General features: G+C 71.5%; 200 protein-coding genes and 7 pseudogenes (1 of these 207 only partly in view). 99 read left to right on the forward strand and 108 right to left on the reverse strand.

Annotated elements, in window-relative coordinates; all coding sequences use genetic code 11:
• Positions 1–389 carry the 3' portion of a response regulator transcription factor gene (locus OHA17_RS34230; protein ID WP_053728554.1) on the forward strand. 277 nt of this gene lie to the left of the window's left edge, so only the last 389 of its 666 coding nucleotides appear in the window; its start codon lies off the left edge, out of view; it ends in the stop codon at positions 387–389.
• Here OHA17_RS34230 and OHA17_RS34235 read toward each other — a convergent pair.
• Positions 350–637 (reverse strand): DUF6332 family protein, encoded by a 288-nt coding sequence (locus tag OHA17_RS34235; RefSeq protein ID WP_398878044.1) that lies wholly within the window; start codon positions 635–637, stop codon positions 350–352. The genes OHA17_RS34230 and OHA17_RS34235 overlap by 40 nt on opposite strands.
• A gap of 160 nt (positions 638–797) precedes the next feature.
• Here OHA17_RS34235 and OHA17_RS34240 point away from each other — a divergent pair, with 160 nt between their 5' ends.
• Positions 798–1202 (forward strand): MarR family winged helix-turn-helix transcriptional regulator, encoded by a 405-nt coding sequence (locus OHA17_RS34240; protein WP_406509704.1) that lies wholly within the window; start codon positions 798–800, stop codon positions 1200–1202.
• 62 nt (positions 1203–1264) lie between these two features.
• Here OHA17_RS34240 and OHA17_RS34245 read toward each other — a convergent pair whose 3' ends face one another.
• Positions 1265–2479: an MFS transporter gene (locus OHA17_RS34245; protein WP_406509705.1), complete on the reverse strand. Its 1215-nt coding sequence runs from the start codon at positions 2477–2479 to the stop codon at positions 1265–1267.
• A 330-nt stretch (positions 2480–2809) separates the two neighbouring features.
• Between OHA17_RS34245 and OHA17_RS34250 the strand changes: the two genes are divergently transcribed.
• Positions 2810–4030, forward strand: a complete 1221-nt coding sequence (locus tag OHA17_RS34250; RefSeq protein ID WP_398878050.1) for an ROK family protein — start codon at positions 2810–2812, stop codon at positions 4028–4030.
• Here the strand turns inward: OHA17_RS34250 and OHA17_RS34255 are convergent.
• The 4 genes from OHA17_RS34255 to OHA17_RS34270 are packed head-to-tail and all read right to left on the reverse strand — an operon-like array spanning position 4018 to position 6508.
• A complete protein-coding gene (locus OHA17_RS34255) occupies positions 4018–4902 on the reverse strand; it encodes a phosphotriesterase (protein ID WP_406509706.1) in 885 nt (294 codons plus the stop codon). The two genes, OHA17_RS34250 and OHA17_RS34255, sit on opposite strands and share 13 nt — an antisense overlap.
• A complete protein-coding gene (locus OHA17_RS34260; protein WP_406509707.1) occupies positions 4896–5465 on the reverse strand; it encodes a DUF4865 family protein in 570 nt (189 codons plus the stop codon). Before OHA17_RS34260 ends, OHA17_RS34255 begins: the two co-directional genes overlap by 7 nt.
• A gap of 10 nt (positions 5466–5475) precedes the next feature.
• Positions 5476–5889, reverse strand: coding sequence for a cupin domain-containing protein (locus OHA17_RS34265; RefSeq protein ID WP_406509708.1), 414 nt, complete (start codon positions 5887–5889; stop codon positions 5476–5478).
• A 34-nt stretch (positions 5890–5923) separates the two neighbouring features.
• Entirely contained in the window at positions 5924–6508 is a 585-nt protein-coding gene (locus OHA17_RS34270; RefSeq protein ID WP_406509709.1) for a TetR/AcrR family transcriptional regulator, read from the reverse strand.
• Between the two features lie 153 nt (positions 6509–6661).
• Between OHA17_RS34270 and OHA17_RS34275 the strand changes: the two genes are divergently transcribed.
• Genes OHA17_RS34275 through OHA17_RS34285 form a run of 3 tightly spaced genes read left to right on the forward strand, consistent with a single transcriptional unit; the run spans position 6662 to position 10280 of the window.
• Positions 6662–6949, forward strand: a complete 288-nt coding sequence (locus OHA17_RS34275) for an SHOCT domain-containing protein (RefSeq protein ID WP_398878060.1) — start codon at positions 6662–6664, stop codon at positions 6947–6949.
• A complete protein-coding gene (locus OHA17_RS34280) occupies positions 6946–7728 on the forward strand; it encodes an ABC transporter ATP-binding protein (RefSeq protein ID WP_406509710.1) in 783 nt (260 codons plus the stop codon). Before OHA17_RS34275 ends, OHA17_RS34280 begins: the two co-directional genes overlap by 4 nt.
• Positions 7725–10280, forward strand: a complete 2556-nt coding sequence (locus OHA17_RS34285; RefSeq protein ID WP_406509711.1) for an ABC transporter permease — start codon at positions 7725–7727, stop codon at positions 10278–10280. The genes OHA17_RS34280 and OHA17_RS34285 overlap by 4 nt, the downstream gene beginning before the upstream one ends.
• Before the next feature lie 37 nt (positions 10281–10317).
• On the opposite strand, the gene OHA17_RS34290 is transcribed toward OHA17_RS34285, so the two are convergent.
• Complete coding sequence (locus OHA17_RS34290; RefSeq protein ID WP_406509712.1) at positions 10318–10842, reverse strand: ATP-binding protein; 525 nt, start codon at positions 10840–10842, stop codon at positions 10318–10320.
• A gap of 150 nt (positions 10843–10992) precedes the next feature.
• Complete coding sequence (locus tag OHA17_RS34295) at positions 10993–11322, reverse strand: hypothetical protein (RefSeq protein WP_398878068.1); 330 nt, start codon at positions 11320–11322, stop codon at positions 10993–10995.
• A 218-nt stretch (positions 11323–11540) separates the two neighbouring features.
• Between OHA17_RS34295 and OHA17_RS34300 the strand changes: the two genes are divergently transcribed.
• The 3 genes from OHA17_RS34300 (at position 11541) to OHA17_RS34310 (ending at position 15374) form a co-directional block, all read left to right on the forward strand.
• Positions 11541–12641 carry a PLP-dependent cysteine synthase family protein gene (locus OHA17_RS34300; RefSeq protein WP_053728568.1) on the forward strand — a complete coding sequence of 367 codons (1101 nt, stop codon included), beginning with the start codon at positions 11541–11543 and terminating at the stop codon, positions 12639–12641.
• A 61-nt stretch (positions 12642–12702) separates the two neighbouring features.
• Positions 12703–13608, forward strand: coding sequence for a universal stress protein (locus tag OHA17_RS34305; protein WP_406509713.1), 906 nt, complete (start codon positions 12703–12705; stop codon positions 13606–13608).
• A gap of 152 nt (positions 13609–13760) precedes the next feature.
• A complete protein-coding gene (locus tag OHA17_RS34310) occupies positions 13761–15374 on the forward strand; it encodes an FAD-dependent monooxygenase (protein ID WP_406509714.1) in 1614 nt (537 codons plus the stop codon).
• 21 nt (positions 15375–15395) lie between these two features.
• On the opposite strand, the gene OHA17_RS34315 is transcribed toward OHA17_RS34310, so the two are convergent.
• Together OHA17_RS34315 and OHA17_RS34320 are read right to left on the reverse strand one after the other, a co-directional pair.
• On the reverse strand, positions 15396–15878 hold the full coding sequence (locus OHA17_RS34315; protein ID WP_406509715.1) for an SRPBCC family protein: 483 nt from the start codon (positions 15876–15878) through the stop codon (positions 15396–15398).
• 123 nt (positions 15879–16001) lie between these two features.
• A complete protein-coding gene (locus OHA17_RS34320; protein ID WP_406509716.1) occupies positions 16002–16862 on the reverse strand; it encodes a DeoR/GlpR family DNA-binding transcription regulator in 861 nt (286 codons plus the stop codon).
• A 135-nt stretch (positions 16863–16997) separates the two neighbouring features.
• Here OHA17_RS34320 and OHA17_RS34325 point away from each other — a divergent pair, with 135 nt between their 5' ends.
• Complete coding sequence (locus tag OHA17_RS34325) at positions 16998–19379, forward strand: hypothetical protein (protein WP_406509717.1); 2382 nt, start codon at positions 16998–17000, stop codon at positions 19377–19379.
• Here the strand turns inward: OHA17_RS34325 and OHA17_RS34330 are convergent.
• The 4 genes from OHA17_RS34330 to OHA17_RS34345 all read right to left on the reverse strand — a co-directional run bounded on the left by OHA17_RS34330 (position 19349) and on the right by OHA17_RS34345 (position 23955).
• Complete coding sequence (locus OHA17_RS34330) at positions 19349–21751, reverse strand: right-handed parallel beta-helix repeat-containing protein (protein ID WP_406509718.1); 2403 nt, start codon at positions 21749–21751, stop codon at positions 19349–19351. The genes OHA17_RS34325 and OHA17_RS34330 overlap by 31 nt on opposite strands.
• A gap of 113 nt (positions 21752–21864) precedes the next feature.
• Entirely contained in the window at positions 21865–22470 is a 606-nt protein-coding gene (locus OHA17_RS34335) for a hypothetical protein (RefSeq protein WP_406509719.1), read from the reverse strand.
• 138 nt (positions 22471–22608) lie between these two features.
• Complete coding sequence (locus OHA17_RS34340; RefSeq protein WP_406509720.1) at positions 22609–23442, reverse strand: MOSC domain-containing protein; 834 nt, start codon at positions 23440–23442, stop codon at positions 22609–22611.
• Between the two features lie 57 nt (positions 23443–23499).
• Positions 23500–23955 (reverse strand): DUF6643 family protein, encoded by a 456-nt coding sequence (locus OHA17_RS34345; protein WP_398878088.1) that lies wholly within the window; start codon positions 23953–23955, stop codon positions 23500–23502.
• Between the two features lie 514 nt (positions 23956–24469).
• Here OHA17_RS34345 and OHA17_RS34350 point away from each other — a divergent pair.
• The gene (locus OHA17_RS34350) at positions 24470–24613 is read left to right on the forward strand and encodes a winged helix-turn-helix transcriptional regulator (RefSeq protein ID WP_406509721.1); all 144 of its coding nucleotides are present in this window, start codon (positions 24470–24472) and stop codon (positions 24611–24613) included.
• Here the strand turns inward: OHA17_RS34350 and OHA17_RS34355 are convergent.
• The 3 genes from OHA17_RS34355 to OHA17_RS34365 form a co-directional block, all read right to left on the reverse strand.
• Positions 24556–25272, reverse strand: coding sequence for an MFS transporter (locus OHA17_RS34355; protein WP_406509722.1), 717 nt, complete (start codon positions 25270–25272; stop codon positions 24556–24558). The genes OHA17_RS34350 and OHA17_RS34355 overlap by 58 nt on opposite strands.
• Before the next feature lie 182 nt (positions 25273–25454).
• On the reverse strand, positions 25455–26039 hold the full coding sequence (locus OHA17_RS34360; RefSeq protein WP_406509723.1) for a hypothetical protein: 585 nt from the start codon (positions 26037–26039) through the stop codon (positions 25455–25457).
• Positions 26036–26641: a hypothetical protein gene (locus OHA17_RS34365; RefSeq protein WP_406509724.1), complete on the reverse strand. Its 606-nt coding sequence runs from the start codon at positions 26639–26641 to the stop codon at positions 26036–26038. Before OHA17_RS34365 ends, OHA17_RS34360 begins: the two co-directional genes overlap by 4 nt.
• A 623-nt stretch (positions 26642–27264) precedes the next feature.
• Between OHA17_RS34365 and OHA17_RS34370 the strand changes: the two genes are divergently transcribed.
• The 3 genes and pseudogenes from OHA17_RS34370 (at position 27265) to OHA17_RS34380 (ending at position 30506) form a co-directional block, all read left to right on the forward strand.
• Positions 27265–29298, forward strand: coding sequence for an acetolactate synthase large subunit (locus OHA17_RS34370; RefSeq protein ID WP_406509725.1), 2034 nt, complete (start codon positions 27265–27267; stop codon positions 29296–29298).
• A gap of 7 nt (positions 29299–29305) precedes the next feature.
• Positions 29306–29533 (forward strand): annotated as a pseudogene (gene ilvN, locus OHA17_RS34375) (acetolactate synthase small subunit); the annotation flags it as partial.
• An 85-nt stretch (positions 29534–29618) separates the two neighbouring features.
• Entirely contained in the window at positions 29619–30506 is an 888-nt protein-coding gene (locus OHA17_RS34380; protein ID WP_406509726.1) for a hypothetical protein, read from the forward strand.
• Between the two features lie 116 nt (positions 30507–30622).
• Here the strand turns inward: OHA17_RS34380 and OHA17_RS34385 are convergent, their stop codons facing one another.
• Both OHA17_RS34385 and OHA17_RS34390 read right to left on the reverse strand, forming a co-directional pair.
• On the reverse strand, positions 30623–31654 hold the full coding sequence (locus tag OHA17_RS34385; protein WP_398878101.1) for a hypothetical protein: 1032 nt from the start codon (positions 31652–31654) through the stop codon (positions 30623–30625).
• Between the two features lie 176 nt (positions 31655–31830).
• Positions 31831–32358, reverse strand: a complete 528-nt coding sequence (locus OHA17_RS34390) for a hypothetical protein (RefSeq protein ID WP_406510949.1) — start codon at positions 32356–32358, stop codon at positions 31831–31833.
• On the opposite strand from OHA17_RS34390, the gene OHA17_RS34395 reads away from it, so the two are divergent.
• The 3 genes from OHA17_RS34395 (at position 32273) to OHA17_RS34405 (ending at position 37783) form a co-directional block, all read left to right on the forward strand.
• On the forward strand, positions 32273–33673 hold the full coding sequence (locus tag OHA17_RS34395; protein WP_406510887.1) for an MFS transporter: 1401 nt from the start codon (positions 32273–32275) through the stop codon (positions 33671–33673). The two genes, OHA17_RS34390 and OHA17_RS34395, sit on opposite strands and share 86 nt — an antisense overlap.
• The gene (locus OHA17_RS34400; RefSeq protein ID WP_406509727.1) at positions 33673–36249 is read left to right on the forward strand and encodes an AMP-binding protein; all 2577 of its coding nucleotides are present in this window, start codon (positions 33673–33675) and stop codon (positions 36247–36249) included. Before OHA17_RS34395 ends, OHA17_RS34400 begins: the two co-directional genes overlap by 1 nt.
• A 199-nt stretch (positions 36250–36448) precedes the next feature.
• Positions 36449–37783, forward strand: a complete 1335-nt coding sequence (locus tag OHA17_RS34405; RefSeq protein ID WP_406509728.1) for a TerD family protein — start codon at positions 36449–36451, stop codon at positions 37781–37783.
• 6 nt (positions 37784–37789) lie between these two features.
• On the opposite strand, the gene OHA17_RS34410 is transcribed toward OHA17_RS34405, so the two are convergent.
• Entirely contained in the window at positions 37790–38968 is a 1179-nt protein-coding gene (locus tag OHA17_RS34410; RefSeq protein ID WP_406509729.1) for a glycosyltransferase, read from the reverse strand.
• Between the two features lie 81 nt (positions 38969–39049).
• Between OHA17_RS34410 and OHA17_RS34415 the strand changes: the two genes are divergently transcribed.
• From OHA17_RS34415 to OHA17_RS34440, 6 genes are all read left to right on the forward strand, one after another.
• Positions 39050–39832 carry a glutamate racemase gene (locus OHA17_RS34415; RefSeq protein ID WP_406509730.1) on the forward strand — a complete coding sequence of 261 codons (783 nt, stop codon included), beginning with the start codon at positions 39050–39052 and terminating at the stop codon, positions 39830–39832.
• A 46-nt stretch (positions 39833–39878) separates the two neighbouring features.
• The gene (locus OHA17_RS34420; protein ID WP_053728586.1) at positions 39879–40466 is read left to right on the forward strand and encodes a hypothetical protein; all 588 of its coding nucleotides are present in this window, start codon (positions 39879–39881) and stop codon (positions 40464–40466) included.
• A gap of 67 nt (positions 40467–40533) precedes the next feature.
• The gene (gene lnt, locus OHA17_RS34425) at positions 40534–42147 is read left to right on the forward strand and encodes an apolipoprotein N-acyltransferase (RefSeq protein WP_406509731.1); all 1614 of its coding nucleotides are present in this window, start codon (positions 40534–40536) and stop codon (positions 42145–42147) included.
• 35 nt (positions 42148–42182) lie between these two features.
• Positions 42183–42665, forward strand: coding sequence for an NUDIX hydrolase (locus OHA17_RS34430; RefSeq protein ID WP_406509732.1), 483 nt, complete (start codon positions 42183–42185; stop codon positions 42663–42665).
• A gap of 56 nt (positions 42666–42721) precedes the next feature.
• Positions 42722–43525: a 3-hydroxybutyrate dehydrogenase gene (locus OHA17_RS34435; RefSeq protein ID WP_406509733.1), complete on the forward strand. Its 804-nt coding sequence runs from the start codon at positions 42722–42724 to the stop codon at positions 43523–43525.
• Positions 43526–43621: 96 nt separating this feature from the next.
• Complete coding sequence (locus tag OHA17_RS34440) at positions 43622–45538, forward strand: helix-turn-helix domain-containing protein (RefSeq protein ID WP_406509734.1); 1917 nt, start codon at positions 43622–43624, stop codon at positions 45536–45538.
• Positions 45539–45586: 48 nt separating this feature from the next.
• Here the strand turns inward: OHA17_RS34440 and OHA17_RS34445 are convergent, their stop codons facing one another.
• Complete coding sequence (locus OHA17_RS34445; RefSeq protein WP_406509735.1) at positions 45587–46969, reverse strand: MFS transporter; 1383 nt, start codon at positions 46967–46969, stop codon at positions 45587–45589.
• A 1000-nt stretch (positions 46970–47969) separates the two neighbouring features.
• On the opposite strand from OHA17_RS34445, the gene OHA17_RS34450 reads away from it, so the two are divergent.
• A complete protein-coding gene (locus OHA17_RS34450; RefSeq protein WP_406509736.1) occupies positions 47970–48353 on the forward strand; it encodes a hypothetical protein in 384 nt (127 codons plus the stop codon).
• Positions 48354–48600: 247 nt separating this feature from the next.
• On the opposite strand, the gene OHA17_RS34455 is transcribed toward OHA17_RS34450, so the two are convergent.
• A complete protein-coding gene (locus tag OHA17_RS34455) occupies positions 48601–50037 on the reverse strand; it encodes a sensor histidine kinase (RefSeq protein WP_406509737.1) in 1437 nt (478 codons plus the stop codon).
• Entirely contained in the window at positions 50030–50707 is a 678-nt protein-coding gene (locus tag OHA17_RS34460; RefSeq protein WP_053729662.1) for a response regulator transcription factor, read from the reverse strand. Before OHA17_RS34460 ends, OHA17_RS34455 begins: the two co-directional genes overlap by 8 nt.
• Positions 50708–50840: 133 nt before the next feature.
• On the opposite strand from OHA17_RS34460, the gene OHA17_RS34465 reads away from it, so the two are divergent.
• The 5 genes from OHA17_RS34465 (at position 50841) to OHA17_RS34485 (ending at position 55465) form a co-directional block, all read left to right on the forward strand.
• The gene (locus OHA17_RS34465; RefSeq protein ID WP_406509738.1) at positions 50841–51419 is read left to right on the forward strand and encodes a hypothetical protein; all 579 of its coding nucleotides are present in this window, start codon (positions 50841–50843) and stop codon (positions 51417–51419) included.
• Between the two features lie 340 nt (positions 51420–51759).
• Entirely contained in the window at positions 51760–52704 is a 945-nt protein-coding gene (locus OHA17_RS34470) for an ABC transporter ATP-binding protein (protein ID WP_406509739.1), read from the forward strand.
• Positions 52701–53516 (forward strand): ABC transporter permease subunit, encoded by an 816-nt coding sequence (locus tag OHA17_RS34475; protein WP_406509740.1) that lies wholly within the window; start codon positions 52701–52703, stop codon positions 53514–53516. Before OHA17_RS34470 ends, OHA17_RS34475 begins: the two co-directional genes overlap by 4 nt.
• Before the next feature lie 64 nt (positions 53517–53580).
• A complete protein-coding gene (locus OHA17_RS34480) occupies positions 53581–54798 on the forward strand; it encodes a sensor histidine kinase (RefSeq protein ID WP_406509741.1) in 1218 nt (405 codons plus the stop codon).
• 4 nt (positions 54799–54802) lie between these two features.
• Positions 54803–55465: a response regulator gene (locus OHA17_RS34485; protein ID WP_398874855.1), complete on the forward strand. Its 663-nt coding sequence runs from the start codon at positions 54803–54805 to the stop codon at positions 55463–55465.
• 689 nt (positions 55466–56154) lie between these two features.
• On the opposite strand, the pseudogene OHA17_RS34490 reads toward OHA17_RS34485, so the two are convergent.
• Positions 56155–56373, reverse strand: a pseudogene (locus tag OHA17_RS34490) (transposase); the annotation flags it as partial.
• A 1522-nt stretch (positions 56374–57895) separates the two neighbouring features.
• Between OHA17_RS34490 and OHA17_RS34495 the strand changes: the two are divergent.
• Positions 57896–58165, forward strand: a complete 270-nt coding sequence (locus OHA17_RS34495; protein ID WP_406509742.1) for a hypothetical protein — start codon at positions 57896–57898, stop codon at positions 58163–58165.
• 3 nt (positions 58166–58168) lie between these two features.
• Here the strand turns inward: OHA17_RS34495 and OHA17_RS34500 are convergent, their stop codons facing one another.
• The 10 genes and pseudogenes from OHA17_RS34500 to OHA17_RS34545 form a co-directional block, all read right to left on the reverse strand.
• The gene (locus OHA17_RS34500; RefSeq protein ID WP_406509743.1) at positions 58169–58528 is read right to left on the reverse strand and encodes a hypothetical protein; all 360 of its coding nucleotides are present in this window, start codon (positions 58526–58528) and stop codon (positions 58169–58171) included.
• Between the two features lie 166 nt (positions 58529–58694).
• A complete protein-coding gene (locus tag OHA17_RS34505) occupies positions 58695–60581 on the reverse strand; it encodes a putative Ig domain-containing protein (protein WP_406509745.1) in 1887 nt (628 codons plus the stop codon).
• 959 nt (positions 60582–61540) lie between these two features.
• A pseudogene (locus OHA17_RS34510) lies at positions 61541–62632 on the reverse strand (pyridoxal-phosphate dependent enzyme); the annotation flags it as partial.
• A gap of 110 nt (positions 62633–62742) precedes the next feature.
• Positions 62743–63162, reverse strand: a complete 420-nt coding sequence (locus tag OHA17_RS34515) for a Fur family transcriptional regulator (RefSeq protein WP_406509746.1) — start codon at positions 63160–63162, stop codon at positions 62743–62745.
• Positions 63159–64004 (reverse strand): metal ABC transporter permease, encoded by an 846-nt coding sequence (locus OHA17_RS34520; RefSeq protein ID WP_406509747.1) that lies wholly within the window; start codon positions 64002–64004, stop codon positions 63159–63161. Before OHA17_RS34520 ends, OHA17_RS34515 begins: the two co-directional genes overlap by 4 nt.
• A complete protein-coding gene (locus OHA17_RS34525; protein ID WP_406509748.1) occupies positions 64001–64897 on the reverse strand; it encodes a metal ABC transporter permease in 897 nt (298 codons plus the stop codon). The genes OHA17_RS34520 and OHA17_RS34525 overlap by 4 nt, the downstream gene beginning before the upstream one ends.
• Positions 64894–65793: a metal ABC transporter ATP-binding protein gene (locus OHA17_RS34530; RefSeq protein WP_406509749.1), complete on the reverse strand. Its 900-nt coding sequence runs from the start codon at positions 65791–65793 to the stop codon at positions 64894–64896. The genes OHA17_RS34525 and OHA17_RS34530 overlap by 4 nt, the downstream gene beginning before the upstream one ends.
• Positions 65790–66788, reverse strand: coding sequence for a metal ABC transporter solute-binding protein, Zn/Mn family (locus OHA17_RS34535; RefSeq protein ID WP_406509750.1), 999 nt, complete (start codon positions 66786–66788; stop codon positions 65790–65792). The genes OHA17_RS34530 and OHA17_RS34535 overlap by 4 nt, the downstream gene beginning before the upstream one ends.
• 606 nt (positions 66789–67394) lie before the next feature.
• A pseudogene (locus OHA17_RS34540) lies at positions 67395–67542 on the reverse strand (transcriptional regulator); the annotation flags it as partial.
• A gap of 302 nt (positions 67543–67844) precedes the next feature.
• Positions 67845–69830, reverse strand: coding sequence for a heavy metal translocating P-type ATPase (locus tag OHA17_RS34545; protein WP_406509751.1), 1986 nt, complete (start codon positions 69828–69830; stop codon positions 67845–67847).
• 94 nt (positions 69831–69924) lie between these two features.
• Here OHA17_RS34545 and OHA17_RS34550 point away from each other — a divergent pair, with 94 nt between their 5' ends.
• Positions 69925–70308, forward strand: a complete 384-nt coding sequence (locus OHA17_RS34550; protein ID WP_406509752.1) for an ArsR/SmtB family transcription factor — start codon at positions 69925–69927, stop codon at positions 70306–70308.
• A 28-nt stretch (positions 70309–70336) separates the two neighbouring features.
• On the opposite strand, the gene OHA17_RS34555 is transcribed toward OHA17_RS34550, so the two are convergent.
• The 9 genes and pseudogenes from OHA17_RS34555 to OHA17_RS34595 form a co-directional block, all read right to left on the reverse strand.
• On the reverse strand, positions 70337–70573 hold the full coding sequence (locus tag OHA17_RS34555) for a hypothetical protein (protein WP_406509753.1): 237 nt from the start codon (positions 70571–70573) through the stop codon (positions 70337–70339).
• Positions 70574–70670: 97 nt separating this feature from the next.
• A complete protein-coding gene (locus tag OHA17_RS34560; RefSeq protein WP_406510888.1) occupies positions 70671–71645 on the reverse strand; it encodes an APC family permease in 975 nt (324 codons plus the stop codon).
• A gap of 64 nt (positions 71646–71709) precedes the next feature.
• Positions 71710–72114, reverse strand: a pseudogene (locus tag OHA17_RS34565) (alkaline phosphatase family protein); the annotation flags it as partial.
• A gap of 95 nt (positions 72115–72209) precedes the next feature.
• Positions 72210–73166: a hypothetical protein gene (locus OHA17_RS34570; RefSeq protein ID WP_406509754.1), complete on the reverse strand. Its 957-nt coding sequence runs from the start codon at positions 73164–73166 to the stop codon at positions 72210–72212.
• Positions 73167–73534: 368 nt separating this feature from the next.
• Entirely contained in the window at positions 73535–74806 is a 1272-nt protein-coding gene (locus OHA17_RS34575; protein ID WP_406509755.1) for a hypothetical protein, read from the reverse strand.
• A 39-nt stretch (positions 74807–74845) separates the two neighbouring features.
• Positions 74846–76114 (reverse strand): sensor histidine kinase, encoded by a 1269-nt coding sequence (locus OHA17_RS34580; protein WP_406509756.1) that lies wholly within the window; start codon positions 76112–76114, stop codon positions 74846–74848.
• Positions 76105–76758 carry a response regulator transcription factor gene (locus OHA17_RS34585; protein ID WP_406509757.1) on the reverse strand — a complete coding sequence of 218 codons (654 nt, stop codon included), beginning with the start codon at positions 76756–76758 and terminating at the stop codon, positions 76105–76107. Before OHA17_RS34585 ends, OHA17_RS34580 begins: the two co-directional genes overlap by 10 nt.
• A 320-nt stretch (positions 76759–77078) precedes the next feature.
• On the reverse strand, positions 77079–77237 hold the full coding sequence (locus OHA17_RS34590; RefSeq protein ID WP_406509758.1) for a hypothetical protein: 159 nt from the start codon (positions 77235–77237) through the stop codon (positions 77079–77081).
• Between the two features lie 137 nt (positions 77238–77374).
• Positions 77375–77998 (reverse strand): TetR/AcrR family transcriptional regulator, encoded by a 624-nt coding sequence (locus OHA17_RS34595; RefSeq protein WP_406509759.1) that lies wholly within the window; start codon positions 77996–77998, stop codon positions 77375–77377.
• A 496-nt stretch (positions 77999–78494) separates the two neighbouring features.
• Here OHA17_RS34595 and OHA17_RS34600 point away from each other — a divergent pair, with 496 nt between their 5' ends.
• Positions 78495–79310 carry a LuxR C-terminal-related transcriptional regulator gene (locus tag OHA17_RS34600; protein WP_406509760.1) on the forward strand — a complete coding sequence of 272 codons (816 nt, stop codon included), beginning with the start codon at positions 78495–78497 and terminating at the stop codon, positions 79308–79310.
• Positions 79311–79575: 265 nt separating this feature from the next.
• Here OHA17_RS34600 and OHA17_RS34605 read toward each other — a convergent pair whose 3' ends face one another.
• Positions 79576–80058, reverse strand: a complete 483-nt coding sequence (locus OHA17_RS34605) for an Lrp/AsnC family transcriptional regulator (RefSeq protein ID WP_406510889.1) — start codon at positions 80056–80058, stop codon at positions 79576–79578.
• 123 nt (positions 80059–80181) lie between these two features.
• Between OHA17_RS34605 and OHA17_RS34610 the strand changes: the two genes are divergently transcribed.
• Positions 80182–80727, forward strand: coding sequence for an RBBP9/YdeN family alpha/beta hydrolase (locus tag OHA17_RS34610; protein ID WP_406509761.1), 546 nt, complete (start codon positions 80182–80184; stop codon positions 80725–80727).
• A gap of 125 nt (positions 80728–80852) precedes the next feature.
• On the forward strand, positions 80853–81944 hold the full coding sequence (locus tag OHA17_RS34615) for a hypothetical protein (protein WP_406509762.1): 1092 nt from the start codon (positions 80853–80855) through the stop codon (positions 81942–81944).
• Between the two features lie 26 nt (positions 81945–81970).
• Here OHA17_RS34615 and OHA17_RS34620 read toward each other — a convergent pair whose 3' ends face one another.
• The 4 genes from OHA17_RS34620 to OHA17_RS34635 form a co-directional block, all read right to left on the reverse strand.
• Entirely contained in the window at positions 81971–82381 is a 411-nt protein-coding gene (locus OHA17_RS34620) for a VOC family protein (protein ID WP_053728604.1), read from the reverse strand.
• A 10-nt stretch (positions 82382–82391) separates the two neighbouring features.
• Positions 82392–82850, reverse strand: coding sequence for a helix-turn-helix transcriptional regulator (locus OHA17_RS34625; RefSeq protein ID WP_406509763.1), 459 nt, complete (start codon positions 82848–82850; stop codon positions 82392–82394).
• Positions 82851–82954: 104 nt separating this feature from the next.
• Positions 82955–84070 carry a mechanosensitive ion channel family protein gene (locus tag OHA17_RS34630; protein ID WP_406509764.1) on the reverse strand — a complete coding sequence of 372 codons (1116 nt, stop codon included), beginning with the start codon at positions 84068–84070 and terminating at the stop codon, positions 82955–82957.
• Positions 84071–84437: 367 nt separating this feature from the next.
• The gene (locus OHA17_RS34635) at positions 84438–84998 is read right to left on the reverse strand and encodes a hypothetical protein (RefSeq protein WP_406509765.1); all 561 of its coding nucleotides are present in this window, start codon (positions 84996–84998) and stop codon (positions 84438–84440) included.
• 400 nt (positions 84999–85398) lie between these two features.
• Here OHA17_RS34635 and OHA17_RS34640 point away from each other — a divergent pair, with 400 nt between their 5' ends.
• Together OHA17_RS34640 and OHA17_RS34645 are read left to right on the forward strand one after the other, a co-directional pair.
• Positions 85399–85605, forward strand: a complete 207-nt coding sequence (locus OHA17_RS34640; protein WP_398874905.1) for a cold shock domain-containing protein — start codon at positions 85399–85401, stop codon at positions 85603–85605.
• 128 nt (positions 85606–85733) lie between these two features.
• The gene (locus tag OHA17_RS34645) at positions 85734–87956 is read left to right on the forward strand and encodes an NADP-dependent isocitrate dehydrogenase (protein WP_406509766.1); all 2223 of its coding nucleotides are present in this window, start codon (positions 85734–85736) and stop codon (positions 87954–87956) included.
• 85 nt (positions 87957–88041) lie between these two features.
• On the opposite strand, the gene OHA17_RS34650 is transcribed toward OHA17_RS34645, so the two are convergent.
• Positions 88042–88980, reverse strand: a complete 939-nt coding sequence (locus OHA17_RS34650; RefSeq protein ID WP_406509767.1) for a DUF4436 family protein — start codon at positions 88978–88980, stop codon at positions 88042–88044.
• 79 nt (positions 88981–89059) lie between these two features.
• A complete protein-coding gene (locus OHA17_RS34655) occupies positions 89060–90130 on the reverse strand; it encodes an esterase-like activity of phytase family protein (RefSeq protein ID WP_406509768.1) in 1071 nt (356 codons plus the stop codon).
• A gap of 316 nt (positions 90131–90446) precedes the next feature.
• Here OHA17_RS34655 and OHA17_RS34660 point away from each other — a divergent pair, with 316 nt between their 5' ends.
• A complete protein-coding gene (locus tag OHA17_RS34660) occupies positions 90447–91697 on the forward strand; it encodes a cytochrome P450 (RefSeq protein ID WP_406510890.1) in 1251 nt (416 codons plus the stop codon).
• Between the two features lie 41 nt (positions 91698–91738).
• Here OHA17_RS34660 and OHA17_RS34665 read toward each other — a convergent pair whose 3' ends face one another.
• Positions 91739–93193 carry a hydrolase gene (locus tag OHA17_RS34665; protein WP_406509769.1) on the reverse strand — a complete coding sequence of 485 codons (1455 nt, stop codon included), beginning with the start codon at positions 93191–93193 and terminating at the stop codon, positions 91739–91741.
• Between the two features lie 390 nt (positions 93194–93583).
• Between OHA17_RS34665 and OHA17_RS34670 the strand changes: the two genes are divergently transcribed.
• The 5 genes from OHA17_RS34670 (at position 93584) to OHA17_RS34690 (ending at position 99853) form a co-directional block, all read left to right on the forward strand.
• A complete protein-coding gene (locus OHA17_RS34670) occupies positions 93584–94492 on the forward strand; it encodes a dihydrodipicolinate synthase family protein (RefSeq protein WP_406509770.1) in 909 nt (302 codons plus the stop codon).
• A 156-nt stretch (positions 94493–94648) separates the two neighbouring features.
• On the forward strand, positions 94649–96031 hold the full coding sequence (locus OHA17_RS34675) for an aldehyde dehydrogenase family protein (RefSeq protein ID WP_406509771.1): 1383 nt from the start codon (positions 94649–94651) through the stop codon (positions 96029–96031).
• 23 nt (positions 96032–96054) lie between these two features.
• Positions 96055–97323 (forward strand): alpha/beta fold hydrolase, encoded by a 1269-nt coding sequence (locus tag OHA17_RS34680; protein ID WP_406509772.1) that lies wholly within the window; start codon positions 96055–96057, stop codon positions 97321–97323.
• Positions 97324–97381: 58 nt separating this feature from the next.
• On the forward strand, positions 97382–98569 hold the full coding sequence (locus OHA17_RS34685) for a M6 family metalloprotease domain-containing protein (RefSeq protein WP_406509773.1): 1188 nt from the start codon (positions 97382–97384) through the stop codon (positions 98567–98569).
• A gap of 264 nt (positions 98570–98833) precedes the next feature.
• The gene (locus OHA17_RS34690) at positions 98834–99853 is read left to right on the forward strand and encodes an alpha/beta fold hydrolase (protein WP_406509774.1); all 1020 of its coding nucleotides are present in this window, start codon (positions 98834–98836) and stop codon (positions 99851–99853) included.
• A 33-nt stretch (positions 99854–99886) separates the two neighbouring features.
• Here the strand turns inward: OHA17_RS34690 and OHA17_RS34695 are convergent, their stop codons facing one another.
• Positions 99887–101365: a peptidoglycan D,D-transpeptidase FtsI family protein gene (locus tag OHA17_RS34695; RefSeq protein ID WP_406509775.1), complete on the reverse strand. Its 1479-nt coding sequence runs from the start codon at positions 101363–101365 to the stop codon at positions 99887–99889.
• A gap of 326 nt (positions 101366–101691) precedes the next feature.
• On the opposite strand from OHA17_RS34695, the gene OHA17_RS34700 reads away from it, so the two are divergent.
• The 3 genes from OHA17_RS34700 to OHA17_RS34710 are packed head-to-tail and all read left to right on the forward strand — an operon-like array spanning position 101692 to position 104019.
• Positions 101692–102486, forward strand: coding sequence for a GNAT family N-acetyltransferase (locus tag OHA17_RS34700; protein WP_406509776.1), 795 nt, complete (start codon positions 101692–101694; stop codon positions 102484–102486).
• On the forward strand, positions 102483–103280 hold the full coding sequence (locus tag OHA17_RS34705) for a lysophospholipid acyltransferase family protein (protein WP_406509777.1): 798 nt from the start codon (positions 102483–102485) through the stop codon (positions 103278–103280). The genes OHA17_RS34700 and OHA17_RS34705 overlap by 4 nt, the downstream gene beginning before the upstream one ends.
• Before the next feature lie 31 nt (positions 103281–103311).
• Positions 103312–104019 (forward strand): class I SAM-dependent methyltransferase, encoded by a 708-nt coding sequence (locus OHA17_RS34710; RefSeq protein ID WP_406509778.1) that lies wholly within the window; start codon positions 103312–103314, stop codon positions 104017–104019.
• A gap of 101 nt (positions 104020–104120) precedes the next feature.
• Here OHA17_RS34710 and OHA17_RS34715 read toward each other — a convergent pair whose 3' ends face one another.
• Entirely contained in the window at positions 104121–104585 is a 465-nt protein-coding gene (locus OHA17_RS34715; protein ID WP_406510891.1) for an NPCBM/NEW2 domain-containing protein, read from the reverse strand.
• Positions 104577–106199 (reverse strand): annotated as a pseudogene (locus tag OHA17_RS34720) (NPCBM/NEW2 domain-containing protein); the annotation flags it as partial. The gene OHA17_RS34715 and the pseudogene OHA17_RS34720, both read right to left, overlap by 9 nt.
• 323 nt (positions 106200–106522) lie before the next feature.
• Here OHA17_RS34720 and OHA17_RS34725 point away from each other — a divergent pair.
• Positions 106523–107404: an alpha/beta hydrolase gene (locus OHA17_RS34725; protein ID WP_406509779.1), complete on the forward strand. Its 882-nt coding sequence runs from the start codon at positions 106523–106525 to the stop codon at positions 107402–107404.
• Between the two features lie 505 nt (positions 107405–107909).
• On the opposite strand, the gene OHA17_RS34730 is transcribed toward OHA17_RS34725, so the two are convergent.
• The 5 genes from OHA17_RS34730 to OHA17_RS34750 all read right to left on the reverse strand — a co-directional run bounded on the left by OHA17_RS34730 (position 107910) and on the right by OHA17_RS34750 (position 113288).
• The gene (locus tag OHA17_RS34730; protein ID WP_406509780.1) at positions 107910–108260 is read right to left on the reverse strand and encodes an SH3 domain-containing protein; all 351 of its coding nucleotides are present in this window, start codon (positions 108258–108260) and stop codon (positions 107910–107912) included.
• 163 nt (positions 108261–108423) lie between these two features.
• A complete protein-coding gene (locus OHA17_RS34735) occupies positions 108424–109692 on the reverse strand; it encodes a SufS family cysteine desulfurase (RefSeq protein WP_406509781.1) in 1269 nt (422 codons plus the stop codon).
• A complete protein-coding gene (locus OHA17_RS34740) occupies positions 109679–111049 on the reverse strand; it encodes a family 2B encapsulin nanocompartment shell protein (protein WP_406510892.1) in 1371 nt (456 codons plus the stop codon). Before OHA17_RS34740 ends, OHA17_RS34735 begins: the two co-directional genes overlap by 14 nt.
• A 296-nt stretch (positions 111050–111345) precedes the next feature.
• Positions 111346–112659, reverse strand: coding sequence for an ROK family protein (locus OHA17_RS34745; RefSeq protein ID WP_406509782.1), 1314 nt, complete (start codon positions 112657–112659; stop codon positions 111346–111348).
• A gap of 140 nt (positions 112660–112799) precedes the next feature.
• Entirely contained in the window at positions 112800–113288 is a 489-nt protein-coding gene (locus OHA17_RS34750; RefSeq protein WP_406509783.1) for an NUDIX domain-containing protein, read from the reverse strand.
• A gap of 104 nt (positions 113289–113392) precedes the next feature.
• On the opposite strand from OHA17_RS34750, the gene OHA17_RS34755 reads away from it, so the two are divergent.
• Positions 113393–113872 carry a DUF6328 family protein gene (locus tag OHA17_RS34755; RefSeq protein WP_398874947.1) on the forward strand — a complete coding sequence of 160 codons (480 nt, stop codon included), beginning with the start codon at positions 113393–113395 and terminating at the stop codon, positions 113870–113872.
• 5 nt (positions 113873–113877) lie between these two features.
• Here OHA17_RS34755 and OHA17_RS34760 read toward each other — a convergent pair whose 3' ends face one another.
• From OHA17_RS34760 to OHA17_RS34770, 3 genes are all read right to left on the reverse strand, one after another.
• Complete coding sequence (locus OHA17_RS34760) at positions 113878–114276, reverse strand: VOC family protein (protein ID WP_406509784.1); 399 nt, start codon at positions 114274–114276, stop codon at positions 113878–113880.
• Between the two features lie 73 nt (positions 114277–114349).
• A complete protein-coding gene (locus tag OHA17_RS34765; RefSeq protein ID WP_406509785.1) occupies positions 114350–115126 on the reverse strand; it encodes a GNAT family N-acetyltransferase in 777 nt (258 codons plus the stop codon).
• Positions 115127–115241: 115 nt separating this feature from the next.
• Positions 115242–115805 (reverse strand): universal stress protein, encoded by a 564-nt coding sequence (locus OHA17_RS34770; protein WP_398874953.1) that lies wholly within the window; start codon positions 115803–115805, stop codon positions 115242–115244.
• 315 nt (positions 115806–116120) lie between these two features.
• Here OHA17_RS34770 and lysA point away from each other — a divergent pair, with 315 nt between their 5' ends.
• Positions 116121–117455: a diaminopimelate decarboxylase gene (gene lysA / locus OHA17_RS34775; RefSeq protein WP_406509786.1), complete on the forward strand. Its 1335-nt coding sequence runs from the start codon at positions 116121–116123 to the stop codon at positions 117453–117455.
• A 7-nt stretch (positions 117456–117462) separates the two neighbouring features.
• Here lysA and OHA17_RS34780 read toward each other — a convergent pair whose 3' ends face one another.
• The 3 genes from OHA17_RS34780 to OHA17_RS34790 form a co-directional block, all read right to left on the reverse strand.
• Positions 117463–119364, reverse strand: a complete 1902-nt coding sequence (locus OHA17_RS34780) for an NAD-binding protein (protein WP_406510893.1) — start codon at positions 119362–119364, stop codon at positions 117463–117465.
• Between the two features lie 81 nt (positions 119365–119445).
• Positions 119446–120777, reverse strand: a complete 1332-nt coding sequence (locus OHA17_RS34785) for a uracil-xanthine permease family protein (protein ID WP_406509787.1) — start codon at positions 120775–120777, stop codon at positions 119446–119448.
• Entirely contained in the window at positions 120774–121910 is a 1137-nt protein-coding gene (locus OHA17_RS34790; protein WP_406509788.1) for an aryl-sulfate sulfotransferase, read from the reverse strand. The genes OHA17_RS34785 and OHA17_RS34790 overlap by 4 nt, the downstream gene beginning before the upstream one ends.
• A gap of 135 nt (positions 121911–122045) precedes the next feature.
• Between OHA17_RS34790 and OHA17_RS34795 the strand changes: the two genes are divergently transcribed.
• Entirely contained in the window at positions 122046–122609 is a 564-nt protein-coding gene (locus OHA17_RS34795; RefSeq protein WP_406509789.1) for a helix-turn-helix domain-containing protein, read from the forward strand.
• Between the two features lie 13 nt (positions 122610–122622).
• Here the strand turns inward: OHA17_RS34795 and OHA17_RS34800 are convergent, their stop codons facing one another.
• The 8 genes from OHA17_RS34800 to OHA17_RS34835 form a co-directional block, all read right to left on the reverse strand.
• Complete coding sequence (locus OHA17_RS34800; protein ID WP_406509790.1) at positions 122623–123057, reverse strand: MarR family winged helix-turn-helix transcriptional regulator; 435 nt, start codon at positions 123055–123057, stop codon at positions 122623–122625.
• 105 nt (positions 123058–123162) lie between these two features.
• Positions 123163–123714, reverse strand: a complete 552-nt coding sequence (locus OHA17_RS34805) for a PadR family transcriptional regulator (RefSeq protein WP_406509791.1) — start codon at positions 123712–123714, stop codon at positions 123163–123165.
• Between the two features lie 28 nt (positions 123715–123742).
• Positions 123743–125764 (reverse strand): FAD-dependent oxidoreductase, encoded by a 2022-nt coding sequence (locus tag OHA17_RS34810; RefSeq protein WP_406509792.1) that lies wholly within the window; start codon positions 125762–125764, stop codon positions 123743–123745.
• A 90-nt stretch (positions 125765–125854) separates the two neighbouring features.
• On the reverse strand, positions 125855–126646 hold the full coding sequence (locus OHA17_RS34815; protein ID WP_406509793.1) for a PIG-L deacetylase family protein: 792 nt from the start codon (positions 126644–126646) through the stop codon (positions 125855–125857).
• Between the two features lie 124 nt (positions 126647–126770).
• Positions 126771–127184, reverse strand: a complete 414-nt coding sequence (locus OHA17_RS34820) for a PTS fructose transporter subunit IIA (protein WP_406509794.1) — start codon at positions 127182–127184, stop codon at positions 126771–126773.
• On the reverse strand, positions 127181–127777 hold the full coding sequence (gene dhaL / locus OHA17_RS34825) for a dihydroxyacetone kinase subunit DhaL (RefSeq protein WP_406509795.1): 597 nt from the start codon (positions 127775–127777) through the stop codon (positions 127181–127183). The genes OHA17_RS34820 and dhaL overlap by 4 nt, the downstream gene beginning before the upstream one ends.
• Before the next feature lie 22 nt (positions 127778–127799).
• Positions 127800–128792, reverse strand: coding sequence for a dihydroxyacetone kinase subunit DhaK (gene dhaK, locus OHA17_RS34830; RefSeq protein WP_406510894.1), 993 nt, complete (start codon positions 128790–128792; stop codon positions 127800–127802).
• A gap of 94 nt (positions 128793–128886) precedes the next feature.
• Positions 128887–129765 carry a glycerophosphodiester phosphodiesterase gene (locus OHA17_RS34835; protein WP_406509796.1) on the reverse strand — a complete coding sequence of 293 codons (879 nt, stop codon included), beginning with the start codon at positions 129763–129765 and terminating at the stop codon, positions 128887–128889.
• A gap of 834 nt (positions 129766–130599) precedes the next feature.
• Here OHA17_RS34835 and OHA17_RS34840 point away from each other — a divergent pair.
• Together OHA17_RS34840 and OHA17_RS34845 are read left to right on the forward strand one after the other, a co-directional pair.
• On the forward strand, positions 130600–131811 hold the full coding sequence (locus OHA17_RS34840) for a hypothetical protein (RefSeq protein WP_406509797.1): 1212 nt from the start codon (positions 130600–130602) through the stop codon (positions 131809–131811).
• Entirely contained in the window at positions 131808–133970 is a 2163-nt protein-coding gene (locus tag OHA17_RS34845) for a tetratricopeptide repeat protein (protein ID WP_406509798.1), read from the forward strand. Before OHA17_RS34840 ends, OHA17_RS34845 begins: the two co-directional genes overlap by 4 nt.
• Here the strand turns inward: OHA17_RS34845 and thrS are convergent.
• From thrS to OHA17_RS34860, 3 genes are all read right to left on the reverse strand, one after another.
• Complete coding sequence (thrS, locus tag OHA17_RS34850) at positions 133963–135285, reverse strand: threonine--tRNA ligase (RefSeq protein WP_406510895.1); 1323 nt, start codon at positions 135283–135285, stop codon at positions 133963–133965. The genes OHA17_RS34845 and thrS overlap by 8 nt on opposite strands.
• 198 nt (positions 135286–135483) lie before the next feature.
• Entirely contained in the window at positions 135484–135732 is a 249-nt protein-coding gene (locus tag OHA17_RS34855) for a type B 50S ribosomal protein L31 (protein WP_053728640.1), read from the reverse strand.
• A gap of 29 nt (positions 135733–135761) precedes the next feature.
• A complete protein-coding gene (locus tag OHA17_RS34860; RefSeq protein ID WP_053728641.1) occupies positions 135762–136274 on the reverse strand; it encodes a DUF5709 domain-containing protein in 513 nt (170 codons plus the stop codon).
• A gap of 184 nt (positions 136275–136458) precedes the next feature.
• On the opposite strand from OHA17_RS34860, the gene OHA17_RS34865 reads away from it, so the two are divergent.
• The 4 genes from OHA17_RS34865 to OHA17_RS34880 all read left to right on the forward strand — a co-directional run bounded on the left by OHA17_RS34865 (position 136459) and on the right by OHA17_RS34880 (position 140905).
• Positions 136459–137415, forward strand: a complete 957-nt coding sequence (locus OHA17_RS34865) for a TIGR01777 family oxidoreductase (RefSeq protein ID WP_406509799.1) — start codon at positions 136459–136461, stop codon at positions 137413–137415.
• 219 nt (positions 137416–137634) lie between these two features.
• Positions 137635–138771 (forward strand): hypothetical protein, encoded by a 1137-nt coding sequence (locus OHA17_RS34870; RefSeq protein WP_406509800.1) that lies wholly within the window; start codon positions 137635–137637, stop codon positions 138769–138771.
• A 145-nt stretch (positions 138772–138916) separates the two neighbouring features.
• The gene (locus OHA17_RS34875) at positions 138917–139294 is read left to right on the forward strand and encodes a DUF488 domain-containing protein (RefSeq protein ID WP_406509801.1); all 378 of its coding nucleotides are present in this window, start codon (positions 138917–138919) and stop codon (positions 139292–139294) included.
• 51 nt (positions 139295–139345) lie between these two features.
• A complete protein-coding gene (locus OHA17_RS34880) occupies positions 139346–140905 on the forward strand; it encodes a bifunctional phosphatase PAP2/diacylglycerol kinase family protein (protein ID WP_406510896.1) in 1560 nt (519 codons plus the stop codon).
• A gap of 6 nt (positions 140906–140911) precedes the next feature.
• Here OHA17_RS34880 and OHA17_RS34885 read toward each other — a convergent pair whose 3' ends face one another.
• Positions 140912–142087, reverse strand: a complete 1176-nt coding sequence (locus OHA17_RS34885; protein WP_406510897.1) for an MFS transporter — start codon at positions 142085–142087, stop codon at positions 140912–140914.
• 129 nt (positions 142088–142216) lie between these two features.
• Here OHA17_RS34885 and OHA17_RS34890 point away from each other — a divergent pair, with 129 nt between their 5' ends.
• The 4 genes from OHA17_RS34890 to rho all read left to right on the forward strand — a co-directional run bounded on the left by OHA17_RS34890 (position 142217) and on the right by rho (position 146999).
• A complete protein-coding gene (locus tag OHA17_RS34890; RefSeq protein ID WP_406509802.1) occupies positions 142217–142963 on the forward strand; it encodes an AraC family transcriptional regulator in 747 nt (248 codons plus the stop codon).
• Between the two features lie 29 nt (positions 142964–142992).
• Positions 142993–143877, forward strand: a complete 885-nt coding sequence (locus OHA17_RS34895; RefSeq protein WP_406509803.1) for a carboxymuconolactone decarboxylase family protein — start codon at positions 142993–142995, stop codon at positions 143875–143877.
• A gap of 270 nt (positions 143878–144147) precedes the next feature.
• Positions 144148–145524, forward strand: a complete 1377-nt coding sequence (locus tag OHA17_RS34900) for a DUF2252 domain-containing protein (RefSeq protein ID WP_406509804.1) — start codon at positions 144148–144150, stop codon at positions 145522–145524.
• Between the two features lie 347 nt (positions 145525–145871).
• Positions 145872–146999: a transcription termination factor Rho gene (rho, locus tag OHA17_RS34905; RefSeq protein ID WP_406509805.1), complete on the forward strand. Its 1128-nt coding sequence runs from the start codon at positions 145872–145874 to the stop codon at positions 146997–146999.
• A 127-nt stretch (positions 147000–147126) separates the two neighbouring features.
• Here the strand turns inward: rho and OHA17_RS34910 are convergent, their stop codons facing one another.
• Together OHA17_RS34910 and OHA17_RS34915 are read right to left on the reverse strand one after the other, a co-directional pair.
• On the reverse strand, positions 147127–147327 hold the full coding sequence (locus OHA17_RS34910) for a hypothetical protein (protein WP_398874997.1): 201 nt from the start codon (positions 147325–147327) through the stop codon (positions 147127–147129).
• A gap of 110 nt (positions 147328–147437) precedes the next feature.
• Entirely contained in the window at positions 147438–147857 is a 420-nt protein-coding gene (locus tag OHA17_RS34915) for a CBS domain-containing protein (protein ID WP_406509806.1), read from the reverse strand.
• 223 nt (positions 147858–148080) lie between these two features.
• Between OHA17_RS34915 and OHA17_RS34920 the strand changes: the two genes are divergently transcribed.
• The 4 genes from OHA17_RS34920 (at position 148081) to OHA17_RS34935 (ending at position 154107) form a co-directional block, all read left to right on the forward strand.
• Complete coding sequence (locus OHA17_RS34920; RefSeq protein ID WP_398875002.1) at positions 148081–149271, forward strand: acyl-CoA dehydrogenase family protein; 1191 nt, start codon at positions 148081–148083, stop codon at positions 149269–149271.
• Between the two features lie 90 nt (positions 149272–149361).
• A complete protein-coding gene (locus OHA17_RS34925) occupies positions 149362–150252 on the forward strand; it encodes an oxygenase MpaB family protein (RefSeq protein ID WP_406509807.1) in 891 nt (296 codons plus the stop codon).
• Between the two features lie 18 nt (positions 150253–150270).
• Positions 150271–152463: a tetratricopeptide repeat protein gene (locus OHA17_RS34930; protein WP_406509808.1), complete on the forward strand. Its 2193-nt coding sequence runs from the start codon at positions 150271–150273 to the stop codon at positions 152461–152463.
• A gap of 78 nt (positions 152464–152541) precedes the next feature.
• A complete protein-coding gene (locus OHA17_RS34935) occupies positions 152542–154107 on the forward strand; it encodes a phytoene desaturase family protein (protein WP_406509809.1) in 1566 nt (521 codons plus the stop codon).
• A 26-nt stretch (positions 154108–154133) separates the two neighbouring features.
• Here OHA17_RS34935 and OHA17_RS34940 read toward each other — a convergent pair whose 3' ends face one another.
• A complete protein-coding gene (locus OHA17_RS34940; RefSeq protein WP_406510898.1) occupies positions 154134–155852 on the reverse strand; it encodes a serine hydrolase in 1719 nt (572 codons plus the stop codon).
• A 261-nt stretch (positions 155853–156113) separates the two neighbouring features.
• Between OHA17_RS34940 and OHA17_RS34945 the strand changes: the two genes are divergently transcribed.
• From OHA17_RS34945 to OHA17_RS34960, 4 genes are all read left to right on the forward strand, one after another.
• The gene (locus OHA17_RS34945) at positions 156114–157223 is read left to right on the forward strand and encodes an NAD(P)H-dependent flavin oxidoreductase (protein WP_406509810.1); all 1110 of its coding nucleotides are present in this window, start codon (positions 156114–156116) and stop codon (positions 157221–157223) included.
• On the forward strand, positions 157220–158770 hold the full coding sequence (locus OHA17_RS34950; protein ID WP_406509811.1) for an acyl-CoA synthetase: 1551 nt from the start codon (positions 157220–157222) through the stop codon (positions 158768–158770). The genes OHA17_RS34945 and OHA17_RS34950 overlap by 4 nt, the downstream gene beginning before the upstream one ends.
• 114 nt (positions 158771–158884) lie before the next feature.
• Positions 158885–159742 carry an RNA polymerase sigma-70 factor gene (locus OHA17_RS34955; protein WP_406509812.1) on the forward strand — a complete coding sequence of 286 codons (858 nt, stop codon included), beginning with the start codon at positions 158885–158887 and terminating at the stop codon, positions 159740–159742.
• Positions 159743–159800: 58 nt separating this feature from the next.
• The gene (locus OHA17_RS34960) at positions 159801–161291 is read left to right on the forward strand and encodes an acyl-CoA synthetase (protein ID WP_406509813.1); all 1491 of its coding nucleotides are present in this window, start codon (positions 159801–159803) and stop codon (positions 161289–161291) included.
• Between the two features lie 12 nt (positions 161292–161303).
• On the opposite strand, the gene paaK is transcribed toward OHA17_RS34960, so the two are convergent.
• Positions 161304–162596 (reverse strand): phenylacetate--CoA ligase PaaK, encoded by a 1293-nt coding sequence (gene paaK, locus OHA17_RS34965; protein WP_406509814.1) that lies wholly within the window; start codon positions 162594–162596, stop codon positions 161304–161306.
• Between the two features lie 199 nt (positions 162597–162795).
• On the opposite strand from paaK, the gene OHA17_RS34970 reads away from it, so the two are divergent.
• On the forward strand, positions 162796–164322 hold the full coding sequence (locus tag OHA17_RS34970) for an alpha/beta fold hydrolase (RefSeq protein WP_406509815.1): 1527 nt from the start codon (positions 162796–162798) through the stop codon (positions 164320–164322).
• A 19-nt stretch (positions 164323–164341) separates the two neighbouring features.
• Here the strand turns inward: OHA17_RS34970 and OHA17_RS34975 are convergent, their stop codons facing one another.
• Positions 164342–165964, reverse strand: a complete 1623-nt coding sequence (locus OHA17_RS34975; protein WP_406510899.1) for an acyl-CoA synthetase — start codon at positions 165962–165964, stop codon at positions 164342–164344.
• Between the two features lie 166 nt (positions 165965–166130).
• Between OHA17_RS34975 and OHA17_RS34980 the strand changes: the two genes are divergently transcribed.
• The 5 genes from OHA17_RS34980 to OHA17_RS35000 all read left to right on the forward strand — a co-directional run bounded on the left by OHA17_RS34980 (position 166131) and on the right by OHA17_RS35000 (position 170708).
• Complete coding sequence (locus tag OHA17_RS34980; protein WP_406509816.1) at positions 166131–166931, forward strand: crotonase/enoyl-CoA hydratase family protein; 801 nt, start codon at positions 166131–166133, stop codon at positions 166929–166931.
• 225 nt (positions 166932–167156) lie between these two features.
• Entirely contained in the window at positions 167157–168116 is a 960-nt protein-coding gene (locus OHA17_RS34985; protein WP_406509817.1) for a Zn-ribbon domain-containing OB-fold protein, read from the forward strand.
• A complete protein-coding gene (locus tag OHA17_RS34990) occupies positions 168116–169177 on the forward strand; it encodes a thiolase domain-containing protein (RefSeq protein WP_406509818.1) in 1062 nt (353 codons plus the stop codon). Before OHA17_RS34985 ends, OHA17_RS34990 begins: the two co-directional genes overlap by 1 nt.
• Positions 169174–170340 (forward strand): thiolase domain-containing protein, encoded by a 1167-nt coding sequence (locus OHA17_RS34995; RefSeq protein WP_406509819.1) that lies wholly within the window; start codon positions 169174–169176, stop codon positions 170338–170340. Before OHA17_RS34990 ends, OHA17_RS34995 begins: the two co-directional genes overlap by 4 nt.
• A 131-nt stretch (positions 170341–170471) precedes the next feature.
• Complete coding sequence (locus OHA17_RS35000) at positions 170472–170708, forward strand: DUF397 domain-containing protein (RefSeq protein ID WP_053726879.1); 237 nt, start codon at positions 170472–170474, stop codon at positions 170706–170708.
• A 203-nt stretch (positions 170709–170911) separates the two neighbouring features.
• Here OHA17_RS35000 and OHA17_RS35005 read toward each other — a convergent pair whose 3' ends face one another.
• Entirely contained in the window at positions 170912–171973 is a 1062-nt protein-coding gene (locus OHA17_RS35005) for an isoafricanol synthase (RefSeq protein ID WP_406509820.1), read from the reverse strand.
• A 301-nt stretch (positions 171974–172274) separates the two neighbouring features.
• Here OHA17_RS35005 and OHA17_RS35010 point away from each other — a divergent pair, with 301 nt between their 5' ends.
• The 3 genes from OHA17_RS35010 to OHA17_RS35020 all read left to right on the forward strand — a co-directional run bounded on the left by OHA17_RS35010 (position 172275) and on the right by OHA17_RS35020 (position 177452).
• Complete coding sequence (locus OHA17_RS35010; protein WP_406510900.1) at positions 172275–175163, forward strand: ATP-binding protein; 2889 nt, start codon at positions 172275–172277, stop codon at positions 175161–175163.
• A 177-nt stretch (positions 175164–175340) separates the two neighbouring features.
• On the forward strand, positions 175341–175841 hold the full coding sequence (locus OHA17_RS35015; RefSeq protein WP_053726723.1) for a hypothetical protein: 501 nt from the start codon (positions 175341–175343) through the stop codon (positions 175839–175841).
• Between the two features lie 282 nt (positions 175842–176123).
• Complete coding sequence (locus OHA17_RS35020) at positions 176124–177452, forward strand: N-acetylmuramoyl-L-alanine amidase (protein WP_406509821.1); 1329 nt, start codon at positions 176124–176126, stop codon at positions 177450–177452.
• A 72-nt stretch (positions 177453–177524) separates the two neighbouring features.
• On the opposite strand, the gene OHA17_RS35025 is transcribed toward OHA17_RS35020, so the two are convergent.
• Positions 177525–178658 carry an aminoglycoside phosphotransferase family protein gene (locus OHA17_RS35025; RefSeq protein ID WP_406509822.1) on the reverse strand — a complete coding sequence of 378 codons (1134 nt, stop codon included), beginning with the start codon at positions 178656–178658 and terminating at the stop codon, positions 177525–177527.
• Between the two features lie 233 nt (positions 178659–178891).
• Here OHA17_RS35025 and OHA17_RS35030 point away from each other — a divergent pair, with 233 nt between their 5' ends.
• A complete protein-coding gene (locus tag OHA17_RS35030; protein ID WP_406509823.1) occupies positions 178892–180385 on the forward strand; it encodes a hypothetical protein in 1494 nt (497 codons plus the stop codon).
• 66 nt (positions 180386–180451) lie between these two features.
• Here the strand turns inward: OHA17_RS35030 and OHA17_RS35035 are convergent, their stop codons facing one another.
• Both OHA17_RS35035 and OHA17_RS35040 read right to left on the reverse strand, forming a co-directional pair.
• Complete coding sequence (locus tag OHA17_RS35035) at positions 180452–181885, reverse strand: PP2C family protein-serine/threonine phosphatase (protein ID WP_406509824.1); 1434 nt, start codon at positions 181883–181885, stop codon at positions 180452–180454.
• Between the two features lie 244 nt (positions 181886–182129).
• Positions 182130–182777, reverse strand: a complete 648-nt coding sequence (locus OHA17_RS35040) for a DUF1275 family protein (RefSeq protein ID WP_406509825.1) — start codon at positions 182775–182777, stop codon at positions 182130–182132.
• A 135-nt stretch (positions 182778–182912) separates the two neighbouring features.
• On the opposite strand from OHA17_RS35040, the gene OHA17_RS35045 reads away from it, so the two are divergent.
• Entirely contained in the window at positions 182913–183683 is a 771-nt protein-coding gene (locus OHA17_RS35045) for a DUF2127 domain-containing protein (RefSeq protein ID WP_398875043.1), read from the forward strand.
• 83 nt (positions 183684–183766) lie between these two features.
• Positions 183767–184171: a hypothetical protein gene (locus tag OHA17_RS35050; RefSeq protein WP_406509826.1), complete on the forward strand. Its 405-nt coding sequence runs from the start codon at positions 183767–183769 to the stop codon at positions 184169–184171.
• A gap of 4 nt (positions 184172–184175) precedes the next feature.
• Here the strand turns inward: OHA17_RS35050 and OHA17_RS35055 are convergent, their stop codons facing one another.
• Complete coding sequence (locus tag OHA17_RS35055; RefSeq protein WP_406509827.1) at positions 184176–185177, reverse strand: cytochrome c oxidase assembly protein; 1002 nt, start codon at positions 185175–185177, stop codon at positions 184176–184178.
• 199 nt (positions 185178–185376) lie between these two features.
• Here OHA17_RS35055 and OHA17_RS35060 point away from each other — a divergent pair, with 199 nt between their 5' ends.
• Together OHA17_RS35060 and OHA17_RS35065 are read left to right on the forward strand one after the other, a co-directional pair.
• Positions 185377–186609: a cytochrome P450 gene (locus OHA17_RS35060; RefSeq protein WP_406509828.1), complete on the forward strand. Its 1233-nt coding sequence runs from the start codon at positions 185377–185379 to the stop codon at positions 186607–186609.
• Positions 186610–186640: 31 nt separating this feature from the next.
• The gene (locus tag OHA17_RS35065) at positions 186641–186832 is read left to right on the forward strand and encodes a ferredoxin (protein WP_398875052.1); all 192 of its coding nucleotides are present in this window, start codon (positions 186641–186643) and stop codon (positions 186830–186832) included.
• Positions 186833–186871: 39 nt separating this feature from the next.
• Here the strand turns inward: OHA17_RS35065 and OHA17_RS35070 are convergent, their stop codons facing one another.
• Entirely contained in the window at positions 186872–187441 is a 570-nt protein-coding gene (locus OHA17_RS35070) for a TetR family transcriptional regulator (protein ID WP_406509829.1), read from the reverse strand.
• Positions 187438–188913 carry an MFS transporter gene (locus tag OHA17_RS35075; RefSeq protein ID WP_406509830.1) on the reverse strand — a complete coding sequence of 492 codons (1476 nt, stop codon included), beginning with the start codon at positions 188911–188913 and terminating at the stop codon, positions 187438–187440. The genes OHA17_RS35070 and OHA17_RS35075 overlap by 4 nt, the downstream gene beginning before the upstream one ends.
• A 298-nt stretch (positions 188914–189211) precedes the next feature.
• Between OHA17_RS35075 and OHA17_RS35080 the strand changes: the two are divergent.
• Positions 189212–189289, forward strand: a pseudogene (locus tag OHA17_RS35080) (phosphodiesterase); the annotation flags it as partial.
• Here OHA17_RS35080 and OHA17_RS35085 read toward each other — a convergent pair.
• From OHA17_RS35085 to OHA17_RS35105, 5 genes are all read right to left on the reverse strand, one after another.
• The gene (locus OHA17_RS35085) at positions 189286–190833 is read right to left on the reverse strand and encodes an alpha/beta hydrolase (RefSeq protein ID WP_406509831.1); all 1548 of its coding nucleotides are present in this window, start codon (positions 190831–190833) and stop codon (positions 189286–189288) included. The pseudogene OHA17_RS35080 and the gene OHA17_RS35085 sit on opposite strands and share 4 nt — an antisense overlap.
• A 133-nt stretch (positions 190834–190966) precedes the next feature.
• Positions 190967–191869 carry a nitroreductase/quinone reductase family protein gene (locus tag OHA17_RS35090; RefSeq protein ID WP_406509832.1) on the reverse strand — a complete coding sequence of 301 codons (903 nt, stop codon included), beginning with the start codon at positions 191867–191869 and terminating at the stop codon, positions 190967–190969.
• A 367-nt stretch (positions 191870–192236) separates the two neighbouring features.
• Positions 192237–192908, reverse strand: a complete 672-nt coding sequence (locus OHA17_RS35095) for a transcriptional regulator (protein ID WP_406509833.1) — start codon at positions 192906–192908, stop codon at positions 192237–192239.
• Positions 192909–192978: 70 nt separating this feature from the next.
• Positions 192979–194196 (reverse strand): cytochrome P450, encoded by a 1218-nt coding sequence (locus tag OHA17_RS35100; RefSeq protein WP_406509834.1) that lies wholly within the window; start codon positions 194194–194196, stop codon positions 192979–192981.
• Between the two features lie 133 nt (positions 194197–194329).
• Positions 194330–195469 carry a hypothetical protein gene (locus tag OHA17_RS35105; RefSeq protein WP_398875066.1) on the reverse strand — a complete coding sequence of 380 codons (1140 nt, stop codon included), beginning with the start codon at positions 195467–195469 and terminating at the stop codon, positions 194330–194332.
• A gap of 192 nt (positions 195470–195661) precedes the next feature.
• On the opposite strand from OHA17_RS35105, the gene OHA17_RS35110 reads away from it, so the two are divergent.
• The 4 genes from OHA17_RS35110 to OHA17_RS35125 are packed head-to-tail and all read left to right on the forward strand — an operon-like array spanning position 195662 to position 198596.
• On the forward strand, positions 195662–196126 hold the full coding sequence (locus tag OHA17_RS35110) for a MarR family winged helix-turn-helix transcriptional regulator (RefSeq protein ID WP_406509835.1): 465 nt from the start codon (positions 195662–195664) through the stop codon (positions 196124–196126).
• Complete coding sequence (locus tag OHA17_RS35115) at positions 196123–196950, forward strand: ATP-binding cassette domain-containing protein (RefSeq protein WP_406509836.1); 828 nt, start codon at positions 196123–196125, stop codon at positions 196948–196950. The genes OHA17_RS35110 and OHA17_RS35115 overlap by 4 nt, the downstream gene beginning before the upstream one ends.
• Positions 196910–197773: an ABC transporter permease gene (locus OHA17_RS35120; protein WP_406509837.1), complete on the forward strand. Its 864-nt coding sequence runs from the start codon at positions 196910–196912 to the stop codon at positions 197771–197773. The genes OHA17_RS35115 and OHA17_RS35120 overlap by 41 nt, the downstream gene beginning before the upstream one ends.
• Positions 197774–197795: 22 nt before the next feature.
• Positions 197796–198596, forward strand: coding sequence for a class I SAM-dependent methyltransferase (locus OHA17_RS35125; protein ID WP_406509838.1), 801 nt, complete (start codon positions 197796–197798; stop codon positions 198594–198596).
• Between the two features lie 31 nt (positions 198597–198627).
• Here OHA17_RS35125 and OHA17_RS35130 read toward each other — a convergent pair whose 3' ends face one another.
• The 4 genes from OHA17_RS35130 to OHA17_RS35145 all read right to left on the reverse strand — a co-directional run bounded on the left by OHA17_RS35130 (position 198628) and on the right by OHA17_RS35145 (position 202094).
• A complete protein-coding gene (locus OHA17_RS35130; protein ID WP_406509839.1) occupies positions 198628–199455 on the reverse strand; it encodes a tyrosinase family protein in 828 nt (275 codons plus the stop codon).
• Between the two features lie 75 nt (positions 199456–199530).
• On the reverse strand, positions 199531–199929 hold the full coding sequence (locus OHA17_RS35135) for a tyrosinase cofactor (protein ID WP_406509840.1): 399 nt from the start codon (positions 199927–199929) through the stop codon (positions 199531–199533).
• 423 nt (positions 199930–200352) lie between these two features.
• On the reverse strand, positions 200353–201444 hold the full coding sequence (locus OHA17_RS35140) for a phosphatidylinositol-specific phospholipase C domain-containing protein (RefSeq protein ID WP_406509841.1): 1092 nt from the start codon (positions 201442–201444) through the stop codon (positions 200353–200355).
• Between the two features lie 203 nt (positions 201445–201647).
• On the reverse strand, positions 201648–202094 hold the full coding sequence (locus OHA17_RS35145) for a subtilase-type protease inhibitor (protein WP_398875083.1): 447 nt from the start codon (positions 202092–202094) through the stop codon (positions 201648–201650).
• Between the two features lie 336 nt (positions 202095–202430).
• Between OHA17_RS35145 and OHA17_RS35150 the strand changes: the two genes are divergently transcribed.
• Positions 202431–203363: a LysR substrate-binding domain-containing protein gene (locus OHA17_RS35150; protein WP_406509842.1), complete on the forward strand. Its 933-nt coding sequence runs from the start codon at positions 202431–202433 to the stop codon at positions 203361–203363.
• Between the two features lie 18 nt (positions 203364–203381).
• Here OHA17_RS35150 and OHA17_RS35155 read toward each other — a convergent pair whose 3' ends face one another.
• Both OHA17_RS35155 and OHA17_RS35160 read right to left on the reverse strand, forming a co-directional pair.
• Complete coding sequence (locus tag OHA17_RS35155; protein WP_406509843.1) at positions 203382–204536, reverse strand: D-alanyl-D-alanine carboxypeptidase family protein; 1155 nt, start codon at positions 204534–204536, stop codon at positions 203382–203384.
• Between the two features lie 27 nt (positions 204537–204563).
• On the reverse strand, positions 204564–205034 hold the full coding sequence (locus OHA17_RS35160; RefSeq protein WP_406509844.1) for a hypothetical protein: 471 nt from the start codon (positions 205032–205034) through the stop codon (positions 204564–204566).
• 150 nt (positions 205035–205184) lie between these two features.
• Between OHA17_RS35160 and OHA17_RS35165 the strand changes: the two genes are divergently transcribed.
• The 4 genes from OHA17_RS35165 (at position 205185) to OHA17_RS35180 (ending at position 208366) form a co-directional block, all read left to right on the forward strand.
• The gene (locus tag OHA17_RS35165; RefSeq protein ID WP_406509845.1) at positions 205185–206414 is read left to right on the forward strand and encodes a carbohydrate-binding protein; all 1230 of its coding nucleotides are present in this window, start codon (positions 205185–205187) and stop codon (positions 206412–206414) included.
• Positions 206415–206626: 212 nt separating this feature from the next.
• Positions 206627–207118, forward strand: a complete 492-nt coding sequence (locus OHA17_RS35170) for an LAETG motif-containing sortase-dependent surface protein (RefSeq protein ID WP_406509846.1) — start codon at positions 206627–206629, stop codon at positions 207116–207118.
• A 97-nt stretch (positions 207119–207215) separates the two neighbouring features.
• Positions 207216–207866, forward strand: a complete 651-nt coding sequence (locus OHA17_RS35175; protein WP_406509847.1) for an RNA polymerase sigma factor — start codon at positions 207216–207218, stop codon at positions 207864–207866.
• Positions 207863–208366, forward strand: coding sequence for a hypothetical protein (locus OHA17_RS35180; RefSeq protein WP_406509848.1), 504 nt, complete (start codon positions 207863–207865; stop codon positions 208364–208366). The genes OHA17_RS35175 and OHA17_RS35180 overlap by 4 nt, the downstream gene beginning before the upstream one ends.
• Positions 208367–208378: 12 nt before the next feature.
• Here OHA17_RS35180 and lepB read toward each other — a convergent pair whose 3' ends face one another.
• The 4 genes from lepB to OHA17_RS35200 form a co-directional block, all read right to left on the reverse strand.
• The gene (gene lepB, locus OHA17_RS35185; protein WP_406509849.1) at positions 208379–209251 is read right to left on the reverse strand and encodes a signal peptidase I; all 873 of its coding nucleotides are present in this window, start codon (positions 209249–209251) and stop codon (positions 208379–208381) included.
• Between the two features lie 167 nt (positions 209252–209418).
• Entirely contained in the window at positions 209419–210534 is a 1116-nt protein-coding gene (locus OHA17_RS35190; RefSeq protein ID WP_398875099.1) for an alpha/beta hydrolase, read from the reverse strand.
• A gap of 189 nt (positions 210535–210723) precedes the next feature.
• Entirely contained in the window at positions 210724–211482 is a 759-nt protein-coding gene (locus tag OHA17_RS35195; protein WP_406509850.1) for an N-acetyltransferase, read from the reverse strand.
• Positions 211483–211552: 70 nt separating this feature from the next.
• Positions 211553–212068, reverse strand: coding sequence for a YceI family protein (locus OHA17_RS35200; protein ID WP_406509851.1), 516 nt, complete (start codon positions 212066–212068; stop codon positions 211553–211555).
• 168 nt (positions 212069–212236) lie between these two features.
• Between OHA17_RS35200 and OHA17_RS35205 the strand changes: the two genes are divergently transcribed.
• The 3 genes from OHA17_RS35205 to OHA17_RS35215 all read left to right on the forward strand — a co-directional run bounded on the left by OHA17_RS35205 (position 212237) and on the right by OHA17_RS35215 (position 216122).
• Positions 212237–213442, forward strand: a complete 1206-nt coding sequence (locus OHA17_RS35205; RefSeq protein ID WP_406509852.1) for a sensor histidine kinase — start codon at positions 212237–212239, stop codon at positions 213440–213442.
• 3 nt (positions 213443–213445) lie between these two features.
• Positions 213446–214096 carry a response regulator gene (locus tag OHA17_RS35210; protein WP_398875107.1) on the forward strand — a complete coding sequence of 217 codons (651 nt, stop codon included), beginning with the start codon at positions 213446–213448 and terminating at the stop codon, positions 214094–214096.
• Positions 214097–214412: 316 nt separating this feature from the next.
• Complete coding sequence (locus OHA17_RS35215; RefSeq protein WP_406509853.1) at positions 214413–216122, forward strand: ricin-type beta-trefoil lectin domain protein; 1710 nt, start codon at positions 214413–214415, stop codon at positions 216120–216122.
• 9 nt (positions 216123–216131) lie between these two features.
• Here OHA17_RS35215 and OHA17_RS35220 read toward each other — a convergent pair whose 3' ends face one another.
• Positions 216132–216728 (reverse strand): Type-2Aa cytolytic delta-endotoxin, encoded by a 597-nt coding sequence (locus OHA17_RS35220; protein WP_406509854.1) that lies wholly within the window; start codon positions 216726–216728, stop codon positions 216132–216134.
• 281 nt (positions 216729–217009) lie between these two features.
• Between OHA17_RS35220 and OHA17_RS35225 the strand changes: the two genes are divergently transcribed.
• The 3 genes from OHA17_RS35225 to OHA17_RS35235 all read left to right on the forward strand — a co-directional run bounded on the left by OHA17_RS35225 (position 217010) and on the right by OHA17_RS35235 (position 221691).
• Positions 217010–218497: an aldehyde dehydrogenase family protein gene (locus tag OHA17_RS35225; protein ID WP_398875113.1), complete on the forward strand. Its 1488-nt coding sequence runs from the start codon at positions 217010–217012 to the stop codon at positions 218495–218497.
• A gap of 88 nt (positions 218498–218585) precedes the next feature.
• Complete coding sequence (locus OHA17_RS35230; RefSeq protein ID WP_406509855.1) at positions 218586–220127, forward strand: APC family permease; 1542 nt, start codon at positions 218586–218588, stop codon at positions 220125–220127.
• A complete protein-coding gene (locus tag OHA17_RS35235) occupies positions 220108–221691 on the forward strand; it encodes a GMC family oxidoreductase (RefSeq protein ID WP_406509856.1) in 1584 nt (527 codons plus the stop codon). Before OHA17_RS35230 ends, OHA17_RS35235 begins: the two co-directional genes overlap by 20 nt.
• A gap of 48 nt (positions 221692–221739) precedes the next feature.
• Here the strand turns inward: OHA17_RS35235 and OHA17_RS35240 are convergent, their stop codons facing one another.
• Complete coding sequence (locus OHA17_RS35240) at positions 221740–222213, reverse strand: Lrp/AsnC family transcriptional regulator (RefSeq protein ID WP_189960324.1); 474 nt, start codon at positions 222211–222213, stop codon at positions 221740–221742.
• A gap of 59 nt (positions 222214–222272) precedes the next feature.
• Here OHA17_RS35240 and OHA17_RS35245 point away from each other — a divergent pair, with 59 nt between their 5' ends.
• Positions 222273–223481 carry a trans-sulfuration enzyme family protein gene (locus tag OHA17_RS35245; RefSeq protein ID WP_406509857.1) on the forward strand — a complete coding sequence of 403 codons (1209 nt, stop codon included), beginning with the start codon at positions 222273–222275 and terminating at the stop codon, positions 223479–223481.
• A 24-nt stretch (positions 223482–223505) separates the two neighbouring features.
• Here OHA17_RS35245 and OHA17_RS35250 read toward each other — a convergent pair whose 3' ends face one another.
• Positions 223506–223982, reverse strand: a complete 477-nt coding sequence (locus OHA17_RS35250; protein ID WP_406509858.1) for a hypothetical protein — start codon at positions 223980–223982, stop codon at positions 223506–223508.
• Positions 223983–224232: 250 nt separating this feature from the next.
• Between OHA17_RS35250 and OHA17_RS35255 the strand changes: the two genes are divergently transcribed.
• Positions 224233–226452 (forward strand): RICIN domain-containing protein, encoded by a 2220-nt coding sequence (locus OHA17_RS35255; protein WP_406509859.1) that lies wholly within the window; start codon positions 224233–224235, stop codon positions 226450–226452.
• A gap of 9 nt (positions 226453–226461) precedes the next feature.
• Here OHA17_RS35255 and OHA17_RS35260 read toward each other — a convergent pair whose 3' ends face one another.
• Positions 226462–226848 (reverse strand): PPOX class F420-dependent oxidoreductase, encoded by a 387-nt coding sequence (locus OHA17_RS35260; protein ID WP_406509860.1) that lies wholly within the window; start codon positions 226846–226848, stop codon positions 226462–226464.
• Positions 226849–227101 lie beyond the last annotated feature (253 nt).

Below are 227101 nucleotides of genomic sequence, written 5' to 3' on the forward strand. Positions count from 1 at the left end.
TCGAGGCGATCCGCGCCGGTGCCTCCGGCTTCCTCGTGAAGGACACCGAGCCGGAGGAACTGCTGCGCGCGGTCCGGGCCGTGGTCGACGGCGACGCCCTGCTCTCGCCCGGCGTGACCCGGCGGCTGATCGCCGAGTTCGCCGCGCGCTCCAAGGAGCCGGCCGCGGCCGACACCCTGGCCGAACTCACCGAGCGGGAGCGGGAGGTGATGGCGCTGGTCGGCATCGGCCTCTCCAACGACGAGATCGCCCGCCGCCTCGTCGTCAGCCCGCTCACCGCGAAGACCCACGTCAGCCGGGCGATGGTGAAGCTCGGCGCCCGCGACCGGGCCCAACTGGTGGTGCTCGCCTACGAGTCGGGTCTGGTGCGCCCGGGCTGGCTGGGCTGACGCGGGCCCCGGCCGGCCCCGTACGGAAAGCGCCACAGCACGTGCACGGTCCGCCAGACGAAGACGATGAGGGCGCAGCCGCCGCCGATGAGCAGCAGCACCCGCCGCAGGGGGTGCGGGAGTTCGAGGGCGTAGCCGGAGCCGCCGATCGCGCCGAACACCACGCCGGCCGCGAACAGGGCACTGAACAGCGCGTATCCGATCTCGATCGTGATGGCGTCCCGCTCGGCCCGGCTCCGTGTCCCCATGCGCGAAGTCTCACAGCAGGGACGGCCGGTGGGCAACCATCGCCCACCGGCCGTCCCTCCCCCCGATGCTTGCACGGCGCACACTACCTGTGCGTGCATTGAATGCGGGTGCATTTAATGCCGATGCAACAAAACCGTCCGGCTCTGCTACGGTGCCGCCATGGCAGCTGAGAAGACCGAGCGCCTGCTCGTGGCGCAATGGCGGGAGCTCCTCGCGCTCCACGCGCGCACCACGTGCGAACTCGACCGCGAGCTCCACGCGTACGGGCTCGGTGCGAGCGACTTCGAGGTCCTCGACGTCCTGGCCGAGGGGTGCGAGGGCGACCCGCGCCGCGCGTTCCGCGTGCAGGAGCTGGCCTCGCGGATCCACCTCAGCCAGAGCGCGCTGTCCCGCCTCATCGGCCGCCTGGAGAAGGACGGCCTGGTCGCGCGGGGGATGTGCAGCGAGGACCGGCGCGGGGTGAGCGTGGCGATCACCGCGTCCGGCCGGTCCCGCCACGCCGAGGTGCTGCCGCTCCAGCGCGCGGTGCTCTCCCGGATGCTCGGGGACCGGGCCGAGCGGTAGGCGCTTGAAGCCCGCGGTTACGGTGAACTCCCTTGCGGCAGCCGTGAGTTGAGCGAGCCCTTTCAGGTCTGGGGCGCCGTCGCGTGCCGTGCGGTGTAGCCGATCAGCGCGGCGCCCGCCGCCAGGACCGCGACCGTGGTCAGGGCGACCGGCAGCGACGCCCACTCGGCCAGCAGCCCGATCGCGGGCGGCCCGAGCAGCATGCCGCCGTAGCCGAGCGTGGAAGCCGCGGCCACCCCGCCGGGCCCGGCGAGCGCGCCCGCCCGTGCGACGGCGACCGGGAAGATGTTGGCGAGGCCCAGGCCCATCACGGCGAAGCCGGCGAGGGCGAGCCAGACCGTCGGGGCGAGCGCGCCGAGCAGCATCCCGGCACTGGCCGTGAGCCCGCCCGCGACCAGTGTGCGGGTCTGGCCGAGCCGTTCGAGCAGCGCGGTGCCCGAGAGCCGCCCGGCCGTCATGGCCAGCGCGAACAGTGAGTAGCCCACGGCCGCGACACCGGGCGCCGCGGCCAGGTCCTGCTCCAGGTGCAGCGCGCCCCAGTCCGCCATCGCGCCCTCGCCGTACGCCGTGCAGAGCGCGATCACGCCGAAGAGCAGTACCAGGCGCCGGGCCCGCCCGTCGAGCCGGCGCCCCTGGGCGTGGGGTGTGCTCGCGTGCACCGGCGCCGGATGGTGCAGCAGTACCCGCCCCGCGAGCGCGGTCACCACGAGGCCGACCCCGGTCAGGGCCAGCAGGTGCGAGGTGGGAGAGAGGCTCGACGCGACCAGCGCGCCGACGCCCGCGCCGGCCATCCCGCCGAGGCTGAACGCCGCGTGGAAGCTCGACATCACCGGGCGGCGCAGCGCCGCGACCAGGTCGACGGCCGCGCTGTTCATCGCCACGTTGATGCCGCCGTACGCGGCGCCGAACACCAGCAGCACCAGGCCGAGCGCCAGTGCCGAGTGGGTCTGCGGCGGCAGCGCGATGGCCAGCGCCATCAGCGCGCCGCAGACGACGGTCACCGGGTGGCTGCCGAACCGGCGGCAGAGCCGGCCGGTGAGCACCATCGTCACCACCGCCCCGGCCGAGACGCCGAGCAGGGCGAGCCCCAGCTCGCCCGCGGAGGCCCCGGTCTGCTGCTTGATCGCGGGGATGCGGACCACCCAGCCGGCGAAGAGGAAGCCGTCGAGGGCGAAGAACACGGTCAGGGCGGAGCGGAGGCGGGACAGGGAGGATGCGGCGGTGTTTACGCCAGGTCCCCCCGGAGCGGCCGTCCGGACTTTGTTTAGTAGCGGCACAAAGTCAGGATAGGGGCGGTGGGGCGGTGCATCAACCGGTTGGGGGCGGCGGGGCCCCTCCCGGAGGCTTCGGCTGCGGACCGTGGGTGGTTGCTCGCGCCCACGCGGCGGAGCCGCATGTGTCACAGCCCCGCGCCCCTAGCGGCCTCGATGCTGGCGGGGGCGAGCATCTTCAGCCCGTCCGGCGATTGAGGACGAGCGCCCTTAAGGCGCGAACGGGGTCTGGGGCGGAGCCCCAGGGGACGACCGCCGGGGCGCAGCGCCGGACCCATTGCCCGGCCAACTGCCGGAAGAACCGCTTCCGTCCGGGATCATGGGAGACTCGCCCCCATGAATGGCAAGGCGACGACCACCCGGACCAGGCTGGAGAGGGGCCGCAGCGCGCTCGGACCCGCGCTCGAACTGGTGCATACGGGCCGTGCGCCGACCCGCGCCGTGCTCACCGCCGAACTGGGCGTCACCCGCGCCACCGCGGGCGCCGTCGCCGCCGAGCTCGAAGCGCTCGGCCTGATCCAGGTCGACTCCCGGCCCGCCGCGGCCGGCTCCCAGGGCCGCCCCTCGCACCGGCTCGCCGTCAACGACACCGGGCCCGTCGCGCTCGCCGCACAGGTCCACGCCGACGGCTACCGGGCCGCCCTGGTCGGCCTGGGCGGCGAGATCGTCGCCACCGACCCCGGCTGCGTGATCGTCTCGGCCGATCCGGCCCAGGTCCTCGGCGAGGTCGTCGACGCGGGCGCGGCCCTCCTCAAGGGCACCGGCCGCCGCTGTGTGGGCGCGGGCCTCGCCGTGCCCTCCGCCGTCGCCGAACCGGAGGGCACCGCGCTCAACCCGCTCCATCTGGCCTGGCCCGCCGGCTCCCCGGTGCGCGAGATCTTCGCCGAACGGGTCCGAGCGGCCGGCATCACGGGCCCCGCCTTCACCGGCAACGACGTCAACCTCGCGGCCCTCGCCGAGCACCGGCACGGCGCGGGCCGCGGTGCTCAGCACCTGCTCTGCGTCGCCACCGGCCACCGCGGCGTCGGCGGCGCGCTGGTCCTCGACGGCCGTCTGCACAGCGGGAGTTCGGGCCTGGCCCTGGAGGTCGGCCACCTCACCGTCAACCCGGACGGCCGCCCCTGCTACTGCGGCAGCCGAGGCTGCCTCGACGTCGAGGCCGACCCGCTCGCCTTCCTCACGGCGGCGGGCCGAACCCCCGGGCCCGAGGTGTCGCTCCTCGAACAGTCACGGGCCCTGCTGCGCCACGAGTACGCGGACATCGCGATCCGGCACGCCGCCGAGGGACTCATCGACCGGCTCGGCCTCGGCCTCGCCGGACTCGTCAACATCCTCAACCCCGACCGGATCATCCTCGGCGGCCTGCACAAGGCGCTCCTGGAGGCGGACCCGGACCGGCTGCGGGCCGTCGTGGCCGACCGCAGCCTGTGGGGCCGGAGCGGCGGCGTCCCGATCCTCGCCTGCTCCCTCGACCACAACAGCCTGGTCGGCGCGGCCGAGCTGGCCTGGCAGCCGGTGCTCGACGACCCGCTCGGCGCGCTCACTCACCAGGCGTAGACCCGCGCCGGATTGGCGATGAGGATCTGCTCCAACACCCCTTTCCCCAGGGCGAGTTCGAGCCTGGGCCGCACCCGGCGCAGCAGATACGGCAGGCCCGGGGTGTCCGGGGTCACCGTGTCCCCGCCCAGCAGCAGCCGGTCGGCGAACCCGGCGTCCGCGAGCGCCCGCAGCGCGTCCGGCATCCGCCAGTCGGTGGCGTGGTTGGCCCGCGAAGGCCCGTCGAAGGCGAGGTTGGCGCCCGCTTCGGCGGCCAGGCGGTGCACGGCGAAGTCGGGGGAGCGGTTGAGGTGGCCGAGGATCACCGAGCCGGGCGGCACCTCCAACTCCCCGCACAGCAGGTCGAGTACGTCGAGTGCGCCCGTGCCCAGCTCCAGATGGACGGCGATCGGCGCGCCCGTGCGGTGGTGTGCCTCGGCGGCCGCCCGCATCGTGAGCGTGGCGTGCTCGTCGAGCCCGTGGAAGCCGCCCGCCACCTTGATCAGGCCCGCCCGGACCCCCGTCTCGCCGATGCCCTCGATCAGCTCGCCGACGAAGAGCTCCGCCAGCCGGCCGCGTACCGAATCGAGCAACTCGCCGGAATAGTGGGCGGCTTGGTGCAGTCCGGTGGCGGCGATGATCCGCACCCCCGACTCCCGTGAAAGGGCGGGCAGTTCGGCGATGCGGCGCCCCATGCCGAACGGCGTCCACTGCACCACCGTGCCACCGCCGAGCGCGCCGAACCCGGCGAGCCGGGCCGCCGCGTCCCCCACGTCGTCGACCTCCTGGCCCGGCAACCGCGGGCTGCGGATGAAGAGATGGTCGTGCGCGTCGACGACGCCGAGCCGGTCGGCCGGCACCTCGCCGAGCACCGTGTGCGCCGCCTTCACCACTGCCGTCCCGACCGCAGCCCCGCACGCCCGGGCTCCGACAGGTGAAGCACCTGGAACCGGTCGCCCTGCGCCGGTGGATCGGGCTGCTCCCAGAGCGTGAACCTGACCAGTTCCCAGCGGCTCGGGTCGATGGCCACGGCGCTCGCCACCACTCCGGGCTCCAGCGTCCGGGCCACCTCGTCCGCCACGAACCGGGCCGGTCCGACGCCTTCCGGGACGTGCACGCGCAGGCGGGTCGCCGTGGCCGGCGCGGCCCCGGACGCGGGTCCATCGGCGTACGAAAGACCCGTCCAGTGCCGCACCCGCGGACGCCCGAAGTCGTCGACGATCCCCTGGAAACCGGGGCCCCAGAGGAAAGAGTTCATTCCCTCGGGGGTGGCCCAAAGGTAGAACGGCGCATAGGAGTTGACCGGCGATTCGGTCCCGCGCTCGCGCATCAGATAGGCCTTGAGGCCGAGCCCGGGGAAGTCGTCCAGGAGGTGGCCCCGGGTGGCGACGCGCTTGCGGATGATCTCCATGTCGTAGTCGGCGGGCAGCGTGATCTCGTACTGCATGGCGTGCATCGCGCACTCCTCAGGATGCGGGGCCGGTCACGGCCGGGTACGTGTCGGCTCCGACGTGGCAGTCCCACTCGATGGTCGTGCCGTCGGCGGCGGCCTCGACGACCGCGAGATGCGTCATGAACGTGCGCGGCCCGGCGCCGTGCCAGTGCCACTCGTCCGGCTCGATCCAGACGGTGTCGCCCGCCCGGATCGGCTCGATCCCGCCGCCCCGGCGCTGCACCAGGCCCTCGCCCTCGGTCACGTGAAGCACCTGGCCGTGCGGGTGGCGGTGCCAGGCGGTGCGGGCGCCCGGGGCGAAGTGGACGCTGAACATCCGTAGCCGGGACGGGGGTTGGGGTGCGGCGATCTCGTCCAGCCAGACCGTGCCGGTGAAGTGCTCGGCCGGTCCGGGCTGGGTGTCGGGGCGCTGACGGGTGATGTGCACGTACGACCGTTCCTTCGCTGGGGGTTGGTGGTGGTCACTGGGTTTTGGCGGTGGGGGCGAGCAGCGAGAGCAGGCCGCGCACGCCCGCGTCGAAGGCGTCGGGCGAGCCGGAGGCGCGGGCCAGGACGTAGCCGCCCTGGACGGTCGCCACCACGGCCGCGGCGATCTCCCGCGGCACCAGGTTGGTGGTGAACTCACCCTGGTTCAGGCCCTCTTGGATGATCTCGGCGAGCCGGCCGCGCAGCCAGTCGAGCGTCTCGTCGACCGGCGCGCGCAGCTCGGCGCTGGCGATGATCTCGGGGTCCATGGTGAGGCGCCCGACCGGGCAGCCGCGCAGCACGTCGCGCTCGCGCAGCAGGTACGCCGAGATCCGCTCGTACGCCGTGCCGCCGCCCCCGAACGTGGCCTCGGCGGCGGCACGCATCTCCTCGGCGGTGCGCCGGATCGCGGCGAGCGCCAGATCGGGCTTGCCCGCGAAGTGGTGGTACATGCTGCCCTGTCCCGCGCCCGCCTGCTGCTGGATCGCCTTCGGGCTGGTGCCTACGTAGCCCCGCTCCCACAACAGCTCGCGGGTGGCTTCGATCAGACGCTCCGGAGTGCTCATGAAGCCACTGTACATACCAGTAGGTACAGAATCCAGAGCAGTCACCGGAACCCGATCTACTCCCTGCGGGGTACGCCGACTGCCGCTGGCCGTACGACGACTCGGCCCCCTTGCGGCGGGAGGCTCGAAGCACAGAGCAACCACCCCCTACCGAGGGAGCTGACCGAGATGAACACCCTGGCCTACGCAGGACCCGGACCCTGGATCTTCTTCGTCCCGCTGGTCTGGGCGGCCGTGATCTTCACTGTCGTCACGGTGCTGCGCCGCACCGGTTGGCGGGGCCGCCGCGGACCGTGGCGCCCGCCCATGGACGACCGCTCGCCCATCGCCGTCCTCGGCCGCCGGTTCGCGGCCGGAGAGATCGACGAGGAGGAGTACTGGCGTCGGATCTCCGTCCTGGAGGAACACTTCGGACGGACGAACCTGACTCCTGGGGGCAAGGGTGGTGCGGCATGAGTACCGCCGTCCGCACCGCCATCGCCGCCCGGGTCGTCGACGCCGTGAAGGTGTACGGCACCGGTGACACCGAAGTGAGGGCCCTGGACGGGGTGAGCGTCGACTTCCACGCCGGACGCTTCACCGCGATCATGGGGCCTTCGGGCTCCGGCAAGTCCACCCTCATGCACTGCGCCGCCGGACTCGACACCCTCAGCGCCGGCGCCGCCTTCATCGGCGACACCGACCTGAGCGCACTCGACGACCGCAAACTCACGCTGCTGCGCCGCGAAAGGGTCGGCTTCGTCTTCCAGGCCTTCAACCTGATCCCCACGCTCACCGTCGCCGAGAACATCACGCTGCCCCTCGACCTCGCGGGGCAGCGCGGCGACCGCCAGTGGATCGACGCGCTCGTCGACACCGTCGGCCTCCGCGACCGCCTTCACCACCGCCCCGGTGAACTCTCCGGTGGCCAGCAGCAACGGGTCGCCGTGGCCCGCGCCTTCGCCGGCCGCCCGGACGTCGTCTTCGCGGACGAGCCGACCGGAAACCTCGACTCGCGCTCCGGTGAGGAAGTCCTTCGACTGCTCGGCCGGACCGTGCGCCAGACCGCCCGCACCGTCGTCATGGTCACCCACGACCCGGTCGCCGCCGCCTACGCGGACGAGGTGCTCTTCCTCGCCGACGGCCGACTCGTCGACCGGATGCCCGACCCCACCGCGGACCGCGTCCTGGACCGGATGCGCCTGCTCTCGCAGGGCGAGGAAGCCGTCAACTCCCTTGAAAGGCAGGGGATGTGAACGCCTCGCTGCGCCTCAGCCTCAACTCCCTGCGCTCCCACAGGCGCCGCTTCGCGGGCACCTTCGTCGCCGTCCTCCTCGGTGTCGCCTTCCTCGCCGGGACGCTCGTCATGGGCGACACCCTCCGCGCGAGTTTCGACACCCTCTTCACCAGCGCCAACGGCGGCACGGACGCCGTCGTCCGCAGCGCCGACGTCGTCACCGTCGCCGGGCAGGGCCAGGGCACCCGCCGTCCCGTCGACACCGCGCTACTGGCCAAGATCCAAGCCACTTCCGGCGTCGCGGCCGCCGCCCCCGTCGTCGATGGCTCGGGCCAGCTCGTCGGCGCCGACCACCAGCCCATCGGCGGCCAGGGCCCGCCCACCCGCGCCGGGAACTGGATCGCCGACCCGAAGCTCAACCCGTACCAACTGGCCCAGGGCCGTGCCCCGCAGGCGCCCGGCGAGGTCGTCGTCAACCGGGGCGCCGCCGACAAGGGCGGCCTGAAGCTCGGCGACACCACCGTGCTGCGCGCCCCGGACCCCGTCACCGTGCGCATCGTCGGCATCGCCACCTTCGGCGGCCAGGACGGCATGGGGCAGGTCACCTACGCCGGACTGACCCTGGCCGACGCGGAGAAGTACCTCACCCCCAAGCCGGGCGAGGCCTCCTCCATCGCCGTCCGCGCGGGCCCCGGCATCAGCCAGCGGCAGCTCGTCGACAGGCTGACTCCCGTACTGCCGACCGGAGTTGAGGCCATCACCGGCAAGGCCGCCTCGGCCGAGAGCCTCGACATGGTCGCCGGAACGTTCCTCGACCTCTTCACCACCCTCCTCCTCGTCTTCTCCGGCATCGCCCTGCTCGTCGCGACCTTCTCCATCCACAACACCTTCGCGATCGTCGTCGCCCAGCGCACCCGCGAGAACGCCCTGCTCCGCGCGCTCGGCGCCGCACGGCGGCAGGTCACCGCCGCCACGCTCGCCGAGGCCACGGCCGTCGCGGTCGCCGCGTCGGCCGTCGGTGTGCTGGCCGGCATCGGCATCGCGGCCGGACTTCAAGCGCTCTTCCCGGCCATCGGATTCCCCTTCCCCGACGGGGACTTGGTGATCGGCGCACTCTCCGTCGCACTCCCCGTCGCCGTCGGCGTCCTGGTCTGCCTCGGCTCGGCGCTGCTGCCGGCGCTGCGGGCCGGCCGCACCGCACCGCTGGCCGCGCTGCGCGAGACGGCCGTCGACCAGTCCGGCGCCTCCCGCACGCGCAAGCTCACCGGCGGCATCCTGCTCCCGGCCGGTGTCGCGGTCACCCTCGCCGGAGTGCTCGCCGGCCCGAACGTGCTGCTCGCCGGGGCAGGCGCGGTGCTGACCCTGGCCGCCTTCGTGGTGCTCGGCCCCGTCGCGTCCACGTACGCCGTACGTTTCCTCGGCGGCCCGCTCGACAAGGTGCGCGGCGTCACCGGCTCGCTCGCCCGGCGCAACGCGCTGCGCAGTCCCAAGCGCACCGCCGCCACCGCGACCGCGCTGATGATCGGCGTCGCCGTCGTCTCCCTGTTCACCGTCTTCGGCGCCTCACTCAAGACGACCATGGACCGGACGGTGTCGAAGTCCTTCGCGGGCGATGTCGCCGTCAGCGCCCGGGCGTTCGGTGCGGGCGGCGCCGGCATCAGCCCTCAACTCGCCCCAGCTGTAGCGGAGTTGCCCGAGGTGAAGACCGCCGTCGGGCTCGGCAAGGGCGTCGCGGACGTCGACGGAGGCGGGCGCGCCGTGACCGTCACCGACCCGGCGAAACTCTCCGGCGTGCTCGACCTGGGCAAGGTCGAGGGATCGCTGAGCAGCCTCGGCGCGGGCGGCCTCGCGGTCTCCGCCGACGAGGCCGACAAGAGGAGCTGGCACGTCGGCTCCACGGCCCGACTCGCCTTCCCCGACGGCCAGAAGCAGGCCTTCACCGTCCGCGCCGTCTACGCGGAGAAGAACCTGGCGGGCGACTACCTGATCACCCGCGAGGCCTGGACCCCGCACCGCGGCCAGGACTCCGACAGCCTGGTGGCGGTCTCGTTCAAGCCCGGCGTCCCGCTCGCCGAGGGCAAGCGCGCGGTCGAGCGGACCGCCGCCGCGTACGGCAGTCCCGAGGTGCAGACCCGCGCCGAGTACGCCGCCTCCTCGGCGAGCGGCATCGACATGATGCTCACCCTGGTCTACGCCCTGCTGGCGCTCGCCGTCGTCATCGCCCTGCTCGGCATCGCCAACACCCTGACCCTCGCCGTCCACGAACGCACCCGGGAACTCGGGCTGTTGCGCGCGGTCGGCCAGACCCGGGCCCAGCTCAGGGCCATGGTGCGCTGGGAGTCGGTGCTGGTCGCCGCGTTCGGCACGGCGGGCGGGCTCGGGCTCGGCGCGTTCCTCGGCTGGGTGCTCGTCAAGGCGTCCGACTCGGCGGGCACCAGTGCCTTCGCGCTGCCGCCGCTCCCGTTGACGGTGGTCGCCCTCGTCGGCCTGCTGGCCGGGGCGGTGGCGGGCTTGCGGCCCGCGCGCCGGGCGGCGCGACTCGACGTACTGCGTGCGATAGCGACCGAATAGCACCCGTCGCCCGTCCCGCCCGGTCAGGCACGGGCTCTCAGCCCGCGACGGGCGACCGGGCGACGCCGGTCGCCCGTCCGCGCGCCGCGCGCGAGGGCCGCGTCTGGGTGAAAGGAGTGCTCGCCGCCGCCCCGTACAGCGGGTACGGCGGCAGGGCGATGGCGGGGGAGGGCGCGGTGAGCGTGAACCACACGGTCTTGCCGGACTCGCCCAGCGGGCGGACGCCCCAGCTCTCGCTGACCGCGGCTATCAGGGCAAGACCGCGGCCGTTGGTGGCGAGCGCGTCGGCGTTGCGCACGGCGGGCAGCGTCGGATCGTGGTCGTGGACGGAGATGGTGAGCCGGTCGAGCAGCAGCTCGATCTCCACGGTGCATACCTTGTCCGGCTCGGCATGCCGGTGGACGTTGGTGAGCAACTCGGTGACGCCGAGCGCCGCCTCGTCTATCAACGGGTCCAGATGCCAGTAGCGCAACTGCGCCGATACGATTCTGCGGACCTGTCCGATCCGCGACGGCAGGGCTTGGAGCTCCACCGTGCACTGCCTGCTTGGCTGGCTGATCACGGTTGCGACTCCCCGAATGAGGTCCGGAAGTAGCTGTCTGGTCCGGCGACTCCGCTCGCAGCGTAACCGCCGGTCAACCCTCAGTGATGTGACACCAGCGTGGCCCAAGGGTTCGCACTGCGCAACTCCGCCCCCGGGGCCACACGCGTCTCAGCTGTGCGCGCCGTGCGTCGTCTGCCGTATGGCCTGCAGGAATCGCTGGGTCAGCTCGGGGCCGCGTGAGCGGTCCGGCTCCTCGCCCATCGTCAAGCGGTAACGGGTGCCGTTCAGCCGCGCCACCGTCCGGTCCTCCTTGGCGAGCCACGGCAGCCAGGGGCGCGCCGCGCTGACCGTGTCGACGGGCGCACTGTCGATCTCCCTCCCGTTGCTGGTGAGCAGGGCGAGCCGACCGTCCTTGATCAGCACCTGGCCGGCCCTCGTCAGCGAGCGGGTCCACCGCTCGATCCGAACGCCCTTCGCACTGAACTCGGGTTCCGCCATGACCGTCCGGCCCCCTTCGCATCGTTCCTGGTGGGCAGTGTGCACAACGACGAGCCTACGCACCAGGGCGCACGGAGGATCGGGTCCGGGCCAGCGTCGTCCAGCGGCCACCAGGCGCCCCACAAGCCACTCCTATGGATCCCCAAAGGGAACGTTTGTGCAGGTGGGAGCGGTATTGTCAAGCGTGGGGGCGGCACACAGACACGACGAGGAGTGGCATGGAAACCATCGATGTGGACCGCAGTGATCCCGAGTACCGCGCCTGGCTGAAGGAGGCCGTGCGCAAGGTCCAGGCCGATGCCAACCGCTCCGCCGACACCCATCTCCTGCGCTTTCCCCTCCCCGAGGCCTGGGGCATCGACCTCTACCTCAAGGACGAGTCGACGCATCCCACCGGCAGCCTCAAGCACCGCCTCGCCCGCTCGCTGTTCCTGTACGGCCTGTGCAATGGCTGGATCCGGCCGGGCAAGCCCGTCATCGAGGCGTCCAGCGGCTCGACCGCCGTCTCCGAGGCATATTTCGCCAAGCTGATCGGCGTGCCCTTCATCGCCGTGATGCCCCGCACCACCAGCGCCGAGAAGTGCCGCCTGATCGAATTCCACGGCGGCCAGTGCCACTTCGTCGACGACTCGATGAAGATGTACGAGGAGTCCGCGGTGCTCGCCGCCGAGACCGGCGGCCACTACATGGACCAGTTCACCTACGCGGAGCGGGCCACCGACTGGCGCGGCAACAACAACATCGCCGAATCGATCTACCAGCAGCTGAAGTTGGAGCGCTACCCCGAGCCCGCCTGGATCGTCGCCACGGCCGGCACCGGCGGCACCTCGGCCACCATCGCGCGCTACGTGCACTACATGCAGCACGACACGATGATCTGCGTCCCCGACCCGGAGAACTCCTGCTTCTTCGACGGCTGGACCCAGGGCGACCCGCTCGCCTCCAGCGACTGCGGCTCGCGCATCGAGGGCATCGGCCGGCCCCGCATGGAGCCCAGCTTCGTGCCCGGCGCCATCGACCGGATGATGAAGGTCCCGGACGCGGCGAGCGTCGCGGCCGTACGCGCCCTGGAGAAGGCCATCGGCCGCAAGGCGGGCGGCTCCACCGGCACCGGCCTGTGGAGCGCGCTGAAGATCGTCGCCGAGATGGTCGCCGAGGGCCGCACCGGCAGCATCGTCACCCTGCTCTGCGACCCGGGCGACCGCTACCTCGACAAGTACTACTCGGACGGCTGGCTCGCCGAGCAGGGCCTCGACATCGCCCCGTACACCGAGACGCTCGACACCTTCCTGGAGACCGGGGTCTGGCCGGCCCGGTGAGCTGTCCGGAACGGGACCTTCTGCCCGTGCGGGACCCCGTGACGCGTGCCAGGGTGACGTCATGGACACGCGCCCGGTAGTTGTCGCCGTAGACGGATCCGAGCACAGTCTGCGGGCCCTGGAATGGGCCATTCCGACCGCTCGCAGACTGGCGGCCGACCTGGTCATCGCTCATGTCCTGCCCGACGCCGCACAGCTCTGGGCGGCCCGCCGCTCCACGCTCGGCCCGGGCCCGGCGCTGAACGACCCGGTCACCGACCGGGTCCGCGCCGCGCTCTCGGGCCGCGACGAACTGCCCTCGGTGCGGTTCGACTCGCTGGAGGGCGAAGTGGCCGACGCGCTGCACGCGTTGGGCGCCGAGGCCCGGATGCTGGTGATGGGCTCGCGCGGCCGAGGCGGCTTCGCCAGCCTGCTGCTCGGCTCCAACAGCCTGGCCGTGGCGAGCAGGGCACCCTGCCCCGTGGTGGTCGTGCCGCCCCTGGCCCGCACGGGCGAGGACGAGCGGACGACGGGCCGGGTCGTGCTCGGCCTCAACCTCGGTGACACCGTGGACGAAGTCATCGACTTCGCCTTCGTGGAGGCCCGGGCGCGGAACGTGCCGCTCCAGGTGCTCTCGGCCTATCCGTCACCGCCCCCGGCCGCCCTGATGGTCGCGGGAGAGTTCCCGCCGGGCAGGCTGGACGCCGATCAGTACGAACCCGCCGAGCGGGACGTGAAGCGCGAGCAGGGCGAGCGGCTGCGCCCCTTCCAGGAGCGGTTCCCCGACGTCGAGGTGGACGCCGTGATCGCGCCCGCGGACGCCGCGGGCCACCTCGTCGACGCCTCGGCCTCGGCCGCGCTGATCGTGGTCGGCCGCCACCGCCGCCGCCTGAAGCCGGGCTCCCTCCTGATGGGTTCCGTGGCCCATGCGGTGCTGCACCACGTGGAGTGCCCGGTGGCGGTCGTGCCGGCACGGGAGGAGGACTGAGCGAGGCCCTGTTTCCGGCCCCTTCAACTACCGCCCGCCGACGCCGTGTTGAGCCCGCCGCAGCGTTGACCCGCAGTTTGCCCCCGACGGCGACTTTGCTGTCTACGGTGGGAAAGATCCACTGAACGGCACGGGGAACACGGGGAGCTGTCATGCCATCTGTACTGATCGTCGGCGGGGGACTGGTGGGCCTGACCGCCGCCCTGTGCCTGGAGTACCACGGGGTCGACTACGTCCTGGTGGAGCGCAACACCGAGCCGACGGTGCTGCCCCGCTCGCGCGGCATGCACACCCGCGCCGTGGAGATCTTCCGGCAGCTCGGCGTCGAGGACGCCGTACAGGCCGCGAGCGCGTCCGCCCTCAAAATGGGCAGGTTCGGCGGCGCGCGAAGGGGCCGGAGCATCGCCGAATCCGAGGCGCTCGACCTGCGCCACGTGTTCGCCACCGGCGCCATGGTCGGCGCCGACGAAAGCCCCTCCGCCTTCTGCTTCTGCCCCCAGGTGCTCCTCGAACCCGTCCTGCGCGAACTGGCCGAACAGCGCGGCGGCGACATCCGCTTCGGCACCGAGCTGACCGCGTTCACCCAGGACGACGACCGGGTGACCGCCACCCTCACGGATCGGACCACGGGCCGCACCGACACCGTGTACGCCGACTACCTCCTGGCGGCCGACGGCGCGGGCAGCCCGATCCGCACCACCCTGGGCATCACCAGCACCACCCGCCCCGCCACCCACCACTACCTCAACCTCTACTTCCGCGCCGACCTCACCGAGCTGGTGCGCGACCGCACCTTCAGCCAGTGCGAGATCACCGGCCCCGAGGTGTCCGGCCTGTTCCTGGCCAAGAACAACACCGACGAGTGGTCCTTCCACCTCGCCTACGACCCGGCGCACGAGAGCCCGCGCGACTACCCCGACGAGCGGTGCGTCGCCCTGCTGCGCACCGCCATCGGCGCCGACGACCCCGGGCTCCGCATCGACCTGCTCGCCCGCGCCGCCTGGGACACCGGCACCGCGGTCGCCGACGCCTACCGCGGCGGCCGGGTCTTCCTGGCCGGCGACGCGGCCCACCGGCACGCCCCCTGGGGCGGCTTTGGCGCCAACACGGGCATCGCCGACGTGCACAACCTGGCCTGGAAACTGGCCGCGGTCCTGCGCGCGGAAGCGCCCGACGCCCTCCTGGACACATACGAGCCCGAGCGCCGCCCGCGCGGCCTGCTCGTCGCCGAACAGGCCTGGCTGCGCACCGAGTTCCTCGCTCGGTACGGCATCCGCACCCCGCGGAACGCCGAGGCGCTGGACCGCCAGCTGGGCACCGGCGAGATCATGACCCGCTTCCAGTACGCGTCCGCCGCCGTCCACGGCACCCCGGCCGGGGACACGGTCGACCTGCTCGCGGGCCAGACCGGCACCCGCACCCCGCACCTCTGGCTCGACCGCGACGGCGGCCGCCTGTCCACTCTCGACCTGTGCGGCCCGGGTTTCACCCTGCTCACCGGCGGCGACGCCGAAGGGGACGCCGCCTGGGCCGACGCGGCCAAGGCACTGCCGGTGACGGTCCATCACATTCGAGGAGTGGACGCGGACTTGGCTGCGGAGCAGGCCGTACTGCGTGACGGTGAGGGCGCCTGGCCGGGCCTGGTCGGACTGCCCCCGGGGGGTGCGCTGCTCGTCCGCCCGGACGGTTTCGTGGCCGCCCGCTCCGACGAGGGGCTCACGCCCGACACCCTCGACGAGATATGGCGCTCCGTCACCAGCCGTTGATACAGGGGGAGTTGAGGTGGCTCAGGTGGTCTGCGAACCCGTGAGGCGACGGTCCAGCTTGCGCATCGCGCCCTTGAAGGACTGGCCGATGCCCGGCCCTGCCGCCCGCAAAGCCAGGCGGAACAGTGCGGGGCCGTCGCTCGCCATCGTCCAGCGCACGGTGGTCCCGGAGCCGGCCGGAGTGAGCCGCCAGTCCTCCAACAGGGCCCCCATGCCCGGGGTGTTGGTCTCGTCGATCCGGTAGGCGTAGCGCTCGCCCGGGACCTTCGCCATGATCGTCTCGCGGAAGAACACCCCGCCCCGCAGCCTGATCTCGCGCCCGGCTCCGCCGTCCAGGGGCCGGGCCGCGGCGACGGAGGAGAACCAGGCGGGCATCTCGGACACCTCCTCGGCGAGCGCGCGATAGACGGCCCCGGGCCCGGCCGAGACGCGGGCCGTGAACACCAGCCGCACCGGCGCCGACTCGGCGAAGTCGAGTTCCACGGACCTGAGTCGGCGAGCCATGACGCATACCTCCGGGCGGTCGGATGAGCGAGGACCCTCGTGGGCGGGCCCGCACCGGATCGCGTACGCGACAGCCGTACGAATCCGGCGCGGCAAGGCCCGCACACCATAACTGGCGGACCGTCAGAAGTCTGCGGAGCCGCCGGTCTCGACGCCGTTGTCGGGGATCTCCCCCGCCACGACGAGGTCGCGCAGATGCTCGGTCATCTCCTCGCGGGACCGGTCCGACAGGCCCGCGTCCGTCACAAGGGAGTCGACCTGGTCGAGCGAGGCGAACGAACTCAGCCCCACCGTCCCCCACTTGGTGTGGTCCGCGATCACCACGACCCGCCGCGCGGAGTGCACGAAGCGCCGGTTGGTCTCCGCCTCCGCGAGGTTGGGCGTGGAGAGCCCGGCCTCCATCGAGATGCCGTGCACCCCGATGAACAGCACATCGAAGTGGAGCGAACGGATCGCCGCGTCGGCGACCGGCCCCACCAGCGTGTCGGAGAGTGTCCGCACCCCGCCCGTGAGGACCACGGTCGCGGCCCCCGGACGCGGGCCGGAGCCCGCGGGTGAGCGCTGGGCGGCGTGGAACACATCGGCGACCTGCACCGAGTTGGTCACCACCGTCAGCTCCGGCACGTCCACCAGCTGCTGGGCGAGCGCGTACGCCGTCGTGCCGCCGGCCAGCGCGATCGCGCTGCCGGGCACGGCCATCCTGGCTGCCTCCCGCGCGATGTCCTGCTTGGCGCTCAGCTCAAGGGTCGACTTCGCCTCGAAGCCGGGCTCGTGCGCCGTGGCCTCCGCGACGGGCACCGCCCCGCCGTGCACCTTCTCGATCACGCCCTGGCGCGCAAGGGCGTCCAGATCCCGGCGGACCGTCATGTCGGAGACGTTGAGTTTCCGGGTGAGCTCGTTGACCCGGACCCCGCCACGCCGTCTGACCTCATCGAGGATCAGCGCGCGACGCTGCTCCGCGAGCAGATTCTGGTGGTCGCTCACTGCCGGGCCGGCCCCTTCCACATCGTCGAACACACTCGCCGGGCACATCTGCACCCCCGGCTACGGACACCCCATCCTGTCACGGGGAGATTCCGTGAGAGCACTGCACCAGGGCACCCGGATCCGAGATCCTGAATGTCCGTGCCATTCGCGCCGCCGATCCTGCCGTCACGAGAGCGAGTCGCAGAAGTGTCCCGTGCCACACCCGCCGCCCAGGCCGGTGCCCCAGCAGCCGAGAGCGGCGGCCCCGCCCTCGAACTGCTGGTCCACGGCGTCGGGGGGACCACACCGCAGAAGATGCTCGACGCCCCCCGCACCGTGTGCGTCACCGGCGACGACACCGCCGCGATCTACCGGCGCAGCGAGGACGCCGACGCCGAAGCCCACCCCGAGCGCTACCGCGACCGGCCGGTGCCCGAGGCGTACGTCTGGTGCAACCTGACCTCCGGCAACAGCGCCCGCGCCCTGTGGCTGCTCCTGCTGCCGTTCATGGTGATCAACCTCGCGCACTGGATGCGGCCGCCCGCCAAGGAGCCGCACTGGGCGATCCGGCTGTACGGGGTCCTGGTGCGGCTCATCGCGCTCAGCCTCACCGTGCTGTTGGTGGCCGCCGCCTGCGAGGTCGCGCTCGACCTCACGGCCTGGCAGTGCGCGGGCTCGGCCGCCTGCTCGCGGTCCTGGTACTGGCTGGGCTTCACCTCCGTCGCCCACCACGGCTGGTGGTCACAGCCCGGCCGCCGCCTGGCCCTCGCGGCGCTCGCGCCCGCGGGTCTGACCTTCCTGCTCTGGTACCTCTCCAACCGCACCTGGAGCGCGTACGAGTCCCAGCAGCCGCTGAACGCCGAGCCTGCCGCCGACCCCGTCGAGGCCGTCAAGCCCGCCTTCAGCAGGCCCGGATTCTGGTACGGCAGGCGTCTGGTGGCGCGGCTCCGCGCCGCCCACACCGCCGCCGGGTTCCTGACCACCGCCGCGGGCGTGACGGCCGCCGCAGCCCGCTACGACCGTGCCGCCACCAGCGCCGTATTCGAGACCCTGGGCCTGCTCCTGGAGTCAACTCTCGCTGTCGCGGGGCTGGTTGTGGTGTGGGTGGTGTGCCGCAGGGGACGTACCGAAACGCATCTCGACGAGCAGCTCGACCGGGCCGTCACCGCCTGGCTGCCCGTCACCTCGCTCGCCCTGCTCGCCCTCGCCATGGTGTACGCGGCCTGGGACCGCTCCGACTGGGCTTCCTCCGGCACCCTGCCCGGCGACCGCGCCTTCGGCTTCCTGACCTTCGCCCAAGGGGTGTTGATCACCGCGCTCGCCGCCGTGGCCCGGCACCTGCGACGCCGGGCACCGGGGGAACGCACCGCCCTGGGCGGACTCGGCGGCCCCGCCGTCGCCATGCTCGCCTGCGCGCTCGGCGGCGTGATGACGGGCGGCGTGGCCCAGCGCGTCGCCGACTGGGTGGACCACGGCGCCATCCACCGGGCGTCCTTCAACGGGCCGCCCGCGCTGCTGACGTGGCAGGCCTCGGTGATCCCCGTCCTGCTGGCCCTGCTGATCCCCGTCGTGCTGTTCTTCGCCGTACGCACGTGGCGCACCGCCCGCGCCGACGCCCCGCGCGTCATGGCGGACTACCCCGGTGAACAGCCCGACACCGCCCGCACCCGCCAGATCGCGAGCGCCCGCGCGATGGCCGGGCTCACCGACCACGCGCCCGTCTTCCTCGGCATCGTCTCCGGCGCGTCCCTGTTGCTCGGCGCCGCGGCCCTCGTCGGCGCGTGGTGGACCAGCGACGTACCGGAGCAGGCGGCCGACGGAGCGGCGACCCCCATCGCCTTCGCCGCCGACGCCGCCCAGTCGCTCGGCTCCTGGTGCACCGGCTTCGGCTTCCTGCTCTTCGTCACCTGGGGCCGGCGCGCCTACAAGGACGCGGCGGCCCGCCGCACCGTCGGCATCCTGTGGGACGTCGGCACCTTCTGGCCGCGCGCCGCACACCCCTTCGCGCCGCCCTGCTACGCCGAGCGGGCCGTGCCCGACCTCGCCTGGCGCATGAACACCTGGACCGAACGCACCGGCGGCCGCCTCGTGATCTCCGGCCACTCGCAGGGCAGCGTGCTCGCCGCGGCCGCCGTCTGGCAACTGCCCGCCGCCACCCGGCGCCGGGTCGCCCTGCTCACCTACGGCTGCCCCGTCGAGCGGCTCTACGGACGCTGGTTCCCCACCTACTTCGGCCCCGCGCCGCTCCAGGCCCTCCACCAGGAGGTGCACTGCTGGCGGAACCTGTGGCGCGCCACCGACCCCATCGGCGGACCCGTCCTGACCGGCGACGACGTCGACAGGGGCCCGCTGCTCGACCCGCTCGCCTACGGACGCACCCGCGAACACCCGCTGCCCGCCCCGATACTGGGCCACTCCGACTACCAGGCCGACCCGGCCTTCAGCCGCGAACGCGCCCTGCTCCTGGCCGAGCTGGCCAGCGGCGTGCCGAACCAGCGGGTCGATCAGAGCAGTTCGGGCAGATCGTCCGGGTAGAGCAGGGTCAGATCGTCGGTGCTGGCCTCGGCCAGCTGGGCGACCCGGCCCGCGTGCCGCTCCACCATCGACTCGAACGTCTGGCGCGCGGTGCGCCCGTTGCCGAACGCGGCGCCCCTGGGCAGCACCGTGAAGTACTTGAGGAGGCACTCCGCGGTGCCGGAGCCGAGCCGGTACTCGTGCTCGTCGGCCTGCTGCTCCACGATGCGAAGGAGCTCCTCGGGGGAGTAGTCCGAGAACCTGATGGTCCGTGAGAACCGGGACGCCACACCGGGGTTGACGCTCAGGAACCGCTCCATCTCGGCCGTGTACCCGGCGACGATGACCACCACCGCCTCGCGGTGGTCCTCCATCAGCTTCACCAGCGTGTCGATGGCCTCACGCCCGAAGTCGCGGCCCGAGTCCTCGGGGGACAGGGCGTACGCCTCGTCGATGAACAGCACCCCGCCGCGCGCCCGGTCGAAGGCCTCCTGGGTGCGGATCGCGGTGGACCCGATGTGCTCGCCCACCAGGTCGACGCGGGACACCTCGACGAGATGACCGCGCTCCAGGACGCCGAGGGAGGCCAGGATCTCCCCGTACAGACGCGCCACCGTGGTCTTGCCGGTGCCGGGGGAGCCGGTGAAGACGAGGTGGCGGCGGACCGAGGCCGCCTTGAGGCCGGCCTGCTGCCGCTTGCGGCCGACCTCGATCATGTCGGTGAGCGCCCGCACCTCGCGCTTGACGCTCTCCAGGCCCACCAGCGTGTCCAGCTCGCCGAGCACAGCCCCTGAAGTGCGCGCGGGCTCGGTCACCGGCTCCACCGCCGGGGGCTCGACGGGGCGCGGGCCGGGGACGGCGGAGAGCAGCCCCATGGTCTGCGTCGCGCTCTGCACTGCGGGCGGTTCGGCGGCGCCCGCCTTGACGCCGCTCTCGTCGCTCGTGCAGTCCTCGACGACCGCGCCGTCCTCGGAGAACTCATAGCCCCGGCGCGCACAGCGCTCGGTGCGGCAGCGCGTCAGTGTCGTACGACAGCCGTCGATGACGTGGAAGCCGAAGCCGCCGCTGCCGGTCACCCGGCAGCCGTGGAAGGTGCCCCGGCCCTCGGCGGAGACGTAGAACCCGGCCTCGGCGGGGGAGGTGACCGTGACGCGCTCGATGCGCGGGTCGGCGCCCTTGGTGACGATGACGCCGGTCTGCGCGCCGTCGATGGTGCAGCCCGCGAGCGTGCCGCCGCTGCCGTGGTCGCGGAACCAGGCGCCGGTGGACGCCTCCCTGATCCGGCAGTCGTCGAGCTGCGCGGTCGCGCCGTCGCTCACCGACACGGCGGTGTTGCGGACCTGGGTGAGATCGCTGTCGACGACATCGGCGCGCGAGCCCCGGTCGAGCACGAAGATCGCGTCCGGTACGTCATGGACGCGGCAGCCCTCCAGGACCGCGGTCGCGCCGTCGCTGACCCACACCGCCGGATAGTCGCCCGTGCTGTCGTGGATCTCGCACTGGTTGGCGTCCACCCGGGTGCCCGGGTCCCACACCGACAGGCCGTTGCGCCCGAAGCGGCGGACCTTGGTGCGGGTCAGTGTGAGCACGGAGCGCGAGCGCAGGTCGACCGCGTTCTCCGGGATGTCGTGGATGTCGCAGTCGGCCAGCGTGAGCACCGCGTCGGTGTCCAGGGTGATGCCGTCGGCCGAAGTGCGGTGCACCGTGCAGTCGGTGAGGTGGGCCGAGGCGCGCGAGGCGATCTGCGCCCCGGCGCCCTTGATCTCGTACACCTCGCAGCCGAGCGCCTCAAGCCCGCTGCCCTCGCCGCTGACGGCCAGCCCGGCGCCGCTGGAGTGGTGCACCCGGCAGCGTTCAAGCCGGGGGTGCCCGCCGCTGTGTACCGAGACCCCGGACTGCCCGGCCGCGACGACCTCGCACTCCTCGAACACGCCGCCCGCACCGTCGAATACCCCGATGCCGACGCCGCCGGGGTTGTCCACCGTGCAGCGCCGCACCGTGGGCCGCGCCCCGCCCCGCACCTCGATGCCCACCGCGGAGCGCGTCACCACCCGCAGATCGACGAGCTCGGGCGCACCGTCCTCCACGAGCAGCGCGGGCGCCGCCGCGTCCTGGCCCTCCAGGTACAGGTCCCGCACGGTTGCCGAGGCGCGCACGGTCAGCGCCACGCCGTCGGCCGGTGCGATCCGGACCGAGCCGACCGCGCCCTCGGGGCCGCGCAGCGTCACGGAGCGGCGCAGTACCAGATTCTCCCGGTAGGTGCCCGGGGCGACGGTCAGGACGTCCCCGTCGCCGGCGGCCTCCAGGGCCGCGGCCAGAGAGGCGTACTCACCCGTGCGGCGGCGCCACCTCGACGTGCCCGTGTGCGTCACCTGGACCGTGCCCTGAGCCATGGTGCTGCCGTGCCCCCACCTCGTGCGTGCGACCTCGCACACACCTCGACCGTGACCTGGTTTGTGCGACTGATGGTCCACCGTAGCGCGCGCGGGGCCGGTGAGTTGACCGGTCAGCTGCCTGCGCCGGTACGGCCCCAGTCCGGACCGTATCGGGCCCACGCCCGGTCCAGTCGCTCGTACCGCCGGCGTATCAGCCGCCATACGATCAACCGCCGTACGCCCTCGACGAGCCCGGCGGCCGCCGCGGCCGCGCAGATCCCCGAGAACACGGCATGTGTGTCGGCCGCGGACAGCGCCATCGGCCGGGGCGCCGGGCGCCCGTGGTCGTCGGTCCATATGTGAAAAGTGGCGCCGGGAGCGGGCGCCTTCAGCGGCGAGGCCAGCGTCCCGCTGTGTGAACTGCCGTCGTACGCCGTCCAGTTGGCGATCACTCGGGTGCGGGCGGCGCGGCCCATCGAGCCGTCGGGCTCGGAGACCGGCGCGCGCTGCTCGGCCCGGCGCACCACCACGGCCGAGGTCACATGGCGATGGCGGCGCTGCTCGGTGACCGCCTGGCGCAGGCTCGCATCCGTGAGGGATCCGCAGAGCACCCCCACCGCCGGCGCGGCGAACACCATGAGCACCAAGGCCACGAGCGCCAGATGGGCCTCCGCGAAGTCGGTGCGGCGGCGCAGCGGATTGTGCCGCCAACGCCACACTCCCGTAATGGCTCGCACGGGCCACGCACCCCCTTCCGCTTCGTGCCGCCCCGGCGGGACGGCAGGCGCGCGGGTGGCACGAACAGGGATCTGATCCACCCGGCTTGCCCTGTCCAACGCGTCTGCCACCCACAGGAGTTCCCGCGTGGCGCAGAGCTATGCGAGCACCTTCAGCGTGTCACCGATGCGGATGGTGCCGGTGTCCTCGGGAATGACCAGGACGCCGAACGCCAGCGAGCCGCCGATCCGGCGGTGCCGGGCCAGGGTGCGCAGCGGCTCCCTGCCGCGCTCCGCGGTGGCCTGGTCGGTGGTGGTGATGACGCAGCGCCCGCAGGGCTTCGCCACCCGGAAGGTGACCTCGCCGATCGATATCCGTGACCAGGTGTCCTCGGCCCAGGCATCTGTCCCGTCGAGGACCACATTGGGCCGGAACCGGTTCATCGGCAGGGGGCCCTCGGCGGGGTCGTCGCCCTGCGCGATCAGCGAGTTGAGGGCGTCGAGCGAGGCGCGCGTGGCGATCTGGAGCGGGTATCCGTCGGCGAAGCTGACCGTCTCGCCGTTCGGCGCGTACTTGGGGTTGATGGCCCTGCGGCGCGCCGGGTCGTCGAGGTGCATGAGCCGGACCTCGGTGCCCAGATAGGCGCTGAACCACGCGTGGGCCTCATCGGCGGCGGTCACCGCCTCGAACTTGTTGCCGAAGAGCGTGACGCCGACGGCGGCCATCGGCTGCGGCGGCTCGACGACCAGGTCGTCGCGTCCCGGCGCGGAAAGCCGCACGCCTCCGCCCGGCAGTGTGGCGGCACTGCTCAGGGCGAGGGCCGGCCGCTCGCGTTGAGTGACGGCCGTGCCGTGCGTGTCCACCAGCATCCAGCGGCGGTCCCCGGCGAGCCCCCATGGCTCGACCGCCGCTTGTGCCGTGTCGTATCCCCCGACCGACTTGACGGGATGAATGTGAATCCCGTGGACAACTGCGTCAAGTGCACTGCTCATGAACACATCCTGCCAGCCGCCTCGGACAAGCGTCCGGGCGGCCGGTCCCGCTCTTGATCAGTACCCGGTGCCTTGGTAGGGCCGGTTGTACGGATCCTCGTACGGTGCGGGCGCCGGCCGGGGCGCGGCCGGCCGCATGGCCTCGTACCCGGTGCCCTGCATCGGCCGCTGCGGCATGGCCTGCTGCCCCTGGTAGCCGCGCGGGGCCGAGGGCTGCTGCGGAATGTACGGGGCGGGCGCGTGCTGCAGCGGCACCGGCTGCTGCATCTGCTGCTGGTACCCGTACGACGAGGAGTAGGAGGGGCTCGGCTGCGAAGGGGCGGCCGGCAGTGCGGGCAGCGCCGAGGGAAGCGCCGGCAGGTAGCTGCTGCCGGTGTCATAGAGGGAAGGCACTCGGATCGGGGCGATCTGAGGCGTACCCCGTTCTGCGACGAGGGAGTCGTAGATGGGGGTGTCCGGGAAGAACGGCGCGGAGTAGTAACCGCCGCCATAGGTGGAGCGGGGGGAGGTCATGGCACATAAGTTAAGCCCACGATGTGGTCGTTGGGGAGCCCCAATCTTCGGGTCATCCGTTTTACGCTGGTTTTGCCCGCCTGACCTGCTGAAACGTCGTTAATGAAGCCTTAGCAAGTGAGGGGTTCCAATCGTGCTCTCCGTTTGACGCGAAGCGACGGAGGATCTACGAAGGGTGACGGCCGCGTGGTCCTTGCCGAGGCGGGGAAGCCCCGCTCCGACGGCCGGGCGGCGGTATCAACCATGAGGATGCCGGCTTCTCGCTCAAGGACTTGCTGGGTCGAGCCGGCACTTGGCGGTAGGTGCCGCGTCTTATGGGGCCGAGGTGTGGAGGAGAGGTGGGCTCCCCGAGGGGTGGGGCATTCCGGACTCGGTGCTGTGCAGGCGTTCTGGTGTGGACCTCCCGGCTTCCAACATGGCCGGTTCGGCCAATTTCCCTTCAGGTGGGTGTAGTTAGCATGGGGATATTGGGATGCCGTGCAGAGATCGGCGGGGGACGGATAGTGGGAGGAACATGCGGCCGCGCGTGGAGTACTCGCTGACCGAGATCGGCATAAGCCTGCGCGGCCTGGTGGGGCAGTTGGAGGAGTGGGGCAACTACTACCGAGAGCAGGTCCGCAGCACCGTTGCGGACGTTCCCGATTCCTCGGCGGCGTGACCTGCCCCCCCGACCGGCCCCGGCAATGCGCACGGCGTCCTTGGGCTTTCCGGCCGGGTGGTCCGACCGGCAGCCCGAATGCGGCCATCTCGCGAGGGGCGTACGCCGATCCGCAAGATGGCCGCTGCCGGGGACGGTGCTCTCAGATCGTCGACTCCTGCTCCGCCGGGGCGGGTTGCGAGGCGGCCGCCGAGCACCGGCCCGAGCGCCGCGCCCGTGCTGGAACTGGCCACCCACAGCCCGTACGCCAGCGACCGTTCGCGGGCGACCGGGAAGACGACCCGGATGATGACCACCGTGCTCGACAGCATCATCGAATAGCCGAGTCCCTGGACGGCCCTGGCCGCGATGAGCTGTCCCGGCGCGGAGGAGAGGGCCGCCGCGAGCGAGGCGAGCGCGAAGACGGTCACCCCGGTCATGAGGATCCGTTTGCGCCCGAGCCGGTCTCCCGGCGTGGAGCACACCACCAGCGTCGCCGCGACGGTGAGCGCGTAGCCGTCCATGATCCACAGCAGTTCGGAGCTCGACGGCACTAATTCCCGGCCCACCGTGGGCAGTGCGATGTTGAGGATGGTGAGGTCCATGCCTCCCATGAGCATTCCGGCCAACAGCACGACAAGGACCGCCCAGAGGCGGGGATCCGACGTTTCTTCTGTCATGAGTTCATCGTGCAGATCGCCCGGAGGGCAGGACAAGTACGGTATTTCTTGTCCCTGGGGACAAAATGTGTACTGCCTCTGACCGGGCTCTCCGGGGGAGTTGGAGAAAAATCCGGAGCGGCAAATCCCTGGCGGTGCGGGATTGCCGCTCCGAATTCCGCAGACTTTGTCCGCCCGGCGCCTCAGAGCGCGCGCAGTGGGCCTCGGAGCCCGGCCTCCCGCGTCGAGCGGTAGCAGTTCGCAGCGCGCGCCACGGTCAGCAGCTCGCAGCCCTTCCGCGCGGCCAGGCGGGCAGCGTGACAGGCCGCCAGGACCTCCGGCCCCTCGGTCCGCAGTGCGGCGGTGACCTCGCCGAGCGCCGCCGCGCCGTCGCCGACGGGGACGCGGAGGTGGTAGCGGGTGCGCGGGCCGGGCAGGGAACCCGGGTGCTCCGCAGCGGCGGCCGCAGGCGCGGCGTCGTAGTGGCCGAGCAGCCTTCTGCGCCCCGCCGTCACCACGTCGCCGATGACCGCGCTGAAGCTGAAGGTGGGCACCCCGTCGGTGCCCGCGCCGCAGAATAGCGACGGCCCGGCGTCGGCGGCCTCGACGAGCACCGCGTTGTCGGCGACCGGCACAGCGGCGTGGGGGTGGGCGCGCTCGATCATCGCCGGGTGGACCCGCACGTGGAGTCCCTCACGACCCTCCCGGCCGGAGGTCCGCTCCAGCGCGGCGATCAGTTTGACGACCCGGCCGCAGGCGCGGGCGTCCGCCACGCCCACCGCGCTCACACTCGTACCCAGGCGAAACAGCGAGGACAGAACGGGATCCGCGACGATCGGAGCCGTAGACCCGCCAGGTTCGTGGTCAACTCCTTGCGCAACTCGGCCACATGGGGCGAGTGCGAGGCGTAGTCGACCGGCACGATCCGCGCCCGCACCCCGTCGGCGGCCAGTTGGGCGCGCACCTCCTCGATCGCGTCGGCTTCGCCGGACAGCATGCCGCCGCGGTCGGCGATCGCGAGGAGCGCCTGGCTGCGCAGCGCCACGGTGCGCGCGGCGTCGTCGAGCGAGAGCAAGCCCTCCACGTACGCGGCGGCGATCTCGCCCACTTTGTCCCGGCCGCGCGCCGCGCTCGGTGCCGCCTCGTCGGCCGTCACCTGCGCGAGCTGGCCGAGGAGGGACTCTCGGTCGGTGCCGGTGCCGGTGCCGGTGCCGGTGCCGGTGCCGGTGTGGTGGTCGAAGTGGGTGCGGGTGGTGGCGAGGGAGTGCCCGACGTCGGTGGAGTCCAACGCGGGGTGTGCGGTGAGGTGTTGGTGGAGGCGGGCCGCCTGGTCCTGGAGCCCTGCGGCGTACGGCCCGCCACCCATGGTGTGGCGGCGCGGTAGGGCCAAGGGGTGGGTGTCGGTGAGGAGTTGGAGGGTGCCGGTTGTCCAGTCGACGTGGTGGGTGGGTGCGGTGACGTGCGGAGGTTTCAGGGAGGGGGCCGTTGCGCATGGCCATGAGCGAATTCGTCTCGGCCGGGCCGCCTGCGTGGAAGCAATGCGTCGCGAGATCGGCCGAAGAGGCCCATGACCTTCCCGGCGACGAGATAAATCAGCCTTCCGGGATAAAATCTACCCAGATCACCCGCGCGGAATTGCGGTTCTGCTTACACCGGCTGAGGGGCAAATGACAACAGGCTCTCAGCATTTGAGAACCCGTTTCCTTCCGTAGATCACCTGTGCTTATGATCAACACCCGCTCACCAGCGGATACGCACCACGCAAGCCGATGGGCCCCGCCCGTCGGACAGCGCATGCCTGAGGTGTGAACGCAGACCCGCGTTCGCCCTGAGGGGTGGGCGCAGACCATGCGCCGAGTTTCGGCTTTCCGTGTCGGCACATCCTGCCGCTTCACGTGATCAATGTGTGATGCCTGAGCGTCCGCCACTCCGTCTGATCTCCATCCGATCCCCATCCAGTAACGACTTCCGTGCGCAATCGCGGCCGGTCGGCCCCTCCGTGAGCAGATATGGATGGATCTTGATCGGCGCTCACACCTGCCACGATGCCGGAACGAAGGCACACCCCCCGACCTGGCCGTATGGTCGGGAATTTCACCGTACGGAGTCGTACTCGCTGAGCACATATCCGCTGTCGCACCCGCTGGACGGGCTCGGAACTCAGGTTCCTCAGGCGGTTCCTGCCGCCTGGAGCGGCGCCAAGAACAGAAATACAGAACGATGACTCAGACCGTAGAAACACCCGTCCCCTCGCACTCCGGCGAGACGATGACGGGGGCTCAGTCCCTCGTCCGTTCTCTTGAGGAAGTGGGCGTCGATATCGCGTTCGGGATCCCAGGTGGAGCGATCACCCCTGCGTACGACGCCCTCATGGATTCGACCAAGGTGCGCCATGTTCTGGCGCGGCACGAACAGGGTGCGGGCCACGCCGCGACCGGCTACGCCCAGGCCACCGGGAAAGTCGGGGTCTGCATGGCGACGAGCGGCCCGGGAGCGACCAATCTGGTCACTCCGATTGCCGACGCCTATATGGATTCGGTTCCCATCGTGGCCATCACCGGGCAGGTGGCGAGTTCACTGATCGGCACGGATGCCTTCCAGGAAGCCGATATCTGCGGCATCACCATGCCCATAACCAAGCACAGCTTCCTCGTCTCGGACCCGGACGACATTCCCCGCGCGATCTTCGAGGCCTTCCACATCGCATCCACCGGTCGGCCCGGGCCCGTTCTGGTCGACATCACCAAGGACGCGCTGCAGAAGGACACGGTCTTCCGGTGGCCGACGGATCACCGACTGCCCGGCTACCGGCCCGTCACCAAGCCGCACGCCAGGCGGATCCACGAAGCCGCCCGCCTGATCGCCGAGGCCGAGCGGCCGGTGCTCTACGTCGGTGGCGGTGTGCTCAAGGCACGGGCGAGCGCCGAGTTGAAGGCCCTGGCGGAACTCGCCCGGATCCCCGTTACTACGACGCTCATGGGCATCGGGGCCTTCCCCGACAGCCATCCGCAACACCTGGGCATGCCCGGCATGCACGGGACGGTCGCCGCGGTGACGGCCCTTCAGAAGGCCGACCTGATCGTCGCCCTGGGCGCTCGGTTCGACGACCGGGTCACCGGCAGGCTCGACGGCTTCGCGCCGCACGCCGCGATCGTGCACGCCGACATCGATCCCGCCGAGATCGGCAAGAACCGTTTCGCGGACGTTCCGATCGTCGGAGACGCCCGTGAGGTGCTGACCGACCTCACCGCCGCCGTCCGGGACGTACTTCAGAGCGCGGAGGACCCCGAAAAGACCTGCGACTACGCGGCGTGGTGGGAGCAGCTCGACCGCTGGCGCAGCACCTACCCGCTGGGCCACGAGCCGGCTCCTGCGGGCGAGCTCTCGCCCCAGCAGGTCATCCGGCGCATCGGCCAACTGACCGACGAGAACACGATCGTCGCGGCGGGGGTCGGCCAACACCAGATGTGGGCCTCGCAGTTCATCGCCTACGACAGGCCCTACACCTGGCTCAACTCCGGCGGCGCGGGCACGATGGGGTACGCGGTCCCGGCCGCGATGGGCGCCAAGGCGGGCAAGCCGGAGGCGGCGGTCTGGGCGATCGACGGTGACGGCTGTTTCCAGATGACCAATCAGGAACTGGTCACCTGCGCGCTGAACAACATCCCGATCAAGGTCGCGATCATCAACAACGGGGTCCTCGGCATGGTGCGCCAGTGGCAGACCCTGTTCTACGGGCAGCGGTACTCCAACACCGTGCTGCACTCCGGCGAAGCGCCCGACGTGGAACCCAACCGGGGCACCCGCGTCCCGGACTTCGTCAAGCTCGCCGAGGCCATGGGCTGCTACGCGCTGCGCTGCGAATCCCCCGACCAGCTCGACGCGACGATCGAGAAGGCGATGGCGATCAACGATGCCCCCGTCGTCATCGACTTCATCGTCCACGAGGACGCCATGGTCTGGCCGATGGTCGCCGCCGGCACCTCCAACGACGAAATCCTGGCCGCGCGCGACAGCCGTCCCGACTTCGGTGACGACGAGGAGTAGGAACGCCATGCAGAAGCACACACTCGTTGTCCGCGTCGAGAACAAGTCCGGTGCCCTCACGCGGATAGCCGGTCTCTTCTCCCGCCGGGCGTTCAACATCGACTCGCTGTCGGTGGGTCCCACCGACGAACCCGCCACCTCCGAGATGACGATCGTCGTCGATGTGGACGAACGCCCCCTGGAGCAGGTCATCCAGCAGCTCGACAAGCTGGTGAACGTCATCTCCATCCAAGAGCGGAGCGCATGAGCAAAGGCTGATGTCTACTACTACGATTACTCAGCCCCCGCCGGCGCCGACCCGTCGGCGAACCCCCCTGCCGGTGGCGTCTCGACCGGAGCACAACGGCCAGGTGGTACTGAGCGTTTCAGCGAGTGACCTGTCCAGTTGCCGCTTCCTCGTCTCGCCGCTGCTTGAGGCGCTGGCGGCGAGCGAAGTCCTGCGCGGACAGCACCCAGCCCTGCGCGGCCGGCTCCGGCACAGCCTGAAGTTCGGAAACCGGCACGCGCTCAACATCCCCCAGGCCGAAGTGCAGCACCGGATTCGGTTGACGGCAGGGCAGTTGCTCCGCCGGCAAGGGGCGGCGACCGGCCGCCAGGAGGCCGACTTCTCGGCGCTGGGGCCGCTGGAGGAGCCGGCGCGGGAGTTCTTCCAGGACTGCCTCGCCGACGACTGGCCCCGGATCAGGACCGCGCTGGAGTCCGATGTCGCGCTGCGCGCCCACAACCTGGCGGCGTTCGGAGTCCGCCAGGTCGTCGACAACCTGCCCGGCCTCACCGTGCGAGAAGTGCGGGATGCGCCGGGAGGCGCCGGGCGCGGGCTGATCCTGGTGCCCTCGGTCTTCCAGCGGACCCGGGTACTCCTGACGAACGAGTGGGGGACGGTCATCACCTACCCGGCGTCCGGCCACCGCCGACTCTGGGACGACAGCGAGGCGGTGGCCCCCACCCGGCTCGGCGCGCTCCTCGGCCGCGGTCGCGCGGCGGCGCTCCTCAACATCGGCGCGGGCTGCGGTACCACCGAACTGGCCGACCGGCTCGGCGTCAGCGCGGGCACCGCCTCCGTGCACGTGACCGCCCTGCGCAACGGCGGCCTGGTCGCCACCCATCGTGTTGGCAAGGCGGTCAACCACGTGCTGACGCCCGTCGGTTCGGCACTCATCACGGCGCAGCTCACCGCGGAGCCGGTCATGCTCCCGCGGATGCTCTGACGCGGACGCGATCCGGCTCGGAGGTGGTGAGGGCGAACCAACTGTGGTTCCCGTCCCGGAAGGGGACGGGAACCACAGCGACACCGCGATCCCCCCAGGGGTTCGTCGGACGGTGGTCAGCCGTTGATCAGGTGGTCGGTGCCGGGGACCAGGTGGCCCTGGTGCGGCGCCATGTCGTCCACGTTCACCGTCTTGATGATCCAGCGGCTCTGCAGCGCCTCGGGGTCGCCGACGTTGAGGACCTCCTTGGCGTGGATCGTGTGGTTGTTGTACGTGATCACGAAGTCGCCTGGCTCGATGAAGACCCGCCGCTTGAGGGAGTGCAGGGTTTCGGCGACCTTGGGGACGATGGCCTTGGCGGCTTCGGTGACCCCCACGGTCCGGTTCTCGAAGAACCGCAGGTCTTCCGGGCCCCGTCCGCCGATGATCGGGTGCATGTCCGCTTCCCCGAGCTGAACCCGTCCGCCACCCATGGTGCTCAGGTCGTCGAAGGGGGTGTAGAACTCGCTGGAGCGCAGCAGCGTCAGCTCTTCCTCGGTGAAGGCGGCGATGACGTCGATGTTCCGGACGAACGAGGTGTAGACCTCGTTCACGGGGTTGCTGCGCATACCGACCATGTACACCTGGTCGGGCCGCACGAAGTGGTTGGCGAGGTCCTTGTGGAAGTGGATCTGCTTGAGCGCCTTCTGCGACTGGCTGCCCTGCAGATGCCGCTGCGGGTAGATGTCCTGGAAGACATCGCCGTCGTTGACGTTGACGTACCCGATGGCCGGGGTGTTCGCGAGCTGGGCGAACAGCGCGAGGAACCCCTCGGCGACGAACGTCTTCTTCAGCTCGTACTTGGAACGCACGGGCTGGTCGAAGTCGAACACCGGGACATCACGGTCGTGAGGGACGTTCTTCAGGACTACTACCGGCTCGGCGGTACGGTCGCGGGTGGCCAGCGAGTCGACGTAGGCACGGAAACGCTCCGGGATCACGCCCTCGGCGATGAGCCGGCCGACCTGGAAGCGATGCGCCTCGTAAAGGCGGTAAGGGTTGGCGGTGAGGCTGTCGAGCGAAGACTCCAGGGCCTCGCGCTCCGCATCCGTGAACGTGAACTCTGGAGCGATGGTCCAGTTGGCTCCGACAGCAGCTTCAACAGTCATTAACGCTCCTTGTGAAATTCCCTCATCGATGACGCAGGGAATGCTTTCGTTCGATGCAGGGCCGGATTATGAGTTCGGCGCTGCGACAAGGGCAGTCAACTCCCGTCTTTTTGCTGTGTCCATGTATTTGAGGCAGAGTCAAAATCATCATCGGATTCCGGCGGAGTGGCGGGTAATCACCGGAATGACCGGTTTAATCTCGGGGCGGAGCTTCGGTGCCCGGCTGGGCGGTAGATCCAGGTGTGATCCGAGCCACCTGCGATTGATCTTCCCGGCAGTGGACTGCTAGCGTCTGAAACCGGCGAGCCGAAAAAGCTTGCAGGTGGGGGGCGTACAAGGCCATCAGCCGGAAAGCCACTCCGCATCCTCTTTTTTGCCGTGGCGCAGAACAGCGACAATTCTCGATTCAGCTGCCCGGCATATGCACTTTTGTGGAAGCCGTCGATTTCCTGGTCAACGGCCGACCGCAGGCCTTTCGAGAAGATCGAGAACCACATGTCGCTGACCGCAAGTCGACCAAGGATGAGGTCGCGCACCTTCGGTGTCGTGGGCACCGCGTACCTGAGCCTTTTCATGGTGTCCGCGGACAATTCCATCATCAACACCGCGGTACCGAGAATATCGGCGTCATTGCGGGCGGGCACGCCGGACGTGCAGTTCGCGATCGACGCGTACATGCTGGTCTTCGCCTCGTCGCTGATCATCGCGGGCAGCGTCGTCGACCGCGTGGGTGCGCGTCGTTCGTACGCCGTGGGCGTCAGCGCCTTCACGGCCGCCTCGCTCCTCGGAGCGTTCGTGCCTTCGGTGTCGATGCTGGTGCTGTCCCGCGCGGGCATGGGCATCGGCGCGGCGTTCATCGTGCCGAGCATCTTCAAGCTGTTCGCCAACGAACTGACCGACAGCGGCAGACGGCGCGTGCTCGCGCTGTGGCCGGCCGTCGTCGGTCTCGGCGTGGCCATCGGCCCGGTGCTCGGCGGCCTGCTGCTGACCCGGTTCTGGTACGGATCGATCTTCCTGATCAACGTGCCGGTCGGTGCGATCGCCCTGATCGGCACCGCCACCCTCGTCCGGCGCCGGAAACCCGAGCCCGTCACGAGGCGCCCCGACCCCGTCGGAGCGGTGCTGCTCCTGATAGGTGTCGCGGTGTTCGCCTCGGCGATCATCTTCGCCGTCGACGACCGGCTCCCCGGCTGGCTGCGGTTCGGCCTCGGCGCCGCCGGTCTGCTGACGCTGATCGGGTACACCGTCCACGAACGGCGCACCGACCGGCCGCTGTTCGACCTCGGCTACTTCCGGACGCGTACGTTCACCGGCGCCGTCGTGGCCATGTCCGGACTGTTCTTCGCCCTGTTCGGCACGGTGTTCCTGGCCGGTCAGTTCACCCAGTACGGCTTGGGCTGGAGCCCCTTGCAGGCCGGTGCCGGCCTGCTCCCGCTCGCGGTGGGGCTGACCATCGCCTCGCTGTCCTGCGTCGCGGTCACCGCGCGGATCGGGGCCAAGGCCACCGTGGCCACCGGGCTCGGCCTCGGTGCGCTCGGCTGCACGCTGTGCGCCATGGCCGCCGCGGATCTTCGCTATCCGCTGCTCGCCGCGGGGCTGCTGTGCTGCGGGCTCGGCATGGGGCTGTCCGTCGGACCCGCGCTGACGCTGATCGTCACCAGTCTGCGACCGGCTGATGCGGGCGTCGGGTCCTCCGTGAACGCCATGTTCCAGCAGATCTGGGGCGCCGGGGGCGTCGCGGTGATGGGCCTGGTGTTCTCGACGGGCTACGCGAAGCACATCGAGTCGGCGCCCGGTCTGCCCGCTTCGGCCGGATCGGTGAGTGAGGGCTACGACCTGCTCGCCCACGGGTCCGGGCGGGCCGCGACGTGGTTCGCCGACGGTGTGAGCTCCGGCCTGCTCGCCGCCTGGATCACCGGCGCCGCGGTGGCGTCCGTCGCCGTGATCGCCGTCCTGGTGATCCTGCCCACCACCACGAGTACCTCTGCCATTCCCCGTTCGCGAAAGGTCAACGCCTGATGACTTCGGAAACCGGCGGCACGCTGTATGCCGCGATCGCCGCGCACGCGGTCGACCGTCCCCAGAAGGTCGCGTTGTCCCGTGGCGAGCACAAGCTGAGTTACCGCGAACTCGCGGCGGCCGCCGACACCTTGGCCGCGCGCCTGCGCGAGCTCGGCGTCGGGGCGGAGAACGTCGTGGTCATCGACCTGCCGGTCGGCTTCGACACCATCGTCGCGATGGCCGCGGTCGGCCAGGTCGGCGCGGCCTTCACCCTGCTGGAGCCGGATCTGCCGGACAGCCGCAAGCAGTTGATCGTCGACGACTGCGGCCCGGCCGCGCTGATCACCGAATCAGGACCGACGCGTGGCCCGCGACCGGGGCCGCCGCTGGACGAACGGCTGGTCCGGCGCACCTCGCCCGCCGCGTACGTCGCCTACACCTCGGGGTCGACCGGGGTCCCCAAGGGAGCCGTCGTCGAGCAGGCCGCGCTGGCGAACCACGTCCTGCGCACCATCGACTGGTACGGCCTGACCTCGGACGACACCCGACTGCTCTTCTCCTCGATCGCGTTCGACCTCGCGCTCGAACAGATCTGCACGTCGATGGTCGCCGGCTGTGAACTCGTCTTCCGGGACGAGGCGTTCGTGTACGGCGGAGCCGAGGACTTCCTGCACCACTGCCGTCGGCTCGGTGTGACCGTGCTGAGCCTGCCGACGGGCGTGTTCAACAGGTTCGGCGCCGAGCTGGCCGAGTCGGCCGGGCACACCGCACCGGACCTGCGCCTGGTGATGGCCGGCGGCGAGGCCCCCACCCAGAGCGCGGTGGCCGCCTGGGCGACCGTCGCACCGGGAGGCACCCGCGTGGTGAACGGGTACGGTCCGACCGAGACGGCCGTCGTCGTCTGCTACCGGGACCTGCTGCCCGGCGACGCCATCGCGATCGGGGCACCGATCGACGGCGTCCGGTTCCTTCTCGAACCCCTCGGTGAAGAGGGCGACGCATCCGGTCTCGTCATCCAGGGCGTCGCGGTCGGTCGCGGCTACCTGGGGCAGGCGGCGTCGTCCTCGGCGTTCTGCCTGCTCGACGGCGAGTGGTCCTACCGCACCGGCGACGTGGCCACCGCGAAGGGCGACGGCGGCTACGACCTGCACGGCCGCTTCGACGCACAGGTCAAGGTCAACGGCGGTTTCCGGGTGGAACCCGGTGAGATCGTCTCCCGGCTCCTGTCCGTCGACTTCGTCGTCGACGCGGTGGTCGTGCCCTTCGACACCGCCGGCGGCCGGCTCCTCGCCGCGTACGTCCGGCTCGACAAGAGCCTCGCGCCGCCGTCGGATCCCGAGGCCGCGCTCGTGCGGCGGCTCGCGGCCACCCTGCCCGACTACATGGTGCCCTCGCGGGTCACCGTCCTCGACGAGTTCCCGCTGACATCGCGCGGCAAGGTCGACCGGGCGGCGCTGCTCGACCGGGCGAAGACCCTGCCGGGCACGGACGTCGAGGACGACGCCGACCCGACGGACGTGCCCGCACAACTGCGGCGGGCCTGGCGACAGGTCCTCGGCGCCCCGCCCGAGGACGAGTCGACGAGCTTCTTCGCGGCCGGCGGCAACTCGGTCAGGGCGATCGAGCTGATCACCGAGGTGCGCGGCAGGCTGAACGTGGGCCTGCGCGCCGCCGAGCTCTACCGGACACCCCAATTCGACGCGCTGGCACGCCTCTTGGCCGATCGGCGTGACGGGATTCCGACCGCCCACCACACCACCGGCACCACCCTTGTGCGGATGCGTCCGGCGGGACAGGACCGGCTGTGGGTCTTTCTGCCACCACTGTCCGGCGCGGTCACCCGCTACGCGTCACTGTCCAGGCTGCTGCCCGCCGACGACACCGTGTGGGCCATGGAGACTCCTCCCGAGTTGTCCGGCAAGGGCATGGCGGCGCTCGCCGACGGACTCGCCGAGGTCCTCCTGGCGGGCGGCGTCGAACGGTTCGGCACCATCTGCGTGTCCGGGTTCTCGCTGGGCGGCGTCTTCGGCTACGAGGTCGCCCGTCGGCTGCACGACCGCTGCGGCGACGCGGTGCGGGCCCTGCTGATCGACCCGCCGGACCCCGGCGCCCACCGCGTCCGCGTGGAGGACGCCTTCGACATCTTCGTCCGTGTCGGCTGGTCGATCACCGTCCCCGCCCAGCGGTTCGTCGACGAGCACGGCGGGTTCGACCTGGCCGCGGTCACCGCGGCGGCCAAGGACGCGGGAACCCTGGCGCGGGACGCCGGCCAGCAGGAGATCGAGGACGCCTGGGCGGTGTACGAATCGAACGCACGGGTCCTGGACGGCTTGCTGCTGAGCCCGCCCGACGGGCTGCGGGTGCGCATCCTGCAGGGCGACACCGGTGGCGAGATCGACTACGCCCGCCGCGGGCCGACCACCGTCACGGTCGGCGGCGGCAAGCCGTGGACACGCGGACACGCCATCGGCCAGTGGCGGGACATCCTGCCGGACGACGCCGTGGACAAGCTGCCGGTCGACCACTTCGCCCTGCTCGAATCGCCCAACGACGAACTGGTCCGGGACTGGCTCGACGCCCAGGCCCGCCGCTGACCCACACGGTGCGCGGCTGCCGGGACCCGGGGCGGCCGTTCGGTGCCGGCCCGGCGAACCGGGCCGGCACCGAACGGGATCCGGCAGCCCGTGATCAGCAGTTCATCAGGGGTTGCCGGCGGGCGGCCGGGAGAGGTGCCGGGGGGACGATCGGGCACTAGGTTGACGGGGCAGAAATCTTTCGGCACCGCACCGAGTGATGGGGGAGAGCATGTCCATGCTTAAAGGAGCCAATGTTCCGGTGCCTGCGCACTCGGTGCGTGTCGAACTGGCCTGGCGGTCCGGTCCCGGTGTCCCCGACGTGGACGCCTCGGCCCTTCTGCTGACCGAAGGGCGGGTCCGCTCGGACGCCGACTTCGTCTTCTACAACCAGCCCACCCACTCCTCGGGAGCCGTGCGCCACGAAGGCAAGCGGTCCGGGCCCGACGCGGTGACGGACACCCTGTTCATCGACCTCGCGCAGGTGGAACCGGCCGTCGAACGCGTGGTGCTCGCCGCCTCCGCCGACGGCGGAACCTTCGGCCGCGTCCCGGGCCTCGGCATCCGTGTCCTGGACGCGGCCACCGGCGCGGAGCTCGCGCGCTTCGACAGCCGGGACGCCACCGTCGAGACCGCCTTCATCCTCGGCGAGCTCTACCGCCGCCAGGGCGCCTGGAAGTTCCGCGCCGTCGGCCAGGGCTACGACAGCGGACTCGAAGGCCTGGCAACGGACTTCGGGATCACCGTCGACAAGCCGCAGCAGCCGCCCGCCGTGTCACCCGCGCAGGCGCCCTTCACGCCGACGCCGTCTCCCGCCCCGGCCGCCTACACCCCGCCCCCGGCCCCCGTGTGGCCCGAGCCGGCCGCCCAGGTTCCGGCGCCCCCGACCGCTCCGCCGTTGACGCCGCCGTCACCTGTGCGCCTGTCCAAAGTCACCCTCACCAAGGACGCGCCCAGGGTCTCGCTCGCCAAACAGGGCGGCACTTCGGGCGCGATGCGGGTCAATCTCAACTGGCAGAGCCGCAAGCAATTCAGCGGCTGGGGCGCCAAGTTGGGCCGCGCCGCCGCCAACCACTCCGATCTCGACCTCGACCTGTGCGCCCTGTACGAGCTCTCCGACGGCCGCAAGGGCGTGGTCCAGGCCCTGGGCAACGCCTTCGGCGCGCTCCACCAGCCTCCGTACGTCCACCTCGACGGCGACGACCGCACCGGCGCCGTCGAATCGGGCGAGAACCTCACCGTCAATCTTGACCAGAAGGACAAGTTCCGCCGCCTGCTGATCTTCGTCACCATCTATGAGGGCGCCCGCAGCTTCGCCGACCTGCACGCCACGGTGACCCTCCAGCCGCAGTTCGGCGCGCCGATCGAGTTCTTCCTCGACGAGTGCACCGTCCCGTCCACGGTCTGCGCGCTCGCCCTGATCACCAACGACAACGGCGACCTGGTCGTCCAGCGCGAGGCCCGCTACCTGGTGCCCGCGCGCGGCGTCAGCCCGCAGCGCACCATAGACCAGGCCTACGGCTGGGGCATGAACTGGACGCCCGGCCGCAAGTAGCCCGCGTCACCGCTGCTCGGGTGCGGCCTCGGGCCGGGCGTAGGTGCGGCCCTTCCAGGCCGCGCCCCGCCCCCGGTAGTGCTGCACCGCCGAGTCGACCGTCATCAGCAGGTAGAGCAGCGCCGTGAACGGCAGCGCCGGGGCGAGCACGAGCGGCTGGCGGTAGTGGCTGAGCATCGGCAGATACGTTCCGGTCATCACCAGCCAGGCCGCCCCGCCCGCCCACGCGGCCCCGGCACTCCCGGTGGCCAGGCCCGCGACGAAGGTGACCGGCGGCGCCAGATAGACCAGCGCCAGACCCGCGATCGTGCCGAGCAGCACCAGCGGGTTGTGCCGCAACTGCGCGTACGCACTGCGCGAGACCATCCGCCAGAGGTCCGCGAGGCGCGGATAGGGGCGCACGCTGTCGACCCGGTCCGCGAGGCCCAGCCAGACCCGCCCGCCGGACCCGCGCACCGCGCGCGCCACGGACACGTCGTCGATCACCGCCTGGCGCACCGCGTCCGGAATCCCAGCCCGTTCCGCGGCTTCCGTACGCAGGAGAACGCAACCGCCCGCCGCCGCCGTGGCGCGCGGCCTGCGGGCGTTGATCCAGCGGAACGGATACAGCTGCGCGAAGAAGTACACGAACGCCGGGACGATCAAACGTTCCCAGCCGCTGGCCACCCGCAGCCGGGCCATCTGCGACACCAGGTCGAAGCCGCCGCCGCCGCGCGCCGCCGCGACCAGCTCCCGCAGGCTGTCCGGCCCGTGCGCGATGTCGGCGTCGGTGAGCAGGAGGTACTCGGGCTCGCGCGCCCGCGCGAGCGCGATGCCGTGCCGCAGAGCCCACAGCTTGCCGGTCCAGCCCGCCTCCGGCTCACCCGGCGAGACCACGCTCAGCGGCAGCCCCCCGTGCCGCTCGGCGAGGGAACGGGCGAGCTCGCCCGTGCCGTCCGAGCTCCCGTCGTCCACCAGGAAGATCTCCGCGCGGCCGGGGTAGTCCTGCGCGAGCAGCGAGGGAAGGCTCAAAGGCAGCACCTCCGCCTCGTCGCGGGCCGGCACCACCACCGCGACATCCGGCCAATGTTCGAGTGCCGCCCGGGGCGGCAGTCGCTGGTCGGTGCGCCAGAAGAAGCCCTGCCCGAGCAGCAGCCAGAGCCAGACGACCAGGGACACCAGGGCGATCCATGCAAGGGCGCTCATCCGCCGCAGTCTGCCCCACATCCCGTGCTCCACACGGGACCTCGGCCGGATTCGCCGGGGCCCGTCGACTATGGTGACCGGGTGAAGATCGCGCTCATGGACTCCGGAATCGGCCTGCTCGCCGCGGCCGCCGCGGTACGTCGGCTACGGCCCGACGCCGAACTCGTGATCTCGAACGACCCGGACGGCATGCCCTGGGGCCCGCGCACGCCCGAAGGCGTCACCGAGCGAGCCCTCGCCGTGGCCAGGGCCGCCGCAGCCCTTGAACCGGACGCCCTGGTCATCGCCTGCAACACCGCGTCCGTGCACGCCCTGCCTGCGATCCGCGCCGCCCTGGAACCGCGGATCCCAGTGATCGGCACCGTCCCCGCGATCAAGCCCGCCGCGGCCGGCGGGGAACCGTTCGCGATCTGGGCGACCCCGGCCACCACCGGCAGCCCGTACCAGCGCGGCCTGATCCGCGAATTCGCCGACGGCGTTCACGTCACCGAGGTGCCCTGCCCCGGCCTCGCCGAGGCCGTCGAGCACGCCGACGACGCCGCGATCGACCGGGCCGTCTCCGTGGCCGCCGCCCTCACGCCGCCGGAGGTAAGGACCGTCGTCCTGGGCTGCACCCATTACGAGCTGGTCGCCGAACGCATCCGTACGGCCCTGCGCCCGGACGGCGGCCCGCTCACCTTCTTCGGCAGCGCCGAGGCCGTGGCCGCCCAGGGCCTGCGCCGGGCCGGGATCCTGCCGGCACCGGAAGCCCCCCAGGTCGGAGGCCTGACCGTGCTGCTCAGCGGCCGCGTCGGCACCCTGCCCGACGTCGCCCTCGCCTACCCCGAAGGCCGCCTGCTACAGGCCGTCAGCCCTGCTCGCTGAGCGCTGAACAGTGCCGCGGCAGCGGAACCTGAGTACGCTGCTAACCATGAGGGAACCGTCCCCGGAGTACCCCACGCCCCCCGAGTCCCAGCACGGATCCGGTGCCGCCGAGCAGGCGCCAGAGGTCTGGACCGGCCGGGCGACCAACCGCGTCCAGTGGCTGCTCGCAGCGGGCGGCGCGGCCTGTATCGCGCTCGGAGTCGAGCTCGCCGTCGACTCGAACTGGACGTCCGGCATCGCGCCGCTCCTGATGTCCGTCGTCGGCTGCCTGGCGGCCGGGATCCTGGTGCTCTTCGGGACCCTCGCCTTCGTCCACGTATCGGTGAAGGTCGACGGCGACTGCCTGGAAGTGCGCTGCGGCCACATCGGGCTGCCGCGCCGCACCATCCCCCTCGACCACGTCGTCGGAGCCGACTTCGTGCCGCGCGTCACCCCGCGCCAGTGGGGCGGCTGGGGCTACCGCTGGCGGCCCGAGATCGGCACCGCCGTGGTCGTACGCCGCGGCGAGGGCGTGGCGCTCAAGCTCGGCGACGGACGCGTCTTCACCGTCACCGTGGACGACGCCGAAGCGGCGGTACGGGTCATCCGTGACCGGCTGCGGCTGCTCGGCACCGCCAAGCCCGTCGAGGCCTGACCTTCGGCGCCCGGTGCGTTAAGACCGGACTCCCCGGTACACAGCCACCCGCCGTAGACTCCGCCGGGTGAGCACCACCGAAACCCCCACAACCGAGCCGGAACAGCTCGGACCGCAGCCTGCCGCACCCTCGCGGCTGCGGGGACTGCTGAACCGTCTCGCCCGGCCCGCCGTGGCCGCGCTGGCTGGGGTGCTCCTGTACCTGAGCTTCCCGCCGAGGCCCCTGTGGTGGCTGGCGCTGCCCGCGTTCGCCGTCCTCGGCTGGGTCCTGCGCGGCCGCGGCTGGAAGGCGGGCCTCGGCCTCGGCTACCTCTTCGGCCTCGGCTTCCTGCTCCCGCTCCTTGTGTGGACCGGTGTGGAGGTGGGCCCCGGGCCCTGGCTGGGGCTCGCCGCCATCGAGGCGCTGTTCATCGGAGCGGCCGGAGCGGGTATGGCGGTGGTCTCCAGGCTTCCGCTGTGGCCTGTGTGGTCGGCCACCATGTGGATCGCCGCCGAGGCGGCCCGCGCCCGCGCGCCGTTCGGCGGCTTCCCCTGGGGCAAGGTCGCCTTCGGACAGGCCGACGGAACCTTCCTGCCGCTTGCCGCCCTGGGCGGCACCCCCGTACTCGGCTTCGCCGTGGTGCTGTGCGGGTTCGGCCTGTACGAATGCGTACGGCAAGCGTTGCGACTCCGGAGCACCGGGAGCGTCCGCAAGGGGGCGGCGGCCGCGCTGCTCACGGTCGTCGTGCCGGTCGCGGCGTCGTTCGGCGCCCGGGGCCTGGTCAGCGACTCCGCCGAGGACGGCACCGCGACCGTCGCCGTCATCCAGGGCAACGTGCCCCGCCTCGGCCTCGACTTCAACTCCCAGCGCCGGGCCGTGCTCGACTACCATGTACGCGAGACGCTGCGGCTCGCCGACCAGGTCAGGGCCGGCAAGGAGCCGCAGCCCGACTTCGTCCTGTGGCCGGAGAACTCCTCCGACGTCGACCCCTTCGCGGACGACGACGCCCGCGCCGTCATCGACCAGGCCGCCAAGGCCATAGGCGCACCCATCTCGGTCGGCGCCGTCGTCGGCGGCTACGGCACCAAGCTCTACAACGAGCAGGTCCAGTGGGATCCCAAGCTGGGCCCCGTCGCGACGTACGACAAGCGGCAGATCCAGCCGTTCGGCGAGTACATCCCGCTGCGCGGACTCATCGGCACCTTCGCCCCCGGCTACACCTCGATGGTCCGCGAGGACTTCAACCGCGGCACCAAGCCGGGCCTGTTCACCATGGCCGGCACCAAGGTCGGCATCGCCACCTGTTACGAGGCGGCCTTCGACTGGGCGGTGCGCGACACCGTCACGGCGGGCGCCCAGCTGATCTCCGTGCCGAGCAACAACGCCACCTTCGACCGCAGCGAGATGACCTACCAGCAGCTCGCCATGTCACGGGTGCGGGCGGTCGAGCACAGCAGGACCGTCACCGTCCCGGTCACCAGCGGCGTCAGCGCCGTGATCATGCCCGACGGCAAGGTCGTCCAGAAGACCGCCATGTTCACCCCGGCCTCGCTCGTCGCCAAGGTGCCGCTGCGCTCCTCGCAGACGCCCGCCACCAAGCTGGGCACGCTGCCCGAGTGGGCGCTCGTCGCGGCCGCCGCCGCGGGCCTGGCCTGGGCGATCACCCGGTCCGTGCGGGGGCGGCGCGGCACCGGGAACTGACTGGCCGGTTCCGGACGGCCGGTTAGGGTCGGGGCATGGCAACTCCCGACTTCATTCAAGACATCCGGGCCCTCGCCGGACATCAGCTGCTCCTGCTGCCCGGTGTGAGCGCGATCGTCTTCGACGACGAGGGCCGGGTCCTGCTCGGCCGCCGGGCGGACAACGGCAAGTGGTCGACGATCGGCGGCATTCCCGAGCCGGGGGAGGAGCCCGCCCACACCGCGGTGCGCGAGGTGTACGAGGAGACCGGCGTACGGTGCGTCGCCGAGCGGGTGGTCCTGGTGGAGGCAGGGCACAGCACCATCACCTATCCCAACGGCGACCAGTGCCAGTTCCTGGACATCACCTTCCGCTGCCGGGCCATCGGAGGCGAGGCCCGTGTCAACGACGAGGAGTCCCTCGAAGTGGGCTGGTTCGCCATGGACGCACTCCCGAAGCTCAGCGAGTTCGCGCTGTTCCGCATCAAGCAGGCGCAGTCGGACAGCCCCACATGGTTCCAGCCCAGCACTGGGCTCTGAACTATGTGCGCTGACCACATGGGTGGGTGAGGGGCGGGCTGCCTAGGGTCAGGAGCATGACCGTGCCCCTCACCCCCGCGCCCCTCCCGCACTCCGTCTCCGTCGACCTGGGCGGACGCACCGCGCTCGTCACCGGCGCCGCGGGCGGCATCGGCCGGGCCTGCGCCCTGCGGCTCGCCGCGGCCGGAGCCAAGGTCAAGGCGGTGGACCGGGACGCGGCAGGGCTCGAAGACCTCACTGCTCAGGCCGCCGGGCTCAGCGGCGCGATGGAGCCGCTCGTCCTCGATCTGACCGACCTCGACGCCGCCGAACAGGCCGCCGCCGGAACGGACATCCTGGTGAACAACGCCGGGCTCCAACTGGTCCGCCCCATCGAGGAGTTCCCGCCCGAGGTCTTCCACACCGTCCTCACCGTGATGCTGGAAGCCCCGTTCCGGCTGATCCGAGGCGCGCTCCCGCACATGTACGGGCAGGAATGGGGCCGCATCGTCAACCTGTCGTCGGTGCACGGCCTGCGGGCCTCGGCGTTCAAGTCGGCCTATGTGTCCGCCAAACACGGCCTCGAAGGCCTCTCCAAAACAGCCGCCCTCGAAGGCGCCCCACACGGAGTCACCTCGAACTGCGTCAACCCCGGATATGTGCGTACGCCCCTGGTGGAACGGCAGATCGCCGACCAGGCGACGGCGCACGGCATCCCCGAGGAGCGCGTGCTCACCGAGGTGCTCCTCAAGGACGCGGCACTCAAGCGGCTCGTCGAACCGCACGAGGTCGCCGAAGCGGTCGCCTATCTCTGCACCCCGCAGGCCTCCTTCATCACCGGCACCTCGCTCGCCCTGGACGGCGGCTGGACCGCGCACTGAGCATCGGCGACCGCCGTACTCCCGCTTGTTCTGCACCCCTCAAGAGTTGTCCACAGGCCTGGCGAGGCCGACCGTCCGGCAGGTATCCCTGTGACCATGTCCCACGATCAAGCGCATCCCCACGACCACCCCGAAGCCCCCTACCTGGAACTTCTCGCACGGGGCGCACCGGCCGAGGCGTACGACCGCCCGGCGCTCCTCGCCCGTGCCGACGGCGCGCCGCCCGAGGCGCTCGCCGCCCTGGACGCCGCGAGACAACTCGCCCTGCGCGTACGGGCCGACCTCGAAGGACGCAGACGCCGCGAGGCCGAACTGTCCGCCCTGTTCGAGACCGCCCACGACCTCGCGGGCCTGCGTGACCTGGACGCCGTGCTGCGCGCCATCGTGCAGCGGGCCCGCTCGCTGCTCGGCACGGAGGTCGCCTACCTCAGCCTCAACGACCGTGCCGCGGGCGACACTTACATGCGTGTCACCGAAGGATCGGTGGCCGCCCGCTTCCAGCAGCTGCGCCTCGGCATGGGCGAAGGGCTCGGCGGGCTCGTCGCGCAGACCGCCCGCCCGTACGTCACCTCCAGCTACTTCGACGACGAACGCTTCCAGCACACCAGCACCATCGACACCGGCGTGCGCGACGAGGGACTCGTCGCCATCCTCGGGGTGCCGCTGATGCTCGGCAGCACCGTCATCGGGGTGCTCTTCGCGGCCGACCGCCACCCGCGGGTCTTCGCACGCGAGGAGATCGCCCTGCTCGGCTCCTTCGCCGCGCACGCCGCCGTCGCCATCGACACCGCCAACCTCCTGGCCGAAACCCGCTCAGCGCTGGCCGAGTTGGAGAAGGCCAACGAGACCATCCGGGACCACAGCGCGGTCCTTGAACGGGCTTCCGAGGTCCACGACCGGCTCACCGAACTGGTGCTGCGCGGCGGCGGAGTCCACGACGTGGCCGACGCGGTGTCCGAAGTCCTCGACGGGACGGTCGAGTTCGCCGACGCCGACTCGGCCCACGCCGCGGTCCTCCGCCTCAGCGGCACCGACGGCCACGCGCTGCGCCACGGCGAGGACTGGCTCGCCGGAGTCTCGGCCGGAGGCGAGCTCCTGGGCGCCCTCGTCCTGCACGGCCAGCCGGGCCTCGACCCCGTCGACCGGCGCACCCTGGAGCGGGCCGCCCTGGTCACCTCACTCCTGCTGCTCGCCCGGCGTTCGGCCGGCGAGGCCGAACAACGCGTGCGGGGCGAGCTGTTGGACGACCTCCTGGACGCGCCGGGCCGCGACCCCCGCCTGCTGCGCGAACGCGCCGCCAGGCTGCGGGCCGACCTCGACGCCCCGCACGTGGTGCTCGCCGCCCGCATCGACGGCCTCGACCCGGGCACCGCCGCCCGCCGCACTGCGGACCGCCGGCGCATCGGCTCCGCCGCCGCGTACCTGGCCGCGACCCGGCACGGCCTGGCTTCGACCCGCGACGGCGGTACGGTGCTGCTCCTTCCGCTGGGCCCGGGCGACACCCCGGCCGAGATCGCCCGGCAGACGGCGAAACAGCTGAGCACCGCCCTCCACGAGCCGGTCACGGTGGGCGCGTCGGTCGTCGTCGCCGCCCCCGCCGCGACACCCGCCGCGGTCGCCACCGCGTACGCCGAGGCCCGCCGCTGCCTGGAGGCGCTGCGCCTGCTCGGCCGCGCCGGCGAGGGAGCCGCCGCCCAGGACCTCGGATTCCTCGGGCTGCTGCTCGCGGACACCCAGGACATCGGCGGGTTCGTCGACCGCACGATCGGCCCGGTCGTGGCGTACGACAGGAAACGCAGAAGCGACCTGGTCCGCACCCTCGACGCGTACTTCGCGAACGGCATGAGCCCGGCCCGCACCAAGGAGCACCTGCACGTCCATGTGAACACGGTGGCCCAGCGCCTCGAACGGATCGGCCGCCTCCTCGGCCCCGACTGGCAGACGCCCGCCCGCGCCCTGGAAATCCAGCTGGCCCTGCGCCTCCATGTGGCGGCGCCGGCCATAACGCCCTGAAGGGTGGGGCGGCACCACACCGCCACCCCACCCAACTCCCGCCAGACATCAGGCAGTTCGGGCATCCACCCCGCGTGAAGATGTGGCGGGAGCACCCTGTCCAGCACTGTCAATGCATTCCAGATCCCTCTCCCGCGTCTCCTTCGCACACCCGACGGCGACCACGGTGAGCAGCACGGCCGCGATGACGTACAGCGCGATCGGCGTCGACGTGCCGTAGTCGGAGAGCAGCGCCGTGGCGATCAGCGGCGCGGGCGCACCGGCCGCCACGGAGGAGAACTGCGCGCCGATCGAAGCCCCCGAATACCGCATCCGGGTCGCGAACATCTCAGAGAAGAACGCCGCCTGCGGCGCGTACATCGCCCCGTGGAACACCAGGCCGACGGTGACGGCGAGGATCAGGTTCGCGAAGCCGCCGGTGTCGATCAGTGCGAAGAACGGGAACATCCAGGCGCCGACGCCGAGGGCGCCGATCAGATACACCGGCCTGCGCCCGATCCGGTCCGAAAGCGCGCCCCACGCCGGGATCACCACGAAGTGCACGGCGGAGGCGATGAGCACGGAGTTGAGCGCGGTCTGCTTGGCCATTCCGGCCGAGGCGGTCGCGTACACCAGGATGAAGGCGGTGATCACGTAGTAGCTGATGTTCTCCGCCATCCGGGCCCCCATGGCGACCAGGACATCGCGCCAGTGGTCCCGCAGCACCGCGACGAGCGGCAGCTTCTCGGTGACGCTGTCCGCCTCGCGGGCCTCGGCCTGCGCCAACGCGGCCTTGAACACCGGCGATTCGTCGACCGAGAGCCGGATCCACAGGCCGACAAGCACCAGCACACCCGACAGCAGGAACGGTATGCGCCAGCCCCATGCCGTGAACGCGTCATCGCTCAACAGCGCGGTGAGCGCGGAGAGGACCCCGGCGGCCAGCAACTGGCCCGCGGGGGCGCCGGTCTGGGGCCACGAGGACCAGAACCCGCGCCGCCGGGCGTCCCCGTGCTCCGACACGAGCAGCACGGCCCCGCCCCACTCGCCGCCCAGCGCGAACCCCTGCACCAGACGCAACGCCGTGAGCAGCACGGGAGCCGCGGCCCCCACCGTGGCGTGGGTGGGCAGAAGGCCGATGCCGAAGGTGGCTCCGCCCATCATGAGCAGGCTCACCACGAGCAGCTTCTTACGCCCGAGCCGGTCCCCGAAGTGCCCGAACACGAGCGCCCCGAGCGGCCGCGCCGCGAAACCCACGGCGTACGTGAGGAAGGAGAGCAGCGTGCCGACGAGCGGGGCGGACTCGGGGAAGAACAGCTTGTTGAACACGAGCGCGGCGGCGGACCCGTACAGGAAGAAGTCGTACCACTCGATGGTGGTGCCGATGAGGCTGGCGGCGACGATGCGGGGGAGGCTGGCGGGCGGTGGGGGAACGGTTGCGGGGGAGGACATCGGCACCACTTCCCGGTGTTCGACGGGGACGATTGACGTGTCGCCACACCGTAGGAACGCCCAGGTCAGAGGCGTATGTGGTGGGACACCACAGTTCCGGGCTCATGGGTGGGGATGGCGGTCCCGGGGCCGTGTTGCCGAGCCCGTCGAACCGGCTCAAGAGACCTTCGGAGGCCACTGTCCGAGTTGCACTGTTCGGGCAGATTTGGAGACGCCGTGCTGACTCCCGTGCTGGTTTGGTGCTGACCAAAGGCCCACGTCAGCACCCGTTCCCACCTCTCCGGTGCTGACTTGGTGCTGACTACGCGGCGTAGATATCGGGCATGAGTCACAGATCGGGCGATGTCCCGGTCGCCGGTCGGCCATGCGGTTCGCGGCACGCGCGGAGCGCGGTGCTTGAATCGGGAGGTAGCCGCGTACTGGCGAACGCTGTGAAGTGGGTTGGCCTGTCAGTAGCTGCCTGCGCCGAAAGCGGCAGGGACTTGGCCAGTCGTGGGGGGAGCACTCGACAGCGGGTTCTTCGTCTGCTGGTGGTACACGACTCCTCCTGCTTTTGACCTGCGTAAACGGTTGGAATGGCCCAGTGCGGAGCCGAGTTGGTCCGTGCCTGGTCCGGATCTTGGTCTGTGGTGTCCGCGAGAGGCGGGGCTCCCCGCGGTACCACCTGGCACATGAGCTTGGAATGCTGGAGGATCTGCTGCCCTCGGTCAGGGCGGGCGCAGCGGGCAGCCGGGGCGTGCGGTGCTGATCCGGGGGCGCCGGCGGGTGGGGAAGTCGCGGCTGGTGGAGGAGTTCCTGGAGCATGCGGGCCTGCCGCACGTCTTCTTCACCGCGGTCGGCGGTTCCCGGGAAGAGGATCTGGCGGGCTTCACCGCCGAGGTGGCTGCCTCCAGCCTGCCCGATGCGGCTCGCTTTGCCGATTTCGCGGCTCCGCAGACCTGGGACGCGGCTCTGAGCCTGCTCGCTTCCGCGCTGCCCAACCGATGCGCCCAGCCTCGTCGTGCTCGACGAGATGCCCTACCTCGTCAGCGGCGGCCTCCCCCTCATCCTGGAGGAATGGCCGCAGGGCGCAGACCTTTGGGCCTATCTGCATCACGCCCTGCAACGGCCCACCTCGGCGCTGCTGGTGAGCGGAGAGCGCACCCTGGCCGCCGAGTTCCCCACCGAAGTACAGGCCCGCACCGTCCTGGGCGCCATCGGGCACGGCGAACGCACCTTCACCCTGATCGGCCGGGCCGCAGGTGGCCTCAACCCCGGCTCCGTGACCCGCTCGCTGGAGCTCCCCACCAGCCGCCGCATGGTGGCCGCCGACCTGCACCTGTCGCCCCGCCCGAACGGCCCTGTCTCACTTCCGGTAACGGACTGTGATGGCGGTGGAGAGTAGTCCCGCTGGCCCTGGAGCCGCAGGTCCGGAGGGCGGAGCGCTCCTTCTGTGGGCGCGGCCGCAGCGCCGGAGTGAGCCGCACAATCGTCGGACTCGGCAGCTCGACTCCAAGGTCATTGGACACGAATCCCCAGGTCAGAAAGCCAGCCTCACTCTCCGGGCTTACGGATGCAGTCTGTTACCACCGGATGTGAGGCAGGGCCACTTTCGTGATACTCCCCGTTCCGGCGCACCTCCGCACGGCGAGTCAGGCGGTGTCGAGCGGGAGTTGGGCCACCAGGTGGGCGCCCGGCGCCGAGTCCTGGACGGTGAGTGAGCCGCCCAGGTGGGTGGCGATGTCGCGGGCGATCGCAAGGCCGAGGCCTGAACCGCCTTGATCACGACTGCGGGCGTCGTCGAGCCGGGTGAAGCGTTCGAAGACGCGTTCGCGGTCGGCGGGCGGGATGCCCGGGCCGTCGTCGCTGACCTCCAACACCGCTGTGTTGTGGGCTTCGTCCACGCTCAGGGAGAGCAGGATCCGGTGGTTGGCGTGGCGTTGTGCGTTGTCCAGCAGATTGGTGACGAGCCGGGCGAGCCACAGGGTGCTCCCGCGCACGGTGATCTCCGGGGCGATCTCGGTATCCACCGGGACCGGGTCCCCCTTGCGCGCACGGGCCGCCTCCCGGACGACTTCCGTGAGGTCGACCGCGGCAGAAGGGGGCGCCTGCGCGGTGTCGAGCCGGGCGAGGAGCAACAGATCGGAGGCCAGGTCCTGGAGCCGGACGGTGTCTTCCAGGGCGCCGCTGAGCAGTTCGCTCCACAGGTCGGGGTCGGGGTGGGCCTGAGCCACCTCAAGTTGCGTACGGAGCACGGTGATCGGGCTGCGCAGTTCGTGCGAGGCGTCGGCGATGAACTGGCGCTGGCGGGTCACGGACGCTTCGAGGCGGTCCAGGGTGGTGTTCATCGTGGCCGCGAGCCGGGCGATCTCGTCCTGGCTGTGCGGCACGGGTACCCGGCGGTGCAGGTCGCGGTCGCTGATCTCGGCGACCTCGGCCCGGATCGCCTCCACGGGGCGCAGCGCCCAGCCCGTGACCCGCCAGGTGACCAGGGCGACGGTCAGAACGAGCAGCGGCACCGCGAAGATGAGGGAGGCCCGGATGAACTCGTCGGCCGCGTCGGCCTCCCGCAGCGACGTGCCCGCGTACACGGTGACGAGGCCGCTTCCCGTTGCGGTGGTGACCTGGACGACGCGCTGGCGGTGCTCCTCGCGCACCGGCCTGCCGTTCCAGGTGTCGCGTACGGTGCCCGGCGCGCTGGGGCGGGCGGTTGAAAGGGCGGGGCGGCCGGCCAGGTTGGGGCTGGCCGCGAGCACTCGGCCGTGGGCGTCGACGACCTGGAGGAAGTCGGTGCCGCGGTCCGGGGTCAGCACGGGGTCGAGCCGGCCTTCGGCGGCGAGACCGGCGGTGAGGACGGCCTGCCGTTCGGCGTCGGTCTGGGCGTTGCGCATGAGGTTGTTCTCCAGCAGCCCGAGCAGCCCGAAGGAGGCGACGCCGAGCGCCAGCGCGACCACGGCGGATGCGCCGAGGGTGGCGCGGGCCCTGACGGACCGGGGCCGCAGGCGCCGGGCGAGGTATCGGAGCCGGGCGACGGCTCGGCGGGGCACGGTGCCGGGCTCGGTATCGCTGTGCTCGTGCCGCTCAGCCACCGTCGGCCGCCAGCCGGTAGCCCGCCCCGCGGACGGTCTCCACCGCGGCCCGCCCGAAGGGGGCGTCGATCTTGCGGCGCAGCGCGCTGACGTGGACCTCGACGACGTTCAGGTCGCCCTCGTAGGCGGCGTCCCACACCTGCTCCAGGATCTCCCGCTTGGGCACGACCTCACCGGCGCGGCGGGCCAGATGCACGAGCACCGCGAACTCGCGCGAGGTCAGCCGGGCCTCGACCCCGCCCCGCGTGCAACGCTGCCTGGCCGGGTCGATCACCAGGTCACCGAACTCCATGATCTGCGGGCTGCGCCGCCCTGTGCGCCGGATGAGCGCGCGCAGCCGGGCCACCAGGACGACGTACGAGAACGGCTTGGAGAGGAAGTCGTCGGCGCCCGTGTCAAGGGCCTCTGCCTCGTCGTACTCGCCGTCCTTCGCGGTGAGCATCAGGATGCCCGACTCGCAGCCCGCAGCGCGCAGCCTGGCGCAGACCCGGTAGCCGTTGACGCCGGGCAGCATGATGTCGAGCACGATGGCGTCGTAGTCGTGCTCGCCCGCCAGCCACAGGCCCTGCGGGCCGTCGTGGGCGACGTCCACCGAGAAGCCCTCGGCCTGGAGCCCTCGTTGCAGGGCCGCGGCCAGCCGCCGTTCGTCCTCCACCACCAGTACGCGCATGGGCCAAGGTTCTCAGGTCGCCTCACCAGATTGCTGAAGGGTTCTTCAGGTGGCTTCAGCAAACCTTCAGCATGTTTCCCGCATGCTCTGCCCGAGCCGGGCGCGTGCCCGGTGGAACGCGAGGAGCAGCCAGATGACACAGTCCATTCCCCAGCCTCCCGAGCACCCCGTGGGTCCGGGCGAGGAGGCTGCAGGGCAGACCGGCAAGGCGGCGGGGCGCCGCGGCCGGTTCGCCAGGCTGACCCGTCAGGGCCGTACGCGATGGGTGGCGCTCGGTCTTGTGGTGCTGATCGGCGGCGGTGCTGCGGCCGCGGCGGTGGCGGAGCACCACCACGAGGAGCGCGGCGGCGGCCGGTTCGCGGCCGACGGCCGAGGCGACCGCGGTGGGTCGGAGAAGGAAGGCCGGGACGGGGGCAAGAAGGCGCGGGAGGCCGGGCCGGGCCAATGGGATTCCGCCGCGCACGGACTCGCCCAGGCCCCGGCGCCGCTACCCGCGCTGCCCGCCGCGCAGGCCGTGGACAAGGCGGCCGCTGCCGTTTCCGGTGGCAAGGTCGAATCGCTGCGAGTGGTCGCCCAGCAGGGTGGCGGCAGCGCCTGGCAGGCCGTGGTGCTCGGCCCCGACGGCGTCCGGCACGCAGTGACGCTGGCCGGCGCCGACGGCACGGTCACCAGCAACACCGTGGCCGATCAGAGCCGGGAAACGACCCGCTGACCGCAGCCGTCAAGCGCTGATCGACGCATCCGTCCAACCCCGACAGGACGGATGCGTCGCGCTGGGACCGGCGCGCGCGGCAAGCCTGAATAGCCGGCGACTTGCCCGTGTGCGGAACAAGCCCTCGCCGACGAAACCGCCGGGGAGGCGGCCCCAATCGCCGCAATGCCTGCGTAGGGGCCGGGCGCGTACATCAGCGGGTGTAGGCGCGTTCAATCCCGGGGTGCACACAGGGTGTCGTGATGTCGGTCCGTGGGCCGTCGTGGCGGCGGGGAGCCCGGCCTAGCGTGGGCAGCGTCTGTTTCGGACTCCCGATGCCCTTTCCTGCAAGGACCCTTTCATGATCGAAGCCCATTCCCTCACCAAACGCTACGGCGAGCGCACCGCCGTCTCGGACCTCAGCTTCACGGTGCGACCCGGCATCGTCACCGGATTTCTGGGGCCGAACGGTGCGGGGAAATCCACCACGATGCGGATGCTCCTCGGGCTCGACGCCCCCACCTCGGGACGTGCGGTCGTGAACGGCAGGAGTTACGCCGAGCACCGGGCGCCGCTGCACGAGGTCGGCGCGATGCTGGAGGCACGGGCCATCCACACCGGTCGCAGCGCCTACAACCACCTCTTGGCCCTCGCCGCCACCACCGGTATCTCGGCGGCCCGAGTGAATGAGGTCATCGACCTGGTCGGCCTGCGCGAGGTGGCCAAGAAGCGCGTGGGCGGCTTCTCGCTCGGCATGGGCCAGCGGCTCGGCATCGCCAGCGCACTCCTCGGCGACCCGGCGACGGTGATCCTCGACGAACCGGTCAACGGCCTCGACCCCGAGGGCATCCTGTGGATACGCAACCTTCTCAAGGGCCTGGCCGCCGAAGGGCGTACGGTCCTGGTGTCCTCGCACCTGATGTCCGAAATGGCGCTCACCGCCGAGCACTTGATCGTGATCGGACGCGGCCGGCTGATCGCCGACACCTCCGTGGCGGAGTTCACGGCACAGGCCGCCGGCGATGTGGTGCGGGTCCGGACCGCTGAATCGGAGAAGCTCCGCGAACTCCTCGCGGGTCCGGGCGTCACGATCGGCTCGCAGGAGCCGGGGGTCCTCGAAGTGACCGGCCTCAGCAGCGACCGGATCGGACGCATCGCGGCCGACCACGCCATCGCCCTTGCCGAGCTCACCCCGCAGCAGGCCTCCCTCGAAGAGGCGTTCATGGAACTGACCAGGGACGCCGTGGAGTTCCAGGCACCGGCGCCCGACCTGGTCGCCGCGGGCAGTGAAGGAAGTGCGGCATGACGACGGCATCCATCATCCCCGCCGCGGCCCGCGGCGAGGTGACCCAGGTCCGGGTGATCCACTCCGAGTGGATCAAGCTGCGTTCGCTGCGCTCCACCCTCTTCACGCTGCTCGCCGCCGTCCTCGCGATGATCGGCCTGGGCCTGCTGTTCAGCTACTTCACGGCCGACCGCTGGGCTCACCTGCCCGCCGACGAGAAGGCCCACTTCGACCCGACCCTGGTCAGCCTTCGCGGCTTCTACCTGGCTCAGCTCGCCGTCGGCGTCCTCGGCGTCCTCGTCGTCAGCGGCGAGTACGCGACCGGCATGATCCGCGCCTCGCTGTCCGCGGTGCCCCGCCGTCTGCCCGTCCTGTGGGCCAAGGCGCTGGTGTACGGCGTGGTGGCATGGGTCCTGACGACGGTCGCCTCGCTCGTGGCGTTCCTCATCGGCCAGGCCGCCATGTCCGGCCACCATCTGGGAACTTCGCTGAGCGCACCCGGCGTGGTGCGGGCGGTCCTCGGGGCCGGGCTCTACTTGACGGTCGTGGGCCTGCTCGGCGTGGCCTTCGGGGCGCTGATCCGTAACACGGCAGGCGGTATCGCCACCGTCTTCGGCGTGCTGCTCGTCCTGCCGGTACTCGCGGAGGCCCTGCCGTCGTCGTGGTTCCAGAACATCAACCCGTACCTGCCGAGCACGGCAGGACAGGGGCTGCTCCACATCCACCAGGAGCCGCATACGCTGGCCCCATGGACCGGGTTCGCATTCTTCTGCCTGTACGCGCTGATCGCGCTGGCCGGAGCGGGAGTGGCGCTCAAGCGGCGGGACGCCTGATGAAGCCGGCAGCGGGCTCACCCGCCGGTGACGCCGTTCGCCGGCGACCCTGCCCGGCACGGTCATGACTTACGCGTATGCCACCGCCGCGCGGCGGTGGATGGAGCCGTGGCGCGCACTTGTGGTGCGCGCCCGGCTGCGGGCCCGTGCCCGGCTCTCTCCGCGCGCGGTCGACGCGCTGTTCGCGGCCGCCGTCTTCCTCGCCCTCACCGGCATGGCACGCCGGCCGCTGCACGACCACCCTTGGACCATCGTGGGCTTCACGGCCCCCATGGTGGCGCCGCTCGTGTGGCGCAGGCGGGCACCGTTCGCGGTGTTCCTGACGATGTCCGCGGTCGCGTTCGCCCAATGGCTCGCAGACCTGCGGCTCCCGGCGGACATCGCGCTGCTCATCGCTCTGTACACGGTCGCCGCGTACGCCGGCAGGCAGCGCACCTGGCTTTCCATCGGCGTGCTCGAAGGCGGGGTGCTCCTGGCCGCGATCCGCTGGGCGCCCGACGACCGCGGAGCCGAGACGTTCATCGGCCTCTCCGCGATGGTCGTCGCCGCCTCGGTCATCGGCATCAACATGCGCGGCCGGCGCGCCGCGATGGCCCTGCTCGAAGAGCGCGCCCAGCGCCTGGAGCGCGAGCGGGACCAGCAGGCACAGCTCGCCGTCGCCGGGGAACGCTCCCGGATCGCCCGCGAGATGCACGACATCGTCACGCACAACCTGTCGGTCATGGTGGCACTCGCCGACGGCGCGGTCTTCGCACAGGACCGCACCCCGGAGCTGGCCACCACGGCCATGCGCCAGGTCTCCACCACCGGACGCCAGGCGATCACCGACATGCGGCGCTTCCTCGGCGTACTGCGCGCCGACGAGCCGGACGCCCTGCGCCATCCCATGCCGGCCATCGCGCAGTTGGAACCACTGGCCGACCAAGTGCGTGCCGCGGGGCTGCCGACCTGCTTGACGGTCGACGGCGATCCGGCGAGCGCGCCCGCCGCCGCCCAGCTGACCGTCTACCGCCTGGTCCAGGAAGCCCTCACCAACACCCTCAAGCACACACCGCCGGGCACCAGCGCGTCCGTGTACGTGAGCTGCGCCGACCAGAAGATCACCGTCGACGTCACCGATGACGGTCCCGGAACCGAGTTGCCCGCCGCCACGACCGGTCACGGGCTGCACGGAATGCGGGAGCGGGCCGCTGCCTACGGCGGCGAGCTGACGGCCGGGCCGCGCCCGGGCGGCGGCTGGCAGGTCCGCGCGGTACTCGCCCTCAACCAGAACGAAGCGTGACCGCATGCCCATTCGTGTCCTGCTCGTCGACGACGAGCCCCTGCTGCGCATGGCCTTCACCATGGTGCTCGACGCGCAGACCGACATGGAACCCGTCGGCGAGGCAGGCGACGGCGCCGAGGCCGTCCGGCTCGCCCACGAGTTGCGGCCCGATGTCGTACTGATGGATGTGCGAATGCCCGGCACCGACGGCATCGAGGCGACCGAGCGCATCGTCGCCGAGTCACCGCATTCGAGGGTTCTCATCCTGACCACGTTCGACCTCGACGAGTACGCCTTCGCCGGACTGCGGGCGGGCGCCTCGGGCTTCCTGCTCAAGAACGCACTGCCGCAGGAACTGCTCGCCGCGATCCGCAGTGTGGCGGCCGGCGACGCGGTCGTCGCGCCCCGCATCACGCGGCTGCTCCTGGAGAACTTCGCCCATCAACTCCCCGCCGCCACCGACCCCGGCAAGGACGACCGGCTCGCCAGGCTCACCGCCCGCGAACGCGAAGTGCTCACGGAGGTCGGCCGCGGGCTGTCCAACTCGGAGATCGCCGCCCTGCTGCACCTGGCCGAGGCGACGGTGAAGACCCATCTGAACCGGATCCTGGTCAAACTGGAGCTGCGCGACCGGGTCCAGGCCGTGGTGTTCGCCTACGAAACCCGGCTGGTGCGGCCTACCTAGCCGAGAGGCCAGAGAGCCTGCTCGGTAGGTCACGGGTGAGCTGGGGGCCGAGAGCCCAACGCCTGAGTGTGTCGTTCACGGACTCGATGGGCTGCAGTGTGGACTTGAGGAGGGACTCCCCTTGCGCTTCTCTCCCGCTCGAACGAGGGCCGCAGCTGCTCGATGTTTCGGCCTGTAGGCATTTGCTTCTCGGGCCATCCTGTTCCCCCCGGGAGTTGATCCTTCCTTGCGGTCGGACGACCGGGATATCCCGGACCCCGACGGGGTTTCCACGTTCCGCACTGACAAGATGCGACTGGGGTGGGCGCCTCCTCTACCCCGGGACCGGTGGTGTCCTGCCCTCGCCGGCGAGTCCACGAGGGTCACCTGGCGCCCTTCCGCGCCGGGTCCTGAAGCCGCCGCTTGCATCACCATCGCGCAGCTGGTCAATCACGAGGCATAGCCGGAGCTTCGCGTTCGCTCGCCCGTCCAGTCTTCCCCTTTGCTTGTTGCCTCCCGACGGCCAGGAAGCTCTTGAGCGTGATCGTCCAGCTTCACACCCCGCCGTTACCAGCGATGCATGTGGACGCAGGGGACAGGCCGTGGACACTGGCCTGGGCCTTATCAACTCCCTTCTGTTGTCTTGCCACTTGATCAGTGCGACCTCGTGCCGCACCCCGCCACTTGATCCCGTCGTCCACGAGTTACCGGATGGCATCGAACACGGCCCGGTGGCAGCACCGCTCCGGCCGGCCGCCCCGGCCACGCATCCAGCCCGGCACCGGCAGCAACAGGCGGACCACGGCCCACTCCCCGTCCGTCATGTCCGTCGGGTAGCAGGGCTGCCGCGTCCCCTTGTCGGCGGCGTTTCCGAACCGGTGAGCCAGACAGTCACACTCCCAGGCGACCGCACTGGACTGCCCGGCCATCGGCACGCAGAACTGCTGCACCAGGGCCTCCTGCTGCTCGGTGATTCGACACCAACGAGCTGTTCAGGAGGCCCTGTTCATATGCGCCCACTCCCCGCGACCACCCGATCGGGACTCCTCTTCGACTTCGACACGCATCTCTCAAGATCGAAAAGACAACAGCTTCTTAGATTCGGCGGGTGGGGTTACTAGGTTGGGCTCCTAGGGACTGTCCAGCGAATCAGGAGGCTCATCGGATGCTCCCCTACGGCCTACAAGGGCCGGCTACCAGGCGTCGCTGGGAACTGGACCCAGCAGCCAGTGTTTCGTCTGGAACGGCTCAGGAAGTAAGACGCTCGAGGTCGATGGCTGGTGCAAGGTCTGCGCCGCTAACCGCGCCACCGTCCACGTCGTCTACAGCGGTGGTGCGTCGACGAATGTCCCGAGCGGCACTTGCGCAGAGGGCGATATCTACCAATTCGCCATTAACCCGTAGGAGAACCCGCCGCTGTCCTGATCGAAGCAGCCCCACCGCCCTCGGCTGGGCGGTGGGGCTTCCCGTTCCGGTTCCACGCCCCTCGACCCCGCCCACCGCCGCGGAGTCGACGGCCCAGGATGCCCGCCTGGTGCGGATCATGCGGTGCGGGACGGGGTCGTTGGTGACATTTCCGGAGGCGCTGACTGTGCTGCCGTCGGCGCAACGCGTGCCGGTCGCAGTGGCTGGTCCGCACCATTGGTTGCTCCTCTGGGCTCGATAGTCTCACTGATGGAGCTGGATGGGCTGGCAGAGAATCGGGCCGAAGCAGCCTGGCTAGGACCTGGGAGGCGGGCTACTTGTCACAGATGCCCCATCAGAAGCCTTCGTGTCACCAGGCCGAGGCATGACCCGCGATGACCTCGCTGACATACTCGGCGAGCAGACCGCGGCATGTGGCCCCGCACGTGATGCTCTGCTCGCAAGGGGTGACGTTGTCGCCTGGGACGGCCTACTCCCCGCCAACCGGCATGCAGGTACGTGCGGGATTCGGCTGCGCCACACCTTGAGGCGCGGCCATACCGTCGGGTGGCTTGCCACTACCGTCGACATCCTCAGGGCAGCAGGGGAAGAGCTTCCCTGTGTCGCCGGATCAACGCTGCTCTTGCCGAAAACTCATCCATCGAGGTCAAGCCGCTGTTGGTACTCGTGGAGAATGCCGCCGAGGCGGTCGCGGCGGCAGATATCCAGGCGGGTGATTTCCTGCGGATCGGCGATCGCCGTGGCTGTCGGTGCCGTTGCTCGGCCTCATCGGCTGCGCCTTGCTGGGGATCAGCCTGCTGAGCGATCTGTACTTGCGGTACGTGAAGGAAGGGCTGCGGCCCCTGCTGATCGCCTCGGGGGGGGGGCTCGTCGTGCTGAGCCTCGTCGCGGCGCTGCGCACGCGGGAGCGCACAGCGGGCAGGAGGAGCGCGGGCACGAGGAGGGCCAGGGGGATGACGAGGGCCACGGGCACTCGCATCCCGCAGCCGGCCCCAAGACAGCCTGGGTGCTTGCGCTAAAGCGTCATTGAAGGGCCGTACGGTCCGTCTCACCGGTTTCGTTGCCCCGGGGAACGCCGCCGCCTGGCAGCTCAGCCGGATCGTGGTCAGCTGCTGTGCGGCGGATGCCCGGGTGCTGAAGGTCGAGGTTCACGGGATCGCGGCCGCGCCCGCCGACAGCTGGGTCACCGTCACCGGAACGTGGCGGCCCACCGCCAAGGCCCCGGCTCTAGACGCCACCGGGATCGAGCACATCGCACACCCCAAGAACCCCTACCGTGACAGCGCGCGGCTCTGAGCTTCAGCCGATCTCCAGCGTGACGGTGTAGCTGCCCTGTCCCGGACGGCAGGGCATCGCCTCACCACAGGAGTTGCGGTGCGCGAGGATGTGCGCCGTGCCGGTGCGGCGGGCGGTGAAGTCGGCGGCCGCGACACCGCAGCCGGCCCCTGGTCCGCAGGTGCCCGTGGGGGTGCTTCCGCCCTTGCCCACGGGGTCGAGTATCTGAGGGTCGGAGCTGGCGGGTGTGGACCAGTACGTACTGTGCAGACGGACCAGGACCGGCGCACCAACGTGCACTCTGACGACCTTGCCGGCGGCGTGTTCGTCGAGGGTGACGGGTTGCTGCGGCGGCATGGTGGCGGTACCCGTACCGGAGGTCACGGGAGGGTGCGAACTGCCGGACCGGGAACAGCCGTTGACCGCACCGACCGCCAGGGCGGCGGCCAGCATTGTCGCGAGAAGACGAACCCGTCGAGGAGCCACGGAGCCTCCGGAAGCGAAGAACGCGGGGGCGGACCGTCCGGTCCGCCCCCGCAACGGCGACCCGTCAGGAGACGGTCACGTCGTCGTAGTAGGTGTAGGTCGCGTCACCAGGGTAGTTGTCGTCCTTGCTGGTGAGGGTGAGCGTGTAGCTGTGGCCTGCGGTCAGGGATCCGGAGGCCGACTTCCAGCCCGCGTTCAGGGTGCAGGTCTTGGCGAGGACGGTGGTCGTCGTGCCCGTGGTGTTGTCCTTGAGGGTGGCCGTCGCCCAGTCGTACGTCACGGTGTCGTTGCAGGTGACGTTGTAGGAGAAGGAGACCTTGGAGCTGCCGCTCGGCGCCGTGAAGGTCTGGGCGACCGAGGACGTGTTGGTCGGGTTGGCCGAGCCGAGCATCGCGCCGTAGCTGCCGCTGTGCGCCGCTGCGCTGGTGGCCGAGGTGCTGCCGCTCGCGGTCCAGCCGGACAGGCTGTCGGCTTCGAAGCCGCCATTGGTGACGCCCCCTCCGCCGGCGGCGGAGACGGTCCAGCCGAACGACGTGCTGCCGGAGGCGCCCGTGGAGTCCTTGGCCGTCACGCTCACCGTCGAGGTGCCGACGGTGGTGACCGTGCCGCTGATCAGTCCGGTGGAGGAGTTGATCGACAGGCCTGCCGGGAGACCGGTGGCCGAGTAGGTGAAGGTCTGTCCACTCGCCGAGTCCGAGGCGCTGACCTGCAACGAGACGGCGGTGTTGACGGTGCTGGTCTGGTTGCCCGGGTTGGTGACCGTCACGGTGTTGCCGGTCGATCCGCCGCCGACGATCGGGTGCGAGATGGCGCAGGCATTGGTGTCGTTGGACCAGCTGGCCTGCTCGGCGAAGGTGCCGGTGCCCATGGTCACGTTGGCCGCGCCGCCGGTGGTGCCGGGGTTGAGCCAAGCGCACTCGTCGGAGTTCTCCTGGCCGTCGTAGGAGCTGCCGGTGTGGTTGGTCCAGCCGCCCGCCGGATTCTGGTCCGACATCATCTCGTGCCACTCATGGCCGAGCGTCATGGTGTAACCGTCAAGCGTTCCAGGCGAGTTGACGAAGCCGACGCCACAGCCGGAGCCCGAGTCGATGTTGTACGGCTGGTTGCTGAACGCCACGTCGCCGTAGGGCGAGTTGACCGCGCCGCCGGTCAGGGTGCTGTCGCCGTTGTAGTCGTGCCAGGCGCAGTACTGGCCCTGGTAGCTGTCCGGGTTGGTGCCGTGCGGCGACAGGATCACGTAGTAGGCGTCGCGGTTCGAGGCGGCCGTGGTGTTGCCGAAGTGGGCGGCGGCGTTGACGGCCTCCTGGCCGAGCTGGTGGCCGGAGGCTGCGCTGGGTGAGGCGGCCGCGTTGTCGTACCACACGCCGGACAGCACGCCGCCGCTCTGATACGGGACGAAGTTGGCATTCGAGGGGCAACTGGTCGCGCCCGACGCCACGTTGGGGCCGTCGCACCACTGGGTCAGGTCGGCGGACCACAGCTCGTTGCCCGTGCCGATGCCCTTGAACATCTGCTGGGTCGCGCCTGCAGCGCCGGCCGAGTCGCCCGAGAACTTGGCGTTCCCGTTGCTGTCCGTGCTCTGCGTGCCCCACTGGGTTCCGTAGAACACCAGGTAGACCTTGGAGTGGCCGCTCTGGACGCCGATGCCGTCGATCCCGCCGCCGTAGGACAGCGTCTCGGGGCCGGTCGCCACGTTCGGCGCGGCGTGCTTGGCGTCCCACGCCTTCATCTTGGCGTTCTGCTGCGCGGTCGGCACAACGCCGTGCCGGTAATTGTGCTGGTAGGCCGGGCTGTACGGGTTCTTGACGGAGTGGCTCTGGGCCGACTCCGCGGCCGGGGCGGCCGTCGCCTGGGGTGCGGCAACGGCGATCACGGCGCCGGTGACGAGGGACAGCGACGCGAGGCCGGTCAGGGCTCTTCGTGCCGTGCCACGTATGTAGGGGGTACCCATGTGTAGGGGGATTCCTCTCTCGTGCAGATCGCTTGGCGCCGGTCGGCACTACGGTCTGCGGTCTGAAAGCGGGCAGCGAGGGGCACATCGGTGGCTCGGTGACTCAATGGTGTTGCGGTACACCGGAGTTGGGCGGTGGTACGGAAGAGGGGATGCCCGCGGAACGGACGCACCGGAGCACCCTGGCCGCTGAGGCGCCAGGGGCTGGTGTGGTAACTCCGTGCGGGTCCTTCCGACCTGCTCCGGCGGGAAGGTGGAACCAACCGCGTTGTGATGACACGGGTGTTGGCTGTGTTGCGTACTGCCGTGTGCTGAGGGTGATGCGCCGGTCGCTGCGCGGAAGCCAAGCAGAGTTGTCGCGCCACGGTCAATCAATGGACTGCAGCTTGCCCGTCTCTTGACGGACACCTGCGCCGCCTTGACCGTGCCGGGCCGAAATCTCTACCGGCGCATGGGTGGCGGCAAGCGGTTGCTCCCGTGGCGGGATTCCATCGGTCCGCGCACGGTGTCGACTTGAGCCAGATCAAGTGCTACTTCCTCTAACTGGACCGAGCACAGACAACCAAGCTCGCCAAGCCGATCCACACGGACGATGGCGACATCACCGAGGCGGCAACCCAGGCCACTTGGGGTCAGCGGAACCATCACACTGGGCCACTATCAGGACTTCACTCTCGACTTCGCGCAACTCCAGGGCGAAACCGGCGAGTTGATGTTCAAGGCGCTGCAGGCCCACTCCACCGGCGACGTCGTTCGCTCGGATCGACACGAGCGGTCCCGGACGGCCCCGAGCCCCAGCGCGCGACCTCGGCACCTCACCTCACCGCCCCCGACACTCGAAGCTCCAGCCCAGCAGCCAAGGCACCCGCCACGACTTCCGGCAGCACGAGCGACTCCACCGCCCGCGCTCTCGGCATCGCCGGACTCACCGCCGGCACCCTCGGGCTCGCCGCGGCTGCCTACGCGTTCCCCTGGGTGCGTGCGACAGGGCGGGGCCGCGCAAGGCGTTCCAGTGCATCCAGCCTCTGCATCGCGGGCCCCGGGAGCTGGGCCAGCAGCACGGGCCGGCTCCTGCTGAACGGCAGGCCGCCCCGTACGAGTTCGCCGAACAGCTCGTCGACGATGTTGAGCGAGCCCTCGATGTGCAGTGCGGCGTAGGCGAAGGGGCTGCGCAGGTCGACGACGAGCGGGCGGTCGCGGCCGATCCACGCCGGGGCGTCCTCGACAGCGATGTCGGTGGCGGAGGCCAGCTCGGCGTCGGAGAGGTCGGCGACGGAGTTCTTCTGCGGCGGGCGGCCCAGCAGTTCGGGGCGCCGATCGCGCACATAGCCGAGATAGCCCTCGATCCGGTCGCACACGATGAACACCGCGCTCCTGCGCTCCTGTTCACCGCCCTCATCCCGCAACGCCAGTCCGGCATCGACTCCGCGCAGATGGCGGACAGCCCCGAAATAGGCGGCTCCGCCCGTCGGGCCGGCCAGCACACCGCACCTGCGGACCAGCGTCAGCATCCCGTCGATGGCCTGGTCGGAGGTGACGGAGGCGATCGTGTCGTACACGGCAGGATCGAACAGACCGACCTCCTGCACCTCGTCAAGGGTGCGGATCCCGGGTACGAAGTCCGACTTGTGTGCCACGAGCCCCACCACCGTCACGTCCGGGGTGTGCTCCCGCAACACCGTGGCGACGCCCGTGGACGAGCCGGCGGTGCCCACGCAGGCGATGAAACAGTCCGGGGCACGGCCGTCCAGATCCTTGATGATCTCGGGCCCGGTGCCTGCTGGATGCGCCTGGAAGTTGAGCGCGTTGAAGTACTGATCCGTGTAGAGGTACGAGCTGCCGGGCCCGATCAGCGTCTGGTGGAACAGGGTCAGCGGATCCTCGGTGTTGGTCGGATCGAGGCACTCGGTCTGCCCGGGCAGCTCCTCGACCTCCGCACCCAGCAACAGCAACAGGTCCTTGGTCTCCGGGATCCGCATCCGGTTGGTGACGGTCTTGAACGGCACTCCGTGCATGCCCGCCAGCACGGCCAGAGCCTTGGCGGTGTTCCCGTGCGCCCCGCGTAGGGGAGGGGCTGGATGGCAAGGACAGGGACGGCTTTAAGGAGTGTGATGGATGGGGGGCCGGAGTGGAGTCGCTCAGCGGACTGGCTCGTCGGCGGCTATCCGGCGCGGCAGTCCGGGCAGACGCCGGTGAGTTCCACGGTGTGCTCGACCTCGGAGAACCCCGAGGCGGCCGTGATGCGTTCGGCCCAGGACTCGACGTCCTCGGCATCGATGGGCATGCCCAGGCCGCAGGTTCGGCACAGCAGATAGTGCCGGTGTTCGGCGGCGGGCCGGTGCCGGAAGAGCCGCTCGCCCACTCTCGTACGTACGACGTCGGCGCGGTCGGCAGCCGCGAGGGCGCCCAGGGTGCGGTAGACGGTGCTCAGGCCGATGTGCGAACCCGATGCCCTGAGGGAGGCGTGCAGCGTCCGGGCGCTGACGAATCCGTGTGCTTCGGTCAACGCCCGGAGTACGGTGGCGCGTTGGGCGGTTCTGCGGCCGAGCAGGTCCGCGTCGTCGGGCGGAGTGGTCATCATGCCGCTGCCACCAGCCTCGTACGGAGCCGGGTGCGGGGACGTACCACGGCGAGCGCGACCGCGTAGACGGCGGTGGCCACGGCCATGATGGTGAAGCTGGGCGGGAGTTGGGGAACGGCGTAGCTGAGGGCGAGCCCGGCCCACATGTCGGCCACCGCGAGGCCCGCCGACAGGGCGAGCGCGCGATAGGGCCGGTCGGTGAGGCGCTGGGCGGTGCCCGCCGGTGCGGCGAGCAGACCGAGCAACAGCAGTGAGCCGACGGCTTGCGTTGCTTCGGCGGCGGTGGCGCCGGTCAGGGTGAGGAAGACGATGCCCAGGGTGCGTACGGGAACGCGGCGGGCAGCGGCCACCGCCTCGTCGATCGAGGCGAACAGCAGGGGCCGGGCCACAGCCAGCATCGCCAGGCAGATTCCAGCCGCGACGGCCGTCGCCAGCCAGGCTTGCTGGGCCGACAGGCCGAAGATCGAGCCGAACAGGACGGTGACGCCCGCCGTCCCGTTGGCGGCGCCGCGCGACGTCGTATACAGGGTGAGGAAGAAGGCGCCGAGCCCCAGGATCCACGAGAAGACGTTGCCGATGGCCACGTCGTCCGCCCGGCCGCGCTTGCCGAGCGCCCCGATCACCACCGCCAGGAGCACGGTGGCCGCGAACAGGCCGAGCCGCAGGTCGTAGCCGAACGCGAGCGCCGCGAGCGCCCCGGTGAAGGCGACGTGGCTGAGCGCGTCGCCAGTGAACACCTGGGCGCGCAGCACCAGGAAGTAGCCGACGAGCCCGGCCGCCGGCGCGATCGCCGTACCCGCGAGCAGCGCGTGGAGGAAGTAGGGGTGGGAGAAGGCGCTCATGCCGCACCTCCCGGCAGCGGTCGGCGGCGTCCAGCGGCGAGCAGGCGGCCCAGGCGGGCGGCAAGGTAGACGGCGAAGGCGAAGGTCGTCACGTAGAACCCGATCGGATACGGGGAGTAGTACGCGGTGATGAGACCGCTCCAGGTCACCGCGACAGCGATCGCCACCGAGGCGAGCAGGCTCACGGCGGGCCGGGCGGTGATCTGCTGTGCGGTTGCGGCGGGCATGACGAGCAGGGCGAACACCAGCAGGGTGCCGGTGATCTGGCCGGCCTCGGCGGTCGCGGCCCCAAGGAGCACCAGGAAGGCCACGGCCAAAGCCCGCACGGGTACCCCGCGCGCGGCGGCCACGTCCGGGTCGACGGAGGCGAACAGCAGCGGCCGCCCGATGCATGCCAGCACGCCGAGGGCGAGTGCGCCCACCACGGCCAGGACGGTCACCTGGGTGGTCGTGATCCCCAGGAAGCTTCCGAACAGCAGGGAGTTCACGCCGCCCAGGAACCCCTTGTAGAGGGAGACGAAGAGGAAGCCGCAGGCCAGCAGGAACGCCTGCACGGCTCCGGTGAGCGCGGATTCCTGGCCGCGCCCGCCTTGTCCGGCCCGTGCGATGGCGGCTATCGCGAGGGCGCCGCCGATGCAGAAGGCGAAGTAGCCGAATCCGGCGCTGATGCCGAGCAGGGTGGCGCAGGCCGCGCCGGGGAAGCTGACCACGGCCAGGGTGTGCCCGGCGAAGCTCTGCTTGCGCAGCACCATGTACCAGCCGATGACGGCGGCCAGGACGGCGACGACGGTTCCGGCCCGGAAGGCGTTGACCATGAAGGGGAACGCCCAGATCTGCTGGAGGTCGGTAAGCGGGTTCCACGACCAACCGGCGTTCGCGTCAGCCCAGTTCATGGTGCGTGCCGATCGGTGTGAACGGCCGGCGCCTCCGGCTGACCGACGACCACCAGACGCCCATCACTGGTCCGCAGTACCTCGACGGGCACCCCGTACAGCCGCGTCAGGGTCTCCGTCGTGATCACGTCCTGGGGGCGGCCCGTGACCGCGCCGCCCTCCGCGATGTACACGACCCGATCCAGCCACGGCAGTATCGGGTTCACATCGTGGGCGACCATCACCACGCTCACCCGCTCCTCGCGGCAGATCCGCCCGATCAGAGCCGCGACCGCTCCCTGGTGGGACAGGTCGAGGCTGTCGAGCGGCTCGTCCAGGAGCAGCAACTGGGGCCTGCGGACGAGGGCTTGAGCGATCAGCAACCGCTGCTGCTCGCCGCCCGAGCACTCACCTATGGGGCGATGCGCGTATCCGGTCGCACCGACCAGGTCGACGACCTCGGCGACGCGTTCGCGCTCAACACGCCGCCTTGCGGACAACCGGGCCGGCAGGGGCACGCCCCACCGGTCGCCGTCGAGACCGAGCCGCACGATGTCGACGCCGCGGATGCGCAGGCTGGCATCGAAGCTCCGGCGCTGCGGAAGATAGCCGACGCGGTGACTGGCTCGGCCCGGAGCCTCGCCCAGTACCCGCACCTCCCCGGTGGCAGCCGGCAGGAGGCCGAGCAGCACCTTCACCAGCGTCGACTTACCCACGCCATTCGGGCCGAGCACGGCGGTGAACTCCCCGGCTCCGACGTCGAGATCGACTCCGGACCACAGCGCACGCCCGCCGATGCGCACCCCTGCCCCGCGCAGCGACACGACCGCCGGGGCTGCATCGCCGGACCGGCCCTGCGCCGGAACCCGCTGCCTCACCACGTCACTCACCCGCCCGGCGGGGTCCACGGCGGTCACCGCTTCCCCGTGGCCTGCGCCAGCGCCTTCTCGATGTCCGTCAGCTGGCGCACCTGCCAGTCCTGGAAGGAGGCCCCGGCCGGGGTGAGCGTCTCGGTCACCGTGGCGACCGCGATGCCCGCCGCCTTGGCCGCCTTGACCTGGGCCGCGACATCCGGGGTGGAGTTCTGGCTGTTGTAGACGTAGACCTTGATCTGCTTGTTCTGGATCTGCGCGTCGATCGCCGACTTGTCCTTGGCGGTCGGGTCGGTCCCCTCACTGATCGCGTCGAGGAAGGACTCCGGGGTGAGCATCTTGAGACCGAGCCCGTCGGCGAGGGGCGTGACGATGGACTCGGAGGCGCCGATCGGGGTGCCCGCGTACTTGGCCTTGATGTCGGCGACGAGCTTGTTGTACGGGGCGAGGGTCTGCGTCTCGTAGGTCTTCTTCTGCGCGTCGAAGTAGGCGGCGTCGGCCGGGTCGAGCTTCTTGTAGTCACCGGTGATCCTCTCGATCACTTTGTGGACGTCGTCCGGCGAGTACCAGCGGTGCGGATTGCCGCCGGGCTTGAGCCCGACCAGGTCGCCGACTTTCAGGTCGGTGCGGCCGCTGCCGGGGTTCGCGGAGAGGAGCTTGTCGGCCCAGGCGTCGTAGCCGATGCCGTTGACGATCGTGTACTGGGCGGAGGCGACGGTACGCCCGTCGGCGGCGGTCGGCTCGTAGTCGTGCGGATCGGCGTCGGGATTGCTGATGATGCTCTTCACGTCCGCATGGCTGCCGCCGAGCTGCTGGGCGACGCTGCCCCAGAAGTTCTCCGCCGCCACCACGTGGAGCACCTTGCCCGACCCGCCCTTGCCGCTGTCAGCACTGCCCGACGCCGCGGCATTGTCCGAGCCAGAACCGGAGCCGGAGGAGGTGGAGCAGGCACTGAGGGCGGCGAGTGCCGTGACAACCACCAGGCTTCCGGCGGCAGTTCCGGTATGGGCGCGGGCACGGCCGGATATGTCGGTACGCATGGCAGGGATCTCCTCGGCGGGCGGCCGGACCCTGCAGACGGGCAGGGTCCGACGGAGCGGGACATCTCCACGCTAGATGGAAACGATTGTCACCACCATGACTGGATCACGCTTAATGAAAACCATTACCGTTTCTTGACTGCGGCTTGCCCCTGCGGTTCTGCCCGCGCCCTCGGTATCGCCAGGCCGGCCCTTGGTGTACTCGGCCTCAACGCAGTGGATCGACCCGTCGGGCCGTGCCCACACGCGCGCGAATCGCTGCACGACACCGAGAAGCGGATCCGTCTCTCCTGCGTAGGCGACCGAGTCCGCTGCACCGCCGTACCTGCGCGCGGGCTGTCCCTCCCATGCCGCGGGCAACCGTCAGCCCGGTCGACGATGAGCTCACTCTCCGCCATGCGCGCCTGCGAGCCGGCCCCGTCGAGGCCCGCGCGGTGGACCAGCGGCTCCGGCCCCGGAGGGGCGTGGTCCGGAACCGAGAGCGGTATCGGGTGCGGGGGCGGTGGCCAGTTCCGTGATCGGCCCAGGATTAGAGGGATTTCCTTGACGCTGCCGTCCTCGTGGCGCACGCAGAGGTATGGCGGCTTGCTGGGCCCGATGGTCATGCCGCTCCGCCTGTTCCAGCTCCCCAAGGGCCTTGTCCCGGTTGCCGTCCCAACAGCCACGCACGCGCAAGATCCATGTGGTGGTGGCCCTGGCGCGCGTTCGGCAGTCCAGCGACCGGATTTGGGCTGGTGCGCCGGTTGAGGTCCAGGTGGTGATGTCGGCGGCGTCGGGGTTGTTCATCCGGCTGCGCCAGCCGGGGCGGCCGCCTCCCTTGCGGCCTTCGGCGGAGGGCTGGATGACGATGACGTTGGCGCGCTCACAGGCGTCCGGGCAATCGGGGCGGCGGACATAGCGAGACGCCCAAAGTGGTGTACAGATCGGCGAGTTGGGCTTCGTGGCCCAGGTGAGGGACTTTGGCCGGGTTGCCGCAGCGGCAGCTCCGGCAGACGGCGACGGTGGGCCGGGCTGTGCCTGCCTGCGCGGTGGAAGCAGCCCGTCGGGTGCGCTTGCTCACTGGGCACCGTCGGTGTCGGCGCGCCTCCAGGCCGCATCGCGCAGCAGGCGCAGGCCGTTGAGGCCGACGATGACGGTGGAGCCCTCATGACCAAGGACACCGAGCGGCAGCGGCAAAGTGGCGACGAGGTCCCAGATGACCAGGCCGGTGATGAACGCACTGGCGATGACCAGGTTCTGGACCACCAGGCGCCGGGCCGCACGGGCCAGGGCAACGACCCTGGGGACGGTGGCGAGTTCGTCGCGGACGATGACCGCGTCGGCGGTCTCCAGGGCGAGGTCGGAGCCAGCGCGGCCCATGGCGATGCCGATGTGGGCGGCGGCCAGTGCCGGGGCGTCGTTGACGCCGTCACCGATGACCAGCACCTTGCGGCCTCGGGCCTCCAGACGGCGTACGGCTTCGACCTTGTCCTCGGGCAGGAGACCGGCATGGACCTCGTCGCCGGTGATGCCGGCCTCGGCGGCCAGGCGGGCGGCGGCGCGCGGGTTGTCACCCGTCACCAGTATCGGGGTGCTGCCGGTCAGCGTGGTCAGGGCGGCGACGGTCGCGGTGGCATCTGGACGCAGCCGGTCGGCGATGCCCAGCACTCCGACCGGGACGCCGTCGCGCAGGACCAGGACGGCCGTGCGGCCACCGTCCTCCAGGTCGGCCGCGACCTCGGCGGCGCAGGCCGCGCCGGTGCCGTCGAGGAGGCGGGCGGGTGAGCCGACCGCGACCAAGTGACCACCGACGAGGGCGGTGACCCCGACGCCGGGAGTGGAGGTGAAGTCGCGCAGGTCGGCGATGGCCAGGCCGCGGGTGCGGGCGCCATCGACGACGGCGCGGGCCAAGGGGTGTTCGCTGGGGTGCTCGGCGGCGGCCGCCAGCGCCAGCACGGCGTCCTCGGTCAGCCCGGGGCCGAACAGGGGGCGGATGTCGGTGACGCGGGGGGTGCCCTCGGTCAGAGTGCCGGTCTTGTCGAGTGCGACCGCATCGACCTGCCCGAGACGCTCCATCACCACGGCGGACTTCACCAGCACGCCGTGACGTCCGGCGTTGGCGATCGCCGACAGCAGCGGCGGCATCGTCGCCAGGACCACCGCGCACGGCGAAGCCACGATCATGAAGGTCATCGCCCGCAGCAGCGAGGCGGTGAGGTCCGCGCCGAACGCGAGGGGGATCAGGAAGACGGCCAGGGTCGCGAAGACCATGCCCAGGCTGTAGCGCTGCTCCACCTTCTCGATGAACAGCTGGGTGGGCGCCTTGGTCTCGGAAGCCTCCTCGACCATGTCCGCGATCCGGGCGATCACCGAGTCCGAGGCGTCCCGCTCGACCCTTACCCGCAGGGCGCCGGTGCCGTTGAGCGTGCCGGCGAAGACCTCGTCCCCGGTCTCCTTCGCGGCCGGCAGCGGCTCGCCGGTGATGGTGGCCTGGTCCACCTCGCTGGCCCCGGCGAGGACGCGACCGTCCGCGCCGACCCGCTCACCGGGGCGGACCAGGATCGTGTCCCCGACCACCAGGTTCTCGGTCGGGACCGTCGCCTCGCTCCCGTCGTCGGCCAGGCGGGTGGCGACGGTCGGTGCGAGGTCGAGCAGACCCCGCACCGCGTCCTGGGTACGCGCGGTGGCCAGGGCCTCCAGAGCGCCGGAGGTGGCAAAGATGACGATGAGCAGCGCACCGTCCATCACCTGACCGATCGTGGCCGCGCCGATCGCGGCCACGATCATCAGCAGGTCCACATCCAGGGTCTTCTCCCGCAGCGCCATCAGCCCCGCCCAGGCCGGTTCCCACCCGCCGGTGACGTAGGTGGCGGCATATAGCGGGCCCCATGCCCAGGCGGGCGCGCCGGTCGGCTGGAGCGGCAGCGCGATCAGGAACAGCACCAGCGCCGCGGCAGCCGAGCGCGCCTCCGCCAGGGCGAACACCCGGGTACGGCGCTTCGGCGCCGTACCCGAAAGGGCCGGAGCTGCCCGTCCGGGCCGCTGGAGCAGGTCAGAAGGCATGACAAAGCAACCCTTCAGGGCGGAAGGCGGCGACACATCCACCATACAGGAACACCTGAACAGTTCTTCATATGTGCTCGGTAGGATGGGCGCCATGGGTCATGGAGCCGACGACAAGAACCCCGCCACCGCCCGCGAGCGCCTGGATGCGGCGGGAGCCACTGATGTCGCCGCTACCCTCCAGGCCCTGGCGACACCCTCACGGCTGTACATCCTGGCCCGTCTCCAGGAAGGCCCCTGTGCGGTCGGCGACCTCGCCGAGGCCGTGGGCATGGAAGCATCCGCCTGTTCCCACCAGCTCCGCCTGCTGCGCAATCTCGGGCTCGTCGCCGGAGAGCGGCGGGGGCGTTCCATCGTCTACGCCCTCTACGACAATCACGTCGCCGAACTCCTGGACCAGGCCCTCTTCCACGTCGAGCACCTGCGCCTGGGCCTGCGCGACGCATCCACCGAGACGGGCAAGTACGTGGTCCCGTAGCGGGCCGGTATCACCTGCTGGCCGATGACTACCGCTGACGGCTTTCGAGCTGGTGCGGAACGCGGGCGGCCCGGAGCTCTTTGAGGTCCGGGATGTGGTTGTAGACGGTCCCGACGGAGACACCGGTCAGGGCCGCGATGGTCTCGATGCTGTTCTCCGGGGTGGGCAGCATGTCGCGGGCGGCGCGCAGCGGTTTGTCGTTGACGACGGTGGGCCGGCCGCCGACGCGGCTGCGGGCCCAGGTGGTTGTCAGTCGCGGTGACACCGGAAGTGTCAGTGACTGGCCGCCTCGGCCTTGACCTTCCTCAGGCCGTAGACGGTGGCCCCGAGGATGAGGACGGCAGCGCCGGAGATGGCGGTGCTTACGGGTAGGGCGAAGGCGAGGGCTGCGCAGCCCGCCAGGCCGATGAAGGGGGCGAGACGGTTGGGCCGCCGTCTCCCTCGGTGAGGGTCCAGGCGGAGGCCTTGACGATGGCGTAGTAGGCCAGGACACCGAAGGAGGAGAAGCCGATCGCGCCGCGTACGTCGGTGGTCGCGGCGAGCAGGGCGACGACGGCACCGACGGCCAGTTCGGCCTGGTGGGGAACCCCGAAGCGTGGGTGGACAGCGGCCAGCGCGTGGGGCAGATGCCGGTCGCGGGCCATGGCCAGGGTGGTGCGGGAGACTCCGAGGATCAGTGCGAGCAGCGAGCCGAGGGCGGCGACGGCGCCGCCCATGCGGACGACGGGCACCAGCCAGTCGGCGCCCGCCGCCCGTACGGCGTCCGGCAGCGGGTCGGTGGCGTGTGCCAACCCGTCCGGGCCCAGCAGGGACAGGACGGCTACGGCGACGAGGGCGCAGACGGCGAGGGTGATTCCGAGGGCGGTCGGGATGGCGCGCGGGATGGTGCGGGCGGGGTCGCGGACTTCCTCGCCGAGGTGGCGATGCGGGCGTAGCCGGCGAACGCGAAGAACAGCAGACCCGCGGCCTGGAGCACCCCGCCGACGGTGGCGGTCCGGCCCGATGCCCAGCCGGGCGGTGTCGGCGCCGGTGGAGGTCAGGGCGGTAACGGCAACGGCGGCGAGCGCGGCCAGCACGATCGTAACGATGGCGCGGTTGAGGAGGGCGGACTTCTGCACCCCGCCGTAGTTGACCGCGGTCAGTGCCACCACGGCGGCCACGGCCACCGCATGGGTCTGGCTGGGCCAGAGGTAGGAGCCGACGGTGAGGGCCATGGCCACGCAGGAGGCGGTCTTGCCGACCACGAACGCCCATCCGGCCAGGTAGCCCCAGAAGCCGCCCAGGCATTCGCGGCCGTAGACATAGGTGCCGCCGGACTGCGGGCAGAGGGCGGCCAGAGGCCAGGCCGAGTGACTGGTCGATGGTGCGCAGCAGGCCGTACTGGTCGGTGCGTTGGCTGGATTTGTAGCCGGTCTTCACCGAGTGTTGTGAGCCGATCAGGACAGTGGGCACGTGGTTGGGGTAGTGGGGGCCGAAAGTTTTGGTCGCTCCTTCGTCCCAGGTGACGATGAGCAGTGAGCGCTGTTGGGTCCAGGCCGGGGAGTTGAAGATCGTCGGCAGGGTGTTCTTGAGGTAGTTGTCGCCTGCGGTGATGCCGCAGCCCTCCATGTCGTTACAGCCGTCGGCGGCGAACCATACGAAGTGGGGGGTCGTCGAGGCGGACTTGAGGTCGGCGTCCATGCTGGTCTGCGGCTGCCAGTGCGCCTGGCAGTAGGCGCTGTCCGTCTTCATGCCCTTGAAGTAGTAGAACGGCGTGTCGTCGGGCTGGTAGTTGCCGCTGTCCTTGGCGTAGCAGTTGCTGGGCATGTTCTGGACGTATGACTTCCAGGTCTTCCCGGCTGCCTCGACCCGGTTGTCCAGGTGGGGGGCATCGATCGCGATGGTGCTGATCGAGTCGCCGGTCAGCCCGTACAGTCCGCCCGCTGCCAGGGCCACACATAGTTGGGGTCGCTGGGGTGGCTGGTGGCGTACGACTGGGTGAGTACGGTGTTGGCGTTGGCGAGCTTGTTGATGTGTGGGGCCTGCGCGGTGTTGCCGATGATGTCTTTGTAGTTCTCGTTCTCCATGTAGACCACGAAGACGTGGTCGTAGCGCGGCACCGTGGACGGCGGTGGGCTCAGGACCGGGGCCGGTACCGGGGTGGAGAGGGTGAGTGAGAGGTCGTCGGCGTAGCCGTCGGTGGTGCTACCGCCGGACCAGGTGAAGGCGAGTGCCACCTTGATGGTGCGGGTTCTCGTGGGCAGATTGCCGCTGGCGGTCTTGCTGAGGAGCTTGGTGGTGTTGGCTCGGTCTGTGTTGGTCACCGGGCCCAGCGTGGTGGTGCCGAGGGTGTGGCCGGATCCGTCGAGGAAGGCGCCGCTGAGTGTGACGCGGTCGTTCTGCGAGGCGTAGCCGCCGAGCCAGCCCGACAGGTGGTAGCCGACCTGGCCGGTGTCGATGACCGATGCTGCCGAGGAGACGTCGACGTTCTGGTTCAGGCCGGCGTTTCCGGTCGCCCCGCCGGTGAAGAAGCTCTTTCCTCGGGTGGGAGGTCCGGGGGCACTCGTGGTCGGGGAGCCGTCGGCCGCGCCGTAGCACACCACGTTCGGCTCGCCGCCGGTGATGGTCCAGCCGGGCACGGTCATGCCGTCCAGGCCGCTGGGCGAGCAGATGGCCGCCGACTCGCCGCCCGGGTCGGTCAGCAGGTTGCCACTGACCGCCGGGGCGACCGCGGTGGCTGCCGGGCGTGAAGCCGCCGGGCCTGCCTGGGGAGTAGCAGCCCAGGCTGTGGCCGTGGCCAGGCTGACGACGCTGAGCAGAGCGGTCGACAGAACGACGAGCGGAGTCCGTCGCAAGCGGGGTTGGGGGCGTAGGTGCATCTCTGTCTCCTGACAGGAGGGGGACACAGGGTCCGATCCATTGGGCTAGCCCAATCAGGACGAGGGTGCACGGTGCAGGTGACCGATCTAATGGTCGCACTCAGCGCCGGCGTCGAGCCTGCCAGGGCAGCCCGTAGCAGGGGCAAGCCCACCGGTGGTCACTCGCGCCTGCTCCCTGTACATCCGCGGCCACCGCGACTGGCCAGCCCGGGGCAACAGCGGGGCCGTCGAAACCATTGCCGCCGGCTCCAAACGCCCACGGGAGTCCGCGGCTCGCCGGCCTGTGTGCCGGGGCGGCGCGGCTCTCGGCACAGCCCGGCACACGGCGCCCGTCGGCCGGGCGGGCCGGCCGGCCGTCACGTGGTCTGTCAGCCCAAGTCCGCCAGGAGGGCGTTCAGTTCGCTCTCCTGCTGCGCCGGCGGCAGCGGCGGGTTCGGGTGGTCGATGCCGAAGGTCTTGAGCACCTTGTCCATCTGGGCGTCGATGGAGGTCCAGCCGGTGTCGTCCAGTGGCTGCAGCGAGTCCTGGTCGGCATCCCACAGGTCACGCAGCGACTGGGCGGCCGCGTGGGCCCCGGCCGCGTCCCCCGAGCGTGCGTCCTTGAGCGAGGTGGACGCGAGGGTCCGCAGCGCTCCGACCTTCGCGGGCGGGAAGTTCTTCACCGCCTGGCCGGGAGCCAGCTGGACGGCGGAGGTGGCGTCGGTCTCCGGCGCTGGGCCGACGTGCGGCTGACCGTGGGCCCACGCCAGCAGGGCCGCCGTGGCGACGGCCAGCAGTCCGAAGCCGGCCAGTGCAAGGCGCTCCCGCGGGTTGCTGTTGGCCTGTTCGGCGTGGGTCGCCTCGTGGGTCTCGGTCACATCCGAGCGCGTCACCGTCAGATAGACCACCGTCGCCAGGATCAGGCCGAGGAAGATGAGGCTGGTGGTGAACGTGCCCAGTGCGAGACCGGTCGGGTCGCCCGGGTTCTGGGCGGCCTTGGGGGAGGCGAGCCAGTCGCCGATGTTGGCGCCGAGCGGGCGGGTCAGGATGTAGGCGAGCCAGAAGGACAGCACCGGGTTCGCGCCGAACCGCCACAGCGCTGTGATCGCCGCGATGAGGCCGAGGGGCAGCAGCACGGAGGCGCCCGGGCTCCAGCCGGTGAGCTCCAGAGTCCAGTCGCCGGTCGCGGTGCCGAGCGCGAAGGTGACCAGGACGGTCAGCCAGTAGAACGACTCCCGCGATGACGTGGTGACCGAGTGGATCGACAGCGTGCGCTCGCGCAGCCACCACACGCCGAAGACCGCCGCGAGCAGCACCGAGAAGACCGCGGAACTGATCCACAGCGGCACGTTCAGCTGGTCGGTCAGGATGTCGGTGTACAAGGTGCCCGTGACGCTGACAACGACCACGGTCAGCCAGTAGGGGAACGGGACGTACCGCTTGAGTCGCAGCTGGACGGCCAGGGCCACCACGAAAACCCCGGTGAAGATCCAGGCCGTGTTCACCAGGCCGACGCCCAGTTGGGTGTTGATCCAGTCGGCGAAGCTCTCACCGACCGTCGTGCACAGGACCTTGATCACCCAGAACCAGATGGTGACCTCGGGGACCTTGTTGAGCATGAGCCGCCCGCTGCGCGTGCGTGCTTCGGTTGTCGTTGTCATGCAGGGAGGTCTATTACGGAGAACCTGCACGCAACCTGACTACGTGGCCGCACGCGCGGCCGGGAGCGTCACCTCGACGTGACCGCGTCCGTCCGCGATCGCGCGGACTTCCACACCGGCCGATGCGGCGATGCGCCGGACCACCGGCAGCCCAAGCCCGTAGCCGCTGCCGCCGGTCACACCCGGTTCGAAAACCCGGTCGACCTCCTCCGGATCGAACCCGGGGCCGTCGTCCAGGACATCGACCACGATGGCCTCACCCTGGACGCGCGCGGTGATCCACACACGCGACCGCGCATGCCGCAGGCCGTTCTCCAGCAGCGGCGAAAGGAGCGCCACGGCGACGTCGGGCGCCACGGTGGCCTCGGCCTTCGCGGGAAAGGCGACCCCGACCGCGCGGCCGGCGATCGCTTTCTGCGCGGCGGAGCGCAGATCGCACCGGGTGCCGGCGTCCGTCCGTGCGCGCGCGGCGCGCAGAATCGTCGTGATCGCCGCATCGAGGCGGTCGACCTCGCTCAGCACTGCCTTCGGCGGCACCGGCTCGCCGGACAGCTGTGCCAGCTGCGCCTCGCCCCGCAGGACCGTGAGCGGTGTCCGCAGCTCGTGGGCGATCTCATCCGTGAGCCGGCGCTCGTCTGCCAGCGCGTCGTCGACGCGCTCCAGGAGGTGGTCGAGGGTCCGCCCCAGTTCCCCGAACTCGTCGCGGGGGACTCCGAGGTTGAAGCGGCGCCCGGGTTCGTGATGGCCCCAGTCGTCGGCGAGGGCAGCCATCTCGTGCACGACCCGCAGCGCGCGGCGCACCACGAGGTGCGCGACACAGCCGGCGAGGAGGATGGTGAGGCCGCCCAGTATCAGCGACAAGGTCAGGCTGTGCTGCTCGGACGTCTCGTAGGGCGTCAGGTCCACCCGCACGACCACCATGACGTGGTGCCCGACGATCGGGACCTCCTGCGCGGACAGCAGGTAGTGCGCGACAGTTGCGGTCTGCGATCGGCGTGAGCCGGCCAGCGCCTCGACGCGCTCGACCATGCCTGCCGGTACGTTCCCGTCGATCAGGCGGCCATCGGCATATACCCAGGCGACCTCGTCCAGTGCCTCGCTGTCGTTCTCGGTCAGTACGACACGGCCGCCCACCGTGGTGACGTTCGCCGCGACCGCCTCGGCGCGGGTACGCGCCAGATCGTGCGCGTCGGCGTCCGTCACCCGGCTCAGCAGCACGTGCGAGACCACGACCAGTATCGCGACCACGGCGGTGGCGATCAGGACAGCGAGCGCGACGACCTTTCTGCGGAATCCCGTCACTGCCATCGGTAGCCCACGCCGCGGACGGTCGCCAGACGCTCGGCCACACCCAGCGGACTGAGCTTGGTCCGCAGCCGGCGCACGAAGGAGTCGAGGGTGTTGTCGTTGACCTGCGCGCCATGCGGCCAGCCGGCAGCGATGAGCGCGTGGCGGCGGACCGCATCGCCCTGCGAGGCGATGAGGCGGCCCAGCAGCCGGAACTCGGTCGGAGTCAGGCTCTCGCTCACCGAGTCGTAGGTCACCACGTGCTTCACCGGATCGAGGACGACCTCGTGCGGTGCGGGCGCCACGGTGGACCGGCGCAGCAGCGCACGGACCCGGACCAGCAGCTCGGGGACGTCGAAGGGCTTGGTCATGTAGTCGTCGGCGCCCGCCTCGAAGCCGCCCACCTTGTGATGCAGGCCGTCCAGGGCGGTGAGCATCAACACCGGCGCGTCGACGCCGCGCGCCCGCAGCGCCAGACAGACATCACGTCCGTCGGCGTCCGGCAGCCCCAGATCCAGGACGACCAGCCCAGGTGCCGGTGCGAGCTGCCGCAGCAGACTCTCGGCCGTGGCGGCGACGGCAACGGTATGGCCGTCGTGCTCCAGGGCGCGCTTGAGGACGCTGCGGACCCCCGCGTCGTCTTCGCACACCATGATGAAAGCCACGTGCTGACCCTAGATACTCTCGCCCCCGTTCTCCATCTGCCCTGGTCAGCCGCCTGACGGTCGGGGGCAGGCCGCTGATGAGGCACACCCTTGCGCTGCGATACAGGGCCGCGACGGTCAGGCCCGACGGGCCGAGCCGCAGCAGCGGAGGTTGGCGGGAGGACCACAATTGCGGCAAGGCCACCATTCGGCTGCGGCCCACGGACATGGTGGCAGTCCCTGACGAGGAACTGCGCGCTCTCATCCGTGCCGCGCTGAACCCCTGACCGAAGACCCGGCCCTGCACCAACGGTTCGCTGGTGTGTGGCCGCAATGGGCATTCAGGAATCCACCCTCCGGGCCAACGCCGCCGACCTCGTACCTACGTTGTTGAAGACGCCGTCCTCGGTGAACAGGTCCCTGAAGCCCTGCACGTCCAGGACGGTGCCCTCGGCCGCCCGGTACGCCGCCCTGACCACGGTCTCCGTGTCGGTGCTCATGGTGCCCTCCCGCATTGAGAGAATCCATTCAAACCATTGATTTAAATTGTGGTGAGAGGGTGGCTGCCTTGTCAAGCAAGTGATTGGATTGCTCGTGGCGCCGGCCCCATGCGGCCCATTCCGGCGGTATCGGGTGCTTAACGGGCTCCCCGGAACGCGCCGGCCACCACGGGGACGAGCATCCGCTCCACCCGCTCGGCGGGCTCGGTGGCCAGCTCGGTCCCAATGGGCGCCAGTGCGAGCCAATTCAGCATCCCGGCCGCACAGCGAACCCGGAAGGCGAGCTCTCGCTCGTCGGCCTCGGGAAGGTGCGCCGCCAGGATCCGCACTGCCTGATGCCGGGCCTGCTCGAACTTCCCGGCCAGCTTCTCCCACCCTTCGGGCGGATCGATTCCCACCCGCGCCACGGTCCGCAGCACGGCCAGATCCCTCCCCCCGGCCGCGAGCGCGCTGACCATCGGCCGTGCGAACGCCTCGGCCAGCTCGCTCAGCGTCGCGCTCCCCGCCAGAGCGTCGAGCTCACGGATCTGCGCGTCCAGGTACCGCTCCAGTGCGTGCTCGATCGCCACGTCGCACAGTGCCTTCAGCGACCCGAAGTGGTAACTCACCGCGGCGACATTGGCCCCGGCGTTCTGGGTGATCTCGCGGAGAGTGACTCCTTCCTGCCCGCGCTGCGCGAGCAGTTCGAGAGCGGCCGCCAGCAGGTCGTCCCGCGTTCGCTGACCGGCATCGCGGCGAAGGTCCGTCTTCTCTGGTCTCACGCTAGAACTCAAGCGAACGCTTGAGTTCTATGTCAAGCGGTCGCCTGGCGCGGACGGCGGCTCAGGGGGATTCGACCCCACGACGAGCAACACCGCGCCGCCCTGCCGCAGCCGACCCGAGGGCAAGCGGTCGACGTGATCGCGGGGGCGACCGCGCTGGCGGCCCAGCAATGGCAGACCTCCCCCGAAGCTCTGGCCCGCCTGTATGCCGAGGACCCGCTCACAAGGACCGTGCGACATGGGGCGTGGTCGCTTCCGAGACCAGTCGTCTGCCACGGTCTCCGTCGCTGAGCGGAGCGAGGCCGTCGAGGGGCAGCCTCCCCAGGCGGAACCGCCGACCCGCCTTGGCGGGTCCGGCCGGAGCCGGGTCAGTGAGTTCGTGGCCGTCGATGCCGTGACGGCGGAGCCGGCGTGGTCCGTACTGCGCTGGCGGCGCTGGCCGCAGGAACCCGCCGCCAGCGCCATCGGGGGCCACCGCACCGGTTAATGGACCTGCTTGCCCGCCTGGCTCCCCGGCGCGGCCGACCAGCTCGTCGACGCCGATGACAGCGTGCGCGACCCTGGTCTCACCGTGATGCGCGGCTGGCTGCTGGCCGGTGGGGGAGATGTGGCCCAGGCGATCGAGGTCCTTGGACCGGTGGCATCAGGCGCCGTGAACTCGTGCAGCTACTGGCCGCTGTGGCCCTGCTGGATGGGTCTCTTCTTCGAGATCGGCACTGCGGGCGCGAATGGAGCCTTCTCGGAAGTCGTGGTCCAGGTCGCCGAACTCGCCGCGACACGCAACCCAGGGGTGGCGAGCTTCGAGGGCGTAGCGCTGAGTCTGCGGGGACGCGCGAAAGGCGACCTGCCCATGATCGCCAAGGGTGCCAAGGTCCTCGCCCTGAGTCCCCGCCCGATCCTGCGCGCCTACGGCGCGGACGTCTGCGGACGCGCGCTGCTCGCCGACGGGCAGCGCGACCAGGCCCTCGAACTTCTCGATGGGGCCTGGGACGACTACCACCGGATGGCCGCCCGGGTCTATCGCGATGCCGTGCAGCACGCGATGCGCGAGGCGGGCACCCGACGCTCCAAATGGTCGGCGGCCGCCACCCGACCCGAATCCGGGTGGGCCTCCCTGACCGCCGCGGAACGACGCATCGCACTGCTGATCGCAGACGGCCACTCCAACCGCTCCGCCGCCGGCGCACTCGGCGTATCGATCAACACCGTCGGCACACACCTACGGATGGTCTTCAGCGAACTGGGCGTTCAGTCACGCGTCCAACTGGCCAACGCGGTGAATCGTGGCGAGACGACAGCGACGCGCAAGTGATGAGATCGACCAGCCGAACCTCGTTGCCGCAGATCTCGGAGGCGCGCTCAGTGGGAACCTGATCTAGGTTTGGCGACTATTTCAGCGGACTGCGGTTGGGGCATCCCATGGCGTATCCGCAGTCCGCGAACGTGCAGGTCATTGAGGACGACGTGAGTCCGGGTCCCGTTGCGCGGGGGTGGTACCTCGCTCTTGGGCAGTCGGCTGATGGTTATGTGACCGGTCGGCGTCCGATCGATCGAGGGGCCGCATGTGTGGTCGGGCCCTACGACGACGGGCAACGGCCCTCGCATGAGGGGGTCGGCGCCCCACCCGTCGGCAGCGATTTCGGTGGATAGCTGCGCAGGACGAGGGAGGTGGTGACGGGACCGTGGCGGGCGAGCGAGTCCACGACCTGTTCGAGGCGTTCGGCGTGGGAACAGTGCACGTCGAACAGCAGACAGTCCTCGCCGGTTGTCCGCAGGGTCGAGACGACCTCGGGAATGTGGGCGGCCAGGGTGAGTGCCTGGGACAGCTGCGCGTGGGTGGTGCGGAGGCGGACGACGGCGTGGATGTTCAGCCCGACCGTGGCGGGAGCGACGACGGCGCGGTAGCCGGTGATGGTCCCGCTCTTCTCCAGGCGCTGGATGCGGGCACTGGCCGCCGGTTGCGAGAGCCCGACTCGACGCCCGACCTCGGCGCCGGTGAGCCGGCCGTCGGTCTGGAGCAGTCCCAGGATGGCGCGGTCGATCTCGTCGAGTGATTCCATCGTTGTCACCGCCACTTCCTTTGAGATCACTTGCTGAGCCGATCCGCTGCCGCTGACCCATCGAGAATCACCGCAGGGCGAGCCCACGAGGGGTGGGGGCCACGCATGGAAGGACGGTAGGCGATGGTCGCGTACGTCGTCATCCCCGGGATCGACGGTTCGGACGAGCGGCACTGGCAGAGCCGGTGGGAGAAGCGGTGGGGAGCCTCGGCGGTCCGGATCGCGCCGGACTCATGGAGCCGGCCGGAGCTCTCCGACTGGGTCGCCGCGCTCCAGGCCGCGTACGAGATCGCCTCGCGGCGCGACAGCCAGGTGGCGTTGGTGGCCCACAGCCTGGGCTGCTGGGCAGCCGCCCGGTGGCTGGACCGGGCGCGGCCCGATGGAGTCGTGGCGTTCCTGGTCGCCCCTCCGGATCCCCGGGGAGCGGCCTTCCCACGCCAGGCCGCGTCCTCATTCCTGGACCTGTCCGCCCGCCCCCTGCCGTGCCCGAGCGTGATGGTGGCCAGTGACGACGACCCCTACTGCGACCCGAAGACAGCCACCTCGTTCGCGCGCGACTGGCAGGCGCGGCACCGTCCCGTGGAAAACCGCGGCCACATCAACGCGGACAGCGGCCTCGGCGATTGGCCGGCCGGCCTGGAAATCCTGCGCAGGCTGGTCGACCACTGAGACGGCCGAGGTGCGGTCCAACGGCTTCCAGGCGAACAGCGGGCGGGCTGGTCTCTGCCGCCAAAGACCCGGAGCGATCGGAACCGTCACCCATGAGGGGCGCCCCCAGATCCGCCATCAGCACCGTGCCCCACAGCAGCGCGCTCCAACTGGTCGAGACCCGGCGGGCGTTGAGGCACTACCGGGTCAGGGCCTGGCGATGCGTCGGGGGCGGGGCCGGATCCGTGGCCTTCGCGGGGGTGCTCGCCGTCGCCGTACGCCACCCGCCGGGTGCGCTCGTGAGCATCCTCGTCGCGCTGGGCATGGTCATGTTCGCCATCGGCATCGGGGCGCTGTCCGTCGCCGGACGGATGCGGCGGGCGCTGGCGTCGGCGCCCTGGACGGCGTACCGAGCGGTCGTGGTGCCCCGGCCCCGGCAGGCGATCGCCGTGGTTCTCGCCGCCCCGGAGCGGGCTGAGCTGCGTCCGCTGGCCGCGGTCGTGACCCGCATGCGCCACGACGTGGTCGGGCCGGGGAACGACGGGGTGCTGTGGTGGTGCGGCGTTCCCGGCTCGCCCGGGGTGTCGACGCGGCCCGGCAGCGGGGAACTGGTGTGGACGACGCCCATACGCAGCGCCCGCTTGCGGGACAGACTGGCCGGGGCCGCCATGGCCGAGGGCGTATGGACGGGGCTTGCCCCCGCTCCAGCGCCGGCGGCGGACCCTGGGGCGCCCCCGGCCCGGCCGGGGCGGCGGATCGGCCTGTTCAGGTGGGTGGTGGTGGCCGGTGCGGCGCTGTTCGCGTTCGGGGCGTACGCGCAGACGTCCTCCCAGGACGACCCGCTCGTCGATCTGACCGTGCTGTCCGAGCGCCCCGACGGCAGCTGCACCGTCAGTTGGACGGATCCTCTCGACTTCGGCCTCCGCACCGGCCCGTTCCCCTGCGATCCGGACCGGGATCCGAGCCTCAAGTCCCGTGTCGCGGGCGGCAGTTCCGGTGGGCCCGGCTTCGAGGTCGGGCGGGTCGCCTCGCGCGGACCGTGGAAGGGGCGGCTCTACGGGCCGGACGAGCTCGGACCCGACGGTGCCGCCTACCAAGTGGTCGTCGGCGGCGAGTACTTCGGCCTGCCACTGGCCGGCGCCGGGCTCGTCGCCGGTGCCGTCTCGGTGATCCGGCGCCGCCGCGAAACACATCCGGTACCGGCGGTCGCGCAGCGTGCCGCCCGGCTGCTTCCATGATCCGGCCGGGGTTCAGACACAGGCTCTTACGCCTTGGCCTGCTGCTGGATCTTGATCAGGTTGCCGGAGGGGTCGCGGAAGCCGCAGTCGCGCGGACCCCACGGCTGGTCGATGGGCTCCTGGAGCACCTCGGCGCCCGAAGCCCGTACCTTCTCGAAGGTCGCGTCGAGATCGTCCGTCCTGAAGACCCACATCGGCAGGACACCCTTGGTGAGCAGTTCCTGCATGGCGTCGCCGTCGGCCTGGGAGCGGCCGGCGTGCGGCTCCGAAAGGACGATCTCAAGCCCCGGCTGGGTCGTGCTGCCGAGGGTGACCCAGCGGAACCCGCCGGACGCGACGTCGTTGCGCACTTCGAGTCCGAGCGCGTCGCGGTAGAAGCCGAGCGACTCGTCCACGTCGTTGACGGTGATGTGGCAGTACTGGAGCGCGATGGTCATGCCGTCAACGTTAGGCGGCGGCGTTGTCGCCCGCTTCTCGAATCCTGCTCGGTGCGCCCGGTGCGCTCGGGGGGTTTCTCGTCGGACGCGTCCGCACCTTCGCCACGCACGCGGGCATCGCCGCGACCGCGTCGTGCCCCCGGCCGCGGTACGCGCTCGGCGTCTCGCCCACGATCTCGGTGAACCGCGAGCTGAACGAGCCCAGCGACGTACAGCCGACCGCCATGCACGCATCCGTCACACTCATGCCCCCGCGCAGCAGCGCCATCGCCCGCTCGATCCGGCGGGTCATGAGATAGCTGTACGGGGTCTCGCCGTAGGCGGCCCGGAACCGCCGCGAGAAGTGCGCCGGCGACATGAGCGCGTGCTGAGCCATGGTCGGCACGTCCAGGGGCCTGGCGTACTCGCGGTCGATGAGATCCCGCGCCCGGCGCAGGTGCACGAGGTTGGCGAGCTCTTCCGGCGTCATGTCACGAAGCTACCACCGCCCACTGACAGGGGCTCTGACCTGCGAGAACGCGGGCGGGCGCCCATGGGCACGGCCGACACGGTGCGGCCGTGCTCGGCTGGCGCTCAGCGCTGCGGGTCCGACAGCGTCGAGGGCGGGGCCTCGCGCTGGTGGGGGAACGCGGACGGGGACGGGGACCGGGTCGGCTCGGGCTTGTCCTGCTGGAGGGAGACGGTCCGGGTCGGGGCCGGGATCGAGATGCCCTCCGCCCGGTAGCGCCGGTGCAGCCGCTTGATGAACTCGTGCTTGATCCGGTACTGGTCGCTGAACTCGCCCACCCCAAGGATCACCGTGAAGTTGATCCGGGAGTCCGCGAACGTATGGAAGCGGACCGCGGCCTCGTGCCCGGGCAGCGCACCCGTGATGTCCGCCATCACGCTGTCGACGACCTCCAGGGTGACCCGCTCGACGTGCTCCAGGTCGCTGTCGTAGCCGACCCCGACCTGCACCAGGACCGTCAACTCCTGTTCCGGGCGGGCATAGTTGGTCATGTTCGTGCGGGCGAGGCGGCCGTTGGGGATGATCACGAGGTTGTTCGACAGGTTGCGCACCACCGTGTTGCGCCAGTTGATGTCGACGACATAGCCCTCCTCGCCGCTGCTGAGCCGGATGTAGTCACCGGGCTGCACCGTCTTCGACGCGAGGATGTGCACTCCGGCGAAGAGGTTGGCGAGGGTGTCCTGGAGGGCCAGGGCGACCGCGAGGCCGCCCACACCGAGGGCGGTGAGCAGGGGCGCTATGGACACGCCCACCGTTTCGAGGGCGACCAGGACGCCCATCGCCACCACCACGACCCGCGTGATGTTGACGAAGATCGTGGCCGAGCCGGCCACCCCGGTCCGGGACTGCGCGAGGGACTGCACGAGCCCCGCGACGACCCGGGCCGCGGTGAGGGTGATGACGAGGATGAGCAGGGCGGTCAGCGAATGGTTGACGATGCCCGCGACCCGTGTGGTGAGCGGCAGCGCCGAGGCGGCCACCGCCGTGCCCGCGACCGTGGCCGCCCAGGGCGCGATGGTGCGCAGCGCGTCGACGATGATGTCGTCCCCGGTCCACTTCGTTCTTCGCGCGTGTTTGCCCAGCCATCTCAGCAGCACGCGCAGGAGCAGCCCGGCCGCGATGCCCGCGGCCATCGCTATGGACGCCACCACCCAGTCGTGCAGCACGAGGCCCCGGTTCAACGGACACGCTCCCGGCGGCGAGGGGCCGGGGGTTGAGCGAGGGATGCCGTCGATCGCCGTATGTGATGTGTCGTCACTTTGTCACCTTGTCGCCTGTCGGACCGTGCTGCCCGGAGCCTCGTTCGGGCGGTACGCACCCGGAACGGGCTGCCATCCTGCCCCATGGGCGGAGCGTCCTCGCAGGTGGGCCGGTGTCCAGCCGCCTCCGCCGAGAGATACCCGGAATTGCGCGACACAACTGGCGTACAGGCTCGGGCACTTCGAGCTGACGGGGCGTCACCCCATCAGGTGTCGCCGTCGATGTCGTACGGCGGACCCGGGGCGACCGGCATCAACGGCGACACCCCGACTCCGGCGGCTGCCGCGCCTACCGGAGGCCGGAGAGCTTGAAGACCGTGCGGGCCGTCTCGCGGTCCACCCGAGCCGCCATCTGCCGCAGGGCCGTCTCGCCGCAGCGGAGCACGCCCTGATCGAGGCTGGTGCGGGCGTCCCGGTCGAGGACGTGCCACAGCGGGGGATTCGCGACGAGCACCTTCGGGTCGAGCTCGGCCCGGTGGCCCTCGGCGTCCCGCAGCACCAGGCGCTGGGCGACGCCGTCGGACCAGCGCACCGACACCAGGCGATCGGTGCGGACCTCGGCTCGCCGCAGCAGCCCGCGCGAGACCAGGCGGCCCGGCCCCACCGACACCCGGGCGGGCCAGAGCACGACAAACAGCAGGGCGGCGAGAACGCTCCACAGTCCGGCCCGTACGACGCTGAGGGTGCCGGCCGCGGCGTCGATGGCGAGGAGCAGGCCGAGCAGTACCCCCGCGCACCCCGCCGCCGAGCGGGCCTCGCCGGCCCATGTGGTGTCGTACACCACTGCTTCGGCTCCGCGGTGGGGTGCGGTGCCGTGTCCCGCCACATTGCCGGTGGTCAGTCGTCCCATGGTGAGGACGCTATGGGCCCGCACCACATAGGGCGCCGTACCTTGATGGACCGCTGATGTGTGGCCCGCCGGAATTGACGCGGACCATACGCCGGGTCCGCTTCCCCGGCATCCCGGCAGCAGCTGTCAAGGCAGGTATCAAATGCGCGGTACGGCGGTATACCTACCAGTAAGGAACTTGTCCGCTTCGGCGGTGGTCCGGCTGCGGTCGGCGCCGTGGACGGGCGTGGACAGTTCTCTTTCCAGGACGGCAGGAGTCCCCGCGCGGGCAGTGCCTGTTCCGGCGCGGGAGGCCGCGTCCCGTCCTCGTCGTCGTGAACCCAGATCCTTTGTGGACAGCCGGTTCCCCCTTTCCCGACCCCTCGGGGGCCGTGAAAGTGATCACCCGAGGAGTGAGGCCATGAGCGAGAGGTGCGAGGGGATCGTCCAGTACTTCGACCGTGAGAAGGGCTACGGATTCGTCGTGCCGATCGGGCAGCACGACGCCATCTACGTGCGGCGGGAGGACATCGAGGGGGAGACCCGCACGCTGTCCGAGGGACAGCAGGTCTCCTTCGTCATAGAACTGGGCCGGGGCCGCTTCGAGGCGCGTGCCGTACGCCCGTGAGCCGGTGGCCCGGAGTCCCTGCCGCGCCCTCTTCGCCGGGGGCTTGGGCCGGGGGCCCGTCGTGACCCGGGGCGATCACGAGATATCTTGATGTCGAGCAATGTTGCAGACGTGGAGCGGAGCACCCGGTGACTGACTCGACCATCATCTACACCCACACTGACGAGGCGCCGGCCCTGGCGACGCATTCGTTCCTGCCCGTGATCCAGGCGTACGCCTCGACCGCCGGTGTCACTGTGGAGACCCGTGACATCTCCCTCGCGGGGCGCATCATCGCGAGCTTCCCCGAGTTCCTTCAGGAGAGCCAGCGGATCGACGACGCGCTCGCCGAGCTCGGCGAGCTGGCGAAGACGCCCGGCGCGAACATCATCAAGCTGCCGAACGTGTCGGCCTCCATCCCGCAGCTCAAGGCCGCCGTCGCCGAGCTGCAGGGCCAGGGCTACGCGCTGCCGGACTACCCGGACGACCCGAAGAGCGACCAGGACAAGGACGTCCGCGCGCGCTACGACAAGATCAAGGGCAGCGCCGTCAACCCGGTCCTGCGTGAGGGCAACTCCGACCGCCGCGCTCCCGCGTCGGTCAAGAACTACGCCAAGGCCCACCCGCACCGCATGGGCAAGTGGACCTCCGACTCGAAGACGAACGTCGCCACCATGGGCGAAAACGACTTCCGGTCCACCGAGAAGTCCGCGGTCGTCGCCGAGGCCGGCTCGCTGCGTATCGAGCTGGCCGCCGCGGACGGCACCACCACCGTGCTGCGCGAGTCCGTACCGGTCCTCGCGGGCGAGGTCGTCGACGCCTCCGTGATGCGCGTGGCCCAGCTGCGCGAGTTCCTCACCGCGCAGATCGCCCGCGCCAAGGCCGAGTGCGTGCTGTTCTCGGTGCACCTCAAGGCCACGATGATGAAGGTCTCCGACCCGATCGTCTTCGGCCACGTGGTGCGCGCCTTCTTCCCGAAGACGTTCGACAAGTACGGTGACGTGCTCGTCGCCGCCGGCCTGTCCCCGAACGACGGCCTCGGCGCGATCCTCAAGGGCCTCGACGGCGTGCCGCACATCGGCGCCGAGATCAAGGCGGCCTTCGAGGCCGAGCTCACCGAGGGCCCGGCCCTCGCGATGGTCGACTCCGACCGCGGCATCACCAACCTGCACGTGCCGTCCGACGTCATCGTCGACGCCTCGATGCCGGCGATGATCCGTACCTCCGGCCACATGTGGGGCCCGGACGGCGCCGAGGCCGACACCCTCGCGGTGCTTCCGGACAGCAGCTACTCGGGTGTGTACCAGGTCGTCATCGACGACTGCCGCGCGCACGGCGCCTTCGACCCGGCCACGATGGGCTCCGTGCCCAACGTCGGCCTGATGGCGCAGAAGGCCGAGGAGTACGGCAGCCACGACAAGACCTTCGAGATCCCGGCCGCGGGCACCGTCCGCCTCGTGGACGCCGCGGGCAACGTGGTCCTGGAGCAGGAGGTCGCCGAGGGCGACATCTTCCGCGCCTGCCAGACCAAGGACCTGCCCATCCAGGACTGGGTCAAGCTCGCCGTCACCCGCGCCCGCGCCACCGGCGACCCGGCCGTGTTCTGGCTCGACGAGGGCCGCGCGCACGACGCCGTCCTCATCGAGAAGGTCCGCACCTACCTCGCCGAGCACGACACCGAGGGCCTGCGGATCGAGATCATGTCGCCGGTCGAGGCGACCGCGTTCTCCCTGGAGCGCATCCGCCGCGGCGAGAACACCATCTCGGTCACCGGCAACGTGCTGCGCGACTACCTGACCGACCTGTTCCCGATCCTGGAGCTGGGCACCAGCGCCAAGATGCTCTCGGTGGTCCCGCTGATGAACGGCGGCGGCCTCTTCGAGACGGGCGCCGGCGGCTCCGCCCCCAAGCACGTCCAGCAGCTGGTCAAGGAGAACTACCTGCGCTGGGACAGCCTGGGTGAGTTCCTCGCGCTCGCGGTCAGCTTCGAGCACCTCGCGACGACCACGGGCAACGCGCGCGCCCAGATCCTCGCCGACACCCTCGACCGCGCCACCGGCACCTTCCTCAACGAGGACAAGTCGCCGAGCCGCAAGCTGGGTGGCATCGACAACCGCGGCAGCCACTTCTACCTCGCCCTGTACTGGGCGCAGGAGCTGGCCAAGCAGACCGAGGACGCGCAGCTCGCGCAGGCGTTCGCGCCCCTGGCCAAGACGCTGTCCGAGCAGGAGTCGACCATCGTCGACGAGCTCATCGCGGTGCAGGGCTCGCCGGTCGACATCGGCGGCTACTACCGGCCGGACGCCGCCAAGGCCTCCGCGGTCATGCGCCCCTCGAAGACCCTGAACCAGGCCATCGCCACCCTCGCCTGACCCAACTCCCCTACGGGGGACGCAAGTTGAGCACACCGCCGCCCCGGCCGGATCCCTTCCGGCCGGGGCGGCGGCATTGTGCCCCTCAGTGCCCGCCCCCGTCCCCCGCGTCCCCCGCGGCGTGGCTGTCCGTGTGGTGGTCCGGGTGTACCTCCGGCGCCTCGTCCGTTCTGCGGTGTGTTTCGGAGAGGATGCCGGTCACCGCTACCGCCACCAGGCAGGCGGAGATGATCGCCTCGGCCCACAGGAACGCCGCGTAGTCGAGCAGGCAGCCCACCGGCGGGCCGCCCGGGGCCGCGTTGCGGAACCCGGCCAGGGCGAACAGCGTGGCCGCCATCCAGGCCATCGCCGGCCATACGAGCCCCCGGCGCTGGTCGATGATCACCCAGCTGGCGCCGAGCACCGCCAGGGCGAGCCCCCACATGATGAACATCATGAACCAGGCCCAGATGAACGTGGCTCGCGAGCGGCTGACCCGGATCTCGAACGACGCGAACCCGTGGTCCTGGCTGCGGCTGATGATCGTCGGCTTGAAGAACGCGTCGACGTCGCGCAGCGAGACGGCGACCGGCACCTCCTTTCCGGCCGCCTCGGCGGCGAAGCCGATGGAGGTCGAGTACCGGTCGAAGGGGTAGTCCGAGACGGAACCGCCGTCCAGGCTCACCTTCACGTCCTGGTACGAGACCTGTCGGCCGGCCTTGAAGTCGAGGCTGCCCCGGATCAGCGAGGACGTCTCCACCCGCAGGTCGACCGCCGGGGTGTACGGGTCGCCCTGCTCGCGCAACGTGCCCTGGGGGAGCACCAGGACCCGCAGCGTCAGCTCCCGGGCGACCGGGTCGACCTTCTGGATGCTGGTGTCGACGTACACGCCGTTCGTCGCCCGCGGGTCGCCCAGCGTGTGCTCCTGCTGGCGCACGTCACGCTCGTTGAAATACAGCAGCACCCCCACGACCGCGGCCAGCAGGATCACGAGGAGCGAAATGAGGTGACGTACGAAGTATTTGCCCGGTCGAAAACGTGCCATAGGCGAATGAATACACCCCAAGGTGTACTGGTTCGCCGGACGCGGGGCCGAGCGAGCGCGGCCGACCCCGCCCGAGCGATCACACGTGACGCGGCAGCCGGACCGTCAGCGAGTAGAGGCGGGTGGTCTGCGCCGGGTTCTCGTTGTCGTCGCTGACCAGGAGCAGTCGCAGGCGGCCGTCCCAGGTGCGGCCGGTGACGGCCACGCCCTCGACGTTGTCGAGCAGCGGGTTGGGCTGCGGCTGCTTGGCCGTCGCGCCCAGCGAGGGGCAGGTGGCGAGGTCGGCGAGCAGCGTCTTGCGCATGACCTTGGCCGTGCCCGGCAGGTTCTCGACCCCGCTCACATCGCTCGCACCCCGCGGGTCGGCGAGGAAGAGGCGTACCGAATTGCCGACGCCCGCGGTGAAGCCGCGCTCCAGGACGAGCAGCCGGCCGTCGCCCGTCGCGGTGATCTCGGACACGCCCGCGTTCGGACCGACGGGGTAGGCGTACTGCCCGGCGAGCGCGAACTCGCCCTTCGGGCCGCCCCGGTGCCAGGTCTGGAACCGTACGAGCGAATGACCGGCCGCGTCCTTGCCGTCACCTGACAGAGGGGCCTCCATGGAGGCGATCAGGGTGTGGCCGCCGGGCTGGAGGGCGAGGCCCTCGAACGTCGCGTTGGAGACGGCGCGTCCGGCCGGGGCGACGCGCAGCGCGTCCGGGACGGGCAGACGGCCGAGGAGCCTGCCGTCGCGGTCGTAGCGGCGTATGGACGGCTCGATCTCGGAGGTGATCAGGCGGGTGCCGTCGCGCTCGACGACCACGGCCTCCGAGTCGAGTTGCTTGCCCTGTTCGTCGGCGAGCGGCACGACCCGGACGGGAGCGGCCACCGGGCCCCTGCCCACCTTGAGGTTGAACAGTTGCGAACGGTCGGACAGAGCCGCGAGGGTGCCGTCGGTGTCCACGGCCAGACCGGACAGATTGCCGACGACCGTGCCCTGAAAGAGAGTTTTGTCCAGGCCGTCGTAGAAGCCGTCGATGGCCGTCGACGAGGAGCAGGCGTGCGGGGCGCTCGCGGGCGCCCTTTCTGCGGCGGTCGCATCGGTGACGGTCACTGAGGCGGCGACGGCCAAAGAAGCGGTCGCGGCGGTGACGGCGGTGCGCAGACGCACGGGTTCCTCCCAGGTCGGATGCAGTGGTACCGCCACCGTAGATCGGCTTGTGTGACGGGCGAGTTGAGTTCCGCCATCCTGCGCGGGAACGCTGGACCGCCGCTCGAATCGGGGACCGGAACGGCCATTCCGCCTTCGGGGGATCAGCCGGGGCGGGCCGGTCACGGCCGCAAACTGCTCGTGAGCTGGGCCCCTGGCGGCTCGGGAGGGCCGCTGAGCCACTTATCCTGAGCCACTCAGCCCGTACCCGGTGTCCTGGCCGCACAACTTGTCCTTGGAGTCCGCCTTGAGGGTAAATCTCCGTTCCCGAGTCACCATGTGGCTCGGGCGCACCTACCTTGCCAGGATCCAGAAACGCGGTATCGGCCCCGGCACCATCTCGCTGCTGCCCGACGCGCTGCTCATGCCGCTGCGCCGGGACGGACTCGACCCGGTTCCCGAGCTGACCGCACGGCAGGCCGAGGAACCGGTCAGCAAGGTGCCGCTGCCCTTCGGGATGGACGCCTGGGTCGTCACCGGCCACGACGCCGTCAAGGCCGTGCTCGGCTCCACCGACGGGTTCAGCAACGACTTCACCCACCTCGCGGGCAACGCGGGCGTCGTCGAGGAGCAGCACCCCGGCGGGCTCGGGTTCAGCGATCCGCCGGTGCACACCCGGCTGCGCCGCATCCTGACACCCGAGTTCACCATGCGACGCCTTCGCCGGCTGACCCCGCGCATCGACGCCCTCGTCGAGGCGCGGCTCGACGCGATGGAGGCCGCGGAAGGACCCGTCGACCTGGTGGAGGCGTTCGCGCTGCCCATCCCCTCGCTGACCATCTGCGAGCTGCTCGGCGTGCCCTACGAGGACCGGCACGACTTTCAGCAGCTCGCCATGGAGCGCTTCGACCTGTTCGGCGGGGCGACCGCTCCGCTCGGCGCGATGTCCGCCTCTTTGTCCTACTTCCGGGACGTCGTCAAGAAGCAGCGCGAGAACCCGGGCGACGGCCTCATCGGCATGATCGTCAAGGAGCACGGCGACAGCGTCGGCGACGACGAACTCGCGGGCCTCGCCGACGGCGTGCTCACCGGCGGATTCGAGACCACCGCGAGCATGCTGGCGCTCGGCTCCCTCGTACTGCTCCAGGACCCGGACGCCTTCGCGCGAATAGCGCGCGACGAGGCGGCCGCCGCGACGTTCGTCGAGGAGGCGCTGCGCTACCTCACCGTCGTCCAGCTGGCCTTCCCGCGCTTCGCCCGCGAGGACGTCGAGATCGCGGGCGTGCTCATCCCCAAGGGCGACATGGTGCTGTGCTCGCTCAGCGGCGCCAACCGCGACGCCGCGTTCACCCCGGACGGCGGCCGCTTCGACGCGCACCGCAAGGCGAGCGGCCATCTCGCCTTCGGCTACGGCATCCACCGCTGCATCGGCGCGGAACTGGCCCGCATGGAACTGCGCGCCGCCTTCCCCGCCCTCGTCCGCCGCTTCCCCGAGATGCGCCTGGCCGTACCGGCGGAGGAACTCGCCTTCCGCAAGCTGTCGATCGTGTACGGGGTCGAGTCGCTGCCGGTACGGCTGCGGGCCTGACGCGCGCGACCGGGCCGAAGGCCGGGCGCGCGCAGACCAAATCAGCCGACGGTGAGCGCGGTGTCGTCGACGACGAACGACGTCTGGAGCTTGGACCCCTCGGTGGCGGTGAACTTGAGGGTCACCGTCTGCCCCGCGTAGGCCCCGAGGTCGAAGGTGCGCGGGGCGTAGCCGCTCGCCGCGTCCACGTTGGAGTACGTGGCGAGGGTGCCCAGAACCGTCCCGCTGCCGTTCAGCACCTGGACCTTGAGGGTGTCGTACGCCGTGCTCGACGTCTCGGCCGTGTCGATGTGCAGTTGGAAGGCGAGCGAGGCCGAGCAGCCCGCCGGGATCGTCACCGTCTGGGCCAGGGTGTCGGTGTGCGCGCTGCCCTTGCCGCCGAGCCAGGCCTTGTACGCGCCCGTGCGGGCGGGCTCGCCGCTGGTGTTGTTGATGATGCCGCTGGTGGCCGTCCAGCCCGAACTTCCGGATTCGAAGCCGGGGTTGGCGAACAGCTGGGCCGCGGTGCACGGCGTGGGGTTGCCGCCGTCGCCGCCGCCGGCCGCACCCGAGAGCCATGCGGTGGCGTTCAGCGCGAGCGCGGCATCGGTGCCCGCCGGGTCGTTCCAGCCGTCGTAGAGGGTGTTGCCCGACTGGCCGGTGCCGTCGTCGATGGGCGAGCTGTCGCCCCAGAACGCGACGCGGCCGCTGCCGAAGGTGCTGGTGGCGAAGAAGGCGCCCGTGTTGCCGGAGGAACCGGTGCGGTAGACCAGGCCCTTGGCAGCCGGGTTGTCGGACGGCTTGAGGGTCACGGTGGTGCCGTTGCGGATGATGCTGCCGGTCACCTTGCCGAACGAGCCGTTCAGGACCGGGTCGGCCGAGTCGCTGATGGCGCGCGGATTGTCGGTGGCGATGTTGAGCGCGTCCACGGAGAAGCCGAACGGATCCGTGCTGTCCACGCTGTTGTTGGACATCAGGTCGTTGATGACCTTCACCGCGTCCGCGCCGTCGTTGTTGCGGTCGGAGCCGGTGTGGTCCGAGATGAGGAACAGCCCGCCGCCGTTCTGCACGAACTGCATCACGGCGGTCTTCTCCGCCGCGCTGAGCAGCACGTTCGGCTCCGGCATCACGAACGTGTCGAAGTTCTTCAGGTCCGTCGCCGACGACGTGCCGTACGTGATCGCGCCGCCCGAGGGCAGCGTCTTCAGGGCGTAGTCGCCGGTCTTCTGCAACGCCACGCCCCACGAGGACAGCGCGCCGGTCCAGTCCTTCTCGGCCGAAGGCGAGGGGTTCTGGCCCAGCGGGTCGGGCTGGCTGGTGCTGATGATCCAGTCGGCGTTGCCGGCGGTCTCCGCCTTGGAGTTGTCGAACAGAACGCGGTGGGGAGTGGCCGCGGCGACGGCGGGCGCGGCGCCCGCCTGGACGGCGGTCCCCGCGATCAGGGAGGCGGAGAGGGCCAGACCGCCGGCGATGCGGCGGCGGGATCTGGGGCGGGGGAACCTGCTCGTTCCGAGCATCCGGCGTACCTCCAGGTATGAGGGGGGAGAGGCGATGCGGGGCCAAGTCTTCGCGCGTAGATGGTTGTTCGCTGAACGTCCATGCCACGAGCGACTGAACGGTACATGGCAAGAAGGGGCCTGAGGCAAGCCCTCGGACCGCGTCTCTGTGGTGAGTCGGGCCCGCGCCGCGACTGTGTCCGGCCCGCCCCGTGGGGGCCCCTTGGCAGCGACAGTGCAATGTGAAATATTACTGCTGCCCTCACGGGGAATTCCCCGGACGTCTCGTCGTCGGCGCCGAAGGTGCGGACGGCACCGACTCCCGCGCCGAGGACGGCAGTTGACCTGCGCGTTCCCGGGGGTACAGCACACGCATCAGTAAAATGTCACACATCAGAAAGGGCTTCCGTCGTGACCGCCACCACCTGGAACACCACCCGCCCCTGGCGCGGCATCATGGTCGCCACCGTGCTGCCGCTGCGCGACGACCTGTCCGTCGACTACGACGCGTACGCCGAGCATGTCCGCCGGCTGATCGACAACGGCTGTGACGGGGTCGTTCCGAACGGCTCGCTCGGCGAGTACCAGACCCTCACCGACGAGGAGCGCGCCCTGGTGGTCCGCACCGCCGTCGACGCGGCGGGCGACGGCGCGCGGGTGATGCCCGGCGTCGCCGCCTACGGCAGTGCCGAAGCGAGGCGCTGGGCCGAGCAGGCGGGGGAGGCGGGCTGCGGCTCGGTGCTGCTGCTGCCGCCCAACGCCTACCGGGCCGACGAGACGGCCGTCCGCGCCCACTACGCGGAGGTCGCCAAGGCCGGGGTGCCCGTCGTCGCCTACAACAACCCCATCGACACCAAGGTCGACCTGAACCCCGGGCTGCTGGCCCGCCTCCACCAGGACGGCAGCGTCGTCGCCGTCAAGGAGTTCAGCGGCGACGTGCGCAGGGCGTACGAGATCGGTGAACTCGCCCCGGACCTCGACCTGTTGATCGGCGCCGACGACGTCCTGCTCGAACTCGCGACGGCCGGTGCGGTGGGCTGGATCGCCGGCTACCCCAACGCCTTCCCCACCACCTGCGCCGAGCTCTACCACGCGGCCGTCGCCGGTGATCTGAAGACCGCGCTGCCGCTGTACAAGTCCCTGCACTCGCTGCTGCGCTGGGACTCCAAGACCGAGTTCGTGCAGTCCATCAAGCTGTCGATGGACATCGTCGGCCGCCGCGGCGGCCCCACCCGCCCGCCGCGCTTCCCGCTCACCGGCGAGATCGAGGCCGAGGTGCGGGCCGCCACCGAGAAGGCCGTCGCCAACGGTCACCTCTGACCCCGTCGGCCCAGGACGATCCCCGGTGCCACCACGGCCGGGCGGTGGCCGCCGGGCTGCCTACCGCCGGCCGACCGGGATCGATGCCACGCCGGGCCGGCTCGTTCATCGCACCTCCCAGACCCGCACGACCCCTTCCCCCGGAGGTTTCCTCCCGTGACCACCGCCGTCTCCTTCCTCACCTCCCGCAATCCGGCCGACCCCACGGACGTACTCGTCTCGATCCCCTCTCCCGGCGCCTTCGCCGTGGCGGACGCCGTGGAGCGGGCCCGCGCGGCCCAGGCCGGCTGGCTCACCGGCGGTGCGGCCGCGCGGTCGGCCTCGCTCGGCGCGGTCGCGGCCGCCGTCGAGGCCGCCGCCGACGAGCTCGCCGCTCTCGCCGTGCGCGAAGTCGGCAAGCCACTCGCCGAGGCCAGGGCCGAGGTCGCGCGGACCGCCGCGATCTGGCGGTACTACGCCCAGGCCCCGTACGAGCCCACCGGCAGCGTCCACGAACCCGCCGCCGGCGCCGGGCTGTTGCTGAGCCGCCGCCGCCCGCACGGAGTGGCCGGGCTCATCACGCCCTGGAACTTTCCGCTCGCCATCCCGAGCTGGAAGGCCGCCCCGGCGCTCGCCGCGGGCAACGCGGTCGTCCTCAAGCCCGCCCCCGAGGCGACGGCGTGCGCCCTGCGTCTCGGCGAGATCGTCCGACAGGCCCTGCCTGCCGGGGTGTTCACGGTCCTTCCCGGCGGAGCCGGCGAAGGCAACGCGCTCGTCTCGGCGGCCGACGTCGTCTCCTTCACAGGGTCGACCGGTGCCGGTCAGGCGGTCGTGCGCGCCGCCACCGCTCGGGGCGTCCCGGTCCAGGCCGAGATGGGAGGTCTGAACGCGGCCGTCGTCCTGCCGGACGCGGACATCGACCGGGCCGCGGCCCACATCGCCGCCGCGATCGCCGGATTCGCGGGACAGAAGTGCACCGCCACCAGCCGGGTGATCGCGGTCGGCGCCGCGCACGCCCCGCTGCGCGAGGCGCTCACCGAAGCGCTGCGAGACCTCCCGGTGGGCGACCCGGCCGACCCCACCACCGTGTGCGGTCCGCTCATCAGCGAATACGCGCGTGATCAGGTCGCCGAGGCCTGGCATGGACTACGTGCCACGACGGGCGGCACGGTGCCCAAGGGGCCCGGCTGGTACGCGGCCCCGACCCTGGTCGAGCAGGTCCCCGCCGGTCATCGGCTGCTGCGCGAGGAGGTGTTCGGGCCGGTGGCCGCGCTGCTGCCCGCCGACGACCTCGCCCATGCGGTCAGGATCACCAACTCGGTCCCGTACGGCCTGGTCACCTCGGTGCACACCGTGGATCTGGACACGGCGCTGGGAGGCCTGGACCGCATCGACACCGGCATGATCCGGATCAACGCCCCGTCCACCGGGGTCGACTTCCACCTTCCGTTCGGGGGCACCAAGGCATCCAGCCACGGGCCCCGCGAACAGGGCCGTGCGGCCCTGGAGTTCTACACCTCCAGCCGCACCTACACCCTCTCCCCTGCGAAAGCCATGTGACATCGGATGACGGTGAGGAATCCATGAACCCCGCGTACGCGACTGTCGACCACGTCTTCACCGTCCCGCTGGACCACGCGGCCCCGCACGGCCCGACCATCGAGGTCTTTGCCCGCGAGGTCGCCGACCGCAGCCGGGCCGGCGAGCGCCTGCCCTGGCTGCTCTACCTTCAGGGCGGGCCCGGCGGCAAGTCGCCCCGCCCCTCGGCGGGTTCGCCCGGCTGGCTTCCCCAGGCGCTCAAGACCCACCGGGTGCTCCTCCTCGACCAGCGCGGTACCGGCCGCTCCACCCCCGTCACCGCCCGAGCGGCCGCCCGTTTCGCCTCGCCCGCCCAACTCGCCACGTACCTCGGTCACTTCCGTGCCGACGCGATCGTGGCGGACGCCGAGCTGATCCGCCGGGAACTGTGCGACGGCGAACCCTGGGAGACGCTCGGCCAGAGCTACGGCGGCTTCATCACCCTCACCTACCTGTCGCAGGCGCCCGAAGGGCTGCGGGCGTGCTACGTGACCGGCGGTCTGCCCGGCCTCGCCGCCACGGCCGACGACGTGTACGCGCGCACCTACCCCCGCGTGCGCGACCGCGTCCTCGACTTCTACGCCCGCTATCCGGACGACGCCACGCGCCTTCGCGAGATCGCGGACCTGCTCGCCGCGACCGACGTCCGGCTGCCCGACGGGGACAGGCTCACCGTCCGCCGCCTGCGCACCCTCGGCCTCGCCCTGGGCATGGGCGACGGGTTCGAGCGGCTGCACTGGCTCCTCGACGAAGCCCTGGACGCGGAGGGCGAGTTGACCCCCACCTTCCTCCACCAGGTGATGGGCCTCACCGGCTTCGCCGACAACCCGCTGTTCGTCGTCATGCAGGAGTCGCTCTTCGCGCAGGGTGCGGGCGGCCCGACCGGCTGGGCGGCCGACCGCGCGCTCGCCGGCTTCCCCGAGTTCGCCGAGGACGCGGACCCGCTCCTGCTCACCGGCGAGATGATGTACCCCTGGATGGTCCGGGAGATCGCGGGCCTGCGCCCCTTCGGGGACGCCGCGGACCTGCTGGCCGCCCGCACCGACTGGCGTCCCCTGTACGACCCGGACCGGCTCGCCGCCAACGAGGTCCCCGTCGCCGCGATCGTCTACCACGACGACATGTACGTGGACGCCGGGCTCTCCCTGCGCACCGCCCGCGAGGTCGGCGCCACCCGCGTCTGGGTCACCAACGAGTGGGAGCACGACGGTGTCTCGGCCTCCGGGGGCCGCGTGCTGGCCGGCCTCATGGACCTGGCCGCGGGCCGAGCCTGAACCGTCACGCCCCGCACCCCCCACCCCCCGATGGGACACCCCCCCCGATGGGAGAATCATGCCTGCCCTGCCGCCCCGTCTGCGCCCGCTCGCCGCGGCCTTCGCGCTCCTCCCGTGCCTCGCCGCCCCCGCGACGGCGACCGCGGCCGCCCCGACCAACTCCCCGCATTCCAGGGAGAGTTGTGCGCTTCCCGGCCAAACCGGCTGGACGGACGAGGGGCACGGCACGGACCGCGTCCAGTTCCAGCCCGCCACCGGCACCCACCGCGTACTGACGCTGTTCGTAGACTTCCCGGACGCGCCGGCCACCGACTCCACGGCCGCCTACGCCGCCCAACTCGCCCCCGCCGCCGACTGGATGGCCAAGGCCAGCTACGGCCGCTCCCGCCTCGCGATCAGCTCGTTGAACCGCTGGATCCGGATGCCGGCGGATTCGGCCTCGTACGGATTCGCGCGCGGCCTCACCTTCGAGGCCCATGAGAAGTACGTACGGGACGCGATCGGCGCCGCCGATCCGTACGCGGACTTCTCCCGCTACGACATGGTCTATGTCGTTCCCACCAAGGCGGCGGCCGCGATCTCCTTCTCGCCGACGTACCTCTACGATCCGACCACACCCGGCGTCACCGCCGACGGCGTCCGGCTCAAGTGGGCGGTCACCTTCGGCCAGGACATGTGGCACTGGGGCCCGAAGGTCGCCGACCACGAGACCTCCCACACCTTCGGTCTCCCGGACCTGTACTCCTTCACCGGCGCCACCCACCAGTACGTCGGCGGCTGGGACGTCATGGGCAACATCGCCGGACCCGCGCCGCAGTACCTCGGCTGGCAGTCCTGGAAGCTCGGCTGGACCCGCGACGACCAGGTGGCCTGCCTCCCCGCGGCCGGTCGCCGCACCATACGGCTGACCCCGGTGGAACGGCCCGGCGGCACCAAGATCGCCGTCCTGCGCACCGGCGCGACGACGGCGTACGTCGCGGAGTCCCGCCGGGCCGAGGGCAACGACAGCTCCGCCTGCTCGACCGGCGTGCTCATCTACAAGGTCGACTCCGCCGCGCAGACCGGCGACGGGCCGCTGAGGATCATGAACGCGAACCCGACGGCCACCCCGCCCGCCGGCTGCACCCAGCTCGACCTGGCCGCGTACAAGCCGGGCCAGACCTTCACCGACCCCGACACGGGCGCCCGCGTCGACGTCCTCGCGGGAGGCGGGCTGGGGGACACCGTGCGCATCAGTATGAGGTGACCGAAGGACGGGGGCAGGGCGGGGGAAAAGTGGCGGGTGCGCCAACTCACCGTAGACATACGGCAGTTGTGAGGACGCCCGCTCGGCGCGCCGCTGAAGCGTGCCTGGCGGAAAGGTGCGAGGGTGGGGCTTGTCCGTGGCGAAATCTGCTGGTAATCGAGCAGGCGCCACTGGTTCTACGCTCGTTGCGGGGAACGCTGACGGGGAACGCTGACGGGGAGCGCGCACGGGGACGTGGTGCGGGCGTGATCGGGGAGGTTGTCGATGGCTACTGGCACAAGGCTGCGCCCGGTGGGCGACCAGGACGTGCGACTGCGCCACCGCGTGGTGCACGGATACCGCCGGGCGTACCGCATCACGGGCGAGGGGCCACCCGTCGTGCTGATCCACGGCATCGGCGACTCCTCGGCCACCTGGGCCGAGCTGATCCCCGGCCTCGCCCGCCGCTACACCGTCCTCGCGCCCGACCTGCTCGGCCACGGCGCCTCCGACAAACCGCGCGCCGACTACTCGGTGGCCGCCTACGCCAACGGCGTCCGCGATCTGCTCGGCGTCCTCGGCATCGAACGGGCCACCCTCGTCGGGCACTCGCTCGGCGGCGGCGTAGTCATGCAATTCGCCTACCAGTACCCGGAGTTGACCGAACGCCTCGTCCTGGTCGGCGCCGGGGGAGTGGGCCGCGAGGTCAACCCGGTCCTGCGCGCCGCGGCGCTGCCCGGCGCCGAGCTGATGCTCGCGCTGCTCTCCCGGCCCGCGATGCGCCGGCCGGCCCGGCTCGTCATCGAGCTGATGCGGCTGCTCGACAGCGACCTCGGGCAGGACGCCCCGGACCTCCTCGGCCTGGTGGACGCGCTGCCCGACGCCCGGTCCCGCAGCGTCTTCGTCCGCACCCTGCGCGCGGTCGTCGACTGGCGCGGCCAAGTCGTCACCATGCTGGACCGCTGCTATCTGACCCAGGGCATGCCCACGATGCTGATCTGGGGCTCGCGCGACAGCGTCGTCCCGGACACGCACGCCCACCGCGCGCACGCGGCGATGCCGGGCAGCCGGCTCGAAATATTCGAAGGGGCCGGGCACTTCCCCTTCCACACCGACCCGGCCCGCTTCCTCGCCCTCGTCGAGGACTTCATCGAAACGACCCCGCCCGCCGACTGGAGCGCCGAACGCTGGCACGCCCTGCTGCGCGCGGGGCGGTTCGGTACCGCTGTCGCCGCGCCCGACCCCGCCTACGAGGCCGTGGTGGAAAGGGAGTTGAGGGTGGAGAGCGAGCGCAGCGCGACATAGCTTCGCCATCCGCCCCTTACGGGCGCCGCCCCGTCACTTCTTCATGACCGCCTCCATCACCGACTTCGCGATCGGCGCGCCCAACTTGCCACCCGCGATCTCGGAGCGCTGGATGTCCATGTCCGACGGGTCGACGAAGACCGCCACCGCCACCGGCGAGGTGCCGTCGCTCTGCTTGGCGTACGAGACGAACCAGGCGTACGGGCGCTGCTCGCGCACATCGGCGCCGTGCTGGGCGGTGCCGGTCTTGCCCCCGACGGTGACGCCCGCCATCTTGACCTTCTGCGCGGTGCCGTCGCTCGCGGTGAACTCCATCATTTCCTGCACCTTCTTCGCGGTGCTCTCCGAGACGGCCTGGTTGAGCACCTCGGGCTTGGCCTTCTCCAAGGTGGCGAGGTCGGGGCCGCGCAGTTCGTCGACCATGTACGGCTTCATGACCTTGCCGTCGTTGGCGATGCCCGCGGTCACCATGGCCATCTGGAGCGGGGTGCTGGTGAGGCTGCCCTGGCCCATGCCGGTCAGCGCCGTCTGCGGCTTGTCGAGCTTGTCGGGGTAGCCGCTCTTCGCGGTCCTGACCGGCGTGAACTGCTCGTGGTTGAAGCCGAACTTCTCAGCCGTCTCGCGCATCTTGTCCTTGCCCGTCTTGAGCGCGGCCTCAAGGAACACGTTGTTGCAGGACCACTGCATGCCGGTCTTCATGGACACCTTGTTGCACAGCGAGTTGTCCACGTCGTTGCCGACCTGAGTGGAGCTGAGCGGCAGGGTGTACGGCGCCGGGGCGTCCGGCATGGGGGCGTTGATGTCCGTCACGACGCCGTGCTCGATGGCGGCGGCCGCAGTGAGGATCTTGAAGGTCGAGCCAGGCGGGTAGACCTCGCGGATCGCCCGGTTGTTGAGCGGCTTGTTCTTGTCGGCGTCGAGCTTCTTGAACTCCTTGCCCTCCTTCGACGAGATCCCGGCGAAGACCGAGGGATCGTACGAGGGCGTGCTGACCATCGCGAGGATCTTGCCGGAGCGGGGATCGAGGGCGACCACGGCGCCCTTCGCCTTGAGGTCCGTCAGCCCCTTGTACGCGGCCTTCTGCGCGGCCGGGTCGATGGTGGTGATCACATCGCCGCCGCGCGGGGTCTCCCCGGTGAACAGGGACTTGGCCCGGTCGAAGAACAACCGGTCGTCCTTGCCGTTCATCACTTTCGCGTGCACGCCCTCCAGGAAGGTCGCGCCCTGCGCCTGGGAGAGGTAGCCGGTGACCGGCGCGTACATCGGGCCGTCCTTGTAGGTCCGCTTGTACTTGAAGTCGGAACCCGGGGTCTCCACCGACCCCGTGATCGGCTGCCCGCCGACGACGATGTCGCCGCGCGGCTGCGAGAACGCGTCGATTTGCACCCGCCGGTTGTTCGAGTCATTGGCCAGGGTGTCGCTCTTCACGAACTGGACCCACGTCGCCCGGACCAGCAGGGCGAGCACCAGTACCCCGCAGAAGACGGCTATGTGCCGCAGCGGCTTGTTCATCACGCTCCCAGAGACGTACCGAATGGGGTTGAACCGGACATGTAGTGATCAGCAGAACAGGTACGGCACCTCGGTGTCCAAGAGCGTTCAGCGCGCCCAGGCCATAGCGATCCACCTATCGGTGCAGGTCACGAGCGTATGGCGGGTGAATCCCGGCGGTGTGGCTGTTACGGAAGGGTCATAAAGCGGTCATCGTGCGCACCGGGGCGGGCCGGATTCCGGGCGCCTTCGAGCCGGGCAATGCCCGACGCCGCGTCGTGTGCAATTCACCCGGAGCACATATGGCGATCCCATACTCACTGCGCGGAAGCCCATGCGGAAACCACATGAGGGATTCGACTGTGCACCACGTCGCGGAGAACGCCACACCCATGCTCTCGATATCCACCGCACCCACGGCCACCGACTCCTACGTCACCTCCATCGCGGACTCCGAGGAACAGATCCGGGCCGCCCAGCGGCTGCGGTACCGCGTCTTCGGCGAGGAGATGGGCGCCACCCTCGCCACTGCGCTGCCCGGCCACGACATCGACGCCTTCGACGCGTTCGCCGACCACCTGATCGTCACCGACACCTCGACCGGCGACGTGGTCGGGACGTACCGGCTGCTGCCTCCCGGACGGACCCAACACACGTACAGCGAGGGCGAGTTCGACCTTGGAGCGCTCGACGCGCTGCGCCCCTCGATGATCGAGGCGGGGCGTTCCTGTGTGCACCCCGACCACCGTTCGGGCGCGGTCATCAACCTGATGTGGTCGGCGCTCGCCCGCTACGTCCTGCTCTCGGGCCACCGCTATCTGGCGGGCTGCGCGTCCGTGCCGCTCGCCGACGGGGGCGCCGCCGCCTCCAGCGCCTGGCTGCTCGGCAACGCCAAGCACTCCTCACCGCCCGAGCTGCGCGTACACCCCCACCGTCCCTGGCTGCCCGCAGGACCGGCGGAAGGCCGCCCCAGCTATGCCGACCTGCCGCCGCTCCTGCGCGGCTACTTCCGGCTCGGCGCCTGGATGTGTGGGGCGCCCACATACGACCCCGAGTTCAATGTGGCCGACTTCTTCGTGCTGCTCGACATGGACCGGCTCGGCGACCGCTACCGCCGCTACTTCCTGGGGGACGCCCGATGAACCCCTGGTCGGTGGAGGCGCCCTGCACCCCGGACTGCGTGCGCGACACGTCGCCTCGGGTGCCGCTGACCGAGAGCGCCCGCCGGTACGCGGCGCTCACCCACACGCTGATCCGCAGCGTGGCGATGGGGGAGCGGATCGCCGACCCCCACACCCTGCGCACCCAGGCCCGTGCCGTCCTGGACGCCCTGGGCGTACGGCTCGAATCCGGGCCGACGCCGCGCGAGCACACCCGTGGGGCGCTGCTCGTCGCCAACCACATCTCCTGGCTCGACGCCGTCGCACTCCTCGCCGTCGAGCCGGTCACCGTCCTCGCCAAACGGGAAGTGGGCCAGTGGCCGGTGGTCGGTACGCTCGCCCGCCGGATCGGCACCCGCTTCATCGACCGGGGCGCCGTACGCGAACTCCCGTCCGTCGTCGCCGAGTTGGCGGCCAGTCTGCGCTCGGGCCGGTCCGTGCTCGTCTTCCCGCAGGCGACGACGTGGTGCACCGTCTCGGGCGGCCGGTTCCGGCGGGCCGCGTTCCAGGCGGCCGTCGACGCGGGCGCTCCGGTGCGGCCGATGACCGTCGACTACCTCCAGCGAGGCGCCCCCAGCACCGTCGCGGCCTTCCTCGGTGGCGACGACTTCACGACCTCCCTGCGCCGGGTCGCCGCCGCGCGCGGCCTGAGCGTACGGGTCACCGCGCATCCGGCGCTGCGCGGCACCGACCGCCGCACTCTGGCCGCCGAGGCCCGCGCGGCCGTCCGCGGCACCCGTCCACCCGCCCACGCCGAGCCGTACGTACTCGCCTGAAAAATCCAGCGGCCCTCTAAGCTGGGCAGCCATGTTCGCACCCCAGGGCCCCACCCTCCGTGAGCTCGCCGTCCAGGCGCTGTCGTCCGTCGAGCACGGCTACGACCTCCTGGCGCCGAAGTTCGACCACACCCCGTTCCGCACGCCGGAGGTGATCCTCGCCTCCGTGGCCGGCGTGCTCGACGGGCTCGGCCCCTTCGGCCGGGGTCTCGACCTGTGCTGCGGCACCGGCGCGGGCCTCGACGTGCTCGGCAAGGTGTGCCGGGAGGGCGTCACCGGGGTCGACATCAGCGCCGGGATGCTGGCGGTCGCCGCCCGCGCGCACCCGGAGGCCACCTTGGTGCGGGCCGACGCGCGGGCATTGCCGCTGCGCGACGGGTTCGATCTGGCCGTCAGCTTCGGGGCGTTCGGGCACTTCCTGCCCAAGGAGCGGCCGAACCTGTTCGCCCGGGTGTACACCGCGCTGCGGCCGGGCGGCCGGTTCGCGTTCCCGGTGGTGGCCCCGTTCCGGCCCGGCAGCCCCGGCCACCTCGCCCTGCTCGGCTTCGACACGGCGATGCGGGTGCGCAACGCCCTGTGGCGTCCCCCGTTCGTCATGTACTACCGCGGGTTCCGCCTCTCGGACGTACGACAGGAACTCGCGGCCGCCGGCTTCGGTGTGGAGCTGTACGCCCTGGAGGAGCTCGGCCGCCGCAGGGACGGCAGCCCGCGCGCCCGGCTCGTGGTCGCGACCAAATAGGGCCCAAGAAAGAACGCGACCATATAGGGCCCGAGAAGGAAGGGGCCTCGCCCGCGCGGACGAGGCCCCGAACCGATTTCCCTATGCCGTCTCAACCACCGTCAGGAACAGGTGAGTTGAGGCGCGGCCCAGTCGGCGTGGTCGTAGTCGACCCCGTCGCCGGAGTCCGTCACGACCAGCTTCAGTTCGTTCGCGCCACTGACGTCGGCGCTGATCGCCTTGGCCGCGTCCGCGCCGGTGACCTTGCCGCTGTCGGTGGCGAGTGCCCCGTCCCGGTACACCTGGAAGTCGACCGAGCCCTTCGCGCCCACCTCGTCGTCGACGCCCACGCTCGCCTTGAACGCGGTGCAGGTGCCGCCGAGGTAGTACGTCACCGTGGACGCCGCGTGGGTGCCGAGGCCCTTGGGGTACGTGGTGCCGCCGATGGTGAGGGTCTTGCCGTCGCCCGCGGCCTGTTCGCCGTTGCTGCGGTCGCGCTCGACGGGTCCCCAGCCGTTGGCCGCCGAGGTCCACGTCAGGTCGCTGAGCGCGTGCGTGCCCGCCGACGGGCCCTGGCCGCAGGCCAGTTGGGGGTCCGCCCAGTCGGCATGGTCGTAGGTGATGCCGTCGCCGCCATCGGTGACGACGAGCCGCAGCTTGGCGCCGCCGCCGAGGTCCGCCGTCAGATGCTTGGGCGGATCGTTCGCGGTGCGCAGCCCGCTGTCGGCCACGAGCGTGTCGTCGCGGTAGATCCGGAAGGCGACCGAACCGCCCGCCGTGGACTCGTCGTCCACGCCCACGTCGACACCCAGCGAGCGGCAGCGGCCGCCCAGGTAGTACGTGATGTCCGATGCCGCGTGGGTGCCGAGGCCCTTGGGGTACGTGGTGCCGCCGATGGTGAGGGTTCTGCCGTCGCCCGCGGCCTGTTCGCCGTTGCTGTGGTCGCGCTCGACCGGGCCCCAGCCGTTCACGGCCGATGTCCACGGCAGGTCGCTGAGCTGGTTGAGCCCGGTCGGCGGCGGCACCGGCGTGCCCGGCGTCACCCGGTACATCACCGTGCCGTGCGCGGGCACCGACGCGCTGATGGCGCCCGTGGTGCTGCTCGTCTGCTTGGACCACAGGTCCTTGAGCACGTACGAGGACGCGCCGCCGATGCCGAGGGCGTCGACCGTCGTCGAGACGGTCTGGGCCGACGTGTTCTCGTTGGTGAGGGTGACCGAACGGCCGCCGTCCGCAAGGGGTTTGGACATCACGACCAGGCCGCCGGAGCTCGACACCACCGTGCCCTGCTTGCCGAGCGGGTCCTGGTCGACCGCGATGACGTCGGTGTTCTTGAGGACGGCGAGCGTGGCCGCGCTCGGGTTGCGCAGATCGCTGCCGATGAGCAGCGGCGCCGCCATCTGCGACCACAGACTGAAGTGCGTGCGGTACTCGGTGTCCGTCATGCCACCGTTGCCGACCTCCAGCATGTCCGGGTCGTTCCAGCCGCCGGGGCCGGCGTACGGGGCGAGCGACTGGTTCTGGTGCGCGATGCCGATCATGCTCGACCAGGAGTCGCTGATGTCGCCCGTGGTGCGCCAGGAGTTGCCGGTGCCGGACGCCCAGTTCCAGGGCTGGTTGGAGCCCCACTCGCAGATGCTGTAGAGGATGGGCCGGCCGGTGGCCTTGAGTGCGTCGCCCATGGCCTTGTAGCGCTGCTTGGCGTCGGCGCCGGTGTTGTTGCAGTTGTCGTACTTGAGGTAGTCGACACCCCACGACGCCCACAGGTCGGCGTCCTGCTGCTCGTGCCCCAGGCCGCCGGGGAAGCCCTGGGTGTCGCACGTCTTGGTGCCCGCGCTGGAATAGAGCCCGAATTTGAGGCCCTTGGCGTGCACGTAGTCCGCGACCGCCTTGATGCCGTGCGGGAAGCGCACCGGGTCGGGGACGAGGTTGCCGGAGGCGTCCCGGTTGGGCAGCGCCCAGCAGTCGTCGATGTTGACGTAGGTGTAGCCGACGTCCTTCAGGCCCTGCGCGACGAAGGCGTCCGCGATGCCCTCGACCATCGACTCGTTGAACTCGGCACGGCAGTGCGTGGAGTTCCAGTTGTTGAACCCCATCTGCGGGGTACGCGCCAGACCATTTTCCACGGCTGCGGCCGGTGGCGCGGCCGCGACCTCCACGGCGACCGTCACACCGCCCGCGACGAGAGCGAGGGTGCCCAGGGTGGCGGTCAGGCGCTGTCTGAAGTTGTGCAGTTCGGCAGTCAAGTGCGGCTCCGGTGAGGGTAATTGGCGCACAAACGAACGGTGTCGAACGAAAGCAACCACATCTCAGCGGTCGGACAAGTGCATGTCAAGAGAAGCGGACAGGGAGTCGCGAAAGTGCCCCTCCTGGCTCGGCGGGTCCCGCGCGGGCGCGCGGGCGGGCCGGTAGGAACACGGGGCGAAGCCGACGCGGGTCGTGGCCGGGCCGCGCGGACACGGGGGGCTCGACCGGGGGCCGTCCGCGATCCGCTTGACTGTACGCGGACGGAAGGGGCCCAAGCATGATCGAGACCAGCACTCCACCCAGGGCTGCCCGCTCGGCCGGGGTACGCCGCATCACCCTGCACGCGGCGGGCACCACGCTGTCCGCCCTGCTGGGCGAGCCCGCTCAACTCCCGCCACGCGCCGTCGTGTTGGCGCTGCACGGCGGCGGAATCACCTCCGGCTACTTCGACGGAACGGCCCACCCCGACGTCTCCCTCATGACCCTCGGCGCCGCACTCGGGTTCACCGTCCTCGCCCTGGACCGCCCCGGTTACGGTGCCTCCGCCGCGCGGTTCCCGCAGGGGCAGGCGCTCGCCGAACAGGCGGAGGCCGTACGTGCCGCTGTCGCGGCCTTCGCCGCCCAGCACGCCACGGGCGACGGCTTCTTCCTCCTCGCCCATTCCTGGGGCGGCAAGCTCGCCCTGACGATGGCCGGTGACGCCGAACACCCCCACGACTTTCTCGGCGTGGACGTCTCCGGCTGCGGCCACCGGCTCGCCCTGGACCCCGCCGCCGACGGCCAGGACCGCGACGCCCTCCTGATGCTGCGCAACTGGGGCCCGCCTCAGCTGTATCCGCCGGGCACCTTCCGTGCCACCCAGGCGGCCCTCTCGCCCATGCCGGTGCGCGAACTGGCCGCCGTCATCGGGTGGACCCGCACCTGCGACGAAGTGCTGGCCCGCATACGGATCCCGGTCCGGCTCACCTTCGCGGAGCACGAGGCGTGGTGGCGGCACGGGGACGAGGATCTGGCCGACCTCTCGGCCCTGCTCGGCGGGGCGCCGCGGGTCCTCGTCGAGCGGCAGCCGGCGGCGGGGCACAACCTGAGCCTCGGCTGGGCTGCCCGGGCCTATCACCTCAGGGCGCTGGGGTTCCTTGAGGAGTGCCTGCGGGGTTGACGGGGCGTCAGATCGCGGCAGCCCCGGCGGGTGGGTTGTTTCCCCCACCCCGCCCCTCCCCGAAACCCTCCGGGGGTGGGGAGAGAAGCAAAGGCCCGTTTCCTGGGGCTCCGCCCCAGACCCCGTTCGCGCCTTAAGGGCGCTCGTCCTCAAACGCCGGACGGGCTGAAGATGCTCGACCTTGCCAGCACCGCGATGCTGATAGGGGCGCGGGACTGTGACATTGTGCGGCTCCGCCGCGATGGGGGTCCCCCCTGTTCGAGCGAAGCCGAGAACTTGGGGGAGCGACCAGCCACGACGGCCCGCATGCTGACGGCCGTTGGAAGTTCGGGCCGCAGCCCAGGGAAGGCCGCTCGGCATCCTGCTGAGGGGCGCGGGACTGTGACATTGTGCGGCTCCGCCGCGTGGGCGCGACCAGCCACCCACGCGCCGCAGACTGAAGCGGCGTCGGGGGTTCGGGGCGCAGCCCCGGGGAGCTGGCGCCTGGCCCCGCCGAGGGGGTCGGTCAGCAGTCCGGCACGTGCCCCTCCGCGTCGACGTACGCCGCGCTCGCCCAGCCCCGGGCGCCATGCAGCCAGTACCACCAACTCGTGCCGTGCACGTTCTGGCCGTGTGTCTTGCACTCAAGGCGGTCCTGGTCGCCCGGTGACAGGCTCGTCGCCACATCGGCGCGCAGGTTCGGCTCGTCGCGGATGTTCAGTTCGATGCGTGAGGTCACCGTGCCCCACACGGGCCCGTCGTCGCCATGGTGGGCCGGAGCCGCGGCGGCGGTGACCGCCATGGCGATGCTGCCCACGGAAAGGCCGCAGGTGAGCAGGCCCGCGCCCACCGCTCGACGTGTGCGTCCGGTGTGCATGGGCGACTCCCTTCGTCACTTCCGCCCCTGGGATCGACACGTCCTCCCATCACACACCCGGTCCACGCGGGATGCGACCCGAGCGTCCACCCCTTAAGGTCCACAAGGTCCACGGCCCCGTACCGCTGCGGTACGGGGCCATGGGATGCGCCGGTGCGGAACGTCAGGCCGAGCCCTGGAGGCTCAGCAGCGACGTCACCAGCTCGTCCACCTCCTCCGGGGTGTTGTACAGGGCGAAGGAGGCGCGGGCCGCCGACTCCAGGCCGTAGTGGGCCAGGGCCGGCTGCGCGCAGTGGTGGCCGGCCCGGATCGCGATGCCGTCGCGGTCCAGCCAGGAGGCGATCGCCGCCGGGTCGTGGCTCGCCATGGTGAACGTGAGCACCGCGATCCGGCCGGGCGCCGACCCCAGGATCTCCAGACCCGGCACCATCGCCATGGCCTGCTGCGCGTACGCCGTGAGCCCGTCCTCGTACGCCGCGACCGCGGCCCGGTCGAAGGACGTGAACCAGTTCAGCGCGGCGAGCAGCCCGACGACGCCCGCGATGTTGCCGGTGCCGGCCTCCATGAGGTGCGGGACCGGGGCGAAGGTGGTGCGCTCGAAGGACACCGAGTCGATCATGTTGCCGCCGCCCTGCCAGGGCCGCAGGCCCGCGAGGACCTCCGGCTTGACGTAGAGCGCGCCGATGCCCGTCGGGGCGTACAGCTTGTGTCCGGAGAAGGCGTAGAAGTCGGCGTCCAGGTCCATCACGTCGACGGGCATGTGGGCGACCGCCTGCGCGCCGTCGACCAGCACCTTCGCCCCGTAGCGGTGTGCGAGCGCGGTCATCTCGCGCACCGGCGGAACCGTGCCGAGCACGTTCGAGGCCTGGCTGATCGCGACGAGCTGGGTGCGCGAGGAGAGCAGGTCGGCGTACGCGTTCTGGTCGATCTGCCCGTCCGGGAGGAGCGGGACCGGGACGACCCGTGCCCGGGTCTCCTTGGCGATCAACTGCCAAGGGACGATGTCCGAATGGTGCTCAAGGACCGGTACGAGGATGTCGTCGCCGGGGCCCAGATTCGCCCGCCCCCAGCTCTGCGCGACCAGGTTGACGGCCTCCGTCGTGCCCCGTACGAACACGATGGAATCGGGGGACGGCGCGCCCAGGAAGTCCGCGACGGCCGCCCGGCCCGCCTCGTACATCTCGGTGGCCTCGCGGGCCATGGTGTGCGCGCCCCGGTGGATGTTGGAGTTCGACGCGCTGTAGTAGCCGGCGAGCGCCTCGATCACCTGGCGGGGTTTCTGGGTGGTGGCCGCGTTGTCGAGCCAGACCAGCGGATGCCCGTTGACCGTGCGGTGCAGGATCGGGAAGTCCTTGCGCGCCGACTCCGGTGTGAACCCGCCCGGTTGGCGGCCCGGCAGAGCGGTCCGTTCCGTGACGTCAGGAGTAGTCATGGTAGTTGGACACCTCGACGTTCTGCAGCACCGCGATGGCGTCCTCCACCAGGACGGCCGTGTTGAAGTACGCGGTCATCAGGTACGAGGTGATGCCCTTCTGGTCGACCCCCATGTTCCGCATGGACAGGCCGGGTTCGACCTCGTCGGGCACCCCGGCCGGGCGCAGTCCGACCACGCCCTGCTCGGCCTCGCCCGTGCGCATGAGCAGGATCTCCGTGGTGCCGACGCTGCCGCCGCCGGAGAACCTGACCTTGTCGGAGGGCAGCAGCGGCACCCCGCGCCAGGTGAGCAGCGGGCTGCCGAAGCGGGTGTCGGTCACCGGCGGCACACCCCGCCGGGTGCACTCGCGGCCGAACGCGGCTATCGCCTTCGGGTGCGCGACGAAGAACCCCGGCTGCTTCCACACCTTGGCGAGCAGCTCGTCGAGGTCGTCGGGGGTCGGCGAACCGGTGCGGGACTGCACGCGCTGACCTGCGGACACGTTGTTCAGAAGGCCGAACTCGGGGTGGTTGAGCAGGGCCGCCTCCTGCCGCTCTCGGAGCGCCTGCACCGTCAGGTTGGACTGGGCGCGGGTCTGATCGATCGGCCCGTTGTAGAGGTCGGCGACCCGGGTGTGGACGCGCAACACTGTTTGGGCCAATGTCATGTGGTACTCGCGCGGCGCGTCCTCGTAGTCGACGTACGTGCCGGGCAGATCGACCTCGCCTACGTGCCCGGAGCTGAGGTCGATGGGCGCCTCCGAGCCCGGCTTGACGCCGTCGCCCGAGGAGAACGCGTCGATCGCGGTGCGTAACTGCTCACTGCGGTCGGCGAGTTGGGCGAGCGCGGCGCGGTCGGCGCACAGTGCGGTGCCCGGGGTGAGCGCCTTGACGCGGTACGGCATCGGCTCGCCGCGGGTCCACGCGTCGAGGTCGAAGAACTGCCCGTCGCCCGCGACTTCCAGCAGCGCGTCCTCGCCGTACCGGCCGGTGACGCGCTTCTCCGCGCGGCCCTGCACCAGGATCCACAGCCGGTCGGCCGGGTCGCCCTCCTGCATGAGGACCTGGCCCGCGTCGAACGTCACCGGCGTGAAGGCACCCGCGAGTTCGCCGAGCAGCGCGTCCTCGCAGTCGCAGAGGTAGGGCAGCTCGCGCAGGTCGCCCGGCATGACGCGCGGGGTGCCGCTCTCGTCGTACGTGCTGATCCGGTCGTCGCCCAGGACGAACGAGCGGCGGCGGTTGACCCGGTAGACGCCGGATTCGACGTCCACCCAGGGCAGGGCGCGCAGCAGATAGCGCGGGGTGATCCCGCGCATTTGCGGAACGGTCTTGGTGGCGGTGGCGAGTTGGCGCGCCGTGTCCGGGCTGAGACTCATCCGCTGGTTATTCACGGGAACGTTCACCGGTACCTCCTCGATGGGGCTGGACGAGGACCGATCGTGTTCCTGGAATAACGGCACCACAAGGGGCATGTGCCAGCGGCAGGCCGGAAATGGCGCTGGACAGGCCGCGAAAAACCGCCCCGGCGCAGGTCGGGGCGGATCCGGCTCACGGCATAAGAGACTCAATTCAAACTGGCTGTACCTGCTATTAGATCCTGAAAGCCCTGCTTATGGAATGCTGAATCCGGTCGAATTCTGGGGCCTGCGGCGAGAATTCGCCGGAGAAAGGATCAGCGGGCCGCGCGTTCCTCCACCGAGGTGTGCCAGCCCGCTCTTTCGGCGGGTGTCTCCGGTTCGGCCGCGGGTGCGCGGTGGCCGCCGCGGGCGAAGAAGCCGGCGAGGGGGAGGGTGGCCGCGCCCACCGTGACGGCGTCCGGGCCGAGCCGGCCGAGCTCGATGGTGACGCGCTCCGCCGGGTGGCGCAGGGCGTAGGCGGTGGCGTGCCGGCGCACCGACTCCAGGATGTGCGGGCCGAGTTGGAGCCCGGCCCAGCCGCCGATCAGGATGCGCTCCGGGTTGTAGAGGTTGATCAGGTCGGACAGGCCCGCGCCCAGGTATTCGGCGGTCTCCTCAAGGACGGCGAGGGCGACCGGGCTGGCGGCGACCCCCTTCTCCTCGGGGTGCGCGGCCGCGAGCAGAGCCGTTACCGCTGTCTCCTCGGCGGTCCCCGGCGGCAGTTCGGCCCCTGCCTCGCGCCAGCGCTGGATGATCGCCTCGGCGCCCGCGTACGCCTCCAGGCAGCCGGGCGCCCCGCACCGGCAGCGCCGGCCGCGGACACACACGGTGGTGTGGCCCCACTCGGCGGCGCTGCTGTGCGCACCGCCGTAGATCGCGCCGCCCGTCACGATGCAGGCGCCGACGCCGGAGCCGAACAGGACGATCACCGCGTCGGATGTGCCCCGGCCGCCGCCGAACCACATTTCGGCCTGGCCGAGCGTCTTGGCGCCGTTCTCGATGAAATACCTTGTGCTCGGCGGTAGTTGGAGGGATTCGCGCAGCAGGGACTCCAGCGGCACCGCGTCCCAGCCGATGGTCTGACCGTGCACCACGGCCCCCTCCGGGGAGCTCCGGTCGACAATGCCCGGCACGCCGACGCCCACGCCGAGCAGCCGCCGCGGATCGAGGCCGCTCTCGCCCAGCACGGCGGCCACGCCCTCGCGGACGCGGGCGACGATGTGTCCGACGTCGTAGCCGCCCGCGTCCAACGACAGCTCGGTGCGGGCGAGTTCACGCAGGACGAGGTCGAACAGCTCCACCCTGACCCGGGTCTCGCCGACGTCCACACCGATCAGATGGCCGCTGTCCGGGGCGACCCGCAGCAGGGTGCGCGGCCTGCCGCCGTCGGAGTCCACCACCCCGGCATCCTCAAGGAGGCCGTCGGCGGCGAGCTCGGCCACGACATTGCTGATGGAACCCGAGCTCAGCCCGGTGGCGGGGCCGAGTGCCTGGCGGCTCATCGGGCCGTCGAAGTACAGCCGTCGCAATACCGCGCCGCGGTTGTCCCGACGCAGGTCGCGGACGGTCCTGCTGTTCGGTGTGGCCATGTGGCTCCCTCCCTGCGTGCAACATACCGGTGCGAGAGCCTGTGCCGCGCCCTTGTCCCGCGTCTTAACTCAGACCATAGATTAAGGCATGAGGTCGGCACGGGAGAGCTGTGTAAACTCCAACTTCCGTCCTGTCGGTGCTAGTTGATTCGCTCCGGAGGCTCGCCGCCCGCGTGCGCGACGAGGCGTTCGAGGAACGCCTGCTGGCCCTGGACGAGCAGGGTGGCCGCGGCGTCGGGGGAGAGCCAGGCGAAGCGGTCCATCTCGGGGAACTCGCGCACCGTGCCCGACCCCCGCGGCCACTCCATGGTGAACGTGCCCGGCACCGCGTCGGCCGGATCCAGATCCGCCTCGACCGCCCACACCGTCACGGTCTTGCCGCCGCGCTGGACGATCTCGCCCAGCGGCACGAGCGGCCCCTCGGGCGGCGGCAGCCCCAGCTCCTCCTCGAACTCGCGCCGCGCCGCGGCCTCGGGCGCCTCCCCGGCGTCGTACTCACCCTTGGGGACCGACCAGGCGCCCGCGTCCCGCCCCGCGAAGAACGGCCCGCCCATGTGCCCCACGAGCACCTCGATGCCGTCCCCCGCCCTGCGGTACAGCAGGAGCCCGGCGCTGCGTTTTCCGGCCATGCCGCCAGTCTGCGGGTCCGCCGGGCGCGGCGCCACGGGGCGGCGGTGCCGGGGGGCTTCCGGTTGATATGTATGGGTATCCGGACGTCGAGGAGGTGGTGCACATGGCGGACTTCGGACGTCACGAGACGCCTGAGGAGCGTGCCGACCGCAGGTGGGGCGATCTGCTCCAGGAGCTGCGGGTGGCGCAGACCGGGGTGCAGATCCTGTTCGGATTCCTGCTCGCGGTCGTGTTCCAGCCCCGGTTCACCACGCTCGACGCCACCGACCGGGGCATCTACGTGGTGACGGTGGTCCTCGGCGCGACGACGACCGGGGCGCTGATCGGCCCCGTCTCCTTCCACCGGATGCTGGCCGGGCGACGGCTGAAGCCGCAGACGGTGACCTGGGCGTCCCGGCTCACCGTCGTCGGCCTCGTTCTCCTGCTGTGCACGGTGGCCAGCTCCCTGCTGCTCATCCTGCGCGTCGCCCTGCACAGCGCTCTGGCGCCCTGGCTGGTCGCGGGCGTCGTCTGCTGGTACGTCTGCTGCTGGTTCGTGCTGCCGGGCCTGGCCCGCAGGCGCCACCACGACCAGCCCTCCTAGGAGGCTTACTCCTGCTCGGAGCGCTTGGCCCAGACGGCGAGCGTGAAGGAGTGCCCCGCCGGGTCGGCGTAGACGCGCTCGTCGCGCGGCCCGTTGTTGTCCTTGGTGTCGACGGGCATCGCGCCGAGGGTGATGGCCTCGCGCTCGGCGGCGTCCATGTCGCCGTACGCCACGACGATCCTCAGGTGCGCCTGCTGGGAGTCGTCGGGGCGCGGCCAACTGGGCGGCGCGTACCCGTGGTCGCGGCGGATCGCGAGATGGACGCCGTCCCCGCCGACGATCTCGACGAAGTCCGGATCGCAGGCGGTGCGGATCTCGCCGCCGAGCAACTTGGCGTAGAACTCGGCGAGTTCGATGGGTTCGGCACAGTCCAGAACGAGGATGCTGGTCTTGGAAACGCTCATGCGGGCCGAGTGCCCGTACGGGGTCTGGTCTAACGCCGGGCACCGCACCTGCCAGGGGCGCGGTGCGGCCCGGTCACGCCGGGACGCGGGCGCCCCCCACGCTCGGCGCGCCCGTCGCGTAGTGGACGTACTCGCGCACCAGCCGGAACCCGGCCGTCCAGGCGAGGAGCCGGCTCGCCCGGTTGTAGCGGGAGCAGGTCCAGCTCGCGGTGCGGCCGCGCGCCGCTGCGTCGCGGCTCAGCGCGACCACGCAGCCCAGGGCGAGCTGTTGGCGGCGCTGGTCCGGGGCGGTGACCACCGCGATGTCCTCGTACGTGCCGCCCCGGAAGTAGGTGCAGACGACGGCGAGGAGGGCTCCTTGGCGGAAGGCGCCCCAGGCGTGTCCGGAGCGGCCGAGCCCCGACGGTCCGCCCCAACTGGCGTGAATCCAGGCCGAGTCGGGTGCGAGCCTGACGAGCGCGGGCGCGTCGGCCGAGGTCAGCGGGCGGATCGTCACGCCGCGCGGGGGACGCGGGGCAGCGGCCGGCTCGCGCTGCACGTACACCATCCGCTCCCACGGCACGACCCGGTCGAAGGAAGCGCCGAGGACCGGCAGGAAGCGGCCGGGTGCCTCGACGTAGCGGTGTGCGAGCGGTGCGAGGCCCGCCGGATCGAGCGCGCCCGGGTCGCCGCGCAGCAGCACGTGGCCCGCGCAGTCGAGGGCGATCGCGCGCGGCTGTACGGCGCGGTCGGCCCACCCGTGTCCGTTCCCGGTGGTCAGTACGTGCTCGGCCAGGGCTGCGGGGCCCGGCTCGGCGGCACACAACCAGCGGGTGTGGGCGGCGAGTTGGTGCGGGCGAAGTTCGATCACGACGAGCTCCGTTCGGGGGCGGGGGGCAGGCCTCGGGGCCGATGAGGAGCGAGGCGAGCTGGATCGGGCGTCAGGAGAACGCGGCCGTCCTCGACGGCCCTGCGGCGAGCGGCGGTCACTTCGCCAGCTCGCTCGGGTCCAGGGGGCGTCGCCACGCGACGAGCCGGTGAAGGGCCGCCAGTTCGTGCTCCAAGGGGGAGGGCGGCACGGCGAGGACCGGGCAGGTGGCGTGCGCGAGGCAGTAGCGGGCCACCGAAGGACGCAGCGCACGGCGGAGCCGGCCGCGCGTGCCGGCGCCGAGGACGAGCAGGTGCTCGGGCTCCCGCGCGGCCTCCACCAGAACGGCACCCGGCGTGCCCCGTACGACCATCGCTTCGAGCGGCACGGACGGTCCGGCCGGGCCGAAAGCCGTGTCGAGGGCCTGGACGAGTTGTTCGCCCGCCAGCTCGCGCCACTCGGCGAGCAGCCCCGGATCCGGCGAGCCCCGGTGGCCGAGTTCGCCGCCGGGCGGCGCCCAGGCGAGGACCGCCATCAGCGTGCCCCCACCGAGCTCCGCCTCCCGCGCCGCGCGGTGCAGCGCCGTCAGACTGCCCAGTGAGCCGCTGACCCCGGCCACCACCCGTCGCCCGCCGGCCCGGTCCATGACGTCCACCTCGTACTCGTATCGCCTTCCGCTCATCCGTTGAGCAAAGCTCCTGGACGGCTGATCGCAGCGCGCGTTGGCGGTTTCCTGACGAGCGGGCGGGAGAAACTGACGGGCTCATGACGCCGGGACTGCCGCCGCGTCAGCATCCCGTCAGCACACCTCCCCTTCCCGTCAGCATCGCGTCAGGGCGCCGGTCGGCCGGGCCCCGCGGGCGTAGCGTCGCCGACGTGCCCCGGCCTGCCTCCCCGTGCCGGGGCCGCACCAACCACCGTGACCGGAGCCGCCGTCGTCGCCGACGCGCTCGCCCTGTGGATCGGCTGAGCAGGAGCGAGAAGGAGTAAGCAGCCCATGACCACCATGAACCTGCCGACCGGCCTGACGTCCGCCGACGACCTGTCGGTGTGGCCGGCCTCCACCGCGCGGCTCGGCCACGGCGGCCTCGCGGTGGGCGCCGTCCCGCTCGCCGAGATCGCCGAACGCTTCGGCACCCCCGCCTACGTCCTCGACGAGGGCGAGGTCCGCGAGCGCTGCCGCACCTACCGCAGCGCGTTCCCCGAGGCCGAAGTCCTCTACGCCGCCAAGGCGTTCCTGTGCCGGGCCATGGCGCACTGGGTCGACGAGGAAGGGCTCGGCCTCGACGTGTGCTCCGCGGGCGAGCTCGAACTCGCCGTCACCGCCGGATTCCCGGCCGAACGGATCGTGCTGCACGGCAACGCCAAGTCCCCGCACGACATCGAGGCCGCGCTGCGCCTCGGCGTAGGCCGCATCGTCATCGACAGCCCGTCCGAGATCGCCCGGCTCGCCGCCGCCGTCGGGCCGAACGGCCACCAGAAGGTGATGGTCCGGGTGGTGCCCGGGATCAGCGCGGGCGGCCACGACAAGATCCGTACCGGTACCGACGACCAGAAGTTCGGCCTCTCCCTCACCGACGGCCACGCCCAGCACGCCATCGCCCGCATCCTCGGCCAGCCCCAGCTCGAACTGACCGGCCTGCACTGCCACTTGGGGTCACAGATCACCACCGTCAAGCCGTACCTGTCGGCGGTGCGCCGCATGGTCGGCCTGATGGCCCGGCTCCGGGACGTCCACGGCATCGTGCTGCCCGAGCTCGACATGGGCGGCGGACACGGCGTCGCCTACCGGCCCGGCGAGGACGGGCTCGACATCACGACGCTGGCCCGCCGCATGCGCGCCGAGCTCGCCGAGAGCTGCGCGGCGGCCGGCCTCGACGTGCCCCGGCTGCTCGTCGAACCGGGCCGTGCGGTCGTCGGCCCCGCGGGCGTCGCGCTCTACCGCGTACTCGCCGTCAAACGCACCGGTGACAACCTCTTCGTCGCCGTCGACGGCGGCATGAGCGACAACCCGCGGCCCGCCCTGTACGGAGTGCGCTACGCACCCCGGCTGATCGGGCGGGCCTCAACCGCCCACGCCTGCAAGGCGACCGTCGTCGGCCGGCACTGCGAGGCGGGCGACGTGCTCGCCTCCGCGGTGGACCTGCCCGGCGACATCCACCCCGGCGACCTGCTCGCCGTGCCGGTGGCGGGCGCCTACCAGCTGTCCATGGCGTCCGGCTACAACATGGTGGGCCGCCCGCCGGTGGTCGCCGTCGCCGACGGGCACGCCCGGCTCCTGGTGCGCCGCGAGTCCCTGGAGGACTTCCGCAGCCGCGACGTCGGGCTGTAGGCCGCCCTCACTGGGCCACTCGCGAGGAGGGGCGGCGGCCGAGGAGTTCGGCCAGGCCCCGCCGGGTCGCGGCGAGCACGATCCGGTCCTCGGGCCGCAGCACGTACCCGGGCGGCAGCTGCCACACCAGGTCGCCCGGGGCGCCCCCGCCCCGGCGGCGGGCGGCGCCCAGGTCGGGGACCCGGTCGGCGGGCGAGGACGTGTCGAGCGCGAGCACCCGCCAGGCGCCCTCGCGGAACGCCTCCTCGACGGTACGGCCCTCCAGTTGCGGATGGCCCGCCACGTCGACGGCCGCGAAGAGCAGCACCTTGCGCTCCACCGGTATGGCGCCCAGGATCTGACGGCCCATCATGGCTCCGGCGAAGGCGGGTGCCGCCAGGTGCGAGACGCTGCGGCTGCGGGTGAGGGCCCCCGGGTGGGCGGCGCGCAGCGTGCGGTAGACGGCGGTCGCGAAGTCGTCGTCGTACAGCCGCATCACGACCCGCAGATCGGGCTTCACCGAGCGGGCGTACAGGGCGGCTTCCAGGTTGGTGGTGTCCGAGCTGGTCAGCGCGAGCAGGGCGTCGGCCCGGTGGATGCGGGCCGACTCCAGGATGCCCTCCTGGGTGACGTCGCCGATGACGGTGGGCACGCGGAGCCGCCGGGCGAGCGCGATGCCGCGGGCCTCCGGGTCGGACTCCACGCACACGACGGGGATGTCGAGCTCGCGCAGGCGCACCAGGACCCGGGCGCCGATCTTGCCCATGCCGAGCAGCACCACGTGCCCGGAGAGTCCACGCGAGGGGCGGGGCAGCGCGGAGGCGTTGCGGAAGGTGCCGAGCCCTTCCAGGACGGCGGCGATCAGGACCGGCAGCAACAGCAACCCGGTCAGTCCTGAGAGCAGTTGGAGGATCTGGCGGCCCACGGGCTGGTCGATGGCCGGGTCGTCGATGGCGAAGATGTCGAGCAGGGTCAGATAGGCGGCGTGCAGCGGATCGTCGCCGGTGGTGAGCCAGGTCGCGATGGCAAGGGCGATCACCGAGGCGACGATCCCGGCGAGCGACCAGCGCAGCCTGCGCGAGAACAGCCGGCCCAGCGGCGCGCCGAGATCGGTGAGGCGGCCCGGGGGCTGGGCGGGGCCGGTGTAGGTGACGGTCTCCAGGACGACCCGGCCGCGCCGGTCGGCCTCGTCCATCGACCGCTCGTCGGGCAGCAGGCGGGGCCCCTCCGAGCCGCTGCGGTCCGAACCCTCCGCGCCCGCGGGGTCGTTGGTGGTCGACGAGAGCAGGGCCAGCGTGCACAGCCCCGGGTCGGTGACCTCGCCGCGGCGCGGCGGCGGGCGCTGACCGGCCCGCAGCAGCACCCCGTCGGCGTGCACGACCTTGCTGGTGCCCGCGAGGGCGGTGGCGGCCAGTGCGGGCGCCGCGGTGTCGGCATCGGACAGCACGGTGGTGGACGTCTCGGACGCGGCCGCGCCGGGCTCCGGCGCCGCGAGAGCCGCCGCCTGGTCGAGCAACTCCTGGAGGTACTGGCCGAGTTTGCGGTTGTAGAGCCGGATGACGAGCCGGACGCGCGGGTTGAGGCGCCGGGCGATCAATGCGGCCCGGATGTTCGTCTCGTCGTCGCCGTGCACCAGCGCGAGCGCGGCGGCCTGCTCGATGCCGGCCTCCAGAAGCGCCCCGTCGTTCGGCTCGACCGCCTCTACGAGCCGGGAGTCGCTCGCCCGGTCGGAGCCGGGCACGGGGGTGCGGAGCATCGCGGACGACATGCGGCCGAACAGCGCCGAGGCCCTGGCCCGGCCGCCCGCGGGGAGCCGGGCCGAGCGGGTCACGTTCTCCGGCGGCACGACGAGGACGACGCGCTCGCCGTACACCTCGCGCAGCTCACCGGCGAGCCGGTGGGCGAGCGCGTCGTCCCCGCTGACGACCATGTGTCCGACGGGCGGCCCCGCCCAGGGCTGGGACGGGAGCGGCTGCTGAGGAAGTGAAGGCACACCCCAGACCTTGCCCCATCAGGTGGCGTCGCGTCGACGGGCGGCCGGTTCGGGGCGCGGCGCCCGAACATCCTTGTGGACGGCGGACGTTGTGAACAGGGCGTGCAGAAGGACGGCTGCGAGCGTCCCGGCGACCACCCCGCTGCCCGCGACCGTGCGGACCCAGCCGGGGAATCCGTCGTAGAGGCCGGGGGCGAGCAGGGGCAGCAGACCCACCGCGAGTGCGAGCGCGGCCACCAGGGAGTTCGAGCGCTCGCCGAGTTCCGCGCGGGCCAGCATCTCGACGCCCATGACGGCGATGACCGCGTACACGACGAGGGCCGAGCCGCCGACGACCGCGGCCGGCAGCCCCGCCACGAGACGCGAGAGGGGGGAGAGCAGCCCGGCCAGGACCAGCAGGCCGCCCGCGCCTGCCGTCACGTACCGGCTGCGCACCCCGGTGAGGCGGCCGATCCCGATGTTCTCGGCGCTGGTCACCATCAGCGACGTACCGAAGAGACCGCCGACGAGTGAGACCAGGGCGTCGGCGCGGGCCATCCTCGGCACGTCCCGGCCCGGGTCGGGCACGCGCCCCGCGGTCTCGCTGCTGAGCACGCTCTGGCCGGTGATCTCGGCCAGCGTGGTGAGGCTGAAGACGAGCAGCGGCAGGGCCGCCACCGGGTCGAACTCCGGGGCGCCGTACGGGAAGAGGCCCGGCAGCGAGAAGCCGGAGCCCGCGGCCGGGGTGACCGCGCCGAGCCCCGTCGTCACCGCGACGAGCGTGCCCACCGCCATGCCGATGAGGACGGCCGTACGCCGCCACACCCCGCGCAGCGTGAGATGGGCCAGGACCGTCGCCGCCACGGTCGCCGCGGCCAGGGCGACGGCCCGCGGCGCCGCCGTGCCGCCGGGGCCCGTGACGAGCTGGGCGGCGACCCGGATCATGGAGATCCCGATCAGGAGCACGGTCACGCCCATCACCAGCGGCGGGAAGAGCCGCACCACACGGGCGTACAGCGGCAGCACGGCGAGGAGCAGCGCCGCCGCGAGCAGCACCGAGCCGCTCGCCACGGCGGGGCCGTGGTCATGGGCGATCTGGAGGAACAGCGCGGCGGCCGCCCCGCCCGGCAGCATCACGAACGGCAGCCGGGCCCCGAAGGTCCAGACGCCGAGCGACTGGAGGAGCGACCCCGCACCGCACAGCACCAGGACCGCGCTCAGCAGCGAGGTCGTTCGGTCGGGCGGCAGCCGCAGGGCCGCCGCGGTGAGGAAGACGGTGGAGACGGGCGCCGCGACCATGGCGAGCACATGCTGCACGGCGAGCGGGGCGAGCCGTCCGAGCGGGACCCGCTCGTCGACGGGCGACGTCATGGGCGCGCCTCCAGCCAGGGCAGCTCCTCGGCCGCGTACCGGTAGGCGCGGAACACCGCGTTCGGCTCGGCCGGGAAGAGCCGCCGCACCTCGGACTCCTCGTAGCCGCCGAACTGCGGCACGATGAACTCCCAGCACAGATAGCCCTGTTGGGTCACTTCGAAGAGGCGGCCCGCGGGGGAGTCGGTGACCAGGGTGTTGCCGTTGGGTAGCCGCTGAGCCGATCCCATGAAGGGGGCGAAGAACGATTCGCGGGCCGGGTCGTGGTACTCCCACACGACCCGGCCGCCGGCGCGCTCGATCTCGACGACGCGCGAATACGGCACGTCGTGGCCCGGCCGGAAGACGCCGTTGTCGAAGACCAGGACGTTGCCGCCGGCCAGCTCGGTGGGATGGTGCTGCTGGGAGACCGTGCCGGGGCCGGTGCGCCACAGGATCTCGCCGGTGTCCCGGCTGATGACGACCACCGCGGACACGCTGCGCAGACTGGCCAGGACGTTCCCGTCGGCAAGCGGGGTGACGCTGTTGATGAGCGGCCAGTGCTCACGCGCGTAGTCGGGGTGCAGGGCGTACTCGGCCCGGTCGAGGTGGTCGGCGGCCCGCCAGGACCACAGCTCGCCGCCGTCGGGCCCGACCTCCCTGATGGTGTCGGCCCATACCGTTCCTCCGGCGGCCTCGGAACCGGCCACCCCGCCGAGGACCCCGGCCGCCTCGGCGCCGCGCAGCGGTTCGAGCCCGGTGTAGAGGACGCGGCCGTCGTCGAGGTGGTGGGCGTCGTGGTGCTGGAAGGGGTCGCGGTGCTCGCGCACGACCGTGCCGTCCGGCCTGGCCTCCAGCATCACGCCGCCCCGGTACTTGTGCCACATCGGGAACAGCGCCTCCTGGCCCGGCAGTACGCCGTTGTAGGCGAGGTTCCCGTTGCCGAGGATCCGGGCGTGCCGCCCCGGCCGGTAGGGGAGGTGCCAGGTGTGGACGGCCTCGCCGCGCAGGTCCACCAGATACACCTCGCCGCCCCCGGTCAGCGGCGCGTAGAGCGTGAATCCCGGGCAGGCCGCGTCCGGGTCGAGCGCGATGAGACCGGTGCCGCGCCGGCGGCGCTGGTTCTGGTCGACGACGGTCGGGCGAGTGGTCACGACGACACTCCTTCAAAGTTTCTTTGATGTCCTCAAACAGCTTCGAAGGTAGAGGCGTTGTGTGTCGGCGGTGTGACGGGCGTACGAAACCGTCCCGCGCGGTGCGTAAGGTGATCCCGAGGGAGGGCGGTGCGGATGAACGACACAGGTGGGACGGGTGCGGGGCCGCGCCTGGGTGGCGCGGTGCGCCGTCGCCGGCGGGCGCTCGACCTCACGCTGGCGGCCGTCGCGGAACGCAGCGGCCTGTCCGTACCGTTCCTCAGCCAGATCGAGAACGAGCGGGCCCGCCCCAGCATGCGCTCCCTCCAGCGCATGGCGGACGCCCTGAACACGACGGCCGTGGAACTGCTCGCCGCCGCCGATGCGACGGACCGCGCGGTCGACGTCGTGCGCGCCGACGACGACGCGGGCCTCTCACGCGACGCCGGGGTGCGCCCGTTGGTGCGGGGCCGCCATCAGATGCACGCCCTGGAGTTCACCGGCGAGCGTGCGGCGGACCGCGAATTCCTGCACCACAACGACGAGTTGATGTATGTGGCGGACGGCGCCGCCGAGGTCGAGGCGGAAGGGCGCGGCTACACCCTGTCGAAGGGCGACACCCTGTATCTCACCGGCGGGGTGCGCCACCGCTGGCGTGCGACGCTGCCCGGCACCCGGGTCCTCGTCGTCGCCGTCTCCGACCACATCGGGGGATCCTGAGGCCAACCGGTCCTCAACTGCCGTTTTCGGCCCGAGTGTTGTAGCGCAGCAGGTACTCCGCGAACCGGTCCAGGTCCTGGGGCGCCCAGTCCGCGAGCCGGTCGTGGAAGGCCTGGCGGCGCAGTTCCGCCGCCTCGGCGAGCTTGGCGGTGCCCGCCGGGGTCAGCTGGAGCACCTGGATGCGGTGGTCGTCGGGGTCGCTGATGCGCTCGACGAAGCCGAGCTTTTCGAGCCCCGCGATCTGGCGGCTGATCGTCGACTTGTCGAGCATGTAGTAGGCGGCCAGATCGGTCGCCCGGCAGCCCTGCTGGTCCTCCAGATGGGAGAGCAGGGTGAACGAGACGAGCGAGAGCTCCGGGTGCATCCGGGCGGCGGCGGCCCGGGCGCGCCGGGCGAACGCGGTCAGCTCACGCTGAATGGTGATGACCGACTGGTCTCGGCTGAGCACGACTGATCCCCTTTCGTCTCCATGGTCGGTTGTAGAATACAACGCCGTGATGGATGCGGGGAACGACGCCGCGCCGGACCCTTCGCCTCACTTCTCGGGCAGCCTCTAACCCAGGGACTCCGGCGGCTCCTCGCCCAGGGTGTCGAGCGCCTCGGTCAGCCAGCCGATCCAGAACGTCTCCAGCTCGATGCCGCCGCGCAGCACCAGATGCCGCAGCCGGTCCTGCTCGCTGTCCCGCTCCGGCGGGAAGTCCTTCGCCTCGATCCCGTGATACGTCGTCAACTGGGCGTGGTGCAGGGCGAGATGGCGTTCCAGCTCGGCCCGCAGGCCGCCCGTGCCGATCACCGCCGCCGCCCGCATCCGCAGCAGCAGCGGGTCCCGCATCGGCTTCGGGTCCTGGCCGGCCGCCGCCCACTGGGCGAGCTCGGCCCGGCCCGCGGGCAGCACCTCGTACTCCTTCTTCTGCCCGCGGGCCGGGGCGGCGGACGGCAGCGCGCGGATGAACCCGGACTGCTCCAGCTTTCCCAGCTCGCGATAGATCTGCTGATGCGTGGCCGACCAGAAGTAGCCGATCGACTTGTCGAAGCGGCGGGTCAGCTCAAGCCCCGAGGAGGGCTTTTCGAGCAGTGCGGTCAGGATCGCGTGCGGGAGAGACATGACCGCATCCTAGGTTCGTCCGCTCGCCTCAGAGCGTGGCGGCCAGCCGGGTGCCCTGGTCAATGGCGCGCTTGGCGTCCAGCTCGGCGGCCACGTCGGCGCCGCCGATCAGGTGCACCGTCGCGCCGGCCGCGCTGAGCTCCTCGTACAGGCCGCGCCGCGACTCCTGGCCCGCGCACAGCACGACCGTGTCGACGGGCAGCACGGTCGACTCGCCGTCCACGGTGATGTGCAGGCCCGCGTCGTCGATCCGGTCGTAGCGCACGCCCGGGACCATGGTGACGCCGCGGTGCTTGAGCTCGGTGCGGTGGATCCAGCCTGTCGTCTTGCCGAGGCCCGCGCCGACCTTCGTCGTCTTGCGCTGGAGCAGGTGCACCTGGCGCGGCGGCTTGGGCCGCTCGGCCTTGCGCAGCCCGCCGCGCTCGCCGTACGTGGTGTCGACGCCCCACTGCCGGAAGTACGTCTCGGCGTCCAGGCTCGCCGCGTCACCGCCGTCGGTGAGGAACTCGGCGACGTCGAAGCCGATGCCGCCCGCGCCGACGACCGCGACCCGCTCGCCGACCGGCGCCCCGTCGCGCAGCACGTCGAGGTAGGTGACGACGCTCGGGTGGTCCGAGCCCGGGATCTCGGGGGTGCGCGGGGTGACGCCGGTCGCGATCACGATCTCGTCGTACGAGCCGTCGTCGAGGTCGGCCGCGGCCACCTCGGTGTTCAACCGGACGTCCACGCCGTGCAGTTCGAGCTGCGTACGGAAGTAGCGCAGCGTCTCGTCGAACTCCTCCTTGCCGGGCACCCGCTTGGCGATGTTCAGCTGGCCGCCGATCCGGTCGGAGGCGTCGAAGAGGGTGACGGCGTGCCCGCGCCCGGCCGCCGAGACGGCGAAGGCGAGCCCGGCCGGGCCCGCACCGACCACCGCGAGGCGCTTGCGCAGCTTGGTGGGGGACAGGACCAGCTCGGTCTCGTGGCAGGCGCGCGGGTTGACCAGACAGGAGGTGATCTTCCCGCTGAAGGTGTGGTCGAGGCACGCCTGGTTGCAGCCGATGCAGGTGTTGATGGTCTCGGCGCGGCCCGCGCCCGCCTTGGCGACGAACTCCGGGTCGGCGAGGAAGGGCCGCGCCATCGACACCATGTCCGCCCGGCCCTCGGCGAGCAACTGCTCGGCGACTTCAGGGGTGTTGATGCGGTTGCTGGTGATCAGCGGGATCGACACCGACCCCATGAGCTTCTTCGTCACCCAGGTGTAGGCGCCCCGGGGCACCGAGGTCGCGATCGTCGGGATGCGCGCCTCGTGCCAGCCGATGCCGGTGTTGATGATCGTCGCCCCGGCCGCCTCGATGGCCCGCGCGAGGGTGATGACCTCCTCCAGCGTCGAGCCGCCGGGCACCAGGTCCAGCATGGAGAGGCGGTAGATGAGGATGAAGTCGGTGCCCAGGCGCTCGCGCGTGCGGCGCACGATCTCGACCGGGAAGCGCATCCGGTTCTCGTAGGAGCCGCCCCAGCGGTCGGTGCGCCGGTTGGTGGCTCCCGCGACGAACTCGTTGATGAGGTAGCCCTCGGAGCCCATGATCTCGACGCCGTCGTACCCGGCGGACTTCGCGAGCTCGGCCGCCCGCACGAAGTCCTCCACGGTCTGCTCGACCTGCTCGTCGCTCAGGGCGTTCGGCACGAACGGGCTGATCGGTGCCTGGAGCGCGCTCGGCGCGACCAGGTCCTGGTGGTAGGCGTACCGGCCGAAGTGCAGGATCTGCATCGCGATCCGGCCGCCCTCGCGGTGCACCGCGTCGGTGACAGTCCGGTGCTGCTCGGCCTCCGCCTCGTTGGTCAGCTTCGCGCCGCCCGGGTAGGGCCGGCCCGCGTCGTTGGGCGCGATGCCGCCGGTGACCATGAGGCCGACCCCGCCGCGGGCCCGCTCGGCGTAGAACGCGGCCATCCGCTCGAAGCCGTTCTCGGCCTCTTCGAGCCCGATGTGCATCGAGCCCATCAGCACCCGGTTGGGCAGGGTGGTGAACCCGAGGTCGAGGGGGCTCAGCAGATGGGGGTACGCGGTCATGGGGGCGCCTCCGGGTGGGGTGTCGTCGCCTCCAGTTGTAGACCAGCGGAACCCGCTTATGCAACAAGTTGCATAACACTGAGGCGGCGCTCACACCCAGGGCGGCGGCCCCTCGGGAGCCAGCTGGTGGACGTCGAAGAGCACGGCGGCCTCCACTCCCATGGCCGGACCCGACGAGCGCGCGATCCAGGTCAGGAAGGGGCGCGGAGCGAAGGCGTCGGCGTCCGCGCCGAGCCCCTTGGTGTACTCGACGTGCGCGGCGAGGGAGGCGATGCCGCGCTCCAGCGGGTCGCCCGTCACCTCCACCCCGTGCGTGGGCCGGTCCGACCCCGCGAACGCGACGAAACGCACCCCGGGCCACGGTTCGAGCCCTTCCTCGGCCAGCTCCGGGAAGACCCACCGGTTCCCGGCGTCCCGCGCCGCGTCCAGCGCCGCGAGCCCGACCGCCCGGTGGTCGGCCTGGTTGATCAGCCCGCCGATCATCCGGATCGTGTACGCACCGGAGAGGATCACCTCCGGCCGGAACCTGCGGATGGCCCGCGTGATGTCGCGCCGCAGCTCGATCCCGTACTCCACCACCCCGTCCCGGTGGCCGAGGAACTCCACATCACTGACCCCGACCTCGCGCGCCCCGGCCCGCTCCTCGGCCTCGCGCAGCGGCGCGGCCCGGTCCGGATGCATCCCGTCGATCCCCGCCTCCCCGCGCGTCGCCAGGACGTAGCCGACCTGTTTGCCCTGCGCGGTCCAGCGGGCGACCGCGGACGCGGTGCCGTACTCGATGTCGTCCGGATGCGCCACGACGGCCAGCGCACGGGTCCAGTCCTCCGGCAGCGGGGCGAGCCGCGGCCCGCCGGTGCCGCCCAAGTCGTTGAAGGCACTCATGTCCTCATGATGGCGCCGGGCGAGGACGCGCGACAGCCGGATGACGTGTCCGGTGCGAACCGGGAGGGCCGCACGTCCCGGGCCGGGCGTCCGGCTGCCGAACGCCCCCGCCGCGTTCCGCCCCTCACACCTTCCGGTAGCCGTACGCCTCCGCGGCCGCCGCCTCCACCGCGTCCAGGTCCGCGCCCGCCGACGCGCTGACGACCGCGGCCACCGCGCCCTCCACGAACGGGGCGTCCAACAGCCTTGTGCCGGGCGGGAGTTCGTCGCCCTCGGCCAGCAGGGCCTTGACCGTGAGGACCGCGCTGCCCAGGTCCACCAGGACGGCCACGCCCGCGCCGCGGTCCACGGCCTCGGCCGCCCGCACGATGAGTTCCTCGCTGGTGCCCAGGCCCCCGCCGGGCAGGCCGCCCGCGGGGGCGACGGGGGCGGTGGGGCCGCCGCCCGCGAGGCCCTCGGCCAGTTCGGCGACGGACGCCGCCACCGCCGCGCTGTGCGAGACGAGCACCACCCCGACCAGCGGGCCCGGCCCGCTCACGCGGCGGCCTCGGCCAGCGCGCCGATCAGCAGCGCCGACGACGTCGCCCCCGGATCCTGATGGCCCACGGAGCGCTCCCCGAGATAACTGGCCCGCCCCTTGCGGGCACGCAGCGGTACGGTCGCGAGCGCCCCCGCGTCGGCCGCCTCGGCCGCCGCGCCGAAGGACTCGCCGAGCGCCTCGACCGCCGGCAGCAGCGCGTCCAGCATCGTCTTGTCCCCGGCCGCCGCCCCGCCCAGCTGGGCGACCGCCGCGACCCCGGCGCCGAGCGCCTCGGCCAACTGCTCCCTCGTGACCTCGGCGGCGTCCCCGAGCGCCTTGCCGGTGCGGCGAAGCAGCGTCCCGTACAGCGGCCCCGAAGCACCCCCGACCGTGGAGATCAACTGCCGCCCGGTCAGGGCGAGTACGTCCCCCGGAGTGGCGGGCGCCTCCTTGTCGAGCAGCGCCGTCACCGCGGTGAAGCCGCGCTGCAGATTCGCCCCGTGGTCGGCGTCGCCGATCGCCGAGTCGAGATCGGTGAGCCGGGCCGCCTCCCGGTCCACCGCGGCGGCGGTGGCGGTCATCCAGCGGCACATGAACGCGGCGTCGAGCACAAGCCCTCCTTGAGGCATCGGTTCAGCATCCCCACCGCAGCGCGGCCGTGTCGACGGGGGCGTCCCACAACCGCAGCAGCTCCTCGTCGACCTGACAGAGCGTCACCGAGCAGCCCGCCATGTCGAGCGAGGTCACATAGTTCCCCACGAGCGTACGGGCCACCGGCACGCCCCGCTCGGCCAGGACCCGGTGCACCTCGGCGTTGAATCCGTACAGTTCGAGCAGGGGCGTGGCGCCCATCCCGTTGACGAGGAGCAGTACGGGGCTCGTCGGCCGCAGATCCTCCAGGACGACGTCCACGGCGTAGTCCGCGATCTCCCGCGAGGTCATCATCGCCCGCCGCTCCCGCCCCGGCTCGCCGTGGATGCCGACCCCCAACTCCAGCTCACCCGGCGGCAGTTCGAAGGTCGGGCTGCCCTTGGCGGGGGTGGAACAGGCGGTCAGGGCCACCCCGAAACTGCGCGAGCTCGCGTTCACCTGCCGGGCGATCGCCTCGACCCGCTCCAAGGGCCGGCCCTCCGCGGCGGCCGCCCCGGCGATCTTCTCGACGAACAGCGTCGCGCCGGTGCCACGCCGCCCCGCCGTGTAGAGGCTGTCGGTCACCGCGACGTCGTCGTCCACGAGGACCTTGGCGATCGTCACGCCCTCGTCCTCGGCGAGCTCGGCCGCCATGTCGAAGTTGAGTACGTCGCCGGTGTAGTTCTTGACCACGAACAGCACCCCGGCGCCGCCGTCCACGGCCGCCGCGGCCCGCACCATCTGATCCGGCACGGGCGACGTGAACACCTCGCCGGGGCACGCGGCGGACAGCATGCCCGGCCCCACGAAGCCCGCGTGCAGCGGCTCGTGCCCGGACCCGCCGCCCGAGACGAGGCCCACCTGCCCGGCCACGGGTGCGTCACGCCGCACGACCAGCCGGTTCTCGACGTCGACCGTGAGCGCGGGATGCGCGGCGGCGATCCCGCGCAGCGCGTCCGCTACGACGGTCTCGGGCACGTTGATGAGCATGTTCACCATGACCTCCAGGGCGAGGCGTGCGGAGTGTGACGGCCCCAGTATCACGCGACGCCCGTCGGTCACGGCAGTTGACGTGCCATCAGGGCGGCGGCTACGTGTGCCGCCGCGTCGCGCTCTCGATGAGGTCGGGGCGGTCGGTGATGATCCCGTCGACCCCCATCCTCACCAGCTTGGTGGCGGCGGGCGCGTTGTCGACGGTCCAGGTGTTGATGCGCATCGCCTTGCTATGGGCCCCCTTCATCCCGTGCACCGCCTTGACGTACGCGGCGGTCACCGAATGCTGCTCCGCGTTGATCTCGTCGGTGAAGGCGGCGTACTGCTTGAGCTGGGAGACCGGCGGATTGCCGAGGAAGCCGGTGCGGACCTCGGGGCGGAGCCGGTGCGTGGTGCGCAGCGCGGGGGCGCTGAAGCTCTGCACGATCAGGCGCCGGGCGAGGTGCGGCCGGTCGAGCCAGTCGGCCCGGCCCAGGACGTCCAGGGTCTGGCGCTCGATGCCCGGGTACAGCTCGGGCTGCTTCAGTTCGAGCAGCAGGCCCTGGCCGGTGTCGTCGAGCAGGTCCAGGTACTCCTGAAGGGTGGGGATGCGCTCGCCCCGGAAGTCCGGGCCGAACCAGCTGCCCGCGTCGAGCTGCTTGATCTCGGCGAGCGAGAACGAACCCACGGACCAGGGCGCCCGGTCGGGGTAGCGCTGCTCGACGTTGGTGGTGCGGGCCAGTGTCGTGTCGTGGATGACGACGAGCGCGCCGTCGCGGGTGCGCTGGACGTCGTTCTCCACCCAGTCGACGCCGATGTCGGCGGCTCGCTGCACGGAGTCGAGGGTGTTCTCCGGGGCGTACGCCGAAGCCCCCCGGTGGCCGAAGACGATGATGTGCCCCGCCTGGCGGGCCGACGCCGCTTGGGCGGGCAGGGCGAGGGCGAGGGCCCCGCAGAGCGCGCTGACGACGGTGGACACAGCGGTGCGGTGCTGCATGCGCATTCCTCACGACGGCTCGGATCGATCTCCGCGAGGGTGCCAGCCGGCCGCCCCCCACAGCGCCGTTGCCATGAGGAGCTGACCAAGAACGGGGACGCGTTCCCCGGTGCGGGTGGCTCCCGTTCGGCCAGGAGGCCCAAGTGCGAGCATCTGAGCGGACGTTTCGCTGAACGGCACGGCCCGCCGGTCCGTATGGGACGGCGAGGGCCCGACGGCCGCGATCGCGGCAGGGCCCGGAAAACGGGGCACGCGCCGGCCCGGACCGAACAGCCCGGCGCATTCGGAAGTGGCGTCTGTTTCCACGCTGCCCGAAAACGTTCCGCGCCTTGGCATTTCGGCAGCCGGTGTTGATACGGCCCACGCATTTATCCAAAAGGCCCGGTCGGGCGAAAATGCGGACGCTCCCGTTCCCTGGTTGACACCGTCAAGTACCCACCGGATGCTGTGAATTGGGCCGGTGAACGGGGGTACCTGGCCTTCGGGTGTCGTCGGCGGCTGGTCGCCGAAAGTCGTCGACGACTTCGTGAGACCGCCCCGATCCGCCATTCGCGTATTCATGGCAATTCACTCGTGCCCACCGGGGAAATCCCTGCCGCGTCGCACCCGTGCCCCACTGCGGGCGCCTCGCGCGATTCCATGCGCCACGACCGATGAGAGGAGGGGAATCCATGAAGAAGATGTCGATCCGCAAGGCCGGTCCGATCCGCCTGACGACCGCCTGCTACTACCTGTGCGCCCAGCAGTGACATCCGGTCGGGGCCGGGCCCTCACCGGGGGTCCGGCTCCGGCTCCGCCTCGGTTCGCGGAGCAGAGCAGAAGGGTGCGCACCGCATGAGCGCGCTGGTTCCCGGCGGCGGCCCCACGGTCCGCCTCCACACACTCACGATGGTGGCCGAGCACGACGGCGTCATGGTCGGGCGGCCCGACATCGGCTCGTACGCGGTCTTCCCCGAAGAAGGCGCACAGGTCCTGCGGCTGCTCGGTGCCGGGGTCCCGGTCCCCGACGCCGCCTCCTGGTACGAGCGGACCTGCGGGGAGCGCCTCGACATGGCCGACTTCCTGGCCACCCTCGAAGACCTTCGATTTCTGCGCGGCGAGGCGGCACAGGAATCGGCGCGGGGGCCGATCCGCTGGCAGCGTCTGGGCGCGGCCGCGTTCTCCCGGCCCGCCTGGTTCCTCTACATCACGCTGACGGCGGCCGCCGTCGCCGCGATGGTCCGGGCGCCGGAACTGAGGCCCTCGTACCGCAATCTGTTCTTCACCGGCCACATTTCGCTGATCCCCATCGCGCTGTTCGTGACGGTGATCCCGTGCATTCTGATCCACGAGGGATTTCATACCCTCGCAGGGCGCAGGCTCGGGCTCCCCTCCACGCTCGGTATCGGCCGGCGGCTCTACTACCTGGTCGCCGAGACCCGCCTCGACTCCCTGCTCAGCGTCGAAAGGCGCCGACGCTATCTGCCGTTCCTCGCCGGAATGCTCGCCGACGTCGTCCTCTTTTCGATGCTCACTCTTCTTTCGGTGGAACTGGCCGGTCACGGAATTCCCGCCTGGATCCACAAGTTCTGCCTCGCGGTCGCCTTCACCTGTGTGGTGCGGCTCATCTGGCAGTTCATGTTCTATCTGGAGACCGACCTCTACTACGTCCTGAACAACGCGTTGCGCTGTACGGATGTGCAGGGCGCCGCCCGTTTCCGTCTCCGGAGCGGATTCCGGTGGCTGCTGCGCCGCGAACCGCCCCGGCCGGACACGCAATGGTCGGACCGCGACCGTGCGATGGCGCGCTGGTACGCGCCGGTCCTCGTGTCCGGCTACGGGTTCTCGCTGGGCAGCCTCGCCTGGGCGGCGATCCCTACCGCCTGGCAGTTCTGGTCGACGGCCGTCGACCGCTTCACCAACCCGCTGACTTCGACGTCCGACCTCGTCGACGCCGCGGGATTCGTGGCCATCACCTCGTTCGAGATCGGCCTGCTGATCTTCGTCACGCTGCGGGACCGGCGTGCCCGGACCCGGAAGAACTCACGCCAAGGAGCACTGACATGACCTCGCCCCGCCACTACTGGGCCGACGCGGAAGCCCCGGCGTCCGACGGACCGCCCGCCGCGCACCTCACCGTCCCCTGCCACCGCCGGCTGCGCGGACCGTACACGGCGGGCGGCACCCTGCTGCGCCGCATCGTGCCCGAACTCGTCCCGGAACACGGCGAGTTGGTGGCCCGGCGGGCGACCGAGGTCATCGCGCTCGCCCCGGAGGTCACTCCGGTCGTCCCTCAGGCGCCGCAGACCCTCACCAACCTCGCGGGCGTCAAGGAGCGCACCCGGTTCTACCCGGCGACCCGCGCGCTGCGGCTCGCCCACGGCGCCGCCGAACTCCTCATGGACTGGGCCCGTGTCAAACATCCCGGGGGAGTCGTCGTCGCCTTTCGCGACCTGGACGCGGCCGATCCCACCGACCGCGACTTCGTCGCCGTCCTCCTGCGCCGCTGCGACCCCGCCGAGCTGACCGTGGTCGTCGAGCACGCGGGCCGGGCCGACGACGCGCTCGGGCGGGCGCTGAAGAACCATGCGGCCCGGGTGCCGAAGCGGCCGGAGCGCGCGGGGCCTCCGACAAAAAGGGCCGACGCCGCGCAGCAGTTCATCGACTCCGACGGCACAAGCCGCGACCCCGCGCTCCTCGCCGCGTACGCGAAGCTCGAACCCGAGGAGCGGGCCCGGCGGCACACCGCCCGCGCCGCCGAGCTGGCCGCGCTCGACGAGCCGACCCTGCGGCACGGCGCCATCCCGTACCACCTGGAACACGGCACCGACCCGGCGGGCGCGGGTCTCGCCGCCCTGTCCGAAGCCGTCAACTCCTGCTTCGCGCTCGGCTTCTACGAGGCCGTGATCGAGCTCGCGCTGCGCGGCCGCCGGCTCATTCCCGTCGGCCAGGACTCGACGACGTACCGCACGCTCACCCACAAGACCGGCGCCTGCCTGTCCTATCTGGGGCGCGGCGACGAGGCCGTCGGCTACTTCGACGAGATACGGCGGATGACCACCGACGCCGACGCGCACATGGGAACCAGCTATCTCATGGCGATGCTCTACACCCGCTTCCTGCCCAAGGGCGCCCACGACGAGGACCTGGCGCTCGCCTGGGTCAACACCGCGATCGGGATCGCCGACGTCCACCCCGACCCCGAACGACGGGTCCTGGTAAGGGCGTTCATGCGCAACGCCCGCGCCCTCGTCGAGCTGCACCGGGGCAACGTCGACGGTTCGCTCGCCCTAGTGGAGGAGGCGATCGCCATCACCGACGCCGACTTCGGGCCCGACGAGCAACTCCTGCACCGTTCCGTGCTGTTGTACAACCGCGCCCAGGTGCGCGGCGCGCGCGGCGACCACACCGCCTCGATCGCCGACTACGACGAGGTGATCCGCCGCGACCCGGACTACGGCGACTACTACTTCGAACGGGCCGCGCAGCGCCGCGCCGTGGGCCTGCACCACGAGGCGCTCGCGGACTACGCCGCCGCGATCCGGCTGACCCCGCCGTTCCACGAGGCCCACTTCAACCGCGCCGACCTGCTGCGCCAACTCGGCCGGGACGAGGAGGCGCTGCGGGACCTGGACTACGCGCTCGAAGTGGAGCCGAGCCACCTCGAATCGCTCGTCCACCGCGCCGACCTGCTCCTGGCACGCGGCGAGCACGAGCGGGCCGCCGCCGACATCGAGCAGGGCCTCGCGCTCGACCCCGGCAACGCCCAACTCCTTGCCGCCCAGGGTGCGTTGCTCGCCGAGTCCGGTGACACGGCAGGCGCCTACGCCAGTTACGCGGCGGCCTTGCGCATCGAGCCAGGTTTCGTCGCGGCCTGGGCCAACCGCGCCGTCCTCGCCCATACGGCGGGCCGCCCCGCGCAGGCCGTATCCGACCTCGACGAGGCGATCCGGCTCATGGACGACGGTGAACTGCGGGCCAACCGCGCCATCGCCCTGCAGGACCTCGGCGAGCACGAGCGCGCCCTGGCGGACCTCGACATCGCGGTGGCGGCCCTCGCCGGACAGGGCCCCGACGTCCTCTACCGGCGCGGGCTCAGCCGCCTCGCCCTGCACGACGGCGAGGGCGCGCTCGCCGACTGGCGGGCACACCTCGCCGCATACGGCCCGGACGGAGCCTCTCCGTACGCCAAGGAGATCCAGTCGCGCACCGACGCCCTCAGCTGATGGCCAACTCGCCCACCTCGTCCCAGAGTTCGGGGCTCCGCGCCGCCACGAGGGCGCCGATACGTCGCAGGAGTTCCGCGGCCGCGAGGGCGTCCGGGCGGCGGCCGTCGCGCAGCCGCGGGGCGACCTCGCCCGCCGCGGCCTCCCGGGCGCCGATCACCGCCTGGTACGGGACGAGCCGGGCGGCTCGGACGCGGGCGCCCAGGGAGCCCTGTTCCGGTCCGGCGAGCTCGGCCCGCAGGCCGTCGGCGACGGCTCGCTCCACGAGCTCGGCGGCCTTGTTCACCTCGGCGTCGGAGATGGGCACCACCACCAGCTGAACGGGCGCCAGCCAGGCGGGGAAGGCGCCGCCGTGGAGCTCGATGAGATGGGCGACGGCGCGCTCCATGCTGCCGATGACGCTGCGGTGGACCATCACCGGCCGGTGCTTGGCGCCGTCCGGCCCGATGTAGTGCAGATCGAACCGCTCGGGCTGGTGGAAGTCGACCTGCACGGTGGACAGGGTCGCCTCGCGACCCGCCGCGTCGGCGATCTGCACATCGATCTTCGGGCCGTAGAACGCGGCCTCGCCCTCGACGGACTCGTACGGCACCCCACTGGCGTCGAGCACCTCGGTCAGCAGGGCGGCGGCCCGCTCCCACATGTCGGCGTCCGCCACGTACTTGCCGCCCGCGCCGGGCAGCGAGAGGCGGTAGCGGGCCGGGCGGATGCCAAGGGTCGCGTACGCGCGGCCGATCAGGTCGAGCGCCGCCCGCGCCTCCTCGGCGACCTGCTCAAGGGTGCAGAAGATGTGGGCGTCGTTGAGCTGGATCGCCCGCACCCGGGTCAGACCACCGAGCACACCGGAGAGCTCCGAGCGGTACATGCCGCCCAACTCGGCCATGCGCAGCGGGAGTTCACGGTAGCTGTGGGCGCGTGAGCGGTAGATCAGGGCGTGGTGGGGGCACAGGCTCGGGCGCAGCACCACCTGCTCCGCGCCCAGGTCCATCGGCGGGAACATGTCCTCGCTGTAGTGCGACCAGTGCCCGGAGATCTCGTACAGCTCGCGCTTGCCGAGCACCGGCGAGTACACGTGCCGGTATCCGGCCCGCCGCTCGGTCTCGCGGACGTATTCCTCCAGGGCGTGCCGCACGGCCGCGCCGTCCGGCAGCCAGTATGGCAGTCCGGCCCCCATCAGCGGGTCGGTGTCGAACAGGTCGAGTTCGCGGCCGAGTTTGCGGTGGTCGTGCACGGGGGGCTCCTCGCGGTCTTCGTGGGACGAGTGACCGCACGGAAGAGCCCCGGGGCCACTCGCCCCGGGGCTCTTGACGTACACAACTGTCAGCGCGCCGGGACACTCTCCGGCGTCGTCGTCCACTGCACAGCCGCACGCTTGCTCATGCCGGTGAAGCTAACAGCCCCGGCGGGGCGCGCGCCTCCCTATTTCTCCGGTGCCGCTACGGCAGCGGATCGACACCCCGTTCCGGCGGCCGTCCCGCGCGGCGGGAGGCCCTGACGCACCGGGCCGCCCGGGTCACTCCTTGCCCTCGTAGCGGCGCTCGAAGCGGGCGATCCGCCCCTCCGTGTCCACCGTCCGAGCCTTGCCGGTGTAGAAGGGGTGGCTCTCCGCGGAGATCTCCACGTCGATGACCGGGTACGTGTTCCCGTCGTCCCAGTCGATCGTCTCCTCGCTCGTCGCGGTCGACCGGGTCAGGAAAGCGAACCCGGCGGCCTTGTCGCGGAAGACGACCGGCTGGTACGAGGGCTGCTTGTCACGCTGCATGGGGGCTCCGGGGTTTCGGTCGGCGGGTTTCAGTCGCCCGATTCGGTGCGGGCGGGGGCCTCGAAGCCGTCGAGGTCGTCGAGGTCGTCCTCGTCGACGATGTGCATGGCGGCCTCCTCGGCCGAGGAGGCCGCGCCGTCGATGCCCACGTCCCTCGCGAGCATCCGGGTCTCGTCGTCCGGGTGCGCTCCCTCGTCCGGGGCGACGAGCCGTCCGGCGCGGGCGCCGCCGACCTCGATGTCGCGCGGCTCGCCGTCGGTGTCCGAGGTGTCGCCCATGCCGTCGCCGTCGGCGTCGGACACCTCCGGGACCTCGTCGGCCAGGCGCTGGTCGAGGCTCTCGCCGTGCAGCCGCTCGGCCGCCGTCACCCCGTCGCGCTCCACGGCCCAGGGCCGTTCCGGCGGCGAGTAGCCCACGTCGAGGGGGTCGGCGGGGCCGTCGTCGAGCAGCGTGTCCTCGGCGCTCAGGATGCCCTCGTCGTCCTGTACCTCGGAGCCGTCGGGCTGATAGACGTCGTCCCCCCACGCCTCACTGTCGACCACGGCTACCTCCTGGGTTGCGACCAGTGGCTCGCACGCCGCTCGGTCGGATCCGGCAGCCGCCTCCAGTCTCGGCTCGCCCGGCCTTCCGCCACCACCGCACGCGAGCCACCCGGGTGACCGCAGGGCTTCTTTGAACGCGTTCAAGTCGGTGCGGTAGGGTCGGGCTCATGATCGAGGGGGCGCAATGAAGATAGTGATTCCCGGCGGAACCGGGCAGGTCGGCGCGATCCTGGACCGGGCGCTGACCGCCGCGGGCCACGACGTCGTGATCCTGACCCGGCGGCCGCGCCGCGAGCGCGAGGTGGGCTGGGACGGCGAGACGCTCGGCGCATGGGCGGACGTCGTCGACGGCAGCGACGTCGTGATCAACCTGGCCGGCCGCAGCGTGAGCTGCCGCTACACCGAGGCGAACCTGCGGGCCATGATGGACTCGCGGGTGCGCTCCGCCCGGATCGTCGGCGAGGCGATCGGCGCCGCCGCGCGGCCCCCGAAGGTGTGGCTCCAGATGAGCACCGCGACCCTGTACGCCCACCGCTTCGACGCGGCCAACGACGAGGCGACCGGGATCGTGGGCGGCGCCGAGCCGGACATCCCCGACTACTGGGGGTTCAGCGTCGAGATCGCCAAGGCGTGGGAGGCGGCCCAGGAGCAGGCCCGCACGCCGGGCACCCGCAAGGTCGCGCTGCGCTCCGCGATGGTGATGAGCCCCGATCGCGAGGGCGTCTTCGACGTACTCCTGAAGATGGCGCGGCTCGGGCTCGGCGGCCCGGTCGCGGGCGGCAGGCAGTACGTGTCCTGGATCCACGACCGCGACTTCGTGCGGGCGGTCGAGTTCCTCGTCGCGCGCGACGACCTCACCGGCCCCGTGAACCTGGCCGCCCCGGCCCCGCTCCCGCAGCGGGCCTTCATGCGCGCCCTGCGCGGCGCGTGGGGCGTCCCGGTCGGGCTGCCCGCCACGAAGTGGATGGCCGAGCTCGGCGCGTTCGCGCTCCGCTCGGACACGGAGTTGCTGCTGAAGAGCCGGCGGGTGGTGCCGGGGCGCCTCCTGGAGGCGGGGTTCACCTTTGAGCACGCGGAGTGGGCGGGGGCTGCCGCCGACCTGGTCCGGCGGGTACGGGACGAGTGCCGGAGCGTCAACTAGCCCGTCCTGCCCGGTACTTGGCCGACCTTCGTCGCGAAGCCCGCGAGGACCGCCAGGCCCTGGGGAGGTGCGGCCCATCTCGGCGCGGCGGGGCCCCGGTCGCCATCGAGGTGGCTTCTCCGAGGAAATGCTTGTATAGTACAACTCATAGAAGTTGTAAAAGCCAACCATTGGGTTCGCGGCCGTCCCGACCGTGGGTCCGATCAGAAGGGTCCTGTCATGTCCGGAGGCCACAAGGCCGGACGGGTCGCGACGCCGGGCGACGCGCGTACGGCGCCGTCGAACCCCGCGCTGCGGCACGTCCTCACGCATCTGATCACCCCGCTGCTGATGTGCCTCGGCATGGGACTCGCCTACCTGGGGGCGTTCGCCACCCCCGAGCCGCACCACCTGCCGGTCGCGGTCGTCGGGGCGGGCCCCGAGGCCAAGGTGTTCGCGCAGACGGTGAAGGACGAGGCGGGCGACAAGCTCGACGTGCGCACCGTCGCCGACCGCGCCACCGCCGTCGACCAGCTCAAGCACCGGGACATCTCCGGCGCCTACGTCCTGAACGCGAAGGCGCCCGAGCTCGTCGTCGCCTCGGCCGGCTCCGACATGAGCGCCACGGCCGTCGAGAAGGTCTTCACCCCGGTGGCGAGCGCCCAGGGCGTCCCCCTGAAGGTCACCGACGTCGTACCGCCGGTCTCCGACGACCCGACGGGCTCGGGCATCTTCTTCCTGCTCATCGCCGTGAGCATCGGCTCGTACGCCTCTGTCGCGGCGCTCGGCGCGGCCGGCGCCGGGCTCTCGCTGAAGCTGCGGGCGACGCTGGTGACCGGGGTCTCCTTCGCGGTCTCGGTGATCGGCGCGGCCCTAGCGGGACCGCTGTTCCACCTGGTCGACCACGGCCTGTGGGGCGTGTGGGCGATGTCCTGGCTGTACTCGGCGGGCATCCTCTTCCTCGGCGCCGGGCTCCACACCTTCCTCAAGCGCTGGACCACGCTCGCCGTGATGGTGCTCTTCGTGATGCTCAACTTCACGAGCTCCGGCGGCCTGTTCCGGCCCGAGCTCCAGAACGGCTTCTTCGGCGGTCTGCACGCCTTCTGGAACGGCGCGGGCCTCGTCGAGGGCATCCGCGACCTGGTCTACTTCGGCGGCCACGGCCTCGCCCGCGACGTGTGGGTGCTCGCCGCCTGGCTGGTCCTCGGCCTCGCCGTGATGGCGGTCGCGGGGCTGGTCGAACGCCGCCGGGCTCGGGCCGCCGCCCCTGTCGAGGTGGCGCCCGCCGCAGAGGTGGCGCCCTCCGTCGCGGTGGCCGCGGCCCTCGCAGAAGAGGCCGAAGAGGAAGAGGAGATCGAAGAGGCCGTCGGCGTCTGACGCCACGCACCTCGGCATCGGACACAGGCTCCCAGGGCGGCCCGAGACGATCGGGCCGCCCTTGCCGTCGGTCGCCGAATCGGCGCGCTGTTGACAGGGTTGGGCTGTTGGCAGCACGGGGGAGACGACACCCTGGGAGGCACCCATGCCGGGAAAGCGCACGATGCGGGTCCGCCGGGTCTACGACCCGCCCGAGGACGGCGACGGCGTACGCGTCCTGGTGGACCGGCTGTGGCCCAGGGGCCTGTCCAAGGAGCGCGCGGCCGTCGACGAGTGGCCCAAGGAACTCACCCCCTCGACGGAACTGCGCCGCTGGTACCACGAGGACCGCACGCGCTACCCCGAGTTCCAGAAGCGGTACGAGGCCGAACTCGCCGAGCCCGAACCGGCGCAGGCGCTCGACCGGCTGCTCGCCCTGGCCGAGGGCCGCGCCGTCACCCTGGTCACCGCAGTGAAGGACATCGACCACAGCCATGTGCCGACGCTGGTGGCGGTCCTGAAGCGGGGCCGCCCGTCCGGGTGAGTCCGGCGGGCGGACCGGTGTCATCCGGGCTAGGCAGGGGGCATGTCACCGATGTCCCGGATGGGTGCCGTCGACCGCCGCTGGTTCGAGCGCGTGGCCACCGCGAAGCTGGCCGGCGCCGAGCAGGTGCTGCCCCGCCTCAGTCACGCCGCCGACCACGGGCGGCTGTGGTTCGCCGCGGCGGCCGCGCTCACGGTGGCCGGGGGGCCCACGGCCCGCCGGGCCGCCCGGCGCGGGATCGGCGCGCTGGCGCTGGCCTCGCTCACCACCAACACCGTCGCCAAGTACGCGACCCGGCGCCGCCGCCCGGTCATCGACGCCGTTCCGCTGGTGCGGCGCCTGGCGAAGCTGCCGAGCAGTACCTCGTTCCCCTCCGGGCACTCCGCCTCGGCCGCCGCCTTCGCCACCGGCGTCGCCCTGGAGTCCACCCGGTACGGGGCGCTGCTCGCCCCCCTCGCCGCGGCCGTGGCGTTCTCCCGCGTCTACGTCGGCGTCCACTACCCGGGCGACGTGCTGGCCGGCTGCGCGCTCGGCATGGCCGCGGCCGCCGTCACCTGCTACTGGTGGCCGCCCCGGCCGCAGCCCCTCCACCCCCTGCACACCCGCGCCGCCGCGCCCGCGCTGCAACGCGGCCAGGGCCTCGTCGTGGTCGTCAACGGCGGCTCCGGCAAGGGCGTTCCGGGCCGCCTGCCCGCGCCGGAGCACCTGCGGCTGCTGCTGCCCGAGGCCGAGATCGTCGAACGGGGGCCCGGCGACGACCTGGGCGAGCTCCTCGACGAAGCCGTCGCCCGGGCGGGCGAGCTCGCCGGAGTGCTCGGTGTGTGCGGCGGCGACGGCACCGTGAACGCGGCCTGCGAACGCGCCGCCCGCGCCGGCCTCGCCCTCGCGGTGTTCCCCGGCGGCACCCTCAACCACTTCGCCCTCGACGCGGGCGTCGCCGCCTTCGAGGACACCGTGTACGCCGTCGAACACGGCGAGGCGATCCGCGTCGACCTGGCCCGGGTCCGCGACGACGCGGGCCAGGACGTCGCCGCCTTCCTCAACACGTTCAGCATCGGCCTCTACCCCGACCTGGTCCGGATGCGCGAAGGCATGGAGGACCGGATCGGGAAGTGGCCGGCCGCCGCCATCGCCCTCGTCCGGGTGCTGCGCACCGCCACCCCCGTACGCCTGCGGATCGACGGCCGCCCGCGGTCGCTGTGGCTGCTGTTCGCGGGCAACGGCCACTACCAGCCCGAAGGGCTCGCCCCCTCGCACCGGCCCCGCCTCGACGAGGGCCTCATCGACCTGCGGACCGTCGACGCCGAGGCGCGGCTCGCCCGCACCCGCCTCGCCGTCTGCGCGCTCGTGGGCGCGCTGCGCCGCTCCCACGTCTACCGCGCCGAACGCGTACGGTCGGTCCGCCTCACCGGCCTCGACGAGGTCAACACCCTCGCGTACGACGGCGAGACCGCGGCCGCGCCGGACGCCCTGCTCCTCGACAAGGCGGACCGGGTGCTCGTCGTCTACAGCCCCGCCGACCCCCAGGACGAGATCGCCCAGCGGGCCCGCACCGCGACGGCCGCCATCGCCGCCGGAGCCACCGCGCTCGGAGCGAGGACGGCACCTTGATACTCGTCAACTGCCGCGCGGGACAAGTGACTTCGCGACGTCCGGCGCCGGAGCGTCCGGCTCCGGTGGCGCGGGTTCCGGCAGGGTGCGGGTGAGCAGCCAGGCCAGGGCCGGGAAGACGATCAGCAGGGTGAGCGCGGCCCCCAGCGAGGTGGCGTCCGCCGCGGCTCCGATCAGCGGGCTGGCCACACCGCCCACGCTCACCGTCAGGCCGAGGGTGACCCCGCTCGCCGTGCCGATCCGGCTGGGCAGATAGTCCTGACCCAGCGTCACCTGCAACGAGAACGGCACGTACAGCGCGGCCGAGGTCAGCGCGACGAAGACGTAGAACGCCGGGCCCGGTACGAACACGACCCCGGCGACGGCCGGCACCGCGGCCGCGTACGACCAGTTCACCACCCGCACCCGGTCCCAGCGCGCCGCGAGCCCGCCGCCCACCACCGTGCCCACCGCGCCACCCGCGTACAGCACGAACAGGGCGGCGAAGCCCGCCAGTTGACCGCTGCTCACGCGCTGGCGGGCGTACAGCGCGACGAACGCGCTCAGGCCCACGAAGACCAGGGAGCGGCAGATCACGGCCAGGCACAGCTTCACGAACGAGGCCCGGTCGTCGCGGCCCACGGCCCGTACGCCGCGGGCCGCGGCCTGCCCGGTGCCCCGCATCGCGCGCAGCGCGAGCACGCACAGCACGCTGCCCAGCGCGGCCGGCACCCCGAGCAGCGGCGCCGCGCGCAGCCCGCCCACGCCGACCACCCCGGCCACGAGCAGCGGCGCGGCCGCGAAGCCCAGATTGCCGCCGAGTGAGAACCAGCCCATCGCGGTGTGGCTCCCGGCGCACGCGAGCCGGGCCACCCGGGCGGACTCGGGGTGATAGGCGGCCACCCCGACCCCCGACACGGCGACCATCGCCAAGGTCGTGGCGTACGCGCCGCCGGTGCCGCTCAGCGCGATGCCGGCCCCGGCCACCGTCGTACTGACGGGCAGCAGCCACGGCAGCGCCCACCGGTCGGTGAGCGCGCCGAACAGCGGCTGGACCACGGAGGAGAGCAGGGAGGCGGCGAGCACGATGCCGGACGCGGCGGCGTAGGAGTAGGCGCGTTCGGCGACGAAGAAGGGCACCAGGGCCGCGACGGCACCCTGGTACACATCGACACAGGAATGCCCCGCCGCCAGCAGGAACATCGGACTGCGGAGCAGCCCCCCACCCCGTCCGGACGTCCCACCCATGCGCTCACCACGCTGCTGTTTCTTCGGCACAGCCCGATCATCACCGGGTGCGCCACTGTCCCGCTTCCGATAAATTGCCAAGCGATGCCGAAAATCCGCCACACCCCTGTCGCCCCCACCCGCGCCCAGCAGATGGCGCCGGGGGACAGCATCGACGCGCACCGGCACGACGACCACCAGATCGTCTACGCGAGCCACGGAGTCCTCGCCGTCACGACCGAGGCCGGCACGTGGGTCGCCCCCGCCACGCGCGCGATCTGGGTGCCGGCCGGGACCGTGCACTCCCACCGGGCGCACGGCAGGCTCGAACTGCACCTCATGGGCATCGCCGCCCACGAGAACCCGCTGGGTCTGGACGCGCCCACCGTGCTGATGGTCGGCCCGCTCCTACGCGAGCTGCTCCTGGCCCACACCCGCTCGCCCGACGACGCAAGCCCCGAGGGCAAGCGGCTGCGGGCCGTGCTGCTCGACCAGCTGCGCGCCTCGCCGCAGGAGCCCGTCCACCTGCCCGCGCCCAGCGACCCCCGCCTGGTCGCGGTGTGCGCGATGCTCGAAGCCGACCCCGCCGACCGGCGCGGGCTCGCCGAACTCGGCGCCCGGGCCGGCGCGAGCGAGCGCACCCTGACCCGGCTGTTCCGCGCGGACCTCGGCATGACGTTCCCCCAGTGGCGCACCCAGCTCCGCCTCTACCACGCCCTTCAACTCCTCGCAGAGGACACCCCGGTGACCGTCGTGGCCCACCGCTGCGGGTGGTCCTCGACCAGCGCGTTCATCGATGTGTTCCGCCGCGCCTTCGGTCACACACCGGGTACGCACAGCCGCTTGCGTTAGAGCGTGCTCCAACTCGTAGCGTCTGGTGCATGAACAGCGCGGAGAACACGAAGAACACGAAGAATGCGGCGAACGCCCAGGCCGCCCGGACCGCCGAGCCCATCGAGACCACCGACGAGCGGTACGAGCGTGGGCTCGCCGTGCTGCGTATCGTCGGCGGCCAGGAGAACCCGGCCGTCCTGGACAGCCTGGCCGACATCGCACCCGACCTCGGCCGCATGACCGTCGCCTTCGGATACGGCGATGTCCTGTCCCGCCCCGGACTCACCCTGCGCCAGCGGCAGATCGCCACGGTCGGCGCGCTGGCGGCCATGGGCAACGCGGCTCCCCAGCTGCGCTTCCACATCGACGGCGCGCTCAACGTCGGAGTCAGCCCGGCCGAGATCGTGGAGATCCTGATCCACACCGCCGTGTACGCGGGCTTCCCCGCCGCGCTCAACGGCATCGGCGCCGCCCGCGAGGTCTTCGAGGCCCGCCCCGACGTCGCCGCCACCCCGGTCGACACCGAGCCGCTGCCGGGCGACCGGTACGAGCGCGGGCTCGCCAAACTGGCCGAGGTCGACGGGCACGCGGGCGACCAGGTCGTCGCCTCCCTGCGGGACATCGCGCCCGATCTGACGCGCTACATCATCGAGTTCGCCTTCGGCGACATCTACTCCCGCTCCGCACTCGACCTGAAGTCGCGCGAACTGGCCAGCGTCGCCATGTGCACCGCCCTCGGCACGGCCGCGCCCCAGCTGCGCGTCCACATCCACGGCTTCCTCAACGTGGGCGGCACCCGCGAGGAGGTCGTCGAGGTCATCACGCAGATGGTGGGGTACGCCGGCTTCCCCGCCGCGCTCAACGGCATCGCTGCGGCGCGGGAGGTCTTCGACGAGCGGGATGCCTCCGGCGGTGAGGCGAGGAAAGGCTGAGCACTCTGCGGGCGGCCCGGGTATTCGACCGCGGGTCGTCCGTGGCTGGTCGCGCAGTTCCCCGCGCCCCTCCAGGGCGCTGTACCGCAGTCGACTCGCAGGCTGGCCGACGCAGCGGGTGCCGCGGCCGCCCACCCTGGATACGCTCGGGTGCGGACAGAAGTCGTAGAACCCGATCAGTCAAGGAACCGAGGAACCGAGGAACCGAGGAACCCGCACCACGTCCCCGACCACCGCCCGCCCCGGACCGAACGCCGGAGGGTGTGCCCCATGACGAGCCCGAGCCCGAGTCCCGCCGCGCGGCCCGCGATGAGTCCCGACGAGCGGGCGCGGCAGGGACGCGCCGCCCGCAAGCGGCTCTCCCGCTCCGCGCACGGCCGGTGGATACCGGGCGCCGACCGGCCCGACCCCCTCGCGGTCCTGGCCGAGCAGGCCCGGACGCGGGTGCCCGAGCTGGTGCCGATCCGGTACGGGCGGATGGCCGAGAACCCCCTCGGCTTCCTGCGCGGGTCGCCGACGGTGATGGCCGCCGACCTCGCCGCCCAGGAGAACACCGGCCTGACCGTCCAACTCTGCGGCGACGCCCACCTGTTGAACTTCGGCGTGTTCGCCTCGCCCGAGCGGGCCCTCCTGTTCGACGTCGACGACTTCGACGAGACCTGCCCCGGCCCTTTCGAATGGGACGTCAAGCGCCTCGCCGCCAGCGCCGTCGTCGCCGCCCGCGAGAACGGGCACCCCGACGCCGACATCCGCGTCTCGGCGCTGGCGGCGGCAGAGGCGTACCGCCGAGGCATACGCAGGCTCGCCACCCGGGGCGAGCTCGACGTCTGGTACGAGCACATCGACACCCGGGACATCGTGCGCATGCTCCGCCGCACCGGCAGCCACAAGGCGGTCGAGGCGGGCCCGGCCAAGGCGCGCAGCCGTACCAGCCTGCGGGCGCTCGCCGGGCTCACCGAGACGCGCGACGGGCGGCGCCGCATCATCGACGACCCGCCACTGCTCGACCCGGTGGCCGGCCCCGATCTGGTGGCGCTGCGGAAGATCTTCAGCGACTACCGTTCGTCGCTCGCCGAGGAGCGGCGCATCCTGCTCGACCGGTACCGGTTCGTGGACGCGGCCCGCAAGGTCGTCGGGGTGGCCGGCGTCGGCACCCGCTGCTACGTCGTGCTCCTTGAGGGCCGGGACGCGGCCGACCCGCTGTTCCTGCAGATCAAGGAGGCCGAGCGGTCGGTGCTCGAACCGCACCTGCCCGGCGCGGCCCACGCCCACCACGGACACCGGGTGGTCGCCGGGCAGCGCCTGACGCAGGCAGCCGGCGACATCTTCCTCGGCTGGATGACCGGACCGCAGGGGCGGCACTTCTACTGGCGCCAGCTCCGCGACACGAAGGGATCCGTCGACCTCGACGGGATGCCCCCGCAGCTCCTGGCGGCGTACGCGGCCCTGTGCGGGACGGCCCTGGCGCGGGCCCACGCCCGGTCCGGCGACCGCGTGGCGATCGCCGCCTATCTCGGCGGTTCCGACGCCTTCGAGCGGGCCGTCGCCACGTTCGCGGTGCGCTACGCCGCGCAGAACGCCGCCGACCACGCCGCCCTCGTGGCGGCCGTGGCCGACGGCACGGTCGAGGCCGTCACCGGCATCTGACAGCGGCCGGGGCCAACGGGCCGGCATCCGCGACCCCAGCCGCCTGCCCTGCCCGCCGAACCCGAGAGCCGACGTGGACCACCACCGGAAGATCCCGTCGAGCACGGGGTCATGTCGCCCTCCCGGGCGGGTGGTTGAGCCGCGAAGACCGGGCGGCGCCGGCAGCTGCCCCACTCCCCGGCGGCGGGAGTGCTACTCTGCCATCAGCACGTGTGTACGCCCCTTCTTCGCGGCGTCCGTGCTCGTTTCCTCCCGGTGCCGCCTCCAGCGCGGCGCCCGCTGTTCCCCTCCCGGCCATCGTCACGGCCCGGACTTCTCCTGCGCCCGTCGCGCGAAGGGACCCTCCTGTGCTCAGCACGCTCGAACACCCCACGACCACCCACCACGACCACCCCGCCGAGGCCCCGCTCGCCGGCGTCCTCGACCTCACCGGCGGACAGGGCCGCATCCGGACCGCCGGATACGCCCCCGCCCCGGGCGACGTGAAGATCCCGCCCGCCCTCATCCGCCAACTCGCTCTGCGGAGCGGCGACTTCATCGAATGCGAGGGGTCGAAGCCCGAGCGCGTCGTACGGGTCAACGGCCGGCCCGTCGAGGCGCTGCGCCGCCGGCCGCACTTCGCCGACCTCACCCCGCTGCACCCGCGCGAGCGGCTGCGTCTGGAGACCCGGCCCGACCGGCTCGCCGGCCGCGTCGTCGACCTCGTCGCACCCGTCGGCAAGGGCCAGCGCGGCCTGATCGTCGCCCCGCCGAAGACCGGAAAGACCGTCCTGCTCAAGGAGTTGGCCCAGGCGATCGCCCACAATCACCCCGAGTGCCATCTGATGGTCGTCCTCGTCGACGAGCGGCCCGAAGAAGTCACCGACATGCGGCGCTCGGTCCACGGCGAGGTGCTCGCCTCCACCTTCGACCGGCCGCCGAAGGAGCACATCGCGCTCGCCGAACTCGCCGTCGAGCGCGCCAAGCGCCTGGTCGAGCAGGGCCGCGACGTCGTCGTGCTCCTCGACTCACTCACCCGGCTGTGCCGCGCCCACAACAACGCGGCCGGACCCGGCGGACGTACCCTCAGCGGCGGGGTCGACGCGGCCGCGCTGCAGGGCCCCAAGCGGCTGTTCGGCGCCGCGCGGCTCACCGAGGAGGCCGGCTCCCTGACGATCCTCGCGACCGCCCTGGTGGAGACCGGATCGCGGGGCGACGACTACTTCTTCGAGGAGCTCAAGTCCACCGGCAACATGGAGCTGCGCCTGGCCCGCACCCTCGCCGACAAGCGGCTCTTCCCGGCCGTGGACGTCACCCCCTCCGGGACCCGGCGCGAGGAACTCCTCCTGAATCCAGGGGAGTTGAGCGCCGCACGCGCACTGCGCCGGGCGCTGCACCATCAGGACGCGCACGGTGCGCTCGAAGCGCTGCTCGACAGGCTCCGGCAGACGCCCGACAACGCCGCCTTCCTGCGACAGGTCCGGCTCACCGCCTGAAGCGGCCCGGACGACGGAGCGGGAACCCCGCGACCGACGGTATGGCGACGAACGCGGCCGGATCCGCCCGGGCACGCCCCATCGCCCGGCGGCGCGGCCCGCGCGGCCGTCGCTCACCGGGGGACCTTCAGGGGAGCAGCTTGTCGAGGGCGGCGGGACCCTCCGCGGCCAGCTTGCGCTCGGCCCAGGCCAGGCTCTGCGGGGTGATGTCCCGACCGGACGCGAGCACGAGGTCCTCGGCGGTGACCTCGCCCCCGGATCCCGTGTGCAGCAGGGCATCGGGGGTCACGGTGTCGCGCTGCGGACTGGAATCGGACTGGTCGCTCATGCCGCCTCCTACGTCTCTTCGGTAGTGCACCATTCTCGCCCCCGCCTACCCGGACCGCATCCGGCCACACGGCCCGTCCGCACCGCGGCGGGGAAGCCCTCGCAATCGCCTCAGGGGGCCGCGTAGACCCGGCCCGCGTACGACGAGAAGGCCTCCGCGGTGAGCTTCCGGGCCAGGTCCGCCTCGGTGATCATGCCGACCGGCGTGCCGTCCTCGACCACCACGATCCGGCGGATCCGCGCCTCGCCCATCGCCTTGACCGCCAGAGTGGCGTCGGCGCCCGCGTCGACCGTGTGCACCCCGCCCTCGGCGAGCTCGCCCGCGGTCACCCGCGAGGCGTCCTTCCCGGCGGCGAGCACCTTCACGACGATGTCCCGGTCGGTCACGATGCCGGCCAGCTCGCCGTCGCTGCCCTTGACCGGCAGCGCGCCGATCCCGTGGTCGCGCATCAACTGGGCGGCCCGGTCGAGGGTTTCGGAAGCCGGGACGCAGCGGACGTCCGGGGTCATCAGGTCACGGGCAGTGGTCACGAGGCCTCCGGTGAAGGGTGCGAAAGGCGTACGGATTCGACGCACACGCCTCGGCCATGCTCACCGGGCACACGGCCCCGGGCGACCGCTCGGCGCCGATCGGGTGTCGTGGCACCCGCCGTCCAGCGGGCGGCGCGCACGAGAGGGCGGCGGCTCCCCTTCCAGATTCTTGGAACACGTTCTACTGTGTGCGCCGCCGTACCGCGACCGTCCTGGAGGGGCCGTGCACCTCGAATACACGCCTGAGCAGCAGCAGTTGCGCACCGAGCTGCGGACCTACTTCGCCGGCCTGGTGCCGGACAACGTCTACGCCCGGTACGCGGACCCGGCCGCGCAGAAGCGGTTCTACCGCGAGACCGTGCGGCGGCTCGGCGGGGACGGCTGGCTGGGGGTGGGCTGGCCCAAGCAGTACGGCGGGCGCGGGCTCAGCCCGATGGAGCAGTTCATCTTCTTCGACGAGGCCGCCCAGGCCGGGGTCCCGCTGCCGCTGATGGCGCTGAACACCGTCGGCCCGACGATCATGCAGTTCGGCACGGACGAGCAGAAGGCGTACTTCCTGCCGAAGATCCTCTCCGGCGAGATCGACTTCGCGATCGGCTACAGCGAGCCGGACGCGGGAACCGACCTCGCGGCCCTGAAGACGCGGGCGGTGCGCGAGGGCGACGCGGCCACCGGCACCTACACGGTGAACGGGCAGAAGATCTGGACCACGAACGGGGACACCGCCGACTGGGTCTGGCTCGCCGTTCGCACCGACCCGGACGCCCCCGCGCACAAGGGCATCACCATGCTCCTGGTCCCGACCTCCGACCCCGGCTACAGCTGCACCCTGATCAACACGCTCGCCTCGCACGACACGACGGCCAGCTACTACGAGAACATCCGGGTCCCCGCGTCGCGCCGGGTCGGCGAGGAGAACAAGGGCTGGCGCCTGATCACCAACCAGCTCAACCACGAGCGGGTCACCCTGGCCGCCCACGGCACGATGGCGATCCGCGCCCTGCACGACGTCCAGCGCTGGGCGGCCGACACCAAGCTCGCCGACGGCCGCCGCGTCATCGACCTCGGCTGGGTCCGCAAGAACCTGGCCCGTACCCACACCCGCCTGGACGCGATGAAACTGCTCAACTGGCAGATGGTCAACGCCGTCCAGGAAGGCACCCTCACCCCCCAGGACGCCTCCGCCGTCAAGGTGTACGGCTCGGAGGCCCGCAGGGACGCGTATGCCTCCTTGATGGAGATCGTCGCGGCGGCCGCCCCGATGAAGGAGGGCTCGGCGGGCACGGTCCTGCACGGTGAACTGGAACGCGGCTACCGCTCCGCGGTGATCTTCACGTTCGGGGGCGGGAACAACGAGATCCAGCGGGAGATCATCGCCTGGATCGGGCTGGGGATGCCCCGGGTGCGGCGGTAGCGGACCCGTATCCCCTCGCCGAAGGACGGATTAACCTTCTGATGTCGTGGCTGCGCCCGGCCCTGAGGGCATGCCCACCGGAGGTGGCGGATGGCGGACGCCGACCCGGGCTACTTCGGCCCCGAATCGGTCACCTGGCAGGTGCACAGCGACCCCATGATGTGGATCGCGGGGATCCGGGCGCTCTACCTCCAGGCGCTGCACCCGCGCGCCGTGCGGGGCGTCATGCAGAACTCCGACTTCCGCAAGGACGCCTGGGGACGTCTGATGCGCACCGCCGACTTCGTCGGGACGCTCTCGTACGGCACGAAGGAGGCGGCCGAGCAGGCGGGCGCCCGGGTCCGGCGCATCCACGCCCTGCTCAAGGCGGACGACCCCGTGACGGGGGAGCGGTTCGGGATCGACGACCCCGAGCTGCTCCTGTGGGTGCACTGCGCCGAGATCGACAGCTATCTCAGTGTGGCCCGGCGCTCGGGGTTCCGGCTGAGCGACGCCCAGGCCGACCGCTACGTCGGTGAACACCGCGTGGACGCCCGCCTGGTCGGGCTCGACCCGGCCGGCGTGCCCGGCACCGTCGCCGAGCTCGCCGCCTACTTCGACTCCGTACGGCCCGGGCTCGCGGCCACCGCAGACGCGCGGGACGTCGACGACTTCCTGCGGCGGCCGCCCACCCACCCCCTCCTGATCCCGGCGCGCGAGCTCGTCTGGCGGCGCGTGGCCCACCTCGCCTACGCCTCGCTGCCCCCGTACGCCCACGAGCTCTACGGCAGGCCCGCCCCCGCCGAGCGCACCGTGGACCGCCGGCTGACACTCACCGGGACGGCGCTGCGCCGCATCCCCGCGACCCTGCGCTGGCAGCTGCCGCCCCGGCACATCCTGAAGGCGGTCGCCCGGCTCGGACCCGGGTCCCGACCCGCCCCGTACAAACTCCGCAGACAGGCCGCCATACTGGACGGGCCGGGGAGGGCGCATGGTCAGTGACGGGGGCGGCGGCATCAGATGGCGGACACCAGGCTGATCCACGGCCGCTACCGGCTGCTCGACCTGATCGGGCGCGGCGGCATGGGGGAGGTGTGGCGGGCCCGTGACGAATCCCTTGAGCGGCACGTCGCGGTGAAACTGCTCAAGCCGCCGGCGCCCGGCCACGAGGAGTCGTTCACCCGGGTGCTCAGGGAGCGCTTCCGGCGCGAGGGCCGGGTCGCCGCCGCGCTCCAGCACCGAGGCGTCACCGTCGTTCACGACTTCGGGGAGTACGAGGGCGGCCTCTACCTCGTCATGGAACTGCTCGAAGGCCGCAACCTGAGCCAGCTCCTGGACGACACCAACGGGCATCCGCTGCCGGTGCCGGACGTCGTGGACATCGCCGAACAGGTCGCGGCCGCCCTCGCCTACACCCACCAACAGGGCATCGTCCACCGGGACCTGAAGCCCGCCAACATCATGCGGCTCGACGACGGCACCGTGAAGATCTGCGACTTCGGCATCGCCCGGCTCGGCGCCGACATCGGCTTCACCAGCCGGCTCACCGGCACCGGCATCGCCATGGGCACCCCGCACTACATGTCGCCCGAACAGATCGGCGGCGTCGAGGTCGACCACCGCAGCGACCTCTACTCGCTGGGCTGCGTGCTGTACGAGCTGTGCACCGGCGCGCCGCCGTTCGACCTGGACGACGCCTGGGCGGTGCTCGTCGGCCACCGCGACACCCCGCCCCGGCCGCCCCGCGAGCACCGCGCCGAACTGCCCGAGTTCCTCGAACGGGCCGTGCTCGACCTGCTGGCCAAGGAGCCCGGCCAACGCCCCGACGACGCACGGGAGTTGGGGCGCATGCTGGCCGCTGGGCGAGGTGCGCCGCGGCCCCTGGCCGACCCCGTGCCGCTGCCCCCGCGCCACGCGCCCCGGCTCCCGTCCTGGACCAAGGGGATGACCACCGGTCACAAGGCGACCCGGCTCTTCACCCCGGCCACCCCGCCCGACCCCACCGCGGGCCTCACCGGCGAATGGACCACCCGGCACACCCCCGCCCCGCGGGAGCCGGACCGGCCGACCCCGCCGCCGGAAGTCCTCGCCGACCTGAACGGCCGCCACGAAGCGGCGCTCGAACTGTGCCGACCCGGCTGCTGGGCAGAGGCGGGCGAGGCACACAGGGCGGTCGCCGCCGAGCGCGCCCGGGTGCTCGGCCCCGACCACCCCGACACGCTCTCCAGCCGCTACGAACTGGGCTTCGCGCTCAGCCGGTCGGGCCACGAGGCCGACGCGCTGCGCGAGTTCGGCGAGGTCGCCGACGGCAGATCCCGCTCGCTCGGGCCCGACCACCCCCACACCCTCGACGCGCGCGAGGAGACCGCGTACGTCCTCGGCCGTCTCGGCCGTCACTTCGAGGCGCACCGGCTCTACGCCACGGTCCTCGCGGCCCGCGAGCGCACCCGGGGACCCGACGCCCCGGACACCCTGCGCTGCCGGCACAACCTCGCCGTCAGCCTCGGCAGGCTCGGCCGCCTGGAGGACTCCTGCCTGATGGCCCAGGAAGTGGCCGCCGCGCGGACCCGGGTGCTCGGTGCGGGACACCCCGACACGCTGGTCACGCGGTACGAAGTGGCGTACGCGCTCGGCCTGCTGGGGCGCTGGATCGAGGCGCTCGCCACCTGTCGCGAGGTCGCCCGGGGGCGGGCCGCGGCTCTGGGGGCCGACCATCCGGACACCCTCGCGGCCCGCTACGAGATCGGCGTCAGCCTCGGCCGCCTCGGGCGCAGCCCCGAGGCCCTGGAGTTGTACCGCGGCCTGGTCGAGGACCGGCTGCGGGTCAGCGGCCCCGAGGACCCGCAGACGCTGCGCGCCCGGCACGGCCTCGGTGTCAACCTCGGGCGGCTCGCCCGCTGGCAGGAGGCCCTCCAGGAGGCGCGCGAGGTGTGCGCCCTGCGCGAGCGGGTGCTCGGCCCCGACCACCCCGACACCCTGATCAGCCGCCGTGAGATCGCCGTGGGCCTGGGCTGGCTGGGCCGCCGGCCCGATGCGCTGGACGTCTACCGCCACATCGCCGAATCCCGCGAGCGCACCCTGGGCGCCGCCCACCCCGACACCCTGGCCGCCCGCAACGACGAGGCCCAATGTCTGGAACAACTGGGCCGGGGAGCGGAGGCGGTGGAGCTGTACCGCAGGGTGGCGGCCCTGCGGCAGGGCGGCGGGGGCTGAGCCCGGAGGGAGGGGGGAACCGGCGCCGTCCGGCCCGGGACGGGTTCCCCCGCCGATCATCCCGTGTTACCAAGAGGCATGCCCGCACGCACCGCGTTCGCCCGAGACCTGTACGACGCCGTCATCGTCGGAGGCGGCCACAACGGCCTGGTCGCCGCCGCCTACCTCGCCCGCGCCGGAAAGTCCGTCCTGGTTCTCGAACGGCTCGGCCGTACCGGCGGCGCCGCCATCTCGACCCGCTCGTTCGCGGGCGTGGACGCCCGGCTCTCGCGCTACTCCTACCTGGTCTCACTCCTGCCGAAGAAGATCGTCGACGACCTGGGGCTCGACTTCGCGGTCCGCAAGCGCACCGTGTCCTCGTACACGCCGACCGTCCGCGACGGCCGCCCCGGAGGCCTCCTGGTCGGGGGCGGGCAGGACCGTACCGCCGCGTCCTTCCGTCAACTGACCGGATCCGACGCCGAGTTCACCGCCTGGCAGGCTTTCTACGAGACCACGCGACAGGTCGCCGAACGGGTCTTCCCCACCCTCACCGAGCCCCTGCCCACTCCGGCCGCGCTGCGCGAGCGGGTCGCGGACGACGAGGCGTGGCGGATGCTCTTCGAGGAGCCCATCGGCGCCGCCGTGGAGGACCGCTTCGCCGACGACCTCGTACGCGGTGTCGTCCTCACCGACGCCCTCATCGGCACCTTCGCCGACGCCCACGACCCCTCGCTCGCCCAGAACCGCTGCTTCCTCTACCACGTGATCGGCCAGGGCACCGGCGACTGGGACGTTCCGATCGGCGGCATGGGCGCCCTCACCGACGCGCTCGCCGAGGCCGCGCGGGCGGCCGGGGCGGAGATCGCCACCGGGCACGAGGTGACCGCGATCCGCAGCGACGGCACCGAGGCCGAGGTCGCGTACGTCACGAGCGAGGCGCCCGGCACGGTGGCCGCCCGCCACGTCCTGGTGAACGCCTCGCCGCAGGCCCTGGCCGAGCTCGTCGGCGACACCCCGCCCGAGCCCGCCGAGGGCGCCCAGCTGAAGGTCAACATGCTGCTCAAGCGGCTGCCCCGGCTCCGGGACACCGCCGTCGACCCGCGCGAGGCCTTCGCCGGGACCTTCCACATCGCCGAGGGATACGGCCAGTTGGCGACCGCGTACGCCGAGGCCGCGCGCGGCGAGCTCCCCTCCGCCCCGCCCTCGGAGATCTACTGCCACTCCCTGACCGACCCCTCGATCCTGGGTCCCGAACTCGCGGCCCGGGGCTACCAGACCCTCACCCTGTTCGGCCTGCACACCCCGGCCCGCCTGTTCGCCGGCGACAACGACAAGGCGCGCGAGGCGCTGCTCGCCGCGACCCTCGCCCAGCTGGACGCCCACCTCGACGAACCCCTCGCCGACTGCCTGGCCCTGGACGCCGACGGCCGCCCCTGCGTCGAGGCCAAGACGCCGCTCGACCTGGAGCGCGACCTGCGGCTGCCCGGCGGCAACATCTTCCACCGCGCCCTCGCCTTCCCGTACGCCGACGACTCGACGGGCCGCTGGGGCGTCGAGACCGGCCTAGCGAACGTGCTCCTCTGCGGGGCCGGCGCCGTACGCGGCGGCGGCGTGAGCGGCATCCCGGGCCACAACGCGGCGATGGCCGTACTGGGCCGCTGATCCTCTCAACCTCCTTGCGGACCAGGTCAGTTGGGAGACCTCTCCCAACCCGCCGCCTCGATCCGCGCGGAGTCTTCCAGCCGTGCCTCGTCGAAAAGCACCCGCCGCTCCTCGGCGACCCGCAGCCCGTCGACGTACACCCCGCGGCCGACGTACAGCGGGCCCGTCGTGTACCGCCAGCGCAGCCGCACAGGGCGGCCGCGCCAGGCGGCGAGGTCCGCCGACGCCTCGTGCCAGACCCGCCCGGACCACCCCGTCACCGATCCGGCCGGGTGCTCCACGGCCCCTTCTCCCGGGCCCGCGGTCGTGAACGGCACGGGCCGCCAGGTGGCCCCCGCGTCCACCGAGGCCTCCAGCGCCACGGTGCCCACGCCCGGCTCCGTGTCCCACCACAGGGCGCAGCTCAGCCGGGCCCGGTCGGAGGCGACATCCAACTCGGGCAGGGTGAGCGTGGCGCTCGTGCCGCGCGACATACCCGCGAACCAGGAGCTCCCGCCGTGCGCGGGGCGGACCGCGACGGCCCGGGCCAGTGCGTTGCCCGCGGCCACGCGCGGCGCGGACCCGGAGCGCCAGGTGCGCACCGGATGGACGGAGTTGGCGAGCAGCACGAGGAACGTGTCGGTGCTCGGGTCGATGACGATGCTCGTGCCGGTGAACCCGGTGTGCCCCGCGCTGTGCGGCGTCGCCATCGCGCCCATGTACCAGTGCTGGTAGAGCTCGAAGCCGAGCCCGTGCTCATGGCCGGGGAAGGCCGTGTTGAAGTCCCTGAACAGCAGGTCCACGGAGGCGGGGGTCAGGATCCGGGCCTGGCCGTAGGCGCCGCCGTTCAGCAGCGTACGGGCGAGGACCGCGAGGTCCCAGGCGCAGGAGAAGACCCCGGCGTGGCCCGCGACGCCGCCGAGGCAGTACGCGTTCTCGTCGTGCACCTCGCCCCACACCAGGCCCCGGTCGATCCCGGACCACGGCTTGCGCGCGTCCTCGGTCGCGGCGATCTTCGGCTTCCAGGAGGCGGGCGGGTTGTAGCGAGTGCGGTGCATCCCGAGTGGAGCAGTGATCTCGTCGTGGAGCAGTGCATCCAATGAGCGCCCGGTGATCTTTTCCAGGACCAGCTGGAGGGAGATCAGATTGAGGTCGGAGTAGAGGTACGTGCTGCCGGGCGGGCTCGCCGGGGCCTCGTTCCAGATGAGCTTCAGTTTCTCCTCGTACGGGGGCGCCCCGTACAGCGGGATCCACTCGCGGAACCCCGAGGTATGCGTGAGCAACTGCCGTACGGTGACGGCCTGTTTGCCCGCCGCGCCGAACGCGGGCAAGTACGAGGCGACCGTGCGCTCCAGCTCCAGCGTGCCGCGCTCGATCTGCTGGACCGCGAGCAGCGAGGTGAACAGCTTCGAGAGCGAGGCGAGGTCATACACCGTGTCCTCGGCCGCCGTGATCCGCCGCTCGGGCGGCAACTCCACCGCCCGGTCGCTCTTCTCGTCGTATGCCGCGTAGCGCACCGCGCTGCCGATCGGACGGTGCAGCGCCACCGTGCCGCCGCGCCCCGCGAGCAGTACGGCGCCCGCGTACCAGGGGTGCTCGGGGGAGGGGCCGAGGAACTTCTCCGCGTCCTCGACCAGACGGTCCAGGTGCTCGGGCAGCAGCCCGGCCCGCTCGGCGGACCCCCGCCGCAGCGTCCGGGTACGCCCTGTCGCGATCGCCTCCCCGACCGGCCACGAGCCCACCACCAGCGCACCTCCAAGGACCATGGCCGCACCGGCCAGCCGTCGTCTGCTGACGCCGCGGACTTCCTCGGCCACCGGCACGCACCCCTTCCCGCCGCGCCTTCCTGACGCGGCCCCCGGCGTGCTGAAAGTATCTTTCGTGATCACGTCGAACGGTAGAAACTTTCTTCCATGGGCTCGCCCGTGTCAATGAGGCGGCGAGCCGCCACGGCGCACGGCAAAGAATCTGACGTAGCATCAGAAAATCTCTTCCCTCGTCGCCCCGGCTGCGGCATTCTGCGCCCCATGCAGACGGAGCTGAGCAGGAAACTGGGAGTCGAGCACGCCGTCTTCGGCTTCACGCCGTTCCCCGCGGTGGCCGCGGCCATCACCCGGGCCGGCGGATTCGGTGTGCTCGGCGCGGTCCGCTACACGGCGCCCGACGACCTCGCGCGCGACCTCGACTGGATGCAGGAGCACACCGACGGGCTGCCGTACGGGCTCGACGTGGTGATGCCCGCCAAGAAGGTCGAGGGGGTCGGCGAGGCCGAGATCGAGGCTATGATCCCCGAGGGGCACCGCCAGTTCGTGCGCGACACCCTCGCCAAGCACGGCGTGCCCGAGCTCGCCGCGGGCGAGGCGTCCGGCTGGCGCATCACCGGCTGGATGGAGCAGGTGGCTCGCAACCAGCTCGACGTGGCCTTCGACTATCCGATCAAGTTGCTCGCCAACGCGCTCGGTTCACCGCCCCTCGACGTCGTCCAACGCGCCCACGACCAGGGCGTGCTCGTCGCCGCACTCGCGGGCAGCGCCCGCCACGCCCGCCACCACGCGGACGCGGGCATCGACATCGTCGTCGCCCAGGGCTACGAGGCCGGCGGGCACACCGGGGAGATCGCCACCATGGTGCTCGTCCCCGAAGTCGTCGACGCCGTCGGCCCGTTGCCGGTCCTCGCGGCCGGGGGCATCGGCAGCGGCGAGCAGATCGCCGCCGGGCTCGCGCTCGGCGCGCAGGGCGTCTGGCTCGGCTCGCTCTGGCTCACCACCACCGAAGCCGAAATGCACTCCCGCGCGCTGACCCGCAAGCTCCTCGCGGCCGGCTCCGGCGACACCGTCCGCTCCCGCGCGCTCACCGGCAAGCCCGCGCGCCAGCTGCGTACCGAATGGACCGACGCCTGGGACGACCCGGCCGGGCCCGGCACCCTGCCCATGCCGCTCCAGGGCCTCCTCGTCGCCGAGGCCGTGTCCCGCATCCAGAAGTACGAGGTGGAACCGCTGCTCGGCACGCCCGTCGGCCAGATCGTCGGGAAGATGACCGCCGAACGCAGCGTCCAGGAGACCTTCGACGACCTCACGCGCGGCTTCGAGCGTGCCATCGACCGCATCAACCGCATCGCCGGAAGGGACGCCCGATGAACCAGCCGCCCAACGGTTTCTGGGCCCAGGCCGCCGCCGACCCCGACCGCCCGGTCCTCGTCGCGCCGGACGGCGAGGAGTGGACGGCGGGCCGTCTGCACGGCGCCGTCAACCAGCTCGTGCACGGACTGCGGGCCACGGGTCTGGAGCGCGGCGACGCCTTCGCCGTGGTGCTGCCCAACGGCGTCGAGTTCTTCACCGCCTATCTCGCCGCCTCCCAGGGCGGGTTCTACCTCGTGCCCGTCAACCACCATCTGGTCGGCCCGGAGATCGCCTGGATCGTCTCCGACTCGGGTGCCAAGGTCCTCATCGCGCACGAGCGGTTCGCCGAGGCGGCCACCGCCGCGGCCGACGAGGCCGAGCTGCCCGTGTCGCACCGGTACGCCGTCGGCACGATCGCCGGTTTTTCTCAGTACGCCCAACTCCTGGACGGACAGCCCGAGTCAGTGCCGACCGACCGCACGCTCGGCTGGGTCATGAACTACACCTCCGGCACCACAGGACGCCCGCGCGGCATCCGGCGCCCGCTGCCCGGAAAGCCGCCGGAGGAGACCTACCTCGGCGGCTTCCTCGCCATCTTCGGCATCAAGCCGTTCGACGACAACGTCCACCTGGTGTGCTCGCCGCTCTACCACACGGCGGTCCTCCAATTCGCCGGTGCCTCCCTGCACATCGGGCACCGCATCGTCCTCATGGACAAGTGGACGCCCGAGGACATGCTGCGCCTCATCGACGAACACGCCTGCACGCACACCCACATGGTGCCGACCCAGTTCCACCGGCTGCTCTCGCTGCCCGACGAGGTGAAGGCGCGGTACGACGTCTCCTCGATGCGGCACGCCATCCACGGCGCCGCGCCCTGCCCCGACCACGTCAAACGCGCCATGATCGACTGGTGGGGGAACTGCGTCGAGGAGTACTACGCGGCCAGCGAGGGCGGCGGCGCCTTCGCGACCGCCGAGGACTGGCTGAAGAAGCCCGGCACGGTCGGCAAGGCCTGGCCCATCAGCGAGCTCGCGGTCTTCGACGACGACCAAGTACAGCTGCCCGCAGGGGAGTTGGGCACGGTCTACATGAAGATGTCGACCGGCGGCTTCAGTTACCACAAGGACGAGAGCAAGACGAGGAAGAACCGCATCGGCGACTTCTTCACCGTCGGTGACCTCGGCTACCTCGACGAGGACGGCTATCTCTTCCTCCGCGACCGCAAGATCGACATGATCATCTCGGGTGGCGTCAACATCTACCCGGCCGAGATCGAGGCGGCGCTCCTGACCCACCCGGCCGTAGCGGACGCCGCGGCCTTCGGCATTCCGCACGCCGACTGGGGCGAGGAGGTGAAGGCCGTCGTCGAAGTGGCCGAGGGACACGAGGCGGGCGACGCCCTCGCGACCGGGATACTCGCCCACTGCGCACGCCAGCTGGCCGGATACAAGCGGCCCAGGACCGTCGACTTCATCGAGACGATGCCGCGCGACCCCAACGGCAAGCTCTACAAGCGGCGGCTGCGCGAACCGTACTGGGAGGGCCACGAGCGCGCGATGTGACCCGGCGGACAGATGCCCCGGCCTGCTGGCGCCCCGGCCCCGCCGTCGAGTTGAATGACGCGGCAGCCGCCGGGACGCGGGCCGGGGGCGCCGCACGGGGAGGTGGCACACGTCATGACGGAGCACGCCGAGGAGTTCGAGGACCACCGGCAGGTGCTGCTCGGGCTCGCCTACCGGCTGCTCGGCTCGCTGTGGGACGCCGAGGACGTCGTCCAGGACGCCTATCTGCGCTGGAGCCGGGTCGACCGCGCCGAGGTGCGGGACACGCGCGGCTTCCTCATCACCGTCGTCTCCCGGCTCGCCATCGACCAGCTGCGCTCGGCACGCGTGGCCCGCGAGGCGTACGTCGGGCCGTGGCTGCCCGAACCCGTCGCCACCGACGCGCTCGGCCCGCTGGACACGGCCGAACTGCGCGACACCGTCGCCTACGCCACCGTCCACCTCATGGAACGCCTCTCGCCGCCGGAGCGCGCCGTGTTCGTGCTGCGCGAGGCCTTCCAGCTGCCGTACGAGGAGATCGCGCCCATCGTCGACGCGAGCGTCGCCAACTGCCGCCAGATGTACAGCAGGGCCGGCCGCCACCTGGCCGCGGGGCGTGAGCGCTTCCCGCTCTCCGACGACGAACACGCCAAGCTGCTCAGCCGCTTCCTCGAAGCGGCCGCGGGCGGCGACCTGAGCGCGCTCGCCGAACTGCTCGCCGAGGACGTCGTGGCCTGGAGCGACGGCGGCGGCAAGGTCACGGCCGCACGGCGCCCCGTCATGGGCCGCAAGAAGGTGCTCGCCTTCATCACCGGCCTGCTCAACCGGTATCAGCTGGAAAGCTTCGAGGTCATCGACATCAACGGCGGCCCGGCCCTGTCCATCACCGCGGACGGCCGGCGCCAGATCGGCCTGGTCGCCTTCCGTGACGGGCTCATCGACACCATCTACACGATCCGCAACCCCGACAAGCTCACCCACCTGTCGGGCTGACCCATCGGACACCCCCCAGGGCCTTGACCCCGCCGGGCGGGCCGCCCAGGATCCAGCCATGGAAGAGGTACGCAGCAGCACCGTCGACGGCATCGTGCGCCGCAGCGCCCGCCGCACCCCCGACCGCACCGCCGTCCGGTACGCGGACCGCGCCTGGAGCTATGCCGAACTGGACACGGCCGTCTCCACCGCGGCCGCTGTCCTCGCCTCCCGGGGGCTGAGCAAGGGCGACCGGGTCGCCACCTACGGCCACAACTCGGACGCCTACCTCATCGCGTTCCTCGCCTGCGCCCGCGCCGGATTCATCCATGTGCCCGTCAACCAGCACCTCACCGGCGCGGACCTCGCCTACATCCTGGAGCAGTCCGGCGCCGCCCTGGTCCTCGCCGACCCGGCGCTCGCGGACCGGCTGCCCGCAAGCTTCGCGGTCCTTCCCCTGCGCGACGGCGCGGGCTCGCTCCTCGCGGCGCTGGCCGAGCCGCTCCCGTACGAGCCCGACGGCGAGCGGCACGACGTGGTCCAGCTGCTCTACACCTCCGGCACCACCGCGCTGCCCAAGGGCGCGATGATGACCCACCGGGCCCTCGTCCACGAGTACGTCTCCGCCATCACGGCGCTCGACCTGCGCGAGACGGACCGGCCCGTGCACTCGCTGCCGCTCTACCACTCGGCGCAGATGCACGTCTTCCTGCTGCCCTACCTCGCGGTGGGCGCACAGAACACCATCCTGGACGCGCCCGACGCGGGCCGGATCTTCGACCTGGTGGAGGCGGGCCGCGCCGACTCGCTGTTCGCGCCGCCCACCGTGTGGATCGCCCTCGCGGGGCACCCCGAGTTCGCCACGCGCGATCTGGGCGGGCTGCGCAAGGCGTACTACGGGGCCTCGATCATGCCGGTGCCGGTCCTGGAGCGGCTGCGCGAACGGCTCCCCGGGCTCGCCTTCTACAACTGCTTCGGGCAGAGCGAGATCGGCCCGCTCGCCACCGTGCTCGGGCCCGAGGAGCACGAGGGGCGGATGGACTCGTGCGGGCGGCCCGTGCTGTTCGTCGAGGCGAAGGTCGTCGACGAGAGCGGCAAGGAGGTGCCCGACGGCACGCCGGGTGAAGTGGTCTACCGCTCCCCGCAGTTGTGCGAGGGCTACTGGGACAAGCCCGCCGAGACCGAGGACGCCTTCCGCGAGGGCTGGTTCCACTCCGGCGATCTCGCGGTGCGCGACAGCGAGGGCTACTTCACCGTCGTCGACCGGGTGAAGGACGTCATCAACTCCGGGGGTGTGCTGATCGCCTCGCGCCAGGTCGAGGACGCGCTGTACACCCACCCGGCGGTCGCCGAGGCCGCCGTCGTGGGCCTGCCCGACGAGCGCTGGATCGAGGCGGTCACCGCGTTCGTCGTACGGAGCGGCGAGGTGAGCGAGGCTCAACTGATCGACCACGCGCGGGAGTTGCTCGCCCACTTCAAGGCGCCGAAGCGGGTCCTGTTCGTGGACGAGCTGCCGCGGAACGCGAGCGGCAAGATCCTCAAGCGGGAGCTGCGCGACCGGTTCGCCTGACCTCCCGCGGACTCAAACGCGCCCCGGCCGCAGGTCGACGATCCGCTTGAACTTGCCCACCGAGCGCTCGATGGTCTCGGGGTCGACGATCTCCACCGTCACCGAGACGCCGATCCCGTCCTTGACCGCCGCGACGATCGAACGCGCCGCGGCCTCGCGCTGCTCCGGCGGCGTGTCCGCCCGGGCCTCCACCCGTACCGTCAGCGCGTCGAGCCGGCCCTCACGGGACAGCCGCAGCTGGAAGTGCGGGGCGAGGCCGGGCGTGCGCAGCACGATCTCCTCGATCTGGGTGGGGAAGAGGTTCACCCCGCGCAGGATGACCAGGTCGTCGCTGCGCCCGGTCACCTTCTCCATCCGCCGGAACACCCGGGCCGTGCCGGGCAGCAGCCGCGTCAGGTCCCGCGTCCGGTAACGGATCACCGGCATCGCTTCCTTGGTGAGCGAGGTGAACACGAGCTCGCCGCGCTCCCCGTCCGGCAGGACCTCGCCGGTGAGCGGGTCCACGATCTCCGGGTAGAAGTGGTCCTCCCAGATGTGCAGCCCGTCCTTGGTCTCCACGCACTCCTGCGCGACACCCGGGCCCATGACCTCCGAGAGCCCGTAGATGTCGACCGCGTCGATCGCGAACCGCTCCTCGATCTCGCGGCGCATCTCCTCGGTCCACGGCTCGGCGCCGAAGATGCCGACCTTGAGCGAGGTCGTACGGGGATCGATGCCCTGGCGCTCGAACTCGTCGAGCAGCGTCAGCATGTAGGACGGGGTCACCATGATGATCTCGGGGCGGAAGTCCTGGATCAGCTGGACCTGACGGGCCGTCATGCCGCCGGAGGCGGGGATCACGGTACAGCCGAGCCGCTCGGCTCCGTAGTGCGCGCCGAGACCGCCGGTGAACAGGCCGTATCCGTACGCCACATGGACCTTGTGGCCGGGCCGGCCGCCCGCCGCGCGGATCGAGCGGGCCACCACGTCCGCCCAGGTGTCCAGGTCCCGCTGGGTGTAGCCGACGACGGTCGGGCGGCCCGTCGTGCCGCTGGAGGCGTGGATGCGGCGGATCTCGCTCTCCGGGACCGCGAACATCCCGAACGGGTAGTGGTCGCGCAGATCGGACTTGGCGGTGAACGGGAAACGGGCGAGGTCCGCGAGCGAGTGGCAGTCCTCCGGGCGGACCCCGGCCTTGTCGAACGCCTCCCGGTAGAACCCGACGTTGTCGTACGCGTGCCGCAGCGAGGCGCGCAGCCGGTCGAGCTGCAGGGCTTCGAGCTCCGGTCGGCTCAGCCGCTCCGCCTCGTCCAGCTCAGCTGCCATGGTTGCGCTCCCGTCCTCGCTCCGCCCCCGCAGGGGCGACGAAATCGGACGACCGATCATTCGGTCGATCTGTATCGGATCAGTAATTCAGCAGCCCGAGGGGTGCGTCAAGGGCTGTGGACAACTCGACGGGCGGCCCGTTCGTGCTGTCGGCGAAACCCATTGCCTTGATCGTCGGAGCCCTGTGAGGATCGATCGCATGCCGACGTTCACCAGCCACGACGGAACCGAGCTCGCCTACCGACTGACCGGGGAGGGCCCGCCCCTCGTCTGCCTGCCGGGCGGACCGATGCGGGCCGCCTCCTACCTCGGCGACCTGGGCGGCCTCCGTGCGCACCGCCAATTGGTGCTGCTCGATCTTCGGGGGACGGGGGATTCGGCGACACCCGAGGACCCGGCGTCGTACCGCTGCGACCGTCAGGTGGCCGATGTCGAGGCGCTGCGCGCCCACCTCGGCCTCGACCGGATCGACCTGCTCGGCCACTCCGCCTCCGGGAACCTGGCCCTCCTGTACGCCGCCCGCCACCCGGACCGGGTCGGCTCGCTCACCCTGGTCGCGTCCGGCACCCGCGCCGTGGGCATCGACGTGACCGAGGACGACTGGCGGTCGGCCGTCGCCCTGCGGGCGGGTGAGCCCTGGTACGCGGAGGGCCGCGCGGCCTTCGAGCGGACGTGGGCGGGAGAGGCGGCCCGGGACGAGGTGTGGGACGCCATCAGGCCGTTCGCCTACGGGCGTTGGGACGCGGCGGCGCGGCGGCACGAGGCCGAAGGGCGAGCCGAGGCCAACCGGGACGCGGCGAGCGCGTACAACGCGGAGGGCGCCTTCGAGCCGAAGGCGACCGCCGCCGCGCTCGCCGAGGTGACCGCGCCCGTCCTCGTCCTCGCCGGGGAGTACGACGGCGGGCCGACGCCCGCACGAGCCGCCGAGCTGGCCGCGCTCTTCCCGAACGCCGAACTCGCCGTCCAGCGGGGCGCCGGGCACTACCCGTGGATCGACGACGCCGAAGCGTTCGTCCGTACCGTCGCCGCCTTCCTCGACCCGGACGTGCGCACGGTCACCACCGACGGCGCCCGGCTCGCCTACCGCGTCCGGGGCGCGCAGACCGCGCCGCCCGTGGTCCTCGTGCACGGCCGGGGCGGCGACTGCCGGGACTGGGCCGAGATCGCCGAACGGCTCGCGGCCACCCGCCGCGTGTACGCCGTCGACCTGCGGGGGCACGGCCTGAGCGACTGGCCGGGCGGCTACTCCTTCGAGGCGTTCCGCGACGACCTCCGCGGCTTCATCACCGAACTGGGCCTGGCCGGCACCGACGTGGTCGGCCACTCCATGGGCGGCGCCGCCGCCGTGCTGCTCGCCCAGGAGGTGCCCGGTCTCATCGGCCGGCTCGTCCTGGAGGAGTCCCCGCCGTTCTTCCCCCTGGACCCGCCGCGCGGACCCGCCGAACGCCCCGAGGGGCGGCTCGGCTTCGACTGGCCGGTCGTCCCGGCGACCGACGCCCAGCTGAACGACCCCGACCCCGCGTGGCGCGGCCGGTTCGCCACCATAGCGGTGCCCACGCTGGTCGTCGCGGGCGGCCCGGCCAGCCAGATCGACCAGAAGAAGCTGGCCTGGATGGCCTCGCGGATACCGGGCGCCCGTCTGGTCACCATCGACGCGGGCCACCTCGTGCACGCCGAGCGGCCCGCCGAATTCCTGGCCGCGCTCGGCGAGTTCGGCATCGGGTGAGCGGCACGCGCCGCGGCGCTCAGCCGGCGTCCGCCTCCGCCGCCACCGTCCGCGCCCAGCGGTAGTCCGCCTTGCCGCTGGGGGAGCGCTGGATGGTGGGGGCGATCACCAGCTGGCGCGGCACCTTGTAGCCCGCGAGCCGGGTGCGGCAGTGGGTCTGGATGTCGTCGAGCGTCGGCCGGTGCGCGCCGTCGCGGACCTGCACCACGGCCGCCACATGGCTGCCCCACTTCGCGTCGGGCACCCCCGCCACCAGCGCGTCGTACACGTCCGGATGCGACTTGAGGGCCTGCTCGACCTCCTCCGGGTAGACCTTCTCGCCGCCCGTGTTGATGCACTGCGAGCCGCGCCCGAGGACCGTGACGATGCCGTCCTCGTCGACGGTCGCCATGTCGCCGAGCAGCACCCAGCGCTCCGACCCCTTCTGGAAGAAGGTCTCCGCGGTTTTCGCCGCGTCGTTGTAGTAGCCCAGCGGAACGTGCCCGCGCTGGGCGAGCCGCCCCGGCTCGCCGACCGCGACCGGCTCGCGCGTCACCGGATCCACCACCTGGGTGCGCTCGTTGACCTCCAGGCGGAAGCCCTTCTCCGGGCCCGAGTCGTCCGTCGCCTTCCCGTTGGAACCGGACTCGGACGAGCCGAAGTTGTTGAGGATCAGTACATTCGGGGCGAGCGCCTGGAGCTGGTCCCGCACCGTCTCCGACATGATCGCCCCCGATGAGGAGACGGTGAACAGGGAGGACAGGTCGGTGCCCTTCAACGGGCCGTGCAGCGCGTCGACGAGCGGCCGCAGCATCGCGTCGCCCACCAGGGACACGCTGGTGACCTTCTCCTTCTCGATCGTACGGAGCACTTCCTCGGGCACGTACTTGCGATGGATGGCCACCCGCTGGCCGTAGTTGAAGGCGACGAACGACGTGAGCGTCGAGGTGCCGTGCATCAGCGGGGGAGCGGGGAAGAAGGTCAGCCCGGCGCCGCCCTTCGCGACCCGCTCGGCCAGTTCCTCGGGCCGCCGCACCGGCTCGCCCGCGGGCTCGCCGCCGAACAACCCGGCGAAGAACAGGTCCTCCTGACGCCACATCACACCCTTCGGCATGCCCGTGGTGCCGCCGGTGTAGATGATGAACAGGTCGTCGGCGGAGCGCGGCCCGAAGCCGCGATCGGGGGAGCCCGCGGCCTCGGCCTCGGTGAACGCCGTCGCGTCGAGAGCTGGCGCGCCTTGCGGGACGGTGCCCACCCGTACCAGGTGCCGCAGCTTCTCCGCCTGCGGCAGCGCGCCCGCCACCCGCTCCGTGAACTCGGCGTCGAAGACCAGCGCCGCGAGGTCGGCGTCCCGGTAGAGGTAGACCAACTCCTCTTCCACGTAACGGTAGTTGACGTTGACCGGGACCAGGCGCGCCTTGAGGGCGGCCAGCACCGTCTGGAGGTACTCGACGCCGTTGTACAGGTGCAGGCCCAGGTGTTCGCCGGGCTTGAGGCCCGCGTCGATCAAGTGGTGCGCGAGCCGGTTCGCCGCCGCATCCAGCTGACGGTACGTCAGCCTGCGCTCGGCGCCCGTTCCGGGATGGTCGATGTACACGAGCGCCTCGCGGTCCGGGACCACGTCGACTACGGACTCGAACAGGTCGGCAAGGTTGTACTCCACCATTCCTCCTGACACCGGCCCCGACTGACTCGGGGGTCATCAGAGCAAAGCCGTGCACAACTGGGAAGAGGTGCCGCAGAAGAAATCTGACTGACTGTCAGAAAACTATTGAACTGGCACCGCCCCTACTGCAACCTGTTCTAGGTCTTGAGACGGGAGGACGGCAATGGGTGGTACGGAACACCTCACCGTGCAGCGCGAGGGCGCCACACTGGTGCTCACCTTGAACCGGCCGGAGGCGAAGAACGCGCTCTCGCTGCCGCTGCTGGTGGGGCTGTACGACGGCTGGCTGGAGGCCGACGCGGACGACTCGATCCGCTCGGTCGTCCTCACCGGCGCGGGCGGCGACTTCTGCGCCGGTATGGACCTCAAGGCCCTCGCGGGCCGGGGCATGGAGGGCGACCAGTACCGGGACCGGCTCAAGGCCGACCCCGATCTGCACTGGAAGGCGATGCTGCGGCACCACCGGCCCCGCAAGCCGGTGATCGCGGCGGTCGAGGGGTACTGCGTGGCGGGCGGCACCGAGATCCTCCAGGGCACGGACATCCGGGTCGCGGGGGCCGGGGCGACGTTCGGGCTCTTCGAGGTGAAGCGCGGGCTCTTCCCCATCGGGGGCTCGACGGTCCGCCTCCAGCGGCAGATTCCGCGCACGCACGCGCTGGAGATGCTGCTCACGGGGCGGCCGTACGGGGCGCAGGAGGCGGCGCGGATCGGGCTGATCGGGCGGGTTGTGCCGGATGGCACGGCGCTGGACGTGGCGCTTTCGATCGCTGCGCAGATCAATGCGTGTGGGCCGCTGGCTGTCGAGGCGGTCAAGGCGTGTGTCTACGACACGGCGGCCATGAGCGAGGACGACGGGCTCAAGGTTGAACTGGAGCGGGGGTGGCCGATTTTCGCTACGGCTGATGCGAAGGAAGGGGCTCGGGCCTTTGCGGAGAAGCGGGACGCCGTTTATCGGCGGGCCTGATTTTTCCCCACCCCGCCCCTTCCCGAGACCCTCCGGGGGGAAGTCGTTCGGCCGCAGCCCGGTGGTCGTTCCTGGGGCTCTGCCCCAGACCCCGTATCGCGCCTTAAGGGCGCTCGTCCTCAAACGCCGGACAGGCTGATTGGCCGCCCGGAGGGACGAAGAGTCGCGAGCCCCTGGGGCCGCCAGCCCCTGCCTGATCTGGGACCCAACAGAAGGAGCCCGTTCATGACTGCTGCCCCCTCGCCCGAGGTGCTGCGCGCACCCCTCGTCGTCGAGTTTCCCTTCACCCGGTCACTCGGGCCGGTCCAGAGCGCTTTTCTCACCGGGCTGCGCGAGCGCGTCGTGCTCGGGGTGCGGGGCGGGGACGGGCGCGTGCTCGTGCCGCCCGTCGAGTACGACCCCGTCACCGCCGAGGAGATCCGCGAGCTCGTCGAAGTCGCGCCCACCGGGACCGTCACCACCTGGGCCTGGAACCCCTCCCCTCGCCGCGACCAGCCCGTCGACCGGCCCTTCGCCTGGGTGCTGGTCAAGCTCGACGGCGCCGACACCTCGCTCCTTCACGTCCTGGACGCGTTCGGGCCCGAATCCGTCCGTACTGGGATGCGCGTCCGGATCCGCTGGGCCGAGGAGCGTACCGGCGCCATCACCGACATCGCCTGCTTCGAACCGTATGAGGGCGGAGGGAGCCGTCAACTCGCTCCCCACAGTGGTGAGTTCGCTGATGCCGTCACCGGCATCGTCGCTCCCGCCCGGCTCGACTACACCTACAGTCCCGGCCGTGCCCAGTCCGCCTATATCAACGCGCTGTCCGCCCGCAAAACTGTCGGAGAGCGCTGCCCGTCCTGCCGGAAGGTGTACGTCCCGCCGCGCGGTGCCTGCCCCACCTGCGGGGTCGCCACCGAGGAGCGGGTCGAGGTCGGGCCCGCCGGGACCGTCACCACGTACTGCATCGTCAACATCAAGGCGCGGAACCTCGATATCGAAGTGCCCTACGTCTACGCGCACATCGCGCTCGACGGGGCGGGGCTCGCCCTGCACGGACGGATCGGCGGCATTCCGTACGACCAGGTCCGGATGGGGCTGCGGGTCGAGCCCGTGTGGACCGAGGGCGGCCGCCATCCCGACCACTACCGGCCCACCGGCGAACCCGACGCCGACTACGAGACGTACAAGGAGCTGATCTGATGGCGCCCACCTCTCCCGCCCGGGACGTGGCGATCGTCGCCTTCGCGCAGAGCGACCACCGGCGCCGCACGGATGAGCTGTCCGAGGTCGAGCTGCTCATGCCGGTGCTGCACCAGGTGCTGGACGCGACCGGCCTGAAGGCCAGTGACATCGGATTCACCTGCTCCGGATCGAGCGACTATCTCGCCGGGCGCGCCTTCTCGTTCACCATGGCGCTCGACGGGGTCGGCGCCTGGCCGCCGATCTCCGAGTCCCATGTGGAGATGGACGGCGCCTGGGCGCTCTACGAGGCCTGGGTGAAGATCCTCACCGGCGAGGCCGACACCGCGCTCGTCTACGGCTACGGCAAGTCCTCGCCCGGCGAGGTGCGCGACGTGCTGACCCGCCAGCTCGACCCCTATTACGTGGCGCCGCTCTGGCCCGACTCGGTCGCCCTCGCCGCCCTCCAGGCCCAGGCCCTCATCGACGCGGGCGACACCGACGAGCCGGCACTCGCCTCCGTCGCCGCCCGTAGTCGTGATGCCGCTTCCTCCAACTCCCATGCGCAGGTACGGGGTTCGCGGCCACAAGGGGAGTACGTCGTGCGTCCGTTGCGTACCGGCGACTGCCCGCCCGTCGGGGACGGGGCTGCCGCCGTGATCCTGGCCGCCGGGGAGCGGGCTCGTGAGCTGTGTGCTCGGCCCGCGTGGATCCGGGGCATGGACCACCGCATCGAGGCGCACAGCCTCGGCGTGCGCGACCTGACCGACTCGCCGTCCACACGGCTCGCCGCCGAACGGGCCGGGGCCTTCGAACGGCCCGTCGACACGGCCGAGTTGCACGCGCCCTTCAGCTCGCAGGAGGTCGTGCTGCGCAAGGCGCTCCGGCTCGGCGGCGACGTCGCCGTCAACCCGTCCGGGGGTGCGCTCGCCGCCAACCCCGTGATGGCCGCCGGACTCGTCCGGCTCGGCGAGGCCGCCGCCCGCATCCACCGCGGCGAGTCCTACCGGGCCCTCGCACACGCCACGTCCGGCCCCTGCCTGCAGCAGAACCTGGTCGCCGTCCTGGAGGGGGAGTCATGAGCAAGGAACCCGTGGCCGTCGTCGGCGTCGGCCAGACCAAGCACGTGGCCGCCCGGCACGACGTCTCGATCGCCGGACTCGTCCGCGAGGCCGCCGGGCGGGCCCTGGACGACGCCGAGTTGACCTGGTCCGACATCGACGCCGTGGTCATCGGCAAGGCGCCCGACTTCTTCGAGGGCGTGATGATGCCGGAGCTGTACCTGGCCGACGCGCTCGGCGCGGTGGGCAAGCCCATGCTGCGGGTGCACACGGCGGGCTCGGTCGGCGGATCGACCGCGCTCGTGGCCTCCAACCTGGTCGCCGCCCGCGTGCACAGGACCGTGCTGACCCTCGCCTTCGAGAAGCAGTCCGAGTCCAACGCCATGTGGGGCCTTTCGCTGCCCGTGCCGTTCACCCAGCCGCTGCTCGCCGGGGCCGGCGGCTTCTTCGCGCCGCACGTACGGGCCTACATGCGGCGTACCGGCGCCCCGGACACGGTGGGCTCCCTCGTCGCGTACAAGGACCGGCGCAACGCGCTGAAGAACCCGTACGCGCACCTCCACGAGCACGACATCACCCTGGCGAAGGTCCAGGCCTCGCCGATGCTGTGGGACCCGATCCGCTACTCCGAGACCTGCCCGTCCTCCGACGGGGCCTGCGCGATGATCCTCACCGACCGGGCGGGCGCGGCCCGTTCGCCCCGGCCGGCGGCCTGGGTGCACGGCGGCGCCATGCGCAGCGAGCCGACCCTGTTCGCGGGCAAGGACTTCGTGTCGCCCCAGGCGGGCAAGGACTGCGCGGCCGACGTGTACCGGCAGGCCGGGGTCGCCGACCCCCGCCGCGAGATCGACGCCGTCGAGATGTACGTGCCGTTCTCCTGGTACGAGCCGATGTGGCTGGAGAACCTGGGCTTCGCCGCCGAGGGCGAGGGCTGGAAACTCACCGAGGCCGGCGTCACCGAACTCGACGGCGACCTGCCCGTGAACCCGTCGGGCGGCGTCCTGTCCACCAACCCCATCGGCGCCTCCGGCATGATCCGCTTCGCGGAGGCGGCCCTCCAGGTGCGCGGCCTGGCGGGCGAACACCAGGTGGACGGGGCCCGCAAGGCGCTCGGCCACGCCTACGGCGGCGGCTCCCAGTTCTTCTCGATGTGGCTGGTCGGCGCCGAACCGCCCACCCGCTGAGAGCCGTACGCGACGGACGGGCCGCGGTACTCCTTCCGTGGCCTGTCCGTCACAGCGGGCGATCGCTAGTCTGGCCCCGGACGACAGAACCGGGGAGGAGCACGGACGTGGACACCACCACCCAGCACACCTTGCAGGCTCTTGCGGGGCACACCCGTTCCGGCTGGGACAAGCCGGAGCTCGATCTCAGCAAGGCCGAGTGGCAGTCGAGCAGTCAGGGCGCGGGGGACGTCCAGATCGCCTTCGTCGAGGGCTTCATCGCGATGCGCAACAGCGGCAGCCCGGGCAGCCCGTCGCTGATCTTCAGCCCCGCCGAGTGGCGGGCCTTCGTGATCAACGCCCGGGACGGGGAGTTCGACCTCACGTAGCGGCTCTCCTCGCCCGGAGATCCTGGAGCGGAGCAGTGCGCGCGGCCGACCGTCGCCCCCCGGGGCGGCGGCTCCGGACGCGCGCACCGCGCTGCTGGAGCCGCAAGGGGCCGGTCCGTCCCGCAGGGACGGCGAGTGGGCCGAAGAGGCCGTTGGAGTCCTCAACGGCCTTTCCGTTCACGCCAGTTGAGCCGTCCCTCCTCTCAGCCCTCGGCGGCCTGCTCCGGGAACAGCTGGGCCCAGGGCCGCTGGCGGCCCTCGCTGACGGCGGCGATGCCCGCCTCGCCGTACCGGGCGGTCTCCAGGGACCAGGCCAGATTGCCGCTCATCAGGGCCCGCATCCCGTCGACGTAGTCGTCCACCTGGGCCCTCGCCCGCTCGGGCAGCGAGGTCTTGTCGAGCCGGACGCCGAGCTCGGCGGTCAGCTCCTGGAAGCGGGCGATGCGGGAGTTGGCCGTGGCGGCCACCCGCCGCACGGCCTGGTCGAGGGTGCACATCTCCTGTCGGAGCAGGATGATGACGCTGTTGTTGACGTCGCCCGCTGCCAACTCCTTGTCCACGGACACCATGTCGTTGACGAAGATCACCACATCGGCCGTGATCTCCCGCATCTCGGCCAGCGGCTCCCCCTCGTGCAATTCCCTGGGCAGCGTGTAGCCGCCGCAGCGCTCCACGAGGTCCAGACAGGGCTGCACGCCTATGGAGTCCCGCCGGCCGCGCAGGAACCCGGGCAGCGACAGGGTGCCGTTGCGGGTGCGGTTGAGCGCCTCCCAGTGATAGGCCGTCAGATACTCCCGCCAGTGGGCGCGGAAGCGGTCCTGCCACAGCAACGGGGTGCCCGCGGTGACCCGTTGCCACAGATCACGGAAGCTTTCGGCCAGCCGGTTCGCCGCCTCGCCCGGCACCGGCGGCTGGTCACCCATGGTGCGGAGCACCGTGTCGATCTGGCGGAGCACGACGTCGGGCCGCTTGCCGAGCGGGCCGTCGAACTGGTCGTCGAAGACGAAGAACCACGCGTTGAGGTCCGTCGCCAGTGCGAGATGCGCGTCCGAGGCGTCCGGATAGAAGTACGCCATCAGGCGTTCCAGGCCCATCGAGTCGTACTCGGCCGTCGCCTGCTCGCCCGCCAGCATGCCGAACTGGTGCAGCCAGTCCAGCGTGTGCTTCCGGGCAAGGCCGTGCCGGGGATGACGGCGAGGCGGAAAGGGAATGTCGACGGAACCGGTCCGCGTCCGGGCCGACCGGACTCTGTCAGTGCTGCCCATGCGGCACCGCCTCCTTAGTGCTCCGTACGTCTTTCAATCATCAACGGGGCCGCGGCCCGGGAGAAGTCGCGTCGCGCCGGAGCCCGACAGCGCACAGGGGGCGTGCGTGGCGCCCCTTGGCGCCCCTCATTGACACTCCGATCCCAACCGTCCACGGATTCAGCCAACGTAAAGGGTCAAGGAGGAGACGGAAGTCGGTTATTCATGTCACGGTACGTGTCCGGGGGCGTAGGCTCGGTGCTACTGCCAGAAGGGGACCGCTGTGGCGGAGACGAGGGGCCGGGGCGGAGTTCCGCGCCGGATGCTCTTTGAGCGCGACGAAGAACTGCTGCTGTTCGACGGCATGTTGAACGACCTGTGCGGCCGTGCGGGCGAAGGGAGCGCGCCCAACGGTGGCCTGCTCGCCATCGCCGGAGCGGCAGGCCTGGGCAAGACCACACTGGTGGCCGAAGTGCGCCGCAAGGCCACGGCCCGCGGCTGCACCCTGCTGGCCGCACGCGGCAGCGAACAGGAAGAAGGCGTGGCCTTCCACGTCGTACGCCAGCTCGTGCAGCCGGTGCTCGCGGCGTCGAGCGAGGCCGAACATCGCAAAATACTGGGGAGTTGGTACGACATCGTCGCGCCCGCGGTCGGTCTGGTCGCGGGACAGAGCGGGGTCGCACCCGACCCGCAGGGCGTCCGGGACGGCCTCGACTGGCTCGTCACCCGCTTCGCCGTCCAGTACGCACCCGTGGTGCTCGTCGTGGACGACGCGCACTGGGCGGACGAGGAGACGCTGGCCTGGCTGAGCTCGTTCGCGCTGCGCGCCTCGGACCTGCCGCTGTTGATCGTCGTCGCCTACCGGCCCGAGGAACTGCCGCGCCACGCCGCCGAGTTCCGCCGGCTCGCCACGCGGCATGGCTCGCGTCCGCTCGACCTCGCGCCGTTCACCCCGGCCGCCGTCAGTGACCTGGTGCGCGACGTGCTCGGCGAGGGCGGCGACGAACTGTTCGCGCGCGAATGCTGGGCACTGACCGCGGGCAACCCCTACGAAGCCGTCGAACTCATCGCGAGGATCCGCGACCGCGGCATCAAACCGCAGTACGTGAACGCCACCGAACTGCGCGAGCTGGCCTCCGCCGTGCGCGGCAGCGGCCTCATCGAGCGTCTCGAACGGCTCGGCCCGTCCGCGTTCCGGCTCACCTGGGCGGTCGCCGTGCTCGGCACCGACGCCGACCGCGAAATGGCCGCGGGCGTCGCGGGACTCGGCGCCGAGGAAACGGCCGACGCGGTCGACCGGCTGCGCGAGGCCCGCATCCTGGCCCCGCAGGGGGACGGCCCCGGACGGCTCGACTTCTTCCACCCGCTCGTCGGCACCGCCGTCTACCGCGCAATCCCGGCCGCCCTGCGCGTCGCGATGCACGGCCAGGCCGCCTTCGCCGTGACCGAGGCCGGACTCGGACCGACGTCCGCGGCCCGGCACATCCTGGAGATGCACCCCGAGAACGACCGCTGGGCGGTGCGCCAGCTGCGCGCCGCCGCCCGCGACTACCTGCGGGCGGGCGCACCCGACGCGGCGAGGCGCTGCCTGGCCCGCGCGCTGCGCGAACCGCCCGCCCTGGAGGAACGCGCGGAGGTGCTCTTCGAGCTGGGCTGCTCGGCGCTGCTGAGCGAGCCCGCCACCACCGTCAACCACCTCAAGGCGGCCCTCGAAGAGAGCGAACTCGCCCCGGAACTGCGCGAAGCCGTCACCTACCGGCTTGCCCAGGCACTGGCCCACACCGACCGCATGGGCGAGGCCGCGGCCATCGTCGCCGCCGAGGCCAAGCACGCCACCAACGCCCGCACCCGGCTGCGCATGCAGGCCGAGACGTTCCAGTGGAACGCGTTCCGCGCCGACGAGGAGGACTCCCCGGCCCGCTCGCGGAGCCTCGCCCGGCTCGCCGACCACCTCACCGGCCGCGGCAAGGCCGAGCGGTACATCCTGGGCCTGCGCGCCTGGGACGCCATGGTGCGCGGCGAACCCGCCGAGACCGCCCTGCGCTACGCCGAGGAGGCGCTGGAGGGCGGGCTGCCCTGGACCGACGACAACTGGGGCTTCGAGGTCCCGGTCATGGTCGCGCTCGTCTTCATGTACTGCGACCAGCCCGGCCGCGCCGACGAGCTGTTCAACCAGGGCATCGCCGACTGCGAACGCAAGGGCTGGCGCGGCGCCCACCTGTCCTTCGGCCTGACGCTGCTCGGCTACATCAAGTTCCACCGCGGCCGGCTCGCCGAGGCCGAGGACCTGGTGCACAGCGGACTGCGGATCGCCGACCGGGTCGGCCAGCAGATCCCCGCCCAGTGGTTCGCGCTCGGCATCCTCATCGAGATCCTGCTCGCCCGCGGCCGCATCCAGGAGGCCCAGGAACTCTCCGACACCTACAACTACGGCCAGGTCGTCCCGGGCGCCGTCGTCTACCCCGACTCCGAGACCGTCTACAGCGAGCTCCTGATCGCCCGGGGCCTGCGCACCGACGCCGAGGCACGGCTGCGGGCGGTCGGCCGCAGGCTCGAACCGCGCGGCATGCGCAACCCGATGTGGTGCCCGTGGCGGCCGCTCCTGGCCCAGACGATCGCCCACACCGACCCCGGCGAGGCCGCTGACATCGCGCAGGAGGCGGTGGACATCGCCCGCCGCTTCGGCACCCCGGGCGCCATCGGCCGAGCCCTGCACGCGGCGGCCAAGGTGGCCTCCGGGGCCGACAGCCTGGCCCTGATGGCCGAAGCCGTCCGCCAGCTCGAACGGTCCCCGGCCGCTTACGAGCTCGCCCAGGCCCTGGTCGACCACGGCGCGATGCTCAGTCGCGCCGGGCTGCCCCAGGACGCCGCCGACCTGCTCATGCGCGGACTGGAGAGCGCCGCGCTCTGCGGTGCCGACGCCCTGGCGGCGCGGGCCCGCGAGGAGCTCGCGGCCTCCGGGCTGCGCCCGCTCCAGCTGCGCGCCGTCGACTCCGACTCGCTCACCTCACAGGAGAAGGCGGTGGCCGAGCGGGCGGCGCAGGGCTGGGAGAACCGGCGGATCGCGGAGGAGCTGAGCATCAAGGAGCGCACCGTGGAGCTCCTGCTGTCCGGCGCCTTCCGCAAGCTCGGCACCGACCGCAGCGGCCTGGCTGGGCTGCTGCCCCACCAGACCCGGGGCTCCGGCGTCCGAGGAGTGCCCGGCGGCTGAGAGCCGGGTCCGAACCCCGCCGGACGGCCCCGGCCCCCGAGCCACCAGCTGGCAGGGGAGCCGGGGCCGCGCCGTGCGGCGGCCGGTGCGGATACCCAACCCGCGCGGGCCCGCCGACCCGCCCAGGCCCCCGGGCCCGGCTCCGCCCGACCGCCCCGGGCACGTACCATTGACGGCATGTCCTTCCTCCGCCGCCGCAGCGCCGCCACTCCCGCGGGCCCGGACTTCGATGTCCTGGCCATGGACCCGGGAGACTGGCCCGGCAACCTGGGCGCCGGCCTGCTGCCCGCCCCCGACGGCAGCTGCCAGGGCGTCTTCCTGCGCTACGACCTGTTCGGCGGGCGCGGCCCCGCGATGATCATCGGCAATCTGCCGGAGGGCTCCCCGGCCCGCGAGATGGCCGAGGGACAGGTCCCCTTCGAGGTCGCCCAGCTGCTCGTGGCGCTGGAGAACGACGAGCCGATCGAGGTCGTCAGCACCGAGGACATGCCGGTGATGCAGGGCGACAACCTCCTCATCGTGCGCCGCCTCAAGCTCTCCGAAAGCCGTATCTCCTGCGTGCAGTTCGACCGCAGCGACAATGTCCTCGTCACGATCGCCAGCTGGGACCGGCCGATCACCGACGACCTGTACGCCCTCCTGAAGCCGCTGCCCGCGGAGCTCTTCCAGCAGAACTAGCGACACACCGGCGTTTCGCCGCACAGCCCGGCACCTTCCGTCCAAGGTGCCGGGCTGCTGCACGTCGTCCCCGACCGTGAACCGGCCCCGCGCCACGGCCCGTTGACCGGTCCCCGCCACCAGCAGGTCAGACGCCCTGTCAGAGGTCTGGGCCACTGATACAAGTCAGCGCGCCCGAGAGGTACTTGACGAGCCGTCATCCCGGGTCACACAGTGTCCCGCGCGTACCCACGCGCCGCACGGCGAGAGAGCCCATGCACCTCCCGGCAAGAAGGGTTGTCCATGACGTCCAAGCAGAGGATCAGACTCGCGCTCGCGACCGCGACGGCCGGCGCCCTGGGCCTCGCCCTGGCCCCCGCCTCACCGGCGAGCGCGGCCGCGGGCGGCACCGAATGCCCCCGCGTCCTGAAGTGCGACTGGGTTCCGGCGGCCTACCAGCAGACCGGCGACCCGGCCAACAAGGAGGCGTACGGCAACTACGACCTCTCGGACCGCCCTCACACCAACAAGATCAAGTACATCGTCCTGCACGACACCGAGGAAACCTTCGCCACCACCCTGAAGATCTTCCAGGACCCGACGCGGGCCGCCTCCGCCCACTACGTCGTGCGCTCCAGCGACGGCCGCGTCACCCAGATGGTGAAGACCAAGGACGTCGCCTGGCAGGCCGGCAACTGGTACATGAACTCCGACTCCATCGGCATCGAGCAGGAGGGCTACGCCACCGAGGGCGCCACCTGGTTCACCCCCGAGATGTACCGCTCGACGGCGGCCCTGGTGCGCTACCTCGCCGCCAAGTACGACATCCCGCTCGACCGCCAGCACATCCTCGGCCACGACAACGTGCCGCCCACCACCCAGTCCGGCACCGCCGCCATGCACTGGGACCCGGGCCCGTACTGGGACTGGAACCACTTCATGACCCTGCTCGGGAGACCCACCGAGCCCACCGGCCGCCCGGACAGCCAACTGGTCACGATCAACCCGCAGTTCAAGCAGAACCTCCAGGCCGTCCGGGACTGCGAGAAGAACATCGACCTGCCCGTGCAGCCCTCCAGCGCGGTCCCGCTGCACACCGAACCATCCACCACCGCCCCGCTGTTCGCCGACCCGGGGCTCCACCCGCCCGGCCAGCCCGGCACCAACTGCGCGGGCGACTGGGGCAGCAGGATCAGCGCCACCCAGCAGGCCGTGGTCGCCGACCGCAAACCCGGCTGGACCGCGATCTGGTGGTACGGCCAGAAGGCCTGGTTCCAGAGCCCCGAGCACACCCGCACCACCACCCCGACCGCCGGCTACGTCGTACGCCCCAAGCCGGGACTGACCGATGTGCCGGTCTACGGAACCGCATACCCGGTGGCGAGCGACTACCCGGCGGACTTCAAGGCGCCGCGCGTGAGCGTCCCGCTCGGCTACACCATCAAGGCCGGCCAGTCCTACCCCGGCGGTGAGCCGACGCCCGCGGGCTACTACTACGCCCCCACCATCGACTCGTCGTACCCCTACGACCACACGTACTTCCCCGGCAGCACCCGCTTCGTGACGGTGCAGATCGGCCACCGGATCGCCTTCGTGAAGGCCTCGGACGTGGACGTCGTCCGGGTGCGCTGACGCACGACAGCGCGCTGCGCGCCCAGTGTGTCGGCACTGGACGCGCAGCACGCTTCCCCCTCTGCCCGGCGGTCAGCGCGTGCCGACCGCCGCCCGCACGGCCCGCCGCGCCAGCGCGCAGTCGTCGTGCAGCCTGCGCAGCAGCAGGCGCTGCTGCTCCCCGGCGGACAGCACACCCGGCGGGGGCGTCTGTGCCGGGCTCGCCGGTGCCGCGTCCCGCATCGTGCGCTGCACCGCCGTCTCGTACGTCCTGATCTCGCGGGTCAGTACGAGCATCAGGTTCACCAGGAAGGCGTCCCGCGAGGCGGGGCCCGCCGCCTGAGCCGCCTGGCTGATCCGCCGCCGCTCCATCGGGGCGTCGCCGAGGACCGCCCACAGCGTCGCCAGGTCGTACCCGGGCAGGTACCAGCCCGCGTGCTCCCAGTCGACCAGGACCGGACCGGCCGGCGAAAGCAGGATGTTGGAGAGCAGCGCGTCACCGTGTGAGAACTGCCAGTCGACCCGGCCGGACAGGGCCAGACCGTGCACCAGTTTCTGAAGGTCACTCAGATCCCGATCGGTGAACAGGCCGAGTTCGTGGTAACGGGCGATCCTCGGCGCGTAGTCCAGCGGCCTGCCGAACATCTCGGCGGGCGGCCGCCAGGCGTTGATGCGCCCGATCGCCCCGAGGGCGGCCCTGACATCGGCACGCGGCGGAGCCTCGACCGGGTGCCGCTGCAGGGCCGCCGCCCGGCCCGGCATCCGCTCGATCACCAGGGTGCAGTTGTCGGGGTCGGCGGCGATCAGCCGCGGCACCCGCACCGGTGGGCGGTGCCGGACGAAGGCGCGATACGCAGCTATTTCGTGCCTGAACCGCTCGGCCCAGGCGGGGGAGTGGTCCAGTAAACACTTGGCGACGGCCGTCGTGCGTCCTGTCGTGCCGACGATCAGCACCGAGCGTCCGCTGTGCCGGAGCACCTGCACCGGATTGAACTCCGGACAGATGCGCTGCACGGAGGAGATCGCGATGCGCAGCTGCGCGCCCTGCGGGCCGGACAAGTCGATTCTCCCGCTGAGCGGCTGCGTGCCCGCCCCGGGCCGGCGCGGCATCCGGCCCGCACCGTAGGCCGACCCGGCGTGGGTGGGATCGAGGTACGGTCCGCCACCCGCCCCCAGAGGACGGTGCGGCCGGGGCGGCGCGGACACGGAGGACGATGCTGTGTACATGGGGTGACAGATCCCTTCGTGTGCCGACAAGTTGCGTGCGCTACCCGTCCCGGTGGCCGAGCCGCACCCTGGGGAATGGGGTCCGGCCCCCGGGTCGGGGTGGCGCTCTCTTACCTGACACCCGGCCGCGGGTGGCACACCATCTGGCGTGCCCTGGCGAACCGTGGCGAATACTCGCGCCGCATCTGACAGGGGGATTACTGTCAACTCAGCCGAGAACCTGGGGGCTTGACGTGAGCGGACAACCCAACACCCGCCTGAACGACCTGTTCGGCCTCGCCGGCTGGTCCAAGGGCGAACTCGCGAGAATGGTGAACCGGCAGGCGGCGGCCATGGGCCACCCCCAACTGGCGACCGACACCTCGCGGGTGCGGCGTTGGATCGACATGGGGGAGGCCCCGCGCGATCCGGTGCCCAGGGTGCTGGCGGCGCTGTTCACCGAGCGACTCGGCCGTGTCGTGACCATCGAGGACCTCGGGTTCGACCGGCACGGGCGCGCTGGAAAGCGGAACAACGTCAGGAACACGAAGAATCCGGACGGCCTTCCGTGGGCGCCCGAACGGACGGCAGCGGTCCTCACCGAATTCACGGGAATGGACCTCATGCTCAACCGACGCGGTCTGGTGGGCGCGGGCGCCGCGCTCGCCACCGGCTCCGTACTCAGCAGCGCCATGCACGACTGGCTGCACACCGACCCCGTACTCTCGGCCGACGCCCCCCGCCTCCACGACCCCCTGCACGCCGATCCCGCCGGGTTCGACCGCTACGAGGCCGCCCCCATCGGATCGCAGGAGATCGACGCCCTGGAGCGTTCGGTCGAAGTGTTCCGTGCCTGGGACGCCTCGCGCGGCGGCGGGCTCCAGCGCAAAGCGGTGGTGGGCCAGCTCAACGAGGTGGGCGGCATGCTCGCCTACCGCCACCCCGACCACCTCCAGCGGCGCCTGTGGGGCGTCGCCGCCAACCTGGCCGTCCTCGCGGGCTGGATGTCCCACGACATCGGCCTCGAACCCACCGCGCAGAAGTACTTCGTCATCGCCGCGCACGCGGCCCGCGAGGGCGGCGACCGCCCGCGCGCCGGCGAAGCCCTCTCGCGGGCCGCCCGCCAGATGGTCCACCTGGGCCGTCCCGGCGAAGCCCTCGACCTCATGAAGCTCGCCAAGTCCGGTTCGGGCGAGGAGACCCTGCCGCGCACCAAGGCGATGCTGCACACCATCGAGGCGTGGGCGCAGGCGTCCATGGGGCGCGGCCAGGCGATGCGCCGCACCCTCGGCGAGGCGGAGGAGCTCTTCGTCTCCGACAAGGGCGATGTGCCGCCGCCCAGTTGGATGCAGATGTTCGACGAGGCGGATCTGCACGGCATGGAGGCCCTGGCCTTCCGCACGCTCGCCGAGCACGATCCGGCGGCGGCCACCATCGCGCAGCGCCACGCCAAGCAGGCGCTTGAGCTGCGGGTGGGTGGCCGGCAGCGCTCGAAGATCTTCGACTACATCTCGCTGGCCTCGGCCTGCTTCATCGCCGACGACCCGGAACAGGCGGACCGCTACGCCCGCTTGGCGCTGGTGTCGATGGGGGAGACCTCCTCGCACCGCACCTGGGACCGGCTGCGCGAGATGTACCGGCTCACCGGCCAGTACGCGAGCTACGCCAAGATCCAGGATCTGCGGGAGGAGATCGAGCTGGCGCTGCCCCAGGCGCCGGCGAAGCGGAGCCGGATCGCGGACATCTAGAAGGGGGTTGTACGCCGGACGCGTACAACCCCCGGGCCCCCCTCGGGCCGTTCCTCCGCCTGTGCGTCAGGGCCCGATGCGGGCCACCAGCACACAGGCGTCGTCCTCGCGCTCGTGCTCGCCGAACTCCTCGACGATCATCCGCACGCAGTCCTGGGCTGTGCGGCCGCCGTCGAAGAGCGGGGCGAGTTCGAGCAGCCGGCGCTGTTCCGACGCCTCGGACGCGCCCCGCCGGGTCAGCCCGTCGGTGCCGAGGACGAGCAGGTCGCCCGCCTGGAGCGTGACCTCGGCCTGGCCGTAGGACGCCCCGTGGGTGGCGCCGAGCAGCACCCCCTCCGGTGCGCCGAGCGCCCGCCCCGTCCCGTCGCGGAACAGCAGCGGGGCGGGGTGGCCCGCCTGGGACCAGGTGAGCCTGCGCCCGGCGGGTTCGTAGCGACAGCAGACCGCGCTGCCCAGGGCGGGCTGCACGGTCGTCTCCAGAAGCTGGTTGAGGTGGCCCATCAAAGGGCCCGGGCCGATGCCCGCGACGGCCATTCCGCGCAGTGCGCCGAGCAGCATCGCCATGGCGCCGGTCGCCGTCACACCGTGCCCCGTGAGGTCGCCGACGGTCAGTAACGAGGCCCCGTCGGGGAGTTCGAGCGCGTCGTACCAGTCGCCCCCGATGAGGGCGCTGGAGGAGGACGGCAGATAGTGCGCGGCGATGTCGAGCGCGCCGGGGCCGCCCTGCGGGAGTCGCAGGGAGCCGCGCCACGGTGGCAGTACGGCTTCCTGCAGCTCGACCGCGAGCCGGTGCTCGGTCTGGGCGATGTGGCGTTGGCGCTGCAGACAGTCGCGGCTCTCCCGCACGGCTCGCTGACTGCGCCGCAGCTCGCTCACATCGCGCAGGACGGCCCACATCGAAGCGGTGCAGCCGTCGGCGTCGAGCACCGGTTCGCCCAGCATGTGGAGCGTGCGGACGCGGCCGTCGGTCCGTACGATCCGGAACTCCCCGTCGATCGGCCGGCCGTCCACCAGGGCGCCGGTCACCATCGAGGTGAGCAGGGCCTGGTCGTCGGCGAACACCATGGTGGGCAGTTCGTCGAGCGACATGCCGCCGCTCTCGGGCGGCCGCCCGAAGATCTGGAAGAGCTCCTCGGACCAGCTCACCGCGTCGGTCAGCAGGTCCCATTCGGCGCTGCCGACCCGGCTGAGCAGGGTGCCGGCGCCCGGGTCGTCGCTGAACGCGCTCTCGACGGCGAGCGCGGCCGCGTCCTCCTCCTCGGCGCTCAGCCCCTCGCGCAACTGGTCCAAGTGCGAGCCCAGGTCGTCGAGTTGATGGACCGCCAGGTCGCACAGGGCGCGCTGCCAGCGACCCTGCGCGTCGTCGTCGTCCACGAACGCGTCGCGGCGCACCGCGTCCACGCCCCCGCGCAGCCGACGGGTCTGCGTGATCAGTGCGTCGACCGTGCCCCGCTCGGGCGGTTGTGGAGCGGGACGGTCCGCGAACAGATGGGACGGCATGACGTTCTCCGATGCGGCCGCGGTAGTGCCTGGTCTGATGAAGTGGACCGGTAACGACTGTTGCACAGGGAGCGATGCCCCGTAAGGGATTTGGCAACACTCGATACGGTGGTGCTTGTGGCATATGCCAAAGGCGAGCGGTTTCGCCTGTCGTGAGCGGGGGTTACCGCCGGGCATATGCGGCTGGTCCGATCGGCGGGCCTTCTCGCGCGGCGGCCGGCCGACGCCGCTGCCGAGCCGCGGACTAGGCCTGCGCGGAGGCCGATTGGCGCGGCCGGAGGGTGAGCGCGGCCGCGCAGAGCACGGCCCCCACCGCGCCCGCCGCGGAGGCCGACCACCAGTCGACCAGGGACGTGCCGGCCGCCCCCGCCACGACGGCCACCAGGCGTCCCGCCACCCAGTGGTCCGCCTCCCGTACCTCCCGCTTCGCGAGCCGCCCCGCGAGGCCCGTGAACGTACCCGTGAAGTACGTGGTCGGAGTGCCCCACGCCCGCGCCTGCACGCCCATCGCGAGGGCCGCCGCGAGCAGCAGCACCAACTGCGAGCCGAGCGAGCGCCCGAGCCCCAGCGCCCAGCCGGCCGCCATGAGCGCGAGCAGTACGGTCTGGGCCGCGAGCAGCACCCGGGGCGCGAGGCGGTGGGCGCCGAGGGCGGCTCCGGCCGCGCCGAGGGCGTACCCGAGCAGCGCGGTCAGGGCGCGGGGCACCGCCTCGCGGTCCCCGGCGCCCACCGATGCGCCGACCAGGACGAGGTTGCCGGTCATGACCCCCGCGAACACTTTCCCCAGACAGAGGAAGGCGAACGCGTCGGTGGCCCCGGAAGCCGCGGAGAGGACGAGGAGGAACTTTTCGTCGGACCGGGCGGCAGAAGTTGTCGTGATCGCGGAACTCATCAGCGCATTCTCGTCTCCTTAGCAGGACGGAGGCGGCAGGGACCCGACCCCGTGGCAAGTCCACGACAAGAGTCCACTACGGTCCCTGTGAGTACACCGGTCCGCGCGCGTCGCGGGCCTCACGGGAGGAAGAGCATGAAGATCGACTGGGACCGGCGCACCTGTGCGCGCCGCGGCCACGTGACGTACGCGCCGCAGGAGGACGTGCTGCGCGACCGGTTGCGGGCCGACACCGGTCTCGGCGAGGCCTGGCGCTGTCTGCGCTGCGGGGACTTCGCCCTGGGCGCGCCGCACGGCTCCGGGCCGGCCGACGAGGCGCCGCTGGTGCCGCGCGGAAAGGTTCTGCGCGATCTGTTCATCCTGCGCTTCCTGGCCGTCGAGCGGGCCGTGCGCGGCGTGTTCATCGTCCTGGTGGCGCTCGCGGTGTGGAAGTTCAGCAACAGCCAGGACTCGGTACGCCAGTTCTTCGACGAGTACCTCGACGTGTTCCGGCCGGTCTTCCGCCACTTCCACTACGACCTCGACCACTCGCCGGTCGTCGGCACCATCCAGAAGACCTTCGACTACAAGCACTCCACGCTGGTGATCGTGGCGGTGGCGCTGCTCGTGTACGCGCTGATCGAGATCGTCGAGGGCGTCGGCCTGTGGCGGGCCAAGCGCTGGGCCGAGTACCTCACCGTCGTCGCCACGGCGATGTTCCTGCCCCTGGAGATCTACGAGCTCACCGAGAAGATCAGCTGGGTGAAGATCGCCACCCTGGCGATCAACATCCTCGCGGTCCTCTACATCCTGCTCGCCAAGCGCCTGTTCGGCCTGCGCGGCGGGTTCGCCGCGTTCGAGGCGGAGCGCCACAGCGCCTCGTTCATCGAGGTGGAGACGACGGCGGGCGTCGCGGCGCACCGCTGAGGCGTACCGATCTCTTGTCGGGTACAGATACAGACAGCGTGCGGCAGGTCCGCCGCACCGAGCTTCCCTGGGGGATGACAACCATGAACGAACCGCACGCCACGCCCACTTCGCGGACTGGCCGGGGTCCGCTGCGCCGCGCCGCCGTGCTGCTCGCCCTGCTGCTGGGCACCGCCCTGGTGGCGGGACCGGTCACGGCCGAGGCCGCACCCCGTACCACAGCCGTGGCCTCGACGGCCCAACAGGCCACCTCTGTACGGGACTTGGCGCAGCCGGTCCAGGCGGCGGCGCAGTCCGGCCGGCACACCGTCGCGGGCAAGTCCAGCGTCCTCGCGTCGAAGAAGTCCAAGTCCAAGAAAAAGAAGAGCAGCTTCTTCAAGAAGCTCGGGATCTTCCTGCTGATCCTGGTGATCCTCTTCATCGCGTTCGTCGTGTTCGTGATCTGGTTCATCGTGAGCCGGCTGCGCAGGCGCCGCGACCGGCACTGAGCGCTCAGTCGCCGGGCCGCTGACGCATCCGCTGCCCGACCGTTCCGCCGTCGGTCTCCCACCAGGGCCGTACGAGCTCGGTGTCCTCCGGCCGTCCCGCCATCGGGGCGGCCGGAGCCAGTTCCACGTCCAGGCGGCGGTCGAGCACGACGCGCTGGGCGCGGTCGGCGCGCGACCACTGCACCAGGATCGCGAGCAGGAACGGCAGCGACACCAGCTCCGCGATGGTGATCATCGCGCCGCCGCCGAGCTGCTGGTCACGGTGGACGTCGGGCGCCCAGGCGGGTGCGTGGTGGAGGTACCAGGAGCCCGCGATCAGGGTGCTGTGGGTCATCACCACGATGCCGGGCACGGCGTCGATCAGGCCGTCGACGAAGACGAGCGCGGCCCGCACCGGGTGGCTGCACCAGGCGGGCAGGGCCTCCTCGCGGGTGAGCACCGGCAGCACGAAGAGGCTCCCGGCGAGCAGCAGCTGGAGGTACATCAGCTCGTGCAGCGGGCCGTGGCGCAGCGCGGTCTCGAAGTACGGCGTGAAGTAGATGCACAGCTCGGAGGCGAGCACCAGGCCGGTGCTGACCAGCGGGAAGGTGAGGAAGCGGACCAGGCGCCCGCTCATCGCACCCTTCAGCCGGCCGGCCCCCCGCTCGGGCAGCGCGAGCACCCCGAGCCGCAGCGGGTCGCCGAGCGCGAGGCCCAGCGGCGCGATCAGGTCGAGCAGGACGTTCTGCACGGCGGCCGGCCAGAACAGCTCGGTGTCGTACACCGCGAGCGCCGACATCGTGGCGACGGCCAGGCTGCCGAGGCCCAGGAACACGAAGGCCGCGATGCGCGGCAGCGGCCAGCGCTCGCCCCGGCGGCGCAGCCGCAGCACGCCCCAGCCGTACAGGCCGCCCAGGACGACGATCAGCAGCAGCGCCGCCGCGTCCGGCTGCCACACCGACAGCAGCCGCCCCGTCGTCAGCTCGGGCAGGCTGCCCGCCGCCTCGCTCAGCGTCATACCGGACATCCGGCTCGATCTCCTCACCGGCCCGTGACGTACGACGGGCCGCCAACACGCTAGACCCGCCGCTCCGGGGCTCTCGCACCGGCCCCCGCGGGCGCTCGGCCGAAGGTATGGATTCGGCCGAAGAACGTGTAGACGTCATAGGTGCCCGAGGCATGTAGTGGAGATCGGCAAGACGGAACCCTTCGCTTGCGAGGTCTACATGACAGGCAGCAACACCAGCGTCAACACGGACCACACCGCCACCGACACCGGCAGCGTCGCCTTCCCGCAGGACCGCAGCTGCCCCTACCAGCCGCCCACCGCATATCAGCCGTTGCGCGACGAGCGACCGCTCGCCCGCGTCCGGTTCTACGACGGCCGCACCGTGTGGATGGTCACCGGGCTCGCCGAGGCGCGCGCCCTGCTCGCCGACCCGCGGCTCTCCTCCAACCGCGAGAACCTGGCCTTCCCGTCGCCGACGGCCCGCTTCGCCGCGATCACCAGGCGGCGCACCGCGCTGCTCGGCGTCGACGACCCCGAGCACGCGACCCAGCGCCGGATGCTCATCCCCAGCTTCACCCTCAAGCGCACCGCCTCACTGCGGCCGCAGATCCAGCGGACCGTCGACGAGCTGCTCGACCGGATGATCGAGCAGGGGCCGCCCGCCGACCTGGTCAGCGCCTTCGCGCTGCCCGTGCCGTCGATGGTCATCTGCGCGCTGCTCGGCGTCCCGTACGAGGACCACGAGTTCTTCGAGGGCCAGTCCCGCAAGCTCCTTCGCGGGCCGGAGACCGCCGACGTCGAGGCGGCCCGCGACGCGTTGGAGGACTACTTCGTCCGCCTGATCGACCGCAAACAGAAGGAACGCGGCGACGGGCTGCTCGACGAACTCATCGAGCAGCGCCTGAACGAAGGGACGCTGGACCGCCAGGAACTGGTGGATTTCGCCACCATCCTGCTGGTCGCGGGCCACGAGACCACCGCCAACATGATCTCGCTGGGCACGTTCACGCTCCTCCAGCACCCGGAACAGCTGGCCGAGCTGCGCTCCGAGGCGGCGCTCATGCCGGCCGCGGTCGAGGAACTCCTGCGCTATCTGTCGATCGCCGACGGGATGCTGCGGGTGGCCCTGGACGACATCGAGATCGGCGGCCAGACCATCCGGGCCGACGAGGGCGTCGTCTTCTCGACGTCGATCATCAACCGGGACAACGCCAGCTACGAGGCCCCCGACCAGCTGGACTGGCACCGCACCAGCCGCCACCACGTCGCCTTCGGCTTCGGCATCCACCAGTGTCTGGGCCAGAACCTGGCGCGGGCGGAGATGGAGATCGCGCTGCGCTCCCTCTTCGACCGGCTGCCCGGCCTTCGCCTGGCGGTGCCCGCCGAAGAGATCCCGTTCAAGCCGGGTGACACCATCCAGGGAATGGTCGAACTCCCCGTCGCCTGGTAGCGCGGCAGGGACCGACGGAAAGGAGCCGCACATGCGGATCAGCATCGACAAGGACGTCTGCATCGGCGCGGGGCAGTGTGCGTTGACCGCCCCGAGCGTCTTCACCCAGGACGACGACGGGTTCAGCGCGCTGCTGCCCGGCCGCGAGGACGGCGGCGGCGACCCCCTGGTCCGCGAAGCCGCCCGGGCCTGCCCGGTGCAGGCCATCACCCTCCACGACTAGCGAAACCCCCTTAACGACTAGCGAAACGTCCGGTTTCGGTCACTTCGAGCCGGTGATCATCCGCTGCACAGCCGGCGCGTACAGATCCGCCAGCTGCTCGGGCGTGGCGCGTTCCCCGGCGCCCGGCCGGTGCAGACTGAGGGTCGCGCCCAGGCCCAGCAGCAGACCGGCGATCAACTCGGCCCTCAACTCGCTGTCCCCGCCGCGCAGTTGACCGGCCAGCCGGGACGTGACCTGCTCGCGGAACCGCTCCCGCAGCAGTGTCCGTTCATCCACGTTTCCCAGCGAGAACACCGCCCGTAGCAGCGGATCCCCCTGATCCTCGCGCCGCATCCGCACCATCGTGAGAACGAGGTGCCGCCCGAGCCCCTCAAGGGGCGCCGCGAACAGCGCGTCGGCGGCGGGCTCGAAGTCCGCGACCGTGTGGAAGAGCCGCTCCTTGCTGCCGAACCGCTTGACGATGAGCGAAGCGCTGACCCCCGCGTCGGCGGCGATCGAACGCATCGTGACCTCGGCGTACGGGCGCAGCGTGAAAGCCCGGCGGGCCGCCCGCAGGATCGCGTCCCGGCCCGTCTCCGTGTCGCCGCCGGTGGCAGGCTGCCCCGTCATGCGCTCTCCTCGGCCGTCGTACGTCCCGTCGCGCCCTCGGCACGGTCCGCCCCGACGGTACCGGTGGCGGGGGCGGTGCGGCCCGGCAGGAACAGGGTTGCGACCAGTGCGGCGAGGGCCGCGCCCGAGGCGATCAGGAACACCAGGAGATAGGCGTGCAGCGTCGGGGCGGTGTGCCCGCCGGCCTGGAAGGTGACGTTCGCCAGGACCGCGGCCACCACCGCGCTGCAGCAGGCCTGGCCGACCGAACGCATCAGGGTGTTGAGCCCGTTCGCGGCGCCCGTCTCGCTCACCGGGACCGCGCGCATCACCAGGGCGGGCAGCGCCGAGTAGGCGATCGCGGTGCCGCAGGACACCACTGTGGCCCCGGCGATGATCAGCGGCAGGCTGTGGCTGGTGAAGAACCGCACCCCGTAGCCCACCGCCATGATGGCGGCCGCCAGCGCGAGCGCGGCCTTCGGGCCGTACTTCGCCGAGATCTTGGCCGACACCGGGGACAGCGCCACCATCGCGAGGCCGCCCGGCAGCAGGCAGAGCCCGCTGACCACGATGGACGCGCCGAGCCCGTACCCGGTGGCCTTCGGCTCCTGCACCATCTGCGCGGTGACCAGCGAGTTGGCGTAGAAGGCGAAGCCGATCAGGAGGGCCGCCACATTGGTGAGCAGCACCGCGGGCCGGGCCGAGACCCGCAGGTCCACCAGCGGCGAGCGGGTGCGCAGTTCGTACGCGCCCCACAGCGGCCAGATCACCACGGCCGCGCCGAGCAGCGCGAGAGTGCGCGGCGAGGTCCAGCCCCAGTCGGCACCCTGGGTGATGGCCAGCAGCACCGCGACCAGCGCCGCCGAGAGTCCGAGCGCGCCCACGGCGTCGAACCGGCCGCGCGAGCGCAGCGGCGACTCGGGCACGCACCACAGGACCAGGGCGATGTCGAGCACCCCGAGCGCGGCCGACGCCCAGAACATGGTGTGCCAGTCGAAGTGCTCGACGACCAGGGCCGCGACGGGCAGTCCCACGGCCGCGCCGATGCCCAGCGTCGAACTCATCAGGGCCACCGACGGGAGCACCTTCGCGGGCGGCAGTTCGTCCCGCATGATGCTGATGCCCAGCGGAATCACCGCGAGCGCCGCCCCTTGCAGGGCGCGGCCCGCGATCAGGATCCCGATGTGGGAGCTCACCGCGCACATCACCGAGCCCGCCGTGAGCACCCCGAGCGAGACGAGCAGCAGCTTTCGCTTGCCGTACATGTCACCGGCCCGGCCGAGCACCGGCGTGAAGACCGCCCCGGTGAGCAGCGTGACCGTGACCAGCCAGCTCGCCGCGGCCGGGGTGCTGCCGGTCAGCGCGGGCACGTGCGGAAGCAACGGCACCACCAGCGTCTGCATGACGGCCACGACCACACCGCAGAACGCGAGGACCCCGACGAAGAAGCGGGGGCGCGGCGGGTCGGTGGCCGCGGGTATCGCTGGGGGCATGACTCTCCGTACGGCTGGAGTGCGGGCAGGGGTGTACGTCCGTTCACCCCCAGGGTAAACGCTTGTGCACCCCCTGTTGCCCACCGGGGCGGTTTCTCCTCGGCGTCAGTCGTTCGCGCTCCGGTGCCTGCGGTAGTGCCGGGCGGCGCGGGCCCGGTTCCCGCAGCCGCTCGCGCGCCGCGACCCCGGCCGAACGATGCCGGACCTTGGGGGAGTCCTCAACTACCCACTCCAGGACTGGAGTTACGGGTTCCAGGGTGGCCGCCGCGTTAATCCGGGCCAGGGCCTCGTCGAAGGGGAGCAGCCGCCGGGCCTCGCCTTCCACATCCTGGGCGACGACCGACGGCTGACCACGCACTACCGCGTGGTGATCTAGTCCCGCACCGCGGGCTGCGGCAACGGCGTGCCCGCGCACGTCGTGTCCTTCGCGGGCAGCGTGCCGTCGAGGAGGTAGTCCTCGACGTAGCCGTCCGCGCACGCGTTGCCGGTCTGGAACTGGCCGTGGTCGCCGTCGTCCACGGTGATCAGGCGTGAGCCCGCGAGCGCGCGATGGGCGCGCAGCGCGCCCTCGTAGTAAGCCGCCGGATCGTGCGTCGAGTTGAGCATCAGGACCGGCGGCAGCCCCTTCCCGGTCACCTTGATGTGCGGCGCCTTCGACCGCGGCCAGTTCGCGCAGATGGCGGCGAACGTCAACTCCCTTGCCCCGGCAAGGGGGTTGACGCGCGTCGCCTCGGTGCTCTTGGCCACCCAGTAGCGGCTGTCACGCGTCCACTGCGTGTCGCCGCAGGTGACCGCGGAGAAGTCGGCGAAGAAATTGGCGCCGTAGAAGTGCCGCATCTGCTCGGCGACGGTCTTCTTCGCGTCCGCCGGAGCGCTGTCGGGGTGTTCGAGCAGGCCCATCAGCGAGGCGAGTTTCGGAAACCCGTCGGCCGCGCCGTACATCCAGTTCGTCGCGGCGGCGTCGAGGTGGTTCGGCGTGATCACGGTGCCGTCGAGGTCGAGCGGGTGGTCGTGCAGCGAGGCCCGCAGCCGCTCGTAGGACGCCTTGGCCTCGGCGGGGGTGCGGCCCTGGTGATAGGTGGCGTCGTTCTTCGCCAGCCACGGCAGGAAGTCCTGCTCGAAGCGGCGCTGGAAGCTCATCGGCTGCCCCGTCAAGAACGACTCCCAACCGCCGGTGAACTCGACGTTGCTGTCCAGGACGACCCGCTCGACCCGGCGCGGGAACTCGGTGGCGTAGTACGCGCCGAGGACGGTGGCGTAGGACGGCCCGTAGTAGGACACCTTGTCCACGCCGAGCAGCGACCGGTACAGATCCATGTCGTGCACCGCCTGGTCGGTGGTGATGTACGGCAGCAGGTCACCCGAATTGCGCTCGCAGTCCGCGACGAAGTCACGAGCCCGGTCGAACGTGGCGCGCAGCGCCTGCGGTGAACGGTCCCGCAGGTCCCCGCTGTTGAAGAATCCGTCGACCTTGTCCTGGTCCGAGCAGACCACATTGGTGCTCGCCCCGACCCCGCGCTGGTCGAAGCTGACGACGTCGTACGCCGCCGAAAGCTTCGGGCTGTGCTCCGTCAGGTTGGCCGGGCGCTTGTACCCCGAGGAGCCGGGCCCGCCCGCCGCCATCATGAGCACGCCCTGCCGCTTGGCCGGGTCGGTCGCGCGGTGCCGGGAGACCTGGATGCTGAGGCTCGGCCCGGCGTCGGGGTGGTACCAGTCGCGGGGCACGGCCATCGTGGCGCACTCCAGCGTGCCGGACACGCACGGCTGCCAGTCGAGCTGCTGGAGGCGGTAGCGGTCGGGCACGGGCGGGGTGGTGCTCTTCGCGGCGGCGCTCGCCGCACCGCCCGGCAGGGCGGCCGCGGCGAGCAGCCCGCACGCGGCGGCCGCGGCCCACCGGGCCGGCTTCCTGAACAACTGCATGTGTTTCTCTCCCCGTTGGGATCGCTCCCCTTGCGGTGAATCGGTCGAACAGATCGTCCACCGCCCGGGACCCCTGCCGCGATCCGGTCACCCCCAGGATCGGGGGTGGCACGAATGCCACCCCCGAGGTGGTTCAGGGACCCGTCGGCGGGAACGGCACGGCCTTCAGGACCGGCAGCAGCTCCTCCTCCTCGTAGATCAGGTGAGCGGTCAACTCCTTTGTCATGGCGTCCAGTTGAGTGCGGAAGTCGAAGGGGTCGGCCGTGCTGAGCGTGTCGAGCAGTGCGACGAGGTCGCCCTGGATGCGGGCCACCGTCTCGTGCTCCTCGCGCAACCGCTGCAGGGCGTCGCCCAGCGCGGGGTGGTACTGCGCGAGCCCCGGGAACATGTGGTGGTCCTCGGCGGTGTGGTGGAACTCCAGCGCCTGGCAGAACGCCAGGCAGTGCTGGCGCAGTTGGAGGCCGAGCCCCGGAGCCGGGGCGTCGCCCGGGCCCTCGTGCGCGGCCCGCGCCGCGAAGTACGCGTCGGCCTCGGCGGCGACGTGCCGCAGCTGGGTGCGCAGCCAGGTGTGCACCTCCATCAGCTTGTCGGCCAGGTTGGTGACCTCGCGCGGAGCCTCGGGCCCGGGCTCCGGCCGCTCCAGAACCACGACCGGCAGGGTCCGTTCGGTGCCGGCCTGGTAGTCGCCGTATCCGGGCAGCACCCGCACGATCCGCGCGAACAGCCGCTCGCGGCGCGCCCCTTCGGCGGGTACGGCGATCGCTTCGAACTGCTCGGCGGCGAGTTCCACCCGCACCGTGGGACGGGCCAGCAGGTTGTGGTACCAGTCGGGGTGGCTCGGCGCGCCGAGGTTGGAGCCGACGATCATCAGGTGGCCGCCGTCCCGGACGCAGGCCAGGGGGACGGTGTGCGGCTCGCCGGACTTCGCGCCGGTGGTGGTCAGCAGGAGCAGGTCGCCGCCCTCGAAGGGGCCGCCGACCTTTCCCGCGTTGGCCCGGAACTCCTCGATGACGCGCTGGTTGAAGGACATGGTCATGCGGTGGGGGATCTCCCAAGAATCAAGGTGTGTGGATGCTCGCGATGGGGCGCGGCAACGCCGTCCCCGGTACGCGCGGCGGCGGACGGTCGCCGAAAGGGCGGCGGCCGTCACGAAAAGCGGGGCGTGACCGGGTTGTCGTACGGCGGTGCGGGGCACCGCTCGGGACGGGTGGACGACGTGCGCGGAGGCTGTCGTCAGGCGGGGGATGCGGAGTGTGAACTCATGACACGGTCCCTCGAAAAGGGTGTTCGCCCGACTGCCGGCCGGCCCACTGCTCTTTGACCGGCGTCACGCGACACGCGGGCCATTACAGCCAGCCGCGCTCCACGGTGTCAACCCGGCGGCCCGGCACGGCTCCGGCCGGTCAGGCCTGCGCGAGCGTGTTCCAGAACATCGACTCGTAGGTCTGGAGCAGCCGCCCGTAGTGCGCCCCGCTGCCGACGCCCTCGCCGTGTTCGTCGTCCGAGCCGGCGGCGACCGCCGCGACGGCCTGCTGTTCGAGCTCGGGGGCCGGGCCCGCGAAGAAGTCGAAGAACCCGCACGCCCGGTCGGTGAACCCGTACCGGGTGCGCAGCGCCGCGGCCACCCGCGCGCAATAGCCGCCCCAGGCAGCGAAGTTGGCGGTGAGCGCGAGGGCCACGCTCGGCGGTTCGCCGTTCAGCGCCAGCCACGCCACATACGCCGGATAGGCCTGGCAGCCCGCCTTCGGCTCGTACTGGCCGATGGCCTGCGGAGTGAGCCCGCAGGCGCTCTCGTACGCGCCGAGCCGTTCGAGCGCCAGCGTCTCGCCCACGACGAGCGAGCCGAAGAACTCCGCGCACGCCGTGCCCTTGCCCGAACGTTCGGCCAGGAGCTCGAAGGCGCGCCGGTCGGAGGCGATGATGTGGCGCTGCTCCAGGGCGAGCCCGGCGAGCGCGGACAGTGGTGCGGTCCCGGCCTCGACGAGCGGCACGAGCCGATTGTCGTCCGCCGCGGGGGCGAGCGCGGCCGACGTCGCCGCGATGATGTCCTTGGCCGTGCGCGTCTGACGAGTCATGAGGGACCCTCTTCGCAAGTCTGCCGGTGCGGTCCCGTCCAGCGTCTCACGCGGCCCCGCCCCCGCGCGCTCACCAGGTGACGGGCAGCCGGCGAAGCCCGCACACCCGGCTTCCCGTCGTCCAGGTCAGCTCCTCGGCCGGGACGGCGAGCGCGAGCCCCGGCAGGCGGCGCACCACCGCTTCGAGGGCGGTCTGGACCTCCACCCGGGCGAGATGCGCGCCGAGGCAGAAGTGCGGCCCGTGGCCGAAGGAGAGGTGCTTGCTGTCGGTGCGGCGGATGTCGAGGCGGCCGGGCTCGGGGAACCGCACGGGGTCGTCATTGGCCGCCACCATCGGGGCGAGTACCGCCCGGCCCCGGGCCACCGCGGCGCCCGACGGCAGCGTCACATCCGCGGTCGCCACCCGCAGCAGCGCCCCGTGGCCGGGAATCTGCAGGCGCAGGATCTCCTCGACCGCGTCCGGCAGCAGTCCGGGATCGGCCCGCAGCGCGGCGAGCTCGGCCGGGTGGCGCAGCAGGGTGAGGACGCCGCGCGCGATGACGTGGGCGGTGGTCTCGTGGCCCGCGACGATCAGCCCGCACACCATCCGCACCAGCTCCGCCTCGCTGAGCCGGTCGCCCTCGTCGCGCGCCTCGATCAGCGCGTCGACGAGGTCGCCGCCGGGCGCCCGGCGGTGCTCGGCCACCAGGGCCTCGACGTACGTCCCGAACTCGGCCGAAGCCCGCCGCCGCTCGTCGGCCGCGGCCGGCGTCAGCGAGAGCAGGGCGTCCGACCAGGCCCGGAAGAGCCCGCTGTCCTTTGCGGGCACCCCGAGCAGCCGGCAGATCACCTCGACGGGCAGCGCGAACGCGTACGAGGCGAGGAGATCGGTGGGCGGTCCCGCATCGACGATGCCGTCCAGGAGCTCCTCGGCGATGGCGCGTACCTGCGGGCGCCGGGCCTCCGCGCGGCGCGGCGTGAACGCGCCCTGCACGATGCGCCGCAGTCGCGCGTGCTCGGGGCCGTCCATGCTGGTCAGCGCGCCCGGATCCTCGCCAAGCGCGTCGCCGGGCAGCATCCGGGGCGCGCCCGGGTAACGGAGGTCGCGCGAGAAGGCCGCGCCCGCGAGCACCTCGCGGATGTCGTCGTACGCCGTGGCGAGCAGCACCTCGTCGCCGCTGGGCAGCGTGACGGGCCCGAGCGGACACTCCGTACGCCGCCGCCGGTACTCCTCGGGGCAGCCGCCCAGCGGACCGGGCGGGAAGGGGAACGACCGGCTGTCGTGCGGGGGTTGCGACACCTCGGCCATGACGGCGGCTCCTCTCGGCCGGCCGCCGGTACCTGTCGGGCGGCTTCGCCGAGCATCGCATCTGACGTACCGTCATGTCATCGGCCGGGCGCCAGGAAAGTTGCCCGAGGCGGCGATCGGGGCCGGGCGGCCCTCAGGCGGGCACGGAGGCGGACCGGCGCCTTCGCCTGCGGTCCCGGGTTCTGTCGCGCTGCGGCCACAGCAGCACGTACGCCGTCGAGACGACCACGAACGCGAGCCGGATCAGCCCCCGCGCCGCATCGTCCGGCACCACGAACACACTCCCGTACAGCGTCAGGAGCGCGAGCCAGCTCCACCACGGGACCAGCCTGCGCTGGCCGATCACGTCCCACAGGAGGGTCCCGAGCAGGACCGACGCCGTGTAGTACGTGTAGACGCTGGGGTCCAGGACGATCCGCGCGTTCGCGCCCAGCAGCACCACCGCCGCCCACCGCCCCCGCCACACCGCGATCGCGCCGAGCAGCAGACCGAGGGCCGCCTGCGCGGGGCGGTCCCAGCCGGGCGTCTCGGCGTCGGCCACCCCGAGCCAGCGCAGCGCGGACGCGGGCTGGTTGGGTATCGCGAAACCGGCGGCCGACATCGAGTGCGGGTTGGTGAGGAAGAACGGCGCCCAGGCGACGGCGACCACCGCCGCGCACCACAGCCCCGCGCGCAGCCACTGGTGGCGCGGCAGCGCGAAGAGCAGCGCGGCGAACGTCACCGCGGTCGGCTTCGAGTCCATCGCGAGCGCGAGCCACACCCCGGTGCCCACCGGGCTGTCGCGGGTCACCGAGCGGACGGCGAGCGCGGTGAAGAACAGCGCGAGCACGTCGTCGAGGTGGCCGAAGCGCACCGACACCTCGATCCACATCGGGATGAAGGCGAGACCGGCGATGAGCACCCGCTGCCGCAGCCGCTGGTGGTTGGTGCCGGTCCCCAGGAAGTACCAGGCGGCGCTGCGTCCGGCGAGCACCACGATCACCAGGCCGAGCACCGACATCAGGAGCGCGGCCAGGAACTGGCCGGTCCGTTCGGGGAACGGGTTGAAGAGTCCGGCCGTCAGGAAGCTGACCGGGCCCATCTGGAGCTCGGGGTGGTGGGCGTAGAGGTTGAGCCCGCCGGTGCCGTCACCGGAAGGGCCCTGGAAGATGAGTTCGCCGCCGGCCCGCAGATAGTGCCAGGAGAAGCCGCCGTTGGGCTCCACCACGGCGAACCACAGCGCGGTCCATGCGGAGAGCAGGATCAGATGCATCCTCTGACTGATGGCCGGCACGTGCGTTCAGCTCCTGTTTCCCTGCCCGTTGCGAATGGCGTTGCGTGGAGCACGGGAGGCCCCGGGGAAAGATGTCATGTGGGCCGAGTCCGTTCTCACAGTGGGTCCACATGTGCTCGTCGCCACACTCCGCGGGGTCCCTGCCGTGCACGGGTCTGGCCGATACCTCTCAGTGAGAGATAAAATGGGGGCATGGCTGTCGAAGAGGCCGAACCGTTCGACGACTCCTTCGCCGACGTGCTCGCCGGTGTCCAGCGGCTCGTCCGGCGGCGACTGCGCCGCGGGCTCACCGTGCCCTGGCTGCGCGGGGCCCACATTGAGCTGCTCAGACTCGTCGCCGGCCGGCCCGGCATCGGGGTGTCGGCCGCAGCCAAGGAGCTGTACCTCGCGGGCAATTCGGTCTCCACGCTGGTCAACCAGCTGGTCAAGGACGGGTACATGCGGCGCGAGACCGATCCGGGCGACCGCCGCTCGGCCCGGCTGTACGCGACGCCCGCCGCGGTCGAGCGACTGCGCGACTGGCAGCGGCGCCGCGCCGCGCTCGTCCGGGAGCAGGTGGCGCGCCTGGACGCGGCCGACCGGGCCGCCCTCGCCGCGGCCCTGCCCGCCCTGCGCCGGCTCGCCGAGAACCTGCACGAGGAAGCGGAGGGGTCATGAGCGACGACGACGCGGTGATGTGCGAGGGCCTTGAGTACGCGTTCGGCGAGACCAGGGCGGTCGACGGGCTCGACCTGTCCGTCACCACGGGCGAGGTCTTCGGCCTGCTCGGCCCGAACGGCGCGGGCAAGACCACCGCGATCCGCTGCATCACCACCCTGCTGCCGGTGCCGGCGGGCTGCATAAGGGTCTTCGGCCACGACGCGGCCAGGGAACGGATGGCGGTGCGCCGGCTGCTCGGCTACGTACCGCAGCAGCTGTCGGCCGACGCGGGCCTGACCGGGCGCGAGAACGTGGCCCTGTTCGCCCGCGTCTTCGACGTCCCGCGCAAGGAACGCGCCCGCCGCGTCGCGCAGGCCCTGTACGCCGTCGACCTCACCGAGGCCGCCGACCGCATGGCCCGCACCTACTCGGGCGGCATGATCCGCCGCCTCGAACTCGCCCAGGCGCTGGTCAGCGCGCCCCGCCTGCTCATGCTCGACGAGCCGACGATAGGCCTCGACCCGATCGCCCGCACCAGCGTGTGGGAGCACATCAACGCGGTGCGCCGAGCCACCGGAATGACCGTGCTCGTGACCACCCACCACATGGACGAGGCCGACCAGTACTGCGACCGCCTCGCGCTCATGCACCGCGGCAGGATACGCGCGCTCGGGACGCCCGCGGGTCTCAAGTCCGAGCTGCGCGAGCGCCGCGGGACCGACGATCCGCCGCCCACCCTGGAGGACGTCTTCCGCGACGTCGCCGGCCGTGGGCTCGACAGTGAGGGAGGTGACTTCCGCGATGTCCGCAGCACCCGCCGCACCGCAGCCCGCCTCGGCTGAGTCCCTCGACACCGCAGGCGCCCTCGATCTGCTCCTCGTCCCGCCGCGGCCCCGCACCGGCTGGCGCGTCCTGCCCGCCCGGGGCGGCGCCCTGTGCGCGGTCGAACTGCAAAAGCTCCGGCACGACCGCGCCGAGCTCTACACCCGGGCCGTACAGCCCGCCCTGTGGCTGCTCATCTTCGGCGAGACCTTCACCCGCATCAAAGCGATCCCGACCGGCGGCATCCCGTACATCGACTATCTGGCGCCCGGCATCATCGCCCAGTCCGCCATGTTCATCGCCATCTTCTACGGGATCATGATCATCTGGGAGCGGGACTCGGGCATCCTCACCAAGCTGCTCGTCACGCCCACCCCGCGCTCGGCGCTGATCACCGGCAAAGCCTTCGCGGCCGGGGTCAAGGCGCTCATCCAGGCGGTCGTGGTGATCGCGATCGCGGCCCTGCTCGGGGTGGCCCTGACGTGGAACCCGCTGAAGCTGATCGGCGTCGGCGTCGCGGTCGTCCTCGGCTCCGCGTTCTTCTCCTGCCTGTCGATGTCCATCGCCGGGATCGTGCTGACCCGCGACCGCCTGATGGGCATCGGCCAGGCCATCACCATGCCGCTGTTCTTCGGCTCCAGCGCCCTGTACCCGGTGTCGATCATGCCGGGCTGGCTCCAGGCCGTCAGCAAGGCCAACCCGCTGAGCTACCAGGTCGACGCCCTGCGCGGACTGCTGCTCGGCACCCCCACCCACCTCGGCCTGGACTACGGCGTACTGCTGCTCGCGGCGGCGCTCGGCATCCTGGCCGCCTCCTCGCTGCTCGGCAGGCTGGCCCGCTGAGCCGACTGCCATCATGATCGGTATGACCGAGGACAACGGATACCTCCTGGACAACCGGCAGACCGAGGCGGGCGAGCGGTTCGACGCGCTCGCCGAACTCTTCGACGCCACGACGTTCCGCCACTTCGACGCGCTGGGCCTCACAACCGGGCACCACGTGTGGGAAGTGGGCGCGGGCGGCCTCTCCGTCCCGCGCGGCCTGGTCGAACGGGTCGGCCCCGACGGGCAGGTGCTCGCCACCGACCTCGACACCGGATGGCTCACCGGCGCCACCCTGCCGCCGAACGTCGAGGTCCGCCGCCACGACGTCGGGCAGGACGAGGCGCCCTCGGGGCCCTTCGACTTCGTGCACGCCCGGCTCGTCCTGGTCCACGTGAAGGACCGGGCCCGGGCCCTGCGCGCCATGCTCGGGGCGCTGCGCCCCGGCGGCGTCCTGCTCATCGAGGACGCCGACCCCGCGCTCCAGCCGCTGCTCTGCCTCGACGAGTACGGCCCCGAACAGGAACGGGCCAACCGCCTGCGCCGAGGCTTCCGGCAACTCCTCGCCGAGCGCGGCGCGGACCTCTCGTACGGCCGCAAACTCCCGCGCCTGCTAAGGGAGTTGGGCCTGGAGGGCGTAGAGGCCGACGCGTACTTCCCCGTCACCTCGCCCGCCTGCGCCGTCCTCGAAGCGGCCACCGTGCGCCAGGTCGGGGACCAGCTCGTGGACCGGGGCCTGGCGAGCGACGACGAGATCGAGCGCCATCTCGCGAGCGTAGCCGCGGGCCGCCTCGACCTGACCACCTCGCCGATGATCTCCGCATGGGGCCGCCGGCCGGCCTGAGGAAGCGACCGGCGGCCCGGCGAGGGCGGGCTCAGGCCGCCGTGTCGTACGTGTAGTAGCGCGTGTGGTCGAGGAGATCCGCCGGGGTCACGTTGTTCCACGGCCGCATCGTGTCGTGCAGGTCCACCACGTCCCGCGTCCCCGCCGTCGGCAGATAGGGCGAGCCCGGGTGCAAGGCCTGCCACTGCGACCAGAGCTTGTCCACGAACGCGTGGTGCATCCAGAACACCGGGTCGTTGGGCGAGGCTCCCGTCCCCATCTGCCCGCCGACCCAGACGTGGACCCGGTTGTGCAGATTGACCCCGCGCCAGCCTTCGAGGTGGTTGCGGAAGCCGTCGGACGCGCTGTTCCACGGCGCCATGTCGTACGTCGTCATGGCGAGGACGCCGTCGACCTCGGCCCGGGTCGGCAGCTGGGCGACGTTCACGCCGAGCGCCCGGCGCAGGTAAGTGCGGCCGTCCACCCGGACGTTGACGGGCCAGCCGCCCGCGCTCTGCGCGAACGGCCCGTCCATCACCTGGCCGTCCCGGCTGCGCCCGGTGCCGCCGAGGAAGTCGGCCGCCCACAGCGACGAACTCGGGGTGCGGTCGACCGTCCAGTCCCAGTACGGCACGGTGACCGAAGGGTCGACCGACTGCAGGGCCTGCTCGAACTCGATGAGGAATCTGCGGTGCCAGGGCAGGAACGACGGCGAGCGGTGGCCGACCCGGTCGCCCGTGTCGGTGTCGCTCATGATGAACGCGTTGTGCGTGGTGACGAAGGCGTCGTACTTTCCGTTGCGCTTCAGCTGAAGCAGCGCGTCGACGAGGCGGCGCTTCTCGGTGGCGGTCAGATGCGCCTGATTCTTGCGAACGGCCATGGCTGTGCTCCTGGTTGGGCTGGTGTGCGGAAGGGCGGGTGAACCGGGCGGGCCTCGCGAGCCCGCTTCCTCGGCTCAGGCGAGCGGGACGAGGGCGGCGCCCTGGAGCTCCACGACGGCGGCGCGGGCGATCGCGCGGGGCGTGGGAGAGGGCTGGTAGTGGTTCACCACACTGATCCAGGTCCCGTCGGCGTTCTGCATCACATGCAGTTCCTGGCCGTCTATCCGCACGGCGTACCCGCCGCCGTGGTGCATGTGCCCGGCGCCGGGCGCGCCCTGTATCCGGCGCCCCTGGAACACCTCGTCGAAGGCTTCGGGCGCGTCGTGTCCCTCGTGGCCGGTTCGTGCCGCATCGGACCGCGTGCGGGCGGCGGCGGTCGAGGCGTGTGCCGAGCCGGCCAGGGCGAGACCGGCGAGGGTGCCGGCGGTGGCGCCGAGGGCTTGGCGGCGGGTGGGTCGGGACGGTCGAGACATAGGAATCCCCATTGATTCGCGGTGGGTTGGCAAGTGGTTCAGTGCCATCCCTACCGGCCAGGGCCACGGAGCAAGAAGTCCGGACGGATTGGTTGGCCGCTATGCGGACATGTCCCGATTCGAAGTGCAGTGTTCAACAAGGGGGTTCTTGCTGAACACCGGTCACCAGGCCGCCATTCGTGAAGATTCCCCGGGGAATATGCCAAGTCTGTGAAAATCTTGTTGCCTCGATGGGTCGGCTGTGGTCGGCCTCACGCCCGGAAGGTGACCGGAAATGCCCGCCTGTGTTCGGCCGGTGGCTTGAACGGGCCAGGGGCGGCCGCCGTGGCCGAGCGGAACCGCACGGACGGGGCGGCAATGACCGTCAAGTCGCCCACCGAATGGGCTGGTTGAGATCCGCCGCCCCGGTCCGTGCGGGTCCCGTCAGCCCACCCCGCGGGGCAGGGCCAGCGACTGGACCTGGGGAAGAGAGGTCCAGTCGTTGGAGGCGACACTGGCGTGGGCGGCGGCGAGCCGGGCCACCCGTGCCTGGGCGTCCGCCGGGGACGGGTTCTTGTCGTCGAGGGCCGGGGCCACGTTCTGCGCGTCGGTCATGACGACGAAGTAGTGGTGCGCGTCGTACCAATTGGTGTCGATCGAACCGTTCGTGTACGTCGCCGCGTCACCGTCGAAGACCACGAACCACGGACGGATCGAGGTGTCGGCATAGCGTGAACGGGGGTCGCCCGCCTGGGCGTTGTGGACCGCCGGGAAGACCTGGGCCTGGCCCGTGCGTCCGGCTGCCGCGAGGTCGCGCAGGTAGCGGGCGTACTCGACGTCCGTCCACAGGCTGTCGGTGGGGTTGCCCTCCTCGACCGTGCCCGGGATCACTTCGAGCATCACCTTGCCCGCGAGCGCCGCGCGGGTCGGCCAGTTGCCCGCGTTCGCGGCCTCGTCGAGCGTGGCGTACTGGCCGCCGCCCGGCTTGGCGAGCAGGTCCGCCGGGCGGAAGACCGCCGAGCCGAGGTGGTCGCTGATCGCCTGGTCGAGCTTGGCGGGGCCCATGCCGTACGTGGCCTGGAAGCCCGCCTTCATCTCCAGCTTGATGACCAGCGGCGGATGCCCGGGGTGGGCGGCGAGCCAGACCCGTACGTCGTCCAGGCAGCTCTCCAGGTTCTTGTTGGCGCCGCCCGTGTAGAGCTGGCCGGGGGTGCTGGCGTTGACGCAGTTGTTGCTGTTGCCCAGCGGGTTGGAGTGGCTGACCTTCCACTCCTTGGTGATGAAGTCGTCCCACACGTCGAGCTCGATCATCGACGTGCCGGTGTCGAGGGCCTGTGCCAAGTACGGGAAGGCGGCCGGGTCGTAGGTGTTGTGCAGGCCGGAGACGGTGGCCCCGGACAGCGGCAGGGTCTCGGGCCCCGCCGCGGAAGCGCTGCCGCCGGCACCCGCCGCGGTAAGGGCGAGGCAGGCGGCGAGCGCGCCGAGCAGGGCTGTGCGCAGCCGGGGCGTGAATCGTCTGGGCCGGGGATCCGACACGGGTCCTCCTAGGGGGGTGACTCTCCGTCAGGACAGTGCCATCGTCGGGTGAAGCGACGAAGACATGTCAAGTAACGCGAGTTGGATTCCTCCTGTCACCCCCTGCGGCCGGTCCGGCCCGAGGATGTGACCCTTGGGTCCCCGCCCGAGGGTGAACCCGGCCATGGATGGGCCGAGTTGAAAGCAGGCTCGGAGCCGGCCGCCTAGAAGTTGAACACGGCCTCGGAGCCGGCCGCCTTCATGCAGGAGTTGCCGTAGGTCTGTACGTGGCTGACCCGCTTGCCGTTCCAGACACCGTCCGCCCGGACCGTGACCGGGTTCCACACCTTGGTACAGATCCGTGGGGCACCGCTCGCGGAGAGGGCGGTGAAGTCACCCTGCGCGCGCTTGAGTTCGGCACATGCCGCAGCCGGCGCGGGGTGCGTGCCCGACGGCGTCGGGGCGCAGCTGAGGGTGACCGCACGCTGGACGGAGGCGCCCTCGTCGCCGGTTCCGGCCTCGATGCTGATCACGAGCGCGGACGGCGGGTACAGGCTCATGGGCTTCATGGCGTCGGCCGGGGCCGCGGTCGCGCTGCCGAGTCCCGTACCGACAAGTCCGTTGGCCAGCAAGGCGACGGCGAGGGCACTGACTGCTGCGATCTTCCGCATTTCGAACACTCCTGGGGGTTGGTTTCCGAAGAACGAACAGGAGTCTCTCCCGCAGCTGAGAGCTCCGCGCAACACACCGGAAACATTCGGTCACGCGAAGTGACCCGAGGGGGCCGCATCCATGCAGGACATCGCACTGGTGTGCAGGTCGCCGACCTCCCCAACATCGGCCAAAAGAAAGGCGTGTTGCTGGATGCTTGGTCGATTTCAAGGCAAATGGAAGCTGAATTCTGGGAATCTTAGGCTGAATTGAGGACTGGTCCGAGTGTGACTCTGTGGTGGGGGAGAGCTGCGGCCCCGGCCATGGCCCATCGGACACCCCCTAGGATCCGGGGCATGGAGCTTCGACAGCTGCGGTACTTCGTCGCGGTGGTGGAGGAGGCCAACTTCACCCGCGCCGCCGCCCGTCTGCATGTGGCGCAACCCGGGATCAGCGCGCAGATCCGGCAGTTGGAGCGGGAGCTCGGCCAGCCCCTGCTTGACCGCACCGGCGGCTCGGTCACCACCACCGAGGCGGGCGAGGCGGCGCTGCCCCACGCGCGGGCCGCGCTGGCCGCCGTCGATGCGGTCCGGCACACCGTGGACGAGTTCACCGGGCTGCTCCGCGGCCACGTCACCATCGGAGTGGTCCCCGGAGTCGTCACCCAGGATTTCGACGTGGCGGCCTTCCTGGCCGACTTCCACGACGCCCACCCCGACGTCGAGATCACGCTCACCGAGGACACCTCCGAGCGGATGCTCGCCGCGCTGCTCGCGGGTCGGCTCGACATCGCCCTGGCCGGACTCGCGCAGGACGCGGTGCCGCCGGGGATCTCGCTCGAAGTGGTCGTCGACGAGCCCCTGGTGGCCGCCGTCGCCCCGGGCGACCCGCTCCTCACTGCCGGCCGCACGGAGGTCCGCCTCGCCGAGTTGGAGGGCCGCCCGCTCATCAGCCTGCCGCGCGGCACCGGCCTGCGCGCGCTCCTCGACCGGGCCTGCGCCGAAGCCGGAATCCGGCCGCGCATCGCCTTCGAGGCGGGCTCCCCGCAACTCCTGGCCCGGCTCGCCGTGCGCGGCCTCGGCGTCGCCGTGCTCCCCGCGTCCCCCCACGGCGCGGGCTACGCCGAGGGCCTGCGGACCCTGCGCATCACCGAGCCGGAACCGCGCGGCCGGATCGCCCTGGCCTGGCGCACCCAGGGCCCGGCGGGACCCGCGGGCCGGGCCCTGCTGGCCCGGCTGCGAGCCGCGCTCGCAGGGCCGGCGCCCGCCGGCCGAACAGGGCCGAGCTGACGGGCGCGCGGTGGGCGCTCACTCCACGGGGCGCTCATCGCGAACCCGGCCCGTGCGGCGGCGTACCAACAGGACGAACGTTCCGGCGACGGCGAGGCCCCCGGCCACGGAACCCGCCACCGGCCAGACCGAATCGCCTTCGTCCGCCGCACGGATCGGCTTCGTCGCCGCCGCGTGCGTGATCTGGGCCTGGCGCCTGGCCGACTTGGTGGGCCGCACGGGTTCCAGGGAGCCCACCGCGTCGACGCTGTCCCAGGCCCTGAAGCCCCAGTCGAGCAGGCTGCGAGCCTCCTCGTAGACCGTGAATCCGCCGCCGGCCTGTGGATTCATGACGGTCACCAGCAAGGTGCGCTCGCCCTGCTTGGCGGCCGCGATCAGGGTGTTGCCCGCATGGGTCGTGTAGCCGTTCTTGACCCCGATGATCCCCGGATACCGGGCGATCCCGTCGCTCCCCGAAAGGAGGCGGTTGGTGTTCACGATCCCGTACGAGCCGCCTGTGCCGGGGAACTGCGCTGACGCGGTCGAGCAGTATTCGGCGAAGTCCGGGCGGGCCAGGCCCGCCCGGGCGAACACCGCGAGGTCGAACGCGGAGGAGACCTGGCCCGGGCTGTCGTAGCCGTCGGGCGAGACGACCTCGGTGTCGAGCGCGCCGAGCCGCCGGGCCTGGGCCTGCATCTGGGCCGCGGTCTCCTCCCAGCCGCCGTTCAGCGAGGCAAGGACGTGCACGGCGTCGTTGCCGGAGCTGAGGAACACCCCGCGCCATAGGTCGGACACCTGGTAGGTGTGCCCGGACTCGACGCCCACCAGGCTGCTGCCCGGGCCGATGCCCGCGAGGTCCTGGTCGGAGACCGTGTGCCGGTCATCGGCGCGCAGATGGGGGAGCGCCGTGACCGCGAACAGCGTCTTGAGAGTGCTGGCCGGCGGCAGCTTGCGATGGGCGTCCCGGGCGGCGAGGACCTTGCCCGTGCGGGCGTCCGCGACCACGTACGAAAGGGCCGACACGTCACTCGGAAGGGCGGGCGCGTCCCGCCGAGGACGTACGTGTTCACCCGTCGGCGGGCCCGGCTGGGGCGCGGCGGCGGAGCTCTCGGGCGTCGGAGCGAGGCAGCACAGACCGATGGCGGCAGTGGCGGTGAGAGCAGCCATGGAGCGGAATCCGGATCTGATGACCATTCAGCCACCGTAGGAACAGAACGGACATCACGCAGGTCGGCTTGTGCCGTCCGGCCTACACGGCAGGCATCCGGCGGCGGCCAGGCCGGGGTCCGGCCGCACGAACGTGCCGAAGCCGCGGTCGCTGGCCGCGGTGAGCCTGCTGACCAGGCCGGCGAGGCCCGACAGCTCCCCGGGCGACAGCGGGCCGACGGCCTCTTCGACGCTGCCGGCCGAGGCCGGGCCGCTGCGGGGCTGCGGCAGCAGGGGTTCGTGCTCGATGGGATGGAGGCGGTACGGCGGGGCCGGTGGGACGCCGTTCGCCAGGACCTCGCTCTGCTCCCGCCAGTGCCGGGCGTCGTGCGGCTCGCCGTACTGCAGATGGTGCGGGTACAGGCAGGGCGCTGCGGTGGACGACCCGGCCCCGGCCGCGGACAGGGCGCGCAGCCGCTGCTCGGCCCGCACGTGCCGGGCGGCCGTGTGCACGGCGGCCGCAGGAACCTCAGCAATCCGATGCATATGCCGCGCTGTGCGCCCCTTGTGGCCGGTTCTGTTCGCGGGGGCCCGTTTCCTTTGTTCAAGGAACAGCAATGGTCTAGTCCAAGTCGTTGACGTGTTCCGGCCATCGCCCAATTCTGGGAGCCCCTCCCACCCCCAGGAGACCTCGACATGAAGCCACTTCGTGCTCTCCTCTGCGGCGCCGCCAGCGCCGCACTGGCAGCCGCCGGGCTCACCGCCTTCGTCACCGGTCAGGCCTCGGGCGCGACCGCGGACGCGGCCGGGCTCGGCGGCCGCTGGTACGCGGCCGCGCCCTATCTGATGCCGCTGGACAACAACCCGCCCGACACCTCCGCCATCATGGACGCCACCGGCCTCAAGGCCTTCCAGCTCGCGTTCGTCCTCGCCCCCAACGGCGGTGGTTGCAGCCCGACTTGGGGCGGCACGGCGCCCGCCTCCTCCGACACCGCGGTCGCCGGAATCATCTCCTCGATCCGTGCCAAGGGCGGCGACGTCTCGGCCTCCGTCGGCGGCTACGGCGGCACCAAGCTCGGCCAGAACTGCTCGGACGCGGCCTCCACCGCGGCCGCGTACCAGCAGGTGATCACCAAGTACCAGCTCAGGGCGATCGACTTCGACCTCGAAGAGCCGGAGTACGAGAACACCACCGCCATCTCCCACGAGATCGGCGCCGCCAAGATCCTCCAGCAGAACAACCCGGGCCTGTACGTGTCGGTGACCACCGCCGGAACCGCGGACGGCACCGGCTGGTTCGGGAAGCAGATGCTGAACGAGGCCAAGACGCAGGGCTTTGTGCCCGACAACTTCTCGATCATGCCGTTCGACGGGGGGTTCAGCGGGGCCGCCGCCCAGACGAGCGCGCTGACCAACTTCAACTCGATACTCCAGTCGACGTTCGGCTGGAACGCGGCGACCGCCTACGCCCACGAGGGCTTCTCCGGGATGAACGGCCGCAGCGACACCGGCGAGTTCTTCTCGCAAGGAGATTTCCAGACGGTGCTCGACTACGCGACGAGCCACGGCATGGCCCGCTTCACCTTCTGGTCCCTCAACCGGGACCGGCAGTGCAGCCCGCCCGACAACAACGGCACGACGTCGGGCACGTGCAGCAGCGTTCCGCAGGCCGCCTGGGACTTCGCCAAGTACTCCGTGAAGTTCGCCGGAGCCACCCCGCCCTCCTCGCCCCCGCCGTCCTCTGCGCCGCCCTCCTCGCCGGGCGGCACCTGCGCGGTGGCGGCCTGGAGCTCGGGCGCGGTCTACACGCAGGGCAACGAGGTCTCCCACAACGGCCACAAGTGGAAGGCCAAGTGGTGGACCCAGAACGAGGAGCCCGGGACAACGGGGGAGTGGGGGGTCTGGCAGGACGAGGGCACCTGCTGAACCTTCCGCGGCCCGAGCTCCTTTGAGGAGACGGCTCCGGCCCGCGCGGCACACCGCGCCGGGCCGGAGCCGTCCCCGCGCACGGGGACGAGGGGAGTTTCACCGGCCCCGGAAGTTTTTTGCGGACGAGCGGCAACCCCCGTCGCCATCGCACGTCGTCAGGGGTGAAGGCGCAATTACCGCGCCGCCTGCCGACCGTGGAGAAGCACAACGTGACCGTCCCCCAGCACAGTCCCGACCGCCCCGCCTCCCGCAGCCCCCGCCGGCTCGCCGGCGCCGCGGCGGCGAGCGGCCTGCTCCTCGCCCTCGCCGTCCCCGCGCTCGCCGGTACGGCGTACGCGGACGGGCCGAGCGCCCAGCCCAAGCGCCCGGCCCCGGCCGCGGCGGCCGACGCGAGCGCCGTCCCGTCCTCGCCGGTCAAGCGCGCGGGCGAAGGCAAGCAGTCGGCCGAGCCGCCGACCGCGCAGCCCGCGGCCGCCCCTGCGACCGCGCAGCCGAAGAGCCCGGCGACGCCCGGTGTGGAGGCGCCCGGCACGGATGCCAAGCCGGCCGCACCGGCCGCCGCCCCCGCACCCTCGGACCAGAAGGAGCTGGCCCATACTGGTTCGTCCACGACCACCACGGTGATGGGCGCCGGAGCCGGCGCGCTGATCCTCGCGGGCGCCGGAACCGTCTACGCCGTACGGCGGCGGCAACAGCACTGAGAACCGGTGTCCGGACGGGGTTCGGACACCGGCACCGAGGCACCCCACGGCCCCGCCCACGACCAGGGCGGGGCCACGCCTGCGCACCGAGGAACTGATGGAGTACACCGCCGCACCGCACCCGGCCATCCCCTTCGCGCTGAGCCGACTCGCCCCCCGGTGGCGCGGACTGCTGCGCCGGGGCCGCACCGCACCCCGCGAGGGACGCGTGGAGGCGTTCGGCCGGAGCCGGTCGGGTGACGCCCGCGAGCCCGGGGCCGCGCCGCCGACCGTCAGTGAGCTCTACCACGCGCACCGGCTCAAGATGGTGCATCTCGCGGTCATGCTGGTGGACGACCGGGCGAGCGCCGAGGACGTCGTGCAGGACGCGTTCACCGCGCTGTACCGCCGCCACGGCGAGCACATCGACGAGATCGACAACGCGCTCGCCTATCTGCGCACCGCCGTCGTCAACGCCTCGCGCTCCGTGCTGCGCCGGCGCCGCACGGCCCGCGGTTACACCCCGCCCCACATACCCGACGCACCCTCGGCCGAAGAACGCGTCGTCCTGGACGAGGAACACCGCGAAGTCCTCGCCGCTCTGGGCCAGTTGACGGTGCGGCGCCGCGAGGTGCTCGTCCTGCGGTACTGGAGCGACCTCACGGAGGCGGAGATCGCGACCACTCTCGGCATCAGCCGGGGCTCGGTGAAGTCCATCGCGAGCCGGGCCCTCGACTCGCTGGAGAAGATCCTGGAGGCACGGGTATGAGCGGCCACTGGAGCGGGCCCGAAACCCCCGAGCGTCCGGTCGAGAGGCGGCTGCGCGGCGCCCTGGCCGCCCGCGCGGACGGCATCACCCACGCGGATCTGCGGCCCGCCGACCCGCCGGGGCCCCATCTGCGCCGCACCGCGCTGGCCCGGCTGCGGCTGCGCCGGTTCGCCCTGCCGCTGGCCGGGCTCGCCACTGCCGCAGCCATAGCGGTCGGCTATGTCACGCTGGCCTCCGGCCACGACGAGCAGCGCCCGCTGCCCGCCAGTTCGCCGGGCCCCGTCCAGCCCCCGCCGACTCCGACGCCGGCTCCGTCCAAGACACCTGGCCCCTTGCCGTCGCCGTCTGCGGACCCGCCGTCGGGCGACCGCTCGAAGTCGCGGAGCGAGACGCCCACCCCACCCTCGTCGAAGCCCGGGGCGGGCCCGGTGACGGGAGCACCGGCACGCGGCGCCACGCCCCTCGGGCCCGCGCCGCCGTCCGCGCCCGCGACGCGCTGACGCCGGGGCCGGTCAGTCGCGGCGGCCGCCGATCCGTCGCCGGCGCACCAGCACCGCGGGCACCGCGCCCGCGAGGGAGAGCGCGCCCGGTGCGAGGGCGGCTGCGGTGTTGATGCCGGGCTGGTCGAAGGTGTCGGGGACGGGCAGCGTCGCCCAGCGGGAGACGGGCCAGGCGACCACGAAGGCGCGGCCCACGGCGTCGCCGACCGGGACGAACCCGTGAGTCTTGTCGTGCTGGTGGTAGCGGGAGTCCGCGGAGCGCTGCCGGTTGTCGCCCATCACCCACATCTTGCCCTTGGGCACGGTCACCTTGAACTGGCCGCCCTGGTCGTCGGCCGAGCACGGCGTGCCGCTGGGATTGACGTACGGCTCGACGAGCGGCTTGCCGTTGACCTTCAAGGGGCCGGTGCCCTTGCACTCCACGGTGTCGCCGGCGACCCCGATGACCCGCTTGATCAGGTCCTGTTCGTTGGCCGACGGCATGACCCCGACGAACGACAGGATCTTCTGCACGACGTTCGGCTGCGAAGTCGACTCTCCGTCAAGCCAGTTGGCGGGATCGTGGAAGACGACGACCTCGCCGCGCCCCGGCTCCGAGCCGAACCAGGGCGTGAGCTTGTCGACGAGGACGCGGTCGCCGGGCCGCAGCGTGTTCTCCATGGACTCGGACGGGATGGAGAACGCCTGCACCAGAAATGTCTTGATGAAGAGCGCGAGCACCAGCGCGACACCGATGAGGATCGGCAGTTCCTTCCAGAACGAGCGGTGCTTCCCGGCTTTGGGCCGGCGCGGTCCGTGCGGTTCCTCACCCTCGGTCTGTGGGCTTCCGTCCGCGCCGATCGCTGAATTCCCCACGCCCGCTCCTCCGTTCGTACCGAGGCCCATGCGCCGGGCGGCGTGGGTCCACGACCTGACCAACGAACGGTAGTTCCGGACGGTCCTGATCACCGTGGTCTGCGGGGGGTGTTCGCCCGCATTCCTGCATCCGAAGGACCCGGGTACGCGAGAGCCCCCGCCGGACGGCAGGGGCTCCACGGTGCGAGGGGGGCGGGTCAGGACGCGGGCTCGGGGCCCTGCATGTGCTCGCTGATCCACTGGATGAGGCCGCCGTTGGCCATGTTCGGCACATACGTCTTGGCGTTGTGGTCGCCGCCCTGGATGACGCTGAGCTTCGTCTTGACCGGGCCCTTGTTGCCGAACTTCTTGATGAACTCCTCGATCTTCGGCTTGGCCTGCGCGTCGGAGCCCACGGTGCCGACCTGGAAGGCCAGATAGACGTCCGGGTGCTTCGCGTCGATCAGCTTCTGGGCGAGCAGGTTCGGGTTGTTCTCCGCCTTCTCCTTGTCGTGCCCGGCCCACAGGCGGGAGTCGGGGACGATGTCGGGGCCCGAAGCGATGACCGCCTTGAACTGGTCCGGCTTCTGCAGCACGCTCTTGAGACCCGCGAAGCCGCCGGTGGAGGAGCCCATGAAGGCCCAGCCGTCACGCGACTTGATCGTACGGAAGTTGGCCTTGATGAGGTCGGGGACGTCCTCCGTGAGCCAGGTGCCCATCTTCGGCTGGCCCGGGATGTCACTCGCGTCCCAGTACAGGCCGCCCGTGTCCGGGTGGGGGTTCAGGACCGGCATCGCCAGGATGAACGGGAGGCTCTTGCCCTCCTTGGACCACTGGGAGATGCTCGCCTCCAGCTTGAGGTCCGTGCCCATCCAGTAGTTGGTCGGGTAGCCGGCGCCGCCGGGCAGCGCGACCATGACCGGGAAGCCGCTCTTGGCGTACTTCGGGTCCTTGTACTCCGGCGGGACCCAGACCCAGACCTTGCCCTTGAAGCCGGACTTCTTGCCTTCGAGGGTCGTCACAGCGATCTTGGTGTCGTTCTCGGGGACCGTGCCGGCCACCGTGAACTTGGCCTCCGGGCCGGTCGGCATGAGGACCTTGGAGTCGGCCCCCTTCGCCGAGCCACCGCCGGGCTTGTCCCCACCGCCCGCGCCGCCGTCCTGCCCGAAGCTGATCGCGTCGCCCTTGTCCGAGAAGACGTCGAAGTAGTTCAGGACGGGCCACGCGATCAGGCCGAGCACGACGAGCGAGACCACGCCGAGTATCCAGCGCTTGGCGCGGCTGGCCCGGCGGTGGCCCCGAGACTGGTAGGCCCCGTTGCGGGGGTTGGTCATTGCGATCGCTCCGGATTGGTTCTTTGGCCCAAGGGCATGCCTGTTTCGTTCACCAGACGGGATGGGCAAGAGTGACCAATGGGTTCCGGATTTGTCTTACAAATCTTGTGAAAGTGACTGATCCGTCAATGGTGGTTGCGGAGCGTCCTCGCCGTTCCCGGCCCGGCGCCGCGACCGGACGCCCTCGTTTCAGGGCCGCAGGCCGTGGCGCACCCACGCGTTGGGTTCCACATAGCTGACGCGATCGTGACGGGTGTCACAGTGCACCGGGACCAGGGCGGCCGGCACCTCGATCTCGCCGTCCCGGTCGAAGGGGAGGCCGGTCCACCGGCGCCACTCGGCCGGCGTCCCGCTCACCGTCATCGACGCGGCGGCCGCCTTCTCGATGGTGCCGCCGGCCCTGACGTGGACACGCAGCCACGGGTCGGCGGGCAGCCCGTCGTCCCTGACCTCGCGCATGTACTCGGCCATGGGCACCCGAGGCCGGAGGTGCTTGGCCGTGGGGCGCACCGGCGCCACCAGCGCGCCAAGACCCTGGCGCCGCACCGCGTCGCGCATCGCGGCCAGCATGCGGTGGGACAGGCCCCGCCCGAGGTGGCCGACGTCGATCGTGATCTCCAGCGCGCTCGCCGTCGTCAGCGGACGCCCGCGCCGGAGGTCGTCGAAGGCCCACGCCAGGACCTGGTCCCAGCCCCGGTCCGGCATCTCCTCGCGGCCGTCGAGCGCCGCGTCGAAGGGCACGCTGTACCCGCGGGCGATCGGCCGGCCGCCCTCGGTGGCCACCACGCAGTACTGCGGGAACTCCTCGGGCACCCGGCCGAGCAGGGCGTAGCCGACCAGGTCCCGGGCTATGAACTCGGGCCAGGTGTCGCTGATGTCGTAGAGCCGGGAGGCCAGTTCGGGCCGCTCGGCGAGGGTGCTGATCTCGATGTTGTCGCTGTGCGTCACGGAACTGGACCCTGTCAGAGGTCCGTCGTTCCTACCAGTGCTTTTGGCCCCGGCTGATCCTCGGCCGACGTCACGGGCGCGCGCACCGGACCCGCACCGTCATGTCGAGATGGCGCCCGGCCATGCCCGGGGACGCGGTCACCCCGAACGCGGTGCGGTCGATCCGGGCCGTGGCGACGGCGGTGAACGCGCCCGTCGACAAGGTGGACTCCGCTATGGACAGGCTCAGCGGGCGGGCGATGCCGCACACGGTGAGCGTGCCGAGCACGTTCGTGCCGTCGAGGCGGTCCGCGGTGAAGGTGATCAGTGGGTGGCGGTCGGCGTCTAGAAAGCGTGGCGAGCGTACGACGGCGTCCCGCTGCCGGCTGCCGGTGCTGAAGCTCGCCGTGTCGATCTCGGCGCTGACGTTCGACGCGTCGAGCGGCTCGGCGATGTCGACGGTCCCGGACCGGATCGCGAAGCTGCCGCTCACCGGAAGCAGCCCGAACACGTGCCGGGTCCGGAAGGTGACGGTCGAGCCGCCCGGGTCGATCGCGTAGCGCCCGAGACCGGGGGCCGCCGTGGTCCTGTCCTGATTCGTTTCCATGACTCGATTCCACCGCGGAACGGGTGCCGGGCGGCAGGGCGGGCGGTCGGGTTCCGGGGCGACGAAAGAAGGGCCGCCCGGGGCGGCATGCGACTTTCGTAGGGTGTGCCCGGACCGGAAGGTCCGCTGTCGCGATCCCGCGCCCGGGGATGACCTACCGTAAGCCGCATGAGTGACGGACCGTGGCCCCATCGGCATCCGCTCGCCGTGGATGCGGCGCTCGCCTTCTGCTTCGCCCTGGGCGACACCGCCATCACGCTGGTCGGCGCGACCTGGTGGCCCGAGCGGCCCGGCCCCCTCGCCTGGACGCTGCTCGGCCTGCAGGCGCTCGCCTGCCTCTCGCTGGTGGCCCGCCGTCGGGCCCCGCTGACGGTGGTGGCGGTCCTCGGCGCGTTCACGCTCGCCGTGACCCTGCTGATCTCGCCGGTGCACGCGCTCACTCCCGCGAACCCGGGCAATGTGTGGGCCCCGTTCTCGACGGCCCTCGCGGCCTACGGCCCCCTCTTCTACGGGAAGAACGCCCGCAACCGGCGCATGGCGTTCCTCGTGCTCGGCATCTTCACGCTGATCGTCGCCCGGGCCTGGCAGCCGTCCATCACGGTCATCACCATCGGCCTGCTGCGCACGGCCGTCGGCCCCCTGCTCGCCCTGTACTTCGACGCGCGCAGGCGCCTCGTGTGCGCCCTGACCGAGCGTGCCGAACGGGCCGAACGCGAGCGCTATCTCCTCGCCGAGCGGGCCTGCACCGAGGAACGCGCACGTCTTGCCGGTGAGATGCACGATGTGGTGACCCACCGGGTGAGCCTCATGGTGCTCCAGGCGGGCGCGCTGCGCGTGACGGCCTCCGACGAGGCGACCCGGCGCGCGGCCGAGGAACTGCGGGCGGCCGGCTGCCAGGCCCTTGAGGAACTGCGCGACCTGGTCGGCATTCTGCGCACCGCGCCGGAAGACGACCCCACCCCCTCGCTCGACGGGTTCGCGGCGCTGGTCGCCGAGTCGACGGCGGCGGGCGTGCCGGTGGAACTGGCCGAGCGGGGCGACCGGTCGCTGGCCTCACCCGTGGTCGGCCGCACCGCGTACCGCACCGTGCGCGAGGCGCTGACCAACGTGCACAAGCACGCCCCCGGGGCGCGCGTCACCGTCGAGGTCGAGTACGACGAGAGGCGGGTCCGGGTCGCCGTGCGCAACACCCGGCCGAGCGGCGGGCCCAACAGCGAGCTGGCGCGCACCGGTTCGGGCCTCGGCATCGCGGGGCTGCGGCAACGGATAGAGCTCGTGCACGGAAGCCTGCGGGCCGGTCCGGAACCGGACGGCGGGTTCTGCGTCGAGGCCGTACTGCCCGCCTTTGTACCGACAGCGGAATCGATGGTGTGACCTGTGATCCGAGTGGTTGTCGTGGACGACGAGCCGATGGTGTGCGGATTCCTCCGTACGATCCTGGGCTCGGCCGCCGACATCGAGGTCGTCGCCGAGGCGCACGACGGGGCGGCGGGCGTGGCAGCGGTGCTGCGCCACCGGCCCGATGTCGTCCTCATGGATCTGCGCATGCCGGGCACGGACGGGATCACCGCCATCGAGCAGCTGGCCCGGCGCCCGGACGCGCCGCCCATCGTGGTGCTCACGACCTTCGACGCCGACCAGTACGTCCTGCGGGCGCTGCGCGCCGGGGCCTCGGGGTTCCTGGTGAAGTCCACCCCGCCGGAGGATCTCATCGGGCTCGTCCGGGTGGCCGCCGAGGGGCACACCGTTCTGTCGCCCGCCGCCGCCCGGCGGCTGATCGCGGCCTCGACCGACGGCCTGTCGGCCCGCGACCGGGCACGCGAACGCGTCGCGCAGCTGACCGAGCGCGAGGCCGAGGTCCTGGCGGGCCTGGGGGAGGGGCTCTCCAACGCGCAGATCGCGGCCCGGCTCTATCTGTCGGAGGCGACCGTCAAGGGCTATGTGTCGCGCATGCTCGACAAACTCGAATGCGCCAATCGCACCCAGGCCGGGCTGCTCGCCCACGAGGCGGGTGTGGTCGCACCGTAGCGGTGCCGGGCCAACGCCCCGGATTCGTACGGCAGTTGAGTCGTCGGCGTGTCCGGCCTGCGCAAGCATGTGCGGGGCCGTTCGACGCCCCCGGACGGCCCGCGGCCGGACACGCCGTGGCAATGCCGGGCACGGTGCGGGCGGCGGCGGATGCTTGTTTGTGCTCGTTGAATGGGAGCCATTGACAGATACGAGCATCAGTACTGCACTGGCGGGTGCCCTCCGGCAGGCTCGTGCCGGCGGGATCGGCACCTTCCCCTGCCCTCCGACGCATCCCGCCCGGGCCCCAACCGGCCGGGCCAGGAAGGAATCTGTCGTGCCGTCACTTCCCACGCGCCGCCGCAGAGCCGCCGCTCTGCTGGCCGCGCTCCTGGCCGTCCCGCTGACCGCGACCGGGGCCCTGGCCGCCCCGGCCCCCGCGAAGCCCGCGGCCGCCCCCGCCCAGAGCGGGCCGCTCGCCGCGACCCCGCCGATGGGCTGGAACAACTGGGCGCACTACATGTGCGACATCAGCGAACAAACCGTCGTGCACAACGCCGACGCGCTGGTCTCCAAGGGCCTCGCCGCCAAGGGCTACAACACGCTGACCGTGGACGACTGCTGGATGACCAAGAGCCGGGACGCGGCGGGCAACCTCGTCGCGGACCCCGCCCGGTTCCCGCACGGCATGGCCTGGCTCGGCGACTACCTGCACGCGCGCGGCCTCAGGTTCGGCATCTACGAGGACGCCGGCTGGGGCACCTGCGGCGGCTACCCCGGCAGCGGACAGCCCAAGGGTGGCGGCCCCGACCACTTCGCCCAGGACGCCGCCACCTTCGCCTCCTGGGGCGTGGACTACCTCAAGCTCGACGGCTGCAACCTGTACGTCGCCCCCGGCCAGGCCAAGGAAGGCGCCTACCGCCAGGCGTACGACGCCGAGGCCGCGGCCCTGGCGGACGTCGGCCGCGACATCGTCTTCTCCGAATCGGCGCCCGCCTACTTCCAGACCGGCGAATGGGGCAACCCCGGCTGGTTCAACGTGCTCTCGTGGGTCGGCAAGGACGGCCAGCTCTGGCGCGAGGGCTACGACATCGCGACGTACGACCCGAACAAGCCCGACACGAGCCGCTGGTCGAGCGTGCTGACCAACTACGGCTACAACCGCTGGATCGGCCGCTACGCCGGACCGGGCAACTGGAACGACCCCGACTTCGTGCTCGCCGGGGCACCGGGCCTGACCGCCGACGAATCCCGCAGCCAGGTGGCGCTCTGGTCGATGATGGCCGCCCCGCTGATCCTCTCCTCCGACGTGGCCGCCCTCAGCCCGGCCGGGCTCTCGGCCCTCGGCAACACCGCCCTCGTCGCCATCGACCAGGACAGCCTGGGACGGCAGGCCGGGGTGGTCGCCACCAACGGCACCACCGACGTCCTGGCCCGCCCGCTGGCAAATGGAGACCGGGCCGTCGCCGTGCTCAACCGGTCCTCCTCCGCGCGGAACATCTCCACCTCGCTCGCCTCGATCGGCCTGCCCGGCTGCAAGGTGAGGGCCAAGGACCTCTGGAGCGGGGCGAGTTCGACGACGTCCTCGGCGCTGACCGCGACCGTGCCGGCCCACGGCACCGCGATCTGGCGGCTCACCCCGGGCAGCGGCTGCGCCCCCGCCGTACCCACCGGCCAGCTCACCGGCAACGGCGCCAACTGCGCGGACGTGTCCAACAGCGGCACCGCCAACGGCACCGCGGTGATCCTCTATCCCTGCACCGGCAACGCCAACCAGCGCTGGACCCTGGCCGGCGACGACACCGTACGGGCGCTCGGCAAGTGCCTGACCGCGAGCGGGGCCGGCGCCGGAAGCGCCGCCACCCTCTCGGCCTGCACCGGCACGGACGCCCAGCGGTGGACCAGCGGCCAGGACGGCACGCTCGTGAACGCGGGATCCGGGCTCTGTCTCGACGTGTACGGAGGCGGCACGGCGAGCGGCACCAAGCTCGACACCTGGACCTGCGGCGACCACCAGGCCAACCAGACCTGGGCGCTGCCCGTGTGACGGACGGCGTCAGGCCGTGACGGCGAGCTCCTGCCGCACGCTGATCGCATCGAGGCGGATCGTGACCGCCGCGGTGTCCTCGGCGCCCAGCGACAGGAGCTCCGCCTTGTCCGCGGCCACGCTCACCTCGACCCGGAAGGCGACGACGTACAGGTGGCCGCCGGTCTCCTCGTCCTGGAGCGCGAAGAGCAGGTGGTAGACGTAGCGGGTGCCGTCCGCGCCGTCCTGGAAGGCGAGGTGCGCCGCCCCCTCCTGCTCGCCGAGGCCGAGGAACACCCGGGCCAGCGCGGCATCAGCCTTGGCCCAGAACGCCGGGTTCTCGAACGGCTCGACCAGCGCCTGGCACACGGCCTGCTTCAGTGTGAGCACCATGACCTGCACCGGAGCGGTCTCCTGAAGACCGAAACCGGGGATGATCTTGACGACGGAGCTGTTCGGCAGCGCCCGCGCGGCCGACCGTACGGCCCCGAAGTCGAAGCCCCCGGCCGCCGGAGCGATCGCCTCCTGGAGCGCGGCCTCGGCGGCCCGCGCCTGGTCGAGCGCGTCCGGACCGACTTCGACGACCGCCTTGAAGGCGGCCCTTGTGCTGGTGGCCCGGTCAACCATGGCTGCTCCCGCGGGGGTTGGAAGTGATCAATCGTCGACACGCCAGTATGCACAAGCGGCCCCGAACCGGCAGTTCGGTCTCACATTCCGTACGCGAAGTGACCTGCGGGCGTTCGCGATTCACCAGGAGTGACCGTATGTGACGGCATGCACGTCTCTGACCTGCACGGACCACGGAAAGTGAGGCCCGTCACTTCGGGTGATTTTTTCGGCATGTTCCCCGCATGCCGGGGCAGGGGCGGTGATGGCCCTGTCCCAGCACCCATCGGAGGACCCGAACCATGCCCGAGCTCTTCATCGACGGCCAGTGGAATGTCGCCGTCGACGGGCGGACCCGTGAGATCCGGTGTCCGGCCGACGGCACCCTGGTCGCCACTGTCGACGAGGCGGGCCCCAAGGACACCGCCGCCGCGATCGCCGCGGCCCGTGCCGCCTTCGACCACGGCCCGTGGCCGAGGACGGCACCGGCCGAGCGCGGTGCGCTCCTGCAGCGCGTCGCGGACCTGCTCGTACGCGACAAGGAACTCCTCGCGCGGGCCGAGTCCCTCGACACCGGCAAGCGGCTCGTCGAGTCCCGCTACGACATGGACGACATCGCGAACTGCTTCCGCTACTTCGCGGCCCTCGTCGTCGCGCAGGGCGCGGGCCGCGTCGTCGACACCGGGAACCCGGTCGTCGACAGCCGCGTCGTCCAGGAGCCGGTGGGTGTCTGCGGGCTGATCACGCCGTGGAACTACCCGCTGCTCCAGACCGCCTGGAAGGTCGCCCCGGCGATCGGCGCGGGCAACACCTTCGTGCTCAAGCCGAGCGAACTGACCCCGCACACCGCCATCCACCTCATGAAGCTCCTCGCGGAGGCAGGCCTTCCGGCGGGCGTCGCCAACCTGGTGCTCGGCGCGGGCGCCGAGGCGGGCGCGCCGCTCGCCGAGCACCCCGACGTCGACCTCGTCTCCTTCACCGGCGGGCTCGTGACCGGCCGCCGCATCATGGCCGCCGCGGCGCCCACCGTGAAGAAGACCGCGCTCGAACTCGGCGGCAAGAACCCCAACATCGTCTTCGCCGACGTCGCCGTCACCGACGCGAGCTTCGACGCCGCCGTGGACAACGCGCTGACCGCCGTGTTCCTGCACTCGGGGCAGGTCTGCTCGGCCGGTACCCGGCTCCTGGTCGAGGACGCGCTGCACGACCGGTTCGTGGACGAACTCGTGCGCCGCGCCCGGCTGATCCGGCTCGGCGGCCCCTTCGACGAGCGGGCCGAGACCGGACCGCTGATCTCCGCCGCCCACCGCGACAAGGTCGAGGCCTACGTCGCCGCAGGGATCGCCGAGGGCGCCGTGCTGCGCTGCGGCGGCGAGCGGCCCAACTCCCCTGATCTGGAAGGCGGTTACTACTACCCGCCGACCATCCTCGACGAGTGCCGGGCCGGTATGAGTGTGGTGCGGGACGAGTCCTTCGGGCCGGTCCTGACCGTCGAGCGCTTCACCGACGAGGCCGAGGCCGTGCGCCTGGCCAACGACACCATCTACGGCCTCGCCGGCGCGGTGTGGACCACCGACGAGTCCAGGGCCCACCGCGTCGCCGCCGGGCTGCGGCTCGGCACCGTATGGATCAACGACTTCCACCCGTACGTCCCGCAGGCCGAATGGGGCGGCTACAAGCAGTCCGGGACGGGACGGGAGCTCGGGCCCGCGGGCCTGGCCGAGTACCAGGAGACCAAGCACATCTGGCGCAACACGGCCCCCGAACCCCAGCGGTGGTTCGAGAGCTAGCCGCCGACCCCCTGACCGGCCGCTCCCCGCGGACGGCCGGTCACCGCCCCGTGCCCCTCCTGCATCCCTGCCTACTTGGAGTCTGGTCATGAGCATGACGAAGGATGACGCCGAGCTCCGGGAGTTCGGCTACAGACCCGAACTCAAACGCACCCTCGGCAATTTCCACACGTTCGCCGCAGGCATCAGCTACATCTCGATCCTCACCGGCACCTTCCAGTTGTTCTACTTCGGCTTCGGCTTCGGCGGGCCCGCCTACTGGTGGTCCTGGCCGCTGGTCTTCGTCGGCCAGCTGATGGTCGCGCTGTGCTTCGCCGAACTCGCCGCCAAGTACCCGGTGGCCGGCTCGGTCTACAACTGGGCCAAGAAGCTCGGCGGTCCGCACGTGGGCTGGCTGGCCGGCTGGATGATGCTGGTCGCCTCGATCGTGTCGATCGCCGCCGTGGCGCTCGCCTACCAGGCGACCCTGCCGCAGATCTCCAAGGCCTTCCAGATTGTCGGCGACGGCACCGGCACCTACGACGTCGCCACCAACGCCGTGATCCTGGCCGCGGTCCTGATCCTCTTCACCACCCTGGTCAACGCGTTCGGCGTCAAGCTGATGGCCCGCATCAACACGGCGGGCGTCTTCCTCGAACTCGTCGCCACCGTCGTCCTGATCGTCCTGTTCGCCGTCCACGTCGTACGCGGCCCCTCCGTGGTGCTCGACACCCACGGCCACGGCGGCAGCGGCAGCTTCGGCTACATGGGCGCCTTCCTCACCGCGGCGCTCGCCTCCGCCTACGTGATGTACGGCTTCGACACGGCCGCCTCCCTCGGCGAGGAGTCCGTCGACCCGTCCCGCAACGCGCCGCGCGCGATCCTGCGGGCGCTGCTCGCCTCGTTCGTGCTCGGCGGCCTGATCCTGATCCTCGCCCTGATGAGCGTCAGCAGCCTCGACGGCAAGGGCATCACCACCGACGGCCTCCAGTACGTCGTGCTCGACGTGCTCGGCGACACCGGCGGCAAGCTGATGCTCTGGTGCGTCCTGATCGCGGTCACCGTGTGCGCGCTCGCCGTGCACACCGCAGCCATCCGCCTCGCGTTCGCGATGTCCCGGGACAACAACCTGCCCGCCGCGTCCCTGATGGCGAAGGTCAGCCCGCGCTTCAAGACCCCCGTGGCGCCCGCCGTCGTCATCGGCGTACTCGCCCTGGTGATCCTCCTGGTGAACATCCGCCAGCCGCAGATCTTCTCGGTGGTCACCAGCATCGGCATCATCATGATCTACGTCGCCTATCTGCTGGTCACCACGCCGATGCTGATCGCCCGGCTGCGCGGCAAGTGGACCCCGGCCGGCGACGGCAAGTTCACGCTGGGCCGCTGGGGCCTGCCGGTGAACATCGTCGGCGTCGTGTGGGGCGGCTTCATGACCGTCAACCTCGCCTGGCCGCGCGCCGAGGTCTACAACGCCACCGCCCCCTACCACTGGTACCTGCGCTGGGGTGCCTTCCTCTTCGTCGGAGCCGTCCTGCTCGGCGGCTTCGCCTACTACTGGTTCGTCCAGCGCCACCGCACCGGCGTCCTCGCGAGCCATGCCGCATCGGAAACCGAAAGTGAGTCAGACACCCATGTCCACACAGCCCACTGAATCCCCCGTCCGCACCGAGGAGTTCGACTACGTCGTCGTCGGCGGCGGCACGGCGGGCAACGTGGTCGCGGCCCGGCTCAGCGAGGACCCGTCGGTCACGGTGTGCGTCCTGGAGGCAGGTCCCTCCGACGTCGGCGACGACAACGTCCTCAAGCTCGACCGCTGGATGGGCCTGCTCGAATCCGGCTACGACTGGGACTACCCCGTCGAGCCGCAGTCCCACGGCAACAGCTTCATGCGGCACGCCCGCGCCAAGGTGCTCGGCGGCTGCTCCTCGCACAACTCGTGCATCGCCTTCTGGGCGCCCGCCGAGGACCTCAACGCCTGGGAGGCGGCGGGCTGTTCGGGCTGGGGCGCCGCCGACATCTTCCCGCTGTACCAGCGCCTGGAGACCAACGACGCCCCCGGCGACCACCACGGCCGCAGCGGCCCGGTGAAGATCCGGAACGTCAAGTCGGCCGACCCGTGCGGCGCGGCCCTCCTGGAGGCGTGCGCCCAACAGGGCATCCCCACCACGCAGTTCAACGACGGCCGGACCGTGATCCGCGGGGCCAACTGGTTCCAGATCAACTCGGACGAGAACAACATCCGCCAGTCGTCCTCGGTGGCCTACCTCCACCCCGTGATGGACAAGCGCCCCAACCTCGTCGTGCGCACCGGGGTGCGCGCCAAGAAGCTCCTCATCGACGCCAACCGCCGCTGCACCGGCGCCGAGTACCTCGACCCGGACCTCATCCACACCCGCACCGTCACCGCGCGGCGCGAGGTCATCGTGTCCTGCGGCTCGATCGACACCCCGAAGCTGCTCATGCTGTCCGGCATCGGCCCCGCGGCCCACCTGCGCGAGGTGGGCGTGGACGTCCTGGTCGACGCCCCCGGCGTCGGCGAGAACCTCCAGGACCACCCCGAGGGCGTCATCATGTGGGAGGCCAAGCAGCCCATGACGACGGCCTCCACCCAGTGGTGGGAGATCGGCATCTTCGCGGACACCGAACCCGGCCTTCAGCGCCCGGACCTGATGTTCCACTACGGCCAGGTGCCGTTCGACATGAACACCGCCCGGTACGGCTACCCGACCACCGAGAACGCGTTCTGCCTCACCCCCAACGTGACGCAGGCCAAGTCGCGCGGCACCGTGCGCCTTCGCACCCGCGACTACCGCGACAAGCCGATGGTCGACCCCCGCTACTTCACGCACGAGCACGACGAGCGGGTCATGACGTACGGCCTGAAGCTGGCCCGCGAGATCGCGGCGCAGCCCGCGCTCAGCGGCTGGGCGGGCGCCGAGCTGGCCCCGGGCCCGGACGTGCGGACCGACGACGAGTTGCTCGACTACATCCGCAAGACCCACAACACCGTCTACCACCCCGCCTCGACGGTGAAGATGGGCGCCGACGACGACGCCATGGCGCCCGTGGACGCCCGGCTGCGCGTCAAGGGCATCGACGGGCTGCGGGTCTGCGACGGCTCGGTCATGCCGGAGCTCGTCACCGTCAACCCGTGCATCACCACGATGGCGATCGGCGAGAAGTGCGCCGACCTCCTGAAGGCCGACGCGCGCTGACGCCCGCCGACCGGTTCCGGGCCCCCGCACAGCGGCCCGGAACCGGTCCTAGGCCGGCGGCAGCAGGGGCCCGCAGTCCCACTGCTGGAAGATCAGCCGGGTCTCCACCCGGGCCACCTCCGGCCGCGAGGTGAACTCGTCCAGGACGAGCCGCTGGAGATCCGCGGTGTCGGCGACGGTCACATGCACCAGGTAGTCGTCCGGGCCGGTCAGGTGGAACAGCGACCGGGACTCCGGCAGCGCCCTGACCCGCTCCACGAACGGACCGATCAGATCGCGCCGGTGCGGACGCACCTGCACGGACAGCAGCGCCTGGAGCCCCCGGCCCAGCTTGGCCGGATCCACGCGCAGCTGATAGCCCAGGATCACCCCGGTCCGCCGCAGCCGCGCGACGCGGTCCAGGCAGGTGGAGGGCGCCACGCCGACCTCGGCGGCGAGATCGCGGTAGGTCGTGCGGGCATCGTTCTGCAGAAGGCGCAGAATGTGCAGATCCACCGGGTCCAGTACGACGGATTCGGCCATGGCCCGAACGTAACACGGGGTACGGCTCCCGGGGCCCGGTGACTGTTCACAGTGGCCCCATGGACGCCGACACCACACCTGTGGACGCCTCAGCCGTGGACACCCTCGCCGTGCACGCGGGCCGCGAAGACCTCGCCGCCCTCGGCCTGCACGCCCCGCCGATCGACCTGTCGACCACCTACCCCTCGTACGACAGCCGGGGCGAAGCGGCCCGAATCGATGCCTTCGCCGCGACCGGCGAGGCACCCGAGGGCCCGCCGGTCTACGGCCGGCTCGGCAACCCGACCGTCGCCCGCTTCGAGACGGCCCTGGCCCGCCTGGAGGACACCGAGGCGGCCGTCGCCTTCGCCAGCGGCATGGCGGCCCTGTCGGCCGTGCTGCTCGCCCAGCACGCCACGGGCCTGCGCCACGTCGTCGCCGTGCGCCCCCTGTACGGCTGCAGCGACCACCTCCTGACCGCCGGGCTCCTCGGCAGCGAGGTCTCCTGGACCGACCCGGCGGGCGTCGCGGACGCGATCCGTCCCGACACCGCCCTGGTCATGGTGGAGAGCCCGGCCAACCCGACCCTGGCCGAGGTCGACCTGAAGGGGCTCGCCGAGGCCTGTGGCACGGTACCGCTGCTCGTCGACAACACCTTCGCGACGCCGGTGCTCCAGCGCCCCGTACACAGCGGCGCCCGCCTCGTCCTGCACAGCGCGACCAAGTACCTCGGCGGCCACGGGGACGTACTCGGCGGGGTCGTCGCCTGCGACGAGGCCTTCGCCCGCAGACTGCGCCAGATCCGCTTCGCCACCGGCGGCGTCCTGCACCCGCTCGCCGGCTACCTGCTGCTGCGGGGCCTCGCCACCCTGCCCGTACGGGTGCGCGCCGCGTCGGCGACCGCCGCCGAACTCGCCGCCCGCTTGGCCGCCGACCCGCGCGTGCTGCGCGTCCACTACCCGAAGGTGGGCGGCGCCATGGTGGCCTTCGAGACGCTCACCGACCCGCACGACGTGATAGCCCGGGTCCGCCTGATCACCCCGGCCGTCAGCCTCGGCAGCGTCGACTCCCTCATCCAGCACCCGGCGTCGATCAGCCACCGCATCGTGCCCGAGGACGACCGCGCCTCCTCCGGCGTCAGCGACCGCCTGCTGCGCATGTCGGTCGGTCTGGAGGACGTCGAGGACCTGTGGCGCGACCTCGACCGGGCGCTGGGCTCCGACTTCTCAACTCAGACCGTGCGTACGGGAGTTCATGCCACCGGAGAGGCTCAGCTAGCCGACGCCTGAGCGGACGGACCGGGCGAAGGGGGCTCAGCGGGACGTCTTGTTCCGGGTGAACTCGTCCTTGCTGCCGAAGCCGTCCCAACTGACCTCCAGGGTGGAGCCGTTGAGCCTGGCCGTGCCCTTGGTGCGGGTCGTGTTGCCGTCCGGGCACTTGAGGAGCAGCGTCGCCGAACCGGCGGCGCTGTTCGCCGTTCCGTTGCACAGGTGCTCGCCGAGTACGGACGCGTTCTTGCCCTTGATGACGAGGGCGACGGGCTTGCCCTGGGTGACGGCCACCCAGTCGCCGTCGATACCGCCGGCCGCCGGCGAGGTGCCATGTCCCTTGCCCTGAGCGGGAGTTGAGGTACCGCCCGGCCCGACGGGCGTCTTGGCGGGCGAACTGCTCGCCGCCGGAGCCTTGCCCGACGACGGCTTGTCGGAGGCCTTGTCCGAGCCGCCGCTGCTGCACCCCGAGGCGAGAAGGACGCCGGCGAGCCCCACGGAGGCGAGGCCGGTAATACGCAAGAACCTGTGCACTGCTGATCGTCCCCCTGCGACGCGATTTCCGGACGCGTCAAGCTACCAGCCGCTCGTCCCGCGTACGTGAACTTCTTCCGTACCTGAACTCTTGACGGGCCCGCCGGGGGCTCCTAACTTCACACCTTGAAGAAAGCCGTGAACCCCTCGCGTCACTCGTGACGCCCTCCCCGCACCTCGTAACTCCTCCCGTACACCCCCCACTTACTCCGTGCACCCCGCGGTACAGGATGGACGTATGAGAACTTCCGGATCCCCCACCCGGCCCCCGCACCCCAGAACCCGGACCACCCCGCTGCTCGCCCTCGGCGCCCTGCTCGCCTCCCTCGTCTCCGCGGCCGCCCTCGCCCCGACCGCACAGGCCGCGGACCTGCCGACGGGCTGGGTCACGGTGGCCGCCCGGCACAGCGGCAAGTGCGTGGACGCGGCCGCGGCGGGCACCGCCGACGGCACGGCCGACCAGCAGTACGCCTGCAACGCGAGTACCGCACAGCAGTGGCGGTTCGAGCCGACCGGCGACGGCTATGTGCGCGTCGACAACCGCAACGACGCGAGCAAGGCCTGGGACGTCACGGGCGTCTCGACCGCCGACTCGGCGCCGGTCCAGCTGTGGTCGTACAGCGGCGGTGCCAACCAGCAGTGGCTGCCGGTCCAGGAGGCGGGCGGCGCCTACCACTTCGTCAACCGCAACAGCGGCAAGTGCCTGGACGTGCCGGGCGCCTCGACGGCGGACGGCGCCCGCATCCAGCAGTACGCCTGCAACGGCACCGCGGCCCAGTCCTTCGGCCTGGACGCCTCGGGCGACCCCCAACCACCCGCCGGGATACCGGACTTCGGGCCGAACGTCACGGTCTTCGACCCGTCGATGTCCGCCTCCACCATCCAGGGCCGGCTCAACCAGGTCTTCGCCCAGCAGGAGAAGAACCAGTTCGGCGCGCAGCGCTACGCCCTGCTCTTCAAGCCCGGCACGTACTCCGCCGACGCCAACGTGGGCTTCTACACCCAGGTCGCGGGTCTCGGACTCTCCCCGGACGACGTCACCATCAACGGAGCCGTGCACGCCGAAGCCGACTGGTTCCAGGGCAACGCCACCCAGAACTTCTGGCGCTCCGCCGAGAACCTGTCGGTCAACCCCACGGGCGGCAGCGACCGTTGGGCCGTCTCGCAGGCGGCGCCCTACCGGCGCATGCACGTGCGCGGCGACCTCCAGCTCGATGACGGCGGCTGGTCCAGCGGCGGGTTCATCGCCGACTCGAAGATCGACGGGCAGGTGCGGTCGGGCTCGCAGCAGCAGTGGCTCTCGCGCGACAGCCAGTGGGGCAGCTGGAACGGCGCCAACTGGAACATGGTGTTCGTCGGCGACGTCAACGCCCCCGCCAACAGCTTCCCCAACCCGCCGTACACCACGGTCGCGCAGTCACCCGTGACCCGAGAGAAGCCCTTCCTGTACGTGGACGGCGCCGGCGCGTACAAGGTGTTCGTGCCCGCCGTGCGGACCAACACCCAGGGCACGACCTGGTCGGGCGGCAACCAGCCCGGCGGCTCGCTCGGCATCGACACCTTCTTCATAGTGAAGCCGGGCGCCACCGCCGGTGACATCAACCAGGCACTCGCCCAGGGCAAGAACCTGCTGGTCACACCCGGTGTCTACCACCTCGACCAGACCCTGAACGTAACCCGGCCCGACACCGTCGTGCTCGGGCTCGGACTCGCCACCCTCGTCCCCGACAACGGCATCACCGCGATGGACGTGGCCGACGTGGACGGTGTGAACGTGGCCGGCCTGCTCATCGACGCGGGCACCACCAACTCGGGGACGCTGATGCGGGTCGGCCCGAGCGGCGCGACCGCCCGGCACAGCGCCGACCCGACCTCGCTGCACGACGTGTTCTTCCGCATCGGCGGCGCAGGCGTCGGCAAGGCGACACAGAGCCTCGTAGTCAACAGTTCGGACGTCATCGGCGACCACATGTGGCTGTGGCGGGCCGACCACGGCAGCGGCGTCGGCTGGACCAGCAACACCGCCGCCAACGGCCTGATCGTGAACGGTGACAACGTCACCATGTACGGCCTGTTCGTCGAGCACTACCAGCAGCACCAGGTCATCTGGAACGGGAACGGCGGCCGCACCTACTTCTTCCAGAACGAGATGCCGTACGACCCGCCCGGCCAGGGCTCCTGGATGAACGGCTCGACGCGCGGCTACGACGCGTACAAGGTGGCGGGCAATGTGACCAGCCACGAGGCCTGGGGGCTCGGCAGCTACTGCTACTTCAGCGCCGACCCCTCGGTGGTCGCCGACCGGGCCTTCGAGGCGCCCAACGCGTCCGGGGTCCGCTTCCACGACATGGTGACGGTGTCCCTCGGCGGCACCGGAACCATCGGCCATGTCATCAACAACAGCGGAGGTCCCTCCAACTCCGCGAGCAATGTGGCCGACCTGGTCTCGGGACCGTAGCGGCCCCGGTCAGGAGTCGAGGGTGATCCGGACGGCCACCGTGCCGCTCGTGCCGCGCCGCAGCCGGCTGCCGAGCAGGGTGAGCCGTCCGAGCACCCCGTACTTGCGGCGCAGCAGCGCCCGGCAGGCGTCGGTGGCGGCCGCGTCGCAGATCACGGCCGTCGCCGGGTGCTGCTCGCCGGTGGGGTTGCCGCGCACGTCGCAGGGCCCGGCAAGCACCTCGGGCCGGTTGCGGATGCGCTTGACCTTCCAGGAGTCGCGCACCGTCCAGATCACCAGGGCGTCGCCGTCCCGGACGACCCACACCGGGGTGGCGACGGCCGTGCCGTCCTTCTTGTAGCTCGTGACGAGCAGGTACTTACCGGCGCCGAGCCGGTCCAGCACGTCGGAAGTCATGACGCCATCCTCAAAGTCGGCGAAGCGAAGCGGGTGGGAGGCCTTTGTAGCAGGTGAGTGCCTGCCCCCTGGTGAGACACCCGGCTCCTCGTCCCGGTGGGACACCCGGCCGAGCGGCCGCCCGCCCGGCGCGCGCGGCCCTTGTCCGGAAGCCGACTTGACGCCCCTCGCGACCCGGCGAACCCGCACCGGGGCGCGGGGCGCACTGCGAGGATGGGAAGGCACGCCTTTGTGGTGACAAAGGCAAATCTCC

This window comes from Streptomyces sp. NBC_00212 (assembly GCF_045206365.1).
In the GTDB taxonomy this organism is placed as follows: domain Bacteria; phylum Actinomycetota; class Actinomycetes; order Streptomycetales; family Streptomycetaceae; genus Streptomyces.

What these genes read in the sequence shown, in the direction of transcription:
- OHA17_RS34590 (WP_406509758.1), bottom strand. Translation starts at nt 77,237, where the DNA reads ATGAGCACCGACACGGAGACCGTGGTCAGGGCGGCGTACCGGGCGGCC.
- lysA (WP_406509786.1), top strand. Translation starts at nt 116,121, where the DNA reads ATGACCACCATGAACCTGCCGACCGGCCTGACGTCCGCCGACGACCTG.
- OHA17_RS35230 (WP_406509855.1), top strand. Translation starts at nt 218,586, where the DNA reads ATGAGCATGACGAAGGATGACGCCGAGCTCCGGGAGTTCGGCTACAGA.
- OHA17_RS34330 (WP_406509718.1), bottom strand. Translation starts at nt 21,751, where the DNA reads ATGGCTCAGGGCACGGTCCAGGTGACGCACACGGGCACGTCGAGGTGG.
- OHA17_RS34405 (WP_406509728.1), top strand. Translation starts at nt 36,449, where the DNA reads ATGGGGGAGAGCATGTCCATGCTTAAAGGAGCCAATGTTCCGGTGCCT.
- OHA17_RS34605 (WP_406510889.1), bottom strand. Translation starts at nt 80,058, where the DNA reads ATGGAATCACTCGACGAGATCGACCGCGCCATCCTGGGACTGCTCCAG.
- OHA17_RS35240 (WP_189960324.1), bottom strand. Translation starts at nt 222,213, where the DNA reads ATGGCCGAATCCGTCGTACTGGACCCGGTGGATCTGCACATTCTGCGC.
- OHA17_RS34440 (WP_406509734.1), top strand. Translation starts at nt 43,622, where the DNA reads ATGTCCCACGATCAAGCGCATCCCCACGACCACCCCGAAGCCCCCTAC.
- OHA17_RS35125 (WP_406509838.1), top strand. Translation starts at nt 197,796, where the DNA reads ATGACCGAGGACAACGGATACCTCCTGGACAACCGGCAGACCGAGGCG.
- OHA17_RS34740 (WP_406510892.1), bottom strand. Translation starts at nt 111,049, where the DNA reads ATGAGTCTCAGCCCGGACACGGCGCGCCAACTCGCCACCGCCACCAAG.
- OHA17_RS34485 (WP_398874855.1), top strand. Translation starts at nt 54,803, where the DNA reads ATGCCCATTCGTGTCCTGCTCGTCGACGACGAGCCCCTGCTGCGCATG.
- OHA17_RS34785 (WP_406509787.1), bottom strand. Translation starts at nt 120,777, where the DNA reads ATGACGTCGCCCGTCGACGAGCGGGTCCCGCTCGGACGGCTCGCCCCG.
- OHA17_RS34315 (WP_406509715.1), bottom strand. Translation starts at nt 15,878, where the DNA reads ATGGCTCGCCGACTCAGGTCCGTGGAACTCGACTTCGCCGAGTCGGCG.
- OHA17_RS34745 (WP_406509782.1), bottom strand. Translation starts at nt 112,659, where the DNA reads ATGGCCACACCGAACAGCAGGACCGTCCGCGACCTGCGTCGGGACAAC.
- OHA17_RS34345 (WP_398878088.1), bottom strand. Translation starts at nt 23,955, where the DNA reads ATGACCTCCCCCCGCTCCACCTATGGCGGCGGTTACTACTCCGCGCCG.
- OHA17_RS34910 (WP_398874997.1), bottom strand. Translation starts at nt 147,327, where the DNA reads ATGAGCGACCAGTCCGATTCCAGTCCGCAGCGCGACACCGTGACCCCC.
- OHA17_RS34665 (WP_406509769.1), bottom strand. Translation starts at nt 93,193, where the DNA reads ATGCTCGGAACGAGCAGGTTCCCCCGCCCCAGATCCCGCCGCCGCATC.
- OHA17_RS35075 (WP_406509830.1), bottom strand. Translation starts at nt 188,913, where the DNA reads ATGCCCCCAGCGATACCCGCGGCCACCGACCCGCCGCGCCCCCGCTTC.
- OHA17_RS34880 (WP_406510896.1), top strand. Translation starts at nt 139,346, where the DNA reads ATGTCCCGGATGGGTGCCGTCGACCGCCGCTGGTTCGAGCGCGTGGCC.
- OHA17_RS35010 (WP_406510900.1), top strand. Translation starts at nt 172,275, where the DNA reads ATGCTCTTTGAGCGCGACGAAGAACTGCTGCTGTTCGACGGCATGTTG.
- OHA17_RS35055 (WP_406509827.1), bottom strand. Translation starts at nt 185,177, where the DNA reads ATGTCCGGTATGACGCTGAGCGAGGCGGCGGGCAGCCTGCCCGAGCTG.
- OHA17_RS34835 (WP_406509796.1), bottom strand. Translation starts at nt 129,765, where the DNA reads ATGCAGCACCGCACCGCTGTGTCCACCGTCGTCAGCGCGCTCTGCGGG.
- OHA17_RS34625 (WP_406509763.1), bottom strand. Translation starts at nt 82,850, where the DNA reads ATGACGCCGGAAGAGCTCGCCAACCTCGTGCACCTGCGCCGGGCGCGG.
- OHA17_RS34815 (WP_406509793.1), bottom strand. Translation starts at nt 126,646, where the DNA reads ATGAGTGCCTTCAACGACTTGGGCGGCACCGGCGGGCCGCGGCTCGCC.
- OHA17_RS34960 (WP_406509813.1), top strand. Translation starts at nt 159,801, where the DNA reads ATGGAAGAGGTACGCAGCAGCACCGTCGACGGCATCGTGCGCCGCAGC.
- OHA17_RS34270 (WP_406509709.1), bottom strand. Translation starts at nt 6,508, where the DNA reads ATGTACAGTGGCTTCATGAGCACTCCGGAGCGTCTGATCGAAGCCACC.
- OHA17_RS34520 (WP_406509747.1), bottom strand. Translation starts at nt 64,004, where the DNA reads ATGAGCGCCTTCTCCCACCCCTACTTCCTCCACGCGCTGCTCGCGGGT.
- OHA17_RS34370 (WP_406509725.1), top strand. Translation starts at nt 27,265, where the DNA reads ATGGATCTTGATCGGCGCTCACACCTGCCACGATGCCGGAACGAAGGC.
- OHA17_RS34710 (WP_406509778.1), top strand. Translation starts at nt 103,312, where the DNA reads ATGTTCGCACCCCAGGGCCCCACCCTCCGTGAGCTCGCCGTCCAGGCG.
- OHA17_RS35005 (WP_406509820.1), bottom strand. Translation starts at nt 171,973, where the DNA reads ATGGGCAGCACTGACAGAGTCCGGTCGGCCCGGACGCGGACCGGTTCC.
- OHA17_RS34420 (WP_053728586.1), top strand. Translation starts at nt 39,879, where the DNA reads ATGAGGGAACCGTCCCCGGAGTACCCCACGCCCCCCGAGTCCCAGCAC.
- OHA17_RS34400 (WP_406509727.1), top strand. Translation starts at nt 33,673, where the DNA reads ATGACTTCGGAAACCGGCGGCACGCTGTATGCCGCGATCGCCGCGCAC.
- OHA17_RS35200 (WP_406509851.1), bottom strand. Translation starts at nt 212,068, where the DNA reads ATGGAAACGAATCAGGACAGGACCACGGCGGCCCCCGGTCTCGGGCGC.
- OHA17_RS34840 (WP_406509797.1), top strand. Translation starts at nt 130,600, where the DNA reads ATGAGCGCGCTGGTTCCCGGCGGCGGCCCCACGGTCCGCCTCCACACA.
- OHA17_RS34465 (WP_406509738.1), top strand. Translation starts at nt 50,841, where the DNA reads ATGACACAGTCCATTCCCCAGCCTCCCGAGCACCCCGTGGGTCCGGGC.
- OHA17_RS34310 (WP_406509714.1), top strand. Translation starts at nt 13,761, where the DNA reads ATGCCATCTGTACTGATCGTCGGCGGGGGACTGGTGGGCCTGACCGCC.
- OHA17_RS34950 (WP_406509811.1), top strand. Translation starts at nt 157,220, where the DNA reads ATGAACCAGCCGCCCAACGGTTTCTGGGCCCAGGCCGCCGCCGACCCC.
- OHA17_RS34355 (WP_406509722.1), bottom strand. Translation starts at nt 25,272, where the DNA reads ATGACAGAAGAAACGTCGGATCCCCGCCTCTGGGCGGTCCTTGTCGTG.
- OHA17_RS34945 (WP_406509810.1), top strand. Translation starts at nt 156,114, where the DNA reads ATGCAGACGGAGCTGAGCAGGAAACTGGGAGTCGAGCACGCCGTCTTC.
- OHA17_RS35160 (WP_406509844.1), bottom strand. Translation starts at nt 205,034, where the DNA reads ATGCATCGGATTGCTGAGGTTCCTGCGGCCGCCGTGCACACGGCCGCC.
- OHA17_RS34855 (WP_053728640.1), bottom strand. Translation starts at nt 135,732, where the DNA reads ATGCAGCGTGACAAGCAGCCCTCGTACCAGCCGGTCGTCTTCCGCGAC.
- OHA17_RS35260 (WP_406509860.1), bottom strand. Translation starts at nt 226,848, where the DNA reads ATGACTTCCGACGTGCTGGACCGGCTCGGCGCCGGTAAGTACCTGCTC.
- OHA17_RS34705 (WP_406509777.1), top strand. Translation starts at nt 102,483, where the DNA reads ATGAACCCCTGGTCGGTGGAGGCGCCCTGCACCCCGGACTGCGTGCGC.
- OHA17_RS34865 (WP_406509799.1), top strand. Translation starts at nt 136,459, where the DNA reads ATGAAGATAGTGATTCCCGGCGGAACCGGGCAGGTCGGCGCGATCCTG.
- OHA17_RS34620 (WP_053728604.1), bottom strand. Translation starts at nt 82,381, where the DNA reads ATGACCATCGCGCTCCAGTACTGCCACATCACCGTCAACGACGTGGAC.
- OHA17_RS34350 (WP_406509721.1), top strand. Translation starts at nt 24,470, where the DNA reads ATGCGGCCGCGCGTGGAGTACTCGCTGACCGAGATCGGCATAAGCCTG.
- OHA17_RS34240 (WP_406509704.1), top strand. Translation starts at nt 798, where the DNA reads ATGGCAGCTGAGAAGACCGAGCGCCTGCTCGTGGCGCAATGGCGGGAG.
- OHA17_RS34525 (WP_406509748.1), bottom strand. Translation starts at nt 64,897, where the DNA reads ATGAACTGGGCTGACGCGAACGCCGGTTGGTCGTGGAACCCGCTTACC.
- OHA17_RS35115 (WP_406509836.1), top strand. Translation starts at nt 196,123, where the DNA reads ATGAGCGACGACGACGCGGTGATGTGCGAGGGCCTTGAGTACGCGTTC.
- OHA17_RS35085 (WP_406509831.1), bottom strand. Translation starts at nt 190,833, where the DNA reads ATGCAGTTGTTCAGGAAGCCGGCCCGGTGGGCCGCGGCCGCCGCGTGC.
- OHA17_RS35155 (WP_406509843.1), bottom strand. Translation starts at nt 204,536, where the DNA reads ATGGTCATCAGATCCGGATTCCGCTCCATGGCTGCTCTCACCGCCACT.
- OHA17_RS34435 (WP_406509733.1), top strand. Translation starts at nt 42,722, where the DNA reads ATGACCGTGCCCCTCACCCCCGCGCCCCTCCCGCACTCCGTCTCCGTC.
- OHA17_RS34680 (WP_406509772.1), top strand. Translation starts at nt 96,055, where the DNA reads ATGAACCCCGCGTACGCGACTGTCGACCACGTCTTCACCGTCCCGCTG.
- OHA17_RS34970 (WP_406509815.1), top strand. Translation starts at nt 162,796, where the DNA reads ATGCCGACGTTCACCAGCCACGACGGAACCGAGCTCGCCTACCGACTG.
- OHA17_RS35130 (WP_406509839.1), bottom strand. Translation starts at nt 199,455, where the DNA reads ATGGCCGTTCGCAAGAATCAGGCGCATCTGACCGCCACCGAGAAGCGC.
- OHA17_RS34325 (WP_406509717.1), top strand. Translation starts at nt 16,998, where the DNA reads ATGTCCGTGCCATTCGCGCCGCCGATCCTGCCGTCACGAGAGCGAGTC.
- OHA17_RS35040 (WP_406509825.1), bottom strand. Translation starts at nt 182,777, where the DNA reads ATGAGTTCCGCGATCACGACAACTTCTGCCGCCCGGTCCGACGAAAAG.
- OHA17_RS34940 (WP_406510898.1), bottom strand. Translation starts at nt 155,852, where the DNA reads ATGGTCCTTGGAGGTGCGCTGGTGGTGGGCTCGTGGCCGGTCGGGGAG.
- OHA17_RS34570 (WP_406509754.1), bottom strand. Translation starts at nt 73,166, where the DNA reads ATGCACCTACGCCCCCAACCCCGCTTGCGACGGACTCCGCTCGTCGTT.
- OHA17_RS34275 (WP_398878060.1), top strand. Translation starts at nt 6,662, where the DNA reads ATGAACACCCTGGCCTACGCAGGACCCGGACCCTGGATCTTCTTCGTC.
- OHA17_RS34660 (WP_406510890.1), top strand. Translation starts at nt 90,447, where the DNA reads ATGTGGCTCGGGCGCACCTACCTTGCCAGGATCCAGAAACGCGGTATC.
- OHA17_RS34900 (WP_406509804.1), top strand. Translation starts at nt 144,148, where the DNA reads ATGACGAGCCCGAGCCCGAGTCCCGCCGCGCGGCCCGCGATGAGTCCC.
- OHA17_RS34390 (WP_406510949.1), bottom strand. Translation starts at nt 32,358, where the DNA reads ATGATCAGCGACGAGGCGAAGACCAGCATGTACGCGTCGATCGCGAAC.
- OHA17_RS34760 (WP_406509784.1), bottom strand. Translation starts at nt 114,276, where the DNA reads ATGAGCGTTTCCAAGACCAGCATCCTCGTTCTGGACTGTGCCGAACCC.
- OHA17_RS34925 (WP_406509807.1), top strand. Translation starts at nt 149,362, where the DNA reads ATGGCGGACGCCGACCCGGGCTACTTCGGCCCCGAATCGGTCACCTGG.
- OHA17_RS34985 (WP_406509817.1), top strand. Translation starts at nt 167,157, where the DNA reads ATGACTGCTGCCCCCTCGCCCGAGGTGCTGCGCGCACCCCTCGTCGTC.
- OHA17_RS34700 (WP_406509776.1), top strand. Translation starts at nt 101,692, where the DNA reads ATGAGGGATTCGACTGTGCACCACGTCGCGGAGAACGCCACACCCATG.
- OHA17_RS34990 (WP_406509818.1), top strand. Translation starts at nt 168,116, where the DNA reads ATGGCGCCCACCTCTCCCGCCCGGGACGTGGCGATCGTCGCCTTCGCG.
- paaK (WP_406509814.1), bottom strand. Translation starts at nt 162,596, where the DNA reads ATGGCAGCTGAGCTGGACGAGGCGGAGCGGCTGAGCCGACCGGAGCTC.
- OHA17_RS34580 (WP_406509756.1), bottom strand. Translation starts at nt 76,114, where the DNA reads ATGGCAGTGACGGGATTCCGCAGAAAGGTCGTCGCGCTCGCTGTCCTG.
- OHA17_RS35245 (WP_406509857.1), top strand. Translation starts at nt 222,273, where the DNA reads ATGGACGCCGACACCACACCTGTGGACGCCTCAGCCGTGGACACCCTC.
- OHA17_RS34430 (WP_406509732.1), top strand. Translation starts at nt 42,183, where the DNA reads ATGGCAACTCCCGACTTCATTCAAGACATCCGGGCCCTCGCCGGACAT.
- OHA17_RS34875 (WP_406509801.1), top strand. Translation starts at nt 138,917, where the DNA reads ATGCCGGGAAAGCGCACGATGCGGGTCCGCCGGGTCTACGACCCGCCC.
- OHA17_RS34885 (WP_406510897.1), bottom strand. Translation starts at nt 142,087, where the DNA reads ATGTTCCTGCTGGCGGCGGGGCATTCCTGTGTCGATGTGTACCAGGGT.
- OHA17_RS34690 (WP_406509774.1), top strand. Translation starts at nt 98,834, where the DNA reads ATGGCTACTGGCACAAGGCTGCGCCCGGTGGGCGACCAGGACGTGCGA.
- OHA17_RS35255 (WP_406509859.1), top strand. Translation starts at nt 224,233, where the DNA reads ATGAGAACTTCCGGATCCCCCACCCGGCCCCCGCACCCCAGAACCCGG.
- OHA17_RS34755 (WP_398874947.1), top strand. Translation starts at nt 113,393, where the DNA reads ATGGCGGACTTCGGACGTCACGAGACGCCTGAGGAGCGTGCCGACCGC.
- OHA17_RS34955 (WP_406509812.1), top strand. Translation starts at nt 158,885, where the DNA reads ATGACGGAGCACGCCGAGGAGTTCGAGGACCACCGGCAGGTGCTGCTC.
- OHA17_RS35025 (WP_406509822.1), bottom strand. Translation starts at nt 178,658, where the DNA reads ATGTACACAGCATCGTCCTCCGTGTCCGCGCCGCCCCGGCCGCACCGT.
- OHA17_RS34735 (WP_406509781.1), bottom strand. Translation starts at nt 109,692, where the DNA reads ATGACTACTCCTGACGTCACGGAACGGACCGCTCTGCCGGGCCGCCAA.
- OHA17_RS34470 (WP_406509739.1), top strand. Translation starts at nt 51,760, where the DNA reads ATGATCGAAGCCCATTCCCTCACCAAACGCTACGGCGAGCGCACCGCC.
- OHA17_RS35045 (WP_398875043.1), top strand. Translation starts at nt 182,913, where the DNA reads ATGAAGATCGACTGGGACCGGCGCACCTGTGCGCGCCGCGGCCACGTG.
- OHA17_RS34260 (WP_406509707.1), bottom strand. Translation starts at nt 5,465, where the DNA reads ATGCACGCCATGCAGTACGAGATCACGCTGCCCGCCGACTACGACATG.
- OHA17_RS34340 (WP_406509720.1), bottom strand. Translation starts at nt 23,442, where the DNA reads ATGAGCAGTGCACTTGACGCAGTTGTCCACGGGATTCACATTCATCCC.
- OHA17_RS34685 (WP_406509773.1), top strand. Translation starts at nt 97,382, where the DNA reads ATGCCTGCCCTGCCGCCCCGTCTGCGCCCGCTCGCCGCGGCCTTCGCG.
- OHA17_RS35145 (WP_398875083.1), bottom strand. Translation starts at nt 202,094, where the DNA reads ATGCGGAAGATCGCAGCAGTCAGTGCCCTCGCCGTCGCCTTGCTGGCC.
- OHA17_RS35220 (WP_406509854.1), bottom strand. Translation starts at nt 216,728, where the DNA reads ATGGTTGACCGGGCCACCAGCACAAGGGCCGCCTTCAAGGCGGTCGTC.
- OHA17_RS34610 (WP_406509761.1), top strand. Translation starts at nt 80,182, where the DNA reads ATGGTCGCGTACGTCGTCATCCCCGGGATCGACGGTTCGGACGAGCGG.
- OHA17_RS35190 (WP_398875099.1), bottom strand. Translation starts at nt 210,534, where the DNA reads ATGACCAACCCCCGCAACGGGGCCTACCAGTCTCGGGGCCACCGCCGG.
- OHA17_RS35020 (WP_406509821.1), top strand. Translation starts at nt 176,124, where the DNA reads ATGACGTCCAAGCAGAGGATCAGACTCGCGCTCGCGACCGCGACGGCC.
- OHA17_RS34725 (WP_406509779.1), top strand. Translation starts at nt 106,523, where the DNA reads ATGATCGAGACCAGCACTCCACCCAGGGCTGCCCGCTCGGCCGGGGTA.
- OHA17_RS35165 (WP_406509845.1), top strand. Translation starts at nt 205,185, where the DNA reads ATGAAGCCACTTCGTGCTCTCCTCTGCGGCGCCGCCAGCGCCGCACTG.
- OHA17_RS34810 (WP_406509792.1), bottom strand. Translation starts at nt 125,764, where the DNA reads ATGACCGCGTACCCCCATCTGCTGAGCCCCCTCGACCTCGGGTTCACC.
- OHA17_RS35150 (WP_406509842.1), top strand. Translation starts at nt 202,431, where the DNA reads ATGGAGCTTCGACAGCTGCGGTACTTCGTCGCGGTGGTGGAGGAGGCC.
- OHA17_RS34995 (WP_406509819.1), top strand. Translation starts at nt 169,174, where the DNA reads ATGAGCAAGGAACCCGTGGCCGTCGTCGGCGTCGGCCAGACCAAGCAC.
- OHA17_RS34780 (WP_406510893.1), bottom strand. Translation starts at nt 119,364, where the DNA reads ATGGTCGTCAGCGGGGACGACGCGCTCGCCCACCGGCTCGCCGGTGAG.
- OHA17_RS34890 (WP_406509802.1), top strand. Translation starts at nt 142,217, where the DNA reads ATGCCGAAAATCCGCCACACCCCTGTCGCCCCCACCCGCGCCCAGCAG.
- OHA17_RS35095 (WP_406509833.1), bottom strand. Translation starts at nt 192,908, where the DNA reads ATGACTCGTCAGACGCGCACGGCCAAGGACATCATCGCGGCGACGTCG.
- OHA17_RS35050 (WP_406509826.1), top strand. Translation starts at nt 183,767, where the DNA reads ATGAACGAACCGCACGCCACGCCCACTTCGCGGACTGGCCGGGGTCCG.
- OHA17_RS35135 (WP_406509840.1), bottom strand. Translation starts at nt 199,929, where the DNA reads ATGTCTCGACCGTCCCGACCCACCCGCCGCCAAGCCCTCGGCGCCACC.
- OHA17_RS34545 (WP_406509751.1), bottom strand. Translation starts at nt 69,830, where the DNA reads ATGCCTTCTGACCTGCTCCAGCGGCCCGGACGGGCAGCTCCGGCCCTT.
- OHA17_RS34750 (WP_406509783.1), bottom strand. Translation starts at nt 113,288, where the DNA reads ATGGCCGGAAAACGCAGCGCCGGGCTCCTGCTGTACCGCAGGGCGGGG.
- OHA17_RS35100 (WP_406509834.1), bottom strand. Translation starts at nt 194,196, where the DNA reads ATGGCCGAGGTGTCGCAACCCCCGCACGACAGCCGGTCGTTCCCCTTC.
- OHA17_RS34980 (WP_406509816.1), top strand. Translation starts at nt 166,131, where the DNA reads ATGGGTGGTACGGAACACCTCACCGTGCAGCGCGAGGGCGCCACACTG.
- OHA17_RS34535 (WP_406509750.1), bottom strand. Translation starts at nt 66,788, where the DNA reads ATGCGTACCGACATATCCGGCCGTGCCCGCGCCCATACCGGAACTGCC.
- OHA17_RS34250 (WP_398878050.1), top strand. Translation starts at nt 2,810, where the DNA reads ATGAATGGCAAGGCGACGACCACCCGGACCAGGCTGGAGAGGGGCCGC.
- OHA17_RS34550 (WP_406509752.1), top strand. Translation starts at nt 69,925, where the DNA reads ATGGGTCATGGAGCCGACGACAAGAACCCCGCCACCGCCCGCGAGCGC.
- OHA17_RS35205 (WP_406509852.1), top strand. Translation starts at nt 212,237, where the DNA reads ATGAGTGACGGACCGTGGCCCCATCGGCATCCGCTCGCCGTGGATGCG.
- OHA17_RS34410 (WP_406509729.1), bottom strand. Translation starts at nt 38,968, where the DNA reads ATGAGCGCCCTTGCATGGATCGCCCTGGTGTCCCTGGTCGTCTGGCTC.
- OHA17_RS34575 (WP_406509755.1), bottom strand. Translation starts at nt 74,806, where the DNA reads ATGACAACGACAACCGAAGCACGCACGCGCAGCGGGCGGCTCATGCTC.
- OHA17_RS34385 (WP_398878101.1), bottom strand. Translation starts at nt 31,654, where the DNA reads ATGACTGTTGAAGCTGCTGTCGGAGCCAACTGGACCATCGCTCCAGAG.
- OHA17_RS35035 (WP_406509824.1), bottom strand. Translation starts at nt 181,885, where the DNA reads ATGCCGTCCCATCTGTTCGCGGACCGTCCCGCTCCACAACCGCCCGAG.
- OHA17_RS34845 (WP_406509798.1), top strand. Translation starts at nt 131,808, where the DNA reads ATGACCTCGCCCCGCCACTACTGGGCCGACGCGGAAGCCCCGGCGTCC.
- OHA17_RS34870 (WP_406509800.1), top strand. Translation starts at nt 137,635, where the DNA reads ATGTCCGGAGGCCACAAGGCCGGACGGGTCGCGACGCCGGGCGACGCG.
- OHA17_RS35120 (WP_406509837.1), top strand. Translation starts at nt 196,910, where the DNA reads ATGTCCGCAGCACCCGCCGCACCGCAGCCCGCCTCGGCTGAGTCCCTC.
- OHA17_RS35090 (WP_406509832.1), bottom strand. Translation starts at nt 191,869, where the DNA reads ATGACCATGTCCTTCAACCAGCGCGTCATCGAGGAGTTCCGGGCCAAC.
- OHA17_RS34895 (WP_406509803.1), top strand. Translation starts at nt 142,993, where the DNA reads ATGAACAGCGCGGAGAACACGAAGAACACGAAGAATGCGGCGAACGCC.
- OHA17_RS35225 (WP_398875113.1), top strand. Translation starts at nt 217,010, where the DNA reads ATGCCCGAGCTCTTCATCGACGGCCAGTGGAATGTCGCCGTCGACGGG.
- OHA17_RS34930 (WP_406509808.1), top strand. Translation starts at nt 150,271, where the DNA reads ATGGCGGACACCAGGCTGATCCACGGCCGCTACCGGCTGCTCGACCTG.
- OHA17_RS35060 (WP_406509828.1), top strand. Translation starts at nt 185,377, where the DNA reads ATGACAGGCAGCAACACCAGCGTCAACACGGACCACACCGCCACCGAC.
- OHA17_RS35065 (WP_398875052.1), top strand. Translation starts at nt 186,641, where the DNA reads ATGCGGATCAGCATCGACAAGGACGTCTGCATCGGCGCGGGGCAGTGT.
- OHA17_RS34640 (WP_398874905.1), top strand. Translation starts at nt 85,399, where the DNA reads ATGAGCGAGAGGTGCGAGGGGATCGTCCAGTACTTCGACCGTGAGAAG.
- OHA17_RS35015 (WP_053726723.1), top strand. Translation starts at nt 175,341, where the DNA reads ATGTCCTTCCTCCGCCGCCGCAGCGCCGCCACTCCCGCGGGCCCGGAC.
- OHA17_RS34695 (WP_406509775.1), bottom strand. Translation starts at nt 101,365, where the DNA reads ATGAACAAGCCGCTGCGGCACATAGCCGTCTTCTGCGGGGTACTGGTG.
- OHA17_RS34730 (WP_406509780.1), bottom strand. Translation starts at nt 108,260, where the DNA reads ATGCACACCGGACGCACACGTCGAGCGGTGGGCGCGGGCCTGCTCACC.
- OHA17_RS34795 (WP_406509789.1), top strand. Translation starts at nt 122,046, where the DNA reads ATGAACGACACAGGTGGGACGGGTGCGGGGCCGCGCCTGGGTGGCGCG.
- OHA17_RS35110 (WP_406509835.1), top strand. Translation starts at nt 195,662, where the DNA reads ATGGCTGTCGAAGAGGCCGAACCGTTCGACGACTCCTTCGCCGACGTG.
- OHA17_RS35180 (WP_406509848.1), top strand. Translation starts at nt 207,863, where the DNA reads ATGAGCGGCCACTGGAGCGGGCCCGAAACCCCCGAGCGTCCGGTCGAG.
- OHA17_RS34280 (WP_406509710.1), top strand. Translation starts at nt 6,946, where the DNA reads ATGAGTACCGCCGTCCGCACCGCCATCGCCGCCCGGGTCGTCGACGCC.
- OHA17_RS34305 (WP_406509713.1), top strand. Translation starts at nt 12,703, where the DNA reads ATGGACACGCGCCCGGTAGTTGTCGCCGTAGACGGATCCGAGCACAGT.
- OHA17_RS35070 (WP_406509829.1), bottom strand. Translation starts at nt 187,441, where the DNA reads ATGACGGGGCAGCCTGCCACCGGCGGCGACACGGAGACGGGCCGGGAC.
- OHA17_RS34235 (WP_398878044.1), bottom strand. Translation starts at nt 637, where the DNA reads ATGGGGACACGGAGCCGGGCCGAGCGGGACGCCATCACGATCGAGATC.
- OHA17_RS34515 (WP_406509746.1), bottom strand. Translation starts at nt 63,162, where the DNA reads ATGATGACCACTCCGCCCGACGACGCGGACCTGCTCGGCCGCAGAACC.
- OHA17_RS34475 (WP_406509740.1), top strand. Translation starts at nt 52,701, where the DNA reads ATGACGACGGCATCCATCATCCCCGCCGCGGCCCGCGGCGAGGTGACC.
- OHA17_RS35235 (WP_406509856.1), top strand. Translation starts at nt 220,108, where the DNA reads ATGTCCACACAGCCCACTGAATCCCCCGTCCGCACCGAGGAGTTCGAC.
- OHA17_RS34480 (WP_406509741.1), top strand. Translation starts at nt 53,581, where the DNA reads ATGACTTACGCGTATGCCACCGCCGCGCGGCGGTGGATGGAGCCGTGG.
- OHA17_RS34445 (WP_406509735.1), bottom strand. Translation starts at nt 46,969, where the DNA reads ATGTCCTCCCCCGCAACCGTTCCCCCACCGCCCGCCAGCCTCCCCCGC.
- OHA17_RS34805 (WP_406509791.1), bottom strand. Translation starts at nt 123,714, where the DNA reads ATGTCTCTCCCGCACGCGATCCTGACCGCACTGCTCGAAAAGCCCTCC.
- OHA17_RS34295 (WP_398878068.1), bottom strand. Translation starts at nt 11,322, where the DNA reads ATGGCGGAACCCGAGTTCAGTGCGAAGGGCGTTCGGATCGAGCGGTGG.
- OHA17_RS34300 (WP_053728568.1), top strand. Translation starts at nt 11,541, where the DNA reads ATGGAAACCATCGATGTGGACCGCAGTGATCCCGAGTACCGCGCCTGG.
- OHA17_RS35175 (WP_406509847.1), top strand. Translation starts at nt 207,216, where the DNA reads ATGGAGTACACCGCCGCACCGCACCCGGCCATCCCCTTCGCGCTGAGC.
- OHA17_RS34650 (WP_406509767.1), bottom strand. Translation starts at nt 88,980, where the DNA reads ATGGCACGTTTTCGACCGGGCAAATACTTCGTACGTCACCTCATTTCG.
- lepB (WP_406509849.1), bottom strand. Translation starts at nt 209,251, where the DNA reads ATGGGCCTCGGTACGAACGGAGGAGCGGGCGTGGGGAATTCAGCGATC.
- OHA17_RS34505 (WP_406509745.1), bottom strand. Translation starts at nt 60,581, where the DNA reads ATGGGTACCCCCTACATACGTGGCACGGCACGAAGAGCCCTGACCGGC.
- OHA17_RS34635 (WP_406509765.1), bottom strand. Translation starts at nt 84,998, where the DNA reads ATGGGACGACTGACCACCGGCAATGTGGCGGGACACGGCACCGCACCC.
- OHA17_RS34935 (WP_406509809.1), top strand. Translation starts at nt 152,542, where the DNA reads ATGCCCGCACGCACCGCGTTCGCCCGAGACCTGTACGACGCCGTCATC.
- OHA17_RS34460 (WP_053729662.1), bottom strand. Translation starts at nt 50,707, where the DNA reads ATGCGCGTACTGGTGGTGGAGGACGAACGGCGGCTGGCCGCGGCCCTG.
- OHA17_RS34770 (WP_398874953.1), bottom strand. Translation starts at nt 115,805, where the DNA reads ATGAGCGGAAGGCGATACGAGTACGAGGTGGACGTCATGGACCGGGCC.